Origin of the sequence: Aquabacterium sp. A7-Y (assembly GCF_026153205.1) — a bacterium.
Lineage (GTDB): Bacteria > Pseudomonadota > Gammaproteobacteria > Burkholderiales > Burkholderiaceae_C > Caldimonas.
On record NZ_JAPFBW010000008.1, the window covers coordinates 1 to 217,071 of the forward strand.

Here is a 217,071-nt window from a genome sequence, read left to right on the forward strand (position 1 = left end):
TTCTGACGTCTTCTTTCGATCCCGTCAAGCTCTCGGCTCGCTTATCTTTCTTCACCTCCCGCCTCGGATTCCCTTCGGATCCTCCGCCGCCCTCCCCCGTCACCGGTGGTTTGCAGCGCTGCGTTCAGCGAAGAATGCGACTATAGCACGATTCGGAAACTCATCAAGCAGGTAACGAGAAGCCGGGGCCTCGCCCGGGATTTTTCAACGGGCCGACCGAGTCGGCCCGCCGAGCCGGCTCAGCGCGCGGGCGCGTAGAAGTAGTAGGTCGCCTTGTAGGGCACCCGGCTCACCTGCCCCTGCCGGCTGGCGTCACACCCGCCGACGGGCGCCTTGCCTCCAACGGTGGCCAGCCGCTGAATATGGGTGACGCCGCCAAAAGTGCCGCTGTCACCGGAGGAACGCCCGGTCAGCAGCAACCAGGGGATGGCGCCGGCATCGTTGCTGTCGTGACGCGCCTTCACGCCGCCGACCACCTTGCTGCCGTCCTCGGCCTCCCAGGTCGGCCCTCCATAGTGCCGGCCGATCTTGCGGCCGCCGCCATCGAACAGCTCGGCCTCCGGTCCGGTGAAAGCCCATTCCCAGCGGGAGGGGTCGTCTTTCACGGCGCTGCAGGTGTACAGCTGCACGCCGGTGGCGGGCATCACGCTCTTGAGCTGTTCGCCGGCCGGCGGCAGCAAAACATCCGGAGCCGCCGGTGCCTGGCCACGCGGGGTTCCGCAGGCGGCAAGCAGCACGGCCAGCAGCAGGGCTGAAGGGATGGTGAGAGGGGCTTGGGATGTCACGGGGCTTCCTTTTCGGAGTGATGAAAGTGCAGCGGGAGCATGCACACATCCGCGCCGATGCGCCAGGGGAGAAGCGAGGCAGCGTGGCACCCCTTTTTTCGTGCAGGCGCTCCGATGCGAATCGCCGTGGCCGTGGGCGCACGAGGAGCCCGGCTTCGACGGGCAGGGGGCGTTTGCAGAGGCGACACATCCCGGTCCGGCCTGTGGCGTAGTTCATGCTCCAGGCCGGACCTTACGGGAAATCGCGGGGCGCCATGACGTCGCCTTCGCCCACAGAATCGGTTTCCGTCAAGGGGAAGCTCGTGAGATACGCCAAGACCAGCCTCGGCGCCGAGGTCATCAAGTCCCGCACGATACCGCTCGGCCCCAAGCAGCGCACGCTGCTGCTGCTGTGTGACGGCCAGCGCTCCGAGTCCGAGCTCTTGTCCACCACGCAGGGCATGGGCGTCAGCAACGCGGACCTGCAGGAGCTGCTGTCGCTGGGCCTGATCGAGGGCGTCGACGTCGCAGCCCGTGGGGTGGCGTCAGCAGCGGCTGCACCGGCACCCACGGAGGCCGTGGCACCGGCGGACCCGGCGGTGCGCTACCAGGAGGCCTACCGCCTGGCAACCCAGCTCACGTCCGAGCTCGGCCTGCGAGGCTTCCGCCTGCAGCTCTCGGTGGAGTCGGCGATGAATCTGAAGGACCTGCAGGACCTGGCGCCGCGCCTCAAGGAAGCGGTCCTGGCGGCCCACGGCCCCGTGAAGGGCGGCGACAAGTTGCGCGAATTCATCCGCATCCTCGACGGCCACACCTGAGGGGCTCAGCCTGACGCCCCCGCGTCGCCTTGACGCGCCGCCGAGCGCTGCTGCAAGGCCTGCAACTCGGCCAGCGCCCGCGTGCCCGCCTCGACGGGCACGAACAGGTGGTCGTGGAAGGCCGCTGCTATCACGTTGCAGCTGATGCCCACCCGCCCCAACGCGGTGGCAAATGCCGCGGTCAGTCCGACCGCCTGCAGGTCCGAGTGCACCCTCAGCGTGATCCACGCAGCGCGAAACAGCACCGGCCAACCGGCCTGAAGCGCGGCGGCCTCCTCGACGATCACCGTCAGCCCTTCCGCCTCCCGGAACACCGACAGCGGCACGACACCCTGCAGCGACGCACCGGCCGGCAAGCAGCAGAACACGAACACCCCCGGGTTCAGCACCGGCTCGAGCGTCGCGAGCAGGAGATCGAGATCGGACACCGGCGCGCTCACAGCGCCTCCGCCCGATCACCTGGCAGGGCCTCGGCCCGGGCCGGCTCCCCCGAGCTCTCCTGCTTGGGCTCGAGGGCGCGATAGGCCATCAAGGTCGTCTCCACCACCCGGTCGATCGGCGTGCGGCAATCTTCCAGCAGCCAGGCGGTGGCCACATGGATGTTCAAGCCTATGAGTCCCGCGGCCAGCAACGCCGGCTCGCCGCGCGCGGCACTGCGCGCGATCACCTCGCGCGCCAGCACCGTGTACTCCTCCAGCGCGTGCTTGCACAATTGCAGCACCTCCTCGTTGAGGCTGAGCGCGTGAACCAGCACGATGCGGGCCCTCTGGGGGTCCTCACGCACATACTCGAAAAACACACGCAGTCCGGCCTCCGCCGCCGCCAGCGGCGCGGCGTCGGCGCGCGCCTCCAACGCGCCCACGGTGCGCTGCTTCAACTCCGCCATCAGCTCACCGTAGACGGCGACAAACAGCGGCGCCACGCCCTTGAACGACTCGTAAAAGTAGCGCTCGGTCAGGCGCGCCTGCATGCACACCTCCCGCACGGTCGCGGCATGGAAGCCGCGCGCGCCGAACACCGCGATGCCGGCCTCCACCAGGCGCCGGCGCCGCTGCTGCTGGCGCTCCGCGGCCGAGACGCCAAGATACCGGCGGCGCGGCGCCGACCGGGAGGGAGCTGGATCGGAGAGAGCTTCGGACACCGGACGTCAGGTCAGGCCCGTGCAGACACTGGCGGCGGCTGCCGGGCGCACAGGGCCCGCCCCCAGAAGTGATGCCGGCGGCACCCTCCGAGTCCATTATGGCCATCGGCGTTGTTGACATCGTTCGTTGTCAGAAATAGATTGGGCAACACGGGCGCAACAGAACAGACCGGCACAGCGAAGCCGGCCAGCGCTGCGAGAGGAGACAGATGGCACACACCACATCCTCCGAGGAGAACGTCGCTGTCGTGATCGTGGGCAGCGGCTTTGCCGGCCTGTGCATGAGCATCCGGCTCAAACAGGCCGGCATTCACGACTTCGTGATGCTGGAACGCGGCGAGGAGGTCGGCGGCACCTGGCGCGACAACCATTACCCGGGGGCCGCCTGCGACGTGCCCTCGGTGCTCTACTCGCTGTCCTTCGAGCCCAACCCGCACTGGTCGCGCCACTACCCGACCCAGCCGGAGCTGCTCGACTACCAGCGCCACTGTGCCCGCAAGTATGGCCTGCTGCCACATCTGCGCTTCCAGGCCGACGTCGTGCAGTGCCGTTACGACGCGGCTGCCGCCTGCTGGCGCGTGACCACCCGGGACGGTCGCCGCTTCGTCGCGCCGGTGCTGGTCAGCGGCATGGGCGGTCTCAGCAACCCGGCCCTGCCGGACATCGCGGGGCTGGCGCGTTTCGAGGGCCAGACTTTTCACTCGGCCGCCTGGAACCACAACTGCCGCCTCGAGGGCAAGCGCGTCGCCGTGATCGGCAGCGGTGCCAGTGCGATCCAGTTCCTGCCCCGCATCGCGCCGCAGGCCGCCCAGCTCGACTACTACCAGCGCACCCCACCCTGGGTCATCCCCAAGCCCGACCGTGCACTGCGCCCCTGGGAACAGGCCCTGTTCCGCCGTCTGCCGCTGGCCCAGAAGCTGCGGCGCTGGTGGACCTACTGCCTGCTGGAATGGCGCGTGCTCGCCTTCACCTCGGTGCCGGCCTTGATGAAAACGGTCGAGTGGCAGTCGCAGCGCGAGATGCACCGGCACATCGGCGACCCGGAGCTGCGTCGCAAGCTCACGCCTCGCTACCGGGCCGGCTGCAAGCGCATCCTGCTCGCGAGCGACTACTACCCGACACTGGCGCGCCCCAACGTGGAGGTGGTGACCGACGGCATCCGGGAGATCGGGCCGCACGGCATCGTCACCGACGACGGCCGCGAGCGACCGGCCGACGTGATCGTCCTGGCGACCGGCTTCAAGATCCAGGAGATGGCGCCTGCCGGCCTCTACCTCAATGCCCGCGGCGAGGACCTGGCCGACGCCTGGCGCGGCGGCCCCGAGGCCTACCTCGGCACCACCGTGCCGGGTTATCCCAACCTCTTCCTGATCGTCGGGCCCAACACCGGCCTGGGCCACAACTCGATGATCTACATGATCGAGTCCCAGGTCCGCTACATCCTCGACGCGCTGCTGACGATGCGACGCGAAGGCCTGCGCGAGGTCGAGGTGCGCCCGGAAGTCGTGCGCCGCTACAACGACAGGCTGCAAGCCATGCTGCAAGGCACGGTGTGGACCAGCGGCGGCTGCCGCAGCTGGTACCTCAACGCGCAGGGGCGCAACACGACCCTGTGGCCCGGCTTCACGTTCAGCTTCCGCCGCCAGCTGCGCCGCTTCGACCCCAGCCGCTACCTGATCCGCCACACCGGCTGAGCCGCTGCAGGTCCCCCATGTCCACCGATGCCGCGTCCGGCAGCCGCCCCCTCACCCCCAGGTCCCGGGCCGCCGCCACCCCCCCGCGCGCCCCGGGTGCGGCACCTCCCGCCCTGCACAGAGCCGGCCGAACGCCTGGCGGCGGCCGCCGCGCGCCTGAGCCTGCGCTGCACCTTCAAACTGTGGATAGGCCCGCCCTTCCCGGCCGGCCTGCAGCGCGCCGTCGTCCACGGCTTGTCCCTGCTGATGCCGCCAGGCCACGGCGTCGAGGTCTGTGCGGAGCGCCTGGCCGGCCCCGGCGGGGTCGTCCCGGCCGAGCGAATTCTGCCGGCCGGCAGGCGTCCGCCGCGCGCCCTCCTCTACCTGCACGGCGGCGCGTTCTGCATCTGCAACCCCCGCACCCATCGCGCCATCACGACCCGGCTGGCGCGCCTGGCCGATGCCCAGGTGCTGGTGCCGCGCTACCGACGCGCGCCCGAGCACCCATTCCCGGCACAGATCGAGGACGGCGTGGCGGCCTACCGGCAGCTGCTGGCCGACGGCTTCGCCCCCGGGCAGATCGCCATCGCAGGCGACTCCGCCGGCGGCACGCTGGCCCTGCTCGTGCCGCTGGCGCTGCGCCGGCTGGAGCTGCCGCTGCCCGGCGCGCTGGTGCTGATGTCCCCGCTCACCGACACCCGGCTGCAGGCGCCCAGTCTGCAAGAGCGCCGCCGGCGCGACCCGATGTTGCGCACCGCCTGGGCGGAGCAGGCCGGGCGCTGGTATGCCATCGACTGGGAGCACCCGCTGGCCAACCCGATGCAGAGTGAACTCGACGGCTTGCCGCCCACCCTCGTGCAGGTGTGCGAGGACGAAATCCTCTATGACGACTCGATCGCTTTCGCGCGGCGCTCGGCCGAGGCTGGCAACGAGGTCGAGTTGGAAATCATCCCCGACCGCTGGCACGTCTTCCAGATGCAGGCCGGCCTGCTGCCCAGCGCCGCGCAGGCCTTGCAGCGCCAGGCGGACTTCCTGCGGCGGCACGGGTTCACAAGCCAGCTGGAGACCCGCCCATGAAATCCTTCCAGAACAAGGTCGCCGCCATCACCGGCGCGGCCTCCGGCATGGGCCGCGAACTGGCGATCGAGCTCGCCGCGCGCGGCTGCCACCTGGCCCTGTGTGACCTCAACGAGACCGGCCTGCAGGAGACCGTCCGCCTCGCGGCACGGCCCGGCGTGCACATGACCGCGGCCCGACTCGACGTGGGCGATCGCGCCGCCGTCTACGCCTGGGCCGACTCGGTCGCAGCCGAGCACGGCCGCGTCAACCTGATCTTCAACAATGCCGGCGTCGCGGTGGCCAGCCAGCTCGAGCAGGTGGATCGCGAGGACTTCGAGTGGATCATGGGCATCAACTTCTGGGGCGTGGTCTGGGGCACCCAGGCCTTCCTGCCCCACCTCCGGGCTTCGGGCGAGGGCCATGTCGTCAACACCTCCAGCGTGTTCGGCCTGGTCGCCGTGCCGGGCCAGGGGCCCTACAACGCGAGCAAGTTCGCGGTGCGCGCCTACACGGAGGCGCTGCGCATGGAGCTGGCCCTGGCCGGCGCGCCGGTCAGCGCGACCTGCGTGCACCCCGGCGGCATCCGCACCCACATCGCCCGCGACAGCCGCATTGCCCCCAATGTGCAGCAGCTCACCGGATTGCCGCCCGAAGAATCCCGCCAGCGCTTCGACCGGCTGCTCAACACCACCTCGGCGCGCTCGGCGGCGCTGCAGATCCTGAAGGCGGTGCAGCGCAACCGGCGTCGTGTGCTGATCGGGCCGGACGCGAAGCTCCTGGACCTGCTGGTGCGGGTCCTCGCCTCGGGCTACCAGCCGCTGCTGGAAGGAGCACTGCGCCGCCTGCGGGACGCGCGCGGCAAGCACGGCACGCTGCCGGCAGCCGACTGACAGCGGGCGCCGGTCTTCAAAAAAAACGAGGTGCGGGCTCGCACCCACACCTCCTTCCCGCGGCACCGGCCCGCCGGGCGGCCGCGCTCAGGCCCCTCGCGCGGCCTCGAGCGCTGACTTCCGAGCCACCGCGTAGTGCTCGAACTGCATCGTGTACTGCGCGCGTCCCGAGGAAAGCGCCCGCAAGCTGCCGATGTAGCCAAACATCTCCTGCAGCGGCACCAGCGCGCGCACCACCGCGGCCTTGCCCTGCAGGTCCTGGCCGCGCACGCTGCCGTGCCGGCGATTCAGGTCGCCGATGCAGTCACCCAGGTACTCGGCCGGGGTAACGACCTCGACGGCCATCACCGGTTCCAGCAGGGTCGGCGCTGCCAGCGCCGCCGCCTCGCGGAAGGCGGCGGCGGCGGCCAGCTCGAAGGCCGCCGTCGACGAGTCACGCTCGTGGAAGCTGCCGTCCAGCAGGCTCACCTGCAAGTCGACGCAGGGATAACCCGCCACCAGGCCGGCCAGGGCCGCACGCCGCACGCCGGCCTCCACCGTGGGAATGAACTCCCGCGGGATGGCGCCGCCGGCGATGCGGCTCTCGAAGCGCAGCCCCGCGCCGCGCGGCAGCGGCTCGACCCGCAGCACCACCTCGGCGTACTGCCCCGGGCCGCCGGTCTGCTTGCGGTGCAGATGCCGCACCTCGGCCGCCTGGGCGATGGTCTCGCGCCAGGCCACCTGCGGCCGGCCCACCGTGACCTCGACATGATGCCGGCTGCGCAGCTTCTCCAGCGACACCTCCAGCTGCAGCTCGCCCATGCCGGAGACGATGGTCTGCCCCGACTCGGCATCCTGGCGGATGCGCAGGCTCGGGTCCTCCTTCGCCAGCGCCTGCAGCGCCCGGCTCAGGTGCTGCTGGTCGGCCTGCGTCTTCGGCTCCACGGCCACGTCGATCACCGCCTCGGGCACGCTGATCTCCTCCAGCAGGATCGGGTGCTGGGGGTCGCACAGCGTGTGGCCGGTCCAGGTCTCCTTGAGCCCGACCACCGCGGCGATGCCGCCCGCCTCGACCTGGTCGCGCTCCTCGTGCCGCTTGGCATGCACCTCGTAGAGACGCGTCACGCGCTCGCGGCGCCCGGTGCCGGCGTTGAGCACGACATCGCCCGGCCGCAGCGTGCCGCGGTAGATGCGCACGAACACCAGCGTGCCATGCGGCTCGGCCTCCACCTTGAAAGCCAAGGCCGCCAGCGGCCCATCGGGGTCGGCCTCGGGCTGGCCGGCGTCGACTTCGCCGGGCGCCGGCAGGTAGTGCACCACCGCGTCGAGCAGCGGCTCGACCCCGCGGTTGCGGAAAGCCGAGCCGGCCAGCACCGGCACGAAGGCACCCGAGAGCGTGCCCTTGCGGATGCAGGCGCGCAGCTGCTCGGGCGTGGGCTCCCGCCCGTCCAGGTAGGCTTCCAGCACGGCATCGTCCTGCTCGACCGCGGCCTCCACCAGGCGGGTCCGCCACTCGGCGGCCTGCACACCCAGCTCAGCCGGCACCTCCTCGTGCGACATGGGCGATCCGGCGACATCCGAGGGCCACACCAGCGCCTCGCGGCCCAGCAGGTCCACGACGCCCCGGAAGCCGCCTTCCGAGCCGATTGGCAGCTGCAGCACCAGCGGGCTCACGCCCAGGCGCTCGGCGATCATGCCGACCACACGGTGGAAGTCGGCCCCGACCCGGTCGAGCTTGTTGATGAAGGCCAGGCGCGGCACGCGGTACTTGTCCGCCAGGCGCCAGTTGGTCTCGGTCTGCGGCTCCACGCCGGCGACGCCGTCGAACACCACCACGGCGCCGTCGAGCACGCGCAGTGAGCGGTTCACCTCGATGTTGAAGTCGATGTGGCCGGGCGTGTCGATCAGATTGATCTGGGTTCCCTGCCAGAACACGGTGGTGGCCGCGCTGTTGATCGTGATGCCGCGGCGCTTCTCCTGCTCGTCGTAGTCGAGCGTGGTGGCGCCATCGTCGACCTCGCCGACACGGTGGTTCTTGCCGGTGTAGAACAGGATACGTTCGCTGGTGGTCGTCTTGCCCGCGTCGACGTGGGCGATGACACCGATGTTCCTGAGTCGCTTGTTGTTCATACGGATCTTTCTTGCGGAGCCTCCGGTCCTGTGCGGTGGCCCCTGTGCCTGTGGTTCTTGGCTGACCCCAGGCGCGATCCGCCCAGGGTTCAGCCGCTCACTTGCGGCAGCAGCCGGCGCCGGCCGGCCTGTTGCATCAGGCTCCGGCCAGGCGCCGCGCGAAGGCCAAAGTACGGGCGCAAGTCCCCCGTGCCTTGGCGGTCGTGAATCGTGGCAATCAGCTTGTCGTAGGTGCGCATGATGAAAACCGGACAGAAAAACAAAAAACCCCGGAGGGGCGAACCAACCGGGGTCTGAATGCCGGAAGGCTCGCGGCCTTCCGATGCGGATCGAAAAGCCGGGCTACAGGAGCAGGGTCGCGCGCACACGCTGCGCGCCGACCTTGCGGTCTTGCGCGGTGCCGGCGGCATGCGTGAAGGCGACGGTGAACATGGGTCTGCTCGTGAAGGCTCTCGGGTTTCGACTCGTGCCCCTCGCGCGGTTCTGACGGACGCGTCGCAAAGGACAAGTCCCGCATTTTGAACTTCCGCCGCCCGACTTGCAACGCCCGCGCACCGCGACGTGGCGCCCGACCGACAAGCGCCGGCCTTCGGCGGTCCCACCCCCGCGGCCCGGCCTACGGGATAGTCCGGATCAGAGCGGGCCGCCGGGACTGATCAAATGCACCGGATTGGAACCGGTTCCACATCACACTCCGGAACGGCACCGGTTGGCCCGCCACCCCCTTCCTTGCTCCCGCGAACAACAGCGAGACCGAATTGCCCCGCGACCTGCTCGACCCTTCCCTGCTCGACCCGCCTACGGGCTCCGCGATGTGGCGGCCGGACTTCCTGTTCGGGGCCGCCACCGCGGCCTACCAGATCGAAGGCGGCGTCGCCGAGGACGGCCGCCACCCGTCCATCTGGGACACTTTTTCCGCCACCCCCGGCAAGGTCCTCAACGGCGACACCGGCGTGGTCGCCTGTGACCACTACCACCGCTGGGAGGAGGACCTGCGGCACGTCGAGCAGCTGGGCCTGGGTGCCTACCGGCTCTCGGTCTCGTGGTCGCGCGTGATGGACGAGGCCGGCGCCCCCAATCCGCGCGGGCTGGACTTCTACAAACGCCTGCTGGACCGCCTGCAGGAGCGCGGCCTGCAGTCCTTCGTCACGCTCTACCACTGGGACCTGCCGCAATGCCTGCAGGACCGCGGTGGCTGGCTCAATCGCGACACCGCCGGCCGCTTCGCCGACTACGCCGCGCTGCTGGCCCGCGAACTGCGCGGTCGCGTCTCGGCCTGGACCACCTTGAACGAGCCGTGGTGCTCGGCCTACCTGGGCCATGCCAACGGCCAGCACGCGCCGGGTCTCAAGCGGGTGCGCTACGCGGTCGAGGCCATGCATCACCTGCTGCTGGGCCACGGCATCGCGACCCGGGTGCTGCGCGACCTCGACAAGGCACCGGTCGGGATCGTCAGCAACGTCAACGCCGTCCAGCCCGACAGCGAGCGGCCGGAGGACCTGCAGGCCGCCCGCATGGCCTTCGCCTGTGCCAACAGCTGGGTGCTGGACCCGGTGCTGCTGGGCCGCTACCCCGAGGCGCTGCGCGAGCTCTGGCCCGGCATCGAGCCGCCGCTGCGCGACCGCGACATGGACCTCATCCGCACGCCGCTCGACTACCTCGGCATCAACTACTACTTCCGCGCCACCGTGCGCAGCGACGGCGCGCACGGCTATCTCGACCGCATGCGACCCGGCGTCGAGCGCACTCAGATGGGCTGGGAGGTGTACCCGGAAGGCCTGCGGGATTTGCTGCTCGGCTTCAAGGCGCGCTACCCCAGGCTGCCGCCCATCTACATCACCGAGAACGGCATGGCCAGCGATGACCGTGTGCTCGACGGGCGTGTCGACGACGCCCACCGCATCAGCTACCTGGGGCGTCATCTCGCGGCGGTCGACGAGGCGATGCGCGGCGGGGTGGACGTGCGCGGCTATTTCTTCTGGTCACTGCTCGACAACTTCGAATGGGCCTATGGCTACGAACGCCGCTTCGGGCTCATCCACGTCGATTACGCGACCCAGCAGCGCACCCTCAAGGACAGCGCGTTGGCCGTGCGCGACTTCCTGCGGCGCCGCCGCGAGGCGGCGCGCTGAGCGGCGCTCGCCCCATCCCCAGTCGGAAGCCGGCGTGCCGACCGGCCCGCTATCCTAGGAGGCAAGCATGAAAAAAATCGTCAAAACACGCAGCCTGGCCGTCGCCGCCAGCCTCACCCTCGCCGCCCTGGCGCCCGCCCATGCCGAGTCGCGCGCCGAAGTGATCCACTGGTGGACTTCGGGCGGCGAGTCGGCCGCCGTGAAGGAGCTGGCGCAGGCCTACAAGGCGGCCGGCGGCACCTGGGTGGACCACGCGGTCGCGGGGGTCGAGACCGCCAAGGCCACGGCGCTCAACCGCATCGTCGGCGGCAACCCGCCGGCGGCCGCACAGTTCAACACCTCCAAGCAATTCCACGACCTGGTGGACGGCGGTCTGCTCAACAACGTCGACGAGGTGGCGCTGAAAAACGGCTGGGACAAGCTGCTGCCGGCGCCCATCCTCAACAGCGTCAGGATCAAGGGCCACTACTACGCCGTGCCGGTCAACATCCACATGCCGGCCTGGTTCTGGTACTCCAAGGCCGCCTTCGAGAAGGCCGGCCTCAAGGAGGAGCCCAAGACGCCCGAGCAGTTGTTCGCGGCACTCGACCAGCTCAAGGCCGCCGGCCTGGTGCCGCTGGCCCTGGGCGGCCAGCCCTGGCAGGAGAAGCTGACCTTCGACGCGGTGCTGGCCCATGTCGGCGGGCCCGAGCTCTATCTGAAGTTCTACCGCGACCGCGACGCCAGGACGATCCGGTCCGAGGCCTTCAAGAACGTCCTGCTCGCCTTCAAGCGGCTGCGCCACTACGTCGACGCCGGCTCGGCCGGGCGCAACTGGAACGACGCCACCTCGATGCTCATCTCGGGCAAGGCCGGCATCCAGATCATGGGCGACTGGGCCAAGGGCGAGTTCCAGGCCGCCAGGCAGACCGCGGGCAAGGACTTCGGCTGCTTCCCGGGCCTGGGCCCGAAGTCACCCTACATCGTCTCGGGCGATGTCTTCGTCTTCCCCAAGACCGGCGACGCCGCCGTCACCAAGGCGCAGCAGCTGCTGGCGGCCAGCATGACGGCGCCGGCCACCCAGGTCGCTTTCAACAGCCGCAAGGGCTCGATCCCGATCCGCGGCGACGTTGACGCCAGCGCGATGGACCCGTGCGCCCGGCTCGGCCTGCAGGTGATGAAGGACAGCTCTCGCCACCTGCCCAACCCCGAGATGCTGGTCACCCCCGACGTCGCGGGCAACCTGCAGGACGCGGTGACCCAATACTGGAACACCAACCAGTCGGTCGACGACGCGGTCAAGGCCATCGCCTCGGCCATGCAGAGCTGACGGCCCCCCACGCCCCACGGAGACGCCACGATGAAACGTACCGGCGCCAAGTCACGGCTGCGCGACTGGGCGGTCCACCTCGCGATGCTGCCCATGGCCGCCACCGTGCTGCTGGCCTACCTGGGCACGGTCGCATGGTCGGTGCGGGTGTCCTTCAGCAGCTCGCGCACGCTGCCGCTGGACGACTTCGTCGGCCTGGCCCAGTACGTGCGGCTGTTCTCCAGCGAGCGCTGGCTGGTGTCGCTGGAAAACGCAGCGCTGTTCGGCGTGCTTTTCATCGCCGCCTGCCTGGTGCTCGGCCTCCTGCTCGCGGTCTTCATCGACCAGAAGGTGGCCGCCGAGGGCGCCTTGCGCACGGTCTTCCTCTACCCGTACGCGATGTCCTTCGTCGCCACCGGGCTGGTCTGGCAATGGGTGCTCAATCCCGAGCTGGGCCTGCAGACGAGCATCCGCGGCCTGGGCTTCGAGAGCTTCCGCTTCGACTGGATCGTCAGCCAGGACAAGGTCATGTACGCGCTGGTGCTGGCCGCCGTCTGGCAGGCCTCGGGCCTGGTGATGGCACTGATGCTGGCCGGCCTGCGCGGCATCGACGACAGCCTCTGGAAGGCCGCCCGCATCGACGGCATCCCGACCTGGCGGGTCTACCTCAGCATCGTGCTGCCGCAGCTCGGCCCCTCGATCGGCACCGCCGTCGTGCTGCTGTCGGTCAGCGTCGTGAAGCTCTTCGACGTGGTGGTCGCGATGACGCAGGGCGGCCCCGGTGTCGCCAGCGAGGTGCCGGCCAAGTTCATCATGGACAACCTGTTCACCCGCTCCAACATCGGGCTGGCCTCGGCCGCCTCGACCGTGCTGCTGCTGACCGTGCTGGCAGTGCTGACGCCGTGGGCCTATGCCCGCGCCCGCGCCGCGCGCCGTGAAACCCAGGGAGCGCACGCATGAACGCGAGCACCCTGCCGACACCCGCCGCCAGCGGCAGCGCCACCCGCCCCGCGACACGCCGGCGCTCGCGCTGGACGCCGGCCCGCCTCGGGCTCTACGCCTTCCTGCTGAGCGCGGCGGCGTTTTTCCTGCTGCCGCTTTATGTGATGCTGGTCACCTCGGTCAAGCCGATGGAGGAGATCCGCCTCGGCAGCCTGTTTTCGCTGCCGGTCCGCATGACGCTGGAACCCTGGGCGGTGGCCTGGGCCAGCGCCTGCACCGGGCTGCAGTGCGAGGGCATCCGGGGCGGCTTTCTCAACTCGGTGCTGATCGTCGTGCCCAGCACGATGACCTCGATCTTCATCGGCGCGCTCAACGGCTATGCCCTGTCGTTCTGGAAGCCGCGCGGCGGTGCATGGCTGTTCGGCGTGCTGCTGCTCGGCGCCTTCGTGCCCTACCAGGTGATCATGTTCCCGCTGGTGCGCGCCTTCGCCGCGATGTCGCTGTTCGGCACCTTGCCCGGCATCGTGCTGATCCACACCATCTTCGGCATGCCGGTGATGACGCTGCTGTTCCGCAACTATTACGCCGGCCTCCCCGGCGAGCTGTTCAAGGCGGCCCGCATCGACGGCGGCGGCTTCTGGCGCATCTTCCTGCAGCTGGTGCTGCCGATGTCGCTGCCCATCATCGGGGTGGCGGTGATCATGCAGGTCACCGGCATCTGGAACGACTTCATCCTCGGGCTGGTCTTCGCCGGCCGCGAGCACCTGCCGATGACCGTGCAGCTCAACAACGTCATCAACACCACCACCGGCGAGCGGCTCTACAACGTCAACATGGCGGCCACCCTGCTCACCTCGCTGGTGCCGTTGTCCATCTACCTCCTCTCGGGCCGCTGGTTCGTGCGCGGCATTGCGGCCGGTGCCGTGAAAGGTTGAATCACCTCATGTCCAGCGTCTCCATCCAGAGCCTCCAGGTCCACCTGGGCAGCCAGACGGTGCTGCAGAACCTGGAGCTGCAGGTGCGCGAAGGCGAGTTCCTGGTGCTGCTCGGCCCCTCGGGCTGCGGCAAGTCCACCCTGCTGCACGCCATCGCCGGCCTGCTCGACGTGCAGGACGGCCGCATCGAGATCGGCGGCAGCGACGTCACCTGGGCCGACCCCAAGGACCGCGGCATCGGCATGGTGTTCCAGTCCTATGCCCTCTATCCGACCATGAACGTCGAGCGCAACCTCTCCTTCGGCCTGCGCATCGGCGGCGTCGATCGGCGCGAGATCGAGCGCCGCGTGCAGCGCGCGGCCGCGATGCTGCAGCTGGGCGAGCTGCTCAAGCGCAAGCCGGCCCAGCTCTCGGGCGGCCAGCGCCAGCGTGTCGCGATCGGCCGCGCGCTGGTGCGCGAGGCCAAGGTGTTCCTGTTCGACGAGCCGCTGTCCAACCTCGACGCCAAGCTGCGCGCCGAGCTGCGCCGCGAGCTCAAGCAGCTGCACCGGGAGATCGGCTCGACGATGATCTACGTCACCCACGACCAAGTCGAGGCGATGACCCTGGCCACCCGCGTCGCGGTGATGCGCGGCGGCTGCATCCAGCAGATCGACACGCCGGCCGAGGTCTACGCTCGCCCGGCCAACCTGTTCGTGGCCGGCTTCCTGGGCTCGCCCCCGATGAACTTCATCGAGGGGCGCCTGGGCACCGACGCCGACGGTCGCCCGGTCTTCATGGCGGCAGGGCTCGCCGTGCCGCTCGCCACCTACCGCTTCGGCGGCCCGCCCGAGATCGGCCGGTCGGTGGTGCTGGGCGTGCGCCCGGAGCACCTCAGCCTGCAGGGCAGCGGCCCGGCCGGCGGCACGGCGACGGTAAGCCTGGTCGAGCCGATGGGCTCGCACCAGATCGTCTGGCTGTCCTTCGAGGGCCGGCAGCCGCTGGCGCTGAGCGTGCCGGTGGGCAGCGAGCCGCCACCGGGCAGCGCGGTGAGCTTCCATGTCGACGCGGAACGCATCTCGCTGTTCGATCCGCAGAGTGAGCACCGTCTGTGACAGGCCCCCGCCCCAAGCTCCTATCATCGCCAGCCGGAGACAACAGAGACCCGGGGATGTGACGAGATGGCGACGATCAAGGATGTGGCACGGCTCGCCGGCGTGGGCGTGGGCACGGCTTCGCGGGTCCTCTCGGGCAAGGGTTCGACCTCGGCCGACGCCCGGGCCCGGGTCGAGGAAGCGATACGCACGCTCAACTTCCGGCCCTCGAAGACGGCCCGGGCACTGTCGCTGCGCAGCACCGGCACCATCGGCGTGTTCGTCCCCGACTTCAAGGGCCCCTTTTACGGCCCCATGCTGCATGCCATCGACACCGAGCTGCGCCGGCACGACCGTCACATGGTGGCCGCCAACGGCTGCGGCCACGAGGACGCGCGTCAGCAGGCCCTGGACGGGCTGCAGTTCCTGATCGAGCGCGAGTGCGACGCCATCGTCGTCACCAGCAACGCCTTGCGCGACGCCGACTACACCGAGCTGCACGGGCGCTACCCGCGTGTCGCGGTGGTCAACCGCAAGGTGCGCGGCATGGGCGACCACTGCTTCACTGTTGACCACAAGCGCGGCGGCGTGCTGGCGGCCCAGGCGCTGCTGGCCCAGGGGCACCGTGCCATCGCGGTGATCTCGGGCCCCCACAGCGCGCCCGACAACCGCCAGCGCCTGGCCGGCTTCCACGAAGAGCTGGCGCGCCACGGCATCGCGAGCGAGCAGGTCGCCACCGAGGACGCCGACTTCACGGCGGCCAGCGGCTGGGCCGCCACCGAGCGCCTGATCCAGCGCGGCGCGCGCTTCACCGGGCTGTTCTGCGCCAACGACCAGATGGCCATGGCGGCGATGTCCTGCCTGCAGGCGAGCGGCCGCTCGGTGCCCGGCCAGGTCTCGGTGGTCGGCTACGACGATGCCGAGATCGCCTCCTTCCTGTCGCCGCGGCTGAGCAGCGTGCGCATCGCGATCGGCGACATGGCGCTCAACGCCTGCCGCCTGCTGCTCAACCTCAGCTACGGCAGCGAGCTGCCAGTCACCTACCGCTTCGAGCCGGAGCTGCAGCTGCGCGAATCGATCGGCCCCGCTCCGCGCTAGACGCGACGCGCGCCGACCACGAGCGCGCCCAGAAGCGCTCACGCGTGAGCGGCCGGTCGAACTGCGGCAGACCCGCTTTCGGGACCACCTGCACCGCGGTGCCGCCACGTTGGAGCTCGGCCAGGGCGCGCTGCCCGATGCGCTGCGCCGGCTGGCCTTGAGCGACCGGCCGCTGTTCGGCCATTGCTGCCTGGAGGGCCAGGCCATGCTGTTCCCGCCCCGCAACGTGCTCGACGACTGAAGCCGCCTGAATGTCTGCGGACCCGACGCCCTGTCCGGAGCGCGTGAGCCGACGCTGGCACGTGCCGTGCATCGTCGGGCGTCGTCCGACAAGACTGCCCCGAACCGGTCTCCTCCACCCAGGTCGTACCCGCTATGAAAACTGTCTGGTACTCCCCACCCAACGCGCGCGATCTCTGCTACGAGATCCGCTATGACGAACAGAGCCTGGCCGTGTTCCTGAACGGCACGCTGGTCGAAACCGCCTGGTTCGACACCGACGGCCTGGCCAACGCAGGCCTGGAACCGGTCCTGGCCATCGGCAAACGGCTGGTCCAGAAACGCCACCCGGTACCGCAGGCCTCCCGCGGCTGGGCGCCGCCGAGCGCCCCGCACGGCCGCAGCCCGTTGCGCTGAGGCCGCCCCGTCGCGCGGCGCGCCCCACGCCGGCGCATCACGCTGCTGCGTGGTGATCGGTGCGCCAGCAGGGTGCTACCGGAATCCTGCGGCCTGCCGGCTGCTCAAGGAGTACCTGGCCGGCGCCCATACGCCTTCAAGGCCAGATCCCGCACCAGCTGTTCGAAGGAGATGCCCGCCGCACGCGCAGCGTCGGGATAGAGGCTGGTGGCGGTCATGCCGGGCAGGGTGTTGGTTTCCAGTAGCGTCACGGCGCCGTCCTCGCCAACCAGGAAATCTGAACGCGACAGGTCGCGGCAGCCGAGCGCCGCATGCGCGCGCATGGCGATATCCTGCACCGCGGCATAGGCTTGGGCGTCTATCGGTGCCGGGATCACGTGCTCGCTTCCGCCGACTGCGTAGCGGTGCTCGAAGTCATACCAGCCGCCGATCGGGCGGACCTCGATCACCGGCAAGGGGAGCATTGCGTCGAGTTCGAGCACGCCGGCGGTGATTTCGCGTCCGCTGATCCGCTCCTCCACCAGCGCCGCTGAGGAGACGCCGTAGCAGTTGCGCAGCGCCTCCTCGATGTCGGCCGGCTGGGTGGCGAACGAGACGCCGATTGCCGACCCCTGGTCCACCGGCTTGACCACCACGCCGGAGGGAAACTGCTCGAACAGGCGTTGCGCCGCCTGGCGCGCGTCCGTGCCGAGCCGCGGGAGCAGCAGGTCGCGCGCGACGGGGAGACCGACCGCGCGGTAGAGCTGCTTGGCCACGTATTTGTTCATGGCGCAGGCCGACGCACACACGCTGGAGCCGACATACGGCAGGCCGAGCACCTCGAGGAAACCTTGAAGTGTCCCGTCTTCGCCAGGCGGGCCATGGAGGACCGGAAACACCACGTCCGGACGGAACTGCGCAAGCCCTTGGTAGAGCTGTCCGTCCAGCTCGAACTCGTGGACCTCAGCGAAGCTGGCGCGCAGCGCTTGCGCCACTTCGCGAGCCGATTTGCGAGACACGCCAGCTTCTGCCGAGGCGCCACCGCAGATGACGCCGATCCGCAGCGAGGACGGCGCCGTATGTGAATGTTCCATGTTGATGACCCAGCAAAAAATTCTGAGACCTGGCGCAGTTCAAGCCCTCGCCAGCAGTCGGGCGCCATTGACTTTGGCAGCACCCTTGTCGAAGGTCCATAGCGCTTCCTCGCCGGCCTGCGTGGCCAAGGCGATGTGCGGACAATCGGCGAAGTATGCCGCGAGCGGCGAGTCGGGCAAGGTCATCGCCTACGACGTACCGAACCAGGACGTCGGCGGGAGCGGTCGTTTGACCCTTGGCAGCGATGGTGGACTCGGCCATGAGGCGCTCCCTACTTTCCGTGTCAGGGTCATCATCATGCTTGGGACCGCGTCTCCGCTCCGAGGCGCGCGACAGGCTGCGCGTCTCGGCCACCCGGATGGAAAGCTGCATGCCGAGCAGGCGGTCCATCGCCGCTCACTCAAGTGCTCGGCACCGCGGCCTGCTGCAGCAGCTGGGCCACCACCGAGACGGCGATCACTTCCGGCTGCTTGCCGCGGATGCCCGGCACGCCGATCGGACAGGTCAGGCGCGCCAATGCCTCGGCCGGCACGCCGCGGTCTTCGAAGCGGTGCAGGAAGCGGGCGCGTTTGGTGCGCGAGCCGATCAGGCCCAGGTAGCCGAAGTCGCCGCGACGCAGCACCGCCTCGGTGATGCGGGCGTCGAGGTCGTGGTTGTGGGTCAGCACGAGATAAGAGCAGCCGGGCGGTGCAATGTCCACCTCCGCCTCCACCGCGGGCACGCAAACCGCCTCGACCTGTGGCGGCAGCGCCCCGGCCGGGAACGCCTCCTCGCGCTCGTCGATCCATTGCACCCGACAGTCGATGCCCGCCAACAAGCCCACGATGGCCCGGCCCACGTGGCCGGCCCCGTAGAGCTGCAAGGTGAAGGCCGAAGGCGGCAGCGGCCAGGCGGCCAAGGCTGCGCGGTCCAGCCGCGCCAGCCGCAGCGTCATGGCGCCGCCGCAGCACTGCCCCAGCGTCGGCCCGAGCGCGAAGTGCCGCTCCAGGGGACCGGCCTGGCCGCTGTTCAGCAGCTCGCGCGCCAGCGCGATGGCCTGCAGCTCCAGGTGCCCGCCGCCCACCGTGCCGGCCAACGCCGTCGTGGCCACCAGCATGCGCGTGCCGGCCTCGCGCGGCACCGACCCGCGCGTCGCCTTGACCTCGACCACCACGGCCGGCACACCGGCCGCCAACCACTGCTGGGCCGTGGCACGCACGGCCCTGTTCACACCGCCTCCGGCACAGCCAGGCGCACCGCCTCGATGGCATCCAGCACCGCCTCGGCCGTCGCCGGCGCGCGCAGCGGCGGGCAGACCCGGTGCCCGCCGATCGCCGAGACCGCGTCACGGATGGCCAGGAAGACCGAGAACGGCAACAGCAGCGGCGGCTCGCCCACCGCCTTGGAGCGGTGGATGCTGTCGGCCACGTTGCTGTTGTCGAACAGCCTCACGTTGAAGACCGGCGGGCAGTCGTTGGCGGTGGGGATCTTGTAGGTGCTGGGGGCGTGGGTGGTGAGCTGGCCGCTGGTCGGGTGCCAGACCAGCTCCTCGGTCGTCAGCCAGCCCATGCCCTGGATGAAGGCGCCCTCGACCTGGCCGATGTCGATGGCCGGGTTGATCGAGCGGCCCACGTCGTGCAGCACGTCGGCGCGCAGCAGCCTGGACTCGCCGGTCAGCGTGTCCACCACCACCTCGCTGAGCGCCGCGCCATAGGCGAAGTAGAAGAAGGGGTGGCCCTGCATCGCCTCGGGGTCCCAGTGCAATCCCGGGGTGGCATAGAAGCCGTCCGACCAGAGCTGCACGCGCGCCTCGTAGGCGCTGCGCACCAGCACGCAGAAGTCCATCGTGCGGCCGCCGGCCTGCACCTCGCCGTCGGCGAATGTCACCTCGCTCGCCGCCACCTTGAACAGCCCGGCGGCATGCTGCGCGAGCCGCTCCCGCACGCTGCGCGCCGCCGCCTGCGCGGCCTTGCCGTTGAGGTCGCTGCCGGTGGAGGCCGCGGTGGCCGAGGTGTTGGCGACCTTGCTGGTGTCGGTCGCGCTGACGCGCACCCGCTCCATCGGCAGGCCCAGCTCGTGGGCGACCACCTGGGCCACCTTGGTGTTGAGGCCCTGGCCCATCTCGGTGCCACCGTGGTTCACCAGCACGCTGCCGTCGTTGTAGACATGCACCAGCGCGCCGGCCTGGTTGAGATGCGGCACGTTGAAGGAGATGCCGAACTTCACCGGGGTCAGCGCCAGGCCCTTCTTGAGCACCGGGCTGCTGGCGTTGTAGGCCTCGATCTCGGCGCGCCGGGCCGCATAGCCGGCCGTCTCCGCCAGCTCGTCGACCAGGCGGTGGATCACGTTGTCCTCGATCGTCTGTCCGTAGGGCGTAACATTGCGCTCGTCGACGCCATAGAAATTGGCGCGGCGCACCTCCAGCGCATCCCTGCCGAGCTGGCGTGCCACCGAGTCGACGATGTACTCGATCGCGATCGCGCCCTGCGGTCCGCCGAAGCCGCGGAAGGCCGTGTTGCTCTGGGTGTTGGTGCGGGCGCTGTAGCCGTGCAGCGCGACGTCGGGCAGCCAGTAGGCATTGTCGACGTGGCACATCGCCCGCGTCATCACGGCCGAGGACAGGTCGGCCGAGAAGCCGGCGCGCGAGACCAGATCGATGTCGGCGCCCAGCACGCGGCCCGCGTCGTCGTAGCCGACCTCGTAGTCGTAGAAGAAGCAGTGGCGCCGCCCGGTGATCAGGAAGTCGTCGTCGCGGTCGGGCCGCAGCTTGACCGGCCGGCGCAAGCGGCTCGCGGCGATGGCGGCGATGCAGGCGAACAGGCCCGACTGCGACTCCTTGCCGCCGAAGCCGCCGCCCATGCGCCGGCACTCGACCAGCACATGGTGCGAGGCCAGCCCCAGCGCATGCGCGACCAGCAGCTGCATCTCGCTCGGATGCTGGGTCGAGCAGTGCACCCGCAGGCCCTGGTTCTCGGTCGGTATCGCATAGGAGATCTGGCCTTCCAGGTAGAACTGCTCCTGCCCGCCGACCTGCAGGCGGCCCTTCAGCCGGTGCGGCGCCGCCTCGATGGCGCGCCGCACGTCGCCGCGCGCCAGGTGTTTCGGCGGCACCACATACTGCCGCGCGGCATGCGCCGCGGCGGGCGTCAGCAGCGCCGGCAGGGGCTCGATGCGCAGCACCTCCTTCGCGAGCGCCGCAGCGCGCCGGGCCAGCTCGCGATCGGTCGCGATCACGGCGAACACCGGCTGGCCGAGGTAGTGCACCTCGCCCTCGGCCAGGAGGGGGTCGTCGTGGACCACCGGACCGCAGTTGTTCTCGCCCGGGATGTCGGCCGCGGTCAGCACCGCGACCACGCCGGGACAGCGCCGCAGCGCCTCGACGTCGATGCCCAGCAGCCGGCCGTGGGCCACCGGCGAGAGGCCCAGCGCCGCATGCAAGGTACCGGCCAACTCGGGCAGATCGTCGGTGTAGGGTGCGCTGCCGGTCACGTGCAGGTGGGCCGACTCGTGCGGCAGGCCCCGCGCGACCACACCGCCGGTGCGCGGCCGCTCGGCCGATTCGGCGCCCGCGGGGGCCGAGGGCGGCAGGAAGGCTTCGACGGGCTGGTTCACGACAGGCTCCTTGCGAGGGTGCCTGCAGGGGCGATGGTGACGGCGGCAGGCACCGTGCGGCCCGCCGCCATGCTGCTCCAGACCCGGGTGCACTCCGGCGGCAGCGGGTCCTCGGGACGGGTTTCCAGCCACAGCCGCCACAGCAGGTTCTGCGCGGTTTTCATGCGGTAGGCGGCGCTCGCGCGCATGTCGCTCAAGGGCTGGAAGTCCTGCGCCAGCGCGGCCATCGCCGCGCGCACGGTATCTGCGCTCCAAGGCCGTCCCTGTACCGCGGCCTCGGCCCCGGCGGCACGGCGCACGATGGCGGCCATGCCGCCGTAGGCCAACCGCGCCTCGCTCACCACACCCTGCTCGAGCGTGACCGCGAAAGCGGCGCACAGGGCCGAGATGTCGGAGTCATAGCGTTTGGACAGCTTGTAGGCCTGCACCCGCGTGGCAGAACCGGGCAGCGGAATCTCCAGCGACTCGAGGAACTCGCCGCGCTCCAGCGCGTTTTTCATGTAGTCGAGGTAGAAGTCCTCCAGCGCCAGGCGGCGCTGCCGGGCGCCGCGCCGCAACACCACACGCGCCCCCAGGCTCATCAGCACGGGAGCGCTGTCGCCGATCGGCGAGCCGTTGGCGATGTTGCCGCCCATCGTGCCGGCATGTCGGATGGGCGGCGAGGCGAAGCGCAGCCACACCTCCTGCAGGCTGGGCACTGCGGCCGTCAGTGCCGACCAGGCGTCCTCAAGCGGCGCCGCGGCGCCGACGTGCAGCCACTCGCGGCCGTCGTCGCCCGCGACACGCTGCACGCGCCGCAGTGCATCCACCTCACCGACAAAAATCAGGTCGCCCAGGTCGCGGAACTGCTTGTTGACCCACAGCCCGATGTCGGTGCTGCCGGCGAGCAGGCGTGCGTCGGGATGCCGCTCGCGCAGCTCGGCCAGCGCCTCCACGGTGCGCGGTGCCCAGTAGCGGTCCTCGCGCGGCGGCGAAACGTGCCGGCTCTGCACCGCGTAGCCGAAGGTCTGCCCGCCGCCGGCGGCCTGCAGCTCGCGCAGCGCACGCTCGATCGGCCGGGTGTCCAGCCGCGCCGGCGCCAGCTCGAACATGCGCTGGCCGGCGTCGAGGATGGGCCGGTAGCCGGTGCAGCGGCACAAGTTGCCCGCCAGGTCGTCGGCCAGTTGCTGGCGCGTCGGCCGGGTGCCGGCACGGCAGTGGCGCTCATAGGTTGCGGCCAGCGACATCGCGAAGCCCGGCGTGCAGAAACCGCATTGCGAGCCGTGGCACTCCTGCAGCGCCTGCTGCACCGGGTGCAGCGTGCCGCCCGCGATGCGCTGCAGGTCTTCCACGGTCAGCAGCGCCTTGCCGTCCAGCGTCGGCAAGAACTGGATGCAGGCGTTGACCGGCCGCAACGACAGGCCGCCGACGACGGTCGCGGCGGCCGACGGCGTGCCGACGGCCTCGGCGCGCTCGGCCAGCTCGGCGACGATGACGGTGCAGGCACCGCAGTCGCCTTCGGCGCAGCCTTCCTTGGTGCCGGTGCACTGCGCGTCGCTGCGCAGCCACTGGAGCACGCTGCGCGTGGTGGGCACGTCGTCGAGACAGACGATCTCGCCGCGCGCGGGGTGGTAGAACCGGATCGGGCGGGTGGACATGGCGCAGGCAGGCGTTTCAGGCAGAGACGGGATCCACAAACGACGTGGGGCGATACGTGAACGTTAGCGCCTGCCGGCCGCGCCGGCATACGGGACCGTTCATGTCGGATATAAACCGCCGCACATGTGCAGGCGCGCCAGATATGTCCGATACTTTCGACAAGACGCGCACCTCTGTCGAAAGTATCGGACATCATGCCTCGCACCTTCCAGCGCCCTTTCCCATCCGTCGTCAAGCAGGTCGAGGCCCTGGGCCATCGGCTGCGGCTGGCGCGCCTGCGCCGCAAGCTCTCGAGCGTGCTGTTTGCCGAGCGTCTGGGCGTCTCACGGGATACCTTGAATCGCCTGGAGAAGGGCGATCCGAACGTCGCACTGGGTACCTACGTGCGCGCCTTGCGGGTGCTCGGGCTCGATCGAGACCTCGACGCCGTGGCGCGAGACGACGAACTGGGGCGCAAGCTGCAGGACATCGCGGCCCAGCGTACGCAGCGCAAAACGCGCCTCGGAACGAGCGGCGAGGAGCGTCCCGATGGCGAAGTCTGAACGCAAGGCCATCGAAGTCCACATCGACGCTCACGAGCTGAGCGTCCGTCAACAGGTGGGAACGCTGTATCGCCATGATGTGCGGACGGATCTCGCCGCTCCTTTCGAGTACGACAGGAGCTGGCTGGAGAGCCGACATGCCTTCTTGCTCGACCCCCGCCTGGAGTTATGGCCGGGCGAGCAGCATCCGGCTGCCCCCACCCCCGCCTTCGGCATCTTCATGGACTCCGCGCCTGACCGCTGGGGGCGCGTGCTCATGGAGCGGCGGGAGGCTGCCGCTGCCCAGCGCGAAGACCGCAAGATGCGGCGGCTCCAGGAACTGGACTTCCTGCTGGGTGTGCATGACTTGACCCGTCTCGGCGCCCTGCGCTTCCGCGCTTTACCCCAGGGCCCATTCCTCGACAACAGCGAAAACGCCGCGCCCCCTGTCACCCATCTGAAGGAGCTGGCCTACATCAGCCGACGGGTCGAAGAGCCGGGAGCCGAGCAACTGCCCGAGTACGAACGGTGGCTGGCAATGCTCATCGCGCCAGGTACCTCTCTGGGCGGAGCACGGCCCAAAGCCAACTTCACCGACGGCAACCAGCGCCTGTGGCTGGCGAAATTTCCGGCCCACGACGACCGCTACGACGTCGGAGGCTGGGAGTTTGTTGTGCACCGACTTGCCGCCCGGGCTGGCATCGGCGTTCCCGACTCCCGACTGGAGCGGCTCACCGAACGCTACGGGACCTTCTGTGCTGCGCGCTTCGACCGCGTCACCGACAGCCGTCGCATGTACGCGTCGGCAATGACCTTGCTCGAGCGGCAAGACGGCGAAAGCGGCGCCGGCTACCCGGACCTCGCCGAGTTCATCGCCGATGAAGGCGCCCAAGGCCACATCGACGAGGACCTGGCACAGTTGTTTCGCCGGGCGGTGTTTAATGTCCAGGTCGGCAACCGCGACGACCACCTGCGCAACCACGGGTTCATCAGAGAAGCATCGGGCTGGCGCCTTTCTCCGGCCTTTGATATGAACCCGAATCCGTTCAAGTCCGAGCATGCGTTGACTCTCGACGAAAACAGCGCGGCCCCCAGCACGAAGGCGCTGCTCGATACGGCCGAGCTATACCGGCTCGACCGGGCGACCGCGCGAACCATCGTCGAGGAGGTGTCGGCTGTGGTGGACGGCTGGAAAGACGAAGCACAACGGCAGGGCCTCTCAGCCACAGAAGTCCGGCGCATGGCATCGGTGTTCCTGCAAGCCTGAGCCCCCGTCCGGCCCCCCCGCCAGCCACCACGTCGTAGCGCGAGCGCACGCCGGTGATCGTGACCCAGGCCGACGTTCTGCGAGAACGAGGTGTCGGGGAAGGTGTTGAACACGCAGCCGGTCACGCATTGACCGCTTGTTTCGGTACGCGAGCCTGTATACCTTTCTGCCGGCGCCGCACCTTTGCCATTGCATGGCGCATCGCTGGTTCTGTTTGGCTCAGGAGGAAAGATTGGGAAAACTCACGACCCACGTGCTCGACACCGTCGACGGCCGCCCCGCCGCCGGCATGCAGGTGTCCCTCTGGCGGCTCGACGGGGAGACCGCGACCCCGCTTGACCGCATCACACTGAACGACGACGGCCGGGCGCCCAAGCCGCTGCTGGAAGGCGAGACCCTGACGCCGGGCCGCTACCGCCTGGTGTTCTCGGTCGCTGCCTACTTCCGCGGCCGCGGCAAGACGCTCCCCGAGCCGCCCTTCCTGGACGAGGTTCCGGTGGAGTTCGGCATCGCCGACGCCTCGCTGCACTACCACGTGCCCCTGCTTTGCAGCCCGTGGTCCTACTCGACCTATCGCGGCAGTTGAGCCCGCCCTCGTCAACGGCAGGCCCCCTGCACGCTGCCCAGCAGGGGTGTCCACACGCCGACGGTGTACCGTTTCAGCGACACATTGCTGAGGGGAAGCAGGCTGTTCACAATAGACCCGCCGGCACTCCCCGCCGGCGGCACCTCGCTCTATGACGTGAGCACTTGCTGCCTGCAGAGCCTGCTCTCTACGGGGTGTGCCGGCCAGCCTTTGCGCCGAACCTGGAAAGGAAGCGAAGCATGAGCCACGCAGTACATTCCGTCACCCTCACCCGCCGCATCGCGGCGCCGGCCGATGACCTCTACACCGCGTGGACCGAGCCCGAGCTGATGCGTCGCTGGCTCAGGCAGGTGGCCGAGGCCGATGTGATCGTCGCCGGACACCACCAGCTTCCCCACCCCGACGGCCTGCCCGCCTGCGGGGGCGAGTACCGCGTGCTGGAGCCCGGCCACCGCATCGTGCAGACCTTCCACCACCGCGACGCAGCGCCCGATGCCAGCGTGGACGAGTTCGTCGAGGTGAGGTTCCGGCCGCTGGGGCCGCACACCACCGAACTGACCGTCACCAACGGCTGGGAGGGCCTGAAACTCAGCGACGAGGAGCGCGTGGCGGTCCAGGGCGGCTGGGCCCAATGGCTGGACCTGCTCGAAGCAGCCGTCTCGCGCGCCCACGACACCGGGCATTGAGGCCGGGCCCGCAGGACCGCGTTTGCCGTCTGTCCGCGCGATGCCTCACGGTATGGCGGCCGCCGGCAGGCGCGCCAGCTGATGGCGCGAGCGCTCCAGCTCCTCCTGCAGCCAGTCGCGCAGCGCACGCAAGGGGGGCCAGTCGCGCAAGGTCGGGGGATAGACGAACCAGTAGCTGTCGCTGCCGGTGCCGGGCAGCGACAGCGGCGACAGGCGCACCAGCCGGCCGTCGCACAGCGCGTCGGCGGCCAGCAGCTCGCGCGCCAGCGTGATGCCCAGGCCCTGCTCGACCGCCTGCAGCATCAGCCCCGCATCGTTGAAGGTGGCGACGGGGTTGACGTGCACATCGCGCACACCGGCCAGATCGAACCAGCGCTCCCAGAGCGCGGCGCTGCCCAGCAGCGCTTCCTGCAACAGGGCCTGCGGCCCCTGGCCGCGCAGCCGCGCGGCCGTGCCCGGCGTACCCAGCACCACCAGCGGCGAGTCGATCAGCGGCTCGGCCTCCAGGCCCCGCCAGCCGCCCATCCCCTGGCGCAGGGCCACGTGATAGCCCTCGCGGGCCAGCTCGACCAGGTGCTGAGCGGCATGCACTTCCAGCCCGATGTCGGGATGGCGTTCGCGCCACATCCCCATGCGCGGCAGCAGCCAGCGCTGCGCAAACGACGGCACCATCGAGACGCGCAGCCGCTGCTCGCCGCCGCTGGCCGCTGCGCAGGCAGCCCGCGCGCCGTCCTCCAGCAGCGCCAGCGCCGGCTCCACGGCCCGCAGCAGCGCCGTACCGGCCGCGTTGAGCACCAGCCGACGGCCGCGCCGGTCGAACAGCTCGACACCGAGTTGCTCCTCGAGCTGCCGGATCTGCTGGCTCACCGCGCTGTGGGTCAGATGCAGCTGCTCGGCCGCGGCGCGCAGGTTCTGCTGGCGGGCCACGAGGCGGAAGGCGGGGAGCGTGGTGAGGGGCAGGCGGGACACGGCGGCTCGTCTGGTAAGAAGCTCTGGACAGAGTGTTGAAATCTTACCGATTTCGTTTACAGCGGCGCTTTCCTAAGCTGCCGACCCATGAGCCACAGCATCGACCACGCCACCCCGACGCCGCGGCCGCAGCCCCGCAGAAGATTGCTGGCGGCGATGGCCGCCGCCCTGCCCGCGAAGATCGCGGCCTGGCATCGGCGCCGCCGCGACCAGCGGGCGCTGCTCAGGCTCAGCGTCGAGACCTTGAAGGACATCGGCGCGCCGGACTGGCTGGTGGCGCGTGCGATGTGGTGCGACGGCGAGCTCGAGAAACGCCTCCGGCAGGACCTGCGCAGGACCCCACACGGCTGGTAGGCGAGCGAGGCTTCTTTCGCGCCCTGCCCCCGCGCTTCGCTTCTTCGAGCGGCACCGGCCGCGGCATCGCGATGCTGCACACATCGAGTGCCGGCTTCCCTGCGGAAGCCCGGTGTGTCACCACCGCCTCAGCCGATCGAGACCCGCATGAACCTGTACGCTGCCCAACGCCGCGACAACCTCGCACCCGCCCTCGCCCTGGACGCCGGCACGGGCACCGCCAGCCTGGCCCAGAACATCGTCCAGCTCGGCATGCTGGACCAGGCCCTGCGGGCCTCGCTGCGCAGCCTGTTCGGCCTGCCCGCGATGCCGACCGGGCCCCAGGGCGGGCTGCTGCAGTCCCCGCAGCAGCGCAGCGCCTGGCCCTCCGGTGGCGGCCTGCCGGCACCGATGGGCGGCCAGCCGGCGGTCAGCACGCCGATGCTGTTCTCGCCCGGTGGCGGGGCGCTCCAGACGCCCAGCCTGCGCACCGGGGGCGACTCGGCGAACGCGCCGGCCTTCACGCCTTTCGCCAACCCGCAGGCCGCCAACGCCGGGGTCGCGACGCCCACGGGGGGCCACGCGCCCGTTGCCGACTCCGGCGCCTTCGCGCCGCCCAAGCACCCCGACCTGATCGACGCGATGCCGGTCGCGGTGCCCGGGCTGGGGCAGAAGGGCTTCGGTGCCGCCGGCAAGCTGCACGGCAAGGACGACGTCTACGAGGACGGCGACAAGAAGGGCCAGCGCAAGCCCAGCAAGGCCAACCCGATCGCCTCGGGCATGCAGACCGACAAGTTCCTGGTCGAGCCCTCGGTGGGCACCGAGCGGCGCTCCAATCTCGGCGGCCGCGAGGTGGACAACTGGAGCAACGCGGGCGGCAGCGGCAGCTCGCTGGAGCAGACCGGTGCGTGGTCGCGCTCGAAAGAGCTGGCCCACATGGAAAACGGCAAGCTGGCCCTGCAGGGTTACGGTGAAGTGGCAGCCGGCGCCCAGGCCAAGCACGTGCAGACCACCGGCAACGCCATCGACGGCGCCACCACGCTCATGGGCGGCGGCCTGGCCGGGGCGGAGGCGCGCGGCTACGGGCAGGTCAACTGGGGCGTCGGCGGCTACAACATCCAGGCCGGCGGGCAGGCCAAGCTGGGCGCCTTCGGCGACGGCGGCGTCGAATGGTCGGGCAAACACTCCACCGTGAACATCGGCGGCTATTCGCTCAACGTCACGCCCAGCGCGTCGGCCAAGGGCAGCGCGATGGTCGGCGGTGAGGTCGGCGGCACCGCTTTCGCGGGCGTCTCCTACCCCACCCCCGAGGAGATGGCCAAGGGCGCGCGGCCACGCTACGGCGCCGAGCTGCAAGGCAATGCCTTTGCCGGCGCCAAGATCGACGGCACCGCGACGGTGGGCGTGGGCGGCAACTCGGTGGGCGTGTCCGGCGGCCTGATGGCCGGTATCGGTGCCGAGGCCAAGGCCAAGGCCGAGCTCAGCGGCGGCAAGCTCAAGCTCGAACTCAAGCTCGGTGCGGCACTCGGCCTCGGCGCCTCGGTCGGCCTGAAGCTCGACATCAACGTGCAGCCGCTGATCGACGCCGGCAAGAAGGTCAAGGAGCACTTCGAGAACGTCGGCGACGCCTACAGCGAGGCCAACAAGAAGGCCGGCGGCGGCGTGAAGGGCTTTTTCGCCGGCGTGGGCGCGGGCATCAAGAAGTTCTTCGGGGGCTGAGGCCGGCGCCGGCATCGCGGGCCGCCGTCAGCTGGGCGACAAATCGATCGAAGGCGGCCCACAGCGGCGCATAACGCTGTTCCTGTCGTTCCAACTGCTGCAGCGCCCAGGCCGTCGCCTCCAGCGTCGAGAGCTGATCGTCGCGGTGCGCCTTGCGGATCAGACCGTAGCGCGAGGCCGGAGGATGGTCCAGCGCCAACCGGGGCAGGGTCTGCAGCCAGGGGTTCAGGAGCAGCATCTTGCGACTCTTGCGCCAGGTGGCGTCGAGCACGATCAGCCGCCGGGGAGCGGCACCCGCGGCAGGGGCCGCTGCAGGCCCCTCACCCGGCGTGACGGGATACAGCAGCAGCGTGTCCGCCATCGAGCCGACCCGCGCCTGCAGCGCCGGCAGCTCGAAACGCTCCCCCACCTCCAGCCGGCTGCGCCGCAGGCACAGCTGCAGCAGCCGGCCGCTGCCCTTGGCCTCGTGCTGCTCCATCGGGTGCTGCAGGATCAGCACCTCGATGTGGTTGTCGACCTCGGCGACGCAGGCGCAGATGCAGGCCGAGGCCGGGCGCCCGCAACGCGGGCAGCGAGGTCGTGGGGCGGCGGGCGGAGCTGTCATGGCGGGCCCACAGCATAGCGGCCGTCGCTCAATACGGGCTGGCGGTCGGCCGCACGATGATCTCGCTGGTGTCCACGTCCTCCGGCTGCTCGATCGCGAAGGCGATGGCGCGGGCAATCGCCTCGGGCGAGATCGCGATGCGCCGGAAGTCGCGCATCAGCGCGCGGGCATCCGGGTCCGAGATCGATTCGGCCAGTTCCGATTCGGTCACGCCCGGCGACACCACCGTGACACGGATGTCGCCGCCCACCTCCTGCCTGAGCCCTTCCGAGATCGCGCCCACCGCGAACTTCGTAGCGCAATAGACCGCCGCGGTGGGCGACACGGCATGGCCAGCGATGGACGAGACATTCACGAACTGCCCGCTCTTCTGCGCCTGCATGACAGGCAGTCCGGCCGCGATGCCGTGCAGCACACCGCGGATGTTCACGTCGATCATGCGGTTCCACTCGTCCACCTTGCCCTCCTCCAGCCGTGACAAGGGCATCACGCCGGCGTTGTTGACGATCACGTCGACGCGGCCGAAGCTTTCGCGCGCAAAGCCGACAAAAGCCTCGACGTCCTCCAGGCGTGTCACGTCCAGCGGGCGCCACCGTGCCGAGCCGCCCTCCCCGCCGATCGCGTCGGCCAGCGCCGCCAGCCGCCCGGCACGCCGGGCACCGAACACCACATGGGCCCCGCGTCGCGCCAGCAGGCGGGCGGTCGCCTCGCCGATGCCGCTGCTCGCGCCCGTGATCGCCACCACCTTGCCTTCGATTCCAGACATGTTCGCTTCCTTTCGTGCGAGTTGAAGAGACGGAAGTCAGTCTAGGAATCCGGGCCTGGGAGGCGGTAGCCCAGGCGCCGCCGGTTCTTGCACAATCCTCCAGCATCGCGCGGCCGCGCTTGGGGCCGGCGCTGTCTCCAGGCAAGCTTTGCAGCCATGACCTCCCCGCCCCCGTCCCTGACCCAGGCAGCCGGCCCCGACCTGTCGGTGCTGCTGGCCCGGCTGGCCACCCACATCGAGCGCGCCACGCCCGGCGACGGCGTGTTCGCGACCGCGATCGGGCGTCTGGCGCTGATCCGCGCCTCGCAACCCAACCAGCCGGTGCATGCGTTGCACCAGCCCGCGCTGTGTGTGGTCGCCCGTGGCGCCAAGCGCGTCATGCTGCAGGACCAGGTCTACCTCTACGATCCCTCGCGCTACCTGGTGGCCTCGGTCGACCTGCTGGTCTCGGGCCAGGTGCTGCAGGCCACGCCCGAGGCGCCATATCTGTGCGTCCGGCTCGAGCTGGACCCCGGCGAGATCGCCGGGCTGATGCTGCAGACCCAGGCCCCCGCGGCCCCTGCCCTGGCCGGCCGCGGCCTCTGGCTGAGCCGGACCACCGAGCCCTTGCTGGACGCCGTGCTGCGCCTGGTGGGCCTGCTGGAAACGCCCGAGGACATCGAAACGCTGGCGCCGCTGGCGATACGCGAGATCGTCTACCGGCTGCTCAAAAGCCCCGAGGGCCCGCTGCTCGCCCACATCGCGCGGGCCGACGGCCACGGGCAGCGCATCCGCAACGCCATCGCCTGGATCAAGACGCACCTCGAGCAGCCCCTGCGCATCGAGACGCTGGCCCGGGCGGTGCACATGAGCCCGTCGTCGCTGCACCAGCATTTCAAGGCCGTCACGGCGATGAGCCCGCTGCAGTACCAGAAGCAGCTGCGCCTGCAGGAAGCGCGGCGCCTGCTGCTGAGCGAAGTGGCCGATGCCGCGAGCGCCGGCCACCGCGTCGGCTATGCCAGCCCCTCGCAGTTCAGCCGCGAGTACCGGCGTCAGTTCGGCGCCCCGCCGGCGCGCGATATCGAGCGGCTGCGGGCGGGGACGGCATCGGACCTGCTGTAACGCGGGCCGCGGCTCAGGGCTTCGGCAGCGCGTAGGCGATCACGTGGTCGCCCGCCTTGGTGCCCAGCGAGCCGTGCCCGCCGGCCACCACCACAACATACTGCCGGCCGTCGGCGCCGGTGTAGGTCATCGGTGTTGCCTGGCCGCCGGCTGGCAGCCGGTGCTGCCACAGCTGCTCGCCGTTGCGCAGGTCGTAGGCGCGCACGTAGTAGTCCAGCGTGCCCGACAGGAAGGCCACCCCGCCGGCCGTCACGATGGGCCCGCCCAGGTTGGGCACGCCCATCTGGAAAGGCAGCGGCAGCGGCGAGCTGTCGCGCACGGTGCCGTTCTTGTGCTGCCAGATCACGCGGCCGGTGGTGAGGTCGGCCGCCGCCACGTAGCCCCAGGGCGGTGCCTGGCAGGGCAGGCCGAAGGGCGAGGTGAAGGCGCTCAGCTTCACCGCGAAGGGCGCGCCGAAGTTCTCGTTGAGCGCCGGCAGGCTGTCGTCGGGACGCCCTTCGCCCTGCACGTACAGCGTCTTGTCGTCGGCGCGCGGCACCAGCTGCGAGACGAAGGCCAGGTAGGTCGGCGTCGTGAACGCGATCTGGCGCTGCGGATCGACCGCGATGCCGCCCCAGTTGAAGACGCCGAAGTTGCCGGGGTAGACCAGCGTGCCCTGCAGCGAGGGCGGCGTGTAGCGGCCCTCGTAGCGCAGCCGGTGCAGCGCGATGCGGCAGCCCAGCTGGTCGAACAGCGTCGCGCCCCACATGTGGCGCCCCTCCAGTGGCGGTGGGTCGAAGGACAGGGCCGATCTGGGTTGCGTGGGCGCCGTGCGGTCGCCCTCGGCGGCCCCCTGAGGCGCCGGCACCTCGGTGACCGGCAGCAGCGGCCGGCCGGTGCGCCGGTCGAGCACGAACAGCTCGCCCTGCTTGGTCGGCTGCACCAGCGCCGGCACCACCTGGCCCTGGATCGTCAGGTCGACGAGGCTGGGCTGCGCCGGCACGTCGTAGTCCCACAGGTCGTGGTGCACGGTCTGGAAATGCCAACGCACCCGGCCGGTGGCGAGGTCCAGCGCGACGACCGAGGAGGCATAGCGCTCGACGGCCTCGCTGCGCCGGCCGCCCCATTGGTCGGGCGGCTGGTTGCCCATCGGCACATAGACCAGGCCCAGCGCGGTGTCCACGCTGGAGATGGACCAGCTGTTGGGCGAGCTGGGCGTGTAGGTCCGGCCCGCCGGCAGCGGCGCGGTGTCGTCCGGCTTGCCCGGGTCCCAGTTCCAGACCAGGGCGCCGGTGCGCACGTCGAAGGCGCGGATGACCCCCGAGGGTTCGTGGGTCGTTACGTTGTCGAGCACCGTACCGCCGACGATCAGCACCTTGTCGGTCACGACCACCGGCGAGGTCGAATAGTAGGAGCCGGGCCGGACATGGGGCATGCCAGCCCACAGGTCGATCTGTCCCGTGCCGCCGCCGAAGGCCGTGCAGACCGAGCCGTCGTCGGGATTCAGCGCGATGACGCGGCCGTCGGCGGTCGGCATGAACAGTTGGGCCGTGCAACTTGCGCTGGTCTTGCCGTGCGCCGCGGCGACCGGCTGGGGCGGCCGGGCTTGGGTTTCGGCGGCGGTGCCGGTGGCCGACGAGGCGTCCACCGGCGCGGCGGCGACACCGGCCGCCGGCACCGAGGCCGACGCAGCGGGGACCGCCGCCGTCGGCGGCAGGTAGGACAGCCCGCGACAGGTCAGGTGCTGGAGCGCCAGCCGGCCCTGGATCTGCGGATCGTAGCGCCACAGCTGCTGCCCGGTGGTGGCGTCCAGCGCGATCACCGACTGGTGCGGGGTGCACAGCACCAGCTTGTTGCCGATCTTGAGGGGCGTCACCTCGAAGGTGGTCTCGTGCGGGTCGCCGGGGCGCCCGCGCATGTCGCCGGTGCGATAGGTCCACGCCACGTCGAGCCGGCCGACGTTGTCCGGCGTGATCTGGTCCAGCAGCGAATACCTCTGCCCATGGCCGGTGCGACCGTAGGCATGCCACTCGCCGGCCGGCACGCCCAGCCCGTCGTCGCCGGGCCTCGGGGTCGTCGCCTGCGCGAGCGTGCCCTCGATGCGATGCGGGTCCACCATCCAGGACGCCAGCGCGACCAGTGCGAACAGGACCAGCACGGCGGCCAGCGCCAGCCGCCCGCCGTGCCAGCCCGGTCGTGCCGGATCGGCCGGCGGCGCCACCCCGAGCGCCTGCGGCCTGGACGGCGGCGTCAGGCGGCGGTTCACCCAGGGCGTGATCAGAAACAGGCCGATCAGGAAGGGCACGTCGACGCGCGCCGCGAGCGGCCACCAGTCGAGGCCCGCCTCCCACAGCCCCCAGGCCAGCGTGGCGCCGACCACCGCCGCGAACACCCACAGCGCCGCGGAGCGGCCGCGTGCGAGCAGCCAGGCGCCCAGCACAAAGGCCAGGCCCGCGACCAGGTAGTACCAGGAGCCGCCCAATGCGATCAGCCAGGCGCCTCCGGCGACCAGGCCGATTCCCATCAAGGCGATCAACAAGCCGGTGACCCGCAGAAGAAGCGAAGGTCGCAGAGCGGACATGGACAAACTCCGGTCGCATGGGTGGACCGCGAGTTCCTGGCAATTCCAGTTCCTGCACGGTCACGACCGGCCTTGCGACCCGCGCCTGCCGACCTGCCGAACGCTGCGTGGACGTCTTCCTCGGCAACGCTGCGCGGCATTTCGCCGCGCAGCCGGTGCTCACGCCCGTGGGAGCTGCCTCAACCCAGGCTGGCGCCCGCCAGCTTCGCGCCGAAGCCGAGGAAGAGCCCGCCTACCGCGCCGGTGCCGGTGGCCGATAGGCGCCGGTGACGGCGGAACTGCTGCGCCAGGCGGGCGCCGGCAAAGATCAGCAGCGAGAGATAGAGAGCGCTGAAAAACTGCACGATGCTGCCCAGGATCACGAAGGACAGTGCCGGGTGCGCATAACCCGGCTCGACGAACTGGATGAAAAACGAGACGAAAAACAGGATCGCCTTCGGGTTCATCAGGCTGATCAGCAAGGCGGTGCGGAAAGGGTTTGACGCATCGACGGCGGGCGGCGTCTCGGGCTGCGCCTCGCCGCGGCCGCGCCACATCGCCCAGCCCGCACGCAGCAGACCGACGCCCATCCAGGCCAGGTAGGCAGCACCGGCGTACTTGATCGCCAGGAACAAGGCGGGCGTGGCCTGCAGCAGCGAGGCCGCGCCGGTGGCCGACAGCACCATCAGCACCAGGTCGCCCAGGAACACACCGCAGGCCCCGCGGTAGCCGGCCGCGACGCCGAAGCGCGAAGCAACCGACATCACGTAAAGCGAGTTGGGCCCGGGCAGCAACACGATGAAGATCGTGCCGAGGACAAAGCTTGCGAGATCGGTGACGCCGTAAAACATGAATAGCTCAAAGCGGAGGAAGGCAGGCAGGAAAGGCCCCGTTCAGCGTGCGAAACGCTGCAACCCGTCGCCGGCAATGCGGCAGATGCGCCACTCAGGCATCACCGTGGCGCCCATGCTTTCATAAAAGCGGATCGCCGGGGTGTTCCAGTCCAGCACGCTCCACTCGAAGCGCCCGCAGCCGCGCTCCACCGCCAGCGCGCCGACGTGCTCCAGCAGCGCACGTCCGATGCCCCCCGCGCGGTGCTCCGGCAGCACGAAAAGGTCTTCGAGATAGATGCCCGGCTGGCACAGAAAGGTCGAGAAGTTGGTAAAGAACAAGGCATAGCCGACGCTTTTCGGCCGGCCGTCGACCTCGATGTCGGCCATCACCACCTCGGCCGGCGGGCGCCGCCCGAACAGCTGCGCATGCAGCTTTTCCGGCGTGATCTCCAGCAGATGGGTGAGCTTTTCGTAGTCGGCCAGCGCGGCAATCAGGCCGACCAGGGTGGGCACGTCGTGCGGTGCGGCGGGGCGGATCCTTGCTTTCATCCAATGAATTATGCCGGCGGCCCGCCGCTTGACCGCTCGGGCACTTCACTTGCCACCGCTGCGATAGACGGGCTGCCACAGGCCGGCAGCCCCTTGCACGCTGAAAGGCGGACCGGCATGGAGTTCAAGGACTATTACGCCATCCTCGGCGTCGACCGTGACGCCAGCGCCGAGGACATCAAGCGCGCCTACCGCAGACAGGCGCGCAAATTCCACCCGGACGTCAGCCAGGAGACCGGGGCCGAGGCCCGCTTCAAGGAAGTGGCCGAGGCCTACGAGGTGCTGAAGGACCCGGAAAAACGCGCCGCCTATGACAACGCCGGCCGGCGCTGGCAGCAGCGCGGCCCCTCGGGTGAACCGCCGCCCGACTGGAACACCGGCTACGAGTTCAGCGAGGCCAACTTCGCCAGTGCCTTCGGCGAAGAATTCAGCGGCCCGTGGAGCGAGGAGCACAGCGACTTTTTCGAAGCCCTGTTCGGCCGCCACGCTCGCGGCGCACGCCAGGCGCGGCCGCAGCGGGGCACCACGCGCGGCGAGGACCACCACGCCAAGGTCATGATCGACCTGGAGGACAGCTACAGCGGGGCGACCCGCCAGCTGCGATTGAGCCTGCCGGTGGCCGACGCCCACGGCCGCGTGCAGTTGCAGGAGCGCCAGATCGAGGTCCGCATCCCGCGCGGCCTCCGGCCCGGCCAGCAGCTGCGCCTGACCGGCCAGGGCGGACCGGGCCATGGCGGGGGACCGGCCGGCGACCTCTACCTCGAAGTCGAGTTCCGTCCCCACCCCTTGTTCCGCCTGGACGGGCGCAACCTGAGCGTGGAGCTGCCGGTGGCGCCGTGGGAAGCGGCGCTCGGCGCCAGTGTCGCCGCGCCCACGCCCGAGGGCGAGGTAACCCTGACCGTCCCGCCCGGTTCGGCCGCCGGCCGCAAGCTGCGCCTGCGCGGCAAGGGCCTGCCCGGGCAGCCGCCGGGCGACCTCTACGTGGTGCTGACCATCGCACTGCCGCCCCCGGACGGCGCCGCCGTCGAGGATGCCTACCGCGCGCTGGCGCGCAGCGCGGCCGGCTTCGACCCGCGCGCCCATCTGCCCCGGAGCCAACGATGAGTCAGCCGCCCACCGACCGCCCCGTCGGCATCCTGGTCGAAGAGCAGATCGAGCTCAGCATCGACGAGCTGGGCCGCGCCTGCCGCTGTAGCGGCGATTGGATCGTGACGCTGGTGCGAGAAGGCGTGCTGGAGCCGGCCGACCTGCACGGCGGCGAATGGCGTTTCGGCGGCAGCGCGCTCAAGCGCGCGCGCCGGGCCACGCGCCTGCTGCGCGACCTGGAGCTCGACGTGACCGGACTGGCGCTGGCGCTGGACCTGCTCGACCGCATCGACACCCTGCAGCAGCGCCTGGCCGAGCTGGAACACCGCGGCCTGCCGCCCCCTTCCTGACGAAAGGAGATCCCTCATGTCGAAACGATACGGCGTCAACATGCCCAGCACGCTGGAGCGCTCGTCGCCCCAGGCCCAGCGCACCTATGCCAAGACCCTGCGCAGCGCCGAGCAGGAGTACGGCCCCGGCGAGCGCGCCGGCCGTACCGCTTACGCCTCGCTCAAGCACAGCTACGAGAAGGTCGGCGACCACTGGGAAGCCAAGGACCACAAGGGCCCCTCGGACCCGCAGGCCGCCCGCCGCGGCAAGGCTGCACGCGACGGCAAGGGCCCGACGGCCGGCGGCGTGGACGTGCAGGGTCACACGCGGCAGGAGCTGTATGCGCGCGCCACCGAGCTGGAGATCCGCGGCCGGTCCTCGATGAACAAGGAGGCACTGGCGCAGGCGATCGCGAAGAAGCAGCGTTGAGGGTGGGGGGCTGAACGGGCACGGCTATCATCGACGTCAAAGCGCGCACCGTTCCAGGACGGCTGTCCGTCGTACCGACACTGGAAGAGCAGAGGACACCATGCATGCTGAGACCACACTGTCTCCGGCAGCCCTGCGGAGGCTCTGGCTGCAGCTGGCCGAGCAGCAGGATCTTCCGGACCGGTATGAACTGACAGAACACGGGGAACTCGTCGTGAGCCCGAAACCCACCAACCGGCATCAACTGCTGTGCGCCGAGGTCGCCTTCCAGCTGCGCACCCAGCTAGGCGGCCTGGCCGTGGTCGAAGCCGCGGTCCTCACGGCCGCCGCCGGCGTCCGGGTCCCCGATGTGGTGTGGATGCCATCGGAACGGTGGAAGGTCGTGACCACCGCCGAAGACCTGCTGGAAGCCCCGGACCTGGTCGTCGAAGTGCTCTCCCCTGGCAACCGCAAGACCGAAGTCGAGCACAAGGTGCAGGCCTACCTCGCCTCCGGCATCCGCGAGGTGATCGTCATCGGCCTCCTGGGCGAACTGGACTTCCACAGCTGCGACGGGTGCAGGGCGGCCTCCGCCTTCGGAGTGACGCTGACACTCGCGCCCGAGTGGTTCCGGCGCCCGGCCTGAAGCCCGTCCTCAAGCCACGTACAGCAACACCGCATCGCCCCGCTCCGCCGCACGGGCGTAGAACGCGACCAGGTCTTCATACCATTCGGCGAGATAGTCGAAAGCGCCCTGGCCTTCGCTCCGCCAGATGCCGGTCGGGTAGATGTCGGCCTTCTCGAAGGCGGCCGGGTCATAGCGGGCATTGAGCGCCTGGACCGTGATGGGCGCGAGCGCCGCGGCCACCTCGCGCACCTGCTGCGGCTCCAGGTAGCGCGCCGGGCCATAACCCACGTCCTCGCCGATGGGCTCGCCGCCCATGATGGCCCAGGCCAACGGCCCCTCGCCGCCATAGGACTCGCCTGTGAGCAGGAAGTGCAGGCCGTGCCAGGTCTTGTCGATGTCCAGCGCCTCGGCAGGTCCGCCGTCCTCGGCTTCCGTGAACAGGAAGTCGGCGACCGCGTCCGGGTCTGCCCGCAGCTCAGTCAGTTTGGCCTCGCTCACCGCGGCGAAACATCCGATCATTCCCATGCTCCTGCCCTCTCGTTTTGTCCCGCTGCCGGGGGTGGTCCATGCCGCCCGATTGTGAAGCAGCGTCGCCGACAACGACTCCGGGGTTACGCGGGCTTGCGGGGCCTTTCACCTGTTAACTGTCCCTTCGGGACAGGGTCGGAGCAGGTGCGCCGAACACTGCGGAGACCCGCCGCAGCCCCGATGCCGCAGCGGGCCCGAGCGCCCTTATTGCTTGACCACCTCGTCGGCCTTGACCGCCCGTGCGGGCGGGGTCAGGTCCACGGCCTGCGCCTGCGCGTCGGTCAGCGAATAGCCCACCGTCATGCGTCGGCTGACCACGGTCTGCCCGGTGCCGCTCGGCACGGCGAGCGAATAGGAAACCACATACATCGGCGCCACCACCGCGCTGCGCTGGTTCTCCGGCATCACGTACATCACGCGCGACCAGGCCACCTTCGGGGTGCCGCCCTGGGCCGCCAGCTCACGCTCGATGCGCTGCTGCAGTTGCGCCGGCACGACTTCGCGGTGGTGCCAGACGCCGGCGCCGGCCGGTACTTCGCGGTCCTCCTGGAACACCGAGGCGACCGAAACGCCGCCCAGCCTCAGGCTGCTGAGCTGCCCGTCGACGCCGACGGCGATACGCAGGCCCGCATTGGCCAGCTCGATGCCGTTGATGACCCGCCTGAGCGTGATGCGGTACTCCACCAGCTGCTGCTGTGCTTGCGCATTGCCACGCACCGGACCGCCGCCGACCCAGGTGCTAGCCACGTCGGCCCGGCGCCAGTCATAGTGACGTGCATCGATCAGCTGCCGGCTGGCGAGTTCGTCGAAGGCTCGCTTCGCAATGTCCAGCGCCCGCTCCTTCCCGATCGCCGTGCCCGAGGCTTTCGCGACTTGGGCGTCGCGATTGACCAGGCGCAGTTCGTCATAGTCCGCCAGGTACTGCACATCGAGCGACGGCAGCTGCGCGAGCGTGAGGCGCGAGCGTCCGGCGCCTTCCTCGGTACGCCCCACCACCGCCGCCGCAGCCGGCGACGCGACCCGTGCGCCCAACATCGCCTCGGCCGCGCGCGAGGCGCGCAAGGCGACCTCCTGGGGCCTTGCCACCGGCCGCGTCATCTCGAAACTCGCAAACACCTGCGGCGTTTCCACGTCGCGGATCTGTGCACCCGCGCTCTGCGAGAAAGCCAGGGCGGCAGCGCTCAGGGCCAGCAGGAGCGTCAACTTGTAGTCCATGTCCATCTCCTTGGTTCAGCAACCACCGTGGTCGAACATGATCCAGCAGTACCAGCCGTGGGGCTCGGGTGCCAGGTCCACCAGCCGGCCGCCGCGCAGCGAGGCCGTGTCGCGCACCCAGTCGCAGTTGGCCGCGTCGAGCCCGAAGGTCAGCACGATGGGCGAGTTGTCGCCCGTCATCCAGCCCGGCCGGTCTTCCATCTCGTTGATCCAGGCCTGGGCATTGGTGGTGCCCGCCGTGGCGTTGAAAAAGTCGCGCGGCTGGTCGTCGCCCACCGAGGGCGAGTTGTGATAGCCGAAGCTCTGGCGGATCTGGTTGTTGAAGTGGCGGGCGATGCCGCTGAGGTTGATGGTGCAGCTGGTGACGTACATCGCATACGCGGCGCCGTCGCCGGCACGGGTGCCCAGCCAGGTGTCGTTGGGCAGGTCCACCAGGCAACGGCCGTTGCGCTGGAAGCCGAACTGCAGCAACGCCACGTTGCCGTGGCCGGCGTAGACCGACAAGGTGGCCGTGTCGGCATAGGTGCTGTCCAGCCCGCCCGGCCCCGACAGCGAGGCCTCGATGAAGTCGTGCGGCCAGGCATTGGCATTGACAAAACGCCGGCCGGTCCAGCCGGCGCTGTTGAGCGCCGCCTGCAGGCTGGAGGTCACGTCGTTGAGGTCGGCGTTTTCGCAGCCGTTGCCGGTGAAGTCGGTCGATTCGTCGATGTAGTAGGTGGTCTGGGCCGGCGTGAGGCCGGGGACGAGCGACAGGCCGACAGCCAGGCCGAGGGCGCCGAAGACGCGCCGGGCCCCGCGGCCCGCGGCCGTGAAGGTGTGCATGGTGTGGTTCATGAATCGGTCTCCGTGAACACCGACCCGAAGCACCCGGCAGGCGGTCCGGCCTGTCAGACCCGGGCCGGCAAGCTACTGGACGACAACATCGGCAAGGCAGGAGCCCTGGTCGCAGCGGGACCGAACCAGCGGCGGGCAATAGAGCCGCTGCCGGGCGGGGCAGGAGGCCCCGCGGGCGGCGGCATCGACCGTGGTGGCCGCATCGGCGCGGACGGCGCTGGGGCAACGGCAGCCCTCGACGCCACCCGCGACGGTGCAGGCCTCCTGGGCGTGGCAGCGCCTCGCTTCGACGAGCAGGTCGTCATAGGCGGCGAGGCCCGAGCTGCAGCCCGGAGCCGTGAAGGCCGCCATCAGCGAGCAGGCGATGCCGAGCCGGCGGCAGCCATCCATGCGAGAGAGAACAGCAAAGCGAGAGCGGGCAGGCAGAGGCATGGCAGCACCCGACAGCGGATCGAAGCTACGACGTGTTAAACATAGATCTGCAAGCTCGCCTTGAACGCATCAGATGTAAGCAGGGGATGCGCTGCTGCGGCGGAAGTACCCAAGGCCGAGCGCTGCGGGCAGGCAGGCTGCAGACTCCGGTGATCCAGCCGCTGACCATGACCGATATGCTCCTTCCTCGCCCTTGCGTGTTCCTGCAGCGATGCTGCGTTGTGGCCCTGCTGTGCACTGCCAGCGTGCCGTCCATGGCCGACGTCTGGCCGCGCCATACCCCTCGGGCCGAAGTGCCGTCCGCCTTGCAGTCCTCCTTGCCGGCGCAGGCCGAGTGCCGTGCCTTTCTCGAATTCGCGTCTGTCCCCGACGTGGCCTTGGCCCTGTGCCGCGGTGTCGGCACGGCGGACCCTTTGGAGTGGACCGTTCTGGCCGTCGAGACATCGAAAGCCGGGCCGTGGAAGACGCGCAGGATCACCTCCATGGGGGAGGCCTATTCCGCCGACCTGCAAGGCTTCACGGCCCCTCTGGGGTGCCGTGATGGAGGCGACAAAGCGGCTTGTGTGAAGGCGCTGGTGCTGGTCGACCATGCCGCCGAGTTCTGCTGGGGCACCGAGGTCATTGCACTGACCACGACACGCGGTTTCGTGCGTATCGGCGAACTGGCGGAGGTGGTCCCGGCGGACGACAGCGAGCGCTGCGTGTCGCCGGTCGCCAGGGTTCATGGCCCGTCGAATGCACCGCGCATCACGCTCCCGGCCCCGCTGCTGCGCACCGCGAAGGACGGCAGCGGCATACCGGTGAAGGCGCGAGCGGTCACCTATCGGGTGACGGCTCCCGGGCCTGGCCTGCAGCGGCAGGCTGGCCGCGGGGACTGATCAGCCCCCGCCGCGCTGAGAGCACGGCTGCTGGACCGGACGTCCTTCCAGTTGCCGCCAAGCGCCCTTCGTCCGCACGTACAGCCGGTCGTGAAGGCAAGCTGCGCTGGCCGCGGGAGGCCGACGCACCAACGGGTGGCCGAGGCCCTTCACCTGAACAGAGGCACATCGTCTATAACCGCGTAGGTCTCAGCGTCGGGAGTGCATCATGAACAGCGTGTGTGGTCAGTGCTATTGCGGCGCCTGCCGCTATACCGTCGACCCAGGGCCCATACAAGTCATCCATTGCCACTGCAGCATGTGCCGTCGCCAACATGGCGCGGCCTTTTCAACCTGGGTGAGCGTCGGCGCGCAAAGGTTTACCCTGGATGCGCAAGAGGGGGCGGTGCGCAGCTTCGCCGTCAGCGAACGCACCACCAAGTTTTTCTGCGCCGCCTGCGGCACGACGCTGTACCACGTCACCCGCGGCTACGACAATGTCATCGGCCTTCTCGCGGGGACACTGCGGACACCCGTCGAACTCCGGCCCACCGGGCACTACTTCTATTCCGACCGGGCCGATTGGACGGCGCCCCCCTCCGACGGGCTGCCTCTGTGCGGCGGCCCATCAGGGTTCGAGCAACTTGTCAGATGACAAAGCCGGCGCAGCTCGGCCCCCTTCAAGGGCTGATCACTTGTCCGCGCAGAAGCCCGCCTGGGTAAAGCTGGCGCCAGCCGCGAGACCGAGGTTCCACGGCGGGCCCGACAGCTTCAGCTGACTGCCGCTTTGCGTATGGACAGCGTTCCACACCTGGTTGACCGTGCCCTGGACCGGCATGCTGACGGACCAGTTGGCCACGGAGGCCCCGTGGTTGGTCACCTTGATCGTGGCGCAGTAGCCGCTGTTCCAGTCGTTGGTCACGGTGTAGCTGGCGGTCAGAGGGGCTGCCACTCCTCGAACTTGCACATGTGCACTCGCGATGTCGGAGCCGGCCGCATAGACCCGGTTGGCGGTGGCGTGAGCCGTCGGAGTGATCTGGGTGCCGCTCAGCACACCGACACGCACACTCCCCCCCGCCGCGTTCACCGCTCGGGCCAGGGCCAGCGGCCAGGTCGACGCACCGGCGTTGGCCGCCGTGATGGACAGCGGTGCGGCGGGCAGGTAGCGGTCCTGGCCATTGCTCAACACCAGGCGCAACTGCACCTTGTCGCCCGCCTGCAGCGTGCGGCCCGCTGATGCAAGCGCACCGAGGTCCGTCCACCTGGACGTGTTCACCGGCTTGTGCGTGAACGACTTCGAGGCGCTGCTCGTGCCGTCCGCACCCGTGACCTGCAAGGAGACCTGCACGGTGCCGGCCGCAGCGGGGGCGGTGAAATTCAGGCGCGTGATGGCCGCCGCGCTGTTCTCGAAACTGTAGAGCCCCGGGTTCGGCGCGTTGATCGTCCACTTGTAGCTCAGGCCCGTCCCGACGGAGCCCGAGCCATCGAGCAGCAGCGAGCCTTCGCCGGCGATCTCCTTGACGTCCGGCATGGCGGCGATGCGGGCTTCGAGCTTCGGCGCTGGCGTGCCGCTGGCGTCGAACACCACGTCGGCGCAGCCGTGAAAACGCTCGAGGGTGGGCGGCAGCCGGCCCCATTCACCGTAGATCACATGGCGGCCGCTGCGGGCCGGCACGGTGCAGTAGGTGTGGAACTGGTGGGTGCCCTTGGCAGCGACGACATCGGGGTTGGCCGTCGGGTTCTTGTCGTTGTACTTGAGGGTGCAGAACGGGGCCGGCTCGAAGTCGCTCCAGGCCAGCGGCTTGTTCGGCGAGAACACGAAGCCCGGCTTGGTGATCCAGTAGCGGAACTCTTCGGTGTCGTCGAAGTGCGGGCCCCACAGGATGTTCCACGTGATCTTGTTCCGGCCAGCGGACATTTTGCTGGTCGGCCAGTTCATGGCCGTGTCCCAAGGGGTGGCGCCGCCCTTCCAGCTTTCGCTGTCAAAGCCGCAGACGTTCTTGGGCAAGGGCGTGGCCGCCGTGCGCCCGCGGGTGTGGGTGAGCACGCTCATGAAGTTGTACCCGCCGCTCGGATCCGAGGCGAAGGCTTGTGCGCATTCGGGGTGCTGCGCGGCACTGCCGCTGTGGTCGGGTTTGGTGACCGCGCCGCAGAACCAGTTGCGCGACGGCGGATCCTGGATCAGGCCGTGGGCGGATGCAGCGCCACAGGCGCTCCAGGCGGCTGCAGCGAGCGCCAGCGACTCGGGGAGTCGTTTCAACATCTCAGTCTCCTTTTTCAAACGGTTGCGCCGTGGACCAGGCGCGATCGGTGTCTTTTTCGTCGAGCATGAACCTGCTGCCGGTGCCGGCTCCTGCTGCTCAATCCGAAAGGCTGCAAACGTCACGGCACCAGGTGCTCGCCTCACCTTGCACGGGAAGAGGCGCACCTTTCAATCGCAGGGAAAGTGCCGCAGCATGGAATCGATTCCACGACAGAAATGCTAGCCATTGCGGGAAGACCGGCAATCGAACTGGTAACAGCGGCGCGCCCCGAAATCGGAAAGCGGCACCGCGTATCTCGCCGGCCGAGCCCCCGACCACATGGCCCGGCCCGCGGCTGCCCCCCCAGCCAGGGGGACGCAACCAATCCGGCGCTGCTCTCTGGCTACACTGCCCCGGTTCCAGACACGCACCGGCCCTCCGTCACGACACCTCAGGCAACTTGCGCCCACGCCAACCCGGGCACGTCGAAGTCCGGTCAATCTCCATACGATGTCCAACACACAGCAACTGATCGGGCTGACTGTCGCCGCCACGGGGACCCTGCTGGTCCCGGTCCTCGGCGGCAGATTTTTCCTGCTGCCATGGGTGATCCTCTTGCTCGGCGTAGGCCTGATGGAATGGGTGGTGCTTGCCCTGTTCGTCGCCTTCTTCGGGCTGTTCGTTTTGTGGACCTATCTCTTCCATCTGCGCGAAGAGCGCTACAAGCGGCTCTATCCGGTCTTCCAGGCGGCACCGATCCGCACCATCACGATGCCGGACGATTGCAGCTATCGACTCCACATTGCCAAGGCGCGGGGCGGCTATGCCATCGGCATCGAGTACGACATGGAGGTCGACGGGACGCCGATGACCCACCAGACGCGGTGGCGCGACATCTACGCCGACTATCCTGCCGCAGAGCGGGCGGTTCTTGTCGGACTCTCCAGCCTTGTACCGCCGCGTCACGCTTCCAGGCTGCCGCAGGACATCGCCCCGGGCTCCGACAAGACGTGAGGCACGGCGGGAGCGGCATCAATCGGCCGGATTGATCCGCGACGTCAGGATGTGGTCGGCCCACTGACCGTTGATCTTGAGATAGGCGCGCGCCCTGCCTTCCTTTTCGAAGCCGAGCCGCTCCAGCAGGCGCCCGCTCCGAAGGTTCTCCGGGTGGTAGTTCGCCATGATCCTGTGCAGCTTGCAGACGGAAAACATCGTCTCGATCGCCACGGAAAGAGCTTCCTTCATGAACCCTCCCCCCTCGAACCCGCGGTCCAGCGAGTAGCCCAGTACGCAGGCCTGAAAGGCACCGCGCACGATGCTGGTGAAATTGCACTCGCCCACCATCGCCTCGTCTCCCGGCAGCCGGAGGATGAGATGGACCGCCCTGCCGGCGGCCATGTCCTCCTCCATCTGAGCCAGCCGTCCCGCCAGGTGCTCCGCGGTGAAAAAAACATCGTCTCGAAACGGTTCCCATCGCCGCAGGTGCGTCCGGTTGTCGATCTGGTATTTCAGGAGGGCGGGCACGTCGGACCGGCCTGCTTTGCGCAGCACGAGCCTGGAGGTGGTCAAGACGTCGGGAAAGCTGTCTGGGCTCATTGAGGAACCTCCGTGCTGCGCACCGCGGTGCGAGCCCCTTCGGGCGGCCGGGCGGGGCTCATGCAAGGCGGTGTGCAGAAGGGCGGGAGGGAACACGGCAGATGTAAAGCCGGCGCCAGACATTCTGGCACCGCCCGGCACCCAAGCCCGGGCAGGCCCCTCGTCGGCAGGCCGGCCTGCACTTGGCGAAGTATCCCTGTCGGCCGATGGCCGGAACGATAATGCCGGCTTTTGCTGTCGGTAAAAGCCTTGGCCTTGAACCCTCCCACCGCCTCAACCTGCCCATGAAACGACCCGCAGCCGCGCTCGCTCTCGCTTTCGCCGCCGTGGCCGCACCGCCCCTTGCAGCCGCCGCCCCGAGCGGTGTGCTGCAGCCCGGTCACTATGTCACCGAAGGCGGCTGGGGCCATCTGACCTTGCAGCGCAGCAAAGGGCGTCTGCTGGACTTCTCCATCAGTTCGGTCGGCACCAACGCGCACACCTGCGAAGTCGATGGTGAGGTAGGCAGCCGCGGCGAGACCACGCTCGTCGACGACGGCCCTGAGCCGCTGGACCAGCCCTCTTGCAAGCTGAGCTTTCGGGCGCGCGGCCCGCATGTCGAAGTGCGCCACAACGGGGCCGACAGCTGCCGCAACCATTGCGGCGCGCGAGCGCGCTTCGACGGCCTGTACCTGCAGCCGCAGCCCGGCTGCCTGCCCGCGCAGCGGCGCAAGGCCGGAGCCGACTTCAAGCGCCTCTACGATGCCAAGGACTATCGGCGGGCCCGGGCGACACTGGAGCCGGTGTTCAAGAGCTGCGCGCAAACCATGGACCGGTTCGAAACCGGCTGGCTGCGCAACGACCTCGCCCTGACGCTTTACAAGCTCGGCGACCGGGCCGGCTGCCTGCGCTTGCTGCAGCCGCTGGCGGCCGATGCGGCGAAGAGCGACACCGAGCTGCGCGAGGCATCGACGGAGCCGATGCTCGTGGACAGCCTGATCGACATCCTCCGCGCCACCCGTACCAACCTGCGGCTCTGCGAGGCACAGGGCCGCCCTGCGCCTTGAGGCCGGCGTCCGCTCCGTACAGCCCGCCACACACCGGAACGCCGGAGTGATCCAGTCACGATCTGCACCCTGACCCTTGGGTGAGGTCTTCGCCCGGAACCCTCGCCGGAGCGACTTCCACTTATCAAGGACAAGCGGCCCGGCATGCTGGGCCGCTTGTCCTTGAATGTCCACCGTGCAATCGGCGCGCAGCGAGCGCGTCCGTCACACGGCCCATCCGGATGGGCCGTCGGGCTTTGCATTGACGCTCGCTGGTGTGGTCGTGCCTTCTTCCACCTGTAGCGACACGGAGAGAAAGCCATGAAACTTGCCTTCTTCAGTTCTGCGTTGTGCGCAGCCCTCGGGCCGCTGGCCGTACATGCCGCATCCGATCTGTCCGCGGCCGAGGCACAGCAGCAGATGAGCAGCGCCGCCATGGCGAAGCTCGAGCGCGCAGCGGCCCGACGTTTGCTGGCCAAGTCATCCAACGAGTTCATCGTCGAGTTCCATGCGCCGGTTGCCATGGGGGCCGCGAGTGCGGACGCCGCCGCCACCCTGCACACCAAGCGCAGGGTCTATTCGCACGTGAAGAAAGCCGTCGAAAGTGCGTTGTCCAAGGGCGAGTACGAGATCCTGACCGACTATGACGCCTTGCCGATGCAGTTCGTCCGCAGCAAGGATCGCCGAGGGCTGCTGAAGCTGCTCGATGACCCCAATGTCAAGGCCGTCTACGAAAGCCGCACCTATGCACCGGTCCTGACCCAAAGCCTGCCCCTCATCGGCCAAGTCGACGCCGTGGCCAGCGGGTTCCGAGGCACCGGAGCCACGGTGGCCGTGCTGGACACCGGTGTCGACTACCGCCGTGCTTCGTTCGGCACCTGCACCGCCCCCGGTGTACCGGCCAGCTGCAAGGTGGTTGCCGCCCTCGATACCGCCGCCGACGACCGCCAGCTCGACGACCGGCAGAGCATGCACGGCACCAACGTGGCGGGCATCGTCGCCGGGGTGGCGCCCGGTGCACGCATCGCGGCACTGGACGTGTTTGGCCGCAACGGCCTGGCCCGGTCTCAGGACATCACGGCGGCCATCAACTGGGCGATCAGCAACCAGCAGCGGTACAACATCGTCGCGCTCAACCTGAGCCTCGGCGATTCCTCCAACCTGAGCAGCGAATGTACGGCGTCCTGGGCCACCCGGCCCTTCGCGGAAGCCAGGGCCGCTGGCATCCTGCCCGTGGTGGCGGCGGGCAACAACGGCTACACCGGCGGCCTTTCAGACCCGGCCTGCGCTCCGGGTGCCGTCCGCGTGGGCGCGGTGTACGACGAGAACCTGGGGTCGATCAGCTGGTCCAATTGCACCGACCGGTCGACCAGGGCGGACAGGGTCACCTGCTTCAGCAACAGCGGTCCGCTGCTGACGCTCCTGGCGCCGGGGGCTCGGATCTCGGCGGGCGGCGCTCCCGAGCTCACGATGGGCGGCACGTCGCAGGCCGCGCCGCATGTCGCCGGAGCCATCGCCGTGCTGCGCGCGCCCGGCGCCGCCCCTGAGGAGGACGTCGATGCCACGGTGTTTCGCCTCACCTCGACCGGCACACCGGTCACCGACCACCGGAACGGGCGCATCACACCGCGGCTGAACCTGACCGAGGCCACGCGATCGATCCATCGCGATGCCGCAGCGCGCGCCGCCGAGCAGCCTGGTGCACTCGACATCCTTCAGCACTGAACTGCGAACTCGGTCCGACCTGCGCCTGGGCCCTGGCAGCCTCGGTGCCGGCGCGCGAGAACGCAGCGACAGGTCCGTTCAGGGAGCGTCAGGCCGAGTGGGCTACCGCCCTTCTTCAGAAAATTCGACCGCCACTGTCGAAATCGACCGGGCTGGATCGTCGTAAGGTTGGAGCGCGACTGTTCCGTTCCCTCAACCTCACGCAAGGAGACCGACATGCGATTCATGGTGCTGATCAAGGCCGACCGCAACAGCGAAGCGGGCGTGATGCCCAGCGAGCAGCTGCTCACCGAGATGGGCCGCTTCAACGAGGAGCTGGCGAAGGCCGGCGTGCTGGAGGCCGGCGAGGGCCTGCACCCGAGCTCCAAGGGCGCCCGCGTGCGCTTCTCGGGCCAGGACAGGACCGTCATCGACGGGCCGTTCGCCGAAACCAAGGAGCTGATCGCCGGCTTCTGGATCTGGAAGTGCGCCTCGCTGCAGGAGGCGATCGCCTGGGTCAAGCGCTGCCCCAATCCGATGGAAGGCGAGTCCGAGATCGAGATCCGCCAGGTCTTCGCCCCGGAGGACTTCGGCGACGCCCTCACGCCGGAGCTGCGGGAGCAGGAGGAGCGCCTGCGCGCGCAGGGCGCCGGGCAGACCAAGCCGGCGGTTTGACAGGTCCCGGTGTGTCTTTTCCCCAATCACGGGGGCAGGCACGCTGGCGAAGTTCTAGCGTGGTGATCCCCCTTTCGGCCGCTGGAGCGATCAGGCCTAGACAACATGGTTGCTCGCCGAGCGGCGAGGGGTTTGCCTCCCGTATCGTGGATTGCCGAGCCACATGCGGCAGGACAGGCCAGCCGCTCAGCGAGCAACCATGATGATGTCTAGCCGCGTTCTCTTGCTCAGCCTATGCCGCACGTCGTGCCGCGAGCTGACGCGCTACGTCTGAGTCACGTTCGCGTCGGCGATCCTCAATCCACTTCTGGGTGCCTTCCGAATCTTCCAGAATGTCCGATGTTGTCGCGCCCCCCAGCCTCAGCTTGTCATTGGCAGCCAACTGCACGCCACCACGCATGGAGTACGGCTTGGTATCGCTGAACAGTTGAACGATCTGGTTGAACCGATCGCGCGTCTCCTGCGCTTGCAGTTGCTCATCGATGGGGTGGCCGGTTTGGGTGAGGTGGACACGCGGACAGGACACCAAGCCGGGCACCCGATGCCAAGGACCAAAAGCAGATCGGGCAATGGACCGCCGATCAAGTGGTGTATCCAGCCTCTTTCAGATAGTGGGAAATCAACGCGTCGATTTGCTCGTCTGGAAATTCGTAGCCCCTACTGGGGTTCATCCATTTCCAAATAGCCACTGAAGCAGCCGGACTTATGTCAGGAAACTCATCTGCAAGAATGTCCCCTAATTCCCGAGCATCAATCGACCGATCCTCCCGCATCAATTCTCTAAATAGCCTTGAGGCAGGCACTCCGGCAACTAAATCTTTCATCACGGTGTGACCTTCACAAAACGGGGCAGATACGTCTTTATCGGCGCATTCACAACGGTTGGCGGCGTAACGATATCAAATCCGTAGTTTGCTAAGAATCGGCCTGTCCAAGTGCCTCTCGCAGCAGGAAGCTCTCCAATCTTGTAGCGCATGCGCTCATAGTACCAATAATTGGTGCTGACTTCCTTCGATCCCTTCATCCACAGGGCGTCAAACTGCTTGACCTCGAGTCCCTCGTCGTTCAGCCGCTTCATCAAACTTGCAGCCATGTCTGTGCCTGACCCGTGTGTAGCACCGAGATCCCGCTTGGCTCGGATGTCGAATGACAGTGTTCCATTTTTACTAATTCTGGCATGCAGACCATGGGTCGTTGGATCTCCATATTCGAAACGAAATTCCCCATCTTTAAGAGGCACTTTAACAAATCTATCACTTACATCAACCCGGGCCGTCGGGGTAGTGCCCCCCGCCGCAGGCACAGGAGGCCCGTCATTTGCACCCATCCGCACGAGTTCATTAAAACCGGATGGCCTATTTGTATGCAATTCACTTTCTGCCAGCATTGCATCTGGCCGCTCCAACTGCATGCTTCTGATCGTTCTGGCGTTTATACGAGGCGTCGCCGCAGCTCCACGCATCCCCAACCCCAGCGTGAGAGCAGTGGTAGTCAAGCCAATCGCGCTGTCACCGAGCCTGCCTGCCAAGGTACTGGGCGGGAAGATAAACGTGTCGTAAAAAGCCTTGAAGGTCGGGTTTTTCAGGTTACCACTGAGCAAGGATTCATCAGCCCAATCACCATTGCGATTGCCGAAGTAGTTGTAGGTCCTCCCACCTTCTTCAAAGGTGCCCCCGAGGTCTTTGGCAAGCCCATTCAAGAAATCTTTGGCTCCCATGTACTCTTGGTACGAACCGAAGTTGCCTGTTTGCGATATGGCCCCAGAAAGCGACAAGGCATCTTGGAAAGTTTTGCTCACATTGGCTTGAGCGGCTTGACTGAGCATCGTCAAAGCCCTGCCTACGACCAGGTCGTCATCCACCTCCTGACGATCCAAAGCCAAGTTGCTTCGGATGATTTCGGACATGGTCTTGCCTTCCGGATTGAAGCCCGTGCTGCGCGGACGGGAGGCAAGAAACTTTTCATAGCTTTCTAGGATTGCTGCTTTCTCATGCTCGCCCAGGTAGCGTGCAACCTGCATGTCATTGCTGCGGTCCACCGGCAGTGTTACACCATCGCCAAACGCTCCCACAAAGCCTGCGAACACTGGTAAGTCCATCTGGTACGGTGCGCCTACCCGTAGTTCGCTACGCGCGATGTCCCTATCGGCGTAGAGAGTTGATACGCTTTCCCCACTCACAAGCTCGGCAACAAGGCCATCCCCCAACGCCTGTCCAAAGCTCTCCACGGCCACTGCCGCCCAGTTCGCCCTCTGCCCCTGCAACAACCCGCGAACACCGCCCCCGATCGTTCCGCTGATGGACGACCGGACAATGCCGCCCACGGTATCGTTCGCGACCCAGGCCTGGGCCGCCTCCGGTGACAAGCCCCTGGACTGTGCCGCCGCCACCTGTTCCCCGCCGATGAACTTGTTGACACCGTAGCTGACGGCACCGCCCACCGCCGCCGCGGCGACCCCCTTCCAGTCGAACTTCTTCTGCAGATCGGTGGCGACGGCAATGCCTTGCGTCATGGCGTTACCGGCTGCGCTGCGCAAGGCCGCCCCCTGCCAGCCGCCAACGCTGCCCAGCATCGTGCTCGGCCCCATCGCTGCACCCACACCCGCTCCGATGGCGCCCATCGCGACACCCGACCAGGAGAAGCTCTCGACATTGCCCATCGCCATGCCGGCCAACTGGCTGGCGGCAGATCCGACTGCTCCTGCCGCCACGGCGGTTGCGGACAGGCCAGCCCCCAACGTGGTCGTGCCCGCGGTCCACAGCGCTTGAAGGCCGGTCGTGACTCCAGGCGTCAACGCACCGGCGGTCAAGACCGTTGCCACCACCGCCACGACGATCATCACGATGATGCCCAGCGCGCCACACCCCCCTCCGGGCGGCTTCGGCGCAGCCGGCAGCGTCGGGTGCATATCGCCCATCGCCTCGTTCGGGTCGTAGACACGGAAGGTGCCGCTGTTGTTGTGGATGTTGGCGACCTTGGGCGGGATGGTCAGCCGTTGCCCTTCGACCAGCGTCTCGGTGCCGGTGAGGCCGTTGGCGTCGGCGATCAGGTACCACATGGCCCGGTCGCCCCACACCGCCGCGGCGATCGTCTGTAGCGTGTCGCCCGTCTTCACCGTGTAGCTGATCGGCACGTTCTTCGGGTAGTCGGCGCCGATCGGTTGGTAGTTCTGGTCGAAGTCGGCGCTGAGGATGGGCCTCCAGCGCTTGTAGTCGGGCTTGGCCTTGCCGCGGTCCGCCAGGGCCTGCACGTAGTTGGTCCAGCTCGGGCCGTCGTTGCCGACATCCCCCACGCGCACGCCGTTGACGTAGTAGTAGCGGTGGCGGCGGTTGTTGAAGCCGCCTTGCACGACCTCGTCACGACGCAGGATCAGGCCCTGCGCGTCGGTCACGTGCTTGAAGCGACGATCCTGCTGGACGTCGATCGCCGCCTTGACGTGGCCGTTCACGTCGTACTCGATGCTCGCGTAGCCTTTGCCCCAGGCACTGTTGCGGCCCTTGAGCGTCGGGTTGTAAGCCTGGTTGGTGATCGCGAACTGCTTGGCCTCGTCCCAGTACTCGTAGGCGTAATAGGTGTTGACGGTGGTGGGCTTGTCGCCGGAGCCGACATGCTCCGTCCTCGCCAGCTCGCCTGCACCGTCCGCGCTGGCACGGGAGACCGCGCCGGCGTTGTCGATGTTGCTCGTGCTGTCGGTGGTGTCGGTGTTGTCGCCGTAATAGAAGTACCGGGTGGTCCCCTGCGTGTCCGACTGGTACTTCACGCGGTGGTCGTCGGTGAACTCCGTGATGCGGCTGTACTCCTTGTTGTCCGGGCCCCATTCCTTGTAGCCCGTGACCCGTCCCGCCAGGTCCACCGCGCGGCTGGCACCCAGGCGCCGGGGCTTGCCGCTTTCGGTGACATGGGTGTCGGCGAGGTAGCCGTCGGCCGTGTAGAAGTACTCCTCCAGGCTCCCGTTGACGGCGTTCCTCGCCGAGGTGCGCTGGCTCGCGCCGTTGTAGGTGATCCCTACACCCTCGCGGCCCAGCTCGATGCGCGCGGCGGTGTCGGTCTTGGAGGTGGCCGCAGGACCGACCAGGGTGCCCATCGTGACGTTGAAGCGGTTCAGCGCGTCGTAGGTGTACCAGAAGTCCTGCACGCGCCGGTCGCCATGGTGGCCGTCGTGGTAGTAGCTGTTGACGTGCCGACGGTTGCCCGCCGCATCGTAGTCGTAGGTGATGGTCGCCTGGGGATCGGTGATCTTGACGACGCGGTTCAACTCGTCGTATTCGATCCTGGCGCCCTGGTAGTTCTCCAGCACGGGGCCGGTCGGGTCGGCCGGGTCGCGCAGGTAGAAGTAGCGCTCCAGCGTCCGGTTGCCCGCCTTGTCGTACTCGTAGCGGGTGTAGGCGCCGGTGGCCTTGTCCCAGATGCTCTCGATGTAGCCGTTGGCGTAGTAGCTGAACGCGATGTTCTGGCCGGTGCTGCCAGTCTGGCTCGTCACCGAGCCCAGGCCGTTGTAGCGGTAGGTGAAGCTGTGGTTGCCGAAGTCCTGCTTCCAGGCCAGCCGGCCGAACAGGTCACTGCGTTCGATGATCTTGCGGTTGACCGCGTTGGTCGTCGTCTTTTCCCAGCCCCCGACCTGGGCACCGGCGTTGCCGACGATGTTGCTGAGATACCTGTAGTCGTAGCGCGTCAAGGCGCCCGCGAAGCTCGCCGCCTTGGTCACCCGGCCCAGGCTGTCGTAATACGTCTTCTCCGTCTTGCCCAGGGCATTGGTGTGGGTGATGCGCTGGCCCGCCGCGTCGTAGCTGTAAGCCTCGATGGCCCGGACCGCCGTGCCGCCGGCGTTGCCGTACGAGCCGGCCTTGCGTTCGGGGCTGCGCATCTCGATGAGGCGGCCCATCCTGTCGTAGAGGTAGTCGGTGCGGCCGGTGTAGTCGTTGGCGTCGATGGCCAGTTCGTTGAGGCTGTAACGCCGCTCGCCGAACACGTCATAGCCGTAGCGCTTGCTGCCATAGGCGTGCCGCTCGGCCGTCAGTTGCTGGCCTTCCCCGCCGGCCAGCCAGGTTTGCGATTGGGTATTCTGGTTGGCGTCGGCCACGCCGATGAGCCGGCCGGCCAGATCGTAGTGGTTGCGGGTGGTCGGGCGCATGCGTTCCCGGAAGCCGTTGGCGTGCACGACCGTGGTCAGCGGCGCCAGCTGCACCGTCAGCCGGCCCGCGGTGTTGTAGGCGAAGTCGGTGACGTTGCCGCGGCCGTCTTGCTCCCGGCTCGCCTCACCGAAGGCGTTGTATCCGTAGTGCCGCTGGATCTGGTCCGTCGACGGTTCGTCCGGTCCCTCGATGATCCAGTCCAGGCGCTCGGCGCTCTGGTTCGCCGGCTCCAGGGTGAAGGTGCCGAAGGTGCGCCCCAGGTTGTTGTTGTTGGCGTCAAAGGCGTCGTAGTAGCACTCGTAGGCCTTCTTCCCGCTGGTGGGCCGCGGAATGCTGGCCAGGCTGACCCTGAATTCGCCTGCCACGGCCTGGGCGGGAAGCTCTTGGTACGGGCTGTCGGCGATCTGCTCGCGGTATCCCATCACGAGGCGCACCGCCGATTTCTGGTCCGAAGGCAGCGAGATGCGCAGCAGGGCCCGCAGCTCTTCCTCCTGCGCAGCGGTGACGCGCTGGTCGGCGCCGAGCGACACGGTCGCCGCGGTGCGGTTGTTGAGCAGCGTGCCCGCTTCGTCGCTGTAGGCCTCGACGATGAGGTCGTAGCTGTAGGTTTGGCCGGAATAGGGCGCGAGGAAGCCGGCGTCCCATGCCCAGCGACCCAGGTGATCCGGCTCCCGGATCTCTTGCCAGTCTGAATAAGCTGCGCTGCCCGCGGCGCGGTAGCGGACCCGGACCAGACGCGTCTGCGCACTGGGCGTGAAGCGAACCATGTCGCGCAGGTCCTCGTACGCGGTCAATGCTGGAGTGACCCAGGGGGTGCCCGCCCCGTCAAGCCCGCCGAACAGACGCGAGCGCTTGAGGACGGTGCCATTCGCATCGACAGCACGCAGGTCAAACTCGTACTTCTGCCCGGCTGCCATGACATCCCAGGGGAACGCGAACCAGCCCGGCGTCCCGGCCCCCAAGGGCTGTTGCACCTTGTCAGCCGTCAGCTGCACCCAGGCATCGTTGCTTCCCTTGACGCGATAGCGCACCACGAGATTGCGCGCTCTCTCGTCCTGGCCGACGACGTGCATCAGCTTGTCGCTGGTCGCGAATGCGATGCCCGGTCCGCCCCTTCCCTCGACGCCTGTGCTCAACCGATCGACAAAGGGCCCTATACCGTCGGTCAGGTGAGTGGCCTGCCATGTCTGGCGATTCACCACCTTGTTGTCGGGGGTCATCGCCAGGTAGAGGAACTCGAAGTTGTTCCCGCCGACGGAGGGCCAATCGATGGTATAGCTGCCATCGGCGTCTTTCCACACCGTGCGAGGTCCCGACCAGGGCAGCGTGGCGTTCGGGCGGGTGAAGATCAGCAGCTTGTCGGCCTCCGACGGCTGGCCGGTGAAGCGCATCACTTTCGGCAGCACCCATCCGCCGGTCTTCTGCCAGTTGTACGTGGTCACCGATTCGTTTTCGAAGTACTCGATGTGCCGCCAGCTGTCCGTCGGCACCCTGACTTCGGCGAGTGGCTTGCGGCCAGTGTCGAGGTTCTTGTTGACGCGGTAGGAGACGTAGTCGATCGCCGCTTCGTCTCTGCCGAGGAGCATCTCGAACACCCGCGTGCCGCCTGATGCAGGCACGTTCTGCGGACCCACCGGCCCTCTGTTAACGGCCCCCCAGCTCGTGTTTTTCACGGGGATAGGGTTCACCTCCCTCCACTTGCCGCGGCTATCGACGACCCAGCCCACCACTTCAATCGTGACGTCACCCGGACCCAGGTACTGCGTATCCGGAATGGAGATGGTCCCTTTCGCATTGAAGATGTATATCGGAGGGGGGTTAGGGCGATCGAAACTCTTGAAGTTGGTCCACTGATCGACATGAATGAGATCGCCCCTGCTGATCTTCACATCGCTTCCCACCACCGGCGTGGCGATGTCGGGCGTCCCCTTGGGCCCCACCTGCAGCGATCCCTGGCCGCCGACGAACACCGACTGCCCGACGGTGTTGGCATCGATGCGCACCGTCTGGCGTTTGCCGCCCATCGCGACCTGGTAGGTCGAGCTGACCTGGTTGCGCGCGTCGTAGATGTAGTAGGTCTGGTCGGTGTCGGTGCGCGCCGTGGCGTCCTTCAGGCTGGTGTTCGACAGGTCCGAATGGCCCGACAAGGTCAGCACCGCGTTGCCCGCCCTGTCGTGCCCGTGCAACTTGACGATGCCGTCCGAAGCGCTGGTCTTCCAGGCCCGGCCGGCCCGATCGAACTCGGCGAACTCGTGCCACCGGCCGTTGGCCCCGCCACCGTTGGTGCGCCGGCCCGTCAACTCGCCGAAGCTGTTGTAGCGGGTCTCCCTGTAAGTGCCGGTCGCCTCGTCGGTGTTCTTGATCTCGCGGTTGAGCGCATCGTAGACGTAGTAGGTCGTGTCGTTGACCTTGACGCCGTCCGCGTTGATGCGGTCTTTCAGGATCTTGCGCGCCACGTTGCCCGCCGCGTCGTGACGGTACTCCGTGACGGCGTTCGCCGCGTCGGTCTGGCTGATCATCCAGCCGTTGCGGTCGTAGCTGTAGCGCGTGATGCGGTCGTCGGCCTCGGTGTTCCCGTCCTTGCCGCGGCGGATCTCGCGCCGCACATTGCCCAGGGCGTCGTACTCGCGCTCGGTGGTGGGCCGCACCAGCGCTCCCTCGAAGTCGGTGAACTGCGGCTTTTCCTCCTTGACCTGCCGCCCGAGCTTGTCGAATTTCCAGTCGGTCACGGCCCGCGTCGCATCGGTCTTGCGCGTGATGTTGTTCAGGCCGTCGTACTCGTAGGAGGTGACCGCGTCGGCCTTGGCCGGCACCGGCTTGCCGGCCCCGTCGAAGGTGGCGGTCTCGACACCCTTGCGCGTTTCGCTGCGCACCCGGTTCAGCTTGTCATACGCATAGACCGTGATGCGGTCCTCGGCGCTGGGCTTCAGATAGGCCGCCCGGGTCAGCTCCTGCAGCGCTGTCTGGTCGCCCACCGTCAAGCCTTGGAGGGCGTTGGCGTAGCGCGTCTCCTTCGACACGTTGCCCTGCCCGTCGTAGTCCCATTTCACAAGGTAAAGCGCGGCGTCGAGCTGGGCCACTTTGCGCCCGGCCCGGTCGTAGTAGAGCCGGGTGACATTGCCGTTGCCGTCGATCTGCTTCACTGCATTGCCCGCCGTGTCGTAGACGGTCTGGGTCAGCAGCTCCCCGATGTAAGACCTGTACTTCCCCTCCTTCCGCTGCGCCTCGACGGGTGGCTCGTACTGCCCATAGCTCATGTTGGGGATACGGCTGCCGGTTGGCCGCCCCACCTTGTCGTAGCTGTAGAAGACCTCGCGGTCGTTGGCAGCGTCGGCCAGTACGTAGACGACCGCGGCCCCCGCCGCAGGCGCCGTGGTCAGAATCTGGGGCTGGGCCGCCGGGCTCAGGGTCGCACCGCCGGACAGCTGCACCGCCTTCGCATGGGTCTTCTGGGCGATCTTGTTGCCGGCCTTGTCGTAGCTGAAGGTCGTCAGCACGCCGGCCGCATCCACACGCGCGGTCTGCCGCCCCAGCGTGTCGTGGTAGTACAGCGTGCGGCCACCTCGGGCGTCCACCGTCTCGACGATGTTGCCGTGCACGTCGTAGCGGGTCGCGATCGTCGGCCTGACCCTTGCCTCCTGCCGCGACGCCCCGTCGTAGACCGGCGTCTCCTGGCCGATCTGCTTGACCTGGCGATCCAGCCGGTCGTACTCGAACTCGGTGATGCGCTGCTCGTACAGCCCGGTCGCTTCGATCTTGCGCCGCAGGTTGCCGCGCGCGTCGTACTCGTGGGTCGTGACCACGTCCGCCATCTGGGGCTTGCCATCGCCACCCAACACGGGGTTGCCGGCGGCGTCGAGCCGGACGGCCTGCTCCGGCGCGGTCTCGGTCTTGACCCGGCCGTTGCGGTCGTGGGTGTAGGTGAAGACGCCGCCCACCTTGTTGGTATAGCGCCACTTGTTGCCCAGCGTGTCGTACTCCGTCTTCTCGACATAGCCGGCCGCGTCGGTGATGGTGGTCTGGCGGTTGAGCTTGTCGTGCCCGATGCGAGTGGTTTGGTCCAGCTGCGGGCGCCGCAGCACGTACACGCCTTCGGTCGGCGGCGCGCTGACGATTGCCGGCGGGCGCGTCTCGCTCAGGACGTGGACCGACTTGTCGCCGGCCACGTCCACCCGGTTGAAGTAGCGGGTGATCGTGTCGACCGTGCCGAAGGCGGTGTAAGTGGTCTCGACGACGGCGCCGTCGGGGTTGACGTGCAGGATGCCCTGATTGCGGCGGTCGAAGTAGAAGTAGCCGACGTTACCGTTCGGGTCGGTGATCTTGACGGCGTTGCCGAAGGCGTCGTACTCGGTGCGGGTCGCGCCGCCCTGGGCATCGATCACCCGGGTGACGCGGCCGGCCGCGTCGAACTCCTGGGTGGTGCTGTACAGCTGGTGCAAGGCGGCCTTCTCGTCCGCACTGAGCTCGGCCGCCCGCCGGGCCCCATAGCCGGCCAGGCCCGCGCGGACGCTTTTGGCCCAGGCGCTGTCGGTCTCGGCCAGCTCCACGCCGAGCGGACTGATGATGCGCTCGCGGTTGCCCATCCTGTCGAGCACGTAGCGGGTCACCACCGCCGCGGCGCCGTCGCCGCCGCGTGTTTCGCTCTCCAGGCGGCCGGCCGCGTCGTAGCCGTAGCCGGTGCTGCGCTCCGCGCTCGTGCCCAAGCCTTCCTTCAGCTCCTTGAGGCGGCCCGTCTCGTCATACTTGCGGAGGGTGATGCCCTCTTCGGCATCGTGCACCTCGGTCAGGCGCCCGGCCCTGTCATACACGTTGACGCTGCGTGCGTCGCGTTCGACGTCCGCGGCGGCGGCGCGGAACACCCAGCTCTTGCTGGTGGCGCTGGGGGTCGCGCCGGGGTCCAGCACCTCCGGCGCCTGCTCCGCGGCGAAAGCACCTTCCAGTCGCCGCGCGTAGCGGGTCGTTGTCTTGACCCGGCCCAGCGCGTCGTACTCGCGCTGGATGACGCCGTTCTCGGGGTCGATCGTGAAGATCTCCCGGTTGCCACGGTCGTAGACGCTGCGGCGCACCTGGTCTCTGGCGTTGTCGGCGGCGACGGTCACGGTCAACAGTCCGTTGACCACCTTGGTGCCGGTCATCGCCTGGGCATAGCGCCGTGTCTCGGTCACGTTGCCGTTGCCGTCGTAGCGGCGCTGGGTGACACCGTTCAGGGCGTCGACACTGAAGATGGCGCGGTTGGCCGCGTCGTAGAAGGTCTGCTCCGTCTGGTCGTCGGCGTCCTGCACGATGTAGGGGCCGACCGGCACCGGCGCGCCGGAGGCGATGACGGCCGGCGCCGCGAAGCTGACCAACTCGGCCGACACGCCGGCAGGGTTCGCCACGGGCGCGAGGCCGCCCTGCAGCGCCTTCTTGTAGCGCGTCTGCTTGGTGAGGTTGTTGCTCGTGTCGTACTCGCGACGCGTGAGGTAGCCCAGCGGGTCGATGCTGTGCGTGAGGCGACCATCGCGGTCATAGATGCGGATCTCGACCTGGTTGCCGCTGTGGCTGGCGTAGTTGGCATTCGCGGCCGCCAGTGCCGCGGTCAGATCGTCCCGGGTCGTCGCCAGACCGAGCCCGGTCAATGAGGCGGCCGGGATGCGGTCGGCATAGGCGGTGCTGCGGCTGAGGCGGCCCTCGGCGTCGTATTCGTGGCGCCGCACCGCACCGGTGGCGTCCACTGTCCACTGCAGCCGGTTTTCCGCGTCGTGAACGTAGCGGGTGACCTGTCCCCGCGCGTCGGTCCTGGCGCTGACGTTGTCGTTGGCGTCGTAGGTGTAGGTGGTTCGCAGCGCGAGGCTGTCGGGGGCCGCGATCTCCTCGACACGGCGGCCGAAGCTGTCGTAAACGTACTCGGTGACCCGGGGCTGGGCCGAGCCGGCACCTTCGGTGACCCGCTGCACCCGGCCGCCGAGGTCGACTGAATATTCCGTGCGCAGGGCCAGGCCCTGAGGGTTGTCCGGCGGGTTGCCGGTCTTCCAGTCGGGGCCTTGCTTCGGATCGACGGTGATGGCCGTGACGTGGCCGTTGAGGTCGTATTCGGTCTGGGTCCAGACGCCGCTGGCGTCCTTCATCCACACCGCCTGGCCCTTGGCGTCGTAGCGGTAGGTGGTGGTGAGCTTGAGCGTGTTGGGGTCCACCACCCGGGTGAGCACACGCCCGGCGGCGTCATAGCTGGTGCGGGTGATGGTGCCCCGCCCGTCCTGCGTCTCGAAGACGCGGCCGGCAAGATCGTAGCTGGTGATGGTGCGCGTCGCCAGCGCGCCGGTGGCCTCGACTTCGACGCGGGTGGCCGTGAGGCGGCCGTCGCGGTCGTAGTCGTATTCGGTGCGCGTGCGCCCGTCGCTGATGCTGACCACCTCGCCGAAGGCGTTGCGCTCGGTGACCTGCCGGATGCCCTCCAGCGTCAGCAGGGTCATCTTGCGGGTGGCCGGGTCGTAGCTGGTGGTGGCGGAGCGCTGCAGCCCGTCGGTGCTGGAGACAACGCGGGAAAATGCGTCGTAGCTGGTGCTGCGGGTCGCGCCAAGTGCGCCCGTGACGCTGATCTGGCGGCCGAGACGGTCATAGCGGGTGGTGGTCACACCGCCGCGCGCGTCGGTGTGCTGCCAGACGCGGCCGAAGGCGTCGTAAAGCGTTTGCGTGCTGCGGTCCTGATCCCCCCCGAACTCGCCCTCGATGCGACGCTCCAGCAGGCCACGCCGGTTGTAGCGGTACAGGGTGCTCTGCTGCACCGACTGCTCGCCGTCGCGCAGGTAATCGAGGCGGAAGGTGAGCTCGCCGAAGGCGTTGTAGCTCTGGCTGCCGAGCAGGCGGTTCTGGGCGTCGTACCACGCGGTGAGCAAGCCTTGGCGGTCGTAGACGCGCCGTTCGGTGTCATGGGCGCCCTGCAAGGCGGCGACAGCCGACTGGACCGCGCTCCTCAGGCCGCCCGCACCGATGGCCGTGGTGGCCAGGCGCGCGCCGTAGCGGGTTTCGCGGACCTGCTGGCCAAAGCTGTCGTAGCTGTACTGCGTGACCTCGCCCAGCGCGTTGATGCTGTGCGTGAGGCGGCTTTCGGCGTCGTAGTAGAAGACGGTCTTGTCGCCGCTGCCGCCGGCGTTGGGGGTGACAGTGGCGATGCGCCGGCCGGCGGCGTCGTAGCTGTGGCGGGTACCCCATTTTTGCCAGATGGCCTCGATCTGGGCCTCGGTGGCACCGGCGGGGAGCGCGGCGAGCGCCTTGTGACCCTCGCCGGACAGCTCGGCCACCAGGCGGCCTTGCTTGTCGTAGCGGCTCTGGCGGGTGCGCGCGATGGTCAAGCCGACGCCGCGGGTGGTCTGCACCACCTGGCCCATGATGTCGTACTGCAGCTCGGTGACCAGGGCCTGGGGCTGGCCGCGGTCGCGCGTCGCCTCCCGCACCAGCCGCTGCTGCTCGTCGTAGTTGAAGGCGGTGAGCTGGTCGCTCGGGTCCTCGGCAGGGGCCGCGGGTACGGCGGAAGGCGCGGTCTCCTTGTAGCTGACGCGCCGGGCGTGGCGGATCTCGCCGGTCTTGTTGCCGGCCCCGTCGTACCGGTAGGTGGTGAGCACGCCGAGGTGCGCACCCTGCGCAGGGTCGTGGCTCTCTGCGTCGAAGCGGGTGGTGAGCTGGCCGCGGGCGTTGTAGAAGTAGGCGCTGAGCGTGTCGTTGGCGGGGTCGGCGCTCGGGCGCAGCTGGGCGAGGCTGCCGCTGGTCCGGTACTCACTCGGGCTCGGCTGGGCCCAGCGGCGGGTGAGGACCAGGCGTCCAGCGGCATCGTAGCTGTGCTCCGTGAGGTATCCGTCGCCATCCAGGGTGCCAAGCAGCAGGCCGGCATCGCTGTAGAGCTGGCGCGTGCGCCGGTCGTCGGGATGGTCTTCGACCACCGTCGAGCCGAGCTCCTCCAGCTGAAGGTCCAGGACCCCGCCGCGGGCCTTCGCGCTGAACGAGCTGAAGACCTCGGACCGCAGGCGGGTGGCCCACCGGGTGGTCTCGACCAGCCGTTGGGCGCCGTCGTAGACATGGTCGACCACGGCGGCGCTGTTGCCGCTGCTTTGCAGCGTGCGGGCGAGTCGGCCGGCCTGGTCGTAGATCTGGAAGTGCAGGATGTCCTGCAAGGTGGCCGGCGGGCGGATGTTGAGGCCGGTGGCGGTAGTCGTTGCAGCCGCCACTTCGCTGACGTGGGGCTTGGCGAGGACCAGGAGGGAGTCGGTTTGGCCGGCCAGGGTCGGCGCCTTGCGCACCACCACCCGAGCGCTGGTGGCATTGGCGGGAGCGGTGACGAAACCCCACAGGCGCTTGTAGCTGGAGAACTGCTGCCCGCCGGCCTTCTCGGCGTTGTTGATGGTGCTGCCGCCGCTGGGCACGACGGCCGAGCCGATCGGCTGGCCCTGGACATCGTAGAAGACCACCTCGAGCGAGACGGCCGCACGCTGGGCACCGGTATACGCGGACACCTCGTAGCGCTTGCCAGCGCTGACCAACAGCGAGGACGAGCGCAGGTAGGCGGACACCGCGGCGGTACCGTTCTGGCGCAGCCACAGGGTGTTTTCCCCTTCGAGCGTCCACGCGGGGTCGTTCTCGCCGAAAGAGAACCCGGTGGCCGAGCCGTCGCTGTCGGGGTTCCAGCCGCTCAGGGGGGCGTCGATCTGGTTCGCGGGCAAGGCGGCCCCGCTGGGGTCGGCGGCCAGCGCCTTCAGCACGGCCGGCGACAAGGGGTTGGCGTAGCGCCTGGTGCCGGTGAGGCGGTTGTTGCGGTCGTAGAAATATTCAGTCAGTGCGCCTTCACCGTCGACCTCGCCGATCTTGCGGCTCGCGGCATCGTAGAGCGTGTATCGGGTGGCGCCCGTGGCGTCGCTCACCTTGACCAGCCGGCCGAGCTTGTCGTACTGGTAAGTGGTGGCGCCGAGCAAGGGCGTGGCCAGCGAAGGATCACGCTGCTCGGTCTTGAGCAGCCGCCCCGCTTCGTCAAAGGCGCTGACCTGGACCAGCCCGTTGGCCAGCGTGACGCTGGTCTGACGCAGCGCATCGTTGTAGACCGTGAGCGTGTTCTGCCCCAGCGGGTTGGTCTGCCGTACCAGGCGGTTCAGGCCGTCGTACTGATAGCTCGTGACATGGCGCTGCTGCAGCTCGGTCTTCTGGGCGGCGCTCAGCAGCCGGGTCGCGTCGCTGCCGGTGGCGCGCAAGGCCTCGCCGTTGCCGTCCACATAACCCAGCTCGCGGCGCCGCGCCAGGGCCCAGTCGGTATCGCGGTTGGCGAGCTCGTCGCCACGCGCTTCGATGTTCTGCAGCAGGTTGCCGGCGGGGTCGTAGACGTACTGGGTGACGCTCTCCTCGCCGTTGAGCAGGCCGGCACCAGCCACGTCGAGCTGGCTGTACTGGGTCATGCGGCTGAGCTGGCCCCGCACGTCGTAGGCGTAGTCGGTGCGCTGGCCGAGCGCCTTGTTCTGGCCGCTGGCCCAGCTCTGCAGGGTGGCGAGGTCGTTGGCGCTGCCGCTGTAGAGACCGCCACCGTGCTGCAGCGTGGTCACACGCTGGCCGATGCTGTTGTACTGGTGTTCCGTGACACGGCCGTCGGCGTTGACGACAAAACGCAGGTGCAGCTTGCTGTCGTAGACGTAGCGGCTGATCATCGGCTCCGCCGGCAGCTCGGCGCCGTCGCCGTCGGGGTCCACCCGGCGGTAGCGGGTTTCCTTCAGCAGTTCGTTGCGGCTGCCATACAGGCGCTCGACGACCTGGCCGGCCGCGTCGCGCTCATAGATGCGGTTGCCGTTGTTGTCGTACTTGTAGTGCGTGACCTGGCCTTGCCCGTCGCTGGTGGTCAGGACGTTGCCACCGCCGTCGTAGCTGTAGCCGGGGCTGGCGGTGGTGGTGCCGACCGCGGGGCCGGTGATGCTGAGGAGCCGGCCGGTGCCGCTCTCGTAGACCAGTGTCGTGCGCTGGCCGAGCGCGTCGGTAATCCGGGTGGTGTTGGCAACGGAGTAGTCGAAGCTGGTGCTCAGGACCTGGCCGCCGACGCGTTCCTTGACGGTCTTGATCCGGCCGTTGGCGTCGTAGTCGAAGTCGAGCAGGCTGCCGTCGCTCTGCTTGAGGGTGTCGAGCCGCCGGGAGGTGGCATCGACGTAGGTGTAGGTGGTGACGTAGGTGTCGGCATCGCTGACCGCGTTGTCCTGCGGGCTCAGGTCCACCGTCACGCTGCTCAGCCGGTTCGCCGTGTCGTACCCGTAGCGCACCCGCGTCTGCGTGCCGGCGCTGCTCACCGTGCGGATCTGGGTGATGTTGCTGGTCTTGCCAGCCGTGCCGTCGTAGTCGATGTAGACGGTCTCGCCGCTGGCCGTCTTGACCTGGCTGACCAGGCCGCTGCCGTTGTAGCCCACCGTGAGGCTCTTGCCGTCGAGATCGGTGACACTCTTCAGCCGGGCAGCGCGGCTGGCGGCGTCCGTGACTTCGTACAGTTCCTTGAGCTGGCTGTCGCCGTCGGTCCAGGTCCAGGCCGAGCCGTTCCAGGCGAGGGTGTCGTAGGCCCCGCCGCCGTCCCGGCTGACATACGAGTTGCGCGTGGCGTCCCAGTGGTAGACGGTCTCGCTGCCGTCTTCTCCGATGCGCCTGACGGTATTGTCCGTCGCGTTGTAGCCACTGATGCGACGGCTCAGCCCCAGCCGCCAGTTGTCGCCGTTGTCGTGGTCGGTCGTCGCCTGGCTGTTGTAGCTCCTCAGCAGCGCGACATCCGGGCCAACGCCCACCAGCCACTCGTCCTGCTGCAGCACGATCAGATTGCCGCTGCCGGCGTTGACGTACACGCGCTCCCCGGAGCGGCCGCCCGGTGCCTGCCCCAGCTGCCCACCGGCGCCCAACAGGCCCAGCGAGGTGTTGAACAAACCGAGACCCTGACCCGCGACGATGGCTGTCATCTTCATTTCCCCTGTGCGCCCTGGCCGCGGTCGGGCCCGACGCCATTGACTGACGTTTTTGTTGTCGGAGGAAGTCGACGCAAAGCTGCGCCCCAGCCCCCGGACCGAGCGCAGTGCGTCCGCTTGCCATCCGCTTATCCGAGGTTTGGCTCGTCGGTTTAGGGTTCAGGGTCCTGATATGTGTAAGGCCATGAAACTGCCGGTGCATGCGCGATCAGTGCGTGAGGATCAGCCGTCAGGGGGCCGCTGAAAGCACATACCCATAGGTCTTGCGGATCGCCCTGTTGAAGGCTGCGCCGACGATCCGCCCCCGGTCGTCGATGTCGCTGGCGGAGGTAAGCAGCCAGACGGCGCGATCGGCAGGAGCGAGATAGCTGTTCAAGTCACTGGCGACGGTGCCCCGCCACAAGGCAGCGCGTGTCACCTGAGCCGGGTCGGTGCTCCACCCCACGATTTGCCCGGTGTTGTTGATGCTGACCGCCCGGCTCAGGGTCCCGCCGAGCGTGCCCAGGTCAACCGCCGTGGCGCCTTTCCACAAGGTGGCGTGGCTCTCGCCTTCGCGCGTGTCGCTCTCCCCGACGACGTGCCCCGCGTTGTTGATCCCGAAAGCCTGGCTCCGAGGCCCGCCCAGCGTGCCCAGGTCGGTGGGCGCCGAGCCGCGCCAAAGCGTGGCGTGATAGGCCGTGTCTCCAGTGAGCAAGCTCCAGCCGGCGACTTGGCCAGCCTCGTTGACGGCTGCGGCGGCGCTGTGTGTCCCGCCGAGCGTACCCAGGTCCGTCGGGAGGGGGCCGCGCCATAAGGTGGCGTGGCTCGCCACGTCTCCGGCCATGAAGCTCCAGCCCACGACGAGGCCGGCATTGTTGATGCCAGACGCCGCGGCGAGTGTCCCGCCCAAGGTGCCCAGGTCGGTCGAGACAGGGCCATTCCACCGCGCGGCGCGAGAGGCGATGCCGCCCTCGCCCGACGTCCAGCCGACCACCTGACCGGCATCGTTGATGTCCTCGGCCGCGCCGACGCCGCCGTCCGGCGTTCTCAGCTCGATCGGAACCGGGCCGTTCCACAAGGTGGCGCGGCCGGCCTGCCCCCCGCCGGCGTAGCTCCAGCCGACGACCTGGCCGGCATGGTTGAGGCTTTGTGCGGCGCTGTGCGGACTTCCGCTCAAGGGACGCAGGACAGTGAGGACATACCGCTGCGCACCCGCGCCGGGACTGGCCGCGCACAAGGCGATGGCGGACAGAAGCAGCGGCAGCAAGGGCAAGCGGCCAGCCCGTGGGGCGGCGACCGTTCTCCCGCTAGGCCGCGGTGCGAACGTCACCTCCACGGCCTCGGACTCGACGTTTATGTTCATGTTGGCTCCCTTCGAAGTTGCGCGGCCGATGCGCCGGCGCGTTGATCGCCGATCGAAGGTAGTGCACTGAACGCCTACTCACCAGTCTTTTGCATGCTCTGTCATTCGACGAATGATCCGACCGATCCACGGGAATGATCGGACGCCCTTCGCGTCGCCGGTGATGTGAGCGCCGTTCGACGGTTGCAACGGGGACCCTTCAAAAACTTCCACTGTTCGCCTGCTGACGCGAGGTCGCGAGGACTTCCCGCTCCACCGCAGCAAAGGGAAAACGGCAGAGGCGGCGGCAGTCGCCAGCCGCGGCCTTCCTCAAGGGCGACGCCGCTCAGAGCGGCTGAACCTGGCCATCGATCTCGATGGCCACCACGCCGCCGGAGACGATCAGCCTGCCGATCTGCTTGCCCTCGCTGGTCAACAGCAGCGCGCCCCCCATTTCCGCGCCGTGGCGTAGCTCGCCTGTCGCCACATATCGGCGACCCTGTACATCGAAGGCGAGGTCCTTCGCGTGATAAATCATGCTGGTCGAGGTCACGGTCAAGTTCGTCCCGCCGCCGGCATACACGGCGCTCAGGCCCGACTTGCGGCTCGTCAGAACAGCGCCGGAAGCCGGCGTCATGGCCACCTCGGTGGCAACGCCTGTGCTCGTGTCGATGCGGGCGACGTACCCGAAGCGGCCCTCACCCTGCACGGCCTGCGAAGCGAGGGACAGCTGCGTCATGGCGGTGGAGCCGGTGACGGCAACGCTGCCCGGTGCGCGGGTGTAACGGAACTCGGCCATCGCGCGCCCGTCCAGGAACAGGCCCTCGGTGACGTCGCAACTCTCGAAGCTCGCATCGATGCGATGTTGCACATCGGCGGCAATCGGTTCGCCCCCGCCCACGTCCCGCCCGTCGAACACCGCCTGCAGCACCTTGCCGCTGCGGCACACCGTTGCGGGCGGCAGCAGCATCGTCATCTCCATGTCGGTGAGTTGGGCCGGCGCAAAGGCCAGGAACCAGGTGTCGAAGCTGGCGTAGACCAGCCGCATCAGGTCCGCGCGAGCCGCCGGCGGCGGCGGCGGCGGCGTGGCATCGACGGTGAGCAGGATCGGCGTGCTCGTCACCCGGCCGTATGCGTTGCTCACCGCCACGCTGTACTGCGCGCCGGAGTCGGAAGCTTGGACATTGGGCTGCAGCAGCACCGGCGCCGTCTCGCCGGGCAGTAGCGTTCCATTGCGCCGCCATTCGTAGCGCAGGTCGCGGCCCTCAACCAGGACGGACAGCAAAGCCCTCTCCCCGGCGGTGACCTTCACCTCGGTCGGCTGCCGAACGATGACTGGCGCCTGCGCGACCTCCTGGAGCACCAGGCATTCCGGCAGGCTGATGTCGGTGTTGCTGGGCACGACGGCCAGCGGACCCGCTCGCAGGAGGCTGCTGTCGGCTGACAGGCTTGCCTGCCCGCCCTTGCGGACGGGCACCCTGAAGCGGCCCTCGCCATCGGGAAGGGCAACCGCCCGACCCGAATAGTCGACGCCTTCGGAGCTCACCACCGCGGACTCCGGAACGCGGCCGTCCTCCAAACGCACGCAGCCTTCGACATAGACGGTTTCGGTGGGGCGGTCGGCATTCCAGTAGCTGAAGTGGCTCACTCTGCCTTCGTAGTAGGCCTCCTCGCCGCGGCCCACGAGAGTCGCGCTGCCCTCCTCGACCCACAGCCCCGACGTCTCGTCGAGGTGGTACAGAGGCAGGGTGGCGGGCGGCGTCGGACTGCGTGACGCGAGGGGGATGCGGATCACTGCCGTCTTGCCGGCGCCGAGTTGCAGGGGGCGGCCGCTGTCTGCAGCGCGCAACTCGACGTGCAAGGCGCCGAAACTCTCGATCGTCACGCTGCCGGTGCCCGCGCGCGCCTGGTAGCTCCCGGGCATGGCGGCGGGCCGGCGCCCGGGATGGATCGGCGTGACAAGCACGTCCGCCGTGCCGGTGAAGGCCTGTCCAGTGACGCCATCCACGAGGGCAGCGGCCGGCAGCGTGACCTGGGCCGGACTTCCGGGCACCACGACAGTGCCGCCCGCGGGCCCCACCTGCCCGTTGGCGCCCAGCGGCGACAGCCATAGATCGACCGGCGCGTTCTCTCCAGCGCGCAGGGGCGCCAGCAGGACAGCGTCGGCATATCCCTGGCGGCGCGCCTTCACGACGCCGGAGGCATCGACAGGCGACTCCGCCACGAAACGCCCTGCAGAGTCGGTCTGCACCGTCTTTCCGCCCACCGTCACGGCGGCACCCGCGACCGGAAGGCCGTCCGCGGCGCTCAGGGCGCGTCCCTCGACCCGGGCCTGCCTGACGGGGCCAGGATCGCGATTGTCCCCGGAGCCGCCTCCGCCGCCGCACGCCGTCATGCAAACGGCGCCGAACGCCGCCGCCCAAGTGGCCCGGCTGATGTTTTTCCACCGCATCGCTGCCCCCCTGTGTCTGGTTCGAAGGGCCTTGTTGTCCTTCTCCAAAAACGGCCGAGGGTACTGAAGGAGCGGCACGACAGCCTCCCCCCATGTCGGGGGAGCCCTTGCGGTTCTCACTGCTTCGGCGCAATCGTCGCGGAGTACGAGCATCATCCGCCGCCAGGCAATACCGTCCTCTGGCGAGGAATGGTCGACTCGCCGATATCCCGTTCGACGACTCGCTTGGGTCTTCAGGATGTGGGTAAAAGCAGGCGAGACGGGACGCTTATGAGCCTCCAGAGTCCATGTGCTGAGCCCCCAGCCCCTCGAAAGCTTCGCCCCGACCAAGCGACCAATCGATGGCCGAGTTCTCGGTGAGGGAGATCAGAACGTCGTCGGGGCGGAATCCTGCCGTCATCGCCCTGTCGGCAATCGCGCGGTAGAGCTGCCGTTTCTGGCTCTCGGTGCGGCCTCGCAGCAGCAGGATCTCAACGACACAGGCCTCTTCGCCACGCACCACGCCGCCGAAGTACGGATCGAGAATCATCGAGCCGGCTGGCATGCGAATGATGAGTTGGAAACGGTCCTCCAGTGGGACATGGCAGGTGTCCACAAGCCCATGGTGGACCGCGTCGGCAAGGCCTTGAACGCGCTCATCGCCGAGATGGACGGGGACGGACAGTCTTGCCAGCGGCATGTTTTTCCTCCAGTGCATGGGTGGCCTGGGGTCACTTTAGGCGGCTCGGCGTCCGAGAGGAATCGCGCCAGGTGCAAAGGTCGCTTGCACCTGGCGCAAGGGCGATGAGCTGGCGCGCCCGGTAGGATCGCGGAATGGATGACCTTTCGCTGGCCGACATCGCTCTCTTCGTGCGTGCCGCAACACTGGGTACGCTGTCCGCCGCGGCGCGTGAACGAGGTGTGCCGGTCAGCCAGGTCTCGCGCGCCATCGACCGCATCGAGCGCGCCTGCGCAGTGCGCCTGTTGCGACGTTCAGGGCGCGGCTTGTCGCTGACGCACGACGGTGAGAGCTTTCTCGCGTTCTGCCGCCAGGTGGGATCTCAGCGCAACGAGCTCGAAGCGGACTTTTCGCGTCGCGCGGGCGTTGTCAGCGGTCGCACTCGCATGAGCATGAGCGGCGTGATCGCGCACTTCTGGATCGTGCCTTCGCTACCGAGCCTGGCGCGTGAGCACCCGCAACTGGGGGTGGATCTGCTGGTTGACGACGACGTGGTCGACCTGGCGCGCGCAGGAGTGGACATTGCCATTCGGACGGGCGATCCTGCAACGCTCTCGATGGCCGCGCGCCCGCTAGGACGTATCGCCACCGGACTGTATGCGAGCCCGGCCTATCTCGCCGAACACGGTGAGCCGCAGGAGGCGAGCCAGCTGGTGCACCACCGGCTGCTGTCGAATTGCGAGCATCCGGTCCTGAACCGGCTGCGCTTTCGTGACGGCGGGAGCGCCACTGCCGACGCCCTGTGGCGCTCAGGCAGTACGGCTGTCATCGCGCAAATGGCGACAGAGGGACTCGGTATCGCCCACCTCCCAGTGCGCGTGGCAGCAGCGGCCGGGCATCTTCAGCCGGTGTTGCCTTCGCAATTCGTCTCTGCCGACATCCCGGTCAGCGCGATCCTGTTGCCGGACCGGCAGCGGCTGCCCCATGTGCGCGTCTGCGTCGATCACCTGTTGCGGATGTTCGCTCCATCGAGTTGAAGCGAATGCAGCATCGACGAGGACTGCCCGCTCGATGCCTCGGGTAAGCCGCCGCCCCGGGGCCGACGGCACCTGCCCGCAGGCCACCGGACTCGAGCGTACAGCCCTTCGATGTTCTCGGAGTCCTCGGTGCTGCCGTCAACCAGCGTCACGATGGCGTCAGCTCTCACTGGCGAGCTGGCTCATGCTTGGCTCAGAAATTCTGTAGCTGAGCCTTTCGACAACCCGCTCGGCACCCAGGCTTTCGTAAAAGGAGATCCCCTTGGCGTTGGAGGCCTTGACCGGCCAGTCGATACGGTGGCAACAGTTCTCCAAGGCGTACCGGGCCACCCGCGACATCAGCGCCCTGCCAAACCCCTGGCTTCTCTCGGACGACCGCACATACAGCTCTTTCAGCTGGCAATGCCGGCGCTTGTCCGCGGCAGGTTCGACCAGCGAAAAGACCAGCGTGATGGCGGCCAGGCCGACCACCGTGCCGTCGTCTCTGGAGGCCACGAGCAAGCTGTGGGGCGACTTGGCGCCCAGGAGGTTCTCGAGGAGGTGTTCTCGCACCAGCTCCCGAGAGACGACTGAACCCTCGTTGTAGTACATGTGCAACTCGCACAGCAGGTCTATCAGCGACTCATGCTGAGGTTCAGAGACAAGTTCAACGCGCATACGGTGGCCTTGGGGAATAAGGTAGAGCAACGAGCAATGTAGCCACTGCTGCTTATGGAAGGCTTAGGCCGCCGGATTGCCCGCGCCTGACTGGAGCGCCTTCAATTCCCTGCTGGCTTGCTTGTAAGCGTTCAGCGTGACGCAGATGCTAATGACTGCATAGGAACCGACAACAAGGAATCCCCCACCGTCGCGCGCGAGGTTGAGTGCCCACGTGACTGCAACATAGATCATTGGCACGAACGGAATGTTCGGAAGGATCGCCGCTCCCGCATTCGGGGGGCGGCCATTGCGGAGATGCCGGATGTTCCCCTCGGCCACTTCCAAGGCGAACCCGACGAAGCAGGAGACGAGGGACAGGACCACGATGAGCACGAACATCATCTGAACCGCCTTGGCAAGCGGGGCTGCCCACACATTGCGATCATTGATCCGGCACTATAACGATGAACTCAGACGGCGTATGGTACGCGTCAGGACCGCACAGTTTGCCACCGGTGTAGCCGCGGCTCCTCGATCCGGTGCTGGGCTCAGGCGTCGGAGCGCCTGAAAAACACGCCGTCCACCTGCAAGGTGCGTCCGTTACGGGGGTCCGTGAACCCGGGGAGCAGCGACCAGAGCTGGAACCCCCGCTGCTGCAAGTCCTCGACGAAAAACTCCCACAGGCGCTGCCCTTCGTACAGCGGCACGAGGCTCAGTTCCAGCTGCACGCCGACCACACGCTCCAGGCTGCGCGCCGCACCCTGCAACACCGGCCATTCATAGCCCTGGGTGTCGATCTTCAGGAACACCGCCCGGCTGCCGTTGGCGTAGGCCTCGAACACCGCGTCCAGGGGGATGACAGCGGTCTTCTGCGCGCTCACATACATGGAGTGCGGGGCCGCATCGGCATGCGCGGCCAGCATCGGCAGGATGGACGAGCTCTGCGAATTGCCGGCCACATGGATATCCACCTCGCCCGACGCCTCGCCCACCGCACACTGTTCGTGCACCTGCCAGGCTTCGTCCCCGCGGGCGTTGAGCTTCAGCCGCGCATGCGCTTCGGCCAGGGGCTCGAAGGAAACGATGCGGCCACGGTAGCCGCCTTGCCTGACCTTCAGCGCGTACTGCCCCGTATTGGCACCGACGTCCAGGATCAGGTCGACGCCGAAATGCTGGAACATGGCGTTCAACTCGTCGCCCTCGGTTCGCACCGGTCGGTAGCGCCTCACGTCCAGTCCGGCTGAACGGAAGGTCTTCCTGATCATGCTCTTGGCGAGCTCCCCAGGTCCCATCGCTGTCTCCCAGAAGTATCCCGACCCTCAGGCTGACGACGTGCGACCGTGTGAAGGCCGTCGATCGACTTCTTTTGCCGAAGCCCGGGCAGCCTCACGCCGGTTCCTCGCAGAACCAGACCACCGAAGTGCCGGGCTGCTCGCACTCCGCAAGCGCCCGGGCCTACAACGCCAGGCCGTGATCCCGCCGTGTCCGCTTCTTTTCCGTGGTCATCGTGTCCTTGATCGTTGTTCGTGGACATGATCCTTACAGGGACCGAGTCGCGGTTCAAGGTGGTGTGCCTATCCGCTTGCGCAGCTGTGCGTTTATCGAGTGGAAGAACGACTCCATGTGTGCGTTGTCGTTCCTTCGCGAAGTCATGACGCTGCGCACACGCCACGAAAACCCGGGACACGGCAGCGGCGGCGCCCCCAAAGAAGCCGGCGATGGCATTCGTGCTCAGCGGGAGGTCGGGGGTAAGCAAGGCACAGGTCCCGGGCTCGGGAAGGGGCGGCGCTGACCCGCGCATTGGGAAGCCCAACCGGAATCATCTACGGATTCATCCACCTCAGCAGTTCTTCCTGCACGCCCCTGGGCCGAGAGCTGGGACTCTTGCGACATTTCCTCCTCCGACTTCTGGAGGAATTTTGTCGGGACTCGCAGACAACCTGAACCCGTACCGCCCATGGCACCCCGTGCTCCATCTGCGCCAAGAACTCCCGCTTGCGCGTCTGCCTGGTCGACAAGTTCATCCCGAGTTCAAGCTGCTTCATGCCTGCATACTTGGCGGCCCCCACCCATCATGCAAGTCCTCTCGGCAAGGTCTTGCAGACCCTCCCTGGCGGACAGGTCGATCAGCAGCGCGAGCGGCACGAGCTGCGCGTCTGGCAAAGTAGTGAAACGCTGCTTCCGTTCGCTGCTTGTTCAGGGTCCAGTCATGGGCCTCCTTGGCAAGCGCCGGGTCTAGCTGCCTGACCTCGCCGGCATGAGAGGCGAGCAGTTGCATGCGTGCCGCCCGTTCGCATTGCAACGCCACAACGCAAGACTCCTCCACCGAGGAACACGCCACGACAAGACCGTGGTGAGCCAGGATCGCGGCGCGTTTCGCGCCGAGTGCCCGGCTGATGATTTCGCCTTCGTTGTTGCCTACCGGTATCCCGGGCCAATCGGCGAGGAACTCCACGTCGTCGAACAGCATGCACGCGTCCATCTGGGCCACCACCAGCGGCTGTCCGATGATGGAAAGCGCGCACACGTGCATAGGATGGGTGTGGACGATGCAATTGACGTCGGGTCGTGCCTGGTAGATCCAGCTGTGGAAGCGGTTGGCGGGATTGGCCATGCCGTCTCCTTCCAACACGTTGAGGTCCGCGTCGACCAGCAACAAGTTGCCAGCTTCGGTCTCGTCGAACCCCAGCCCGAGACACTGGGTCCAATAGGTTCCCGCTTGCTCGCCGCGCGCCGATATCTGCCCTGCGAGCCCCGAATCGTGCCGATGCTGGAACAAGATATGGCAAGCGGCGGCCACCTTGTCCCGTAACGACAAGTCGGGCACTTTGAGGTGATCCTTGGCCCGCTGGTTCGCCAGTTCGACGAGGTCCACCTTGCCCATTGAGAAAGTAGAAGGGGTACTTTCGGAGCTCATGACGGTCCCCGATCGAAAGTTCTCACTGCAAGTTCGTCGGTGCAGCTGGCGGAGAGGATGGCAGAGAAGAAGTCGCCTCGGGCCCGGACCAGCGATCGTCCTGCAGCGATCATCACGGCCAGCTGAGAGGGTTCGTTTTCGGCGGTCAGTACCATGATGGCACGCATCGTTTCTGCATGCCCGTCATCGCACTCGACATGCATGCGGAAGAACTCCGTCTCTGTTCCTTTCACTCCCAGCGCCTCGAAGCCGGCAAGAATATCGGCATACATCGAAGGCACCAGCGCCTCCGCGCCCAGGCACAGCGCGCCGAGGCCCCTGGCCGGGTTGCGGTCCCGGCAGTGCTCGGCCATCACTTCGATCAAGCTAAGCGTTGCTGGCAAAGGCGGCGGCCCCCGGTCCAGATCGAGGCCGAAGCGGGCGAGCATGCGCTTGTAGACCTCGCTGTGCGGCGACAAGCCTTCATCACTGAACCCCAACTCCTCGAACAGGTTTTCTGCGAGGCAGAGGACTTGGTCGTTACTGCGCAGGTTCGACATCAACGCGCACAGGTAGCGCGTGAAGTGGCGGCTGTAATAGCCGTGCTGGATCAGGAAACATTTCAAGGCGCTCAGGCTGACTTCGCCGTTTCGGCATCTTTTGAGAAATGCGTGGCGGGATATATGGGCGACGAGCTCAACGCGCGCCTGTTCAAGCTCCAGTGATATGGGTTCCATTGTGATTCCCAAAGTAGGCCATCAACATCTCGTCCTGGGGCGACATCAGATCCCCCGGGGGAAGAGTTGAATGGCATCAAGGTGTGCTCTGGCCGGTCTGCTGCGCAGCAAACGCCGGAGTGACAGGCCATCGTGGTCAACAAAAAGGAATGGCAGGGACGAGCGTTTCGGATTCCTGTGTGAGTTCTCCTCCATCGCTGTAGCGGAGTCTCCCCAACGGCGGCTCCATTCCGTGGCAATGTAGAAAGGGCATTGCCGACCGTCATTGCAGTAAGGGCCTCGAATGCGACTTCTGGAACCGCATGCAACGGTTTCAGGCCTTCGATCGATCGATGGTGATTACACGACCGCAATGCCGCGCGGAATACAGGCAAGCCCTGCAAGGCTTCCACGCGGGGCGGCAAAAGCCCAGGTGATCCCGGCCTGGCAGACACCCTGCGTCACAAAACTGCCGCGGGCGGGCACGTGATTCGCGGACATCATTCTTATATGAATAATTCAGCCGCGCGGTGCCTTGATGAGGTTGCTACGGCCCCCCGGTCCGGCAGGCGAGGCGCTTTTTCATGGCTGCGCACTTCCGTCCCGATGGGAATTCGGCGTCGCCGTTTCGAGGGGCGCCCAATGCCCCTGGCATCTGATGCCGCGACGCCCGTTGCGTCGGCAGCAACACCGAATTCCCGGAGAAAGCCCCTCCAACGGTTACTCGCAGACGCACCTCGCTCCAAGATGGGGCCAACAACTGGTTGTTCTACCAGGACGCGCGGGCAACGATTGGTGAAACCGAGGGAGACTCGCTTGTAGGGCGGTCCATTTCTCCTAGGCTGCTTCCATTACAAACTGATGACGCGGCAGGAAAGATGAATCGTGAAATCGATGTCTTCCCGGACGAAGTGATCTATCGAAGGACCAACCCGGGGCAGCGGGCCCTCGTATTTTCCGCAGACTCTCTGCCCGTGCCGGCCAGGCGTTTTCTTGCGATGGTGAACGGCCATACCCCGCTTCGCTCGCTGTTGGACCTGGGATTTCCAACGGACGACATGCGTTCCTCGATCCACCTGCTGGTCGAGCAGGGCCTGATCGAAGCGCGTTCGCTTCTTCGCACCGGCGTCTGGGGTGAAACTGCCACATCAGCGATTGTCATGGAGCTGCCCTTGATACCGCGCCTTTCCAGGCGGCCCAAATGCCCAACGGCCAACAAAGTGAAGTTGGATTTGATGCCTTGACCGGCCAGTCGATACGGCGGCAACCGTTCTCCAAGGCGTACCGGGCCACCCACGACATCAGCGCCCGGCCAAACCCCTGGCTTCTCTCCGACGACCGCATATACAGCTCTTTCAGCTGGCAATGCTTGCGCTTGTCGGCCGCAGGTTCGATAAGCGAATAGACGAGGGTGATGCCTGCCAAGCCGACCACCGTGCCGTCGTCTCTGCAGGCCACGACCAACTTGTGGGGCGACGTGGCGGCCAAGAGGTTCTCGAGGAGGTGTTCTCGCGCCAGTTCCCGGGAGACCACCGCCCCTTAGTTGTAGTACGCGTGCAACTCGCACAGCAGGTCTGACAGCTGTCAGCGAGTCAGCGAGTCAGCTGAGCTTCAGAGACAAGTTCAACGCGCATGCAGTGGCCTTGGGGGATGACGCAGAGCAGCGAGGAATGTAGCCGCTGCTGCTGGTAGCAGGCAATGTGGCTGCGAAGCGCTGCCTTGGGCGGGCCGTCCGGGTCGAACACGCAGCCGGCCACGGCATCCGGGCCCAGCGGGGTGTCGGGGTGGCAATCCGCCCGCGCCTTTTCACTGTCCGTCGTCCGACCCTGGGCGAGCCCCAGGCCGAACGGCGCTGTCGGCGTTCGGACGCCTGCCCTTGGCTGGCACCGCGGACCCACGCACAGACAGCGCCGAGGCCGACGGCCAGCAAGGCATAGGTCTGCGGCTCGGGAATGGGGGCGGCGCTGACCCGCGCACCCGTGACGATGTTGAGGCCGAGGGCGGCCGAGTCGGACGAGCGGTTGTCATAGACGAAGGAGAAAGACTCGGTCCGGGAAGGCAGGCGGCCCGGCTCGGTCCCGCCGTCGAGGGCCAGGCCGCCGACCGTTTCGAAGTCGGTCCCCAAGACGACCGACGCACCGCCGCTGCCGTGGCCGCAGGGGCTGCTGAAGCAGCGGGCCCCGGCGCTCAGGACGCCCGAGACGGTGAGCGAGGTGTTAGGAGAGAGGATCATGCGGCCGCTGGTCGAGCCACTGGCGAACCACTCCCAGGAGGCCACCCCGCCGGGGTGCGTTGCCTCGGCGACCAGGCGATCCGGTGCGCCCACGACGGTCGCCCCGCCGAAGCTCACCGTCTCCTCTGGCAAGAACTCCGGGCCATCGAGGGAGCGATGGTCGTCCTCGTCCGCCCGCCCCGAGAAGTAGACGAAACGCCCCCCCTCGATGGTGAAGGAGGCGTCCACGCCGTCGTCCGGCGCGAGGTCGGCCACGACGATCTGCAACTGCGTCAAGGACGCAAAGGCCGTGGTGGCGGCAGCCGCTGGAGCGGCGATGCACAGTGCGGCGAGGGCCGCGGCGATCTGGGTCATCGGGGGCTCCTTGTTTGGCGACAAGACGAGAGATGGCGGAACAAGAAAAATGCCGGCTTCCTCGTGCACCGGGAAGCCTCCTGAAATCATTTACAGCTCTGAAGCGATCAGTGAGTAGCTTTGTGCAACCGAACGGGAGGGGGCGACTTTCTGTCAGGCATACAGGCGTGCACGGCGGCGACTCAGCCAACCCGCGCCCCGCGGCTGAACCCGGCCGCTGTGCCGCTCCAGGCGCGGCAAGAACGCGTGCGGATTCAGCCATCGCAGCAGCTCTTCCTGCACGCCCGGGGCCGAGACGCCGGTATTGGGGTCGCAAAGGATGAAGTGCTCTTTGAAGAACGGCCTCGGCAGGTCACCCGCGGCGGCGTCGAGGATGCGAAAGCTGGTGACGCGTGGGGATTGGGAGAGCCAGAGGCGGATGGATTCGTAGCGGGAGGCGTGGGGGGTGACACCGAGGTAGCGGGGGCCGAGGTGGCCGAGGAGGTGGGCGAGCTCACGGTGGGTGTGGAGGTAGCGCCAGACGGAGTAGATGACGAGGAAGACGTCGGCATGGGGCTGCAGGAGGCAGGAGAGCGCCGAACTCCATGCGCCGTGGCGCTCGACGCTCACCTGCACTTGCTGGCGCGATCTTTCCTGAGGCGAGCCGAGCCGGATCAGCGCTCGGCCTTGTGGGTGCAAGCAGCCATCGAAATCGATGAAGAGCACGCGCATTCGATCCTCCCGTTCGGCGTTCGGGTTGCCCACTTGTTGTCGTGGTCCGGGGGTTGGAACGAAGGCGGCCGTCGCGGCGTCTATGCAGCTACCAAATCAAGGATGCGTGACGAAACGGCGATGTTCGACAGGCCGCTCGCTTCGATTCCAACAGTTGTGCGAGGACAAATGCTAGGGCTCTTGCGACATTTCCTCCTCCGACTACTGGAGGAATCCTGTTGGGACTCGCAGAAGCCTTCGGCCGTGTTCTACGTCGATGCCGCAAGGAAGCGGGGTTGACGCAGGAGGCGCTTGCGTTCGAGGCGGAGTTGGAGAGAACGTTTGTGAGCCTGCTGGAGTTGGGGCAGAGGCATCCGACGATAGGGACGATTTGCAAGTTGGCGGCGGCGCTGCAGATGGCGCCGCACGAGTTAGTGAAGTTGACAGAAGCGGAGTTGCGGATGGGCAACGAAAAGCGCAGGCCGTGACCGGAAGCAAGGTCAGCCACAAGAGGCTGCGCCTGCTGTCCTCGTGAGGTGAAAGAGTAGCGGCACTAACTCGCCTGCTGGCGAATCGTGCACACAGGAAAAGCACCGGACGATGCAAAGCAATCGCCATCAGGAAGGGCTTGCCATGCGAGTTCATTGCTCTACCTCGGACGGGCGCGCTCGGGCGAGCGGACGCGCTGCGGTCAAACGTGAAACAGGACCGAGGCGTCAAGATCCTGAAGGTTTTCTTCGCCGAGGGTCAATCCCAGTCGCTGTATCACGAGATCCGCCATGTCATCCTTCAAGCCCCGATCGCCGTCGTGGTTCAGCCTTCTATTCACAGCGCCTGCAATGAGATCTGCGAGTTGGACAAAGAGAGAGTGCTTGGAGGAAACGGTTTGGATCTGAGCTATTTTCAGGCTCTCCCCGTGCATTCGCTCATATGCTTGTCCGACGGTTTCCTTCATCTCGCCCAAAGTGAATTGATCCAGCGACTGCTCTTCGTCCAGCGTCACCTCCACGAAACGAGGGAGTTGCATTCTTCCTGTCTGCACTTCGTGGTTAGCTCCCCGGATGAGCATCGTCTCGTGCAGTTTCCGGAGCACCTCTTCGATGCTTCTTCTTGTCCTGGCACGTTCGACTGCTATGACCTTGAAGCTGAGGAACTCGCGATGGGCAACGACGAGATCCAGAAACTGCGCAAGTAAATCACCATCCTGCTTGCCCAGTCTTGCGAAATGAATTTCTCGCTTGTCCCATGCCGAGCTTTTCTTCCAGCGTGAAATCGGCTCTGCAACCTTGAATACACTCCGACCTGTAAGCGCCCAAACCGCTGCAACAATGACAAACCTATGATTCTTTCCCGTCTCGTCCGCGAACACATGAACGATGTTTCGAGGCACGGTTTCGCTCAGAATCTCCTCCTTCAAGTCATCCTCGTTCTTCCTTCGATGGCGGCGAATCTTCTCGTCGGCGATGAATAGCCTGTACTCGTTCTGGATTTTAGCTCTTGCACGAACGATCAGGTGGAAGCGTTCAAGCCGGAATAGATCCGCAGGCAGTATCCCTTCAGTCTTGTATACATCCGCCTGAAAGCTCTCCCAGTAGCGGATGGCAAGCGTCACGTCGCTGTTCCTGGCGGCTGGGTACAAGTTCAAAACGGAGGCCACGCGAGCGATCAGCGTGCTGAAATCTTGAGCCGCCACCGAGTTGATCAGAGCAGCCTTCTCTCGTTCGATACGAGCGAGCTTCGCTACAAGTTTTGGGTCTGCCGGTGAAGCTGCGTCGGCCTCCTCTACTGGCATCTGTGGGTTCGGTTCTTGATCGGGCATTGTCCCCTCCAGCGGCGGCCCCGTGTTTCCATTGAGGGCCACCAATGCAGTCGGTTAAACAAAAAACTCAAGACAACCTTGGACGACGTCTCGCGCATGGATCGCCGGTCCTTGCCTTTACAGCTCAGCTTCTGCGGCTCGCCCAAAACACAAGATTGCACGGAGTCGTCTCTGCAATGTTCAACAAGACCAAGCGGTGTCCTAGCCAGCCCGACTACCGCCGAAAAAGCGTCACGCAAGGGGGCGCCAAGGAACACAACCAGGCTCGTGCCTAGTGTCGGGCGCTCGAAGTAACTGCACTCATCTTCCCCCGCGCATAGCCAGGAAAGACGAGGCTGCCAGTCCGGTCGAATAAGTACAAAACTAAGTACAAAACTGATCAGCGCACGACACTAGAACAAAGCTTTATTGATATCGCTGGCCATGTTCTTGCCCGCACGATGGTCGCTAGTCGTCTTGGGTAACGCGAAGGTGTATCGGCCGTCGCCCTGAAATACCATCTTGTAGTGCTTGCCGTCTTCGGAAATATCGAAACCAATTCGGGCCAGCGCGTTTCGGGTGCGGCCATCCATATCGCGATAGGTCTTGAAGAGCGACTTAACCGCTTCCTGCAGTTCCTGTCTCGCCCCAGAGGCGGGATTCGCTTTCAGAAGATCACGGAGGATGTGCTGGCGCCTGCTCCCCTCTAGTGCAGCTCGGCTCGCGTCGCAGATTGCATCAATTACAATGTCACGAATTTCGTGCTCGTAGAGGTCCTGCTCCTCTCCCTGTCGAAGAAGGCCGCCTTCGTTGACCTCATCGGAGGAAGACAGTCTTCGGATTTCAGCAGTCAACCGAGCGATATCCTGCTCGGCATCCGCGATACATGCTTGCTTGGCTGCGATGTCAGCGTCAAATGCATCTATGTAGGCTTGCAACTCTGTGGAGCCGACCGCCTTTAGCTGATCGAACTTAAATTTAGCTACTGTCTCCTTTAGATGACTCCAGGTGCAGTGGGTTCGTTGGCGACGATTCGAAAGTGCGACTCGAATGTCCTTCGCCACGTCGACTTCCAGGACACGACGATTCCGCACCGACTCATTGCAAAAATAGGCTCTACGAGCCGCGGAGTTGGGCCAGTAAACGCCGACAGTGCCACCAAACACGTTGCGTGACTTGGTCAACGCTTTAACACGATAAGAAAACTCGCGGCTCGGCTCAACTACAACATGCGCCATACCGGAGACGTGCTTCGCAAGCTGATCGGGCTTAACGAGGTGGCCGTCCTTGTAGCCAGCGCTGATGTAGACGATAGGAAGGGTGTTCCGAGCAGTTCCGAGGATCAGAGCCGCGGCAATCGGCTCATCTCCCGCCGAAAGCCTGAAGGGCCTGTCGGCGATCGGTATTTCACCATCCTCCCCTCCTCCGAGTGCCTCAAGGGCTTGGCGAATGAAATAGGGCTTTTTTGGTGGTGGCAGTCGAACTGCAGTGTGGAGGGCTTCACAGGTCACTTGGAGACTGAGAAGGTGCTTGTCCGGCGCTTTAAGGGTGACGATAGAAGTCGTCCATGCAAGGTCGTCCTCAGTCCGTTCATAACGAAGACCACCAATCTCATAGTCGGCAGCTAGAGCATGAGCCAGTTCAACTCGCTCCATACCAAAAGCGACCACACGCTCACTGTTCTGCGGAAGGTCTTGAAGGTCCGATTCGGGAATGCTCGTGTGGGGGCTGCCAGTTACCCACGCGCATGCGAGGCATAGGACCTCAGCAACGGAGTTCTTGGGGTCAATCGGGAACTCGGTCGAAAAATTGGCCATACGCTAGCCTGGTGGTGAAAGCCTCTGAGAAGCCGACCTTGGTCTTGACCGGCAAAAATAGCTTAAGGGACGAGCAGATCCGCGACTACGCGCAAGCTTACGGAATTATTGAGAAGTGAGACTTATTGGGCAATGCGGGACAACGAGAAGACAGGGACGCACACCGAACGAGCCCAAGTAGCAGGCGACCTCTCGAGGAGCGACTTACGCAGCCTCTTCCCTTACTTCCACCACAGCCAAGACCCGGACAGACAAAGCGGGCGCATACGTAAACGCGAAAGGCAGGAATCCGCGCTGTGGAGCGTGGACAGCGCTCGACGCGGTGGAGGTCCGCCCGACGCAATCCTGACTCTAGCGGCCATGCGCAGATCTGCTGCGTAGCACACCGCGCTAGTACTACGGCCGTACTTGAACTTTTCGCCGTAGCGCCGATAGTCGGCAAATGACCTGACTCGACAGAAGGCGCCATGGAAGCGACCGAAGTTCAGGCAGTACCGCCGCAAGTGCAGCACGAGGTGGCGCGGTGGGAGGCTCACTTGCAGCAGGTGAGCGAGGCGATCGGTGCGCGATTTGCGCGCTCGGAAGCGCGCACGCATGCAGCGGCCTATTTGCGCGGGCTGCTGGGGCCGGTGCAGCGCAAGAACGGGTGGCAACTGGCGGAGGCGGCCGGCGATGCCACGCCGGGGGCCATACAGCACTTGCTGAGTCGCTCGGTGTGGGATGCCGACGCGGTGCGAGATGATCTGCGCGACTACGTCGTGAAGCACCTGGGGCAACGCCAGGCGGTGCTGGTGGTCGACGAAACGGGCTTTCTCAAGAAGGGCCGGCACTCTGCGGGCGTGCAGCGTCAGTACAGCGGCACGGCCGGGCGCATCGAGAACTGCCAGATCGGCGTGTTCCTGGCCTATGTGAGCGAGCAGGGTCATGCCTTTATCGACCGCGAGCTTTACCTTCCCAAGAGCTGGACCGACGATCCTGATCGCTGCCGCAAGGCAGGGGTGCCACCCGAGCGGGCGTTCGCCACGAAGCCGCAGATCGCACAGCGCATGCTGCAGCGAGCCTTGCAAGCTGGGCTACCTTTTGGGTGGGTAGCCGGCGACGAGGTCTACGGCAATGACCGCAGCCTGCGCGTATGGCTGGAGCAGAACCAGCGCCCTTATGTCATGGCGATTGCCTCCAATAGTTATGTGATGCGCGAGAGCACGCGCAACCAACATGCGGCGACTGCCTCGCAGGACATCCGGGCATCGCAGTGGCGGCGCCTGTCGGCCGGCGACGGCGCCAAGGGCCCCCGTTTGTACGACTGGGCGTGGCTGCCCCTGCTCAGCTGGGGGACCGCCCTGCAGCGTGGGCTGCTGGTACGCCGCAGCCTGGGTGAGGCGGCTGAACTCGCCTACTACGCCGTCTACGCCCCCTTCCATACCCCGCTGCAGGTCTTGGCGCACGTGGCTGGCAGACGCTGGGCCATCGAAGAGTCGTTCGAAAACAGCAAGCAACTCGTTGGCCTCGACCAGTACGAGGTGCGCAGTTGGACCGGCTGGTATCGGCACATCACATTGGCCCTGTTGGCCCATGCCTGCCTGAGCGTCCTGCGCGCCAACGCCATCCAGCTGGACTTCAAAAAGGGGGGCGCGGCCGAAAAGGAACGCTCTTCGCTGCAGGCCTTCAAGGCACACAGGGGGTTACGTGCCGCTGACCGTCCCCGAAGTGCGGCGTCTTCTTGTGGCGCTGCTGCGCCTTCCTGCGCCACCACCTGCACACGCCCTCGCTTGGTCGTACTGGCGCCGACACCATCAGGCTCGTGCTAAAGCCTGCCACTGGCGTCGAAGGCGACGCAAGAAACTACGACTGTAGTATTAGAGGCACGGCCCGGTTGCAGCCACGAGCCCGTTCACCGAATTCAGGAGAAGTGAGACTTTTTGGGCAGTGTGCGAAAAGCGGAGCCCATTGAAGCAACCAGCGATTTCCGCCTTCGAGCAGCCCCGCGCTTGCGGGAGACGAAGCGCGCAGCTTCTTTCCTATACTTCCACCGCTGCAAGACCCGATCAAAGCGGGCGCACACATCAACGCCATAGGGAGGAATAACGTGAGTAGCATCGTCATCGTCAGCCCGGTCGATATCCCGGACTCCGAACTTCTCTTCGACGAGGAAGAGACCCAGCAGATCCTTCGGTTCTTCTGGCCCGACTTGCGCAGCAGGATCGACGGCATGGAAGTCACCCACAGCGTCCGGCGCTTTGCACAGCAGATCCTGATCGCAGGCATCGACTCCAGCTACGCCCTCGGTTTCATGCAGACGCTCATGGAGACTTTCGCTCGGCCGCAGGCGGGCTTCAAGGGCCTCCTCAAAATGGGGAAGAAGTTGGCCCAGCGCTACATGAAACACTGGTGGAAACACGCCAAGCAAAGCGATCTGGAGAACCCGCGCGTCGCGGAGGCGGTCCGCCGCGCCATCGCCTACAACTTCAGACAGAGCATCGACATGGTCATCAACGAGGTCAACGCTCGGCCTATCCTCGCGCCTTTTCAGGTGGCCGGGACTTTCACCGTCTTCTGGGGCAGCGCGTGAGCAAGCGCCTCAAGATCTTGACCTTGGTCGTCATCGCCGGCCTCGCGGCTGGCGGTGCTGCGGGCGTTGTCGAGCTGAAGCGTACCGATGCCCTCATCCTTCAGGGATGCGCCGACACCGGCAGGCCGGTGGTCTCCGCGGTCTGCGACTGGGGGCTTTACCGCTTCCACCCCACCGCCGAAGAGGTGGCGTCGATGAATCGCACGGCCGGCGCGATGTTCCCATTGCAGCGCGAAAGCGAGACCGAAGCAAGGCGGCTGCTGAAGCACTATCTCGGCGCCGGGTTGGACATCAATGCCGTCGATGAGCGAATCCCCGTCAAGTGGACGGCCCTGCACGCCATGGCGTCGGAGCCCAACGCGACCGCTGTGCGCATCCTTCTCGAGAGCGGAGCGAAAGCAGACCTTCGCGACGCGAAAGGCAGAACGCCAGCGGATGTGGCTCGTGAACGTGCGCAGCGGAACCCGCAGGAGGGCCACGACAAGGTGCTGCAACTGCTCGAAGCAGCGCAGCGCCCGGCTGCCCAGTGACCCGGCCGGGCAGTCCACCGCCCATCCGCTGAGCCAGTGCATGGAAAGACGACACCTCGTTTCTTCAGCGCCTCAAGGGGCTGGCGGCGAAGGCCGTGGCGGAATGAGCGCAGCGCAAGAGAGAAGCATGAGGACCGGGCTGTCGGTCAAGAGCCTTTTCATCGCTGTCGCCGCCGTTCTGAACGAAGGCGAAGGCCTGCTTCAACCGCTCCAGGAAGTGCCGCCCGAGGTCACCGAGGAGGAGCACTTGTCGGAACGCGTGATGGACATCGACCGCGCGCTGGCGAGTTGGCGGATGCCTATGAGGCCCGCCGCATCGAGGAGCCTTCGTATCCGGACTTCGGGACGCTCGCTGCGTCGGTCTCTGCGGAGTGAAAATCCGTTCAAGCCATGGAGACCTCACCGGGCAGCGCCCGAACGAATCACGCCCGGGCTCCGCTTGGCAGCAGCCCCCACCCTCACAGTACTTCGAATGATTGACCGAGTTGTCCTTGCTGGCCCGAAGGCCCGCAGAATCCTCCATCTGGCCTTGTTCCAACTGGTCGGCTATGTTGTCCTTGCCGGCGCGGCGATCGCAGCGGAGCCGTACTCCTGCAAAGGAGGCGGCACGGCCTACTTCTGGCTGGGCATCGTCTTCCTGCTCGCTGCGACCGCAGCATGGGCGGTCTGGGGCAGAGAGGCGCTGCGCTGGTGGCTGGCCCTCGTATTGCCCGTCCAGATGGCACTCACCGTCGTTGCATGGGCCTACTTCTACGACGCAGCCGGCATTCAGTTCATGTGCCGATTGTTTTGAGGCGCGTCGTCGCCGCTGATCATCCGTTTTTTTTGACGACGCCAAGGCCCGGCATTCAGGTCCTCGCATTCCCGCATGGAAACAAACCGACAGCTCTCAATGTTCCGACCGGTCTCGACGGTCGGCAGTGCGCCCGGAACCGGCTATTTGGCGCCGCGCGTGAAGGCACCCTCCAGTGCCGCCGCAACGCGGTCCGCGTATCTGCTCTTGTGTCGCTGCTGCTGCGCGAGCAGATCGGCGAGCGAAGTGGTGTCTGGCCCCGGTTCCAGCCGCAGGTCGGGTAGGCCGAGCCGGTAGATCCAGATGTCGTTGTCTTCAAAGTCATCGCCGCAGACCGGTCCCCGGTAACGAAGGTGGGCCCACTCAATAGAGGGGTGGCCATCGATATGCAAGCCGGCCCCGTCGACATTCACCCGCACATTCGGCTTTCGTGTTCCAGGCCGCAGCTTCAGATAATGCTGGACGACGACCTGCTCGGTGCATGCCATAAAGACGATGGCCAAGACCAGGGAGACGAGGAAGGCCATCACGACAACGATGCCGCCCAGCACCGCGCCCCAGCGCGACTTGTCCAGAGAGGCGGCGGCGTCGAACGCCCACAGGGGCAAGACGCCGGTCAAGCAGCAGAGGACAATCCCAGCGACCTGGGCAAAGGACCGTGTCCGCATCAGTCCTTGCGTCTGCTGTTCGACCGTGAATCTCATGGCGTCGATTGTCGGTCCCCGCGGCAGCCGAGCGGTGCGGCGGCCTCCTCCCTGCCTGGGGGATAGACGCCTTGCCCCGATGCACCTCAAGGACGCCCCGCATCCGTGCCACCACGTCACACACAAAAAATCGGACAGGCCCGGACGTCGACTCACGACCCTGAAGCTACATCCGCTGTCCGGATCTCGCCGCCCAGAAGCTGTCGCTCGGACTCCTGTGCTTCACATAGCTAGCATGGGCCTACGCACCGCGCCGCCCTTTCCCCCACCCTGATCAACCGCTCCTTCAGCTCCACCGGCTCCAGCACCTCGAAATCCACATCGAACGCCAGCAGCCAGTAGCTCAGGTGGTCGAGCGCATGGGCGCCGCATCGCAGCAGGCAGCGCTCGTCATCGATCGCTTCGAGCAGGCCGTAGGCTGCCGGGATGCGCTGGGCCATCACCTCGCGGGGCGCGTGCAGCACGATGCGCGCTTGGGTGGGGTACGGCGACACGGCCAGTGAGCGAGAAACAAAGGCCTTGAGGTCGCCGCCTTCCGGGCCTGCGCGCGGGGGGAAATGGGCACCGGTGGTGGCGGGCGGCTGGATGCGGTCGAGGCGGAAGGTGCGCCAGTCTTCGCGCCCGCGATCCCACGCTACCAGGTACCAGCGGCTGCCGGTATGGACCACGCCTTGCGGGTCCACCCAGCGCTCGCTCGCGGCGCCGCGGATGTCGGTGTAGCTGAAGCGCACGCTGAGCTGGTCGCGGCAGGCACTGGCCAGGGCGGCGAGCAGGGTCGCGTTGATCACCGGCCCGATGCTGTCGAGCGGGGTGATGGTGGTGCGCAGAGCGTCGGCGCGTTTGCGCAGGCGAGCGGGCATCACCTGCTCGAGCTTCACGACGGCGCGCAGGGCGGTCTCTTCGATGCCGCCCACCATGCCCGAGGCGGCGGTGCGCAGCGCGATGGCCACGGCCAGCGCCTCGTCGTCGTCCAGCAGCAGCGGGGGCAGCGCCTGGCCGGGGCGGAAGGCGTAGCCGCCGGCCACGCCGCTGCTGGCCTCGATGGGGTAGCCCAGCTCACGCAGGCGGTCGATGTCGCGCCGCAGGGTGCGGGGATGGACCTGCAGCCGCTCGGCCAACTCGGCGCCGGTCCAGTGGCGGCGGGCCTGCAGCAGCGAAAGCAGGCGCAGCAGGCGGGAAGACGAGGTGAGCATGCGCCGCACTCTAGCTCACATCGAGGGCGGAATCTGTCCGCAATGCTGCGTACAGTGAACCGCATCAACAACCCACCCGTGACGGCCCCGTCACTCCGCCTAAGGAGAGCCCCATGCCCCAGCCCCAATCCATCGTCCTGTACTGGCACCCCATGTCGAGCGCCACGCCGGTGGCCTGCGCGTTGGCCGAACTCGGCGTGCCGCACCAGCGCGTGAAGGTCGACATCAAGGCCGGCGGGCAGCACAAGCCGGAGTACCTGGCCCTGAACCCGAACGGCAAGGTGCCTACGCTGACGGTGAATGACGCGCCGATGTTCGAGGCGCTGGCGATCCAGCTCTGGCTGGCCGAGGAATACGGCGTGGCGAAGGGCCTGTGGCCCGCCGCCGGCACGCCCGCGCGACTCCAGGCAATGTCGTGGTGCGCCTGGGCCTACGTGACCTACGGCGCGGTGCTGGTGCGCCTGCAGGTGGCCACGATGGGCGACGAGGCACTGCGCAGTGCGGCGCACGCCGACGCCGCGCGCGAGGGGCTCGACGGGCTGCTGCGCCTGCTGGACGAGCGGCTCGCGGCGCAGCCGTGGATGCTGGGTGCGGGGTACTCGATGGCCGACCTGCTCGTGGCCTCGGTCATCGGCTACAGCGTGTTCATCGGCGCACCGGTGGCCAAGCATGCGCATGTGCAGGCCTGGCTGGGCAAGGTGCAGGCGCGGCCGGCGATGAGCGTCGAGGGGTGAGGGGCGGCAGCGCAAGGGGGTGGCATTTGCCACCCCTTCAGCCCCCCTGCGGCGCCCGCCGCGCATCGACACGCCACCCAAGGCGCCCAAGCCCACGAGCGCGCCCCACCACCAGCCAGCCGCGCCGCAGCGCCGCGTTGGCCTCGATCTCGAGCGGGTCGGTGACGTGGGCAGCGTGGCCGCCAAGTGCGTCAACAGCGATTGCAAGGTCGTATCCCGGACTCCGAGCTTCTGATCGACGAGCAAGAGAGCCAGCAGATCCTTCGGTGCTCCTAACCCGACTTGCGCAGCAGGATCGACGGCATGGAAGTGACGGTGTTCAGACTTGCCGCGGCGCTTCATATTCAGCCGCACCAGACGGTGAGGCTGAGAGAGGCGGAACTTTCGACGGGCCGGGGTGGGCGGGACGCTCAGTCCCTTCTACAGTGTTTGTTGAGCGATGCAGGACCATGTCAGTCCTCGCTCGGCTGCCGGAACCGCCGCCATTTCGCCACCGCGAAGGGCTTGAAGCTGGCCGGGGCGTGGTTGTAGGCCTTGTCCACCCACATCGGCCCGTCATAGTGGCCGCCTTGGTCGTTATCGTCGACGCCTGTCCACTCGGTGCCACCTCGCACCGGGAACTTCTTGCCGTCTTCGACCAGGAACAGCTTTTCGTCGATAAGGTCCAGGCCACCGTTGCACGCCAACCGGTAGACGAAACTCACTTCCCCGATGCCATTGCCGTCCAGGTCGGTGACTTCGAGGGAGTCGATCTCGAAGAAGCTCGTCAGGTCGAGATCACAGTCTTCCAGGCCGTCTTCCACCTTCCAGACACGCCGTAGCGCCTGCTGCTCGACGCGATAGCCAAACGCATGCAGGCCGGCGCTGGTTCCCTCCTTGCCGCGTCGCAGCGACTGGGAGAAGACAGCCAGGTTCCTGCCCCGGATGTCGCTCCACTCAAAGGCCGCAACCACCTTTCCCTCGGCTTTCAGCGCGGCAGGGAGGTCGGCCTTGGACAGCTTTCGGTAAGGCAGGGCGGCGGCCTGCGCGTTTCCTGCCGCACATGCGAGCCAGGCAGCGCTCAGAAGCGCCAGAAAGGAAAGGACGGCTTTTTTCATTCGTTGACTGCGTGGCGAGGACCGCTTGGGACCGCGGTGAGCGAGGATACGCGAGAATCCTGGGCCGCTCACCAGCACATGCCACCTTGTGGAACGGCAGCCAATGCTACGACCACTGCTACTTCAATGAACCCGGGGTGAACTACCGGATGGACCGGGCCAACTTCTGGAGCTTGCGATGATTCACCGATGGCTGATCTCCGCCCTTCTCCTGGCCGCCTCCCTCTGCGTCCAGGCCAAGGACCAGCCCGGCACGTCCCCCCAAGCGGCTGAACGCACTTATGGCCAGAACTTCAAGGACATCGTGCTGGCGACCTGTATCGCCACCGCCTACCGCAAGGAGCCGAACGCGGCGGCGGATGCAGGCAGCAGCGTCAGCGCCCTGCGGGACTGGACCTACTACGACATGGAAAACAGCCCCGACGCGATCAAGTCGCTGGTCGATGCCTATCTGGCCCGGGACTATCACAACCCACTGGTGGCACCGGAGGTGAAGGACGTCAAGTTCGACTTGCTGAAGTGCCTGGACCTGTATCACAGCAAGGAGCTGGCCGCGCAGGCAAAGCGGTTTGTCCAGAAACCGAACCGCACCTATCGGCAAGACCATCCGCCGAGGCGCTGAACTTTTGGATTTGGAGGCTGGCGATCTTCAGGCCTCTCTCATCGGATCACGTTCCCTCATGAAGGCCACCCGTCTCACACGGTGAACTCGACCGTCAAGACGTCACCCGGCGTACCCGTGGGATAGCCGCCGGGCGCGCGGAGGATAGTTCCCACCGCGCTATTTGAGAACGTCTCGGCGTAGAACTGTGCGGCATCCAGGGCGGTGCCGTCATACCAGAGACAAATCGTGTTCTTGTTGATCATCTTCGTTCTCCCATTCATGATCGAGGCGTGCAATCCACCATGCAGGCCCCAGTCCTGGGTAACCGGCGTTCCTCATCGTGGCGACGCCGCCGCGCGACGGCTGCTCGTGCGTCTTGCGCATTCTCAAGGCATCACGGCAAGGCGCACTGTATTCTGCAGTGCGAGTCCTGTTGTAGATACCGCCTGTCCAGAGAAAAAACGCGCAAGTGCAGGTGCGATCCCTTGTAAGCCCGCGTGTCGTTCGCGCTCTATCTAACGCACTGCAAAATCACGCCCATGGTTCACTCGCGTCCGCTTCGGCATTGGACGGTCTTCGTGGCGGTGTTGGCACTGCTGCTCAAGGCCGCGGTGCCCCTGCTCGCGAGTGCCGCGGCGTCGCTGCAGGGAAAGTCGCTTGCCGACATCTGCAGCGTCTACGGCGTGCGAACCGTCGCGCGGCAGACGGCGGAGTTTAGCCATGACGCCTCCGCGCCCCACCCTCCTCACGAAGACGGCAACGATTCGGACGACGGCTCGCATCCCGCCGGAGCGCACAGCGGAGACCACTGTGCCCTGAGCGCGCTGGCAGCCCTCGCGCCGCACGATGCCGGCCCGATCGACCTGCCGGCCGCGACAGGCGAGGCCGAGCCTGCCGAGACCCGGGCCTCCGACTCGATCCCGAATGCAACGGCCGCCTGGGCCGCGCGCTGGTGGCACGCACCGCCAGCGTCGGTGTTAGCGCGCGTCATGAACCTCACGGACAAGCGCTACGCCGGCAGCGCATCGGTCTCATCGAACACGCCGGTCTATTCGCCCGCGCTGCCGCGGGCCTACAACGCAGGACTGGAGGCGACATGGTGACGCGCGCGTTGACCCTCGCAGTGCTCGCGCTGTCGATCGCGATCGCGACGCCAGCCCGTGCGCAGCAGCACGCGGGGCACCAGCACCGCAAGCCGGCAGCGTCGCTGGCCATCAGCGCCGGCTTTGCGCCGACTGGAGACCTGTGGATCGTCGGGCTCGATGCGCAGCGCAAGCTGTTCATTCAAACCAGTGCCGATGCCGGGCTCAGCTGGTCGCCCCAGCGTCACATCGCGACGGGCGACGACACGCCGGCTGCCGAGGGGGAAGCGCGCCCGAAGCTCGCGTTCGGACCCGACGGTTGCGTTGTCATCACCTACACGCAGCCGCTGTCCAAGCCGTACACCGGGCTGATCCGCATGTTGCGCTCGACCGACGGCGGACGCACGTTCTCGGCGCCCTTCACGGTACATCGCGACCGGCAGGTCATCACGCACCGCTTCGACGCGGTCGCCTTCGACGCGCGCGGCACACTGCATACGCTGTGGGTCGACAAGCGCGACCTCACAGCGCTTCGCGCCCGGGGCAAGAGCGACTATCGCGGCGCCGCGATCTACCGCAACGAGTCGAGCGACGGCGGGAAAACCTTCGGACGCGACTTGAAGCTCGCGGACCACAGCTGCGAGTGCTGCCGCATCGCACTCGCGCCGTCTCCCGATGGCGGACTGGTCGCGCTGTGGCGGCACGTCTTCGCACCCAACGAACGGGACCACGCGTTCGCTCCGGTCGGCTCGGCATCGAGCAGGGGTCCAGCGCGTGCGACCTATGACCATTGGGCGATCGATGCCTGTCCGCATCACGGGCCAGGCCTGGCGGCGGCACAGGGCGGCGGCTACCACGCGGTATGGTTCGGCGAGAGGGACGGCGTCGCCGGCGTCCGCTATGGGCGCCTGTTCCCCGACGGCACCCCGCGCGGCGAGCCGGTGAGGCTGCCCGACGAGGCGGCGGAACATGCCGACGTGCAGAGCATCGGCAGGAAGGTCGTGATCGCCTGGCGCAGCTTTGATGGACAAGCGACGCGCTGGCGTGTCTGGGTCTCGCACGACGACGGCCGGAGCTTCACGCTGCGCGATCTCGGTCGCACGACCGAGGACAACGACCATCCGCGCCTCGCACGTCGCGGGCAGGACATCTTCGCGCTTTGGCGCACCACGGAAGGAGTGAGAGTTGAACGTGTGGCTCCGTAACTTGATGGCGATGCCGGCTGCGGCCCTGCTCGCGGCAGGTGCGTGCGCCGCACCGCAGAGCGTCGAGGCCTTTGATGCTCAGACGTGGTCGGCACTGCAGGCCACCCTCGACAAGCCGGCTGCCGTGGTGTTCACGACGACGGACTGCGTGTACTGCCCAAGGGTCCTCCGGAATCTGGCCCGGGAGATCGGCCAGCGCAAGTTGAACGCGTCGTTGATCGCTGTCGTGATGGATGTGCCGCCCGGCGAAGTGGACGACCGGCTGCTGCGCGATCCTCACTACCGGCCAGCCGATCGGCTGCTGGCCTTTTCCGGGCAGGCGCCGGCGCTTCGCTACAAGGTGAACCCCGCTTGGCGCGGCATGACGCCGTATGTCGTGTTTCTCAAGCCAGGCTTGCCGCCAAGCTCGGTGACCGGACAGCCTTCGGCCCGGAGCATCGAGGCCTGGGCCAACGCGCGTCCCAAGCAGGAACCGTGAGGCCGGGTTTCCGTCTCGGTTTCCGACGGGGCCTCACCGGGCTTCAACGCGCGAGCTTTGCCGCCTCTTCGACCAGGAACGCCACCAACTTCTTCAGAGCCGCCGACTGATGCAAGCGGCTCGGATAGACCGCGAACACGCCCGGGCTGAAGCCGTGGTACCGGTCCATCAGCTGCACCAGGGTGCCGTCCGCCAGCGACGCTTGAACCAGGGCGCGGGGCACCAGCGCAGCACCCAGTCCGGCCTTCGCGGCGGCGATGAGAGCGCCCATGCCGTTGGCGGTGAGCTTCGCTCGAACCGGCACGGAGGCGGTGCCGCGCGGCCCGGCGAGTTGCCATGTCGCGTAGCCATTGCGGCCGCGTGAGGCAAGGCAAGGGTAGGCGGCCAAGGCCTTGGGGGTGCGAGGAGCGCCGTGCCGGGCGATGCAGGCCGGGCTCGCGACCACGATGAGACGGCTCTCGGTCAACTGGCGGGCAACCAGGTTTGCATCGCGCACCACCCCGGCTCGCACAGCCAGATCCACACCGCTCTCGATCAGGTCCACCTGTTCGTCCGACAACAGAAACTCCAGGCTGATGCCTGGATGCTCCTCCATGAAGTGAGCCATCCTGTCGGCGAGTCCCAGCGAGAAGAAGTCCGAGGGCACCGTCACGCGCAAGTGCCCGCGAGGCTCTTTCGCCTGGCTGCTGACTTCCTGCAACTGCTGCTCGAGCTGCGCCAGGGCGACCCTGGCGCCCGTGACCAGCTCGCGGCCCGAGGAGGTCAGGCCCAAGCTGCGCGTGGTCCGTTGCAGCAAGCGAATACCGAGGTCCCGCTCCAGGCGCTGGACCTGTCGACTCAGCGTGTTCGGCGGCACCTGTCGTTCGCGCGCGGCTGCAGCAAAGCTGCCGGCTTCGACCACGTCGAGCAGCGTCTTCAACGTGTTCAGATCGATATTTGATTGCTTCATCTGATGTACGAGTGTGAGACAAATTCACTCACTATTCAAATGAATAGCTCATGACTACGATCTTCACCGGACATGATGAATGGAGCAAACATGTCGAGCAAGTCGGGCAAGCAGGTGGTGATCTTCGGTGGTGGGCTGGCAGGGGTGCAGCTTGCCAGGGACCTCGCCCAGGACATGAAGGTGGTACTGGTCGATCCGAACGACTATGTCGAAGTGCCGATGGCCGCGCCACGCAGCCTGGTGGACCCGGCATTTGCCGACGATGCGCTGATCCCCTATTCCTTGGCACTGCCCGAGGTCACCCATGTGCGAGGCAGATTGATCGAGATGGGTGCGAACGCGGGCGAGGTGCTGGTGAGCGACGGGCAGCGAATCAGCGTTCGCGGTGACGTCCACGTCTTGTGCACGGGCAGCCTCTATGCCAACGCGCTGATGCGCTCGTCCGGCGCGACCCTGGAGGAGCGCAAGCGCCTGTATCGGCAATACAGCAGTGTCATCCAGGCCGCGAACCGTGTCCTGATCGTCGGTGGCGGGCCGATCGGCGTTGAAGTTGCGGGCGAGCTCTCGGAATCGCACCCCGGCAAGTCGATCATCCTGCTGGAGTCCGGCCGGCGCCTCCTGCCCGGCACGTCCCTGATGGCCGCGCAGCACGCCGCGTCGGTGCTGGCATCGCGGGGCGTTTCCATCCTCTTCGGGGAGCGGCTGCAAGCCGCGACGACGGCGCCCGACGACATCTTTGCAGGCCCGGGCATAGCAACGACCAGCATCGGTCGCAAGATCGGCTACGACCTGCTGGTCTGGTGCACGGGCGGGCGGCCCAACACCGCCTACATGAAGCCGCTGCTTTATGCGGCGCTGAACGAGCAAGGCCGCGTCCGCGTGAACCCGGACCTGCGTGTCGTCGGGCACCCGGCGCTGTTTGCGCTCGGCGACATCACCGACCTGGACGAGAACAAGATGGCCTGGCATATCGACGGCCAGGTGCGTTGCGCTGCCGACAACATTCGGCGGATCATCCAAGGGGGCCGCGCGGCGTTGGCGCTGAGCACATACAAGCCGCAAACCGGCAATCCCAAGATGGCGGTCACGCTTGGCAGCCAGCAGGGCGTGCTGCATCTCCCCTTCCTCGGCGTGATCCGCTCACCATGGTTCACCCGCAAGGCGAAGGCGGAGCACATGCTGGTGCCCAGATACCGACGATTGATGAATGTCGGCTAGGTGTTCAGTCCCGGATCATCGACCCCTCCATAGACTGCAATGGCAACGGCACGCGAGCTAGCCGTGAAACTGCGCCTCCACGGGTTTCATCCTGCTGGCGACGAGCTTGCTGCCGGCGTCTCGGCCGCTGAGTTTGACGATTTCGAGCGCGCGGTGGGCGTTTGAACGAGACAGGGAGCGAAAGGCTCCTGAGCTGGGATGTGGCGAGCCCGAACCGGAGGACGTCATCCGGCGCTGCTATTTCAATCGCCGCTGGATGCCGATCGCCTGCGACATCACTGGGTGCTACACCATGGTCGATACCGACCCCGGCCCCGCCGGCGTGGCCGGGCAATTGTTCATCCACGACAACGGCGGGGGCCGTCACCCGGGTTTGCCAACAGCCTCTCGTGCTACTTCGACCAGCTGATCTACTGCCTGGATGCCGATGTAATCTTCGCGGAGAACGGGGAATGGCGCAGCCGGACGAGCGGCGAGGTGGTCGGACACCTTGGCTCCGAGATTGAGCGGTTCAAGGCGAAAAATCCATAGGCGCTGGGTGCGGCGATCTTCAAAGACTTGATCTGCGAGCAACAGCGGTGGCAACGACCGCTGGTCGATCCACCCGTTTGTCTCGGCGTTTCAGAGTGAGCGTGAGGAGGCGCTGCCAAACCCCGGCGGCGCGCGCCCGGCTGCTTCAACGCCGCTTTGCCGCCGGCGCGAAGCGGATCGAGCGCAGGATGTCGCGCAGCTGGGCGAAGTCCTGATAGTAGCCGACCGAGTCCCCCAGGACGGCGTTGCGGCCGTCGGAACCAGCGAACATGAGGCAAGTGCCTCCAGCGGCATGGAAGCCGGTCTCGGCGTCGCCGACGCCGCAGATCTGGGTGGCCACCATGCCGCTCCAGCCGGGGCCGAACATCCAGTCCACGGGCGACGGCTCTTGCATGCCCGCCGAGCGCATCCAGATGCCGTCGTCGCCGGGGCTGAAGAACCGCTCGTCAGCCGCCGCGGGCAGCGTGCCCGGTTTGGCACAGAGCTGCAGCGTGTACTCCTCCTCCTTGCTTCTGCCGGGCTCCTCCAGGGCAACGCAGTTGCCGGCGCGACGCGCGTGCCAATCGGCCGGATAGGAAAAGGAGAACGTCGGCATCCGGAACACCCTGCGGGCCGGCGGCGTGGCGCGGGTTTCGGCGGTCGCGTCCAGCGTTTTGTCGCTGCGGCAGGCCGCAAGCGGCCGCGCTTGCGGTGCCTTCGCAGACACGACGCGGTGCGTGGCCAGGTCGACCTGCACGGTGAGGCAGGCGCAACCCGTCTCGCCGTCCCCCGTCGTCACCTTCCGGTCGGGTGCGAAGCTGGCTCGCCAATCGCCTGTGGCGCGGTGCTCGCCGCCGCGCGCGAGCAGCCAGTCGCCGTCGCGATCCAGCAGTACCGCCTCGCCCGTGCTGCGTTGCTGTAGCCAGCCGCAGCGGCGCTGATGGTGCGGGGCGGCTGCTGCGGCGTCCGGATCCGCTTCGGGCACGGTGGCGGTACAGGCGAGCGGGAGGGCGGCGAGAGCCGTCAAAAGGAAACGGACGAGGGAGGCAGTCATGCGTGGCTGCGGGGCTCACCGGACGCCTTCGGCGGTACGTGCATTGTCTCGGCACACTGCCAGCGGCGCGTCATATGTCGTCGCCATGTCGGCAAGCGTCAAAGCGCTGCAGGGCCAGACCCAGGAAAGCAAGCGAGTGGCGGCGCGCCCCGGCTATCGAAAAGGCGGATTATGCATGTCCTTACAAAACCGATTCCATCCTATTCATATAGTGGCTTCGGCTCGGCAAGGGCATGCCGCAGCCTCACCAATAACCAATCAACTCACACGGGGAATCACATGTCATTGAAGAAGACCGTTCTCGCAGTGGCTGCTGCCGCTGCCGTGCTCATGCTGCCTGCGCTGTCGCAAGCGCAAGAGTATGGGGTGATCGAAGTGGACCCATATATCGGTCAGTCCGGATCGTTTGGGTGGACGTGGTACCCCGAGTACCCGGCGCAGCCGGAGGCCAACAGTTGGCGCCTGACGACGGGGGCGCAGTCCCAATGGATTCTGTTCGAGATGCAGGACAGGAACTACGCGGGCGACAATTTCGAGAACATCACTCTCAACGGGGTTCGGTTGCCCTGGGACGAATACATCCGCGGCGTGGGCGACAAATTTGACATGGGGCCTCATGTGCGACACGCGGAGGGCCGGGTCAAGCTGCTGCTAGCAGCCAACAGCGCCTACACGATCGAGTTCACCGCCACGCCCTGTCGTCAGGGCTGCGAATATGGTGGCAGCGGCAACTACCAGTTCACACCACTCGCGGCCGTTCCGGAGCCGCAGACCTATGCGCTGATGCTGACCGGCGTGGCTGCTTTGCTGGCCCGGCGCAAGCTCCAGCGCGCGCCGCGCGACTGACATCGGCCTGCACGTCGCGGCGCGGCTGCTCTAGGGCGTGCTTGACAAGATCGCCTTGAGCCAGCCGACGCACCGCTCGACGACATTGCGACGGCGACGCCCGCCCGGCTCGGCCGGGCGGCGATCGGCAGCCCGAGGTTCAGGCGCCTCCCTTGCGACGACGCGACGCCCCCCGTGCACGCAAAGCGCCCAGGACCGACAAGCCCGCCAGCAGGGTGGCGGTGGTGGCCGGCTCCGGCACGGCGGGAGCGACGCCTGCGTAGAGGGTCGTCGAGGTCGACAAACTGACCAGCAAGTTCACGGGACGGGCCGACAGATTGTCGAAGGTGAAGGAGAACTCACGCTCCTCCCGGAATTCCGTGCCGGCGGTGAGGTCGCGGGCATACAGCGAAACCAGGCCGACCTCCTCGCCTTCATACCGAAGGCTTGCCGACGCTCCGATGCTGCTGTGGTCGCAGGCAGTCACGCAGTTGAGGGAGGCGTGCGCGACGCCGCTCAGCGTGAACGAGGAAAAGGGCGACAAGGTCAGCCAGGTGAAGGTGTGGGCGTGCGGATAAGCGCTTTGGCCCGTCTGCTCCAGCGTGGCCTCCGCCAGCAAGCTGTCCGGTCCTGCGGTCACGCGCTGATGGTCGAACTGCAGATCATCAGGGCTCAGGAACACGTCGTTATCGACCTTCGGCCCGCTCTGCGCATAGTACCCGGTCAGATACCAGCTGCCGCTGCGGCCTAGGGTGAAGCCGGCTTCGATGCCGTCGTCGGGGCGCAAATCGGCAACGCTCATCGTCAGGTCGGTGACGGAGGTCCGGCCCGTGACGGCGGGCACCGCTGCAGCGGCCGACGCCGCGAGGCTGGCAACCGCGGCAAGCAGCACAGGGGTGAAATGCTTCTTGAACATGCTGAACTCCTGGAGATTGAGGCAGGCGCGCACGGCATGCCATTCCGGCGTGTCGAGGCCGCGCGCAGCGTGAGCGTGAAAAACCAAGCGGCCGTGTCAGTGCGAGCCGGCGCCAGCCTTCGACCGCCGGCGGGCGGCGACCAGCAAGCCCAGGCCGCCGACCATCAAAGCCCAGGTCTCGGGCTCAGGCACCGCACCGACCTGCCCGCGCAGTTCATAGCTGGACTCGAAGGTCACATAGAGCCAGTCGTTGGTCGTGTTCGTGTAGCTCAGCGAGATCAGCTGGCTGCCGTTGTGCTTGACGCCGTCCGCCCACGAGAACTCGCCGCCCGCGGTCCCGGCCCGACCCCACAGCTGGTCGCGGGTGTAGTAGTTCGGCGTGGTCCACACCTTGAGTGCAAGCCACGGGCTGAAGTCAAAACTGGGGCAGGCGCCCTCGCCGCAGCTGGTGGTGAACTCCACGTCGTAGAAGGCGTCGGCCGAGAAGGTCACCCGGCTGTTGGGCGCAATCCGCATTCCCTCGGTGGGCCACACGTCGTTGGACCACACGCGCCTGCCTTCCGCACCATAGTGCCGCCCAGTAGCAGCAACATCGAGCGAGCTCTGGATCGTCTCGGTGGAAAAGTCGACGGAGGCGACCGTTTGGATGCCGAAACGGCCGTCGTCGTAGCGGAAGGTCCCCGGTCCACCATCGGCCGAGTAGTCAGGAGAGTAGACGCTGTGCGGCTGGACGCTGGTTTCGAAATCGGCGTAGCCACCGCGGTCCACCGCATCGGGCACATACGCGTCGTTGGGGTCGAGATCGGTGAAAGTGATCGAGATGTTGGACATCCCTGCGGTGACTTTGTCCGCGTGAGCGGCAGGCAGGAGGCAAGCGAGCGCCAGCCCGAGGACGGCTTTCTGAAGCATGAGCAAACTCCCTTTGATAGGTGGCGCCGATTCTGTGGGAGCCGAAAAATTGCAGGTGTGACTGATTGTCGGGGGATGCTTTCTCGCAACGTAGAGACCTATGCCGTGATGTCCGGCGGCATTGGCGACTTGCTAAGCGCTGATGCTCTCCGGGCCCGCCTGCTTGCGACCTGGATAGCCGCTGATAGGTGTCCGGGGAGACTATTTCAGTCTGCCCCGATGCACCGGGCACGATAGCTTGCGAAAGCTTGTCAAACACGTTCCAGGGGGACCCGCTCGCTTCGCTCTCAAGCGCTGCCGCTGTGCCGAGCCGCGTTGGCAAGTGCTCGGCCCCCCACCTGGGTGGGCGCGTGTCCTATCGATAACTGCAGCGTCCAGTCATAATTTGCAACACACACTGGCCGACCAGGCAGGTGATCACAGTCAAGACAACAACAGCGGCTGCGCCGCTTCAGGGTGAGGTTCTGATGGGGATGATGGTTTTGACGGCCGCGTGCCGTCGTGCCGCGGCTATTGTCGCGGTGGTGCTGCTGTCTGCCTGCGGCGGGGGCGGAGGCGGGGGCAGCAGCGATGAGACGCTGGCCATTTCGATGTCCTACAGCGGCGATGCCGAACTCTTCCGTTCCTCGATCATCGCGCCCACTTTCACGGGTTTGAACGGACATTCTCCGAGGTGTTCGCTGGGCTCGGGCCACTTGCCCGAGGGCATGACGCTGCGCAGCGACTGCGCGCTGGTCGGCACGCCCTTGGAAATGGGCTCGTTCAGCTTCGTGGTGCGTCTGGCCGCGTCGGGCGTGAGCAATTCAGTGGATCAGAATGTGGGCCTTCAGGTGTGGGGCCCGTCCTTGCTGTACACGTTCACCCACAGCGTCACCTATAGCTGGCAGGTCGGCGACGTGGTCAACCTGGCACCGATGAACGACTTCTGGAACCCCGACCCGGGGGTGACGGTCCAGTACAGCATCAGCCGGGGGGCATTGCCGCCCGGCCTGACCCTTCACCCGACCACCGGCACCATTTCGGGCACGGTCAGCGGCGCGGGCAGCCAGCAGTTCCGCGTGGCGGTCACGGTGACCGGCAACGGTCGCACGGTATTCCTCGAGCAGGAGCGGGACAACAAAACCTCCACCGGCTTCAGTGGCAGTGCCTACCCGTCGCAGGTCACCGCCTGGCTGGGCAGCCCGTTTGAAGTGTCGCCGGCGATCACGCCGATTCCCGGCGCCTTCTACGAGTACAGCATCGAGAACCAGACGGCGCCCGGAACGCCGTTGCCCGTCGGGCTGTCCCTGGACCCCGCGACCGGCCGCATCGCCGGCGTGGCGGAGCGGCCGCAGCCGCAACAGCGCTACGCCATCACCTTGCGCATCGACCTCAACGGCACGCAGAGTACCCAGACCTTTCTCGTCTGGATCGGGGGGGAGTCGCCGGTGGAGATCAGCTACGGCGAGCGCTGGAGTCCCCCCAACTCCGACTTCAACTGGTGGCCCGATATCCTCGGCAACGGGACGGAGTTGGCGGAGGGACTCGCCTACACCTTTGCCGTCAACCCGTTGGCGCCGTGGCCCCCGGGGCTCCTGCTCGACGCATCGACGGGCAGGATCACAGGCTCTGTGCCGAGCCTGTTCAACGGCGTGTTCTTCGTCGATGTGCGGGTCCAAACGAGCCAGGGACGAGTGTTCACCATCACGGCGCCGGTGACTCTGGAGGTCCGCAATCTCGACGAATGACCGGCCTGGGATCTCACGTTGACAGGAAGCTTCATGATGCGTCTCACCCTCTGTCTAGTGCTGCTCTCCGGCGTCCTCCTTCTCTTGAGCGCCGGCACTGACGCGAGTGGTCTTGACGTGGCGGCAGGCCTGAGTGCGCTGCTGGCAATCCGCACGCCGGCCAGCTTCGGCATGTCGGCATCAAGGTGCATAGGTGGCCGACCGCCCTGCTACCCCGCGCCGATGCCACGCACGCGCCGGCCTCCAGCCGGCACGACGAACCTTCAGGTGTTCGTCGTGGCACTGCGCGTCATCACCCGGCCGAGGCACGCCGGCGGCGCCATGCGGCCACCCCTATCAGGCCCAGGCCCATCAAGGCATAGGTGCCCGGCTCGGGCACCGCGGCCACCGTCAGGTCCACGAAGCCCTTGCCGTAGGTGAAGCTGTAGCGGTAGCTTGCGGGGTCGATGTTGCTGGCAAAGCTGTTGAACCGGCCGGTCATCGTGCCGTTCACCTCCAGGATGCGGAAGGTGCCGTAGGTGAGGCCATCGAGGAAGTTGAGGAAAACTTCGCCGCCGAGATCCACCGCACCGGCGATCACCAGCCGGTCGGCGCTGTCATCCAGGGCGACGTCGACCTCCATCGTGACGCCCTCGAAGCGGGTGTCGCCTTCGAGTCCGCCGATGCCGACGCGGTCTTCGCCGCCCGCGCCGATGACACCATCGGCCAGCAGGAAGGTCTCCGCCTTGGCATGCCCCGCGAGCCAGAACTCGGCCTCGGCGGCCGTCTGGACATAGCTCGTGGCGATCAGGTCGCTGTAGTCGTCCAGTCGGAGGCGGCCCCGGTTGTCGAGGGCGCCTGTGACCAGCTCGCTGTATCCCTTGGCGTGCAGGCTGCCGTCGTTGTTGAGGTCGCCCGTCGTCAGGCGCGCCTCGACCAGTTCCAGATGCCCGCGGCCCGTCAGGCCCGCGCCGCCGATCGAGAAGTCGTTGCGCGGCTCGCCCGTGCCGGGATCGTCGGGATGGACATACGCCGACAAGGTGACGCTGCCGTCGTTATGGAGACCTCCGCTGAAACGCGTGAAGCCCCAGTAGGAAATCTGTTCGACGAACAGCCGGCCGGTCTTGCCGACCACGAATTCCCCGGAGCTGCCGAAGCCGGACCCGCCCAGCCACAGGTTCATGCGCCCATCGACGCGGATGCGACCGCTGTTGGAGGCGGCATAGTCGCGGGTCATGCTCAGATAGGCGCCGGCCCCCTCGCGCACGTGCAGCTCGCCCGCGTTGTGCCACCTCCCGCCCGCTTCGTTGTGGTTGAACCCGAGCGTGCCTTCCTGCACATCGATCACACCGCGGTTCTCGAACAGGTAGTCCGCGTAGAGGTCGAGGGCGGTCGCCCCCGAGCCGGTCTTGACGTAGCGGCCGTCGATCTCGATGGCGCCGAAAGACCAGAGCCGGCGGTCCGGTTCGGTCGACTGGTCATGCAAGGTGCCGCCGGCACCGACGTGCAGGCCTCCGAGCACGGTGTCGAAACTGCCCTCCATATAGGTATCGCCCAACAGGTCCAGCTTCGTGTTGAAGTCGAGTTGGGTCGTCGCGCCGCTCAAGCGCGCGGTTCCCTGGACAGTGACCTTCCCGGACAGCATCAAATTCCCGCCCTTCAGGTCAAGCGATCGGACCGTCAGGTCCGCGATGCCGGAAAGCTCGCCGCCGGTCTGGGTGAGGTGGCCCAGCTGCGAGCCTGCGCCCTTCAGCTCCAGCGTGCCGCCGCTGACGGCCAGCCGGCCGCTGCCGAGCAGCTGACCCGCCTTGAAGTCGCCACGGCGCAACTCGGTGTCCGCCTCGCCGAGCAGTGCGCGCGACGCCAGATCGGCTGGCGCGCCGGCCGACCAGTTGCCGGGCAGATCCCAATAGGGCTGCCCGGAGGCGCCCGTCCACGACGTGTCCGCCGCGTGGGCGGCGCCGGCCAGAACGGCGGCCTGGGCGGCCAGCGCGAGCACCGCAAGACCTTTCGGGTGCGGGACGCGCGATGCCCGCCGGCGGGTGGGACCTTGCATGCGCGGCGTTTGGCCAGCACGGCTTCTCAACATGACTGCGACTCCTTGAGCTTGGATAGCCGCGAGCTTGGCTCATCGCATGTCAATGGAAATCATCAGATTGAAAGTAACCGTTGCGTGGATGGACACCGCAACCACTCAAACGACTCGCCACATGGTGAACGGCGCTGGATGGCCATGGGCCATCGAGGACATACAGGCACAGCCCGCGCGGCGCGGCCGAGATCTTTCAGGACGGCGCACTTCGGCGCAGCTCCGCCGGCGAGCAGGTGTCGGTGCAAGACGCCACGAAGCTGGCAAGGCTGCACTCGAGTTCGCGCAGTTCAGTGAGCTTGTTGCGCACCTCGTCCAAGTGCCTTTGCGCGATGTCACGGGCTTGGACGCAGTCGCGCTCCGCGCTGTCCGACAAGGACACCAGCGCCCGCACCTGCTCGATGGAGAAACTGAAGTCGCGGCAACTGCGGATGAAGGCCAGCAACTCCTGCGCGGCCGCATCGTAGATACGGTGCCCGCTGGGGCGCCGCTGCGCTGGTGGGATGAGGCCGATCTCCTCGTAGTAGCGGATCGTCGGCACGCTCACGCCCGTGCGTTCGGCCAACACGCCGATGGTCACGAGCCCTTCATGTTCCAAGTATTTCATCGCCCAGCCTTTGCGTCTCAAGTGACTTGAGGTCTTGGAGTTTGTCCACCGGGACATAGCTCCATCTTGAAGCGCTGTCCACGCAACCCTGTGGCTGCGAAAGCGGGCATGCAAAGGGTCGCCAGAACGATTATTGATGAATCAATCAATGGGATCTTTCAACATGCAAGACGCAGGCAACGCGACGCACTACGCGGTCACAGAAGCGGGTGCACCGTAGCGGTTGCGGCGGGGCGAAGCCCCCGCCCTCTGCTCCCCAAGGGCCGGCCACGGCAGCAGAGCAGCGACTCGCCTGGCGTCACGCGCTCAAAGCGCTGCACGTCCTTGGCCGGCACCCGTCGGCGGGGCCGAGACAGTCCACGTGTGCCGTGCAATGGTGGCAGCGACAGGGAGGCTCGATTCGTCATGCTCTCGCAGGCGTCTTGAGCAGACGCTCAGATCCCCGATGAGCACGTTGACCCAGCCAGATGCTGACGACGACAAGCAGGCCACCGGCCATCTGGAGCCCGGTCAGTGCCTGATCCAGGAACAACCAGCCCAGCAGCACGGCAGTCACGGGGCTGAGCAAGAGCAGCGGCGAAACCGCCGATGACTCCAGGCGTACGACCCCCCGCAACCACAGAACATAGGTCAGCGCCATGCCCACCAGACCGAGCCACATCAGCGCAAGCAGGTTGCTCAGGGTCGGGACGGGAATGGCGGGCTCAAGAAGGAAGACGACCGGAACCAGAAGAAGCCCACCCGCGGTCAGTTGCCACGCAGTCAATGTGAGCAGCGATACCGGCGGCTGCCACTTGCGGCTCAGTACCGTCCCGCAGGCCATCGAGGCGGCTCCAGCAAGCCCCGCCACGATGCCGATCGGATCGAGCGAGGCCTCCGGGGTCAGGACCAGCAGTGCCACGCCTGCGGCTCCGACCAGGGCAGCGACAACGGAGACCCGCCGGATCGGACTTGCGAGCACGAAGTAGGCCAGGAAAACCACCAGAAACGGCTGTACCGCTGACACTGTGGCGGCCACCCCGCCGGGAAGCCGGTAGGCCGAAATGAACAGCATGCTCAGGAAGATCGAGAAGTTCAGCGCGCCGAGCGTGAACGTCCGCACCCACCAGATGCCTCTCGGCAGTTGTCGGACGACCAGGAGCAACAGCAGCCCTGCCGGCAGTGCGCGCAGCATGGCGACAGCCATCGGGGAAAAACCATCCAAGAACTCGGTGGTAACGATATAGGTGCTGCCCCAGATGGCCGGCGCGATGGCGGTCAGGAGCAGGTCGGAAGCATTCGTTCTCATGAGATTTGCAGAACCTCCGCCAGCGCTCGCCGTGGCTTCTGCGGCCAGTTTCCGGGCGCGGCGCGGCCGACCGCTACGAGCATGACGGGTACCTCCTTGCGCCCCAGTCCGAATTCGCGCACGACGCCTTCGGCATCGAATCCGACCATCGGGCAGGACACGAAGCCCATCGCTTCGGCTGCATAGATCAGCGTCGCGGCTCCGAGAGTGGCGGATCGCACGGCTTCGTCGCGCGACGTCTGGGGGTCGGCATACTGCGCGCGTGCGCCTTCCTGCCAGGCCGACGCCGTCGCCACCGGCAGGAAGCCGGCTTCGATGAACGAGGACAGTCGCCTCGGGATGTCGGCGTGATCAGGAAGGACGCCGCAGACGATGAAGGTGACAGCGGCTTGCGACACTTTCGCCTGCCCGTGGGCGAGGTCCCGCAACCGCGTCTTCGCCTCCGGCGTCCGTAGCGCGATAAAGCGCCAGTTCTGAAGGTTGAAGGCGGTCGGTGCCCGTGTGGCGAGGCGCACCAACTCCTCGATCTCCGCATTTGTCAGCGCATGACCAGCATCGAATAGGTTGGCTGATACACGCCGCTCAATCAGGGCAATGGTTGGGTGGGTCATCTGGCTCGTGGCAAGTGAAAAAGTCCGCCAAGCGTAGAAAGTTCACCGGCAGTTGATAACCCCCAGGAAGGGAAATAAATAGTTCACCCTGAGAGAATAGTCCGATGGACCGCTATACCGCCCTTCAGGTTTTTCGCCATGTGGCCCAGCTGAAGAGCTTCTCGGAAGCCGGACGGCGGCTCGGCCTGTCGCCCGCCGCGGTGAGCAAGAACATTGCGGAGTTGGAGGCGCACGTCGGCGCGCGGCTGATCCACAGGACGACACGTCGAATGGCGTTGACCGAGGAGGGCCAAACCTATCTGGAGCACGTCGCGCGCGCCTTGGACGCGCTGGCCGAGGCGGACCGGTCCTTGTGTCCCATCAAGACAGGTCCGAGCGGAATCCTGCGTGTCAGCGCACCCATGACCGTGACACTCACCAGGCTCTCTACGCAGATTCCCCACTTCTTGTCGCGCTACCCCGAGCTGACTTTGGATCTCCATCTCGACGACAGGCGCGTGGACCTGATTCGGGACGGTTTCGACCTCGCGATCCGGGGCAGCGACAACCTGGAGGACTCGAGCATGGTCGCCAGAAAGCTGGCCGTCATGCCGCATGTGCTCTGCGCAGCACCGTCCTACTTCAAGACACATGGAAGACCCACGAGGCCTTCCGACCTGAGGTCCCACAACTGCATTCGGTTCACCCTCTCGGCACATGCAGACCAATGGGAATTCAGCAAGGACGGGCGCACTGAACGGGTTGTCATCGACACCCGCTACTCGGTCACGTCGAGCCTGGCTGTGCGCGACGCGCTCCGCGAAGGCTTCGGTCTCAGCTTGATTCCCTATCCCTACGTTGAAGGCGACTTGAGGGAAGGAAGGCTGCAGTCTGCACTGGACGACTGGGCCGCCGTGGAAACGACGCTCTATGCGGTCTATGCGTCGCGGCAGCATCTCGCTCCGAAGATCCGCGTGTTTCTCGATTTCCTGGTGGAAGCGTTCAGCCGGGAATCTTGCTGAAGAACCGAGCGGGCACGAGATCCGATGCCAGGACGTCAACATGCCCTATCCGAGATAGAACCCGTGAATGCGCACGAGCTCACGCCACAAATTCGCCTTTTCCATGAGAATTGGCACTGGGCCCGTACGCTTCGCCTGTAGTGCAGCGCTGTGTCGGGGATCTGCAGTACCGGATCGCTGGAGGTTGCCATGGCGAAGACACGAGGGGCAAGGGCAGATCGATCGGCAGCCACTGGCGAGCACGGTTCGGTGGCAATTCGCCGGGCCTTCCGGGGTGCGGGACTCACAGTCCTGGCGGCCGCGGTGGCACTGGCCGGATGCACGACGCCCGGCCTTGTTGGCTGCCGGACCGGCGAGCAGCGTTGGATCAACGAGACCTTGTACTTCGGCACTGCGCGCCCCGGCGGCGCAGTGTCCGCCGAGGACTGGCAAGGTTTCGTTGATACCGCTATCACGCCGCGTTTTCCGCAAGGGCTGACACACTGGCCCGCTGCTGGGCAGTGGCGCGGCGCCTCGGGCGAGATCGAACGCGAGACGGCCCACGTTCTTGCCTTGGCGCACCCCGACAACGCGACGAGCCGGGCTGCCATCGACGCTATCGTCAAGGACTATCGGCAGTTTTTCGAGCAGGAGGCGGTGCTCCGTGTGCGGTCCCCAGCCTGTGTGTCCTACTGAGGGTGGGTCCATACCGGGCCGGGACAGCGCTGCCGACTGGCACCGAGTGGCGCAGGGCACAGGAAAGGTGACGTGTCACTATGATTGCGCGCCTCGCCGCACCCCATGTAGACTTCCGGCGGGCGAGGCCAGACCAGGGTTCCTTCTCACCCTTTCCTGGTAAATACCCGGTCGCTTTCCTCGCCCTCCAGACAACTTCAGCCTTGCGCCGCGCTTCGCCTGTTCTCAGCCGGCGCCAAGATGGCGGCGAACAGGCCGCAGCCAAAAGGCTGAGACATGAATGACTCTCTGCTGCTCGTCGCCAACGGTTTCCTCCACGTGCCGGCGCCGACATCGCCCGCCAGCGCAAGCGCAAAGCAGCGCGCCCACCTCGGCACGGTGCTGGCGAACCTTGCGTCCTACGGATATGCACCGTCCATCGCTGCACTCGAAGCTCTCCGTCAGCTGGAGTTGTCCCAGCTGAAGCGGTTCTGGCGCGAGGTGGAGCCTGCGTTGCAGCGGATCACCGGCGCGGATCGACGCATGGCCGACTTTGTCGTCTACAAGAACTTCCCGGACGAAGTCCTGTCGATGAGCCAGGCCGGGTACTGGATTCGCCAGATCTCCATGTACCTGGGCGCCCCGAACGAATGGTTCACGCAGGAGGCGGCCGAGCGCCCCATGCTGGACGAGCGCCTGGCGCTCAAGGTGCTCGACCTGGCAGGCACCGACGCCTTCGACCGAATCGCTGCAGCGCTCACGGCATCTCGCTTCCGTTGGACCGACCTGCAGCGCGACCATGCCTTGCAGCTTCTCGGCACCAGCCGCGGACCGCTGGACCTTGGCGCCTTCGGCTTCAAGGAGAACGGCATCCGGGCGATCGCCGCGTCGCTCGACCATCAGCGTGAGATTCACATCCGGGACGCCACCGACGTGCTGCGCCTCGCTGCGGCCCTGTCGGATGCGGACATCTCGCTGCGCGGGGACGTGAAGTTCGCCCGCTTCAGCCGCGCGCGCCGCCGGCAATTGGTGACCATGCTCGAAGCGGCGCCGCACCTGGACGAAGACTTCGGTGCCCGTCCCCACCTGTTCAAGCACCTGTTGTCGCGTCTCCACCCGGGTGACTTCCAGGCACCGAGGGTCAGCGCGGCCTACGACCGGCTCTACCGCGGTCTGATCGAGACGCACAACGCGCGAATCGAGCGCCTGCTGCAGGCGCGCGACGAGGCGGTGCTCGATCTCGTGGTCGAGCGGCCCGGCGAGGCGGCTCGCCGCCTGCACCAGCTGTACACCCTCTTCGGCAGCTCGGCGGTGGACCGGTTCTGCGCCGTGGCGGAGCGTCTGCCGACCGCCCGCCTGCTGCAGCTGCGCAAGTACGCCGAGACGATCAACGACCGGGCGACGCTGATGCACCCGCCCCGAGGCGCCTGGGCCAGGGCCAGGATCATGCCCAACGAGAAACAGCCGCTCGGCGAGCCAGCCCGTGCCGCCCTGCTCGGTGTGATCGACAAGGTGGTGTCGGCGCGTCTGGCGTCTGCACTTCCGCACGGTGTTGTCGTGGACCCCGCCGTGGCACATGTGAAGCTGCCGACCAACGACCAGGAGCTGGCGCCTTATGGCCGGGGCACCCGCTTTCCGATCCCGCCTGAGGTGACGTTGGTGCGGACCGCCTCCTACTGGCGGGCGAAAACCACCGGCGGGGGGAACATCTGGTACGACAACGGTTGGGTCTTCTTGACCGGCAGCTTCCAGCCGGTCGGCGCCGTGTGCTGGAATCTTCCCCGAACGAAAGGTGCTGCTTTCTCGGGAGACCCGACCAACTCGAAGGACTCGGAAGGTCGCGCCTGCCAGCTGATCGACCTGGACCTCAAAGCCTTGAACGCGCGGGGCGTGCGTTATGCCGTGTGGAACGTGCTGGCCTACAACCGCATCAAGTTCTCGGCGGCGGAGGAGGTTTGTGCAGCGCTCCAGTGGGGAGAGGACGCACGCGCCGGCGGGCTCTTCGAAGCAGCGCGCGCGCAAATGGTCTTCCCGCTCAAAGGCGATGCACTGACGAAGTACGTCGCCTACCTCGATCTGCACACTCGCGAGCTGGTGTACATGGACGCGGACCTCGGCGGGGCCGTGAACGCTGCATCGTCCAACCAGGAGCGACTGTCGTCGCTCATGCCGGCCTACCTGGAGTACCTCGCATCCTTGCCGTCGGTGGCCGACTTGTTCGCCACTGCGCCGAAGGGCGACGTGCCGGTGCTTTACAGCGACGAAGGTGTCGACCTTCCTCGCGGTCAGTGCGCTTATGTGTTCCAGCGACGGAACGCTGCCAACGACGTGCGACCGCTCGAACTCGCGGGCCTGCTTGGCGCCGCGGACGCGGTGCGGGTCGCCGACCAGACTGCGGCAGCTGCCGAACCCACACCGGTCTGCCCACCCTCCGCGTGAGGCCCTTCACGGCGCACGCGTCCCACAACAGCTCATCAGGTGTTGTGCTGGATGACGCGGAGCGCCGCCGTATCGTAGACCGTCTCCGGGTTCACGGCTTCGACAGGCTGGCCGTCCGGGTCACGCGGGTAAGCCGACTCAACGAGCTCGTCACCTCGCTTCTTCTGGCCCTCTGTCTCGACATCGACAACGGCGTCGATGAGTACCCCGCCGGCCGCAGCAGCGGCGTCGTAACCGCTGGCTGAGAATATGGCCTTCAGCAACTCGGCCTGCGCCTCGGCATCCTTGCTGATGTTCCGCACGCTCGCCTGGATCGATCCGACGAAGTAGCCGAGGACTTGCGCATTGCGCCCGTCCGGCGCCTTGAAGCGCGCAGACGGGTCCTCGTTGAGATCATTGCCGCGACTGAGCTTGTCGATGATGGCCTTGATTTCGTCGTTTCGGCCCTGCCGGATCATCTGCTCGGTAAAGGCCGAAATGCCGCGCCCCAACCGGGACGGGGAGCCGGTCTCCAGCGCCCGCATCACGCCGTTGGTGTCGCTGGTCAGGATCCGGGAGAGCGACGAGGTCAGTTGCTCGACTTGTTCGGGAGTCACCGCGAAGGCCTGTCCGGCAGCCCGGGTTGTTGCGGCGGTGCTCGGATCCCGCAAGGCGGCGAGCTCCTTCAGGTGAAGCGCTGCCTGCTCGAAGAGAATGGCTTTGACCTCGGCCGACTCGGGTGAGGCAGGCATCGCTGCGGCGGTCTCGAGAAGCGGTGAAAGCAGCGACGTATCGTAGGTGACCAGGACGAAGCCGTTGCCGACGTTGATCGTGTCTTGCTTGACGCACGCGTGGACGAGCGCTTCCAACTGCGCCCGCGTGAGCGAGTCGAGCACCCGAGCGACGGCGGGCGGGTCGCCTTGCAGCGACGCGATCAGTTGTGCCGAAAAGCGCGCTGCCTCGGGGTCGTTTTCGACATCGTCGGCAAGATCCTTGATCAACGCTTCCTTGGTGGCCGCCGGCGCCTTCTTGGCAACGGCCTCCCGGAAGGGCTTCTCATAGTCCGGATCGGCGAAGGCATGCTGCAATCGCTGCAACTGCTGCAGATCGGCGCCCTCCACCACGACATTCATCAACTCCTGCTGCTCCTCGCCGGTGAGGCCGCCCCAGAAGGTTCCCGACGGATCGCTCGTCCCCTCGCCTGCCCAGACCTTCAGCTGTCCGTCGTCGAGCCGCCTCAGCAGGTCGTTGCGTTGCTCCGGGCGAAGTTGACTGAACTGGTTCGTGATCTCCAGCAATTCCTGGTGGGAAACGTCGTTCGGCCACCCCCAGGGTCCCGTGTTCTGATCGAGCCTGATTTCGATGTAACGCTTTGCCTCGTCCACGGTCGGCGGTGGCGGGGGTGGCGGCGTCGGACCGACCATGGGAGGGGGCGGCGGCAACAGACCTTTCAGCCGGTCTCCCGGCGCCGCGCAGTAGTCCACCGCATTCTGGAAGCCTTGCCGGGCCTTGTCGCGCTCCTGCGATGTAATGCGCTTCTCGTCGAGCGCGTTTTGAAGAATCTCCGGGCGCAGCCAGCTGTCGAACTCGCCCTGATCCAGTTCGATGATCGCGCTCACCAGGTCCGCCTGGTACTGCGGCTTTCCGTCGTTGGCGGCCAGTTCCTTCACCAGGCGTGCCATGCGATCTTCGAAACTGTTCTCTCCGATGAAGTTGGTTTCCGAACTGCTCAGGATCTCTTCCGCCTTCGCGCGGGCGGCCGGGTCGATCTCCCCCGACTTCCGTGCTTGCGTGCCGGGAATGAGCGACGGCGGGTGATTCTCTCCGTCTGCGGCGTGCGCAGAATCGGTGTAGCGATAGAACTGACTGAAGCCCGAAGTTCGGCCCTCTATCGAAAACCCCATGGTGTGGCTCCTTTCGCTTCTGCGCCGATGAGATGTTCATCGGCGCGCTCGTCGAAATGAAAGGTAGTAGGCGCGGTCACAATGTCGACCGCGGAGAGGCACAGGAGATGTAAGTGCTGCAACTGCGCGACGTGACGCGCGGGAATGGGTCTGCCTCACCGATGGCAAACTGTGTGACGGTGACGTGGACGCCACCAGGGACGCCTTCCGTTCCTTGGCGGACCAAGGACGGATCGGGAATCAGCCTCCGATGGGTTGGCGCTTGGGCGAGAAAAGGTCAAACATCGGACGCCATGGAGAACGAGAACCTCCACTCGAACCCATCGGCGATTCTCGACAGATCAGCGAGTGCGTGAACCACTTTCTCGCTCACGGGCCGGACGGGGTACTCCGCGCTCGCTCGGCCCCCCTCCCCATGCCCCACAAAGGTGACCCACACCCCGCCAGGCATCTTGGCGGGGACCATGAAAAGGATCTCCAGCGCCTTCACCTGCGAGCGGTCGAAGACGAAATACTCTCCATCATGGTAGAAGCCACTGTCCACCGGGGTGCCGCGCCTCAATTGAAAGATCGGGTTGGAGAACTGGCGCGACCGCCAGTAGTCGAGATACTCCAGCGGCAAAGGGCCATTGGAGCGCGCCTCGTGTCCCTGTACCGGCGTCAGCTGGGACAGACAGCTGCGCAGCAGTCGAAAGACCTGCTTGTTGTGCTCAGGATCTCCGTTCAGGACCAGTCGATCGCCGTTTGACAACTGGGTGCCTCCCTTTTGTTGGTGGGTCATGCCGCAGACGGCGTGCGATCACGCGGACGTGCAGCCGGATGACGGGACAAACCGGGGGCCGGTCCACGATGTTGCTGAAAGCCTCCCTGCCGGCATCGAGGTCACTATATCTTCCACAACCGGGTCGCGGCTGCCTCGGATGCGGGACGGGATTCTCCGGGGGGCGGGCCGGAGTCCTAGGGTTTTCCTGCATCCCGAGGTGTGACGCCGTCGTGGTTATTGCGCACCCCGCTTTTCCACAAGAAGAAGGCCGGCAGGCAGAATGCCCTGAGTCGCCCGCCTCGGTTCCCCCTGCCGTCAAACCCGGCCCGGCGCTGTATCTCGTGCAGGGAGCTTCCGTGCAGCGGCGTCCTTCCTCGAGCGGGAGCCTTCACACACCCTGCCACACCGATGGCGAGGACCTCTTCCTAGGGCAGTACGGCAAGAACATGGCGGCGGATCGGCAACCAGGAGCGGAAAATCGCAGGGCCTACGAACAGGCACCGGCCGTCGCGGCATCGCCGGGCGATGACAGCGACCGCCTGAGCAGCCTGATCGAGCTGGCGTACGACTTCTACTGGGAGCAGGACAGCGATTTCCGCTTCACCCATGTCGCGGGGCCGCTGCTCGGACGTCTCGGCCTCGACCCGCGCGCGATGATCGGCAAGGTGCGCTGGTCGGAAGGCAATGTCCCCGTTGGCGACGGCGGGTGCTGGGACACCCACAAGGCCGTGCTGCAAGCGCACGGCCAGTTTTCCGACTTCGTCTACAAGCGCATCGATGCCCGGGGCGAAGTGCGCTACATCACCACGAGCGGCATGCCGGTCTTCAGCGAAGACGGCCGCTTCCAGGGTTACCGCGGCATTGCACGCGAGATCACCGACGCCGTGCGCACGCAGCTGGCCCTGCGCGAGAGCAGCGTGCTGCTCGAAAGCATGTTCGACACGATGGCCGAAGGGGTCAGCGTGTTCGACGCCGAGCTGCGGCTGGTCGCCGTCAACCGGCGTTTCCGGGAGTTGCTGAACTTCCCCGACGCGCTCCATGTGGCCGGCACCCCCTTCGAGGCTTTCATCCGCCACAACGCCGAGCGCGGCGACTACGGGCCCGGCAACGTGGAAGAGCAGGTGCGTTCTCGCCTCGAGCAGGCGCGCCGGTTCGAGGCGCATCATTTCGTGCGCGAACGGCCCGACGGATCGGTCCTCGAGATCACCGGCCGGCCCCTGCCCGGCGGCGGTTTCGTGACGGTCTACAGCGACATCACCGAGCGGGCCCGGGCCGAGCGGGCGCTGCGCGAGAGCAAACTGGCGCTGGAAAAGACCTTCGAGTACATGGACCAGGGCATCAGCATCGCAGACGAGGATCTGCGACTGATCGGCATGAACCGGCGCTGCCGCGAGATGTTCGGCTTCCCCGAGGCGCTGTGCCAGCCCGGCACCCCGTTCGCGGCCTTCATGCGCTTCAACGCTGAACGCGGAGACTACGGCCCGGGTGATATCGAGGAGCAGGTGCGCGCGCGCATCGACCTGGCGCGCCGCTTCGAGCCGCATTTGTTCCAGCGCGAGCGCGCCGACGGCAGCATCATTGAAGTACGAGGTTTGCCGCTGCCTGGCGGCGGCTTCGTCACCGTCTATACCGATGTCACCGAGCGCACGCGCGCCGAGCAGGCCTTGCGCGAAAGCGAGGCCCGCTTCCGCAGCCTGACGGCCCTGTCGTCCGACTGGTTCTGGGAGCAGGACAGCGACTATCGCTTCACCCGTCTGGAGGGCCGCCACGTCAGCGGCGATACCACCGCCTTCGCCGACGAGCGGGGCAAGACCTGGTGGGAGCTCGGTTGGGAGGTGGACGGCGGCTGGGACGAACACCGGGTGCTGCTGGCGGCACGCCAGCCGTTTCGCGAAATGGTGATGCACCGTGAAGGCCGCCACGGCTCGATGCAGCATGTGCGTGTGAGCGGCGAGCCGATACAGGACGCACAGGGACGTTTCCTCGGCTACCGCGGCGTGGGCCGCGACATCACGCAGCAGAAGTCGGCCGAGGAGCGGATCCAGTACATGGCGCGACACGACAGCCTGACCGGATTGCCGAACCGGGCGTGGTTCCACGAGCTGCTCAACCTGTCGCTGCACGCGGCACGCCGCTACCAGCGCAAGCTGGCGGTGCTGTTCATCGACCTCGACCGCTTCAAGATCATCAACGACACGCTCGGGCACGACGCCGGCGACGAGCTGCTGAAGGAGGTCTCGCAGCGGCTGCGCCACTGCCTGCGCGGCTGCGACGTGGTGGCGCGGCTGGGCGGCGACGAATTCGTGGTGATGGTGCAGGAGGTCGAGGAGCCGGAACAGGTCGCCGTGGTCGCCCGCAAGATCCTCGCCACCGTGCTGGAGCCGGTGGTGGTCCAGGACCAGCATTGCCGCGTGACGGCCAGCGTCGGCATCTGCCTCTACCCGACGGACGGCGAGGACGACCAGACGCTGATGAAAAACGCCGACATCGCGATGTACGTGGCGAAGGAAGAGGGCAAGAACAACTACCAGTTCTACTCGAAGGACATCAAGACCCAGTCGCTCGAGCGGCTGGCGCTGGAGACCGGACTGCGCAACGCGCTGGCGCGCGGGGAGTTCTCGCTGCACTACCAGGCCAAGGTGGGCTTGCGCAACGAGGACATCACCGGGGTGGAGGCGCTGCTGCGCTGGCACAGCGCCGAGCTGGGGGCGGTGTCGCCGATGCAGTTCATCCCGGTGGCCGAGCAGACCGGCATGATCGTCCCGATCGGGCGCTGGGTGCTGCAGACCGCTTGCGAGCAGAACGTCGCCTGGCAGCGCGAAGGGCTGCCGCCGATGTGCATGGCGGTCAACATTTCTGCCCGCCAGTTCATGCACGACACTTTGCTCGACGACATCGCCGGCGCCTTGCAGACCTCGGGCATGGAGCCGTCTCTGCTGGAGCTGGAGCTCACCGAAGGCATGGTGATGCACAACACCGAGCGGGCGGTGAAACTGCTCACCCGGATCAAGGCGATGGGCGTGCGCATTTCCATCGACGACTTCGGCACCGGCTATTCGTCGCTGGCGCAGATCAAGCGGTTCCCGATCGACGCGCTGAAGGTGGATCGCTCCTTCATCCGGGAGCTGGCGACGGATTCCGCCGACCGGGCGATCACCGGCGCGATCATCGCCATGGGCAAGACGCTGAGCCTGACGGTGGTGGCCGAAGGGGTGGAGACCTCGGAGCAGCGCGATTTCCTGCGGGCGGAAGGCTGCGACGAAATGCAGGGCTTTTACTTCAGCAAGCCGCTGCCGGCGGACCGCTTTGCCGACTTCGTCAAGTCCGGCGGCATCGACACGCCCCTGTCTCGCGACGACCCCTAACGATAGGGGTGGCAAAGTGCCGGCCGGCGCCTATCGTCCCTCTACCGGAGTTGCTCCGGCATTTGAAGAAAAAGGGGCAAGCCATGCCGAAAGTCGTGGACACGCGGACGGCGAGAGTCATACGCGAAGACTATGCAGGAGCGGGGCCGTGCCTCGCCTTCCCGGGGATGTCGTCCTGCACCGCGGTGATCGCCGTGTTGCCGGACCTCCTGGTGGGAGGCCATTTCACGATGGACCGCTCCGCGGTCGGCGAACCGGCACGGCACGTGGTCGCGGCCGCTCAGAAGATGAAGGACCTGATCGGTGACCAGCTGATCACTCGCCTGCTGATCGTCGGCCACAACGACAACCACAATCCGCAGAACATCCGCGACCAACTCGGTTGCGGCGTCGGCGGGGCCCACGAGGACGCGGAAGTGGAGGCGTACGACATCGCCCGCAAGAAGGTCGACAACCTGGTGGTGATCGCCACCTTCGTCGGGCCCGGCTTGCGGCCGACCATCCAGTTCAAACGCCAGGACAAGGTGACGGAAGCGCGCCTCGGCGGCCCTCCGGCAAATCGCGAGGAGATGAGCGTGTACGACGCCGACATCAACGTGTCGTTCACGCTGCACACGCTGCGCAAGCACTTCGTGACCATGTAGCCGTGACGGCATCGCCGGCAGGCCGCAGCACGGTCAGGCCCGCCCGGTACGCCGACTGCGCGGCTGCAGTTTGTCAAGCTCGGCAAGCTGCTGCTTGAGCAGTATCACCAAGGTGCGGGCGTGCTCGACGGGCAGGCGCAGGCAACTGCTGGCGGGATGGTCATCACGCACCGGGCGGGGCAGCACCAACACGTCGGTGGACAGCTCGATGAGGCCCTTGTCGTGCTTGACCGACTTCAGGCGCTGTACATCAATGTCGTAGGTCTTCATGCGCGTTCTCTTGTGAGGGTGGCCGCAGATCGCGATTCAGCGGTCGATGATGACGAGTGTCCCGTGGCTGCCTGGAGCTACCGCATGGGGCATGCCGGCAGGCACGATGAACACTTCGCCTGCCTGTACGGTCAGCTCCTGGCCCTGGATCTGCAGATGCATCCGCCCATCGAGCACGAGCAGCGCTTCATCAAAGTCGTGGCTTTCTGCGGGATAGGCCGAGCCGTCCATGCGCAGCACCTTGAGCTTGGCCCCGGCTGCCTGGCCGACGACGGTGGAGCGCCAGGCCTGCGGCAGGGACGCAGCGCGGGTGGGCAGATCGATCGCGAGCATGGTGAGATCGGACATGCGAGCAAGGATAGGAATGGGGATTCGATGAAAGGAGCGATTCTGGCATGCGGTGTTCGCAGGTCGCGCGGACAGGCACTGGCCGCAGCCGATCGTCATGCTGGCCGGGCTTACCTGGTCAGCGGCAAAGCCCTCTTCCTGCGCACCCCGAAGGCCCCGCGTGCCGCAGCGCGCACGATCCGCTGGAAAGTCGGGCACTCCATGTGGGACGGCGCCGGGCAGGCGGCGGCGTGCCGCAGGCCGTCTCGCATCGCTTCCAGTTTGCTGATCGTCCTGTCCAGTTCCTCCGCCTTCGCAGCAAGTACCTGCCGATCGATGCGCGGCCGCCCGTCGGGCGCGAACATGAGCGCGATCTCGTCGAGCGTCAGCCCTGCGACACGCCCTAATGCGATCAACGCCAAGCGCTCCAGCACGCCGGGATCGAACAGGCGACGCAGTCCTCGCCGGCCGACCGAGGCGATCAGCCCCTTTTCCTCGTAGAACCGCAGCGTTGAAGCAGGAACTCCGGTCCGCTGCGCCACCTCTGTGATGTCCAGATGTATCACCGTCTTGACCTCAAGTTGACTTGAAGTGGCACTGTGTAGCCTTTTCTTCGGAAAGGCAAGACGATCATGGATGTCACCCACCCCACCAATGACGAACAGACGCGGCTTTGGAACGGCCACGCCGGACGCGCCTGGGTCAGGTCGCAGGCCTTGCTGGACCGGATGTTCAAGCCCTTCGAGGACCTGCTTGTCGAGGCGGCTTACGAGGCATCCGGAGGCCGAGTGCTCGACGTCGGTTGTGGAACCGGCAGCACGACGCTTGCCATCGCACGGCTGCTCGGAGCGAAAGGCCGCTGCACCGGCATCGACATTTCGCATCCGATGATCGTCGCGGCCCGTGCCCGCGCAGAACGGGAAAGCACCCCTGCAAGCTTCATCGTCGCGAACGCTCAGAACCACGCGTTCGAGCCTGCAAGCTTCGACCTCGTGATTTCGCGCTTCGGCGTGATGTTCTTTGACGACCCTGTCCGCGCCTTCGAGAACCTGCGGCGCGCCGCCAGGGACGACGCCGAACTCCGCTTCGTCGCGTGGCGGAGTGCGGCGGAGAATCCGTTCATGACAACCGCCGAGCGTGTGGCGGCCCCGCTCCTGCCCGGCCTCCCGCCGCGGCGACCGGGTGCGCCGGGGCAGTTCGCGTTCTCGGATGAGCGGCGGGTCCACCACATTCTCGAGGCGAGCGGCTGGGATGCGATCGATATTCGGGCCATCCATGCCGTCTGCACGCTGCCCGAAAAGGAGCTGGTCGCTTACCTGAGTCAGCTCGGTCCCGTCGGCATGATCCTCCAGGAGACGGAAGATCCGCTTCGCACGCAGGTCATTCAGGCAGTCCGCGCCGCCTTTCAGCCGTACGTACAAGGCGCTGAAGTCCGCTTTACCGCTGCCTGCTGGCTGGTCCGCGCACGAGCGTCGTCCGCGTGGAAGGCGGTCGCGGGGACCTGAGCCGGGGCTCATGCAGCACTGAGTGGCGGCGCTGCTGCCAAACTCACTTGCGCCTGAAGCACGGGAACAGGGATTGCCGTCAGGCTCTGCAATCCACCCACTCGCCCCATCGCTCGGGCGTCGGTGTCGTTTCCTCACGCTGAAGGAGCCGTGCATGCGCAAGCTACTCGGTATCGCTTTGACCACGGGCGTGGCCGCCATCGCAGTGCACAGCTTCGCTGACCCGCTGCCGGCGGACGCCACCTACCGGCCCTTGCCGACGCTGCCGTTTTCTGCTGTAAAAGCTGCCGACGAAGCGCAGAAACCCGCCGTGATGCAGCGCCAGCAGCAGCTGCTGAACCAACGCTACGACCTGTCGATGCGACCCATCCCGGGCGTGATGATGTCCGGCGGGCGCAAGCCGGTACAAGGCGGCGTGCGAGTGAAGCTGCCGCCCGGCGTCACCTGGGAGACGCTGGCGCAGATGAGCCCGGCGGAGATCAAGGCGAAAGGCCTGTTGCCGGAAGGCTTCAAGCCGCTTCCGCACGTGAAGCAGGCGGCCGGCGGACAGGTGTTCCCGAACCGGCAGATCGACGAGATCGCCCGGCAAGAGCAGCGCGACCTGCGACGCTTCGACGTCGACTTCGACCTGCCGGACCATCTGACGCCAGAGTTCCCGCCGCCCATCTTCCTCACCACACATCCGCACCTGGGCGACGTTTCGCGTGGGCAGGTGCTGACGCTGACCAATTTCTACGAGATCCTCAACGGCATCGTGACGCCGGTGCAGATGGAAGGCATGCGACTGCTGCTGACACCCTTCCCTCAGGAAGAGTTCAACCAGACCGAGGACCGCAAGGTCGCATTGCCGAGCCGCGGGGTGGCCTGCATGGACTGCCACGCGAACTTCCACACCAATGCGGCCTTCCACCTGACGCCGGATCTCCGGCCGCAGGCGTCGCGCTTCCGGCTCGACAGCACCAGCCTGCGCGGCATGTTCAACCAGCAGATCCACGGCTCCAAGCGCTCGCTGCGCTCGATCGAGGACTTCACCGAGTTCGAGCAGCGCACTGCGTACTTCAACGGCGACCACGTCAGCGCGACGCGCAAGGGCCCGCACCTGCCGGACCGCACCAACCAGGTCGCGATGATGGCGCAGATGCAGAACATCATCGACTTTCCGCCGGCGGCCAAGCTCGATCCCTTCGGCCGGCTCGATCCGACCCGGGCCACCCCGCAGGAGCTGGCCGGCGAGCGCCTGTTCCACGGCAAGGCACGCTGCGCCGAGTGCCATATCGCAAAGCAGTCCTTCCTGGATCACCAGATGCACGACTTGAAGCTCGAACGTTTCTATCGCAGCGTCAGCGTCAACGACTTCATGCCCCTGCCGGACGGACCCATCAAGACCTTCACGCTGCGCGGCATCAAGGACTCGCCGCCCTATCTCCACGATGGGCGCCTGATGACCCTGGCCGACACCGTCGAGTTCTTCAACCTCGTGCTGGGACTGAAGCTGACCCAGTCTGAAAAAGAGGCACTCACCACCTACATGCTGGCGCTGTAAGAGCCTTTTTGAACGGAGCGCGTGAGATGACTTCGACCCGACACTTCATCGCCGCGCTCGCGGCGGTGGCCGCGGCCCTGACCGCGAGCTCCTCGCCGGCGCAGCAGGGCAACCCCGCCGGCACCACCCCGTCCAGCCAGATGCGGGCCCCGGCGGACGTGCCCAACCCGCAGGACCGGCTGTTCGTGACGCTCGCCGGGCAGGGCGGGCTGGCCGAAGTCCAGCTGGCCCGCCTGGCGCTGGACAAGGCCCGCAGCGACGCGGTGAAGCGCTTCGCGCGCCGCATGCTCGACGAGCATTCACAGGCCAACCAGCAACTCGCTGCGGCGGCTCGGCAAGCCGGCCTGGTGCCGCCGGATCGTCCGTCCGACGAGCACCGGGCGACGTACGACAGGCTGGCCCGGCTGGACGGCGCCGCCTTCGACGAAGCCTACGTGCGCGACCAACTGATCGAGCACCAGAAGACCACCCAGGTGCTGCTTTGGGAGATGGGCTCGGGCCAGCAGCCCGCGCTGCAGCGCTTCGCGTCGGCGACCCTGCCGACCGTGCTCGACCATCTCGAGCACGTCCAGCAGCTGCTGGGCGAACTGACCGGCGCGGCGACGCCGTAAGCCCGGGGGTGAGGCCGCGGTCACGGCCATCAGCCCCGATCAATGGTCAATCGACCAAGGGGCTCCACGTTCTGCCCGCGTCGCTAGACCATTCGAGCCTTCCCGGGGGCACGGGAACGGTGGTTCTGACCTCGGTGGCGCCGCGCGCGCTGTTCTGCCGGAAGTCCCAGTTCCTCTTGTCGTTGTCGTCCCTGATGCACATTCGCAGCAAGATCGAGCTGCCTCCCATCGCCCCGGCACCCGCTCGTGTGGTGGACATGCTCAGATAGCCGTCCTTCGAGGCATCCCATCGATGCTCGGTCGACCTCCTCGGCACGGCGCCCCATGCCGGATTTCTCGGCTGCAGACCGGATCGCGCGATGGTGGAGCGGAGCGTGGACTGGGTCGCGTGGTACAGATAGTCTCCGGGTGACAAGTCCGCCTTCGGTCTCGCCTGATGGATGTTCCAGTTCGCTGTGACTCGTGCTTGATAGCGCGTCCAGTCCGCGTCGCTCATTTCACGAAGGCGTTGCGGCACGTACTGTGTCTTGCCGCTCGTCCTCACGAGAGGAGGTCGGATGCCTGACATCCGCTGCCCGCAGGTCGCGCAAATGAACTACTCCATCCTATGCAATGCAAAGGATGGAGTTTCACGGGCAGCGTGAGGGTTGCCCGTATTGGCCAGTTCCTGACCGTGATGCGTCGCCTCCAATGCCCAGCGCAGCACGCATCGGCTTACCGAAATGGATGGAGCCCCCCGCGCATTCGGTGGGGGTGAGACGTTCGGCAGGACCATTGGACGTTGTCTTCACCTCCCCCTTCAATCACACGTTCTAGGGATCGTCCAGACTCCGGAGGCGCCGCGTCGATCGAGCCGCGCACTTACCATTCTTCATCGTCTGATGGGTGGCGCCTCTATAGACTGAACGGCTTTGCCGGATTGCGCCGGGGCCGCCAGGCACCGCTGCCAGCGGCGCGCACCTTCATGGATCCACTGCTTCAACGCTTGCGGCATACCCCGCCTGCATGCCGCCGACTGCTCGTGAGCGACTGTCTGGTCGAGCTGTCGCAGATGATCGGCTACGTGGCAGTGCCATGGTGGATCACCACGCAGGGCGGTGTGAGCGAGCTGGCGACCTATGGGGTGGTCTTGGCCGTCGTCACCTTGCTGTGCCGCTTGCTGCTGTCCCCCTTCGGCGACCGGTGGCCCAAGCGGCTGCAGATCGTCCTCGGGCTCACGGCCCAGGTGCTCGTCGCCACGGCGATCGCGGCGCTCGCGCTCTCTGATCACTACCGCTTCCCGCTGCTGCTGGCCGCCGAGATGGCGGCAGCGGTCGCCCATGCGCTCGTGGGACCGGCCCTGGCCCACCTGGCCGCTGAACTGGTGCCACCGACGCAGTTGGCCGAGGTGCTCAGCCTGCAGAAGGCGGGTGCGGCGCTGGGGCGCATCCTGGGGCCTTTGTTGGCCGGGGTACTGATTGCCGCAGGCGGCGTGCAAGGCGCCCTGGTCGCGATGCCACTGCTGTACCTGGCTGCGGCTGCGGCCGCCTGCTTCATCCCCGCTCCCCCCACACAAGGGGTTTCGCCTCCGGCCGCAGCCTCGTGGTGGTCGGAGCTGCGGCGCGGCTTGATCGCAAAGTGGGCGATTCCGCTGGAGCGCGGCTGGACCTTGACCAACTTCCTGGCCTGGATCTTTCTCGGTCCGGCTGTCACGATGCTCATTCCGCTCAAGATCCAGTCGCTCGGACTGCCGGGCAGTTGGCTGGGCTGGGCCGAAGCCGCGTTGTCGGTTGGCATGCTGGTCGGGGCCCTGGCAGGACAGCGGCATCTGGTGCAGCGAGTCGGGCGCTACACGTCCCGCTGCGGCGCTGCAGCCGCCGAAGGGCTTTTCCTGGCGAGCGTGGGCCTGTGCGGTTCAGCGGGAATGATGGTGCTGGCTCTGTTTTTTGTGGGCTGCGCCAACTCGGTCTACACGCTGGTGGGGCAGACGCATCGCACGCTGACCATTCTGCAGGCCTTTCGAGTTCGCATGGCCTCGGTCAATCTGTGCTTCACACAGATCGCCGGCATGATAGGCCCGGCCCTTGCGGCTTCAGGCGTCGCCCGGTACGGCATCGATGCGGTCTACCTGTGCTTCGGCCTCACCGCGGCGGCCGCCGCGCTGTTGTTCGGCCTGCTTCCGCGTGCGCGAGAGTTCCTGTCTCTGGGACACGAAGAGGTGAAGGATTGGTATCGCAAGGAGTACCCCGGCGCCTTCCTCGCGATGAAATGAGCACTTGGAGCGCCGGGTCCGGCGCCCTGCCGGGGTTCAGTGCGTTCACGCCGTCGCTTGGCGCTTGTCCTCTTTGTCGAGCTGGTAGCCTTCGTCCAGCGCCTCGCGCAGCACGGTGTAGGCGGAGGTCGCCCCCGGCGCGTCGCGGATGGGCTCGGGCCGTTCCGCCCCCTCCTCCAGCACTTTGTAGGACTGGCCGAACGCATCGGTGCCTTGCCTGCTGAACAGGCTTTCCAGCGCCGCCTCCTCGCTGGTCCTCGCATACGGCCCCTCGGTCAACGACATCGCGTGCCACTGCGCCTTGAACTGGGCCCGGTCACCGACCCGGCTGACAAACCAGTCCGACACCTTGCTGGTGCCGATCTGCTCGCCCACCAGCTCCGCATAGCCGGCCTGGCCGGGGCGGGCCAGCGCCAAGGCGTGGACCTTGATGTCGTCCCAGCCCTTGTGCTGGAAGAAGGCCTGCAGCTGCTCCTGACCCGCCACCAGCGATTTGGCAGACTGGGTGTAGTCGATCAACAGCACCTCGTTGCGCTCCGGCCGTTTCGGGAAGTTGGACTCGAAGTGTGCGAACAGCCGCTCGCGCTGCTGCGGCGTGAGGCGTTCCGCGTCCTTCGACATCAACACCTCGTCGGTGATCGAAGGCACGCTGTGGGCCGGCCGGAAGCTCGAGAGCGGCACGATCTGCCCGCGCAAGCGGGCGTTCTGCAGCGAGGCGATCACGGCTGTCGGGCTGCGGCCCAGGCCGACATAGCTGAACCGATTCGGCGGGAACTTGTCGACGATCTTCTCGCTCAGCTTGTTGATGCCGCGAAGCAGGGTGCGCTGTGCTTCTTTGGCTCTTTCAGCGGATGGCTGGGTGATGGCCGCCGAGCGCAGGCGCGCTTCGGCGGCGCTCATCGGCGGCGTCCCCTGCGACGGCGATGTGCTGACCGTGTTGTGGGGCGGTCCCTCGGACGCTGTCTGCAGGCCGCCGTGCTGCGTCGAGGTGGACTGTGCGGCCCCGGCGCTACCGGCCATAGGGCCGCCAGGGGGAACTTTCGGAGGGGTGTTGAGGTTGACTGGCATGGGCGTTTCCCGAGGCTTGATGCCCATGAGTGCTGCCGCATCCGGTTTGTATCCCTCGCTTCCGCCAATCAGCCCAAAGCCCGGCCAGCCGACCACGGTGCTGCGCGGGTGCGGCTGCGGGCGGTTAAAGAGCCGCCGCCGAGTGGACCTCTCGATAGTGGGAAACGACCGGGAACGGGTCGTAGAAGTGGTGCAGCAGGCGCTTCCACTCCTGGTACTGGGCCGACTGGCGGAACCCCACTTCGTGCGCCTCCAGCGAGGACCATCGGACGAGCAGGATGTACTCGTTGGGACGCTCGATGCAGCGCTGCAGCTCATGCGAGAGGTAGCCGGGCATTGAAGAGATGAACTTCTGCGCCACCAGAAACGCGCCTTCAAACTCTGCTTCCTGGCCCGGGCGAATCCGCAGCGGTGCGACTTCAAGAATCATGTGATCTTCCAAAAGATGAGGTGAGCGATACGCGCCATTCTCGGTGTCTCAGGCGTGATGGTGCTCGGCCCCGGCTCCACCCCGCTCCGGCTTCAACGTCGGTCGCCGTTTTGCGCAGGCCTCAAAGCGCAAACGGGATAAACCCGCTGCTTCACCCGCGCCGGCTGGACCATCATCGGCAAGGTGGAAGCACGAAGGAGCGGTGATGGCAGACCTTGCAAAGGAACTGGAGCACCTTGCCGAGGCGGACCGGCAGATCGCGGCTGCGGAAGCGCAGCTCGCCACGGTCGAAGCGACCGCCGACAAGCTCGCGGCGACCGGTGCCGACCTCGGGGAGACGGAAAATCTGCTGACCACGATGCGGGACACCTTGGCCGCATTCCGGCATAACCGGCGCTTGATCGCAGACACCATCGAGGACATCAAGGCGGGACGGCGTTAAGGCAGCGCTTGTCCACCGTGCTCGTCGGACGCCAGCGCCGACAACATCGTGTGGCGGCTTTGACTTGTCGTAACTGGTACGAAACTGGTACTTGACTGCCTATATTAGGCAGGTCGCCGGGCGCTGTGCCCGCGGCGCTGCGGGGCAGACGCCCACCGCCCTTCGCCTAGGCGGTGCGGCAAACAGGGACGAGCGTGCCGGCCCATCGCGGTCGGCATCTCGGCACCCGGAGGCAGCAACAGGTCTGCTCCAGTGGCTCTCCGGCCCTCCCTCGCGCATCGCCGTCACGGCATCTCTGATGCGCGAGCCCCAGACCGCAAAGGAGAACCGAGCCATGCCTCATCACCTCTCACTGCGGAGAGCGCGCCTGCGCCTGCTCACCGTCGCCGTTGCCGCACTGGCGGCCGCCTCGCTCCACGCCGCCCCGGAGTGGAAAGCCGACACCTTCTACCCGGCCGGCACCATCGTCTCGTACGAGGGACGCGACTACCGCGCTGTGGTCGACCAGGTCGATCACAGCCAGTCAGGCTGGAACCCGACGGTGCCGAGCCTGTGGGCGCCAGTCGGAGCCGACAACACCCCGCCGCCCGCGCCGGGGCCGTCCCCCAGCCCGTCGCCGTCGCCCTCGCCCGGCTGCGGTACACCGTGGAACAGCGGCACCGCCTACAGCGGCGGCGCCCTGGTCAGCGCTCAAGGCGCCACCTACCGGGCCAACTGGTGGACCCAAGGCCAGGAACCGACCAGCCACAACGGCTCCGCCGGCAGCGGCCAGCCGTGGACCCGGGTGGACAGCTGTGGTAGCAACCCGCCGCCGCCGGGGCCCACACCTCCGCCACCGCCACCGCCACCTCCGCCCCCCGGGCCCACGCCACCGCCACCTCCGCCCCCCGGGCCGACACCGCCGCCGCCACCTCCGCCTCCGCCGCCCCCCGGTCCGCCTCCACCGAGCCCGCAAGGTTTCCTGTTCGGTCCGTACAAGGACGTGACGATCAACATGGACTGGAACACCAACGTCATCTCCACTGCGGTGCCCGGCAGCCGCCAGCCGCTCCTGGACGCCTTGCCGAGCGGCGTCAGAACCGTCACCTGGTCGTTCGCCACGGGGGAATGCGGCCAGGAAACCTGGGGCGGCCTCCAACCCGCAGCCCTGGCCCAGGCCAATGTCCAGCGTTTCGTGAGTGCGGGGAAGAACTACATCATCTCGACGGGTGGTGCGGCGGGTGCGTTCACCTGCAGCAGCGACGCCGGGTTCGAAGCCTTCCTCCAGAACTACGACTCGCCCCATCTGGTCGGTGTCGACTTCGACATCGAAGGCGGACAGGGCCAGGACGTCATCAACGACCTGGTGCAGCGCGCCATCGCAGCGCAGCGCAACCATCCGAGGCTGCGCTTCAGCTTCACGCTCGCGACGCTTGGCGGCAACTCGCCGCAAAGCCTGGGTGCGGCCGGCGTGCGCACGATGGAAGCCTTGAAGGCGTTCGGCATGCGCAATTTCATCATCAACCTGATGGTGATGGACTACGGCAGCCCGACCCCCAGCGTGTGCACGGTCGGCGGCGACGGGCGCTGCGACATGGGCAGGTCGGCATTGCAGGCGGCGAAAAACCTGCACGAGCACCATGGCGTGCCGTACAGCCAGATCGAGCTGACGCCGATGATCGGCGGCAACGACGTCGTGACCGAGACCTTCACGCTGGCCGACGTCGATACCGTGTTGGCATTCGCCCGGCAGAACCGCCTGGCAGGCGTGCACTTCTGGTCCGTGGACCGGGATGTCGACTGCCCGCCCGGTGCGGCCTCCCCGATCTGCAACACCTTCGGTCAGGCCGGGACCTGGGGGTTCACCAACCGCTTCCTGTCCAGGCTGGGTCGTTGAGGGCAAAGCGTCGCGACGGGCCGACCCGCCTCCGCGGGTCGACCATCGTTGCGATGCATGGACCGAGAAAAAAGAAAGCCCGCCCAGGCCCCTTTCGGGGCCGCGGGCGGGCTGGCGGTTCAGCGGTTTACTGCGGCATCTGGCGGCCCATCACGAACCGGCGATTGCTGATCGAATTGCCGCCGACGGTCGCACTGGCGGAGTTCGTCAACGCACTCAAGACAGGAACCAGCCGGCGCTCGCGAAACGAGTTCAGCCAGCACTTGCAAAGCTTCTACTCTCGGCCGGTGCTTTGGTCTCGCAGCTACTGCGTGCTGAGCTGCGGCAGCGCCCCGCTGAAGGTGATCCGGCAGTACATCCAACAGCAGGACCGACCTGAGGACTGAGCCGGCTTGTGCCCGCTGCGCTATCCCCCTCCATCCAATTCGGGCGGCTGCGCCTCCATGCCGCCATCGGCTTACCGAAATGGATGGAGCTCCCCCGCTCATTCGGTGGGTCGGAGCGGCGCCCGACCAGGTGCCCAGTTCCACGCCCGCCGCAATGCCGTTGATCTCCTGGGCCTGCTCGCCCGTGTTGTCGCCGCCGCCGTAGATGGCCAGCGACTCCCAGCAGGCGTCACTGCTTGGTGCGGCCCCAGGCGGGCGTGCCACCCGGCCAGCCGAGGCACTTCACCAGCCAGGCCACGCCGAAGCCACCCGACAGTAAAGCGACCCACGCGAAAGAGGTCGACGCGGGCGCATCGGCCTCGCTGCCGATGCCTGATTGCGCGAGCAGGGTCACGCTGACGTTGTAGGCCGCATGCAGTGCGATGCAGGGCCATAGCGACCGTGTCCGCTCATAGATCCAGCCCAGCGCCACGCCGCCGATCAAGCCGGCCGCGAATTGGTAGACGTTCAGATGCGCCAGCCCGAAGATGGCCGCGGAGTGCACGATCGCCACCCCGGGCGTATAGCGCTTCAGAAAGCTGCGCAGGATGACACCGCGAAACAGCATCTCCTCGAGCACGGGCGCCAACACGCAGACCAGCACGAAGGCACCTGGGGAGGGGCGCCCCATATCGGCGAAGGCCTGCGCCTCCGCGGCAGACATCGGCAACACCCGCTGAAGCAGTTCGTCGACCCAGCCACCCACCTGCAACAGTGTGGGCACCAAGGCGAGCACCGGCACCAGGGTCAGTGCCAAGGTGGCTTTCACACTGCTGGCGCTGTCATGAAAGAGCTGGCGGTAGCTCAGGCCTTTGAACGACATGAGCCCGGCAAAGAGCAAGGCGTTCGAGAGCAGCCTGGCCAAGGCCCCGGCCTCCATGCGGTCCTGGCCGGGCAGCAGGTCGGTCAACAGCGCCCACGTCAGGTACTCGCACATGAACCAGGCCAGCACCAGCCACAGCGCTCCCCACAGGCCGGGGAAAGTCTCATTACGTTCGGAAAGCATCGATCGCGGGCCGTGAGCCGAAGGACAAGTTCCAGGCAGAGGCCCCGAGAAGGCGGCGGGCCGAAGCGCGAAGGTTACCAAAGAGAAACCAAATGCAACATCTACCTTGCCCCCCTTTCAAGGGGTCTGTGGCGGGCTGCCGACGCACGTCGTTCTGAAGCGTGAACTATTGCCGGGTCGGAGCGCGACGGTGAATACGGCTGCACCGCTCTTCGAAGCGGCAGGCGGGGTGATGTCGACCGGAGAATAGGAAACCCCGGTGGACCACCCGATGCGGCCCGCCACCCACCCCACCCCCGCCACACCGGAGCCGCGCCCCGATGCCAGCCAAGTCGATCACCACCCTGCTTCAGGACATTCGCCTCGTGAACGAGATGGGCCATCAAGTGATGGAGCGGGCAAGGCGCCAAGTTCTGGCCGTCGGCGACGGGGTCACTGAAGAGGTGAAGTATGGCGGCATCCTTTTCTCAAGAGGTGTGCCGTTCTGCGGACTGTTCTGCTACACCTCGCATGTGTCGCTCGAGTTCAGTCACGGAGCGGCGCTTCCGGATGAGCAGGGCCTGCTGGAGGGAAAGGGCAAGCAACGCCGTCACCTCAAGCTGCAGAGCCTGAACGATCTTGAGTCGAAACACGTCGAGCACTATGTGGCTCTGGCCTACTCGGCGGCCGGCGGGTGAGGATCGCTTCGCGACACGCGTCGGCGGGCGTGATTCGCCTTGTGCCGGAGGACAACTTCCATACCGTTGTTTTCTGCGCCAGGAGGACCGACACTGATTCCCCATGCTCCAACTCGATCACATCACGGTCGCTGCCCTCACGCTCGCAGAAGGACTTGCTCACGTCGAGAGCCGGCTGGGCATAGCCATTCCCAAGGGGGGACGCCACCTGGGGATGGGCACCCACAACCATTTGCTGCGCCTCGGTGAGGGGCTTTTCCTGGAGGTCATCGCGCCTGATCCCGAGGCCGGGCCGCTGCCCCGCAAGCGGTGGTTCTGCCTCGATGATCCTGCGATGCGCCGCAGCCTGGCGCAATCGCCGAGGCTGGTGACCTGGGTCGTTCGCACCGCCTCGATCGACCGGGCCTTGGCCTGCTTGCCGGGCAGCCGCGGCCCGGCCGTGGAAGTCACGCGCGACCAGATGTCCTGGAGGATCACGGTGCCCGAGGACGGCGGCATGCCGTTCGACGGTGCCTATCCGACACTGATTCAATGGCCCGAAGGGCCGCACCCTGCCGACCGCATGGCGGAGCTCGGCTGTTCGCTCACGCGCTTCACCGTGTTGCATCCGGAGGCCGGCCGGATCGCGGAGGAACTCGCACCCCACCTTCATGAGGAACGTGTGGTGTTCCAGGAAAGCCCTGCCCCGCGCTGCATCGCCAACATCCAGACGCCCCACGGCGCGCGGCTTCTGGACTGACACCTTTGCCGGGGCGTGAGCCGGCGACCATCGGGGTCGCCGGGCTCTGTGCATGCGGCAGGTTTCAAGGCCCTCCCCGACCTCGCCGGCCGGCTTCCGCGAGGTGGACGAGTGCCCTTCAGAGCGCCGAATCCATCGCGCTCAGCCGTTCTTGCAGCGTGGGCGAAATGCCAGTCAAAGGCATGCGAAGTTCCGGCGTCATCCATCCCCGCCGCGCGAGCAGGGCTTTGATGGGCGCAGGATTGGGCTCCGCGAACAGCCCCTCGATCAGCGGCACCACTGCCCGCCAGACCGCCCGCGCGGAAGCCAGGTCGCCCTGCTCCAGGGCGTTCACCAGCGCCACGAAACGATCCGTGTGCAGGTGCGCACTGGCCGCGATGGCACCGGCTCCGCCTTGCGCCAAGGTATTGAACATCTGCAGGTCTTCGCCGGACAGCACGGCCAGGCGTCCGTCCCTGATGAGTGCCAGCGTCTTGCCGGCATCGCCGCCACAGTCCTTGACCGCGTGGATGTTTGCATGCGCCGCCAGGGCCAGCAAGGTCTCGCGTGCGATGACGGCGCCGGTGCGATAGGGGATGTCGTAGACGATCAGCGGCAGCCCGCTCGCATCAGCCAGCGTTTCGAACCACAGGCGCAACCCGTCCTGTGAAGGACGGACATAGTGGGGCGCCGGCACCAGCAGGCCGCACAGGCTCGGAACATCGGAAGCCGCCAGCGCCGTCAGCCGGCGAACCCGCTCGCTCACGGCGTCCAGGTGGTAGCCGCTCACCCCCATGACCAATGGCCGGTCGCCCGCATGTCGGGCGACGGTGTTCAGGCAGGCGAGCTGTTCGTCCTCATCGAGCGCGGCAGGCTCGCCGGTGGAACCACAGATCACGAAGCCGGCAATGCCGGTCTGCGCCAGGGAGCGCGTCAGCGCACCGAGTGATTGGTGGTCCACGGCACCCTTGCGAAAGGGGGTGACGAGCGGCACCCAAAGGCCGCGGAAAGGGGGTGGCGTGATCGTTGCCATGACAAGTCCTTTATAGGTTGACCGAGGGTTCAACCGTCGAAGGACATGTGAGGGTCGCGGGCACGCGAGGGCGGCATCCGGTTCCGTCGCTCATCCGACGACGGAACCGCAGCTCCGGTCAGATGAGCCGGGTTTTTTCCTTTTTCTTCGCGCAGGCACACGCCACCAATGCGGCGTTGTGGGTGATGTGCGTGCGAGCCATTTTTTCAGTCTAGCAGATAGGTCGATTGCTGCTCGTTACGTCGGCTCCAAGCCTGTCTGGTTCGACATCACAGACGACCGGCCGCAACACGACGAGTTCGGGTAAAACGGCCTTTCATGAAAATCCATCGCCTGCTGATGAGCTCGGGCCTTCTCGCCGCGTTGACCGCCGCCGTCCATACCTTTGCCGGGACGGCAGAGATACAAGGACCCTTGCTGCACTCGGCCCTGTCCTCGCCCCTGCGCCTGCTGCTGTACGCATGCTGGCATCTCGTGACCGTGACGCTCGTGCTGTCGGCGGTGGCCCTCATCCGGAGCGCCCTGCCGACCCGCACACCGGCATCGGCAGGGGCCGCACGCTTTGTGGCGTGGCTGTGGCTGTTCTTCGGCCTGGTGTTCGTCGCCGTGGCACTGATCTTCTCGGGGCCGTCCGGACTGCTCACGCTGCCGCAATGGGTACTGCTCATTCCTGTTGGCATCCTCGGCCTGCTCGGCACCCGGAAGTGAGACAGCGGGCTCCGCTCCGCGGATATCGCATTGACGGCGCCCACAGTCAGCGGCAAGACCCGACGACCTTGCCGTACAAACTGTTCAAGTCGAGCGCCGACGGGAATCCCGCCGGGACGTGCCCGGAGTAGAAGCCAGCGTTGCGCAGGCCGGCCAGGAAAGGATGCTGGACGTACTGCTGGCTGAAAGGGCCGACGCCACCAAAATAGTGGGAGAACAGATGCGCTGGATCGAGCGCGAATTCCCCCCGGTAGCTGGGACCGTCGTCGCCGTCGTCCCAGCCCCACGGTGCATTCGCGGCGTTGGTGCTGCAGCTCTTGGCGCCCGATCCGCACCCGCCGCTGGCGTCTCCTTTGAAGCAGCCCCAGCTGCTGAAGGTGTGTGCGTGGGCGCCCGGCTGCACCGCATCGCTCAGCGCAGCGGCCCACAGGCCATGGGGCTCGGTGATGTCGACCAGGCGATACGCCACGTGGCGGTCGTTGCCAGAGAGGGGATAGGTGCCGGCGCCCCGGGTCGGGTAGTAGACCACCCCATCCTGGTCGGGGCCGCCGTCGAAGTTCGAGGTATAGGGCCACGCCTTCAATCCATGGCCTTTGGCTTCCTGCACCGTCTTGACGCGGGAAATGCCGTCGTGCATCTCGAAGGACAGCGTGCCGTCGATGTTCTCGTGGCCGTTGGTGTAGGGGCTGCCGGGCGGTGTGTACGAGAAAAAGTGGGTATGAAAGACCGTGATCATGCCTTCGAGACGACCGAAGGCCGAGCCGTCCTTGCGTACGGACAGGATGGCCCCTTCGAGGTCGTTCTCGTGCTCCTGGTCGAAGAGGGTGTCGGACCAGTCGCGCGGGTGGTAGAAGGCGTAGGTGATGAAGTAGTGGCTGCAGCTTTCCACCACCGAGTAGTACGCCGTGGCCGGCCAGAGGCCGTTGCCACGGTTGTCCCAGTTGTTGGTGGTGATGCGGTCGGCGTCGTAGTCGAAGGCGGTGATGTAGTCCGACGGGTAGTCGCTGGAGTCGGTGTCCTGGTAGTGGACAGGCGCGTGGAAAAACGCCAGTTCGGCCGGGCTGACGGCCTGCGCGCCCTCGGCTGCGGCAAGGAGACTGGCGCACAGGACAAGGGCTGCCATCGTTCGAGACATGGAGGTCTCCTCGGTGCGAAGGGCGCCAGAGTAGGCGGCCGATGTGTCGGCTCGATGAAGACCGGAGAATCTGGCCCAGCGCCTGGTGATCGATGACCGCTCCTGTGAACCAGTCCAGGTCGTCTACGGCCGGACACCCACCTACAGTCGTTTCGGTCGCCGGCCGCCCATCTCCCGGAAAGACAGCACACCGAGGCGATCCGCCGTCTCCTTCGCGATGCGTCGGTCCTCCGGATGGTCGTGGTGCTTGAACAGATGGATGGCCCGTCGGCCGCAGAGGAGTTCGGTGACGCACCAGTGACCGTGGTCATGCCGGATCAGCACCCGGGTGGGCGGGTGGCGGCTCAGTGGCAGCGTGCCCATCAGCTTGACGCGCCCGTCCAAGAGGAGGATGGGGAGACTCCGATAGACGGCACGAAGTGCGAGATAGGCGGCGAGCAATGTGAAGGCAATTGCCAGTGTGTAGGCAACCCCCTGTTTCTCGGGAGGGCCGTGGGGCGCGGCACTCCAGAAAACCCAGGCGAACAGGCCATGGGGCCCGGCATCGCCCGCCAGACGGGCGACCCAGGTGAGCCGAGGAGCGAGGGGCCGCACGGTGGTCATGGCAGGGGGCTGGGTACGGCTTTTCAGGCCCGAAGGAGTCAGGACGGCCTTGGCAAGCAGGCCGGAGGCAGCGAAGTATGCCTTGCCGTACAGCCGGAACGCCCCCGGCCGGGCCCGAGCCCCCCCGTTTTGGGAGGGTCGGAATCCGTCCAGGCTTGCTAGGATGTCTTCCCATCTTCGCCCGGCCGTCCATGCGCCTTGGATGTACGCCCGAGGCGGAGGACCGGATGTGTCGGTCCGGCGGTCGCCTCGCCCGGCTCTCCCGTACCGCCGGCAGCGAACCATCATTCGAACAAGGGGCTCCAGCCTCGAGGGAGGTTTCATGTTTTCAGGCGCTGTTGCGCAAGGCGCGGCCGTTCTGGCCGGCGCGTTCGATGCGCTCAAATTTTTCCAGCAGACCAACCGCTTGCTCCGTCTGGAGACCGCGCTGGAAAGCTGCGTGCTGGTGCCCGAGCGCGCCAGCATCCGCGAAGCCGTGAACCAGCCCTTCGAGATCGTCATCGACGCGCTCTCGACGTCGGCCTATCTGGACCCGGCCACGCTGGTCGGCGAGCAGATCAGCCTGCAGCTGCAGCGCGGCGACGGCAGCTATCGGCCGTGGCACGGCTACGTACTGCAGGCCGCGCGGCTGGACTCGGACGGCGGCGCGGCGCGCTACCGCTTTGTCACCGCGCCCTGGCTCAGCTTTCTCGGGCTGCGGCGCGACAGCTTTGTCTTCCAGGACAAGACCGCGCTGGACATCGTCGAAGAGGTTTTCAAGGACTATCCCCAAGCGCACTACCGGATCGAGGCGACGGAGGCCCTGCGCCGGCGCAGCCTGTGCATCCAGTACCGGGAATCCGACCTCGACTTTGTCACCCGGCTGCTCGCCGAAGAGGGCCTGAGCTATCACTTCGAGCACCTGGCAGCGGAGGGGGCCGCGCAGGCGGCGGAGCAAGGGCATGCCAAGCATGTGCTGGTCATCACCGACCGGGGCAGCGAGCGGCCGCAGCTCGGCGACATCCGCTACACCCGCCCGGATGTGAACACGGTGAGTGACGCGATCAGCACTTTCGGCTCACATCGCCGGGTCCAACCGAATGCCGTCACGCTGGGCAGCTGGAACTACAAGCAGCTGGTCGGCACGACCGCGGCGGATGCTTCGAGCTTGCCGCAGGGAGACGTCGGCGAACTGGAGCAGTACGACGGCTCAGGCACCTATCGTTATGAAAACGCCGAACACGCAGAGCGGGCGGCGGCCTTGCGGCTGGCGTGGCATGAACTCAACCTGAAGCAGTTCGAAGGACAAGGCGCGATGCGCGCGCTGGAGGCGGGGCGGCGCTTTTTCCTGGTCGACCACCCGCTTTACGGCGCCAACACCTCGGCCTTCAACTACAGCGGCCAGCTGACGGCGAGCCGCCAGCGGCCCGACAACGAGTTCACGCTCCTGTCGGTCGAGCACGAAGCCGCCAACAACCTCGGCGCCGACCTGGCGCGCTGGCTGAACCAGCCGGAGCTGGAGCGCGGCGGGTATCGCAACCGCTTCACAGCCGCGCCGGCGGCGGCGCCGGTGGTGCCCCGTTTCGTGCGCAAGGCCACCGCGCCGGGCGCCCAGACGGCCCTGGTGGTGGGCGCCTCGGGCGAGACAATCACCACCGAGCGCGACCTGCGCGTGAAGGTGCAGTTCCACTGGCAGCGTGGCCAGCGGCCCAACCCCGGCGGCCTGGCCCACGAATCAGCCGGCGACAAGGAAGGCAACGCCCCCGGCAACGAACAGGCTGGCACCTGGGTGCGCGTGGCGATGCCGAGCGCCGGCGCGAACCATGGCGCGGTGTTTGTCCCGCGCCAGGGGACCGAAGTGGTCGTCGAGTTTCTCGACGGAGACATCGACCGGCCAGTGATCGTCGGGCAGGTGTTCAATGGGCAGGACCTGCCGCCCTACTCTGCCGGCGTCGATTCCAGCGTGAACCACCCGGGCGTCATCTCGGGCCTCTACACGCACGCACTGGACGGCCAAGGCAGCAACAGCTGGGTGGTGGACGACGCCACGGGCCAGCTGCGCATGCGTTTCCTGTGCAGCCATGCGATGAGCGAGCTGGGCCTGGGCCACCTGATCGAGCAGAGTGTGCACAGCGCGCAGCGCGGCGCCTGGCGCGGCTCGGGTTTCGAGCTGGCGACCGAGGGCTGGGCGATGGTGCGGGCGACCGAGGGCCTGCTGATCAGCACCACGGCGCGGCCCCAGCAGGGCGCCAGCGTCGCAAGCACGCAGATGGACGTGGCCGAGGCCGTGAGCCAGCTGAAAGCCGCCCACGACCTGGGCAAGCGGCTCAGCGACGCCGCCGAGCAGCAACAGGCCTTGAAGCTGGCGAGCCACGATGCCGAAGAGGCTGTCGAACGGCTGATCCGCGTGCTGGATGTGGAGCAGGACGGCAAGTACCCGGGGCCCGTCAACGGGCAGGAAGCCTTGAAGGCACAGCCCGGCTCGCGCGAGCTGGCCGACCCGGTCGAGAAGTTTTCCGAGCCGGTGATCCTGATGGAGACGCCAAGCACGGCGGCCTTCGTCACACCAGCCACCCATGTGCAGTTCACCGGCGAGGACCTGAGCCTCGTGACGCAGGGCGACCTGCACCAGACGGCGGGGCACACCTACAGCAGCGTGAGCGGAGAGACCACCAGCCTTTTCACGCACGACGGCGGCATCCAGGTGGTGGCGGCCAATGGGCCGGTCTCGCTGCGGGCGCATACCGATGCGATGGAGATCCTGGCGGACGGGGAGATCACGGTGGTCTCGGTCAATGACGAGATCCGTATCCAGGCGAAAAGCAAGATCGAGATGGTGGCGGGGCAGAGCCGGATCACGCTGGAGGGTGGGGACATCACGTTTGCGTGTCCGGGGGCGTTCACGGTGAAGAGTTCGGGGCATCAGTGGGAGGGGCCGGGGCAAGGTGAGGCGCAGCTCCCCTTCCTTCCCGACGCAAAGCTTGGAGAGAGCCCACGTTTTGTGGAGCTGAACTACCACTATGACGACTTGGAGCCGATTGCCGGCGCACCGTACAAGGTCGTCTTCGAGAGCGGCGCCGTGTTCAACGGCGTACTCGACGGCAAGGGATTCGCCCGCATAGAAGGCGTTCCTCCTGGGGCCTACCGTGTCGAGTACGGTGAGGATCCCCGCGAATGGAAACCGGAGTCGCAGGAATCGACGCCGGAGTGGAAGGATCCGCAGGTCAAGCAGGAGGCTGAGCGACTGCTGGAATCGGCCAAAGCACGCCGACGTATGAACATGCGCGAGGGAGTTGCTTGATGGGCGCACGAGATTTCATCGACGATGTAGCAGATTTCCTGAAGGCACTGATCCTCGGCGACTTCGACGACGCCCAGCCTGTTTCCGCGCAGTTGGTCGGTGGAGCGATCGGCATGATCCCGGTCCTCGACCAAGTCATGGACGCTCGCGACGTCGCGGCCTGTCTCTTCAAGATCAACCGCAAGGGCGGCTTCAAGTACGCGACGAAAGACGACTGCATCATGCTCGGCTTTGCCGCCCTGGGCTCCGTGCCGATTGTGGGCAGCCCCTTCAAGGGCGTATTCAAGCCACTTTGGAAAGAGCGGCAGGCGGTCGGCAAGGCTCTGCGCGGTGGCGTAGAGATGATTGAACGCCTGCTGGGCATGGGCAAAGGCGGAGCCATCAAGTGGGTGCGGGGCTTGCAATGGGCTGCGCTCACCCAAGCGGCCATCGAGCAGGCCGAGGCTGCCCTCGCATCGATCATCAGCCTGCTGACTTGGCTATCCACCGACGACCGTTGGTGGGTCCCCGACTCGCTGGAGCACGTTGCCGCGGACGCCCTGCCCGGCATTGAAGCGATGCGAGGTCAGTTCAGCGGTCCCATTACGATGGCCATCCAGAGCATCAAGGAGTTTCTTGAGGAACTGCTTGGGGAAGACGCAGGCACGATCGCTGCATCGGTGATGCTCGGCGTCCCTTCGGATTCCGAAGGCGCGAAGTCGGCTGCGTCGAAAAAGAGGCGGGGACGGGGCAAGGGCAAGGACGCAACACCTGCCAGCGCAGATGCGCCGGAGAGACACGAGCCGACTGGAGCACAGGCACGGGGCCAGACCGATACAGGGCATGCCAACACGACGAGCACCACGCAACGTCGTACCCGTATGGACTGGCCCGACATCAACGATACGATGCAGGGCATTGCCGGCGAACACATCTCAGATTATCACTGCCTCCAGGTGAAGGGCTGGGGCAGCGGATGGTCATCGCATGACGAAGGCCCGCGTGGCTATTGGAGCTTGGCCGACGATCCACACCATGCGGAAAAGGCAGAGCGGGAGCGAGAACTCGAAGTAGCCATTGCCTCGGCGAAAACGAACAAGAGAAGGGAAGCGCTTCGGAAGCAGTTGGAAGATGTCCGCGGACGCAAAGATGCACGTAAAACGCAAGACTACATCGAGCATCGGAAAGATCCGCTACGAGATCTGTATACGCCAGGCAAGCTCAACGACAACTGCAAGTTGGTGAAGCTGAGCGTCAACGGAGCGCGTGGAGCTGGCCTAGACGGCCTTTGGCGAAAGAAAAGCACCGGGACCCAGAAATATGCCGTGATCGACGCGAAGTGCTACCTCGACCCCTCCAAGAGCCTTAAATCTATGCTTTACGACGAGGTGTATGACAAGCACAAGCTGGCCGCCCACAAAGCAGCGACCAAGCAGGTAGCGGCGGGTCATTCGGGCAGTGCAAGCGGAAGTAAGCGTGGCGTCAATGGCGCCCCCGCAAACCAAGGACCTACCCAAACAGGCACACCTCCGCAGAAGCCCGAGAAAGACGTTGTACCAATGAGTCATACATGGATCGAGCAGCGAATTGAGCGGTTCCCTGAAGACCTGAGATCCGATGTTGAGCGCAAGTACAAGACACTTCGCAACTACTCGCGTCATGTTTTTCACATATCTTCTCTACATGTCGCCGACCATTTTGCGGCATTGCTGCCTGACGAGGAGAGCGATGCCCCCAATGACGCAGCTTCCCACACACAACACGCGATCACTCGAGAATATCAAGACAAAGACATTGAAGCAGTTGTGCGGGAATTGAATCAAAAACGTACGAAACGCGCGCCAAGCCAGCCATGAGCGAAAACAGCCAAGTCCCGTTCCACCAGCGTCGAAGACAACAGTTTCTTGACGAGGCAGCGTGGCGCTTCACCTCGGAGTGGGTCCCCACGCATACGTTGCACGACATTCAAGTAGCACTTGCCGACCCCGACCTCTCGGAAGAATTGCGTGTCGCCGAACTGACCCGGAAAGCGCGTGAGTACTACCGCTTGTTCGCACTCGACTACACCGCCGGTGCGTCGCTCGACTCGCTGAGAGACGATCTCGAAGTGGTCGTTAGCGCCTATGTTGAAGCAGCGCAGGCAGAACGAAAGTATGAGGAGGAGGGCGCCCTCCCCTTCTTCGACTTCAAGCACCTCGATGACTACGTGCGGGTTCTGGCGCTCCTGTCCCTGTCCATCCTCTTGCACCGGGAAGACTTGATTCCCGCCGTTCATTCTCTGTTCAAGGACGGAGCACCAGACAAGGCGGACGCGCTCGTGGAGGATCTTCTAGGCAAGTACCTCGACGACCGCCCCTTCCTGGATGTGTGGTTTCACGACATGCCATTCCGTCACCTGCTCGACGTGACCGCAAACACACCACCAGACGAGAAGCTGGCAGACATGAAAAAGTACCTGAAAGCCTGGTACAGAGGCATGGCAAGCACTGCCTGGCATGACAGTCACAAGGAGCAGTCGCCGAAGGGCGTCGGCGCATACACAGGCTATTGGGCTTTCGAGGCAGCAGCGACGGCTTATTTGTATGAGATGGACGATGCGGAGCTCGATCATCTCGTCTTTCCAAAAGATCTGTTGGCCTTTGCGCGTTCCATGCCGCGTCGATCCGTTGCCGAAGCAACATCCCAGGAGCGCCTGCGGTTGCGCTGTGAGGCAGGACATGCTTGCCCTCGGGAAGGGTGGTGGTCCACGCCGGCCAAACTCGATAGCCGTCGTCGCTTCAGGGCAGGCGAAACCATGCCGGCAATCGAATCGGATTGGGGCCGGACGATTTGGGGATGGGACCTCAAGCAGGACTGAACGCCATCACCGCAAGACGTCGCGATCAGGATCGAGACAGCCAGGTCTTTTATGAATACGCGTCTTCACGGGGGGCCGCTCGCCAAAGCTCAGCAGCCTTTCCATCTTCGACGCCGGCAGCAGCTCTTGGACGAACGCTACGCCCGCGCATATCTCTCCTACTACTCGGAGGAGGTACAGGAACTGGAGGCGTCATTCTTCTCTGAAGAACAAACACCGGAGAACCGTGTGCGCCTCATGCATATGGTGGCCGACACGCGCTTCGAAATATGGTGTGTCCGATTTACAGCGGGCGGAAAGATTCCAGATCTCCGCGAGGAGTTTGGCATCGTCGTGGATGGCTACTTGCTCGCTGCGCAACACGAACGCGAGATTGAGAACGAACCTGCCTTGCCGTGGTTCGACTTCAAGCATTTGGACGACTACCAGCGCCTTTTGTCTCTGCTCTCTCTCGCCATACTTCTTCACCGCGAAGACTTGATACCAGCCGTGCATTCTCTTTTCAAGGGAGGAGAGCCCGACGAGGAAGATGCCTTGGAGGAGGACTTGCTAGGAAAGTATGTACCGGGGAGGCCGATCCTGGATGTGTGGTACCACGACATGCCTTACCGTCACTTGCTCGATGTGACCGCCCAGACCCCTGCCAACGAAAAGTTGGAAGATCTGAAGAAATATTTGAAAGCTTGGTACAAGGGCATGGCCCCTACCGGCTGGTATGACAGCCATAAAAACCAGACGCGAAAAGGAGGGGGGGACACTTCGGCTACTGGGCCTTCGAGGCCGCGGCGGTCGCGTATCTTTATGACCTCGATGACACCTCCGTTGAGCACATGGTGTATCCGAAAGATCTGAGTGCGTTCGCTCGATCCCAACCGCGCCGGAGCATCGCTGAAGCCGTGGAGCAAGAGCGCCGACGTCTGCGCTGTCCGGCGGGACAAGCCTGCGTGTAGGAGGGATGGTGGTTCACCCCAGCCATGCCAAACAGCCGGCGGTACTTCATGAAAGGTGACACCATGCCGGATGTCGAAAGTGATTGGGGGGCCACCATTTGGTCTTGGGACAAGAATCAGGGTTGAAAATCGCCGCACGGCCCGGCAAGAAGCGGCATGGAGATCGACCTGAAGCGAGAAATGACTAGCGGCAGAGAGCCACAAGAACATAGAAGCCGCAGGAGTAACAATAGACAGTGCACTGTTTGCTTACATCGCATACTTCGAAGAGGACTGAAAGCGACGGGCAATGCCGTGGAGCAGACGGCGCGTCTCCGTGCAGATGAGCGACCGACAAAAAGTGAACTTTCTCCAACTGCGTCGCAATGCTGATGGCTTATACAGTTCCAACGACAGAAGAGCGCAAGGCGCTTTTCTACTGGCTCAAGCAATGCAGTTCCTATACGGCGTGGGCTCGCATGGGAACCTACTATCGGGCCTTCGTGGAGGACGTTCAGCAGGTTTTCACGGCCACGCAGGACACGCCAGCGCCGACGAACGACGGACCGCTGATTCACGCCTCCGACATGGCGCTGACGCTCAAATGCTACGCGGCGTTCGAGGAAGCTCTCTCGAAGCTGAAATCTGGTGACAAGTCAGTATTCAAGTTCATCGGATATGGCGTAGGCGCAGGGTACTTTTGCGAGGGTGTGAGGGCACTTGGGGGCTGGAGCAGCAAGACGTTCGCCGCCGAATCTCACGGCTTGATCTGGCCGCTGATGAGCTCTCCGTACTGGGAGCCGCTCAACCAAAAGTACGAGTTGTGCACTTCGGCTTGGAGCGAGATCGGCCACTACGTGATGGAGAGTCGGTTCACCGACATGCCCGCCGATATTGTGTCGATGGCGGACATGCTCATGATCGACAACGAAGGTTTTGCCCTCGTCAAAACCCGCCGCGATCTCCCCGACGTCCCCGTACCGGACAAAGAGGTGCTGATCAAGACTGGCGCCTCCTGTCCCCACAGCGGCATTTGGGAACCAGTGCGAGTTCCGTTCAGCGACGGGTTCCTCGGTCTGTTCAAGAAGCCGCTCGCGCCGTCGGACGGCCAGTTTCCGCTGGATGGCTGCATGAACTACCTGCATGCCGGCTCCCCGGCTCCGACCATCGGTTTCGAGGGCGACCCGAACGACAAGGGCCGTCCCACCACCTGGCGCTTGATCTGGCGCGACGACCGTTATGAAGACGGAACCGTCCCCGAAGAGGAGCGCGACTATGTCTTCATGCAACCCCAAGCCGCGCCTGTCCAGCCAGCAGACAAGAGTCCTGCCCCTTCAGTTCCGCTTGTGACCGCCTGGTCGGGCCAAGCCGCGCCCCAGGCAGGCCACTGGGCGGTGATCGACGATCTGCAGGGCCGTGCGACCTTACGCGCCGGCGAGGTGTTGCCCCAGCACAAGGGCCAGGACGTGCAATGGGTGTGGTCTGGGGTGTAGGAATAGACGGGGGCTTGGCGTGCAGCCACAACCGATACGATGCGGGCAGCCACGACGCGATAAGGGTAGAGGGGCGCTGCAGATCTAGAACCGATGATGCCCTCCCTGTCCCGTAATCCTTCAGGCAAAACACTCGAATTCAGTTTGAGCAAGTGGCAGAAGCGACAGGCAACCCTGCTCTATCACTTCTCCTCGATTGACTACCTTGCTGGATTGAAGACCCTCATTGACCGCTTGATCGAAGGCGCAGACGTCACCCTGGCGTTGGCCAAGCTTCAAGGGCGAGAGGCTCTTCTGGTCGACAACCCTTGCGGCGTGGGTGACACCGCTGCCAGTCGGCCGATCTTCGCCTTTCAAGTACTTGAACATTTCCGACAGTCCACGTTGCGCGCCATTGACCGACGTGCAGGGGGGGACTACGGGTTCACCGGCTTAAATCAATGCTCACGCATGATTGGCGATCACTCATCCATGTGGATGAGCCCCGAGGAGGAAAAGCAGTTCACGGCCCGGTTTGAAGCGGTGTATCGCTACGCTTCAGCCATCGACAGCACGCTGGACCGTCCTCCAAGCTGGACCGATTTTTCGTTAGCGCTGGCATGGCAGGAGATGCAAGAACTGTTTCCGCGCCTGCCGAGGTTCCGGGTACGCACTGATATCCCGGGCGAGACCGACGAACGGCCGCCTCGCACCGGCGTATACGTCCCGCAGGACGACCCCTACGGAGCTTTGCAGTTTGCCTGGGCGGGCAGCACGACGGTCGGCGAACTGAACGAATGCAGCACTCTTGGCCCTTTCGGAGTGAAGGCCGTTCAACAGCTTGGACGTCACCGCCTTTGGGTCGACAGGCAGGCGATGCTGGAATTTGTCCTCTTGAAGGACAACCAGGAAGCGCTGAAAGCCGATCCCTTCATGAAGCTCTCTCCCTCAGACGCGACGACAGCCGCATGCGACGTCGCTCGCCATGCGTTCATTGATCGCCCCTGCAAATGGTTCTTCGTCGAAATGATCCCCGGCGAGTTCGACGACGAGGAAGAAGCGTGAGACACCACGATTCTCACCACGTCGACGCACATGCGCTGCCAAGCAGGGCAGCCCTGCCCCTCGGCCGAGCATGAATAGTCAGGTCGGACCTACCTGGGTGGGAACACTCTCGCCAGAACAGTCGAGTTGGCGCCGTGTACGCGACATGCCGAACCCTCGCGCCGTGTTCAAGGTCTTCGGCCTCACGCTTCTCTCGTGCAGCCTCCTACTTTTGATCGTGATGCTGCCGGTGCATTGCACCCTCTTGGTGGCGAATGAATTCTCCTGGCAACAGGACCTTGTGTTCATCGGCCTGTTCATGACTTGCCCGGTCGTGTTTGCGGGATACGTGGCCTATCTGGAAACGCATCCTGTGTTCACTGCCTTCAACTTCGATCGAACGCTCCAGGAACTTCTGGTCACGGAGCAAGGCGCCTTCGGGAGGGCCCGGTGCATCCGGATTCCGTTCACGGCGATCACGTCTGTCCGGGCAGAAATCTTGTCCACGCCGCCGCGGTGGGGCCACTTCAATGTCGTCTGCCCGGGAAACAAGGGACCGGCGAAGAGCATGTGGCTGGGCGGAAGCATTCCGATCGAGGACTTGGAAGCCCACTGCAAATGGTTTGCCGATGTGCTGGGCCTTCCGGTCGAGCCGACCTATGACTGGGGCGATTGACTGTCGCCCCGCGCGATGACCCGCGAAACCACACAGCATGCTGCTTCAGAACTACCTGCACGCCGTCCCCGTCATCTGGCTCGACCCCGACACCGGCGCCTGGCGCCCCGCGACCGACGCGGAAGTACCGCCCGGGGTCCCGTTGATCCACGTTCCCGGCATCCTCGGCAGCTACCTCGAGGAGGAAGACGGGTCCCGCTTCTTCCGTTATTGGACGGACGACAGGAGCCGTTTCTTCTTCCGTGTCGAGAACGGTCCCGTCATCGAGATCGAAGCGTCCAAATACGCCGAGGTGAGGCCTGCGCTGGATCTTGCAGGGCGACCCCTACCCGATCTCGGCGAATTCAGCATCCATACCGATCAAGGACAACTGCTCTTCAGGCACACCTATCCCGCGGCGAAGTACTACGGGCTGTACATGATGGATTTCAGCTTTCCGACAGCCGAGCTCGCCGACTGGGACTTTTTTGTCGCCTTGAAAGGCAGCTTCGAGTACATGCGCGAGCAGCAAGGCGCAAGCGTGCAGGTGCCTGGCAGCACTGAAGCCGATTAGCCATGGCACATCTGCACCGAAAACCATTCACCAGGCGTCGAGCCATCGTCAGCGCCGCCGCCTTCACGGCTCTGGCTTCGGCATCCTGCTTCCACGATGCAGAGAAGGACCTGGACACCTTGTCGGCGCATCTGCGCCTTCCCGCGGGCACGGTTTCAGCACGGTGGCGGATCTGCACGCTGCCCGTCAATGAATTCCTGTCGCTTCCGGGGCCGACCTTCTTCGTCGCGTTGATTGCCAAGCTGCAGATGTCCACCCCGGATAGGGCGCTTGATGCGCTCGCCTTCCTTCCTGCGGGCCTCCATGGGCCGACACCGCATCCCGGCACCCGCTTCTACCCCGCGTGGCTCAGCGAGCGTGAGGTGGGGGAACTGCGGTCCGCACTCGAGGGAACATCCCCGACGAAACCCGCCGACATTTCGGCCCTTTGCCGGAAAAAGCACCAGGCCGCCGTCGCCATCGCCCTGGGCGACACCGTGCTCACCTATATCGTCTACTTCGCGGGCAACTGAACCTGCCCCTCCTCCACGTGGCAAGCACCGGCGAGGCGAGGGTTATGGAGCCACGGTGAATGTGCACGCCCTCGGGCTGGAACTCATGGCACTCATTCGCCTGCGCACCACGCACGCCCAGCTCCGCAACTGCCTCGCGGCCTTGGCCCGCATGGAGCATGCGCTCGAGACCTGCCGGGTGACCGGCGAGGACTGCTTTTGCCTCAAGGCGCTGGTGGCGAAGCATGCTCAAGTACCTCTTCATGGCCCTCGCGCTCGCCGTGTAGAGGCTGCAGGGCGCTGAGCAGGAGCCGCCCCGCCCTCACGACACCTTCAACACCTCCGCCAGCCAGTCCACGAACACCCTCACCCGCGGCGACAGCTGGCGGTTGTGCGCATAGACAATGGACACCGGCAGGGGCGGCGGCTTCCAGCGCGGCAACACCTCTTCCAGCACGCCGGCCTCCAGCAGAGGCTCCAGGCCCTGGCGCGGCGCCTGCATCAGCCCCAGGCCGGCCAGGCAGCAGGAGAGATAGGCCTCCGAACTGCTCACCGACACCCGGCTTGGCAGCTTCAGGGTCCGGACCTGGCCGTTGTCCTCGACATACTCCCAGTCGAGGTCGCGCCCCGTCCGGCTGGAGAAGTAGTTGACGGCCACATGCTGCGCCAGGTCGGCCGGCTGCTGCGGCCGGCCGTGGCGGTCGAGGTAGCCGGGGGTCGCGCAATTGATCTGCTCCATCTCGCCGACACGCCGGGCCACCAGCGTGGAGTCGCGCAGCGGCCCGACGCGCACCAGGCAGTCGATCGCTTCGGCCACCGGATCGACCAGCCGGTCGGTGGTGCTGAGCCGCAGCTGCAGGCCCGGAAAGCGCTCGACAAACGCCGGCAGCGCTGGAATCACGGTCAGCCGCGCCAGCCGCTCCGGCAGGTCCACGCGCACCACACCTTGAGGCTGCAGCTGCCCCGAGAAGACGTTTTCCGTCTCGGCCCACTCTTCCAGCAAGCGCTGGCAGCGCTCCAGGAAAAAGCCGCCCTCCTGCGTCAGCGACACCCTGCGTGTGGTTCGGTGCAGCAGGCGCACGCCGAGCTGGCGCTCCAGTTGCTGCACAGCCCCTGTCACCGAGGCGCGCGGCAGGTCCAGCTGCTCCGCGGCCTTGGAAAAGCTGCCTTGCTCCGCCACACGGCAAAAAACCTGCATTGCATCGAGTCGGTCCATGAGCTGACGGGGAGTCCCCGATTGTTCGAATCGGCTGAATAGTAAAGCCGGGGCGCGGCACTTTATCCACATCTCCCGCGCAGCCACCATTCGCCCATCGCCAACCTGTTGAAGGAGCCCTCGATGGAAACCACCCGACTCGGTGCCCAAGGCCCGCGCACCTCGATCCTCGGCCTCGGCTGCATGGGCATGTCCGATTTCTACGGACCGGCTGACGAGGCCGAAAGCATTGCCACGGTGCAGGCAGCGCTGGACGCCGGCATCAGCTTGCTGGACACCGGCGACTTCTATGGCATGGGTCACAACGAGCTGTTGATCCGTGAGGCCATCAAGGGCGGCCGCCGAGCGCAGGCGGTGATCAGCGTGAAGTTCGGCGCGCTGCGCGACCCGGCCGGCAGCTGGAACGGCTACGATGCCCGCCCGGTGGCCGTGAAGAACTTCCTGGCCTATACGCTGAAACGCCTGGGCACCGACCATGTCGACATCTACCGGCCCTCACGCCTGGACCCTCAGGTTCCCATCGAGGACACGGTCGGCGCCCTCGCCGACCTGGTGAAGGCCGGCTGGGTGCGGCACATCGGCCTCTCCGAGGTCAGCGCGGCGACGCTGCGTCGGGCGAGTGCGGTACACCCGATCGCGGACCTTCAGATCGAATATTCGCTGCTCTCGCGCGACATCGAGGCCGAGATCCTGCCCACCTGCCGCGAGCTGGGCATCGGCATCACGGCCTATGGCGTGCTGTCGCGCGGGCTGATCAGCGGGCACTGGACGTCCGCGCGGACCCTCGCTGCCGGCGACTTCCGCGGCGCCAGCCCGCGCTTCCAGGCGGAGAACCTGGGCCACAACCTGGCTTTGGCCGATGCGCTGCGCGACATCGCGCGCGAACAAGGCCACAGCGTCGCGCAACTCGCCATTGCGTGGGTGCGTTCTCGCGGCGACGACATCGTGCCGCTGGTGGGCGCGCGCACCCGCGAGCGGCTGGCCGAGTCGCTGGGGTCCTTGCAAGTGCGGCTGACGGCTGAGGACCTGGCTCGCATCGAAACGGCCGTGCCGGCGGGCGCCGCGGCCGGGCAGCGGTATCCGGCGGCGCTGATGGCTTACATGGACAGTGCGCGGGGTTGAGGCTGCCGGTCTCGGCCGGCGGCACCGCCGCCCTGCACGGCCCGCCGTAGCCCGGCGCGCGCCAGCAAGCGCGTGGAGTCGAGTGTCGGCAGCGCCGAGTTGGCGTCGTTCAGGATCAAGGGGATTTCGGTACAGCCCAGCACGACGGCGTCGCAGCCTTGGCCTTTCATGCCTTCGACCACCTGCTGAAAGTAGGCAACCGACTCCGGCAGGAAACGGCCGCAGACCAGCTCGGCCATGATGATGCGGTTGATCTCCTCGCGCTCGTCCGGGCCCGGGCGAAGGTAGCCAATGTCCCGCGCCGCCAGCTTTTCAGGATAGGTCTCGCTCTCGACCAGCCAGCGAGTTCCCGTGAGTCCGACACGCCGGTACCCCCGCTCGGCCGCCTGCTCCGCCACCACCTCGGCAATGTGCAGCCAGGGCAAGGGTGAACGCGCCTGGATCCCGGGCAGCGCCTGATGGATCGTGTTGTCGGGACAGATCAGGAAATCGCAACCCAGCCTCGCGAGTTTCTGCGCGGACGAGAGCATCAGTTCTCCGACACCCTCCCAGTCGCCGCGCTCCAGGCAGTGCACATAGTCGGCCAAGGAATGGGTGTGCATGGAGATTTCCGGGTGCGCGTGCGACCCGAGCAGCTGCGCCCCTTCCTGGCAGATGGTCCGATAGCACAGTGCCGCGCCTTCGGCGGAGCAACCGACGATTCCGATGTGTTGAGGCATGCGATATGTCCTAGGGCTCGCGCGGGTTGTCCGCCTCCGGCGGTCCCACCTTCATGAAGTTGTCGACGCAGCGCACGCCTTCCACCTGCCTGGCGATGCGCACCGCCGTCGCGATTTGTTCGGCGCTGGAAACGCCGCCCGACAGCATCGCCACGCCGCCGGTGACCTTGACGCGGATCTTCTCGCGCATCAGGGCCTTGGTGAACTGCAGCTTGGTGGTGACCTTCATCGTCAGCGCTTCGTCACGAAAGAAGCTGGCCTCGCCGGGACGGCAGGCCGCCTGCGCCGGCAGAACGCCGGAACAGGCCACGAGGAATGCGAACGCCGCCAGGGTGCGCCGTGAAGCTCGGCAGGAAGCGTGCTGCAGTCGTTTCATGCGTTCTCCTCCAAGTCGAAGACCAAAGCTACCACACTGAAACTCGGCCAGGCCCTCGCGCCAGCATCGATCATGCGTGCCTTTCTCAAAAGGCTCTCGTCAGCAGCTGCACCCTTTAACACATGACACCGCGCACCGCACTTAGACTGAGGCCGCCCTCCCCGTCCATTCTGCACCTGCTGCAGAAAGGCTATCGTCCGGGGCGCGGCGCCATCAGCAACAAGCACATCCAGGAGTCCGCCATGCTGTGTTCCCGCCATCTCGCCGCCGCGGCGCTTGTCGTTTTGCCTCTTGCCGCACAGGCGGCACCCACGAACCTTCTGCGCGACGGCGAATTCGACGACTACCACGACGGCAACACCCCGCTGCAAGTCTGGGTTCCATCGCAATGGGAGACCGACGGCCTGACCTTTGACGGCCCAGTGGCGGGCGGCGACCAATTCCAGAATGCCGTGCTGTCCGACACCACGGCGGGTTACGGCGATGTCAGCGGCGGCTCCGGTCCTCGATCGGCGGTCATGTACAACCATGCATCGATGTGGCAGACCTTCACCGTCAGCACCGCCGGCGAATACCAGATCAGCTGGCTCGACGCCGGTGTCGAGCACAGCGACGCCTTTCCGCGCCGTTACTTTGGCGCGTATCCCGATGCCGCCGGCCTCCGCTACCAGGTGAGCCTGGGCGACAGCGTGCTGGGCCAGTTCGCCACCACGCTGGGACAAGACTTCACCTCGCACAGCTTCACCGCCCAGCTGGCGCCGGGCTCCTACACCCTGCGCTTCACCGGGCTGGACCGCGGCGAGGTGGAACGCTTCGGCGGCGCCGGCCAGTATGCTGCACAGGTCCTGACACACGTCGCGCTGTTCGACCAAGTGAGCGTCACCGCGGTGCCGGAGCCCGAGACCTATGCCCTGCTGCTGCTCGGCCTGGCCGGGCTGGGGCTGCGCGCGCGCCGGTCGCGCACGAGCGTTTGAGGACGGCGGCCAGGTCGTCGTCCATGCCGGCCTGAAGCCGCTGTCACAGCTGCGGGGAGCGCAGCGCCGCCATCGCCGGTGCTGCCCCCGCATGACGATTGCCCCGCCAAGCAGCTTTTGCCTGTCGTATGAACCCGCCAAGGAGCCACGTGACCCATCACCTCCCGGAACGGCTCCAAACCGATCGACTCGTACTCCGGGCGCCGCGGGCCGCCGACACGCGCACCTTGTTCGATGCGTACACGCAGGACGCCGACGTCGCCCGCTACATGGTATGGCGCCCCCATTCGCGACTGGCCGAGACCGAGGCCTTCGTCCAGCAGTGCCTGCGCTCCTGGGAGAGCGGGCTGGGCCATCCCTACATCCTGGCCAAGCCGGACCGCGAGCTCGAGGCGATCGGCATGCTGGAAGCCCGCATCCTCCAGCACACCGTGGACATCGGCTATGTCCTGGCACGCGCGCACTGGGGCCAGGGCCTGATGCCGGAGGCGGTCGCGCACCTCACCCGGACCGCATTGGAAAACACCCGTTTCTATCGGGTTCAAGCGACATGCGATGTCGACAACCAGGCCTCGGCACGCACCCTCGAAAAGGCCGGCTTCATTCGGGAAGCGCGGCTGGAGCGCTACTTGGTCCACCCGAACCTCAGCAGCGAGCCCCGCCCCTGCTTCATGTACGCCCGCTGCCGGTAGGCGGGGGTTTTCAAGCGAGCTGCAATTCCGCGCCGGGCACGGCCTGGACTCTGGCCTGGAAGTCCTCAGGCTGGCCATCGAGGGTGCAGAGGATCACGTGCATGGGCCAGGTTTCGCGCGCGAGTCGATCAACGATGTCGGCCTGGTGGTTGCGCCAGCGTGCCCAGCCCGTCAGCTCCAGGCACAGCACATAGGTCATCACGCTGTCATCGGCCGGCAGAACCCGGCGTACCAGCCAGGCCCGAGACACCCCTTTGCCGTGCTGCCGCACCAAGGCCAACGCCGTCGCCTGCGCGTCCTCGGGCAGCCCGGGCGCGCGCAGTTCGTGATGCGGTGACAGCTGCTCCAACTGGGCATGCCGCTCGATCTCCCAGCGGTGGCGCTCGTTCCAGCGCTGCTCGAAGCTGCCCGCGCGCTCGTCACGCCGCTCGCGCAGGAAGGCGAAGGCTTTTTCGCAGGCCGGCTTGGTCGCGTCCGCATCGAGCGCCATGGTGCGTTCGAGCAGGGCCAGGCCTTCGGCATCACCCTGGTCCAGGCGCACGCAGCCCTCGAGGTAAAGCCCGAGGGCGTGGTCGGCATGCTGCGCGTTGAAGGCGACCAGGGCGGGCAGATGATCGTCCTGCGGCTCCAGCTGCAGCCGCAACTGCAGGGTCTCGATCCGCTCGTCGACGCCGGGCTCGGCCAGCGCCTGCAGTTCGTCGAGGCGGGCACGCTTGGCCTGCCACTGGTCATGGTGCTGGCGCCAGCGTTCCACCACCTCGGCATGCCATTGCCTCTGGAAGGCCTGGCGCAGCCGGCCCGCCTCGCTGCCCAGCCAGACCTGGGCGGCAGAGGCGCCGGCGAGCGGCGCGGGCAGAGCCGGTGCGGCCTGGCTGTCACGATCGCCCAGCGCGACGATACGCTTGCGCAGCACGGGGTGGGTGTCCATGGCCCGGCCCTCGCGGTCCAGTGCACGCTGCAGCCACTGCTGCGCATGCTCGGCCGGCGGCGGCATGACGGCCCGGTGGGCCCATTGCTCGGCCAGGTCGGCCGGAGGGGTGGGCTCACGGCGCGCGGCAGCGAAGGTGTCCTCGAGGAAGCGGTCGTAGGCGGCCGCGCTCACATTGACGCGCTTCAGCGCGCTCACCGCCGTCGCCGCACCGACCAGCTCGGCCGAGGCCGCGTCGGCCTGGTACTCCTGGGCGCGCGCCAACACGAAGGTGTAGGCATTGAAATACGGCGCATACCACCCGACCAGGCGCCCCAGCCAGCGGCCGCCAAAGCCCTGCCATTGCTCGGACAGGGCCTGGATGCTGCCCCAGGTGTTGCGCAGCCGGTAGATGAAGGCGCCGAAGCTGCCGTGCGAGCCCGCGAGGTGGCCGTATTCGTGCGCCACGACCGCCAGGGCCTCCTGCGGCGACAGGCTCTCCAGCAGGGGCAAGCCCAGCAGCAGGTAGTTGCGCGGCCAGCCGAACAGGCCGAACAGCGGACGCTGGACCACCGCGGCGTTGAGGTCGTCGGTGATCAGCACGTGGTGGAAACGCGGCCCGCGCATGCGTTGGCGCATGTCGGCCAGGGCCGCATACAAGGCGGGTGCCTGGGCGGCGCTCAGCTCGCGGCCCTGGGGCGGGGGAAAGCGCGTGAACAGGGCCGACAGCGACGATTTCAGCAGCAGCCACAGCGGGATGGCGAGCAGCACCAGCAGCTTGCCGAGCTTGAACAGCACGATGATGGCCTTGCCGCCGGTGAGCACCGCGGCCACCAGCAGCCCGCCGATCAGCAGCAAGGCCAGGCCGGCAAAACCGAGGATCAGCGCCAGGATGGCAAAGCCCAGCAACGCGAGCAGACCGACCTTGAGTTGATAGACCCCGAGCGACCGCTGGCTTTCGGCCTCCAGGCGCGCGACCATGCGCTCGAATTGCGCGATCTCCATCTCCGCTTCCCTCACCCTTGCCTTGTCTTGTGCAAGGAATTGTGCTCACGAGTCGGCCGTTTGATCAAGGGTGGGCACGACATCCGGCTGCAGGGCGAAAGCCGTTCAGTGATGAAAGTCCTCCCGAAACTCACACCCGTGTGCCCACCAAGGCCCACCGATAATGGTGGCTTTTCGCTCGCTCCCCGGCATGCCCTTGACCCTCGACGACCCAACCGCCGGAATCTCCCGCGATCACGGAGATCCGCTGCTCGCCACCCGAAGGGATTTCGCGACATGAAGTCCCTCCCGAAAAGACAGCAGGCGCAGGTCGAGGGCCATGCACTGAGCTACACGATGTCCGGCAGCGGCCGCCCCACCCTCGTGCTCATCAACGGCGCCGGCGGGCCCATCGAAGGATGGTTCAGGCTCTATCCCGCCATCGAGCAACTCGGCACGGTCCTCGCGTATGACCGCCCGGGTGTCGGCGCGAGCGGCCCGCCCCGGGTGCCGCAGACCGGGCGGGCGGTCGTGGGCCTCCTGCGCGGCCTGCTGGAGCGCATCGGCGCGACACCGCCTTACGTGCTCGTGGCGCATTCCTTCGGCGGGCTGCACGCCCAGCTGTTCGCCCGCCTCCATCCCGACGAGGTGGCCGGCGTGGTGTTCCTCGAGGCGACCGCTCCGCAGGACGTCGGCAGCATCAAGCAGCACCAGGGGGCCGGGCTGCGCGTGCTCCATGCCGTGCTCGGGCGGTTCGCCCGTCGGCATCCGTTCGACGAAGTCGCCCATGAGGTGACCACGGTCCAGGAACTGGCGACGGCACCGGCCTTTCCGCAGGTGCCGGTCTGCGTCGTCTCGGGCGCCAAGCGGCCACCGTCCTTTCTGTTCCCCCCGGAAGCCGCACGCCTGCGGCAGCAGCACCAGCAAGGACTGGCCTCGCTGTCCTCAAAAGGTCAACAGGTCATCGCGACGTCGAGCGGGCACTTTCCGCAAATGAGCCAGCCGGAGCTGGTGCTGCGCGTCATCGCCGAGGTCGCGGCAGCGGCGCGGTGAAAAGCGCCGCCGGCCTTTCGTTCTCGACCTATTGCGCGTGCTCGACGTGTACTGACGTGTAGGACTTGGCTTCCGCGAGCCAGCTGACATTCCGCACCTCGGGCTCGTCTTTCGAGAAGACGCTGACACAGCCGTTGCCGGTGACGACCAGCCACTCCCTGCGGGGATGCTCGAAGCCCTGCAGGCCGGATTCTTCGTCGGCCCACCCGCCTTGCTGGACTTCGAGCACATAGGAGTCGCCGGGGAAGGCGTCCGAACTCCAATACCTGCAAAGGTCGAGTTCGTCCAGGTAACGGAAGCCGGAGGCTTCGCTGAACACCACTTCCAGCCCCACGACCTTGCCACTCCCCCGCAGTTCGCAGGCGAGCGTGAGCTCGAGACGCCCTTCGGAGAAACGCAAGGTCGTGACGTCCGAGATGGGGTGGACGCCGCGGGCGGCACGGAACGGGATTGCCTTGAGACGCAGACCAGAGCGAGACATTGAAAAATGACCGACAGTGGGGACCAGGTCCCATCCTAGCCAGCAGGGAACGGGCCGAACCGGGGCGCATGACGTACGGCGCGCCTCAACGCATCGCCGGCACGGGGTGCTGGTATCGCGGGGCCATGCCTCGACCTTACATGCCGATCAGCACGAGGAGCGGCCGGCCCTGCGGCATGGCGGCCGCAGGCAGCTCGCTTCTTCCGTCAGACCACCCGCCTGGGGGCTGCGGTGCGCACGTCACCGCTGTTCGGCGTTCCGGTCGGCTCGATCAGGAGGAGATGCACTTCCTCCTCGGCCCGGGGGCGGTGTTCGACGCCGCGAGGCACGACAAACACCTGGCCCGCGCCGAGTTCCACCGTGCCGTCGGGGAGGTCGATGCACAAGCGGCCTTTCAAGACGAGGAAAAAGTCGTCCGTGTCGGTGTGAACGTGCCAGCGGTACTCGCCCTGGACTTTCACGACCATGACGTCGTGGCCGTTGAATTCCGCAACGGTGCGCGGCGCCCAGTGGTCGTGGAAGCGGGTCAGTTTGTCGCCGAGATCGACAGCGGCATGAGGCATGAGAACTCCTGGAGTTGGCGGACTGCTCAGTGTCTTGTCACGTCCCCCGGCCGTCTTGTACGCTTGTTGCATGCATGACGGTGTCCTGCCTTCTCCCCGCGACTGGGCCCACTTTTCCCCCGCGTCGCTTCCCGGCGTCACGCTGCTGAAGGCCCGCTTCATGCGCCATGCCTTCGAGCGCCACAGCCACGACACCTATTCCATCGGCGTCACGACCGGCGGCGTCCAAAGCTTCAACTGCAGGGGGCGGCGGCATGACAGCTGCCCCGGCAATGTGATTCTCTTCAACCCCGACGAGCCTCACGACGGTCAAAGCGGCTCCGAGCGCGGTTTCGAATACGCCATCCTCTACCTGTCCCCGGACACCCTGAACCGGCTTGCCGACGAGCGCGTGAAGGGGAGCGCCGGCCGCTACTTCAGATCGACAGTGGTCGAGGACCTGCCCGCGGGCCAGGAGGTCCTGCGTGCCGTGAAAGCCGCCGGCCAAAGCCAGGAATCGCTGCGCGCCGAGATCCTGCTCGCACGGCTCGTGACCACACTGCTGAGCCGCCACGCGGACACGAGGCCGCTTCCCGCGCCACCGAGTCCGGGGCACCGCCGCATGGAGGCGGTGCGCGACTACATCGATGCGCACTTCAGCGAAGACTTGACGGTTGCACACCTGGCGCAGGTGGCCGGGCTCTCCCGGGCACACCTGACGCGGGCCTACACCTCGACCTTCGGCGTGCCGCCGCATGTCTACCTCAACAGCGTCCGGCTCCGGCACGCGCAATGGGCGCTGCGCCAGGGACAGCCTGCGGCGGCCGCTGCCCTGGCGGCGGGCTTCGCGGACCAGAGCCACTTCACGCGGCGCTTCAAGGGCGCCGTCGGCCTGACCCCGGCAGCCTGGGCTCGTCAAATGGCAGGGCCTGGTGGCAAGGGGGTCGCTGCTTCGGGCGCATGAAGGGGAGACGGGCTCAGGGTGGAGACGATACGCCCATGAAAAAACGCGGCACGAAGCCGCGTTTTTCGCTGGGGCCTGCCGCCCGTGCAGGGCACAGGCGCCCCGTCTTTTTACAGCGCGCGAATGTTCGACGCTTGAGGGCCCTTCAGGCCCTGCTTCACTTCGAATTCGACGCGCTGGTTTTCCTGCAGGCTGCGGAAGCCGCCGGAGCCGGCGATTTCCTTGAAGTGGGCAAACAGGTCCTTGCCGCCGGTGTCAGGCGTGATGAAGCCAAAGCCCTTGCCGTCGTCGAACCATTTCACGGTGCCAGTTTCGGTTGTCATGGATGAAATTCCTTCAGTGGTTAGGAAAAGAAAAAGAAATTCGCGCAAGACAATCGCGCGAACCAGAAACACTCAAGAAACGTCAAACCGGGATTTCAACCTAGGCCGGCTCCGCGACAAGGTCGCGGAACGGAACGGGATAAGACCTTGAAGAAACGGTCTTGTGTATGTCTGAGCCGCTAATGTAGTCGTTTGTCCACAATCGGCCCAGTGAAGTAAGCCTATACCCCTTCTCGGCGCTGCGGCATTGCATCGCCCGCGCTCTGCCCGGCCACCTCGGCACCCTCCCTGACCGTGAACAGCAGAAGGGCCGGCGGATTGTCGTAGGCGGGCTCGGCGTACGCATACACCGCCAGGAGCTTCATGGGACCGCTCCAGTCGAGCACCTCGATGCGCCTGACCTCATACCCCTCGGTCTTGTACGCAGCACAGATCGCGCTCTGGGCACCGGCCAGGGTGTTCTCGTGGACCGGTATCTCGATGCCGCCGGCGTCGCTCCGCGTGAACGGCGCACCGTTGATGAGATAGACGAGATTCATGCTTTCCTCCCCGGGACGCCGCCACACGCGGTATGCCCGCAGTCAACGTCCTTGCGTCCATTTTATGGGACACCGCGTGCCAGTCGTGCCGGGAAGGCTGTCTCAACCGGTCCCCCGATCGAGACGGCGGCGGTCGCAGCCTTCAATTGAGGATGCGCCCGCCCGCCCCGATCACGCTGATTTCGACATAAGCCGAACCCGAATTGCTGCCCGGCAGGTAGGCAATACGGTAGCCGCCGAGGTCGAAGGGGCCGCTGCGCAGGGCCGCAATGAGCTTCTCGCGGGTGGGCAGGGGGCCGGCGCGTTCGAGCGCCGACACCATCAGCTTCGCGTTCAGGTAGCCCTCCAGACCGTAGTAGGACAGCGGCGATCCCTTTGCGTGCGCCGCCATCGCGCGCTTGTACTCGCGCACCACATCGAGCTTGTCGGCCCATGGGTAGGGAATCACCTGAGCCACTTGGATGCCGCGCGAGTCCTCGGCGCCCAGCTCGGCCACCAGCTGGTCGGTGCCCACCGGCGAGAGCGCCACGAAATAAGGCTTTTCGCCCTGGTGGCGCATCTGCCGTATGAAAGCGGCCGTCGGGCGGTAGAGCGTCGCCATCACGACCGCCTGGGCCTCGGAGCCGGCAATGGCCGCCACGGCGGGAGCCACCTCCACCGAGTTGCGCGGCAGCGAAGCGACCGCCACCGGTTGCAGCTGGTACTCCTGGAGCGCCGCCTTCACACCCAGCAGACCGGCTTGACCGAAGCCGTCGTCCTGGTAGACCACGGCGATGCGCCGCACGCCCACGGTCACCAGGTTCTTGACCACGGCGGCTGTTTCGTCGCCATAGCTCGCGCGCAGATGGAACATGTGGCGGTTGACCGGGGACCTGAGCACCTCCGCGCCGCTGACCGTGCCGACCAGCGGCACGCCGGTCTGGTCGAGCACCGGCAGGACCGCCGTGGTCGAGGCGGTGCCGTAGAAGCCGAGCAGCGCGAACACGCGCTCCTGCTCGATCAGCCGCTTCGTGTTGGACACGGCGCGATCGACCTCATAGCCGTCGTCCAGCGCCACCAATTGCAGCTTGCGGCCCTGCACGCCGCCAGCGGCATTGGTCTTGGCGAAATAGACCTCGACGCCTTCCCGCATCTGCTGTCCATAGGCACCGGTGGGTCCGGACAAAGGCGTGGACATGCCGAGCGTGATCTGTGATGCCGTGATCCCATCGACACTGAACGCCGGCCACGCCGCCATCGCGCAAAAGGCTGCCAGCAGCAGGCGAAAGACGGTCGGCAATGGGTGGGACATGCGAGCTCGGCCTTTGATAGTCGAAGCGCGGCAGTGTTCCACAGCCACCCCGCACTGACCTTTCAGAATGCAACTGCCGTATGTAACCGCCCCCTTTCCAAGCGACTTTGCCTTGCTTTCGCCAGCGCTTGACGGCACCATCTGCCGGCCACCATTCGTCCCCGTCGCCGGGACAGAAGCCGTAGCCTGGTGCCAGCTGCGGCTGCCGCCAGCCCCTCGGACCCGTGTTCAAGGAGCAGCTCCATGCCTATCCGTCTGCATTCGCGCTGGGGCGCCTGCGGCCTCGCCGCCGCCCTCGCCCTGCCCGGCAGCGCCTGGTCCGGTGCCGTCGCCGTGGCTCGCCTCGACCACCTGCAGTTCACGCTGGTGGACCTGGCCCCCGACGACGGCATTGCGCCGTCCTTTTCTTTCGTGGCGGACCCGGACGCGCCCAACCGCCAGCGCACCGAGCTGACGGTCGATGTACAGAACAGCGTGCTGGGCACCAGCGATTCGGCCATCCAGGCCGACTTCTCCTTCATCGCCCCGCTGGATCTGGCCCGTTCCGTGGCGAACAACAGCGCCATCGCCCGGTCGACCGCCGATTCGCTGCACGCCGAGGCCACCAGCCTGGAGCGCGGCAGCGCCAGCGCTTTCGCGTCGAGCGAAAGCAATGTCTTCTTTTCGGGTGACTTCGGACTGCAGCTGTCACCGATGAGCGCCATCACCATCACGGCCGACGCGACGGTCACCGCGCTCGACACCGGCGAAGCGGGCGCTGAAGGTTTCGCCTTCGAGTTCGCACAGGCGGAAAGTTTCCTGCGCATCCGCGCGGCCGACCCCGGCGACGGCAGCGGCCCGCAGGACAGCCTGAGCCAGCGCAGTGCAGTCACCACGGTGGACGCACTGGCCGATGTCGAGGATGCCTCCGGCGCCCTGTCGGTGAGCTTCCAGAACCTCGGCGCGGCCCCCTTGTATGGCTATCTTTCGGCGCGCTCGACGGCGTCCGCCTTCGGCGTGACGGCCGCAGTGCCCGAGCCGTCCAGCTGGGCACTCGCATTGACCGGATTGGCGGCACTGGCGGCAAGAGGCCGCCGCCGTGCAGGACGTGAGCCCGGCGCTCTCAAGCGCTAGCGCTGCCGTCGGCATCCCGCCAGACCGAGCGCCGCCAGGCCCAGCAGGCCCAGCGCGGCGGTCGAAGGCTCGGGCACCGGGGCGAAGGTGGTGAAGCTGTCGACCCCGGTCTCCAGGTGCGAAGGCGTGAGGTCGACCGTGCCGGTGCCGCTTTCGGCATAGGCGGTCGCGTCGGTATCGACGAAAAAGAAGCGCGAACTTTCGCCCTCGTTGAGCTCGAAGCCGAAGTCGAACTGCACCGCGTTGCCGTCGACGCTGCGCGTGGCGGACTGCACGCCTTCGTCACCCAGGCCATCGATGCGCCAGCCGGCATTCGTTGCGAAGCCGGCCAAGCCGTCGCGCCGCAGCGTGACCGGATAGCCGGTCGGCTTGTCGAGCACCGTGACGCGATAGTAGAAGTCATAGGTGCCGTCGTCCGCGAGGACCACCCGGTCCTGAATCTCCAAGGAGAAGCTTTGCCCACTTTGGGCAAAGGTCCCGGAGACGCTGCGCATCACGTCTTCGACCACTGTCCCCGCCAGCTGGGGTTCGGCGGCCACGGTCGTTCCCGGCAAGGGCGACACGAAGTCGCCCGGACTGAGCGGTACGGCCTGCGCAGCCGTGGCGCAGGCCAGGGTCAAGGCGCCGAGGGCGGCGAGCAGGGGGAGGCAGGGGCGACGGGCGATAGTGAGCATGGGCTTCTCCCGAAGTTTGTGCCAGCACCTTAGCCGTTTGTCGGTCCGCTGACCAGGCTCGGTTACCACCGATAGCCGGCATGCAGGGCGAAGCCGCCGGCGTCTTGCTCCCGGGGCACCGGACGGCGCCGGTGGGTTCACTGCGACAGCACCCAGGCCTGGTTGCGCCACCCGTTGCAGGCCCACAGCTGAACCCGGGTGCCGTTGGCCGGCAAGGTGTTGAGGTCGCCGTCCAGGCATTGCCAGCCGTTGGCATTGCGGAAGTGCAGGCCGTCGAAGTGCCAAGTCTGGTTGAGCCAGCCGTTGCAACGCCAGAGCTGCACGATGGCGCCGTCGTTGGGAATGCCGTTGAGGTCGCCGTCGAGGCACTGCCCGCTGAGGTGGTTCTGTATCGTCCACATGTTGTCGCCCAGCGGCGTGAAGATCCAGCCTTGCTGGGGTTGTCCGTTGCAGGCCCAGAGCTGGACCTTGCCACCGTCCCGGCCGATGGTGTTGAGATCGCCGTCAAGGCAAAGCCCGCCCGGTCCGCCGTTCTGGAAGAAGCGGATCAAGGCCGAGTCGGCACGCACCGCCGCCCCGGGGCTGGGCCGGTTCAGGGCGGAGGGATGGATGACCGGCAGGCTGGAAGGAAGATCGTCCGGCGCGAGAAAAGCATCGACGAGGCCAGGCCGGGCGGAATGAACCTGCGCAAGGACTTCCGCGCAAGCAAACAGTACGAGAGGAAACAAAATCCTTTTCACGGCGGCTCCCCATGGCAAGGCTGGACAGGGATCGTGCTCCAAGCAGCCTTGGAACCTGCAGCCGCATGGGGCACGGGCAGAAAATTGAATCTAGCCCCAGGTCCGAGGCGCATCAAGGCGAGGCCGGGTCGGCGGCGGGCACCACGCCCGGGAGAAGCCGCCCAACAGCAAGACGGCGCCATCCAGCCATTCGGATGCGCCGCCCGACATCAGCTCGACGCCGTCCTTCTCGAACCAGACGCAAGCCTTCTTGTTGCCCCACAGCTGCAGGTCGTCATAGTGCCCGCTGAAGCAGACCCTGTTGGGCTGGCCTTTGAAAGGCTGCAGCAGCTGGTCCCGGCCGGGCACCGGCATCTGGATCGAATGCTCCTTGCGAAAGCCCAGGCCCGTCTCAGGAGTTAGGGATGCCGCGGCCGGGCAGGATCTCCGGCGCTCTTGCCGGCATACCGTTTGCTTTCCGATCCCGACCTGCTGGCCGAGGGGGAATCCATAATGGTCCCCCGCCACCAGCCCGACTTCCCGGAGCGGGAGCGCCTCCCGGACTTTTCTTCACACTGCGCCATCAAGAATGAGAACTCAAAACACTGCGATCCAGGCACTGCTGCAATCCAGCCGCGAAGACATCCTGAAGGAATGGCTTGCAGAATGTTTTACCGCCGGCATTGCCCGGAAGACCGGAAACGGCAGCATGGAGGCCGAGGCCGCCTCACTGCTCAAGACCTTTCACGAGGCGGTGCGCGCCGACGGCGACCCGGCGCAGTTCCAGTCGGCCGCCTGGGACGCCTTGCGCAGCGAGCTGGAACGCCTGTCGGGCTCGCGCGCAGCGCAGGGTGCTTCGGCCGGCGACACCAGCGTGTTCGTGTTGGCGCTCAAGAAGCCGCTGTTCGAGCGCGTGCAGCGCTCAGGCGGCGATACCCAGACCCTGATGGAGCTGACCTGGTGGATCTCGATGCTGGTGGACAAGATGGCGCAGTTCACCGTGTCCACCTACCAGCGCACGCGGGAAGACATCATCCGCCGGCAGCAGCAGGAGCTGCTGGAGCTGTCCACCCCGGTGATCAAGCTGTGGGACGGCGTGCTCGCCGTGCCGATGATCGGCACGCTGGACAGCGCCCGCACCCAGCTGGTCATGGAAACCCTGCTGCAGCGCATCGTCGAGTCGGGCTCTGAACTGGCCATCATCGACATCACCGGCGTGCCGACCGTCGACACGCTGGTGGCTCAGCACCTGTTGAAGACGGTCACGGCGATCCGGCTGATGGGCGCCGACTGCATCGTCAGCGGCATCCGCCCGCAGATCGCGCAGACCATCGTGCACCTGGGCATCGACCTGCAGGGCATCAACACCAAGGCCACGCTGGCCGACGCGCTGGCACTGGCCCTCAAGCGCACCGGCCACACCGTCACCCGCACCCGGGCCTGAGGCGCAGCGCGATGGATCGCATCCCCATACTCCAGATGGGCAAGTGCCTGCTGGTCACCATCCAGGTGGACCTGCAGGACCGGACCGCCCTGGCGCTGCAGGACGAGCTGGCCGCGAAGATCGAGGCCACCGGCGCCCACGGCGTGCTGATCGACATTTCCGCGCTGGAGATCGTCGACTCCTTCATCGGCCGCATGCTGGCCGGCATCTCCGGCATTGCCCGGGTCCTGGACGCGACCACCGTCGTGGTCGGCATGCAGCCCGCCGTCGCGATCACGCTGGTCGAGCTGGGGCTGTCGCTGGAAGGCGTGCGCACCGCACTGAATGTCGAGCGGGGCATGCAGATGCTGAACTCGGCCCCGAGGGAGCAGGCACTTGACGCCCACGCGTGAAGGATCGATGCCCTTGCGCAGCGAGCAGGACATCGTGATGAGCCGGCAGACGGTGCGCAAGCTGACCCAGGAGCTGAAGTTCTCGCTCGTCGACCAGACCAAGATGGTCACGGCCGCCAGCGAGCTTTCGCGCAACACCGTGGTCTACGGCGGCGGCGGCGAGATGCGCTGGGAAGTGGTCGGCAGCGACCTGCGCCCGGGCCTGCGTCTGCACTTCGAGGACCAGGGGCCCGGCATTGCCGATCTCGAACTGGCCCTGACCGACGGCTGGACCTCGGGCAACGGGCTGGGCATGGGCCTGTCGGGCAGCAAGCGGCTGGTCAACGAATTCGAGATCCGCACCGCCGTCGGCGCCGGCACCTGCGTCACCATCACGCGGTGGAAGTGATGTCGCTGCCCTGCCATCTCGCTTTCGACGTTCACGAAGCCAGCCAGGTCGGCGAAGCCAGGCGCGCGGCCGTGCGCCTGGCCGAAAGCCTGGGCTTCGACGAGGTGGCAGCCGGGCGCGTCGCTCTGGTCGCAACCGAGCTCGGCACCAACCTCGTCCGCCATGCCGAGCGAGGGCAGCTGCTGCTGGCGCCGGTGACGGCCGACGACGGCGACGCGTGGGTGGAGTTGCTGTCGCTCGACCACGGGCCGGGCATCGCCGACCTGCCGGCCTGCATGAGGGACGGCTATTCCACGGGCGGGACGCCGGGCAACGGCCTGGGGGCGGTGCGCCGCCTCGCCGACGAGTTCGACATGTACTCCGAGGTGCCGGCCGGCACCGTCATCCTGGCCCGCGTGGCCCGGCACGCCGGTGCGGCGCGGCCCGCGCCCGCCTTTTCGGTCGGCGCCGTGGCGCTCGCGGCGCCCGGCGAGACGGTGAGCGGCGATGCCTGGGGCCTGGTGCAGGACGGCGAGCAGGCGGCCTTGCTGGTGGCCGACGGACTGGGCCACGGCCCCGAGGCGGGGACTGCGGCCGAAGCCGCGGTTGCGGCATTCGGGAGCGGGCCCTTCGAGGCTCCCAGCCGGGTGCTGGAGCGGGTGCACCAGGCCCTGCGGTCGACCCGCGGCGCGGCCGTCGCCCTGGTTCACGTCGACGCCGGGCAGAAGTCGTTGATCCACTGCGGCGCGGGCAATATCGCCGGCCGCCTGATCTCGGGGGTCGAAGACCGCTCGCTGGTCTCCCAGCACGGCACCGCCGGCCTCCAGATCCGCCGCCTGCAGGATCTGCGCTACGACTGGCCGGAGCACACCCTGATCGTGCTGCACTCGGACGGGATCACGACCCGCTGGAACCTGGACAACTCGAAGGGGCTGCTGCAGCGCCACCCGGCGCTGGTCGCCGCCTGGCTGATGCGCGACCAGCGCCGCGGCCGCGACGACGCCACCGTGGTGGTCCTCAAACGCGGGAGCCCCCGATGAGCCTGGACGCCGCCGATCCTCCCCAAGCCGAGCCGGCGCCGGGCTCGCTGCAAGCCCTGCTCGACGCCAGAAGCGCCGAGCTCGAGGCCCTGCGCGCCGAACTCGAGGAAACCAACCGCGGCGTGCTGGCCCTGTATGCCGAGCTGGATTCGCAGGCGCAGGAGCTACGCCATGCCACCGAGCTGAAGAGCCGCTTCCTGGCCTACATGAGCCACGAGTTCCGCACCCCGATCGGCTCCATCCGCAGCATCGCGCGACTGCTGATGGACCGCATCGACGGGCCGCTGACACCACAGCAGGAAACCCAGGTGCGCTTCATCCAGGAGACCTCGGCCGAGTTCTCCGAGATGGTCGATGACCTGCTGGACCTGGCCAAGGTCGAGGCCGGGCGGGTCGAGATCTCCCCGGCCTGGTTCGAGATGGTCGACCTGTTCTCGGCCTTGCGCGGCATGTTCAAGCCGGTGCTGACGAACCCGGAGGTGGTGATGGTGTTCGAGGAGCCGCAGGACGTGCCGCCCTTGTTCAACGACGACCGCAAGCTGGCGCAGATCCTGCGCAACTTCGTCTCCAACGCGCTCAAGTTCACGCAGCGGGGTGAGGTGCGCGTCTCCGCGGTCCGCAACGCGGACGACAGCGTCACCTTCGCCGTCTCGGACACGGGCATCGGCATCGCGCCGGAGTTCCACCACGCGATCTTCCAGGACTTCACCCAGGTCGATTCGCCGATCCAGAAGCGCCTGCGCGGCACCGGCCTCGGCCTGTCGCTCAGCAAGCGCCTGGCGGAGCTGCTGGGCGGCAGCGTGGCGCTGAAAAGCGAGCTGGGCAGCGGCTCGGTCTTCTCGGTCACGGTGCCGTTGCGACTGCCAACCGCGCAAGACGCCGGCGCGCCGGGAGCGGCAGCGTGATCATGCTCGGAGCGGTTGAGGCCGGGACCGTCTCCGAGGTGCTGGTGGTCGACGACAACCCGGCGACCCGCTATGCCACGTCGCGCGTGCTGCAGGCGGCCGGCTTCCGCCCCCGCGAGGCCGCCACCGGGGGCGAGGCGCTCACGCTTGCGGACGCCGGCACCGCCGCCGTGGTGCTGGACGTGCACCTGCCCGACACCGACGGCTTCGAGGTCTGCCGGACCCTGCGCAACCGTCCCGAGACGGCGCGCGTGCCGGTGATCTACCTGTCGGCGGCCTATGTGCGTGACCACGACAAGGTGCGCGGCCTGGATTCGGGGGCCGACGCCTACATGACCCATCCGGCCGAGCCCGCCCTGCTGGTCGCGACCGTGCAGGCACTGGTGCGGGCGCGCCGCGCCGAGGACGGCATGCGCCGCAGCGAGGCGCGTTTCCGGGCCATCTACGACCAGGCGCTCAGCGGCATCTGCCTGATCGACACCACGGGGTGTTTCGTCGACGTGAACCCGGCGATGCTGGCAATGCTGCACCGCCGGCACGACGAGGTGGTGGGACGCCGCGTGCCCGACTTCGCGCCGCCCGAGTGGCAGGCGCGCATCGCCGGCTATCTCGACAAGAGCCGGGAGGGTGTGTGGCGGGGCGACTTCCCGCTGCTGGATGCCGAGGGCCGGCTGGTGCACCTGGAGTGGAGCCTGTCGGCCCACGTGGAGCGCGGCGTCAGCATGGCGATCGCCAGCAACATCTCCGAGCGCGTGGCGCTGGCCCAGCAGCGCGAGCAGCTGCTGGAGCGCGAGCAGGCCGCGCGCGCAGCGGCCGAACGGGTGAGCCGGTCCAAGGACGAATTCATCGCGGTGCTCTCGCACGAGCTGCGCACGCCACTGAACGCGATCCTCGGCTGGGTGCATGTGCTCAAGCGTGCCGGCGCCGCCGCGGACCTGCCGCGCGGGCTGGAGGCGATCGAGCGCAACGCCAAGACGCAGACGCGGCTGATCTCCGACATCCTCGACATGTCGCGCATGGACCTGGGCAAGCTGCGCCTGGAGCTGGAAACGGTGGACGTCGAGGAACTGGTCCGCTCGGCCGTCGGTGCGCTCGCGGCGTCGATGCGGGACAAATCCCTGGAGGTGTGCATCACGTCGTCCGGCACTCTGGCGCCGGTGCTCGCCGACCCGGCGCGGCTGCAGCAGGTGGTGTGGAACCTGATGACCAACGCGATCAAGTTCTCGCGCGCCGGCGGCCCCATCCACGTCACGCTGGCGCAGGACGGCGCCTGTCTGATCCTGTCGGTGCGCGACGAGGGCCAGGGCATACGGCCCGAGTTCCTGCCCTATCTGTTCGACCGCTTCACGCAGAGCGATTCGGCCAGCAACCGCTACCACGGCGGTCTGGGCCTCGGTCTGTCCATCGTCAAGCACCTGGTGGAGCTGCATGCCGGCAGCGTGAGCGCGACCAGCGAGGGCGAGGGACGCGGGGCGACCTTCACCGTCCGGCTGCCGTCGGCGGCGTCCGTGACCTCGGGCCGGGGTGTCCGACCATGGCCCGCGCAAGCGCCCGCCGACGCCCCCGACAGCGCGCTGATGAGCGAGGACCTGAGCGGCCTGACCGTGCTGGCCGTGGAAGACGACCCCGACGCGCGCGAGATGCTGGGCGTCATCCTGGGCGACCGGGGCGCGCGCGTGGTCGCGGCGACGGGCTACGCCGATGCACTGCACCGCCTGCAGACCCTGATGGCCGACGTGCTCGTCAGCGACATCGGCATGCCGGGCCAGGATGGCTATGCGCTCATCCGCGAGGTCAGACGCCGCGAACAGCCGGGCGGCCCGCGCCTGCCCGCGATTGCGCTGACCGCCTTCTCGCGCCCACAGGACCGCCAGACGGCCTTGGCCGCAGGCTTCGACGCGCATTGCGCGAAGCCCCTGCGGCCGCATGAGCTGATCGCGGCCATCCTGAGGGTCATCGGGACCTCGGTCTGAGAGCTGCGCGATGGGTGAACCGCCCGGTATTCGCTGCGGCACCCAAGCCAGCCCGATCCCGGCGAGAGACACAGCCGGGGTCGGGCCCGGCGAAGGCTCGCAAGCGGGCTAGGCAGGCAGCCGCCGCTGGTCCATCATGGCGCGCGCACCCTAAACACCAGGAGCCCGCCGATGCCCTCGCCCTCCACCCCGGCCTACAACACCCTGGAACGGCTGCAGCAGCGGCTGCACCGCCTTCGGCACCTGCAGTCCATCGCGCACTGGGACCAGGCTTGCAACATGCCGCCCAAGGGCAGCGAAGCGCGGGGCGCGGCCCTGGCGGAGATCGCAAGCTTGCTGCACGGGCTCGGCACCGAGCCCCGCCTGAAGGACGACATGGCGCGGGCCGCCCAGGAGCCGCTGGACGAACTGCAGCGAGCCAACCTGCGTGAGATCGAGCGCGCCTGGCAGCGCGCCACCGCCCTCCCCGACGAGCTGGTGCAGGCCCGCTCGCTGGCGGCCTCGCGTTGTGAACACGAATGGCGTCGGCAACGCCCGGCCAACGACTGGACCGGCTTCCTGGAGAACTTCCGCCCGGTGCTGCGGCTGGCCCGCCAGGAAGCGCAGCTGCTCTCGGCGCAATCCGGGCTGTCGCCGTACGACACGCTGCTGGACACCTACGAGCCCGGCATGCGAGCCAGCAGCGTCGAAGCCTGGTTCGCCGATCTCAAGAGCTGGCTGCCGGCCCTGATCGCCCGCGTCGCCTCGGCGCAGGCCGGCCAGCCCGTCATCGCACCCCAGGGGCCCTTCCCGCGCGAGGCTCAACGGGCCCTGAGCGAGGAGGTGATGAGCCTGCTCGGCTTCGACTTCGAGGCCGGCCGACTGGACGAGAGCACCCACCCCTTCTCGGGCGGCGTGCCGGAGGACGTGCGCCTCACGACCCGCTACCGCGAGGACAATTTCGTGCAGAGCCTGATGGCAACCATCCACGAGACCGGCCACGCGCGCTACGAGCAGAACCTGCCACGCGCAGGGCTCGGCCAGCCGGTGGCCCAGGCGCGCTCGATGGCGATCCACGAAAGCCAGAGCCTGACCTTCGAGATGCAGCTGGCGCGCAGCCGGCCCTTCGCCGAGCAGCTGTCGCCGCTGCTGATGCGCCACTTCGGTGCCCAGGCTGCCTTCGAGGCCGGCAACCTGCACCGCCTGCTGACCCGCGTGTCGCCCGGTTTCATCCGCGTCAACGCCGATGAAGTCAGCTATCCCGCCCACGTGATCCTGCGCTTCGAGATCGAGCGCGCGCTGATCGAGGGCGACGCCGAGGCCGAGGACATCCCGGGACTGTGGGACGAGAAGATGGCGGCCTACCTGGGCCTGGACACGCGCGGCAATTTCCGCGACGGCTGCATGCAGGACGTGCATTGGGCGGAGGGCCTGTTCGGCTACTTCCCCTGCTACACGCTGGGCGCGATGTACGCCGCGCAGTGGTTCGCGACGATGCGCCGCCAGATGCCCGACCTCGACGACCGCATCGCCCGCGGCGAACTGCAGGGTGTCTTCGACTGGCTGCGTGAGCACATCTGGCAGCAGGGCAGCCGCTGGACCACCGACGAGCTGGCGCAACGCGCGAGCGGCGAGGCGCTCAACCCGGCGTTTTTCCGGGCCCACCTGCAGGGGCGTTACCTGGCCGGCCCGGCCTGAGACGATCCGGCGCGGCCCGGCGTCGCGAACAGAGCCTGCAGCGTGTCGGTGTCCACCGGCTTGGTCCAGTGCTCGTCGAAGCCGGCGGCCACGGCCTGCCGCCGATCCTCCGCCTGGCCCCAGCCGGTCAGCGCAATCAAGGTCATGCCTCGGCCCCAGTCGGCGCGGCGGATCTCGCTGGCCACCTGGTAGCCGTTGCGCCCCGGCATGCCGATGTCGAGGATGGCGATGTCGGGACGCAACTGCTCGGCCAGGGCGAGCGCCTCGTTGCCGGTGCTGGCGGTATGCACCTCGTGACCGTCCAGTTCGAGCAGCGCGGCCAGGGTCGTGCTGGCATCGTGGTTGTCGTCGGCGATCAGGACCTTGCGCCGCAGCGCGGCTTGGCCCTGGGGCGCCTCGGGCTGCCCGCCCTCCAGCGATTCGGTCTGCATCCATGGCAGGTGCACGACAAATTCGGCACCGCGGCCCAGCCCGTCGCTGTGCGCCTCGATGCTGCCGCCGTGCATCTCCACCAGACCCTTGCTCAGCGCCAGGCCGATGCCCAGACCGCCCTCGGCACGCTGCAGCGCCGAGGAGACCTGCGAGAACATCTGGAAGAGGGTCTGCAGCGACTCCTGCGCCACGCCGATGCCGTTGTCGCGCACACGGATCGCGACGGCACCCGGCCGGGCTTGCGCCTGCACCTCGATGGCGCCACCGTCGTCCATGTATTTCGCGGCATTGGACAGAAGATTGGACAGCACCTGGGCCAGCCGCAGCGGGTCGGCCGTCAGGACCACCGGCTCGGCAGGCAGGGTGACGCTGAGGCGGTGTCGCTTGGCCTCGATCAGCGGCTGAGCGGTCTCGACGGCCGATGCGACCACCGAGGACAGGGCCACCGGCTCCATGCGCAACTCCAGGCGCCCCCGCGAGATGCGGGCCACGTCGAGCAGGTCGTCGAGCAGCAGGGCCATGTGGGTGGCTTGCCGGTCGATCACGTCGATGGCCCAGTGGTGCTGGGCCGCCGTGAGTCCCGGCGTCTTGACCAGTTTGGCCGACTGCCGGATGGGGGCGAGCGGGTTGCGCAGCTCGTGCGCCAGCGTGGCGAGGAACTCGTCCTTGCGACGGTCGCCTTCCTTGAGGGCCTCGACGGCGCGTACCTGCTCGGTCACGTCGTGGCCCTGCGCGAAGATGCCGCTGACCCGGCCGTGGACATCGAACACCGGCTGGTAGACCAGGTCCACGAAGGCCTCCGACAAGGGGCCGCCGGGCTCTTTCTGCAATATCAGGCGCAGGCCGCGGCCGATGAATGGCTCCCCCTCGCGGTAGACCCGCTCCAGGATTTCAATGAAACCCTGGCTGCGCACCTCGGGCAAGGCCTCGAAAGCCGGGCGGCCTTCGATCGGCCGGTGCCCCACCAGCTGGTAGTAGGCGCGGTTGACCATCTCGAACACGAAGTCCGGCCCGCGCAGCACCGCCACAAAGCCGGGTGCGTTGTCGAACCAGCCCTGCAGCGTCGTGACGGTGCCCTGCGCCCGCTGGAGCAAGGCATCCCGCTCGCGCTCGACGCGCACGCGGGGGGTTTCTTCGCTGCAGGCGCAGAACAGCCCGCCGATGCCGCCCTGGTCGTCGTAGACCGGGCTGTAGGACCAGGTGAAGTAGGTCTCCTCGGTGAAGTCGTTGCGCTCCATGACCAGCAGCACCCGCTCGTTCCAGGTGGCCCGGCCGTGTTGCATCACCTCGTCGACCTGGGGCCCGAGAACCGGCCAGATCTCGTTCCAGATCTCGCGCGCTCGGCCGCCGAAGGCTTGCGGATGGCGCTTGCCCAGCACCGGGATGTAGGCGTCGTTGTAAATGTTCACCAGCTCGCTGCCCCACCAGACGAACATCGGGAAACGCGAGTTGAGCGCGATGCTGACGGCGATGCGCAGGCTCTGCGGCCAGACCTCGACGGGACCGAGCGGCGTCGCCGACCAATCCATCTCGTGGAACAGCCGGCCGATCTCGGTGTCCGGCACGGAACCCTGGCTGGCCGCCGGCGCAAAAAGCAGGGGATGAGGGGTTTTCGGCGGGGCGGTCATGGGACGGGGTGTCGGATGGAAGATGATCCCCGTCGACTTAGCAAAAAGCCTGCGCGCCGGCGCTGCGCCTTGCACCGGCTGCCCCGCCATCGCAACTGCACCTTCACGGAATTCGCTTTAGGAGACGACCATGGTCCTGAACACCGACGAACACCTGCTTTATGGCACGCAAAACAGCGGCAGCGCGGCGATCGAGGCGGCCTTGACGCTGGCACGGCTGCCTTTCCGCAACGTCGATGCCGCGTCCTGGGCGGCCGAGTCCGACCTCGAGGCGTTGAGGGAGGTGAGCCCGCTGCTGCAAATACCGGCCCTGCGCTGGCCCGACGGCAGCACGATGACCGAAAGTGCCGCCATCCTGATCGAGTTGGGGCTGCGTCACCCCGACAGCGGGCTCCTGCCCGCCGAGCCGGCTGCCCGGGCACAGAACATCCGAGGGCTGCTGTATATCGCGACCAACTGCTATGCGGCCGTCGGCATCATGGACTATCCCGAGCGCTGGACCCTGGCCGAAGGCGACGCCGAGCGGCAACGCCTGAAGCAAGGCACGCAGGCGCGCCTGAGACACCTGTGGGAGCGTTTCGCCGACAGCTTCCCGGCCGACCCCTTCCTGGGCGGCGAGCAGCCCGGCGCGCTGGACCTGCTGGCGGCCGTGGTGTCCCGGTGGTCGGGCGCCAGGGCCCACCTGCGGGCGGCCCGGCCCGGCTGGGCCGGCGTGCTGGAGCGCATCGATCAGCATCCGGCGCTGGCACCGGTGTTCGCCCGCCACTGGCCGGCGACGTCCTGAGGCCGTTTCTTGCGCGGCGCTTTACCTCCTGCGGAAGGCCGGCCTCGCGCCGCGGCTCATTCCTCGTAGGGGCGTGAGCTTCTCGGCGCACCGGGCAACTGCCGGTCCAGCGACTCGCGGTAGCGGATGCAGCCGCTCAGGAACTGCGGCCAGTCGGGCACCACCGGCAGCGGGTCCGAGGCTTCCGGCAACAGCGCCCACAGCTCGGGATGATGCCAGCACAACTCGTGGCTGCTGCAGTCCCGGTGGCGGCGGATGCCGTCTCGCAGGCGCTGGACTTCGGCGATCAGTTCCTCGCGACTTCGGGTGTCGAGATCGGTGTCCATCGGGCCTCCTGGTGGAGCGCGACGCGGCCGCGCCCAGTTGGTTGTCCCCGCACCTCGACCGCCCCAGGGCGGTCGCCCTCCGGCCGGCCTTACTGCGACGCCGCCGAGGCCGAGGCCGGCTGGGTCGGCAGACCGAGCTTTTTCGCGGTGTGCTGCACCGCCTCGCCGGTCTTCTGGGCGCCACGCTCGATGGCCGCCGCTGTCTTTTTCGCGCCGTGCACCACCGCCGCTTCGGTCTTCGCCGCGACCGCCGAGGCACCGGCCGCCACCGACTTCGCAGTCTCGGCCGGCCCGGCCTGGACCGGTGCCACCGGCAGCGTTGATGTGAACAGAACCATCGCAACAGAAAGTGAATGTTTCACGGCGTCTTTCCATGCCTTGGGGTTGCCTGACATCATAGTCGTGCACCCGCCCGGCGGCCCCCCATTGCTTGCTCCTGCTTTTCACATGCCCGACCTTGCCTTCGATACCGCACCGCTGGCTCTGACCGTTCACCAGGGCCGGGCCGGGGACCGCAACCCGCGTGCCATGGCAGGCGCTCGCCGGCTGGGCGAAGCACTGACGCGGCGACTGGGGCTCGAAACAAGGACCGTCGGCGAGCCTCAGGAGCCGCTGGGCCTCGGCTGGCGCGCCGAGCTGGACGCGGCCCACGGGTCGCTGCGCCAGCTTGCCACCCACTGCGACACCGCGCTGGCCCGCGGCCACCGGCTGCTGACGGTGCTCAACCGCTGCGCCTGCGCGCTTGCAACCCTGCCGGCCGTGGCCCGGCATTGGCCGGACGCCCGCATCGTGTGGTTCGACGCCCATGCCGACTCGAACACCCCGGAGACCAGCAGCAGCGGCTACCTCGGCGGCCTGGTGCTCACCGGTGCGGCCGGCCTCTGGGACAGCGGGCTCGGCGCCGGCCTGCGCCTGTCGCAGGTGGTGCTGGTCGGCGCGCGCGACATCGATCCGGCCGAGCAGGCCTTGATCGATGCCGGCTCGCTGCAGTTCGTGCCGCCCGGCGAGGACCTCGTCGAGCGGCTGCGGGCCGCGGTCGGGGCCCATCCCGTGTATGTCCACCTCGACTGCGACGTGCTGGAGCCGGGCATCGTCCCCACCGAATATCAGGTGCCCGGCGGGCTCTCGCTCGAACAGCTGGCAGCGGCGAGCAAGGTGCTCGCCGCGCAGGAGCTGATCGGGCTGGAGATCGCCGAGTTCGAAGCCAACTGGCCCGGCAGCGACCTTGCCGCGGCGACCGATCCCCTGCTCGACGCGCTGGCGCCGCTGCTGCAAGGGCTCGGTGACGTCCAGCAACACCGCCTCGCAAACGCCTCGTAACGCCGGCGGAACGGTGCTTGCCAAACGCTTCACATCAGAACCAAACAGGACGCTGTGAAGGGACAGGCCGTGCCCGCACAAGGTCCAGCCCAGGAGCACACGATGAAGTGGGAAGGCCAGCGGCAAAGCAGCAACGTCGAGGACCGGCGCGGCGCCGGCGGCGGATTCGGCCTCGGGGGCCGATCGATCGGCATCGGCAGCGTCGTGATCGCACTGATCGGCGGCTGGGTGCTCGGCGTGAACCCGCTGACCCTGCTCGGCATGCTGAGCGGCGACGGCGCACCGGTGAGCGGACAGGCCGCGCCTGCCGGGCCCCCGCCGGCCAATGACCGCGCCGCGGCCTTCGTCTCGACCGTGTTGGCGAGCACCGAGGACGTCTGGGCCGGCGTGCTGCAGCAGCACGGCATGAGCTACACGCCGGCCCGGCTCACGCTGTTCCGCGGCGCCACCCCGACTGCCTGCGGCCGCGGGCAGTCCGCCATGGGGCCCTTCTACTGCCCGGCGGACCGGCACGTCTACATCGACCTCGGCTTTTTCGACACGCTGGAGCGGCGCCTCGGCGCGCCCGGCGACTTCGCGCAGGCCTATGTCATCGCGCACGAGGTCGGCCACCATGTGCAGCACCTGCTGGGCCTGACCGAGCGGGTCGACCAGATGCGTCGCGCCGGCTCGGAGGCCGAGGCCAACGCGGCCTCGGTGCGGCTGGAACTGCAGGCCGACTGCTTCGCGGGCGTCTGGGCCCATCACTCGCAGCAGGCGCGCGGCTGGCTCGAAACCGGCGACGTCGAGGAGGCCCTCAACGCGGCCTCGCAGATCGGCGACGACACCTTGCAGCGGCGCTCCCAGGGCACCGTGGTGCCCGAGTCCTTCACCCATGGCAGCAGCGAACAGCGTGTCGCCTGGTTCCGTCGCGGCATGGAAAACGGCTCGCTGCAGCGGTGCGACACCTTCGTGACCCGCGAGCCCTGACCGTTCCGCCCGGCCCTCATCCGGCCGACAAGGCCACCGAGCGGCCCAGCCACTGCGGTCCCTCGACAGCCTCGGCCAGGAAACGGCCAACCTGCCGGCGCGCCACCTTCATGCTGCGCACCTCACCCTCCGCGGAGGCGAGCAGCTCGCCGCGGTCGGCGCTGTCGACCAGGTTGACCGGCTGGGCAATCACCCAGTCGAGGCCGCTGGCACGCACCGCCTGCTCCTGCAGTTCGGTGTCGGCCACCTGCGGCTTCAGCAGCAGGCCGAACATCAGCCGGTAAGCCAGTGGCAGGCGGTGGCGCGTTGCGCCGACACCGAAGCTGGTTTGCACCACCAGTCGGGACACGCCCTGCCGGCGCATCGCGGCGATGACATGGCGGGTGCCGCGCGAGCGCACATCCAGCGGCGTGTGGCGGCTGCCGGCGAGCCGCACATGCAGGGCGCTTTCGCTGATGCCCAGGGTCACGATCACGGCGTCCTGCCCGCGCACGGCCTGCTCCACGTCGTCCGGCCGCGCCGCATCGCCGCACCACGGCCGCAGCCCCTCGCCCATGCCGCGCAGCTGCCCGGCACTGCGGGAGAAGGCCGTGACCCGGTGGCCGGCGGCCAGGAGGGCGGTGATCGCGGCGCGGCCCGATCCGCCGGTCGCGCCCAGAACGACGAGTTCATCATGTGGATCCTTGTGGCTTGGCCCGGTGCCGCTCGACACCGGTTCATCCAGTGTCCCGGGCTGTGGCCGTACTGACCATGACCAGGAGTCGCTGCTTCTTGCTCGTTCGTCCTGGCTCGCTGGACGAAGCCACACCGGCCGGCGCATAGTCGCCGCATGCAAGACACGAACAGAGAATGGGCCGACGGCGTCGATCCGCTCGGCGAAGCGCTGCACCTGCTGCGCATGAGCGGCGTCTTCTACTGCCGCTCGGAGTTCAGCGCACCCTGGGCCCTGGCGTTGCCGCCGATGCAGGACTGCCTGATGTTCCATGTCGCCACGGCCGGGCGCTGCCGGCTGGAGGTGGGCGACGAGGCGCCACGGCTGCTGGAGCCGGGGGACCTGGCCCTGGTGCCCCATGGCAGGGGTCACCGGCTGAGGAGCGTCGTCTTGGCGACGGACGGGCAAGACGCGCCGACCCGGCAAGAGCGCGAGGCGGAGCCCGCCGCCTTGTTCGACCTGCCGCGCGAGTCCCTCAGCGAACGCTACGAGGTGCTGCGGCACGGCGGCGGCGGCACGCCGACGTCCATGGTCTGCGGTGCGGTGCGTTTCGACCACCCCGCCGCCCGGCTGCTGGTCACGATGCTGCCGCCGCTGCTGTGCATCCGCGCCACCGACTCGGCCTACCCCGAGTGGATGCACGGCACCCTGCATTTCATGGCCGCCGAGGCGCGCCAGATGCGCCCGGGCGGCGAGGCCGTGCTGACCCGGCTGGCCGATGTGCTGGTGATCCAGGCCCTGCGCAGCTGGATCGAGCAGGACCAGGCCGCCCGCGGCGGCTGGCTGGGCGCCTTGCGCGACCGCCAGATCGGCCGCGCGCTGGCCCAGGTCCACCGTGACCCCGCGCGGCCGTGGAACCTGGAGACGCTCGCGGCCGAGGCGGCGATGTCGCGCTCGGCCTTCGCGGCGCGCTTCACCGCCCTGGTCGGCGTACCGGCGATGCAGTACGTGGCGCGCTGGAGGATGCACCTGGCGCTGTCGCATCTGCAGGAGCACGACGACAGCATCGGCGCGCTCGCACTGCGCCTGGGCTACCAGTCGGAGGCGGCCTTCAGCCGCGCCTTCAAGCGCTGCATCGGCGTGTCCCCCGGCAGTCTGCAGCGGCCGGCGCGGCGCTGAAACTGCGCGGTGTTGCCGGGGCGGCTCAGCTCTTGCGGTGGTCGAGCGCGTCGATCCAGAGCGTCGCGCACTGGTAACCGAAGTCGAAGGCCTCGGTGGTGTCGCGCAAGATCCGCTTCGGCACCTCCACCAGCACCTCGTCCTCGCTCTCGGAACCGCGCACGTGCACGGTGACGGGGTAGCTGTCGAGCCCCGGCGCGGGCAGGGTCGACATCCGGATGCGATAACCGCTGTGGGCCCCGATGGCCTCCAGCCGCGGGCCGTGCTTGATCACTTGGTACTTCAAATCCTGACTCCGTGGTGCTGACAGCAGGGCCTCACCATACCGCGATCCCGGCGCGCCAGCGATCAGGGCTTGAGGGGATACAGACCGGACGACCGCTGCCGTTTGCCACGCCTTCCTGTAGCCATACACACCTGATAAAACGCACAGCCCTGACGAGATGCACAGCTTGCGCGCCCTCCTCGCTTGGCCAATACCAGTGGGATCCCACCCCACGATGGATACCACCAGGAGGAGACCATGGCCCAACCCACCCCGCGTTCACTGTCCCTGCCCGCTGCCTGGCTCTGCAGCCTCGCCACCGCGCTGCTCGCCGCCTGCGGAGGCGGCTCCGGCGGAGCCGGCTCCTCGGAACAGGCGGCCAAGCACCGTGGCGACCGAGCGACCGAGCTGCCGACCGCGTCTCCCCATGCCGCACGGCCGCGGCCCGGAACCTTCGGGCACCTCTTCAACCTGCCACCCTATGCCCCGCCCAGCGCCGCGCTGAACGACCTGGGCTCGCCGGCCGGCCCCATGCTCGACGACAACGCCCCGGCCAACGACAACCCGCGCCGCGAGCCGGCCGGCTTCACCTTCTTCGGCCAGTTCCTCGACCACGACATGACGCTGGACCGCAAGCCGCTGCAGGACGCGCCGGTCCCGCTGAGCGAACTCGAGAACAGCCGCGAACCCAACCTCAACCTCGACTCCGTCTACGGTGGAGGCCCGCGCTTCAACCCGGAACTCTACGACTCCCGCGGGCGCATCCTGCTGAGCAGCGGCGGCCGCGACCTGCAGCGACGCGCCGACGGCACGGCGGTGCTGTTCGAGCCCCGCAACGACGAGAACATGATCGTCGCGCAGATCCACGTCGCGATCGCGCGCTTCCACAACGCGCTCATCGACAGCGGCAAGAACTTCGAGCAGGCGCGCGCCGAGACCATCCTGCACTACCAGTGGGTGGTCGTGCACGACTTCCTGCCGCGGGTCGCGGGCCGGTCCAGGGTGGACGCCGCGCTGCGCGGCGAGCTGGGCATCTACGATGTGCGAAACCCGCACCGCAAGGTGATGCCGGTCGAGTTCGGTGTCGCGGCCTACCGCTTCGGCCACTCCATGGTGCGGCGTGCCTATGTGCTCGGCGCTGACCAGGGCGTGCGGGTGCAGGTCTTCAATCCCGACGGCGACGACCTGCGCGGCGGCCGGCCCATCCCCGCGGCCAAGCGGATCCAGTGGTCCAACTTCTTCCAGATCCCGGGCACCAGCCTGCCCCAGCCGCCGGTCAATGTCTCGCGCAAGATCGACACCTTGCTGTCCTCGGGCATGTTCGTCCTGCCACCCATCGCGATTCCGGCCGGCGGCCCGGTGGTGCTGGCCCAGCGCAACCTGATCCGCGGCAAGAGCTACGGCCTGCCCAGCGGGCAGGCCGTGGCGACCGAGCTCGGCATCACGCCCCTGGACAACGCCCGTATCGGCCTCACCGACCCCCGGCTGGGCGGACAGGCGCCGTTGTGGTACTACGTGCTGGCCGAAGCGCAGGTGCTGGAGAACGGCGCCCAGCTGGGCCCTGTGGGCGGCGCCATCGTCGCCGACGTGGTCGCCGGCCTGCTCAGGAAGGACAAGACCGGCCTGCTGCACGGCAACAACAAACACTGGCGGCCAATGACCGGCCCGGGCTTCCGCATGGGCGACTTCCTGAAGTTCGCCGGCGTCGCGTCCTGAGCGCGCCGGTGCGCGGCGGGCTCAGGTCGGGGTCAAGCCCCCGTTGACCATCCATGGCGTGCCAAAGCGATCGGTCAGCATGCCGAAGGCCTCGGCCCAGAAGGTCTTCTGCATCGGCATCGTCACCTGGCCCCCTTCGGCGAGGGCATCGAAGATGCGGCGCGCCTCGTCGACCTCAGGATAGCTCAAGGCCAGCGCGAAGCCTTTCATGCCCTCGTAAGGCCGCCCCGGCATCGAATCGGAGGCCATCAGTGAGCGCCCCTGCAGCAGCATGTGTGCGTGCATGATGCGGTGCTCGAGGCCGGCCGGCAGCTGGCCGTCGCCGCAAGGGGGCGCCGAGCCGAAGGTCACCATGGCGTCCAGCGTGCCACCCAGCGTGCGTTCGTAAAAACGCATCGCGTCGGCACAGCTGCCGTCGAACATCAGATAGGGATCGAGTTGGGCCATGGGTGTCTCCTTGGGGCAATTGGAAGTTTCAGACGAACACCATCTAGTCCTAAAGTACAACCAAGAAGAACAAGCGTGGAACCGACAGGGTAAACTGCGGCCATGGCCCCACGAAGCAGTACCGGACCCCACAGTTCCACGAAACGCAGTTATGCCGACGGCTGCGCTGCTGCCCACGCGCTGGACCTGGTGGGCGAGCGCTGGGCGCTGCTGGTGGTGCGCGAGCTGGTGCTCGGCCCGAAGCGTTTCACCGATCTGCGCGCCGGCCTGCCCGGCATCAGCCCCAACGTGCTGACGCAGCGCCTGAACGAGCTGGAACAGGCCGGCGTGCTGCGCCGCCGCAAGCTGCCGCCGCCGGCCGCCGCCTGGGTGTATGAGCTGAGCGACTGGGGCCAAGGCCTCGGCCCCATCCTGATCGACCTGGGCCGCTGGGGGGCGCGCTCGCCGGCGCTGCCGCAAGGCGCGCCGCTGAGCATCGACGCGCTGGTGCTCTCCTTTCGCGCGATGTTCGACGCGAAGGCGGCAGCCGGGCTGAAGGCGAGCTACGAGCTGCGGCTGGGCGAGGACCGCTTCCATGTGCTGGTCGAGGAGGGCAGGATGGCACTGGGCCGCGGCAGCCCGGCCCGCGCCGACGCGGTGTTCGAGGCCGACCCGAACCGCCTCGCGGCGGTGGTTTATGGCGGCCGCAAGCTCCCCGAGGCGCTGCGCCTCGGGGAAGTCAGGGTGGAGGGCGACAAGGCGGCGGCACGGCGTTTTGCCAGCCTGTTTCCGCTGCCGGCGCCGGCCGCCCTGCCGGACGCCGGCGCGCGGGCTTGAGCCGGCCGCCGGGGCTCAGCGCCCGGAGCCGGACCCCGGCCCGGCGGGCGCCTGCGGCATCGGGTGGCCCCAGCGCAGCTGCTTCAGCCGCATCGCGCCGATGCTGACGGCGAGCGCCGGCGCCGGGCCCTTTTCTTTCGGGGTCTGGCCCAGTCCGTTGGCGTGCAGCGTCAGGTCCGCCTCCACCGCGGCGCTGCCGCCGGACTGGCCGAACAGCTCGAAGGCGGTCTCGCGGGCCGAGAATTCGGCGATGCGCAGCACCAGCTGGTGGCTCAGCACCGCGGCCGACAGCTTGACGCGGTTGCGACCGGCGGCCTGACCGTCCAGCCGCAGCTGCTGCGGCCCCAGCCCCAGCACGCCGTCCCCCAGCTGCAGCTCGCCGCTGAGCCGGGTGCGGTCGAGCGTGTCCTCGACATGGCGGCCGGCGGGCTTGCCGAGCGGCTGTTGTTGGTTGCTGCCGGCCAGCACGCCCTCGGCGAAGGCGCGCAGGTCCAGGCTGCCGCGATCGGTGACACGCAGTCCCCGCAGGCCGCCGCGCTGCTCCCAGGCGGCGCCCGGCACATTGGCGGCGGTGAAGAGGAACAGGTAGTTGCGGCCCATGTTGGGCGCGTCGACATACAGGCCGCCCCGGCTGATGCCCATCGACGAGTTGGGGCCGATGTGCTCGACGACGACGCGGTTGAAGTCCAAGCGCCCCTGCCGCACCGGCACCTGGACGTCGGCATCGACGATCCACGCCGCGTCGGTGATGAAAGCGCGTAGCGAGCCTTCGGTCCCGCTCAGCGCCTCCAGGCGCCAGGGCCCCGGCGCAGCCGCCTCGCCCGGCAGCACATCGGCCCGTGCGGTCCTGACGCCCAGCAGCTGCACCTCGTCGACGGCCAGCCCGAGCAGTTCCAGGGCCCGGCCCTCGCCGGGAAGCGAGACGGTGGCCGCGACACCGGTGAGCGTGGCCTGCGAGAAGTCCAGGCACCAGGGCCCGGCCTTCAGTCGCAGGTTGCGCACCGCCAGGCGCTCCAGCCGGAGCTGCAGCCGACCGTCGGCAGCGGGCTCCAGCGACAGCCCGGAGACCTCCAGGCCGTTGGGCTGCAGGTTGTCGGCCGCGCCGAGGCGCAGGCCACCCAGGCTGCCGAGGGTGAGGGTGATGTTCACCCGGCGTACTGTGCCACGATCGCGAGGCCGTCCGCGCTGCGGGGGTCCTGCGGCGGGGCCGAATTACAGCCCCTTCTCCACCATGTCGAGCAGGCGCGCCGTCGTCGCTTCCACCTGCGCCTCGTCGAGCCGGCCCAGGGGCCCGTCGATGACCAGCAGCGACAACCCGTGCACCGCCGACCAGGCCAGGTACTCGGCGCCGGGTCGCCGCTCGGCCGGTAGCGCTCCGGCCTCGACCAGCGCGTCGAGCGCGGCGCCAAGCAGCTGGAAGGGATTGAGGCCGCCGGCACCGGCCTTGGCCGGATGCGCGGCGCCCGGCGTCTCGTCGGACACCGAAAAAGCGGTTCGGAACAGCCCCGGCTCGGCACGCGCGAAACGCAGGTAGGCCGCGCCCACGGCGCGCAGCTGCGCATGCGCCCGGCTCTTCGCCGAGCCCGCTGCGGGCAGCGCGGCCAGCTCGGCTTCCATCGCGCGCGCCAGCGCCGCGAGCGAGGCCGCGCGCACCGCCTGCAGCAGCTCGTCGCGGTTCGCGAAGTGTCGGTAGGCGGCGTTCGGCACCACCCCGGCGCGACGCGTGGCCTCGCGCAGCACCACCGCCTCCGGCCCACCCTGGCGGGCCAGCTCCACGCCGGCCTCGGTCAGCGCGCGCCGCAGGTCGCCATGGCGGTAAGTCGTGCGCTGCGGCACGGCAGGTTTCGCTGCTGTCATCGGCCCTCCATGTGGACAGCGTCCATTATCGGTCGGACGGCGTCGGTGCGACGCACCGGGACCGCAAGGACGCGCGTTTCCGTCATCCGGTTGACGCACACGCCCGGCAATCTGCGACACCTCAGCACCCGGATCACAGGACCCCTCATGCGCCCCCTGAAGCACACCCCTCGGGCTGGCCCTGTCCGCCCTCCAGCCGGGCGGCCTTTTTTACGACAGAAAGAATTTGTTAACCTAGCGGGTCCTGCAACCTGTGAACAAATTCACGCACCCATGCACGCCGACGCGATTGCACTGTCCGCCCTGTTCGCCGAACAAGCCGTTTTCCGCCGCACCCCCGCCGGCCAGCGCGAGGTCCTGGTGGAGACCCTGCCGCTGGCGCCGCAGGCGCGACGCTTCCTGGCCGTCATCAACGGCCACACCCCGCTGCACGTGCTGCTGGCCCTCGGCTTCGGCGGCCAGGACATGCAGCCTCATGTCGAGGCCTTGCTGGAGGCCGGGCTGATCGAGGTCTGCCCGGCCGACTGAGACCGCCGCCCACGGTCGTCATCGCGGGTCCGGCTCGGCCGGACACAACTCACCGCCGCAGACGTTGCCGCCCATGTTGACGCCGCCGTTCACATCGGCCGCGCCATTGGAGCGGAAGGAGTTCTGCGCGTAGCCGCCGTCGCCCACGATACGCAGGCCCACCTCGGTATTGGTCGTGATGACGTTGCCGATCACCACGCCGCCGTTGGCGGCCGTGATGCCGGTGTGGTTGGTCTGCACCGTGGAGTGCACCAGCGAGGAACGGTTGAGGCCCACGCCGATGAGGTTGGAGCTCGCCATGCTGTCCCTCACCGTCCCGCTGGTGACCACAAGGCCGGCACGGTTGTGGCGCGCGCGCACGCCGTCGATCGTGCATCCCTTGCAGTTGATGCCTTCGCCCCCCATGCCGTGGATCGAGCCGTTGCGCACCGCGAGCCCGCGCACCAGGCCGGTGGTGATGCCCGTGCCGGAGCGGTGCGTACAGACGAGCGTGTTGCCTTCGGGCTCGCACAGGTTGGGCCCCGAGATGATGAGCCCGTCGAGGTTCAGCGTGACGTCGTCGGCCAGCACCTCGATCGCATCGGTGTCGGGCGGCACGATGAGGTTCTCCACCAGGCGGTAGCTGCCCGGCCAGCAGATCGTCACCGGGAAGCCCGGCGTATCGCGGCAGCCGTTCGGCCCGCCCGGCAAGCCGCCGGCTGCCGCCAGGCGCTGGTCGATCAACACCACACCTCCACGCGACGTGGAGCTACAGCCCGCAGCCGCGGGGCCGAGCACCAGCGTGACCACCCAAGGTACGAGCGCAAAGCGGGACATCAACAAGCACATGGATCGGTCTCCTGGAACACAGGCAGCCGCAGCAAATGCTGTTCCGAAGGGAAAGACCCCTGGCCCATCGATTGCTTGCAGCACCGCGCCCGTCGACGTGTGCCCCATCCTCGAACAAGGCCAGGCCGCGTCACGGTTCGAGGCAGCCGCCCGGCCGCGTCCACCTCGTCGAGCGGTAGTTACGGTTCGACAAATTCGCGGGCCCTACGGGCGGTACTGCCTTTTCCCAGCCCCGTCTTTCGACCCACAAGGTCGGAGACGGCTTCAGTACCGATACCCGATGGAGACGAGATTGCTGCAGAACCATGCTTACCCGCCCCGGCTGTTGAAGACCTGGGTGGCCGCTTCTGTTTCGGCCCTTGTACTGACCCTGGCCGGCTGCGGCGGTGGTGACGATGATGACGAGTCGTGTGCCGAACGCGTCAATGACACCCAGGAAGAACTGCTCGAGTGTGTGACGCTGGACGGGGTGCGCAAGCACCTGGTGGAGTTCCAGAAGATCGCCGACACCCATGGCAACCGCGCCTCCGGCGAACCCGGCTTCGACGCTTCGATCGACTATGCCCAGAAGATCTTCACCGACGCCGGCTACACCGTGACGAAGCAGGCCTTCAACTTCGTCTTCTTCGAACCCGCCGCCCCCAGCGTGCTGGAGCGCGTGGCCCCGACGGCGGGTGTGCTCGCGCATTCGATCATGTCTTATTCTGGGACAGGCAACGTGTCCGCTGCCGTTACAGTGGTGCCCAACCTCGGCTGCAACGCGACCGACTTCAACGGCTTCCCGGCCGGCAGGATCGCGCTGATCAAGCGCGGCACCTGCCCCTTCGGCGACAAGGCAACGAATGCGGCCAACGCGGGCGCGGCCGGCGTGGTGATCTACAACGACAAGGCAGGCGACCTCGCCGGCACCCTGGGCGATACGTTCACGGCCGACATCCCGGTCGTGGCTGTCAGCCAGGAGATCGGCGACACCCTGGCCGCTACCGCGGGCCTGAGCCTGAAGATCGTCACCCAGACCACGCGTGAAACCCGCACCACCTACAACCTGATCGCGGAATCCAGCGGCGGCGACCCGGAGAAGGTGGTGATGGTCGGCGCCCACCTGGACTCGGTGCATGACGGCGCCGGCATCAACGACAACGGCACCGGCTCTGCGGCCATCCTCGAGACCGCAGTGCAGATGGCCAAGGTCACGCCGCGCAACAAGCTGCGGTTTGCGTTGTGGGGGGGCGAAGAGTCCGGCCTGCTGGGCTCGACGCACTACGTCGAGCAGTTGTCCGAGCCCGATCGCGCGAAGATCTCGCTGTACCTGAACTTCGACATGATCGGCTCGCCGAACGCCGGCTACTTCATCTACGACGGTGACGACTCCGACAAGGACCCGACCAACCCGAACGACGAAGGCCCGGGCCCGGCGGGCTCGGACAAGATCGAAGAGCTGTTCGAGGCCTTCTACACCGCGCGAGGCAAGGCCTTCAAGGGCACCGACTTCGACGGCCGCTCGGACTACGGTCCCTTCATCGCGGCGGACATCCCGGCGGGCGGGCTGTTCACCGGTGCCGAGGACAAGAAGACCGAAGCCGAAGTGGCGTTGTGGGGCGGCACCGCCGGCGAGGCCTACGACAAGTGCTACCACGCCGACTGCGACGACATCGACAACATCGATACCGCGGCCCTCGACCTGAATGCCGACGCCGTCGCCTACGCCACGCTCAACTACGCGATGAGCGCCGAGACGCTGACCGCCCAGCGCGTCAAGCCCAGCAGCTACAAGCCGCCGGCTGACATGCGTCCGAAGCACCTGCCGGTGCTGCGTTGAGCGCTTGACGCGCCCGGTGGCCGCCCCGGCCACCGGGCTGCGGCGCGGGCTCCCGCCCCGACACCGCGACCGTCCCTTTCGGGCGGCCGCGGTTTTTTGTATCGTCGGACCGCAAGATAGGAGTTGCCATGATCATCAAAGCCGTTCTCACCGGCCAGTCGCGCGGCCTGGGGGCCGCCCTGGCCGGCCGCCTGCTGGAGCGCGGCATCGCCGTGCTGGGCCTTGCCCGCGGACGCGATGCGGCGCTGGCCTTGCGCTTTCCGGAAACGCTCCGGCAGGTCGAGCTGGACCTCGCCGATCCCGCCGCCCTCGCGGCCTGGCTGGTGAACAGCGACTTGCCGACCTATCTCGCCGATGCGCAGACCGTGCTGCTGATCAACAACGCCGGCACGCTGCAGCCGGTCGGCCCCCTGCCCGCGCAGGACCCGGCGGCGATCGCTCGCGCGGTCAGCCTCAACATCGCTGCGCCGCTGATGCTGTCCGCGGCGCTGGCGGCATGGGCGACCGGCCGGCCCGGGCTCGACCTGCGCATCGTTCACATCTCCAGCGGTGCCGGCCGCAATGCCTATCCCGGCTGGTCTCTCTACGGCGCCACCAAGGCCGCACTGGACCACCATGCGCGCGCCGCCGCGCTTGACGCGACACCCGGCCTGCGCATCTGCAGCCTCGCCCCCGGTGTGGTCGACACCGACATGCAGGCCGAGATCCGCGCCAGCCGCATCGAGGACTTTCCGATGCGCAGCAGGTTCGAGGCCTTGAAGCGCGAGGGCGGACTGTTGTCGCCGTCGGCCTGTGCCGAGCGGCTGCTGACCCACCTGCTGGGCGAGCACTTCGGCCGCTCACCGGTGGCCGACCTGCGCGAGCTCGCGGACTGAGCCGCCGGCCAGGCAGCCGGCAACCTTGCCAGGGCCTTGTGCTTGCCCGGCCGCGGGCTGCACGCTACCTTGAGGCGGCCTTGCCGTGGACTCCCCCGAGCACCGCGGCCAGGCACCCGCCCGCGCCGTCCTGCCTTGCCCGCGCCGCAGGCCAAGCGGCGCCGGCAGCCCTGTTGTCTCAAGGAGGAGGACGCCTATGCGCATCCCTATGCAGCGGCTGTGGGCCGCCCTGCTGACCACCGCCGCCGCGAGCGCCACGTGTGCCGAAGACGCGATGGACCTGAAAGTGCGCAATGGCTGGGCGATCGCTGCCCAGCAGGCGCGCGCGATCGCTTCACGTCCGAGCCGCAGCTTTTATCCCCGCCATACCACCAGCGACAGCGCGCAAGCCTGGCTCTACGAGGAATCGTGGGAGTGGACCAGCGGCTTTTTCCCGGCCCAGCTGTGGCTGTTGCACCAGCAGTTCGCGGGGCAGGGCTGGGACCGCGAGGCGGCGGCCTGGCAGGACGCGCTGGAAGCGCAGAGCACCAACACCTCGACCCATGACCTCGGATTCATGGTCGGCCTGCCTTTCAGCCATGCCTACCGGCTCACCGGCAAGGTGGGCTACCGCGACGTGGCGCTGAAGGCGGCCCTGTCGGCCGGTCAGCGCTACAACCCCAAGGTGGGCGCCTTCCGGTCCTGGGGCGTGATCGATGACCCGGCCAGCTTCGAAGTGGTGATCGAGCACATGGGCAACCTGGAACTGCCCTTTTGGGCCGCGCGCCACGGAGGCGACGCGAGCCTGAACGGCTACGCACGGCAGCACGCGCAGAAGACGCGCGAGCACCTGGTGCGCCCCGACGGCAGCACCTTTCACCTGGCCGAGTACAACCCCGCGACCGGGGCGCTGAAGACCCGGGGCACCGTGCGCGGCTACAGCGACACCTCGACCTGGACGCGCGGCCAGGCCTGGGCGCTGCACGGCTTCACGACGGCCTACCGCTACACGCGCGACGACACCCTGCTCGACACCGCGCGCCGCGTTGCCCATCGTTATGTGAGCCGCCTGCCGCCAGACATCGTGCCGGCCTGGGACTTCGACGACCCGGCCGGGACCCGCGCGCCCAAGGACAGTTCAAGTGCCGCGATCGCCGCCTCCGGCCTGCTGGAGCTGTCCTGGCTGGACCCCGAGCCGGCCCGCGCCGGGGTCTGGCGCGCGGCGGGGCTGAAACTGCTGGAGGCCTTGCTGTCGCCGCCCTACCTGGCAACCCGGGCCAGCGCCGGCTCGCCGTCCAACAGCCAGGCCATCCTGCTGCACAGCACCCTCAACCACCACGGCAACGCCCCCTACTTCAACCACGGCTCGGCCTGGGGCGACTACTACCTGGTCGAGGCCTTGCTGCGTTATCGTCGCCTCGCCCCGGCCTGGCCCGCGCTGCGGCCCCTGATCGCGAGCGCGAGCAGCGAGGACGGCGGACGCCTGGCGGCTTTTGCGGTCGACGGCCGGCCGTCGTCGCGCTGGAACGCCTCGGGCGGCGGGCAGTGGCTGAGTGTCGAGCTCACCGGCGCGCGCACCGTGCGCAAGATCGGCCTGGCTTTCTACAAGGGTGACGAGCGGGCGACCCGCTTCGAGATCGCAACCTCGGTGGACGGCGAGACCTGGACCACCCACTTCCGTGGCGTCTCCAGCGGCCAGACCCTGGAGAAGGAGTACTACGACATCCCGGACACAACGGCCCGGCACGTGCGCATCACCGGCCTGGGCAACACGCAGAACCGCTCGATCGACATCACCGAGCTGTCGGTGCATTGATGGAGTGAAAAAGACCAAGGCCGGGGCGTCGCGGGACGGCCCGGTCTCACCTCACCTCACCTCAAGGTCCGACGCCTCACGGGCCGACTTGCTCCAGCCCTTCTCGACAGATCGCCACGCGCCCGGCACGGCGGCGCATGCCGAACCGCCTGGCGGGCAAGGCAGGTCAGGGGCGAAGCGACACTCACTCCTTGACACAGTGCTTGCAGCCCACCTGGTATTTCCCACGGGCCCAGCTCCTTATGGTGGCGGTCTACGAGCTCGCGCCCAGGGGAGGTCGCGGTGTACCCCTGAGGCCCGTCCCGCCTGCCCCACCCTTCGTTTCCAAGGAGCCACCATGCTGACACCCGTGACCGGGCCCAGCTACCCCGCCTACCAACCCGTGCAGTACGAGCCGCATCCCGAACCGTCGCCAGGGCAGCAGCCCACGGTGCCCGGCACGGAGCCCGGCCCGCAGCCCGGTGCCAACGCGGCACCGCAGGCGCCGGTGACCCCCTATCCGACCCCGGGCAGCCATACCGACCCCATCAGCGAAGAGGAAGCCCGCGCCCTGCGCACCCTGCGCGACGACTTCGCGCTGTTCGACACCGCCCGACAGCAGGACCCTGGCCAGGCCGACGGCGTCGTCAGCCGCAACGACCTGAGGGCCGTGGTGCAGGGCAGCCAGTACAGCGCCGAGCAGAAGGCGGCGGCGCAGTACCTGCTGGACCACCCCGACGCGTTCTACCGCGCGGACGTGCCGCACGACCATTCGGCGCACGGCGCCGGCGACGGCGCCGACGGTTTCATCGGCCGCGACAGCGTCGAGGACCTGCTGCTCGCGTGGGACCTGGACGAACGCAAGCGAGGCGTCGCCGCCAACACCTCGCTGAAGACGCTGATCGAAAAGGACATGCCGGTCAACGGCCATGTGACGGCGCTTGACGTTGTCGAGGCGAACCGCGAGACGATCGAGGAGATGGCGGCGCGCTACGGCATCGACCCGGCCCTGCTGGCCGGCGTGGTGGCGTCCGAGGTCGACTTCGACCACAACCCCTGGGATGCGGCCGTCAACACGCTCGGCGAACTCCATGGCCCGGCCTACAAGCTGGACCCCGGCGGCCCCGGCATCGCCGAAGTGCATGCCGACACCGTGAAGCGCTCGGCCAAGTACCTCGCCGAGCACGGTGTGCCAGGCGCCGAGCAGGCGCGGCAGTTCGGCACCGACGCCGAGAACCTGGGCCACAACTCGATCGAGGCTGCCGCCATCGTGCTGGCCGAACTGCAGCACCGCAAGCTGGCTGCCGGCGGCACCGTGGACACCCCGCGCGACATGGCGATCCTCTTCGGCGCCTACCGCAACGGCTTCGAAGACCCGAACACCCACCAGCCCCGCTACGACTTCGTGGGCAACCGGCTGCTCGGCGACCAGGGCATCGACGGCGTCGGCAACGACCCCTACCTGTCCGAACCCTACTTCGCCTATTACGACCGGCAGTACGGCTGAACTAGTGCACCCGCGCCGCCTGGCCGCCCGGCATGCGGGCCGAGACCGGGAGGATCTCCGGCGCCGCCGACACCTCCTCTTCGGCGCCGAAACCCAGGCCCTCGAGGGGCGGTACCACCGCGGCGGTTTCCTCCTCCCCGGTCCAGGCTTCGAGCACCGCGTGCGCGTTGGTGCCATCCAGGCCGAACGAGGAGATCGCGGCAACCCGCCGCCCGGGCCGGCCCGAGGGCCAGGGCATGTGCTGGTCCACCACCTTGAGGCTGAGGGTCCGCCAGTCCACCGACGGCGTCGACGCATGGAAGTGCAGATGGGCTGGCAGCTCGCCGTGCTGCAGCGCGCCCACCACCTTGATCAGCGAGCAGCCCGAGGCCGAGCCTTCGAGGGGGCCGATGGCGGTCTTGAGGCTGCCGATGTGCAGCGGCTGATGGCGCCCCGTGTCCTTGACGTACACCTCGTGCAGCGCACGCAGCTCGATGGGGTCGCCCAGCAAGGTGCCGGTGCCCTGGGCCTCGACGTAGTCAACCTCGGCGGCGTTCACGCCGGCCCCTGCCAGGGCCTCGCGGATCACCTCGCGCTGGGCCCGCCCGCTGGGGGTGGTGAGGCCCTGGCGGCGCTCTTCGTGCTGGACCGCGGAGCCGCGGATCAGCGCGCGGATGGGCCGTCGCTGGGTGCGCGCGTCGCTCAGCCGCATCAAGGCCAGCATGCCGCAGCCTGCGCTGCGCACAGAGCCGTCGGGCCCGGCATCGACGCTCTTGCAGCGGCCCTCGTGCGACAAGGCCTCCTGCTCGCACAGGCCCAGGGTCATCTCGGGCGAAAGGATGAGATGGACGGCGCCGGCCAGCGCCAGGTCGCACTCGCCGCTGCGCAGGCTCTGGCAAGCCAGGTGGGTGGCGGCCAGCGAGGAGGCGCCCGCGGTGTCGAGCGGCAGGGTCGGCCGGTGCAGGCGGAAGAGGTAGGCGATGCGACCGGCTGCGATCGCGCGTGCGGTGCGCAGCGAGGTCTGCGCATGGCGGAGCGGCTCGAGCGGCAGCGCTTCGCCGATGCGGGCACCGTCGTCGAGGCAGAAACCGACGAACACCCTGGTGCGACTGGCTTGCAAGGCATCACGGCTGAACTGCGCGTCCTCGACGGCGCGCCGGCTGCAGTCGAGCAGTTGGCGGTGCGGCGGGTCGATGGGGCGCGCCTCGCGGGCCGGGATGCCGAAAAACCCGGGGTTGAAACGCTCCACGGCGTCGAAGCCGATGCCGACGATGGCGATGGGTTGGGTCAGCGAGGCGCGCAGCCCCTGCAGTTCATCGCGCAAGGCCGCGATCTTGAGCAGGGCCTGCCTGACGGGCGTGAGCACGGAAAAGAGGGGGTCGTTCATCTTCGGTCCCTGGAGGCCGGGGCTTCAGCGCAGCAGTTTTCGGAGCAGCTGCGCTGACGAAGGCAAGGGCCGCCGCCGGCAGAGCGCCAGCTCGCGAGTTTCAGGCGAGGGCATGGAGACATCGCGCTTTGCATCGCAAATATCCGGACGGCGAATGAAATCTTTCATCAACTTGACATGGCTCCTGGTTTTCGAAAAGCAGCCGACGCTTGTGAACCGCCAGCGGGCCGCGGATACACCAGGAGGGCCGCTCCGGCAATACCTCCCGCAATTTGCCTGGAAACGCATCGCAGTCCATCGTGACGGCCTCGACGAGGCTTGTCATTTGAATCTCCATTCGTCATCGCCGCGAGCACGGATAAGGGGGCGACTCAAAAAGCCGCCGACCCGGCGCGCGCCGCCAACGTGCAATGCTGGTGGGCCGGCCGAGGAGAAAAACGCCGCCGAGGCCGGCGGAGGTATGGATCTGCGTCGCGTGGATCACTGTACGTAGCGCGCCGCGGTGATCAACCTGTCCTTCTGGACCGCGCGTTTCGCCTGTTCTTGCGGGCAGTTCAGCGCCTGCCGTTGCACTCGGTATAACTCTTCACCGCTCCGAGGTTTGCTGCTCGACAGGCATGCCGTCGATTCATTTCGGCAAGGAAATGCGCCCGCAGCCTGCGCCCGCCACACGGCGTGCGGGTCACGGCCCGAAGCACCGGCCGCGCATCGGAGCCATTCACCGTGAAACACCAGGGCCAACCCCTGGGATGAGCGGCTTGCTCTGATTTCTCAAAGCGTCGCGTTGAATATTGAACCCAGGACCCTCACGCGCAAAACCACCCTGATGGGGGATTTGATGTTCGATTCGGTTTCGTTAATTTCACTGATGGCCCTGTTGGAGGCGTCGGGCGGGGCCGCCTGAGGCCCGCGGTTTGGTGAGCGAGGAGCCGTGATGCAGATCTTCCTCGGCCCCATCGCGCCGCTGCAGGGAATCTCAGCGCATCGGTGCGAGGGGCCGATGTGCCACGACGCGCAGCACCTGCTCGGACTGGAAGGCCCATGAGGCTGCCGGCCAGCCACACGGCCCCGGCGCCCCGGGCACGGCGCCCGCGCCTGGCGCTGTGGGCGCGTTGCGCTCTGATCATCGCGCTGGTCTTGCTCGGCGCTGCGGCCGCACAGGCGCTGCAGACGCGCGACGAGTGCGCCAACCCGAAAGCCGGCCGCTGGCGTGCCGAGGAAGGGGCCCGGCTCGCCACCGCAGCGTGGAGGAGGCGATGCGCCACTGCGCGCACGCGCCCGAGGCGGCACAGGTCCATTCCGAACTGACAAGCTCTCAGCCGGCCAGGGGTGCGGCGCGGTCGCGGACCGCCACCGCCGTCACCTTCACCTTGCCGCCGAAGGGCAGCGCCGCGGCCTGGTAGATGGTGCGGGCCGGCCGCTGCCCCGGCGGGAACAGCGACTCATAGACGCCGTTGACCTCGGGCACGCCCCGCAGGTCCACGAAGGCGATATCGATGAACACCAGGTCGGCTGGCTCGAAGCCGGCGGCAGCCAGCGCGCTGAACAGGTTGCGGAAGGCCAGTTGGGCCTCCTGGGCCGGCGTGCCGGGCACATAACGCCCCTCGGCATCGAGCGAGAGCTGGCCGCTCAGATAGCAGGTGTCGTTGACGACCACCGCATGGCTGATGGGGGACGACCAGGACGGCAGCCCCGGACCGGAAGTGATGAAACGTCGCATCGTCTGTTCCTTCCCTGGCCTGCAGTCCCCGGAGGCAGCCAGCAGGCCTTCCCTGAACGTACGCATTCCCTTCAAGAGCAGCTGCCAGGCCAGGCACGAAGGCGCTGAAGTCGAGCCGCAGCAATGCGACCCGCCGGCCGGCGACGTGCATGAACAAATTGTGGCGCAGCCGCAGGTCCTCTCGTAACAGGCCTTCGCCCAGCTGACCCGGACAGGAGGACAGGCGGGACCGGCGCGCCAACGTCTTCGGGTGCGCAGCGGACGCCACCGCGTCACGTCACATCAGCGCCGACAAGGTTCAAGCAGAAGCGATCGCATTCCGCAATGCCAGACATAAGGAGGATCAACTTCATCGCGGTGCCCTCGCTCCATAAGCTCCTGAGCAGTCCACAGCCTCTGGACCCACACCAACATCACTCAAGGAGCCTCTCATGACATTCACGTTGAGAACCGTCTCGACCTGGTCGGCCATCACCGCCGCGACGCTGTTCCTGGTCGCCTGCGGCGGATCGGGCGACGATGACGGCCCCCCCGGCAGCACGCAAGGCCCGGCTGTCGAAACCATTTCGGCCGTGCTCGACGGCGACCAGGAAGCGCCGCAGCGGATCGCCAGCGTCGCCAACGGCAGCGCCACCTTCTCGCTCGAGCGCTCCACGCGCACCTTGAGCGGCACCGTCACGGTGGACGGCGTCACGCCCTCGGTCGCTCATATCCATGCAGGTGCTCCCGGTGTCGCGGGGCCGATCGCGCTGCCGCTGTCGGTCCACCCGGGCGGGGCCCGTCTGGCACCGACCGTGCTGAGCACAGAACAACTTGCCCAGCTCGACGAAGGCGCCCTGTACATCAACGTCCACAGCACCACGCACCCGAGCGGCGAGATCCGCGGGCAGCTCGGACGCGAGGTGTTCGTCGCCGAGCTGGGCGCCGCGCAGGAAGTCGCTCCCACCCAGGTCGTCAGCTCGGCGTCCGGCGTCGGCCGCCTGGTGCTGAACCCGGTCACGCGCGCGCTCTCTGGCGAGCTGGAGCTCAGCGGCATCGAGGCCACCGCCGCCCACATCCACAGCGCGCCGGTGGGGCAGAACGGCCCCATCGTGATCAACCTGGAGGACCACGGCGGGCATGGCCACTTCACGGTGCCCGAGAACACCGTGCTGAACGAGGCACAAGTGAAAACCTTGCGTGGCGGCGGCCTCTACCTCAACGTGCATTCGGCCACACATCCCGGCGGGGAGATCCGCGGCCAAGTCGGCCGCCGGGTACGCGTCGCCGTGGCCTCGGGCCGCCAGGAGGTGCCGGCGAATGGCTCGACCGCCAGCGGGCGGGCATTTTTCGCCTACGGCCTCGCCGACCGATCGCTGCAAGGTCGGCTGACGCTGAGCGGCATGAACGCGACGGCCGCCCATCTCCACCAGGCGCCGGCCGGCGTCAACGGGCCGATCGCCGTCAACCTCGAACAGAACCCGGCCGACGCCGAGGTTTGGACGCTCGCGCCGGGCGTGACGCTTTCCCCGAGCCAAGCCGAAGCACTGCTGGCGGACGGCCTCTACGTCAACGCGCACTCAGCCGCTTTCGCGGCGGGCGAGGTCAGGGGGCAGTTGCTGGCGCGGTGATCGCAGGACCTTCGAGCTTCCTTTAAAAAACCGGCTGACGGCGGCTGGCGGCGCGACCACCAGCCGGTTCTTCTCTGCGTTCAAGGCGGCGAACCGTTCAGTGCCTCCTCAGGCCCGGGAACCGTCACACCCGGAGCGGCCCCTGCCCGCTCTTGTAAACGACTTGCAGGTGCCGGAACCCGACCCGTCGCTCGTCAAACAACACCCCCAGCCCGCCCACGTCGAGCGGGTTGTCGCCCAGCCAGGCAATCAGGTCCTGTCGCGTTTGTGCCTTGCTCAGGAACAGGGCGTAAGCGATGGTCGACCCGTAGAAGAAGCCCTCGAATGCAGTGAGACTGTCGGCCAAGCCTTCTCGCCCACTCGCCCGTCGTCGAAAGTCTTGCGCCAGCGCTTCTTTCGCCGAGCGGGGCAAGGGAAACGCCGACACCATGCCCAGACCGGAGGCGACCTCCATCGGTGTCGAGCTGATCTGACGGTTTGCAACGAAACTCATCGCGAACACCGGGCTGACAAAGTGGTGGCTGGTCCTCGCGCATTCCAAGGCGGCGAGCATTGGAAACGTGATCATCAGCAATATCAGCCCGTGCGCTCCAGGAGCACCGATGATCTGGGCGGTCTTGTCCTCGACATCCGCTCCATTTCGTTCTGCACTCACGGCCTGATGAATCTTGACGCCGAGGCGCGCCGTCTCCCTCGTCAAATGCTCGAACGCGCCGCGGCCGAAGCTGTCCTCGGAGAACAGGACAGCGACCTTGGACAAGGCCGCCCCGCGGACCATGCCCAGCATGCGCGTGATTTCGGCTTCGTAGGAGGCGCGAAGGTGAAAGATCAACTTGGACCCGGTCCGCAGGTATTCAGCACCCGACCGAATGCCAATGACAGGCAGGCCTTCTCTTTCCGCGATTGGAAGCGCCGCTTCAGCGTGAGGCGTCCCGACGATGCCCGTGGCTGCCAGGATCGAACGATCCCTGGCGAAGGCCGCGGTATTGAGCGCCGTCAGCGCCGGATTGGATCGATCCTCCTCGACGATCAACCGGATACGGAAGTCGAGCACGTCCTCTGCACGCTCGAACGCAAGTTGGTAGCCGGATAGCAAATCCCGCGCTACCTCGCTCTGGATGCTTTCGATCGGCAGCGTCAATGCGATCTTCGGCCGTACTGCAGCCCGTATCGGCGCCGCGACGGCCAGGTGTGCCGCGAGCGAGCACGCGGCGAAGTTGATGACGTTTCGACGTCTCATCGCGCACCTCGTCAAAGCGAAGCATCGCAGTGGGCCGATCGAATGACAGCCAGGGCCTCTCGCGGTTCCATTCCCACCGCTTTCGCTTCTGTCAGGGCCCGGTTCAGCCGGACCGCGTACGACGCCGAAATTTCCGAGTCGCTGCAGAACTGCGATTTCTCGGTCGCGCTCATGTCCGCCCACTTCGACGGCAGGCAGTGGAACAGTTCCAAGGATGCGAGCGCATCGCCGGTTCCAAACCCTATAAAGTTGGCTTGGCTCAGGGATCTGACCACCCACTCGCTGTATTCGGCGGAAGCCTCCTCGTAACCGTCGCCGCCGCAAAACACCGCCAGGTGTTCGCTCTTCGCGCCGTCGAACCGAATAAACGTTCCGCTGCCGGTACGGGCTGCACTGATTTCCGCAATAGCCGCGCTGTTCGCTAAAACCAAAGTGGCCGCAAGGGCCCAAAAGCGGATTCGCATTGCCTGCTCCCATCGAAGAAAAATCATCGACCCCGCTGCCGGGTCGGCGTCGGGGGCATTCGATGTCACTTGCCATACCCTTTTGGGGAACAAATTCCTTTTCGTGACAAACGTTAAGTGAGATTAGGCGAAGCGACCCGCCTTGTGCGCTGGCAGATGTGGCAGTGAGCTTTCTCCCCGCAGGAGGTATTGGGATGGCGCCTGTGGAAGTACCGAGAAACATGTCCGAGAACAGGACAGATTCCCGCCGAAGCGGTGTTTGCGAATCACCGTCGCGGCGATCAAATGGTAGCTGGAATCACTGGAAGCAAATTCTTGCGGCCGATTCCGCGTGTCGGCTGGAAAATGACCCCCGCGAAATTTGCCAGTTCCCGAACTGTTCTTACGGCTCCGAGGCCGTGTTCGGCCCTGGTGCCCTCACTGGCCCCCGGAAGACCAAGGGCTGCCATGGCAGCCCTTGGTCGGCATCGTATCAGCCACCGCTAGCGAGGCCGTCGATGTCCGGTCAAGCGAGGTCCTTTGTTTTCTGCAGGTTGATGCCGCACTCCTTGAGCAATGCAGCGACGTTTTGACTGACGCCCCATTCCGTTTTACCCGCCGTTTTGGTGCCCCAGTCGGTTTTCGGACCCAGCGCGAATCCAAGCTGCCTCAGTATGCTGGAACACTTCAAGCAAACGGGCCTTGAAGGGCAGAGAACGACCTTGATAGGGGTCGTCTCAAGTATTTGTTTCGCAGCCAGAATGCACAGTTTGGTCGTGGTATTGACCTCCGACTCCTGGGCCTCGATGAAGTTGTGCAAAGCGTCCATTTCAGCATGGCCGTGTCCGTGGCCAGTTTCTCCTTCGTATTCGACCGCATTGATCGTCAGAATAGCGTCGCAACTTTCGGAAAGGGGCATGTTTTTGCTCCGGTTCGGATCGTGTTTACCCATCAACGCCGGCACTACCTCAACGCCTCACGATGCCGGCGTCGACCATTCTTGAAGCTTTAGGCCACCGCACTCCATCCCTACCCCGACACGGCAGCCCCCCTAATACACGGGGCCACACCGGTTCCCTGCCGACCTTTTGCAGCGGAGTTTTGTGTCAGTCTCGATGCGGTACGCAAACGCACCGGGTGGCAACCGGTCTCGCACCTCGGGTTGCGCTGAAGAAGCAAAAACGCGCCAGCGGCGGGTTTCTGGATGGAGGCCAGGTCCAACCCGGCCGGTCGACGCATCCGACTTACTTGCCGGCAGACACGGGGCTGACGGCAGCGGGCTGGCTGCCCGCGTCGGCGCCGGTGGCAACAAAGGCGTTCAATTGGCGAAGTTGCTTTATTCCAAGACGGGCGCGCGGCCGGCACACCAGACCTCTTGACCCGACACACGGGCTCTCTTGCGTCATGGAGACGATGCGCTTCTCATGAAGACCCAGCCTCACCGCGTCGTGGACACCTTGGTCGTTCGACGTGGCCTCATCGCGACGACAGCCTTGTATTCGGTGGGTGCGACCGACTTGCTGTGCATCGGCCGTGGCTCCAGCGACACCAAACGGATCTCGTAGTTGCCGGCTTTGACCGCGTGCTTCCAGTCCTGCTCGCCGCCGCTCCATGGCAGGACCACCACTTGAGATTGGATGTTCTCTCCGGTGAGCCAGAAGAAGGCTCTTGCTTCGCCCGCAACACCGCACTGAACATCGGAAGGGCAGCGAGTATCGTGATAGCCGACAAACTTCAGTTGGAAAGCGCTTGGAGCCGGCGGTGCGGCGCCTTGGAAACCCATGGACAGTTCCAGCGGGTCGCCGACGACTGTCGCGGACTGGGCGAATGTCAAAGACGGAAGGAGCGCGGCGGTGACAACGCTCAGAAGGGCAGAGCTCAGGAATCTCATGAGGCCTAGCGTGGATGAGACCCGCGCACCCTAACGCACCCCGCGACCTACCACCCCCCGCCGTCCAGGGACCTTGCCGCAGTTGGCTCTGGCCTGGATTCGGGGACGATTGGCTCGGGCCGGCCCACGGTGCTGAGCGCTTTGCATCCAGGATAGGCAACTGCGCTCTCTGCTGAAGTCAGGACGGGCTCGCGGCCGCATACGATGTATCAATATCGGAGTTAAAACACTGAACGTGTCTTGCTGCGGATAAAAGCCTTCGCTCTCGAAGCTGCCCTTCATTGGCGATGCAAGACAGTGAGAGCTTGCTTGATCGTCCGCGGACGTTACCAAAAGGCGCAATGCCTGTAGAGCCGATGCGAGAGCGCCTCTAGCATTGGGCCACGTTCCATACGGCGTTCAGAAAATGCCTGAGAGCGAGGGAGGCCGGGACGCACAAGACGCCCTACAAAGCACCCGTCGATCACGACATCACGGGCGGAGCCTCGCGCTGATCATTCATAGAACAAGAGGTTCTGATATGCACAAGGAAACAGGCAACGCCATGCGTACAGCGTGGCATGGCATGGCGCTGTCGCTCATCCTCACGGCCGTGTTGTCGGCCTGCGGAGGGGGCTCCTCGGGGTCGGATGGCACCTCGTCGAACACGCCTACGCCCAATCCGGCTCCGAACCCCACGCCGAACCCGTCACCCAATCCGACGCCGAACCCGCCCACCGCTGGCTTGCCTGCGGCCGGCTACCCTGGCGGTGCCGCGGTTCCTTCCGAGGCCCAGGCAGAGGACGTCTCCAGCCCCCGCACCATCATCGGCACCGGCACCGCGGCGAGTTGCACCAGCGCTGCGTTCGTCGCTGCGGTGGCCAAAGGCGGTGTGATCACCTTCAATTGCGGCAGCGAGCCGGTCACGATCACCCTGCTCGAGACCGCGAAGATCGTCAACAACACCGGCCCGAAGATCGTGATCGACGGCGGCGGCAAGGTCACGCTCTCGGGCGCTGGCCAGCGCCGTATCCTCTACATGAACACCTGCGACCCGGCGCAAGGGTGGACCACCTCGCACTGCCAGAACCAGGACCACCCGCAGCTCACGCTGCAGAACCTGACCTTTGTCGACGGCGCGACGAGCGGGACCAATGCCGCGGGCGCGAACGGCGGCGGCGCGGTGTTCGCGCGGGGCGGCCGGCTCAAGATCGTCAACAGTCGCTTCTTTCGCAACCAGTGCGATGCCACGGGTCCGGACGTCGGTGGTGGCGCCGTCCGTGCCCTGAGCCAATACGAGAACCTGCCGCTGTACGTAGTGAATTCCACCTTCGGCGGCCGCAGCGACCTGGGGAACTTCTGCAGCAACGGCGCTGCCCTGTCCTCCATCGGCGTCAGCTTCACCGTGATCAACAGCCTGTTCACGCACAACAGAGCGATCGGCGTTGGGGCCAACCCGGCCCGCAGCGGCACGCCCGGCGGCGGCAGCGGCGGCGCCATCTATAACGACGGCAACACCTTCCACCTGCGCATCCAGGGCAGCCGGATGACGAACAACACGGCCAACGAAGGAGGTGGCGCCATCTTCTTCGTGAGCAACGACCGCAGCGGCACCCTGGGCATCACCAACTCGTCCCTGTCGGCCAACACGAGCAGCGGCTTCGAGACGGAGGGCCTGCCGGGGATCTTCTATCTCGGCAACGGCGCGCCGCAGATCAGTGGATCGACGCTGCAGCCCTAGCACCTGCGTGACCTGGCAGCCGCGCCGACGTCTTGCTCGCGCAGCTTTCGCCCGCCCTGGCGTCATCCGCAGCGACGGCTGCTTTCATTCCTCGGCCCGCGCCAGCAGCGGCACCGGCCGGGCCTGTTCAAGCTCAGGGACGTCGAGGACATGCGGGTCGAAGTTGTGGTCTGGCTGCACCAGGAACTCTAGAGCCAACGGTCCTGTGAAGCTTCTGCGCCCTTGTGACGCGAATGCCTCGCTCTCCGCACTCCGTGGCCGGCGACCCGCGTTCGGACGGCTTTCAACGCCTCGAGAGGACACCTGCCACGAGCCAATAGACGGGTATGGCGAAGAATGAGTGAAACCAGTACGACACGTTCGCATCCCCACGCTGTGTGCACAGCTTGAAAGTGTCAATGCAGACGCCATGAAGGAGGACTGTGACGAACGTGAGGACAAGCCCAAGCGCGACAGCGATCACAAACGCCTTTCCCCACCCAGTTGGCACATGGTTCACAGCTCGGTCTGCCCCATAGAACGCCGCGGCAGCGGCGCCGAGCAGAGCAAGGGCCCACGCAATGAGAGGTGATAGGTCCATCTGGTTCAAGGTTCGCCTGCGAGGGCCCTGCATTCGGAACGGCTGGCTGCCAACTGGGCCAAGCGGCGCCTCCTGAGAACCGGCCTGTTCGGCAGAACGAGCTTCACTGACTGGCCGCAGTGGCAGGCAGCTGGCCGGTACGGAGCACCTGCACCCTGCCGGCTCGAACGACGGCATCGGAGTGAACCTCCAACAGAATCCGTGCGAGCGCGAAGCCGTCCTTCGCCTCGGCCGAAGCGCTGCGGGCCGACGGCCCCTACGTCGGCGCGCATTCGGCGGCCTTCCTCCGGTCGCTTGCTGGCAACGACAGGAGGCCCGACGCGGCCCCAATGAAAAAACCCGCTAGTTGCTGCTGACACAGCGACGAGCGGGTTTCCGGTATTTGGTTGCGGGGGCAGGATTTGAACCTACGACCTTTGGGTTATGAGCCCAACGAGCTACCAGACTGCTCCACCCCGCGACAGAAGTGAGACTATAGCATATGTTCTCGTTCTCGCGCTAGCCCCTCGTCTCAAATTTTGGAAAGTGCCCGAGAGGGAGTCAATCAGAGGCCTGCAGCGCCCAAAGTTTCGACAAAACGATCGGCCGACTGGAAGCCGATGACCCGCACGGCCGTCAGCTCGCGCCCGGCAGCATCGAAGAACAGCGTACCCGGCGGGCCAAAGAGCCCGAAACGTTTCAGCAGCGCCCGGTCCTCGGCATTGTTCGCCGTCACGTCGGCCTTGAGCAGCAGCGCCTGCGAGAGCTTGGCGCGCACCCGTGGGTCGGTGAAGGTGAAGTTTTCCATCTCCTTGCACGAGACGCACCAGTCCGCATAGAAGTCCAGCATCACCGGCCGGCCGGCACTTGCCACCAGCCGGTCGAGTTCGGCGACGCTGCTGACCTTGGTGAAGGCCAGTGCCGGCAGAGGCGTGGCGGCAGCCCCGGCCTCGGTCCGCCCGGCGGTCAGGTGCTTCAGCGGCTGCCAGGGGTCGCGCCCCCCTGAGGCGGCGCCCACCAGCTGCAGCACACCCAGCACCGCCAGGACGACACCCACCCCCTTCAGCAGCTTCGCCGAGCCGCGCGCGCCGCCGTGCAGCGGGTCGAACACACGCAGGTAAACCGCGCCCACCAGCAGCAGGCTGCCCCACAGCAGCATCGCGGCCCAGCCGGGCAGCACCGGCTGCAGCATCCACAGCGCCACGGCAAGAAGCAGTGCGCCGAAGAAGTGCTTGACGTGTTCCATCCAGGCGCCGCTGCGCGGCAGCCAGCGGCCGGCCGAGGCACCGATCAGCAGCAGCGGCACGCTCATGCCGGCAGCCAGCATGAAGAGGGCCACGCCGCCGAGCACCAGGTCGCGGGTCTGGCTGATGTAGACCAGCGCACCGGCCAGCGGCGCAGCGACGCAGGGACTGACGATCAGCGCCGACAAGCCGCCCATCAGGAACACGCCCAGCAGCCGTCCGCCCGGCAGGCGGCCGGACGTCGCGGCGACCCGCTCCCGCAGGCGCGCCGGCAATTGCAGCTCGTAGAAGCCGAACATCGACAGCGACAGGACCACCAACAGCAGCGCAAAGGCACCGAGCACCCAGGGCGTCTGCAGCCAGGCCGCCAAGCCCTCCCCCGCCAGCCCGGCCGCAATGCCGAAGGCGGTGTAGACCAGCGCCATGCCCAGGGAGTAGCTGCCAGCCAGCACCAGGCCACGGCCGCGCCGTGTGCTTCGCTTGCTGCCGACCTGTCCGACGATGATCGACGACAGGATGGGCAGCATGGGCAGCACACACGGGGTCAGCGACAACAGCACGCCAGCGACGAAAAACACCACCGCGACGGTCGGCAGACGGCCGGACTGCAACGCGCTCTCGATGCCGCCGACGTCGGTGCGCGAAGCTGTGTTGACCAGGGCCGCAGCGGAAGCGGCCGGTGCCGCACCGGGCGTCGCGGGCGATGCCGCAACGGCCTCAGGGCTCGCCGGCCCGCCAGCGGTCGTGCTGGAGGGCGGGTCGCTACGTCCCAGGACTCCCCCCAGCAAGCCGGCAACACCCGAGGACGAGGCCGGCCGAGAGGCGCTGCTGTCTTCGACCAAGGTGACCGAATTGCTGCCGCCGGCGAAGGCGACCAGGCGCACCTCGGCATGGTGCTGCATCGGGGGATAACACAGGCCGCGGTCGGCACATCCCTGGCTGGTCACGCTCAGCAGGAAGGGCCCTTGGGCCTGCTCCACCGGCAGGCGGATCACCAGGCGCCCGCGGTGGCTCTCGACGTTTTTCTTGAAGGTCTCGTCGTACTTGATCTTGCCGGGAGGAATTTGCGGCGCGCCCAGGGTCGCCGCGGGGGCCCCTTCGAACTTGAACTGCTCACGATAGAGGTAGTAGCCCTCGGCGATGTCGAAGCTCAGCTCGACGCTGCGGTCGTCGGCGGCACGCGCGGAGAACCGGAAGGCCTGCTCCGGCTCCAGAAAATCCTCTTCGGCGCCCGCTCCCCTGCTGCCGAGCAACAACACCAAGGCCGCCATCAGCATGGCGGCCCAGCTCCAACGACCCGTCATCGAACTCACTCCTTGTCTGTCTCTCTGACCAGCCATTGCAGATACGGTTCCAGGCCGTCCTGCGGGCCGAGCGCCAGCAGCTCGGGCACCTCGTAGGGATGCAGATCCGGCAGCGCCTGCTTCAGCGCGGGCCAGCGCGCAGCACTGGTCTTGAGCACGAGCAGCCACTCACGTGCTTCTTCGATGCGGCCTTGCCACCAGTACATCGAGCTCACGCCGGGCACGATGTTGACACAGGCGACCAGGCGCGCCTCCAGCAGCCGGCGCGCGAGGTCGCGAGCGCGGGTTTCGTCGTCCACGGTCGTCAGGGCGATACGCACCTCGGCCGCGCCGGTGTTCGCAGAAGGCAGGGTTGGGGTCATCGCCTCGGCTTCACTTGAAAAAGCGGCGCCGCGTCAACACCAGCGCCAGGTAGTAGCCGACCACCGCATAGCCCACCAGCACCGCCAGCGGCCGCAGCAGTTCGGGCGGCATCTGGCCGATCACGAGCGGACGCACCACCTCGACGGCCGAGGCCAGCGGCAGTGCCTGCGCGATCGCCTGCAGCCAGTCGGGCAGCTGCTCCAGCGGAAAGTAGATGCCGGACAGGAAAGTCATCGGCGTCAGCACCAGGGTGAAGTAGTAGGTGAAGAAGTCGTAGCCCTTGGCCAGCGCGTTGAAGACCAGCGCGATGGACGAGAAAGTGATGCCCACCAGGAACAACACCGGCAGGGCCAGCAGCAGGGTCGGTGCGCGGCTGATGTTCAGTGCGGCCAGCACGATTGCGATGGCGGTCGCCGAGAACAGCGCCTTCATCGCGGCCCACAGCATTTCGGCCAGCACGATGTCGTCCAGCGCCACCGGGGCGTTCATGATGCCGTCCCAGGTCTTCTGCACGTGCATGCGTGAAAAGGCCGAGTACAGCGCCTCGAAGGACGCGGCGTTCATCGCACTCATGCAGATGCTGCCGGAGGCCAGGAAAAGAATGTAGGGCAAGCCCTGCACCTCGCCGACCAGCGCACCCAGGCCGTAGCCGAAGGCCACCAGGATGATCAGCGGCTCGGCGATGTTGCCGATCAGGCTGGGGATCGCGAGTTTGCGCCAGACCAGCAGATTGCGCTGGACCACCGGCCAGACACGGGGTGACAGGCGCGGGGCGGCATACAGCGAAGTGAGCATGGTGGGCTCCTGGGGTGGGGTCAGGCGTCGTCGCGGATCTGCCGACCCGTGAGCTTGAGGAAGAGGTCCTCGAGGTTGGCAGGGCGGTGCAGATAACGCACCGTGTGCTCCTCCGACAGCAGCGCCAGCAGGGGTTTGGGCTCGCTGAGATAGAAGAACACCGTCTCGCCGCTCGTCTCGACGCGCTGGGCCATCGCTGCGTGGCGGTCGGCCAAGGCCTTGGCACCATCGCCGTAGAGCTCGATGACGTCGCTCTCCAGGTGCTCGGCGATCAGGCCGCGCGGCCTGCCCTCGGCGATCTTGCGTCCGTGGTCCAGCACCAGCAAGCGGTCGCACAGGCGCTCGGCCTCGTCCATGAAGTGGGTGGTCAGCAGGATGGACTTGCCCTGCTGCAGCAGCAGCTTCAGTCGCTCCCACATCAGGTGGCGAGCCTGCGGGTCCAGCCCCGTGGTGGGCTCGTCGAGCAGCAGCAGGTCCGGGTCGTTGACCAGTGCGCGCGCCAGACTCAGGCGCCGGCGCATGCCGCCGGACAGCTCGCCCGGCCGGGCGTTGGCCTTGGACTGCAGCGAGGCGAAATCCAGCAGCTTGGGCACCCGTTCGTCGACCACCCGCTTCGGCAGCCCGAAGTAGCTGCTGAAAACCCGCAGGTTTTCGGCGCAGGTGAAGTCCGGGTCCAGGCTGTCGAACTGCGTCACCACGCCGAGGCGTGCCTTGGCCTCGCGCACCTGTGCGGGGAGGCTCAGGCCGAAGGCGCTGAGCTGCCCGCTGTCGGGCGCGGTCAGGCCCAGGCAGGTGCGGATGGTGGTGGTCTTGCCGGCGCCGTTGGGGCCGATCACGCCCAGGCATTCGCCCGTGCGGATCTCGAAGGAGAGATCGTCGACGACGGTGTTGGCGCCGAAGCGCTTGGTCAGCCGGTCGACACGAAGCAGCACAGAGGGTGAAGAAGCCATGAGAGCCAGTGTGCCAAACGACCGCGTACTTGTCGTGTCCACCCAGGGGGGCGATGCACACCCGAAACACAAAGGCCAGCGCGAGGCTGGCCTTGTGGGGGACATGCCCGCCGGCAGGCGGCGGACAGGTGGAGCGCCGCCTTACTCGGCGGCGGCTTCCGCGGGAGCGGCTTCGCTCAGCTCGGGGCGGTCCACCAGCTCGACGAAGGCCATCGGCGCGTTGTCGCCAACGCGGAAGCCCATCTTCAGGATGCGGGTGTAGCCGCCCGGACGGGCGTTGTAACGCGGGCCCAGCACGTCGAACAGCTTCACGACGTTCTCGCGGTTGCGCAGGCGGGAGAAAGCCAGACGCTTGTTGGCGACGGTCGGCTCTTTGCCCAGGGTGATCAGCGGCTCGACGACGCGACGCAGTTCCTTGGCCTTGGGCAGCGTGGTCTTGATGGCCTCGTGCTCGATGAGCGAGTTGGCCATGTTGCGGAGCATCGCCAGGCGGTGCTCGGAGGTGCGGTTCAGTTTGCGAAGGCCGTTACGGTGGCGCATGGTGCTTTCCTTTCTTTATTGAACCCCGGCCGTGTCAGGTACCGGGGGTTGCACAACGCTCCGTCCGAGGCCGGAGCGACGGGGCGGGCGCCTGCGGCGCCCTGCCCCGATTTTTTCTTTCAGGGCTTAACGCTTGTCCAGGCCGGACGGCGGCCAGTTCTCCAGGCGCACGCCCAGCGTCAGGCCACGGGAAGCGAGAACTTCCTTGATCTCGTTGAGCGACTTGCGGCCCAGGTTCGGCGTCTTCAGCAGCTCGGTCTCGGTGCGCTGGATCAGGTCGCCGATGTAGTAGATGTTCTCAGCCTTCAGGCAGTTGGCCGAGCGCACCGTCAGCTCCAGCTCGTCGACCGGGCGCAGCAGGATCGGGTCGAACTGCTGGCTGCGCTGCGCCGGCTGGTCGAAGGCGGCGATCTCGCTGCCTTCCAGCTGGGCGAACACGGCCAGCTGTTCCACCAGGATCTTGGCCGAGGCGCGAATTGCTTCCTCGGGCGAGATGGCGCCGTTGGTCTCGATCTCCATCACCAGCTTGTCCAGATCGGTGCGCTGCTCGACGCGAGCGCTCTCGACGGTGTAGCTGACGCGCTTGACCGGCGAGAACGAGGCGTCCAGCACGATGCGGCCGATGGACTTGGTCGGTTCGTCGCCGAAGCGGCGCAGGTTGCCCGGCACGTAGCCGCGGCCCTTCTCGACCTTGATCTGCATGTCGAGCTTGCCGCCTTGCGACAGGTGAGCGATCACGTGATCAGGGTTGATGATCTCCACGTCGTGCGGTGTCTGGATGTCGCCGGCCGTGACCGGGCCTTCGCCTTCCTTGCGCAGCACCAGCGTGACTTCCTCGCGGTTGTGGAGGCGGAACACCACACCCTTGAGGTTCAGCATGATGTGAACGACGTCTTCCTGCACGCCGTCGATCGTCGAGTACTCGTGCAGCACGCCGGCGATCGTCACTTCGGTGGGCGCGTAGCCGACCATGGACGACAGCAGCACGCGGCGCAGTGCGTTGCCCAGCGTGTGGCCATAGCCGCGCTCGAAGGGCTCGAGCGTGACCTTCGCGCGGTGCCCGCCCAGGGGCTCCACGTTGATGGCTTTGGGTTTGAGCAAATTGGTTTGCATGAGGTCTTCCTGTCAATACCCTCGGCTCGTTACACCGATAAGGCTGATGGACCACCCGGGGGGCACGGCTGCCCCTCCAGGGCCGGAACATGGCAAAACCCGCCCACGCACGGCAGCGTGCCGGGCGTTTGCGGGTTTCGGCAGAAGCGAATCAACGCGAGTACAACTCGACGATCAGCGATTCGTTGATCTCGGCGCCGAATTCGTCGCGGTCCGGGGCCTTCTTGAAGACACCTTCCAGCTTGGCACCGTCGACCTGCACCCAGCCCGGCAGGCCGATGGAGTCGGCCAGCTTGAACGCGTCCTGGATGCGCAGCTGCTTCTTGGCCTTCTCGCGCACCGCCACCACGTCACCGGCCTTCACCAGGTAGGACGGGATGTTGACGACTTCGCCGTTGACCGTGATGCCCTTGTGGCTGACCAGCTGACGCGCTTCAGCGCGGGTCGAGCCGAAGCCCATGCGGTAGACCACGTTGTCCAGGCGCGACTCGAGAATGAGCAGGAGGTTCGCGCCGGTGTTGCCGCGGCGACGCTCGGCCTCGGCGAAATAGCGGCGGAACTGGCGCTCCAGCACGCCGTACATGCGCTTGACCTTCTGCTTCTCGCGCAGCTGCAGACCGAAGTCGGAGGTGCGGGAGCCGGAGGTGCGGCCGTGCTGGCCCGGTTTGGATTCGAACTTGGCCTTGTCCCCGATGGCGCGGCGGGCGCTCTTCAGGTAGAGGTCGGTGCCTTCACGGCGGGAGAGTTTGGCCTTCGGGCCGAGGTAGCGTGCCACTTGAGTGTGTCCTCTGCAATCTGACGTGTCCGGGGCCGGGGCCGCTGGTCACGCGAGTCTGACGCTGGTGAAAGAGTTCTTCGAGCGCAGACGGTGGGCTTCAACGAAACCGCCGGCCCGGGGTTTACACACCGGCCGGCGAACCAAAAGCTTCGAATTGTAGCTTAGATACGGCGGCGCTTCTGGGGGCGGCAGCCGTTGTGCGGGATCGGCGTGACGTCCGAGATCATGTTGATCCGGATGCCCAGCGCGGCCAGCGCGCGCACCGAGGACTCGCGACCGGGGCCGGGGCCCTTGATCTCGACGTCCAGGTTCTTGATGCCCTGCTCCTGAGCCGCACGGCCCGCCACTTCCGCAGCCACCTGGGCGGCGAACGGGGTGGACTTGCGCGAGCCCTTGAAGCCTTGGCCACCGCTCGAAGCCCAGGACAGCGCGTTGCCCTGGCGGTCGGTGATGGTGATGATGGTGTTGTTGAACGACGCGTGGACGTGGGCGATGCCGTCCGCAATGTTCTTGCGGACCTTCTTGCTCACGCGGCGAGCCGCGTTGTTCGCAGGTGCTTTAGCCATGGTGACCTTCTTTCAATCAGCTAGTGCGTCGGCTTATTTCTTTTGCGCCACGCCGGACTTGCGCGGACCCTTGCGGGTGCGGGCGTTCGTGCGGGTGCGCTGGCCGCGCATCGGCAGGCCGCGGCGGTGACGGAAACCACGGTAGCAACCCAGGTCCATCAGACGCTTGATGTTCATCGTGGTTTCACGACGCAGATCGCCTTCGATGGTCAGGCGGCCGACTTCTTCACGGATCTTTTCCAGATCGGTGTCGGTCAGGTCCTTGATCTTCTTGCTGCGTTCAATGCCGCAGGCATCGCAGATCTTCTGCGCCGTGGTGCGACCGATCCCGTAGATCGAGGTCAGACCGATTTCCGCGTGCTTCTGGGGCGGAATGTTGATACCAGCAATACGTGCCATGGGGTCCTCTAATTCGCGTTCATCAAGGCGATCGGGTCAGCCGATCAGCCCTGGCGTTGCTTGTGACGGGGGTCGGTGCAAATCACGCGAACCACGCCATTGCGACGGATGATCTTGCAATTGCGGCAGATCTTTTTAACGGATGCCGAAACTTTCATGGTCTTCTCCTTGACCTGTTGTGTTGCTCGCTACACCGACCTGCCGGCCTGATGAACGCTCTAGAAATTCCGGGTGGTAAGGCTTGCTCACTTCGCCCGGAACACGATGCGAGCTCGACTCAAATCGTAGGGCGTCAGTTCGACGGTCACCTTGTCGCCGGGGAGGATGCGGATGTAGTGCATGCGCATCTTGCCGGAGATGTGACCGAGCACGACGTGCCCGTTTTCCAACTTCACGCGAAACGTTGCGTTGGGCAAGTTCTCGAGGATCTCGCCCTGCATCTGAATGACGTCGTCTTTCGCCATTGCGCCCTTCGTCCGTTTCGCGTTTAGGCCTGCGTCTCAGCCAGCCTTGAAATTTGCCTTCTTCAGCAGCGACTCGTACTGCTGGGACATCACGTACGACTGCACCTGCGCCCAGAAGTCCATCGTCACCACCACAATGATCAGCAGCGAGGTCCCACCGAAGTAGAACGGCACGTTGTACTTCAGGATCAGGAACTCCGGCAGCAGACAGACTGCGGTGATATAGATCGCACCGGCCAGCGTCAGCCGCGCCAGGATGCGGTCGATGTAGCGTGCCGTCTGTTCGCCCGGCCGGATGCCCGGAATGAACGCGCCGCTCTTCTTCAGGTTGTCTGCCGTCTCGCGGCTGTTGAACACCAGCGCGGTATAGAAGAAGCAGAAGAAGACGATCGCAGCGGCGTACAGCAGCACGTACACGGGCTGGCCCGGGTGCAGCGCGTCGGCGATGTTCTTGAGCCAGCGCAGGCTGTCGCCCGTGCTGAACCAGCTCACCACCGTCGCCGGCAGCAGGATGATCGAGGACGCGAAGATCGGCGGGATCACGCCGGCCATGTTCAGCTTCAGCGGAAGGTGCGAGGACTGGCCCCCGTAGACCTTGTTGCCCACTTGGCGCTTCGCGTAATTGACCAGGATCTTGCGCTGACCCCGCTCCACGAACACCACGAAGTAGGTCACCAGGCCCACCAGCGCAATGATCACCAGCGCAGCGAAGGCACTCATCGCGCCGGTACGAACCAGCTCGAAGAAGCCGCCGATGGCGCCCGGCAGACCGGCCGCGATCCCACCGAAGATGAGGATCGAGATGCCGTTGCCCAGGCCACGCTCGGTGATCTGCTCACCCAGCCACATCAGGAACATCGTGCCGGCCGTCAGGCTGATCACCGCGGTCATGCGGAAACCAAACCCGGGATTCAGCACCAGCCCCTGCGAGCTTTCCAGGGCCACCGCGATCGACAGCGACTGGAACAGCGCCAGACCCAGAGTGCCGTAACGCGTGTACTGGGTGATCTTGCGACGCCCCGCCTCGCCTTCCTTCTTCAGCTGCTCGAGCGAAGGCACCACATAGCCCATCAGCTGCATGATGATCGATGCAGAGATGTAGGGCATGATGCCGAGCGCGAACACCGTGAAGCGCGAAAGCGCACCGCCGGAGAACATGTTGAACAGGCTCAGGATGCCGCCTTGCTGCCCCTTGAAGAGCTGCTGCAGCTGCCCGGGGTCGATGCCCGGCACCGGGATGTGGGCGCCGATGCGGTAGACCACGAGCGCCATGACCAGGAACACGAGACGGCGACGCAGGTCGCCGAACTTCCCGGTCTTGGCCAGCTGGGTTGCGTTGGTTGCCACTGCTTGCTTGTCCTAGAGCCTGTTGCCTGCCGTCACTCGGCCAGGGAACCGCCGGCCGCCTCGATGGCTGCCTTGGCACCTGCCGTCGCACCGATACCCTTGAGGGCGACCTTCTTCGTCAGCTGACCAGCGGCGATCACCTTGACGTTCTTGGCCAGCTCAGGGACCAGGCCCGCTTGCTTCAGCGCCAGCAGGTCGACTTCCGCAGCATCCAGGCGTTCGAGGTCCGACAGGCGGATCTCGGCGTTGAACTTCAGCGACTGCGACTTGAAGCCACGCTTGGGCAGGCGGCGCTGCAGCGGCATCTGGCCGCCTTCGAAACCGACCTTGTGATAGCCACCGGCACGCGACTTCTGACCCTTGTGACCGCGACCAGCGGTCTTGCCCAGACCAGAACCGATACCCCGGCCCACGCGGCGCTTGGCGTGCTTGGCGCCAGCTGCCGGCTTGATGGTATTGAGTTGCATCTTGTCCTCAGCCGCTTCAGAGCACCTGAACCAGGTAGCTCACCTTGTTGATCATGCCGCGCACCGCGGGGGTGTCTTCCAGCACGGACTCGCTGTTCAGGCGGCGCAGGCCCAGGCCACGCACGGTGGCGCGGTGGTCGGCACGGGTGCCGATCGGGCTGCGGACCAGCTTGACCTTCAGGGTTTTCTTCAAATCAACCATGATTTGGCTCCTGCGCTCAGCCGAGGATCTCTTCGACCGTCTTGCCGCGCTTTGCAGCGATCTCGGCAGGGGTCGTCGAGTTGGTCAGCGCATCCAGCGTCGCGCGCACCATGTTGTAGGGGTTGGTCGAGCCATGGCTCTTGGCCACGATGTCGGTCACGCCCATCACTTCGAAGACGGCACGCATCGGGCCGCCGGCGATGATGCCGGCACCGGCGGGGGCCGGCGCCATCAGCACGCGGGCCGCGCCGTGCTCGCCGTTCACCTTGTGGTGCAGCGTGCCGTTCTTCAGGCTCACCTTGATCATGTTGCGGCGGGCCTGCTCCATCGCCTTCTGGACAGCGACCGGCACTTCACGCGCCTTGCCCTTGCCCATGCCGATGCGGCCATCGCCGTCGCCGACCACGGTCAGTGCGGCGAAGCCGAGAATACGGCCACCCTTCACCACCTTGGTGACGCGGTTCACGGCGATCATCTTCTCGCGCAGACCATCGTCGCGGCCTTCGTCGGCCACCTTCGGTTGAAACTTTGCCATTTCAGATTCCTTGAGGTCTTGCGCTTAGAACTGCAGGCCGCCTTCGCGGGCCGCCTCGGCCAGCGCCTTGACGCGGCCATGGAAGGCGAAGCCAGCGCGGTCGAACGCCACCTTCTCGACGCCGGCAGCCTTGGCCTTCTCGGCGATGCGCTTGCCGACGAGGGCCGCAGCGTTCACATTGCCGCCCTTGCCGGCGCCACCCAGTTGTTCGCGCACTTCCTTCTCGGCGGTCGAAGCGGTCGCCAGGACCTTCTGACCGTCTTCCGAGATCACGCTCGCATAGATGTGCGTGTTCGAGCGGAACACCGTCAGTCGCGCGACGCGCAGCTCGGCGATACGAGCACGGGTCTGGCGGGAGCGGCGCAGGCGCTGTTCTTTCTTGGTCAACATCTCGCGGCTCCTTACTTCTTCTTGGTCTCTTTGAGGGAGACCTTCTCGTCCGAATAACGGATGCCCTTGCCCTTGTAGGGCTCGGGCGGACGGAAGGCGCGCACTTCGGCAGCCAGCTGGCCGACGACCTGGCGATCGGCACCCTTGATCAGGATTTCCGTCTGGGTCGGCGTTTCCACCTTGATGCCAGCGGGCATTTCCTTCACCACCGGGTGCGAGAAACCGATCTGCAGGTTCAGCTTCTGGCCCTGGGCCTGGGCGCGATAACCCACGCCGACCAGGTTGAGCTTCTTCTCGAAACCCTTGCTGACACCGTTGACCATGTTCGCGACGAGTGCGCGCATGGTGCCGGACATCGCATTGGCTTCCGCCGACTCGTTCACCGGGGTGAAGGTCAGCTTGCCGCCATCGTTCTTGACCGTGACCAGCGAGTTGACTTGGCGCACCAGGGTGCCCAGCGAACCTTTAACGCTGATCTGTTCGGCCGTGATCGCCACATCCACGCCTTGCGGGACGGCAATCGGCATTTTTCCAACGCGGGACATTTCTCAGCCTCCCTCGTTATGCGACGTAGCAGAGCACTTCGCCGCCGATACCGGCTTGACGTGCCTTGCGGTCGGTCATCACGCCCTTGGGCGTCGTCACGATCGCCACACCCAGACCGTTCATGACCTGGGGAATCTCGTGGCGGCCCTTGTAGATGCGCAGGCCGGGACGGCTCACGCGCTCCAGGCGCTCGATCACCGGACGACCGGCGTAGTACTTCAGCGAAATCTCGAGCTGCGGCTTGGCTTCTTCGCCACGCACCGCGAAACCGTCGATATAGCCTTCGTCCTTCAGGACCTGGGCAATCGCCACCTTCAGCTTGGACGCAGGCATCGCAACGCTCGCCTTCTGGACGATCTGCGCGTTGCGGATGCGGGTCAGCATATCGGCGATAGGATCACTCATGCTCATTGGAAGTCTCCCTGCCGATTACCAGCTGGCTTTGACCACGCCCGGGATGTCACCCGAGAAGGCCAGTTCACGAATCTTGTTGCGGGCCAGGCCGAACTTGCGGAAGGTGCCACGGGGGCGGCCGGTCAGTTCGCAACGGTTGCGCTGGCGCGTCGGGTTGGCATTGCGCGGGAGCTTCTGCAGCTCCAGGCGGGCCAGGTAACGCTCTTCGTCGGACTTCTTGGCGTCGTTGGCGACAGCCTTCAGCTCGGCATATTTCTTCGCGTACTTGGCGGCCAGGTCGGCGCGCTTCTGTTCGCGTTGCTTCATCGAAACTTTAGCCACGAGCCACCTCAGTTCTTGAACGGGAAACGGAACTCAGCGAGGAGCGCCTTGCACTCTTCGTCAGACTTCGCCGTCGTGGTGATGCTGATATTCAGGCCGCGCAGCGCGTCGACCTTGTCGTACTCGATCTCGGGGAAGATGATCTGTTCTTTGACGCCGACGTTGTAGTTGCCGCGACCGTCGAAGGAACGACCCGAGATACCGCGGAAGTCGCGCACGCGGGGCAGTGCCACGGTGACGAAACGGTCCAGGAACTCATACATCTGGACACCACGCAGCGTCACCATGCAGCCGATAGGCACACCGTCGCGGATCTTGAAGCCCGCGATGGCCTTGCGGCTCTTGGTGACCACGGGCTTCTGGCCGGCGATCTTGGTGAGGTCGCCCACGGCGTGATCCATCACCTTCTTGTCGGCGACCGCCTCGCTCACGCCCATGTTGAGCGTGATCTTGGTGATGCGCGGGACTTCCATCACCGACTTGTAGCCGAACTTCTGCACCAGGTTCGGCACCACTTTTTCGCGGTAAAACTCTTGCAAACGAGCCATCTCGAACCTCTTTAAGCCTTGATCTCTTCGCCGCTCGACTTGAAGACGCGAACCTTCTTGCCATCAGCCAGGAGCTTGATGCCAACGCGGTCGGCCTTGCCGGAAGCGGGATTGAAGATGGCAACGTTCGACTGGTGGATCGGCATGGTCTTGTCGACGATGCCGCCGGTCGTGCCCTTCATCGGGTTCGGGCGCACGTGCTTCTTGACGACGTTGATGCCTTCCACGGTGACATGGTCGGCGTCGATGCGCGCGGACACGGTGCCGCGCTTGCCCTTGTCGCGGCCGGTCAACACGATGACCTGGTCGCCTTTACGAATTTTGTTCATGGCCTGCCCTCGCTCGCAGCTCAGAGAACTTCCGGGGCCAGCGACACGATCTTCATGAAGCGCTCGGTACGCAGTTCACGCGTGACCGGGCCGAAGATGCGGGTGCCGATGGGCTCCAACTTGGCGTTCAGCAGCACCGCAGCGTTGCCGTCGAACTTGATCAGCGAGCCATCCTGACGGCGCACGCCCTTGGCGGTACGCACGACCACAGCGCTGTAGACCTCGCCCTTCTTGACGCGGCCACGCGGTGCGGCTTCCTTGATGCTCACCTTGATGATGTCGCCGATACCGGCGTAACGACGCTTGGAGCCACCGAGCACCTTGATACACATGACGGACTTCGCGCCAGTGTTGTCGGCGACGTCCAGTCGCGATTGCATTTGAATCATGTATGTCCCCAACTTTTCCCGCTGCGCCCCCTGCGCCCATCGCAGGAAACATGTGCGGTCAGTCTTGGGCCCGTTCAGACCGAGCGAGCCCGGCCACTGGGCGAAGCCGGCTCGTCTTGGGCGCCTGCCAAAAATGTATGGCGACGCCCACCCGAATTCCGGCGAAGCTGCGAATTATGCGAGAGAGCGCCAGGGATGTCAACAATCTGCTTGGGAGACCAACAGATTGTTTGGGCCTCCCGCCGCGCCCCTCCCCCGGCGCACGCCCCGGGGGCTCAAAACACTCAGCCGCGCAGTTGCTTGGCCTGCGCCAGCAGGGTCTGTGCGTTGCTGACCTCGAACTTGCCGGGTGCCTCGACGTTCAGCGTCTTGACCACCCCGTCGACCACCAGCATCGAGTAGCGCTGCGAGCGCACGCCCATACCCTTGGCCGTCAGGTCCAGCGTCAGACCGGTGGCGCGCGCGAAGTCACCGCTGCCGTCGGCCATCATGCGGACCTTGCCCGCGGTCTTCTGGTCACGGCCCCAGGCGCCCATCACGAAGGCGTCGTTGACCGACACACACCAGATCTCATCGACGCCCGCTGCCTTGAAGGCATCGAAGTTCTCGACATAGCCCGGCACGTGCTGGGCCGAGCAGGTCGGCGTGTAGGCACCGGGCAGCGCGAAGATGGCGACGGTCTTGCCGGCCGTGGCCTCCTGGATGTCGAACACGTTCGGACCGAGCGAGCAGCCGTTGCCCTCGACCTCGATGAACTCCTGCAGCTTGCCCGCGGGCAGCTTGTCGCCAACTTTCAGCATGGTGTGCGTCTCCTCCTAAAGAATGGACCAAAACACGCGGCCATAAAAAAACGGCCGGGCGCCATTGTGGCGCACGACCGTTTCCTGGCGCCGCGCGGGGCCTTGACCCCGGTGCGGCGGTTTCGTCCTCAGACGACGCGAGCCTTCTCGATCAGGCGCGTCACGACCCAAGACTTCTGCTTGGAGATCGGACGGCCTTCGGCGATCTCGACCACGTCGCCCATCTTGTACTCGCCGTTTTCGTCATGGGCGTGGTACTTGCGGGACCGGGCCACGATCTTGCCGTAGAGCTCGTGCTTCACGCGGTTCTCGACCAGGACCGTGACGGTCTTGGCGCGCTTGTCGCTCACCACACGACCGACGAAGGTGCGGGTGTTCTTCTGAGCGGCTTGAGCTTCCGTCATTTGGCGGCTCCTTCTTTCTTCTTCTCGGCCAGGATGGTCTTGGCGCGAGCGATGTCGCGGCGGGTCTTCTTCAGCTGGCTGTGGTCGCTCAGCTGCTGGGTCGCCTTTTGCATGCGCAGGCCGAAGTGGGCCTTCAGCAGGTCCTTGACTTCCTTCTGCAGGCCGTCGACGTCCTTGTTGCGCAGTTCAGATGCTTTCATACAGTTCTCCGAATGCGTCGATCAGGTGCCCATCTGGCGTGCGACGAAGATCGTGCGCAGCGGCAGCTTGGCGGACGCCAGTTGGAAGGCCTCGCGGGCGAGTTCTTCCGGCACACCGTTGATCTCGTAGAGCACCTTGCCCGGCTGGATCTCAGCCACGTAGTACTCCGGGTTGCCCTTGCCGTTACCCATACGGACTTCGGCAGGCTTCTGCGAGATCGGCTTGTCCGGGAAGATGCGGATCCAGATGCGGCCGCCACGCTTCACGTGACGGGAGATCGCACGACGTGCCGCCTCGATCTGGCGCGCCGTCAGACGGCCGCGCTCGGTGGCCTTCAGGCCGAAGTCGCCGAACGACACGTTCGTGCCGCGCGTGGCGATACCGGTGTTACGGCCCTTCTGCTCTTTGCGGTACTTGCGACGAGCGGGTTGCAACATTCTTTATTCTCCTTACGCCTCGCCCGTGCCGGAGCCCGGGGTGGCGGCTTTGCGCACGCGCTTGACCGCAGCGGTCTTGGCGTCTGCGGCTTCGGCAGGCTTGTCGCTGCCATCGGCCGGAGCTTCGTTACGGCCAGCGCCGGCACGAGCACCGGGGCCACCGCGCGGCGGGCGGCGGTCGCCGGACGGGCGATCGCCACGCGGGCCACGGCGGTTGCGACGGTCGTCTTCCGGACGCTCGTCGGTCTTGGCCGCCGGCGCTTCGCCGCGGCCCAGACGGTCGCCCTTGTAGACCCACACCTTGACGCCGATGACGCCGTAGGTGGTCTTCGCTTCCGAGAAGCCGTAGTCGATGTCGGCGCGCAGGGTGTGCAGGGGCACACGGCCTTCGCGATACCACTCGGTACGTGCGATTTCGATGCCGTTCAGACGGCCGGCGGACATGATCTTGATACCCTGGGCGCCCAGACGCATCGCGTTCTGCATCGCGCGCTTCATGGCGCGGCGGAACATGATGCGCTTCTCGAGCTGCTGGGTGATCGAGTCGGCGATCAGCTGGGCATCGATTTCGGGCTTGCGCACTTCCTCGATGTTCACTGCCACCGGCACACCCAGGCGGCGCGTCAGTTCGGCCTTCAGGTTCTCGATGTCCTCGCCCTTCTTGCCGATCACGACACCCGGACGCGCCGAGAAGATCGTGATGCGGGCGTTCTTGGCCGGACGCTCGATCAGGATGCGCGACACTGCAGCGTTCTTCAGACGCTGCTTCAGGTACTCGCGCACCTGCAAGTCTTCAGCCAGCATGGTGCTGAAGTTGCGGTTCGATGCATACCAGCGCGACGCCCAGGCACGGGTGACGGGCAGCCGGAAGCCGGTCGGATGGATTTTCTGTCCCATAGTCTTCCTGTCTGCCTATCAGTTGCCGACGGTGACGAAGATGTGGCAGGTGGGCTTGCTGATGCGGTTGCCGCGGCCCTTGGCGCGCGCGGTGAAACGCTTCAGCGTGGCGCCTTGCTCCACATAGATCGTCTTGACCTTCAGTTCGTCGATGTCGGCACCATCGTTGTGCTCGGCATTGGCGATGGCGGATTCGAGCGCCTTCTTGATGATCACGGCAGCCTTCTTCTGCGTGAACGTCAGGATGTTGAGCGCCTGGTCCACCTTCTTGCCGCGGATCAGGTCAGCCACCAGTCGACCCTTGTCGACCGACAGGCGGACGCCGCGAACACTTGCACGGGTTTCCATGGCCTCTCCTTACCGTTTCGCTTTCTTGTCCGCGGGGTGACCCTTGAACGTGCGGGTCAGCGCGAACTCGCCGAGCTTGTGGCCGACCATCTGGTCGGTCACGTACACCGGCACGTGCTGCTTGCCGTTGTGCACGGCAATGGTCAGACCGATGAACTCGGGCAGGATGGTGGAACGGCGCGACCAGGTCTTGATCGGCTTCTTGTCCTTGGTCTCGACCGCCTTCTCCACCTTGCTTTGCAGGTGGTGGTCGACGAACGGACCCTTCTTGAGTGAACGAGCCATAGCCTACCTCTTACTTCTTGCGACGCGACACGATCATGTTCTGCGTGCGCTTGTTGTTGCGGGTGCGGTAGCCCTTGGTGAGCGTGTTCCACGGAGAGACCGGGGCACGCGCCTCGCCGGTGCGGCCTTCGCCACCACCGTGCGGGTGATCCACCGGGTTCATGGCAACGCCACGAACGGTCGGGCGGATGCCCTTCCAGCGGATCGCGCCGGCCTTGCCGTACTGGCGCAGGCTATGCTCTTCGTTCGAAACTTCACCGATGGTCGCACGGCAGTCGATGTGGATGCGGCGCACTTCGCCCGAGCGCAGGCGCACTTGAGCGTAGGTGCCTTCGCGGGCCATCAGCACGGCGGAGGCGCCAGCCGAACGCGCGATCTGGGCACCTTTGCCGGGCAGCATCTCGATGCAGTGGATGGTCGAGCCCACCGGAATGTTGCGGATCGGCAGCGTGTTGCCGGCCTTGATCGGCGCCTCGGCGCCGCTCAGCACGGTCGAACCCACTTCCAGGCCGCGCGGGGCGATGATGTAGCGACGCTCGCCGTCGGCATAGCACACCAGCGCGATGTGGGCCGTGCGGTTGGGGTCGTACTCGACGCGCTCCACCTTTGCCGGGATGCCGTCCTTGTTGCGACGGAAATCGACGACACGGTAGTGATGCTTGTGACCCCCGCCCTTGTGACGGGTGGTGATGTGGCCGTTGTTGTTGCGGCCCGCATTCTGCTTCTGCGGCTCGAGCAGCGACTTTTCAGGCGCGCCCTTGTGCAGATGCGAATGCACCACTTTCACCACGGCGCGACGGCCGGGCGAGGTGGGCTTCAGTTTGACGACGGCCATTACGCAGCCTCCCCGGAGAAGTTGAGCTCTTGGCCTTCCTTCAGCGACACGTAGGCTTTCTTGACATTGTCACGACGCCCGATCGTGCGGCCAAAGCGCTTGACCTTGCCCTTCTGGTTCACCACCTGAACGGCATCCACCTCGACCTTGAACATCAGTTCAACGGCAGCCTTGATCTCGGGCTTGGTGGCGTCGCGCAGGACCTTGAACAGCACCTGGTTGTGCTTCTCGGCAACCGACGTGGCCTTCTCGGACACGATGGGAGCGACGAGCACCTGCATCAGGCGACCTTCATCGAATTTCAGAGTGCTCATGCGAACATCTCCTTGAGCTTCTCCATCGCGGCCTTCGTCACCAGGACCTTCTTGTAGAAGACCAGCGACAGCGGATCGGCGTAGCGCGGCTCGACGACGAGCACGTTGGCCAGGTTGCGCGAGGCGAGGTAGAGGTTTTCGTCGACCTGGTCGGCAATCACCATGACAGACTCGAGGCCCATGGCCTTGAACTTCTGTGCCAGCGCCTTGGTCTTGGGCGACTCGACCGTCAGGGAGTCGACCACGGCCAGGCGGCCGTCACGGGCCAGCTGCGAGAAGATGGCGGCCATGCCGGCACGGAACATCTTCTTGTTGACCTTCTGGGTGAAGTTTTCGTCGGGGCTGTTCGGGAAGATCCGACCGCCTCCACGCCACAGCGGCGACGAGGTCATACCGGCGCGAGCGCGGCCGGTGCCCTTCTGGCGCCAGGGCTTCTTGGTGGAGTGCTTGACCATCGCGCGGTCCTTCTGGGCACGGGTGCCCTGGCGCGCATTGGCCTGGTAAGCGACAACGATCTGGTGCACCAGCGCTTCGTTGTAGTCGCGACCGAACACGGTGTCAGGAGCGTCCACCTTCGAGGCGGCCTGACCTTGTTCGTTCAGGAGCTCGAGCTGCATTACTGGGCTCCTTTCTTGACCTTGACCTTGACTGCGGGGCGCACGACGACGTGGCCGCCCTTGGCGCCCGGAACGGCGCCCTTGACCAACAGCAGCTGGCGGGCTTCGTCGATGCGGACGATGTCGAGGTTCTGCGTGGTGGTGGTCTCGTCGCCGAGGTGGCCGGTCATCTTCTTGCCCGGGAACACGCGGCCGGGATCCTGCGCCATCGAGATCGAGCCGGGCACGTTGTGCGAACGGCTGTTACCGTGGGAGGCGCGCTGCGAACCGAAGTTGTGGCGCTTGATGGTGCCCGCGAAACCCTTGCCGATCGAAGTGCCCTGCACGTCGACCATCTGGCCCACGGCGAACATCGACAGCGGCAGCTGCGCGCCGGCCTTGTACTCGGCGGCGACGTCGGCAGACACGCGGAATTCTTTGAGCAGTTCGCCGGCTTCGACGCCCGCTTTCGCGAGGTGGCCAGCTTCCGGCTTGGTCACGCGCGAGGCTTTGCGCGCACCGAACGCCACCTGGATGGCGCTGTAGCCGTCGGTCTCAACGGTTTTCACCTGGGTCACGCGGTTGTTGGACACGTCCAGCACCGTCACGGGCACGGCGTCGCCGTCGTCCGTGAAGATGCGCATCATGCCCACCTTGCGGCCCAGCAATCCGAGGCGATTGCTAAGACTCATTGTTTTCTCCAATGTCCGACAGCGATTGGCCGGACTGACTGATTTGCGGCGCCCGGGGGCGCCACCGTAGAAACCACAAAGGCCCACCGAAGTGGGCACCTGCGGAAAAGCCGGGGATTATAGCAACGGCGGCCGTCGCCGCAATCACCATGACCCCACAGGCGTCTAGTATTGCCGCTTATTGCAGCTTGATCTCGACGTCCACGCCGGCCGGCAGGTCCAGCTTCATCAGCGCGTCGACGGTCTTGTCGGTCGGATCGACGATGTCCATCAGGCGCTGGTGGGTGCGGATCTCGAACTGGTCGCGCGAGGTCTTGTTGACGTGCGGCGAACGCAGGATGTCGAAACGCTGCTGGCGGGTCGGCAGGGGCACGGGGCCCTTGACGATGGCGCCGGTGCGCTTGGCAGTGTCGACGATCTCGAGTGCCGACTGGTCGATCAGCTTGTAGTCGAACGCCTTGAGGCGGATGCGGATCTTTTGCTTTTGCATGACTGGGTCCTAAAGAGCGGTGCCGCGGGGGGGCGGCGGTGTTTCGAGGCTGGGAGCAGGGGGCCGGGCGGCACCCCTACTCCGAAGTCACGCGATG

Annotated in this window: 218 protein-coding genes, 1 tRNA gene and 4 pseudogenes; 98 read left to right on the forward strand and 125 right to left on the reverse strand. The window is 66.8% G+C overall.

Going from position 1 to position 217,071, the window contains the following annotated elements:
* Positions 1–239: 239 nt before the first annotated feature.
* Positions 240–785, reverse strand: coding sequence for a DUF3455 domain-containing protein (locus tag OOT46_RS08625; protein WP_265403194.1), 546 nt, complete (start codon positions 783–785; stop codon positions 240–242).
* A gap of 302 nt (positions 786–1,087) precedes the next feature.
* Between OOT46_RS08625 and OOT46_RS08630 the strand changes: the two genes are divergently transcribed.
* Positions 1,088–1,582 (forward strand): hypothetical protein, encoded by a 495-nt coding sequence (locus OOT46_RS08630; RefSeq protein ID WP_265403195.1) that lies wholly within the window; start codon positions 1,088–1,090, stop codon positions 1,580–1,582.
* A 5-nt stretch (positions 1,583–1,587) separates the two neighbouring features.
* Here the strand turns inward: OOT46_RS08630 and OOT46_RS08635 are convergent, their stop codons facing one another.
* Both OOT46_RS08635 and OOT46_RS08640 read right to left on the reverse strand, forming a co-directional pair.
* Positions 1,588–2,022 (reverse strand): ACT domain-containing protein, encoded by a 435-nt coding sequence (locus OOT46_RS08635; protein ID WP_265403196.1) that lies wholly within the window; start codon positions 2,020–2,022, stop codon positions 1,588–1,590.
* On the reverse strand, positions 2,019–2,723 hold the full coding sequence (locus OOT46_RS08640; RefSeq protein WP_265403197.1) for a TetR/AcrR family transcriptional regulator: 705 nt from the start codon (positions 2,721–2,723) through the stop codon (positions 2,019–2,021). The genes OOT46_RS08635 and OOT46_RS08640 overlap by 4 nt, the downstream gene beginning before the upstream one ends.
* A gap of 209 nt (positions 2,724–2,932) precedes the next feature.
* Between OOT46_RS08640 and OOT46_RS08645 the strand changes: the two genes are divergently transcribed.
* The 3 genes from OOT46_RS08645 to OOT46_RS08655 all read left to right on the forward strand — a co-directional run bounded on the left by OOT46_RS08645 (position 2,933) and on the right by OOT46_RS08655 (position 6,345).
* Complete coding sequence (locus OOT46_RS08645; protein ID WP_265403198.1) at positions 2,933–4,417, forward strand: flavin-containing monooxygenase; 1,485 nt, start codon at positions 2,933–2,935, stop codon at positions 4,415–4,417.
* 96 nt (positions 4,418–4,513) lie between these two features.
* Positions 4,514–5,473 carry an alpha/beta hydrolase gene (locus OOT46_RS08650; protein ID WP_265403199.1) on the forward strand — a complete coding sequence of 320 codons (960 nt, stop codon included), beginning with the start codon at positions 4,514–4,516 and terminating at the stop codon, positions 5,471–5,473.
* A complete protein-coding gene (locus OOT46_RS08655; protein WP_265403200.1) occupies positions 5,470–6,345 on the forward strand; it encodes an SDR family NAD(P)-dependent oxidoreductase in 876 nt (291 codons plus the stop codon). The genes OOT46_RS08650 and OOT46_RS08655 overlap by 4 nt, the downstream gene beginning before the upstream one ends.
* A gap of 87 nt (positions 6,346–6,432) precedes the next feature.
* On the opposite strand, the gene fusA is transcribed toward OOT46_RS08655, so the two are convergent.
* Positions 6,433–8,454, reverse strand: coding sequence for an elongation factor G (gene fusA, locus OOT46_RS08660; RefSeq protein WP_265403201.1), 2,022 nt, complete (start codon positions 8,452–8,454; stop codon positions 6,433–6,435).
* An 89-nt stretch (positions 8,455–8,543) separates the two neighbouring features.
* The gene (locus OOT46_RS08665; protein WP_265403202.1) at positions 8,544–8,693 is read right to left on the reverse strand and encodes a hypothetical protein; all 150 of its coding nucleotides are present in this window, start codon (positions 8,691–8,693) and stop codon (positions 8,544–8,546) included.
* A gap of 573 nt (positions 8,694–9,266) precedes the next feature.
* Between OOT46_RS08665 and OOT46_RS08670 the strand changes: the two genes are divergently transcribed.
* The 8 genes from OOT46_RS08670 to OOT46_RS08705 all read left to right on the forward strand — a co-directional run bounded on the left by OOT46_RS08670 (position 9,267) and on the right by OOT46_RS08705 (position 16,558).
* Entirely contained in the window at positions 9,267–10,586 is a 1,320-nt protein-coding gene (locus OOT46_RS08670) for a GH1 family beta-glucosidase (protein WP_265403400.1), read from the forward strand.
* Between the two features lie 67 nt (positions 10,587–10,653).
* Complete coding sequence (locus tag OOT46_RS08675) at positions 10,654–11,895, forward strand: ABC transporter substrate-binding protein (protein ID WP_265403203.1); 1,242 nt, start codon at positions 10,654–10,656, stop codon at positions 11,893–11,895.
* Between the two features lie 30 nt (positions 11,896–11,925).
* The gene (locus OOT46_RS08680; RefSeq protein ID WP_265403204.1) at positions 11,926–12,834 is read left to right on the forward strand and encodes a carbohydrate ABC transporter permease; all 909 of its coding nucleotides are present in this window, start codon (positions 11,926–11,928) and stop codon (positions 12,832–12,834) included.
* Entirely contained in the window at positions 12,831–13,751 is a 921-nt protein-coding gene (locus OOT46_RS08685; RefSeq protein WP_265403205.1) for a carbohydrate ABC transporter permease, read from the forward strand. Before OOT46_RS08680 ends, OOT46_RS08685 begins: the two co-directional genes overlap by 4 nt.
* An 8-nt stretch (positions 13,752–13,759) precedes the next feature.
* The gene (locus OOT46_RS08690) at positions 13,760–14,845 is read left to right on the forward strand and encodes an ABC transporter ATP-binding protein (RefSeq protein WP_265403206.1); all 1,086 of its coding nucleotides are present in this window, start codon (positions 13,760–13,762) and stop codon (positions 14,843–14,845) included.
* A gap of 66 nt (positions 14,846–14,911) precedes the next feature.
* Positions 14,912–15,922: a LacI family DNA-binding transcriptional regulator gene (locus OOT46_RS08695; protein WP_265403207.1), complete on the forward strand. Its 1,011-nt coding sequence runs from the start codon at positions 14,912–14,914 to the stop codon at positions 15,920–15,922.
* A gap of 109 nt (positions 15,923–16,031) precedes the next feature.
* Positions 16,032–16,163 (forward strand): hypothetical protein, encoded by a 132-nt coding sequence (locus OOT46_RS08700; RefSeq protein ID WP_265403208.1) that lies wholly within the window; start codon positions 16,032–16,034, stop codon positions 16,161–16,163.
* Between the two features lie 134 nt (positions 16,164–16,297).
* Positions 16,298–16,558, forward strand: coding sequence for a hypothetical protein (locus OOT46_RS08705; protein ID WP_265403209.1), 261 nt, complete (start codon positions 16,298–16,300; stop codon positions 16,556–16,558).
* 104 nt (positions 16,559–16,662) lie between these two features.
* On the opposite strand, the gene OOT46_RS08710 is transcribed toward OOT46_RS08705, so the two are convergent.
* From OOT46_RS08710 to xdhA, 5 genes are all read right to left on the reverse strand, one after another.
* Complete coding sequence (locus OOT46_RS08710) at positions 16,663–17,631, reverse strand: D-alanine--D-alanine ligase family protein (protein ID WP_265403210.1); 969 nt, start codon at positions 17,629–17,631, stop codon at positions 16,663–16,665.
* A gap of 39 nt (positions 17,632–17,670) precedes the next feature.
* Positions 17,671–17,817: a hypothetical protein gene (locus OOT46_RS08715; RefSeq protein ID WP_265403211.1), complete on the reverse strand. Its 147-nt coding sequence runs from the start codon at positions 17,815–17,817 to the stop codon at positions 17,671–17,673.
* 215 nt (positions 17,818–18,032) lie between these two features.
* Positions 18,033–18,842 (reverse strand): xanthine dehydrogenase accessory protein XdhC, encoded by an 810-nt coding sequence (xdhC, locus tag OOT46_RS08720; protein ID WP_265403212.1) that lies wholly within the window; start codon positions 18,840–18,842, stop codon positions 18,033–18,035.
* Complete coding sequence (gene xdhB / locus OOT46_RS08725) at positions 18,839–21,223, reverse strand: xanthine dehydrogenase molybdopterin binding subunit (protein ID WP_416136168.1); 2,385 nt, start codon at positions 21,221–21,223, stop codon at positions 18,839–18,841. Before xdhB ends, xdhC begins: the two co-directional genes overlap by 4 nt.
* Positions 21,220–22,860: a xanthine dehydrogenase small subunit gene (gene xdhA, locus OOT46_RS08730; RefSeq protein WP_265403213.1), complete on the reverse strand. Its 1,641-nt coding sequence runs from the start codon at positions 22,858–22,860 to the stop codon at positions 21,220–21,222. The genes xdhB and xdhA overlap by 4 nt, the downstream gene beginning before the upstream one ends.
* A 195-nt stretch (positions 22,861–23,055) precedes the next feature.
* Here xdhA and OOT46_RS08735 point away from each other — a divergent pair, with 195 nt between their 5' ends.
* The 4 genes from OOT46_RS08735 to OOT46_RS08750 all read left to right on the forward strand — a co-directional run bounded on the left by OOT46_RS08735 (position 23,056) and on the right by OOT46_RS08750 (position 25,921).
* Positions 23,056–23,403, forward strand: coding sequence for a helix-turn-helix domain-containing protein (locus OOT46_RS08735; RefSeq protein WP_265403214.1), 348 nt, complete (start codon positions 23,056–23,058; stop codon positions 23,401–23,403).
* Positions 23,390–24,649 carry a type II toxin-antitoxin system HipA family toxin gene (locus OOT46_RS08740; RefSeq protein ID WP_265403215.1) on the forward strand — a complete coding sequence of 420 codons (1,260 nt, stop codon included), beginning with the start codon at positions 23,390–23,392 and terminating at the stop codon, positions 24,647–24,649. Before OOT46_RS08735 ends, OOT46_RS08740 begins: the two co-directional genes overlap by 14 nt.
* Positions 24,650–24,881: 232 nt before the next feature.
* On the forward strand, positions 24,882–25,235 hold the full coding sequence (gene uraH / locus OOT46_RS08745; protein ID WP_265403216.1) for a hydroxyisourate hydrolase: 354 nt from the start codon (positions 24,882–24,884) through the stop codon (positions 25,233–25,235).
* Positions 25,236–25,474: 239 nt separating this feature from the next.
* Positions 25,475–25,921: an SRPBCC family protein gene (locus OOT46_RS08750; RefSeq protein ID WP_265403217.1), complete on the forward strand. Its 447-nt coding sequence runs from the start codon at positions 25,475–25,477 to the stop codon at positions 25,919–25,921.
* 45 nt (positions 25,922–25,966) lie between these two features.
* Here OOT46_RS08750 and OOT46_RS08755 read toward each other — a convergent pair whose 3' ends face one another.
* Positions 25,967–26,890, reverse strand: a complete 924-nt coding sequence (locus tag OOT46_RS08755; RefSeq protein ID WP_265403218.1) for a LysR substrate-binding domain-containing protein — start codon at positions 26,888–26,890, stop codon at positions 25,967–25,969.
* A gap of 87 nt (positions 26,891–26,977) precedes the next feature.
* Here OOT46_RS08755 and OOT46_RS08760 point away from each other — a divergent pair, with 87 nt between their 5' ends.
* Together OOT46_RS08760 and OOT46_RS08765 are read left to right on the forward strand one after the other, a co-directional pair.
* Positions 26,978–27,244, forward strand: coding sequence for a DUF1127 domain-containing protein (locus OOT46_RS08760; protein WP_265403219.1), 267 nt, complete (start codon positions 26,978–26,980; stop codon positions 27,242–27,244).
* A 147-nt stretch (positions 27,245–27,391) separates the two neighbouring features.
* Positions 27,392–28,942, forward strand: a complete 1,551-nt coding sequence (locus OOT46_RS08765) for a hypothetical protein (RefSeq protein WP_265403220.1) — start codon at positions 27,392–27,394, stop codon at positions 28,940–28,942.
* On the opposite strand, the gene OOT46_RS08770 is transcribed toward OOT46_RS08765, so the two are convergent.
* Positions 28,920–29,546, reverse strand: a complete 627-nt coding sequence (locus OOT46_RS08770; RefSeq protein WP_265403221.1) for a tRNA-uridine aminocarboxypropyltransferase — start codon at positions 29,544–29,546, stop codon at positions 28,920–28,922. The two genes, OOT46_RS08765 and OOT46_RS08770, sit on opposite strands and share 23 nt — an antisense overlap.
* A gap of 28 nt (positions 29,547–29,574) precedes the next feature.
* Positions 29,575–30,312: an SDR family oxidoreductase gene (locus tag OOT46_RS08775; protein ID WP_265403222.1), complete on the reverse strand. Its 738-nt coding sequence runs from the start codon at positions 30,310–30,312 to the stop codon at positions 29,575–29,577.
* 156 nt (positions 30,313–30,468) lie between these two features.
* Between OOT46_RS08775 and OOT46_RS08780 the strand changes: the two genes are divergently transcribed.
* Positions 30,469–31,413 (forward strand): AraC family transcriptional regulator, encoded by a 945-nt coding sequence (locus tag OOT46_RS08780; RefSeq protein WP_265403223.1) that lies wholly within the window; start codon positions 30,469–30,471, stop codon positions 31,411–31,413.
* 13 nt (positions 31,414–31,426) lie between these two features.
* Here OOT46_RS08780 and OOT46_RS08785 read toward each other — a convergent pair whose 3' ends face one another.
* The 3 genes from OOT46_RS08785 to OOT46_RS08795 all read right to left on the reverse strand — a co-directional run bounded on the left by OOT46_RS08785 (position 31,427) and on the right by OOT46_RS08795 (position 35,334).
* A complete protein-coding gene (locus tag OOT46_RS08785; RefSeq protein ID WP_265403224.1) occupies positions 31,427–33,973 on the reverse strand; it encodes a glucose/quinate/shikimate family membrane-bound PQQ-dependent dehydrogenase in 2,547 nt (848 codons plus the stop codon).
* A 179-nt stretch (positions 33,974–34,152) separates the two neighbouring features.
* Positions 34,153–34,803: a leucine efflux protein LeuE gene (gene leuE, locus OOT46_RS08790; RefSeq protein ID WP_265403225.1), complete on the reverse strand. Its 651-nt coding sequence runs from the start codon at positions 34,801–34,803 to the stop codon at positions 34,153–34,155.
* Positions 34,804–34,845: 42 nt separating this feature from the next.
* Positions 34,846–35,334 (reverse strand): GNAT family N-acetyltransferase, encoded by a 489-nt coding sequence (locus OOT46_RS08795; protein ID WP_265403226.1) that lies wholly within the window; start codon positions 35,332–35,334, stop codon positions 34,846–34,848.
* Positions 35,335–35,451: 117 nt separating this feature from the next.
* Here OOT46_RS08795 and OOT46_RS08800 point away from each other — a divergent pair, with 117 nt between their 5' ends.
* The 4 genes from OOT46_RS08800 (at position 35,452) to OOT46_RS08815 (ending at position 37,804) form a co-directional block, all read left to right on the forward strand.
* Positions 35,452–36,438, forward strand: a complete 987-nt coding sequence (locus OOT46_RS08800; RefSeq protein ID WP_265403227.1) for a DnaJ C-terminal domain-containing protein — start codon at positions 35,452–35,454, stop codon at positions 36,436–36,438.
* Positions 36,435–36,770 (forward strand): chaperone modulator CbpM, encoded by a 336-nt coding sequence (locus OOT46_RS08805; RefSeq protein WP_265403228.1) that lies wholly within the window; start codon positions 36,435–36,437, stop codon positions 36,768–36,770. Before OOT46_RS08800 ends, OOT46_RS08805 begins: the two co-directional genes overlap by 4 nt.
* 16 nt (positions 36,771–36,786) lie before the next feature.
* Positions 36,787–37,179 (forward strand): ChaB family protein, encoded by a 393-nt coding sequence (locus OOT46_RS08810; RefSeq protein ID WP_265403229.1) that lies wholly within the window; start codon positions 36,787–36,789, stop codon positions 37,177–37,179.
* Positions 37,180–37,279: 100 nt separating this feature from the next.
* Entirely contained in the window at positions 37,280–37,804 is a 525-nt protein-coding gene (locus tag OOT46_RS08815; protein WP_265403230.1) for a Uma2 family endonuclease, read from the forward strand.
* A 9-nt stretch (positions 37,805–37,813) separates the two neighbouring features.
* On the opposite strand, the gene OOT46_RS08820 is transcribed toward OOT46_RS08815, so the two are convergent.
* The 4 genes from OOT46_RS08820 to OOT46_RS08835 form a co-directional block, all read right to left on the reverse strand.
* Entirely contained in the window at positions 37,814–38,305 is a 492-nt protein-coding gene (locus OOT46_RS08820) for a YfbM family protein (RefSeq protein WP_265403231.1), read from the reverse strand.
* Positions 38,306–38,518: 213 nt separating this feature from the next.
* Positions 38,519–39,529 (reverse strand): hypothetical protein, encoded by a 1,011-nt coding sequence (locus OOT46_RS08825; protein ID WP_265403232.1) that lies wholly within the window; start codon positions 39,527–39,529, stop codon positions 38,519–38,521.
* A 15-nt stretch (positions 39,530–39,544) separates the two neighbouring features.
* Positions 39,545–40,363 (reverse strand): DUF6345 domain-containing protein, encoded by an 819-nt coding sequence (locus tag OOT46_RS08830; RefSeq protein WP_265403233.1) that lies wholly within the window; start codon positions 40,361–40,363, stop codon positions 39,545–39,547.
* A gap of 72 nt (positions 40,364–40,435) precedes the next feature.
* Positions 40,436–40,753, reverse strand: coding sequence for a hypothetical protein (locus OOT46_RS08835; protein WP_265403234.1), 318 nt, complete (start codon positions 40,751–40,753; stop codon positions 40,436–40,438).
* Between the two features lie 191 nt (positions 40,754–40,944).
* Here OOT46_RS08835 and OOT46_RS08840 point away from each other — a divergent pair, with 191 nt between their 5' ends.
* Together OOT46_RS08840 and OOT46_RS08845 are read left to right on the forward strand one after the other, a co-directional pair.
* Positions 40,945–41,673, forward strand: coding sequence for a hypothetical protein (locus OOT46_RS08840; RefSeq protein WP_265403235.1), 729 nt, complete (start codon positions 40,945–40,947; stop codon positions 41,671–41,673).
* A gap of 208 nt (positions 41,674–41,881) precedes the next feature.
* Positions 41,882–42,307 carry a GFA family protein gene (locus OOT46_RS08845; protein WP_265403236.1) on the forward strand — a complete coding sequence of 142 codons (426 nt, stop codon included), beginning with the start codon at positions 41,882–41,884 and terminating at the stop codon, positions 42,305–42,307.
* Positions 42,308–42,343: 36 nt separating this feature from the next.
* On the opposite strand, the gene OOT46_RS08850 is transcribed toward OOT46_RS08845, so the two are convergent.
* Positions 42,344–43,915: a lytic polysaccharide monooxygenase gene (locus OOT46_RS08850; RefSeq protein WP_265403237.1), complete on the reverse strand. Its 1,572-nt coding sequence runs from the start codon at positions 43,913–43,915 to the stop codon at positions 42,344–42,346.
* A 490-nt stretch (positions 43,916–44,405) separates the two neighbouring features.
* Between OOT46_RS08850 and OOT46_RS08855 the strand changes: the two genes are divergently transcribed.
* Positions 44,406–44,909, forward strand: a complete 504-nt coding sequence (locus tag OOT46_RS08855) for a hypothetical protein (RefSeq protein ID WP_265403238.1) — start codon at positions 44,406–44,408, stop codon at positions 44,907–44,909.
* 18 nt (positions 44,910–44,927) lie between these two features.
* Here the strand turns inward: OOT46_RS08855 and OOT46_RS08860 are convergent, their stop codons facing one another.
* Positions 44,928–45,491, reverse strand: a complete 564-nt coding sequence (locus OOT46_RS08860) for a GNAT family N-acetyltransferase (protein ID WP_265403239.1) — start codon at positions 45,489–45,491, stop codon at positions 44,928–44,930.
* Between the two features lie 284 nt (positions 45,492–45,775).
* Between OOT46_RS08860 and OOT46_RS08865 the strand changes: the two genes are divergently transcribed.
* From OOT46_RS08865 to OOT46_RS08875, 3 genes are all read left to right on the forward strand, one after another.
* Complete coding sequence (locus tag OOT46_RS08865; RefSeq protein ID WP_265403240.1) at positions 45,776–46,537, forward strand: hypothetical protein; 762 nt, start codon at positions 45,776–45,778, stop codon at positions 46,535–46,537.
* 399 nt (positions 46,538–46,936) lie between these two features.
* Positions 46,937–48,241 (forward strand): S8 family serine peptidase, encoded by a 1,305-nt coding sequence (locus OOT46_RS08870; RefSeq protein ID WP_265403241.1) that lies wholly within the window; start codon positions 46,937–46,939, stop codon positions 48,239–48,241.
* A 216-nt stretch (positions 48,242–48,457) separates the two neighbouring features.
* A complete protein-coding gene (locus OOT46_RS08875) occupies positions 48,458–48,895 on the forward strand; it encodes a YciI family protein (RefSeq protein ID WP_265403242.1) in 438 nt (145 codons plus the stop codon).
* A gap of 232 nt (positions 48,896–49,127) precedes the next feature.
* On the opposite strand, the gene OOT46_RS08880 is transcribed toward OOT46_RS08875, so the two are convergent.
* The 6 genes from OOT46_RS08880 to OOT46_RS08905 form a co-directional block, all read right to left on the reverse strand.
* Positions 49,128–49,424 (reverse strand): hypothetical protein, encoded by a 297-nt coding sequence (locus OOT46_RS08880; protein WP_265403243.1) that lies wholly within the window; start codon positions 49,422–49,424, stop codon positions 49,128–49,130.
* Positions 49,425–49,476: 52 nt separating this feature from the next.
* Positions 49,477–49,719 (reverse strand): hypothetical protein, encoded by a 243-nt coding sequence (locus OOT46_RS08885; RefSeq protein WP_265403244.1) that lies wholly within the window; start codon positions 49,717–49,719, stop codon positions 49,477–49,479.
* Entirely contained in the window at positions 49,719–64,967 is a 15,249-nt protein-coding gene (locus tag OOT46_RS08890) for a LysM peptidoglycan-binding domain-containing protein (RefSeq protein ID WP_265403245.1), read from the reverse strand. Before OOT46_RS08890 ends, OOT46_RS08885 begins: the two co-directional genes overlap by 1 nt.
* A gap of 235 nt (positions 64,968–65,202) precedes the next feature.
* A complete protein-coding gene (locus tag OOT46_RS08895; protein WP_265403246.1) occupies positions 65,203–66,315 on the reverse strand; it encodes a hypothetical protein in 1,113 nt (370 codons plus the stop codon).
* Between the two features lie 325 nt (positions 66,316–66,640).
* Positions 66,641–68,545, reverse strand: coding sequence for an immunoglobulin domain-containing protein (locus OOT46_RS08900; RefSeq protein WP_265403247.1), 1,905 nt, complete (start codon positions 68,543–68,545; stop codon positions 66,641–66,643).
* A 469-nt stretch (positions 68,546–69,014) separates the two neighbouring features.
* The gene (locus OOT46_RS08905; RefSeq protein ID WP_265403248.1) at positions 69,015–69,425 is read right to left on the reverse strand and encodes a tautomerase family protein; all 411 of its coding nucleotides are present in this window, start codon (positions 69,423–69,425) and stop codon (positions 69,015–69,017) included.
* Positions 69,426–69,559: 134 nt separating this feature from the next.
* On the opposite strand from OOT46_RS08905, the gene OOT46_RS08910 reads away from it, so the two are divergent.
* Positions 69,560–70,441 carry a LysR family transcriptional regulator gene (locus tag OOT46_RS08910; RefSeq protein WP_265403249.1) on the forward strand — a complete coding sequence of 294 codons (882 nt, stop codon included), beginning with the start codon at positions 69,560–69,562 and terminating at the stop codon, positions 70,439–70,441.
* A 159-nt stretch (positions 70,442–70,600) separates the two neighbouring features.
* On the opposite strand, the gene OOT46_RS08915 is transcribed toward OOT46_RS08910, so the two are convergent.
* The 6 genes and pseudogenes from OOT46_RS08915 to OOT46_RS08940 form a co-directional block, all read right to left on the reverse strand.
* On the reverse strand, positions 70,601–71,032 hold the full coding sequence (locus OOT46_RS08915; protein WP_265403250.1) for a GNAT family N-acetyltransferase: 432 nt from the start codon (positions 71,030–71,032) through the stop codon (positions 70,601–70,603).
* 129 nt (positions 71,033–71,161) lie between these two features.
* Positions 71,162–71,482 (reverse strand): hypothetical protein, encoded by a 321-nt coding sequence (locus OOT46_RS08920; RefSeq protein ID WP_265403251.1) that lies wholly within the window; start codon positions 71,480–71,482, stop codon positions 71,162–71,164.
* Positions 71,483–71,628: 146 nt separating this feature from the next.
* Positions 71,629–72,372 carry an FkbM family methyltransferase gene (locus OOT46_RS08925; RefSeq protein WP_265403252.1) on the reverse strand — a complete coding sequence of 248 codons (744 nt, stop codon included), beginning with the start codon at positions 72,370–72,372 and terminating at the stop codon, positions 71,629–71,631.
* Positions 72,373–73,014: 642 nt separating this feature from the next.
* Positions 73,015–73,125, reverse strand: a pseudogene (locus tag OOT46_RS08930) (IS5/IS1182 family transposase); the annotation flags it as partial.
* On the reverse strand, positions 73,122–73,997 hold the full coding sequence (locus OOT46_RS08935) for an aldolase (RefSeq protein ID WP_416136169.1): 876 nt from the start codon (positions 73,995–73,997) through the stop codon (positions 73,122–73,124). The gene OOT46_RS08935 and the pseudogene OOT46_RS08930, both read right to left, overlap by 4 nt.
* Complete coding sequence (locus tag OOT46_RS08940; RefSeq protein WP_265403254.1) at positions 73,994–74,713, reverse strand: TenA family transcriptional regulator; 720 nt, start codon at positions 74,711–74,713, stop codon at positions 73,994–73,996. The genes OOT46_RS08935 and OOT46_RS08940 overlap by 4 nt, the downstream gene beginning before the upstream one ends.
* A gap of 857 nt (positions 74,714–75,570) precedes the next feature.
* Between OOT46_RS08940 and OOT46_RS08945 the strand changes: the two genes are divergently transcribed.
* On the forward strand, positions 75,571–75,936 hold the full coding sequence (locus tag OOT46_RS08945; RefSeq protein WP_265403406.1) for a hypothetical protein: 366 nt from the start codon (positions 75,571–75,573) through the stop codon (positions 75,934–75,936).
* Here the strand turns inward: OOT46_RS08945 and OOT46_RS08950 are convergent.
* From OOT46_RS08950 to OOT46_RS08960, 3 genes are all read right to left on the reverse strand, one after another.
* Positions 75,851–76,225, reverse strand: coding sequence for a GNAT family N-acetyltransferase (locus tag OOT46_RS08950; RefSeq protein ID WP_322114244.1), 375 nt, complete (start codon positions 76,223–76,225; stop codon positions 75,851–75,853). The genes OOT46_RS08945 and OOT46_RS08950 overlap by 86 nt on opposite strands.
* A gap of 67 nt (positions 76,226–76,292) precedes the next feature.
* A complete protein-coding gene (locus OOT46_RS08955) occupies positions 76,293–77,279 on the reverse strand; it encodes a PEP-CTERM sorting domain-containing protein (protein ID WP_265403255.1) in 987 nt (328 codons plus the stop codon).
* Positions 77,280–77,432: 153 nt separating this feature from the next.
* Positions 77,433–77,990: an HAD domain-containing protein gene (locus OOT46_RS08960; protein WP_265403256.1), complete on the reverse strand. Its 558-nt coding sequence runs from the start codon at positions 77,988–77,990 to the stop codon at positions 77,433–77,435.
* Positions 77,991–78,208: 218 nt separating this feature from the next.
* On the opposite strand from OOT46_RS08960, the gene OOT46_RS08965 reads away from it, so the two are divergent.
* Entirely contained in the window at positions 78,209–78,457 is a 249-nt protein-coding gene (locus OOT46_RS08965) for a helix-turn-helix domain-containing protein (protein ID WP_265403257.1), read from the forward strand.
* A 203-nt stretch (positions 78,458–78,660) separates the two neighbouring features.
* Here the strand turns inward: OOT46_RS08965 and OOT46_RS08970 are convergent, their stop codons facing one another.
* The gene (locus OOT46_RS08970) at positions 78,661–79,788 is read right to left on the reverse strand and encodes a DUF3800 domain-containing protein (protein ID WP_265403258.1); all 1,128 of its coding nucleotides are present in this window, start codon (positions 79,786–79,788) and stop codon (positions 78,661–78,663) included.
* A 392-nt stretch (positions 79,789–80,180) separates the two neighbouring features.
* On the reverse strand, positions 80,181–81,584 hold the full coding sequence (locus OOT46_RS08975) for a hypothetical protein (RefSeq protein ID WP_265403259.1): 1,404 nt from the start codon (positions 81,582–81,584) through the stop codon (positions 80,181–80,183).
* Positions 81,585–82,051: 467 nt separating this feature from the next.
* Between OOT46_RS08975 and OOT46_RS08980 the strand changes: the two genes are divergently transcribed.
* The 4 genes from OOT46_RS08980 (at position 82,052) to OOT46_RS08995 (ending at position 85,476) form a co-directional block, all read left to right on the forward strand.
* Complete coding sequence (locus OOT46_RS08980; RefSeq protein ID WP_416136170.1) at positions 82,052–83,392, forward strand: IS701 family transposase; 1,341 nt, start codon at positions 82,052–82,054, stop codon at positions 83,390–83,392.
* Between the two features lie 278 nt (positions 83,393–83,670).
* A complete protein-coding gene (locus OOT46_RS08985; RefSeq protein WP_265403260.1) occupies positions 83,671–84,153 on the forward strand; it encodes a hypothetical protein in 483 nt (160 codons plus the stop codon).
* Entirely contained in the window at positions 84,150–84,683 is a 534-nt protein-coding gene (locus OOT46_RS08990; RefSeq protein ID WP_265403261.1) for an ankyrin repeat domain-containing protein, read from the forward strand. Before OOT46_RS08985 ends, OOT46_RS08990 begins: the two co-directional genes overlap by 4 nt.
* Before the next feature lie 127 nt (positions 84,684–84,810).
* On the forward strand, positions 84,811–85,476 hold the full coding sequence (locus OOT46_RS08995) for a hypothetical protein (protein ID WP_265403262.1): 666 nt from the start codon (positions 84,811–84,813) through the stop codon (positions 85,474–85,476).
* 143 nt (positions 85,477–85,619) lie between these two features.
* On the opposite strand, the gene OOT46_RS09000 is transcribed toward OOT46_RS08995, so the two are convergent.
* A complete protein-coding gene (locus OOT46_RS09000) occupies positions 85,620–86,180 on the reverse strand; it encodes a hypothetical protein (protein WP_265403263.1) in 561 nt (186 codons plus the stop codon).
* Positions 86,181–86,410: 230 nt separating this feature from the next.
* The gene (locus tag OOT46_RS09005; protein ID WP_265403264.1) at positions 86,411–87,373 is read right to left on the reverse strand and encodes a helix-turn-helix transcriptional regulator; all 963 of its coding nucleotides are present in this window, start codon (positions 87,371–87,373) and stop codon (positions 86,411–86,413) included.
* 113 nt (positions 87,374–87,486) lie between these two features.
* Between OOT46_RS09005 and OOT46_RS09010 the strand changes: the two genes are divergently transcribed.
* Both OOT46_RS09010 and OOT46_RS09015 read left to right on the forward strand, forming a co-directional pair.
* Positions 87,487–88,107, forward strand: coding sequence for a glutathione S-transferase family protein (locus OOT46_RS09010; protein ID WP_265403265.1), 621 nt, complete (start codon positions 87,487–87,489; stop codon positions 88,105–88,107).
* A gap of 19 nt (positions 88,108–88,126) precedes the next feature.
* A complete protein-coding gene (locus tag OOT46_RS09015; protein WP_265403266.1) occupies positions 88,127–88,342 on the forward strand; it encodes a hypothetical protein in 216 nt (71 codons plus the stop codon).
* 217 nt (positions 88,343–88,559) lie between these two features.
* On the opposite strand, the gene OOT46_RS09020 is transcribed toward OOT46_RS09015, so the two are convergent.
* Entirely contained in the window at positions 88,560–89,204 is a 645-nt protein-coding gene (locus OOT46_RS09020; protein WP_265403267.1) for a M949_RS01915 family surface polysaccharide biosynthesis protein, read from the reverse strand.
* Positions 89,205–89,382: 178 nt separating this feature from the next.
* Between OOT46_RS09020 and OOT46_RS09025 the strand changes: the two genes are divergently transcribed.
* Entirely contained in the window at positions 89,383–89,826 is a 444-nt protein-coding gene (locus OOT46_RS09025; RefSeq protein ID WP_265403268.1) for a type VI secretion system amidase immunity protein Tai4, read from the forward strand.
* Between the two features lie 77 nt (positions 89,827–89,903).
* On the opposite strand, the pseudogene OOT46_RS09030 reads toward OOT46_RS09025, so the two are convergent.
* Positions 89,904–90,071 (reverse strand): annotated as a pseudogene (locus OOT46_RS09030) (VOC family protein); the annotation flags it as partial.
* Positions 90,072–90,305: 234 nt separating this feature from the next.
* On the opposite strand from OOT46_RS09030, the gene OOT46_RS09035 reads away from it, so the two are divergent.
* From OOT46_RS09035 to OOT46_RS09045, 3 genes are read left to right on the forward strand one after another with little or no spacing between them, the layout of a single operon-like run.
* The gene (locus tag OOT46_RS09035; RefSeq protein ID WP_265403269.1) at positions 90,306–90,911 is read left to right on the forward strand and encodes a hypothetical protein; all 606 of its coding nucleotides are present in this window, start codon (positions 90,306–90,308) and stop codon (positions 90,909–90,911) included.
* A gap of 20 nt (positions 90,912–90,931) precedes the next feature.
* Entirely contained in the window at positions 90,932–92,095 is a 1,164-nt protein-coding gene (locus OOT46_RS09040; protein ID WP_265403270.1) for a sialidase family protein, read from the forward strand.
* Entirely contained in the window at positions 92,076–92,573 is a 498-nt protein-coding gene (locus OOT46_RS09045) for a hypothetical protein (protein WP_265403271.1), read from the forward strand. Before OOT46_RS09040 ends, OOT46_RS09045 begins: the two co-directional genes overlap by 20 nt.
* Positions 92,574–92,616: 43 nt before the next feature.
* On the opposite strand, the gene OOT46_RS09050 is transcribed toward OOT46_RS09045, so the two are convergent.
* Positions 92,617–93,492: a LysR family transcriptional regulator gene (locus tag OOT46_RS09050; RefSeq protein ID WP_265403272.1), complete on the reverse strand. Its 876-nt coding sequence runs from the start codon at positions 93,490–93,492 to the stop codon at positions 92,617–92,619.
* A 120-nt stretch (positions 93,493–93,612) separates the two neighbouring features.
* On the opposite strand from OOT46_RS09050, the gene OOT46_RS09055 reads away from it, so the two are divergent.
* Positions 93,613–94,740 (forward strand): NAD(P)/FAD-dependent oxidoreductase, encoded by a 1,128-nt coding sequence (locus OOT46_RS09055; RefSeq protein ID WP_265403273.1) that lies wholly within the window; start codon positions 93,613–93,615, stop codon positions 94,738–94,740.
* A 676-nt stretch (positions 94,741–95,416) separates the two neighbouring features.
* On the opposite strand, the gene OOT46_RS09060 is transcribed toward OOT46_RS09055, so the two are convergent.
* On the reverse strand, positions 95,417–96,304 hold the full coding sequence (locus tag OOT46_RS09060) for a DUF4087 domain-containing protein (RefSeq protein WP_265403274.1): 888 nt from the start codon (positions 96,302–96,304) through the stop codon (positions 95,417–95,419).
* 279 nt (positions 96,305–96,583) lie between these two features.
* Here OOT46_RS09060 and OOT46_RS09065 point away from each other — a divergent pair, with 279 nt between their 5' ends.
* Complete coding sequence (locus OOT46_RS09065; protein WP_265403275.1) at positions 96,584–97,150, forward strand: PEP-CTERM sorting domain-containing protein; 567 nt, start codon at positions 96,584–96,586, stop codon at positions 97,148–97,150.
* A 139-nt stretch (positions 97,151–97,289) separates the two neighbouring features.
* Here OOT46_RS09065 and OOT46_RS09070 read toward each other — a convergent pair whose 3' ends face one another.
* Together OOT46_RS09070 and OOT46_RS09075 are read right to left on the reverse strand one after the other, a co-directional pair.
* Entirely contained in the window at positions 97,290–98,045 is a 756-nt protein-coding gene (locus tag OOT46_RS09070; protein ID WP_265403276.1) for a PEP-CTERM sorting domain-containing protein, read from the reverse strand.
* 96 nt (positions 98,046–98,141) lie between these two features.
* Positions 98,142–98,954, reverse strand: a complete 813-nt coding sequence (locus tag OOT46_RS09075) for a PEP-CTERM sorting domain-containing protein (RefSeq protein ID WP_265403277.1) — start codon at positions 98,952–98,954, stop codon at positions 98,142–98,144.
* Between the two features lie 413 nt (positions 98,955–99,367).
* Between OOT46_RS09075 and OOT46_RS09080 the strand changes: the two genes are divergently transcribed.
* On the forward strand, positions 99,368–100,681 hold the full coding sequence (locus OOT46_RS09080; RefSeq protein WP_265403278.1) for an Ig domain-containing protein: 1,314 nt from the start codon (positions 99,368–99,370) through the stop codon (positions 100,679–100,681).
* Between the two features lie 292 nt (positions 100,682–100,973).
* On the opposite strand, the gene OOT46_RS09085 is transcribed toward OOT46_RS09080, so the two are convergent.
* From OOT46_RS09085 to OOT46_RS09100, 4 genes are all read right to left on the reverse strand, one after another.
* On the reverse strand, positions 100,974–102,716 hold the full coding sequence (locus OOT46_RS09085; protein WP_265403279.1) for a PEP-CTERM sorting domain-containing protein: 1,743 nt from the start codon (positions 102,714–102,716) through the stop codon (positions 100,974–100,976).
* A gap of 229 nt (positions 102,717–102,945) precedes the next feature.
* A complete protein-coding gene (locus OOT46_RS09090; RefSeq protein ID WP_265403280.1) occupies positions 102,946–103,356 on the reverse strand; it encodes a MerR family transcriptional regulator in 411 nt (136 codons plus the stop codon).
* A 403-nt stretch (positions 103,357–103,759) separates the two neighbouring features.
* Entirely contained in the window at positions 103,760–104,644 is an 885-nt protein-coding gene (locus OOT46_RS09095) for a DMT family transporter (protein WP_265403281.1), read from the reverse strand.
* On the reverse strand, positions 104,641–105,255 hold the full coding sequence (locus OOT46_RS09100) for a nitroreductase family protein (RefSeq protein ID WP_265403282.1): 615 nt from the start codon (positions 105,253–105,255) through the stop codon (positions 104,641–104,643). Before OOT46_RS09100 ends, OOT46_RS09095 begins: the two co-directional genes overlap by 4 nt.
* Positions 105,256–105,359: 104 nt before the next feature.
* On the opposite strand from OOT46_RS09100, the gene OOT46_RS09105 reads away from it, so the two are divergent.
* The 3 genes from OOT46_RS09105 (at position 105,360) to OOT46_RS09115 (ending at position 109,349) form a co-directional block, all read left to right on the forward strand.
* Positions 105,360–106,256: a LysR family transcriptional regulator gene (locus OOT46_RS09105; protein ID WP_265403283.1), complete on the forward strand. Its 897-nt coding sequence runs from the start codon at positions 105,360–105,362 to the stop codon at positions 106,254–106,256.
* A gap of 303 nt (positions 106,257–106,559) precedes the next feature.
* Positions 106,560–106,931: a DUF3574 domain-containing protein gene (locus tag OOT46_RS09110; RefSeq protein ID WP_265403284.1), complete on the forward strand. Its 372-nt coding sequence runs from the start codon at positions 106,560–106,562 to the stop codon at positions 106,929–106,931.
* 276 nt (positions 106,932–107,207) lie between these two features.
* Entirely contained in the window at positions 107,208–109,349 is a 2,142-nt protein-coding gene (locus OOT46_RS09115; protein WP_265403285.1) for a hypothetical protein, read from the forward strand.
* Between the two features lie 35 nt (positions 109,350–109,384).
* On the opposite strand, the gene OOT46_RS09120 is transcribed toward OOT46_RS09115, so the two are convergent.
* Positions 109,385–111,232 carry a hypothetical protein gene (locus tag OOT46_RS09120; RefSeq protein ID WP_265403286.1) on the reverse strand — a complete coding sequence of 616 codons (1,848 nt, stop codon included), beginning with the start codon at positions 111,230–111,232 and terminating at the stop codon, positions 109,385–109,387.
* 277 nt (positions 111,233–111,509) lie between these two features.
* Positions 111,510–112,013 carry a hypothetical protein gene (locus tag OOT46_RS09125; RefSeq protein ID WP_265403287.1) on the reverse strand — a complete coding sequence of 168 codons (504 nt, stop codon included), beginning with the start codon at positions 112,011–112,013 and terminating at the stop codon, positions 111,510–111,512.
* A 338-nt stretch (positions 112,014–112,351) separates the two neighbouring features.
* Between OOT46_RS09125 and OOT46_RS09130 the strand changes: the two genes are divergently transcribed.
* Both OOT46_RS09130 and OOT46_RS09135 read left to right on the forward strand, forming a co-directional pair.
* A complete protein-coding gene (locus OOT46_RS09130; RefSeq protein WP_265403288.1) occupies positions 112,352–115,360 on the forward strand; it encodes a PAS-domain containing protein in 3,009 nt (1,002 codons plus the stop codon).
* A 167-nt stretch (positions 115,361–115,527) separates the two neighbouring features.
* The gene (locus OOT46_RS09135) at positions 115,528–116,004 is read left to right on the forward strand and encodes a hypothetical protein (protein WP_265403289.1); all 477 of its coding nucleotides are present in this window, start codon (positions 115,528–115,530) and stop codon (positions 116,002–116,004) included.
* 33 nt (positions 116,005–116,037) lie between these two features.
* On the opposite strand, the gene OOT46_RS09140 is transcribed toward OOT46_RS09135, so the two are convergent.
* From OOT46_RS09140 to OOT46_RS09150, 3 genes are all read right to left on the reverse strand, one after another.
* Entirely contained in the window at positions 116,038–116,274 is a 237-nt protein-coding gene (locus tag OOT46_RS09140) for a hypothetical protein (protein ID WP_265403290.1), read from the reverse strand.
* A gap of 36 nt (positions 116,275–116,310) precedes the next feature.
* Entirely contained in the window at positions 116,311–116,607 is a 297-nt protein-coding gene (locus OOT46_RS09145; RefSeq protein WP_265403403.1) for a cupin domain-containing protein, read from the reverse strand.
* 125 nt (positions 116,608–116,732) lie between these two features.
* On the reverse strand, positions 116,733–117,167 hold the full coding sequence (locus OOT46_RS09150; protein WP_265403404.1) for a helix-turn-helix domain-containing protein: 435 nt from the start codon (positions 117,165–117,167) through the stop codon (positions 116,733–116,735).
* 66 nt (positions 117,168–117,233) lie between these two features.
* Here OOT46_RS09150 and OOT46_RS09155 point away from each other — a divergent pair, with 66 nt between their 5' ends.
* The 4 genes from OOT46_RS09155 to OOT46_RS09170 all read left to right on the forward strand — a co-directional run bounded on the left by OOT46_RS09155 (position 117,234) and on the right by OOT46_RS09170 (position 122,511).
* Positions 117,234–118,106 carry a class I SAM-dependent methyltransferase gene (locus OOT46_RS09155; RefSeq protein ID WP_265403291.1) on the forward strand — a complete coding sequence of 291 codons (873 nt, stop codon included), beginning with the start codon at positions 117,234–117,236 and terminating at the stop codon, positions 118,104–118,106.
* A 154-nt stretch (positions 118,107–118,260) separates the two neighbouring features.
* Positions 118,261–119,649, forward strand: a complete 1,389-nt coding sequence (locus OOT46_RS09160) for a hypothetical protein (RefSeq protein ID WP_265403292.1) — start codon at positions 118,261–118,263, stop codon at positions 119,647–119,649.
* 26 nt (positions 119,650–119,675) lie between these two features.
* Positions 119,676–120,260, forward strand: a complete 585-nt coding sequence (locus OOT46_RS09165; protein WP_265403293.1) for a DUF4142 domain-containing protein — start codon at positions 119,676–119,678, stop codon at positions 120,258–120,260.
* 1,021 nt (positions 120,261–121,281) lie between these two features.
* Positions 121,282–122,511, forward strand: coding sequence for an MFS transporter (locus OOT46_RS09170; protein WP_265403294.1), 1,230 nt, complete (start codon positions 121,282–121,284; stop codon positions 122,509–122,511).
* 45 nt (positions 122,512–122,556) lie between these two features.
* Here the strand turns inward: OOT46_RS09170 and OOT46_RS09175 are convergent, their stop codons facing one another.
* Positions 122,557–123,411 carry a hypothetical protein gene (locus OOT46_RS09175; protein ID WP_265403295.1) on the reverse strand — a complete coding sequence of 285 codons (855 nt, stop codon included), beginning with the start codon at positions 123,409–123,411 and terminating at the stop codon, positions 122,557–122,559.
* A 292-nt stretch (positions 123,412–123,703) separates the two neighbouring features.
* Positions 123,704–124,009 (reverse strand): antibiotic biosynthesis monooxygenase family protein, encoded by a 306-nt coding sequence (locus tag OOT46_RS09180; RefSeq protein ID WP_265403296.1) that lies wholly within the window; start codon positions 124,007–124,009, stop codon positions 123,704–123,706.
* A 205-nt stretch (positions 124,010–124,214) separates the two neighbouring features.
* Between OOT46_RS09180 and OOT46_RS09185 the strand changes: the two genes are divergently transcribed.
* The 3 genes and pseudogenes from OOT46_RS09185 to tnpA all read left to right on the forward strand — a co-directional run.
* Complete coding sequence (locus tag OOT46_RS09185; RefSeq protein ID WP_265403297.1) at positions 124,215–124,451, forward strand: hypothetical protein; 237 nt, start codon at positions 124,215–124,217, stop codon at positions 124,449–124,451.
* A 334-nt stretch (positions 124,452–124,785) separates the two neighbouring features.
* Positions 124,786–126,327, forward strand: coding sequence for a carbohydrate-binding protein (locus tag OOT46_RS30775; RefSeq protein WP_322114245.1), 1,542 nt, complete (start codon positions 124,786–124,788; stop codon positions 126,325–126,327).
* Between the two features lie 164 nt (positions 126,328–126,491).
* Positions 126,492–126,713: pseudogene (tnpA, locus tag OOT46_RS09195) on the forward strand (IS200/IS605 family transposase); the annotation flags it as partial.
* A gap of 229 nt (positions 126,714–126,942) precedes the next feature.
* Here tnpA and OOT46_RS09200 read toward each other — a convergent pair.
* Positions 126,943–127,662: a CPBP family intramembrane glutamic endopeptidase gene (locus tag OOT46_RS09200; RefSeq protein WP_265403298.1), complete on the reverse strand. Its 720-nt coding sequence runs from the start codon at positions 127,660–127,662 to the stop codon at positions 126,943–126,945.
* Between the two features lie 416 nt (positions 127,663–128,078).
* Here OOT46_RS09200 and OOT46_RS09205 point away from each other — a divergent pair, with 416 nt between their 5' ends.
* Together OOT46_RS09205 and OOT46_RS09210 are read left to right on the forward strand one after the other, a co-directional pair.
* On the forward strand, positions 128,079–128,435 hold the full coding sequence (locus tag OOT46_RS09205) for a DUF1801 domain-containing protein (RefSeq protein ID WP_265403299.1): 357 nt from the start codon (positions 128,079–128,081) through the stop codon (positions 128,433–128,435).
* A 103-nt stretch (positions 128,436–128,538) separates the two neighbouring features.
* Positions 128,539–129,174: a VOC family protein gene (locus OOT46_RS09210; protein ID WP_265403300.1), complete on the forward strand. Its 636-nt coding sequence runs from the start codon at positions 128,539–128,541 to the stop codon at positions 129,172–129,174.
* 118 nt (positions 129,175–129,292) lie between these two features.
* On the opposite strand, the gene OOT46_RS09215 is transcribed toward OOT46_RS09210, so the two are convergent.
* Positions 129,293–130,186, reverse strand: a complete 894-nt coding sequence (locus tag OOT46_RS09215; protein ID WP_265403301.1) for a 4-hydroxy-tetrahydrodipicolinate synthase family protein — start codon at positions 130,184–130,186, stop codon at positions 129,293–129,295.
* A gap of 318 nt (positions 130,187–130,504) precedes the next feature.
* On the opposite strand from OOT46_RS09215, the gene OOT46_RS09220 reads away from it, so the two are divergent.
* Positions 130,505–130,894, forward strand: coding sequence for a hypothetical protein (locus tag OOT46_RS09220; RefSeq protein WP_265403302.1), 390 nt, complete (start codon positions 130,505–130,507; stop codon positions 130,892–130,894).
* Between the two features lie 46 nt (positions 130,895–130,940).
* Here OOT46_RS09220 and OOT46_RS09225 read toward each other — a convergent pair whose 3' ends face one another.
* Together OOT46_RS09225 and OOT46_RS09230 are read right to left on the reverse strand one after the other, a co-directional pair.
* Positions 130,941–132,029: a hypothetical protein gene (locus tag OOT46_RS09225; RefSeq protein WP_265403303.1), complete on the reverse strand. Its 1,089-nt coding sequence runs from the start codon at positions 132,027–132,029 to the stop codon at positions 130,941–130,943.
* Between the two features lie 141 nt (positions 132,030–132,170).
* Positions 132,171–132,632 (reverse strand): hypothetical protein, encoded by a 462-nt coding sequence (locus OOT46_RS09230; protein WP_265403304.1) that lies wholly within the window; start codon positions 132,630–132,632, stop codon positions 132,171–132,173.
* A gap of 322 nt (positions 132,633–132,954) precedes the next feature.
* Between OOT46_RS09230 and OOT46_RS09235 the strand changes: the two genes are divergently transcribed.
* The 11 genes and pseudogenes from OOT46_RS09235 (at position 132,955) to OOT46_RS09280 (ending at position 144,217) form a co-directional block, all read left to right on the forward strand.
* Positions 132,955–135,912: a type VI secretion system Vgr family protein gene (locus OOT46_RS09235; protein ID WP_265403305.1), complete on the forward strand. Its 2,958-nt coding sequence runs from the start codon at positions 132,955–132,957 to the stop codon at positions 135,910–135,912.
* Positions 135,912–137,747, forward strand: coding sequence for a hypothetical protein (locus OOT46_RS09240; protein ID WP_265403306.1), 1,836 nt, complete (start codon positions 135,912–135,914; stop codon positions 137,745–137,747). Before OOT46_RS09235 ends, OOT46_RS09240 begins: the two co-directional genes overlap by 1 nt.
* Positions 137,744–138,748, forward strand: a complete 1,005-nt coding sequence (locus tag OOT46_RS09245) for a PoNe immunity protein domain-containing protein (RefSeq protein ID WP_265403307.1) — start codon at positions 137,744–137,746, stop codon at positions 138,746–138,748. Before OOT46_RS09240 ends, OOT46_RS09245 begins: the two co-directional genes overlap by 4 nt.
* Before the next feature lie 51 nt (positions 138,749–138,799).
* Positions 138,800–139,600 carry a PoNe immunity protein domain-containing protein gene (locus OOT46_RS09250; RefSeq protein WP_416136171.1) on the forward strand — a complete coding sequence of 267 codons (801 nt, stop codon included), beginning with the start codon at positions 138,800–138,802 and terminating at the stop codon, positions 139,598–139,600.
* Positions 139,540–139,698: pseudogene (locus tag OOT46_RS30925) on the forward strand (hypothetical protein); the annotation flags it as partial. The gene OOT46_RS09250 and the pseudogene OOT46_RS30925, both read left to right, overlap by 61 nt.
* 365 nt (positions 139,699–140,063) lie before the next feature.
* A complete protein-coding gene (locus OOT46_RS09255; RefSeq protein ID WP_265403309.1) occupies positions 140,064–141,170 on the forward strand; it encodes an Imm71 family immunity protein in 1,107 nt (368 codons plus the stop codon).
* Between the two features lie 93 nt (positions 141,171–141,263).
* The gene (locus tag OOT46_RS09260) at positions 141,264–142,214 is read left to right on the forward strand and encodes a hypothetical protein (RefSeq protein ID WP_265403310.1); all 951 of its coding nucleotides are present in this window, start codon (positions 141,264–141,266) and stop codon (positions 142,212–142,214) included.
* 163 nt (positions 142,215–142,377) lie between these two features.
* Complete coding sequence (locus OOT46_RS09265) at positions 142,378–142,869, forward strand: hypothetical protein (RefSeq protein WP_265403311.1); 492 nt, start codon at positions 142,378–142,380, stop codon at positions 142,867–142,869.
* Positions 142,870–142,906: 37 nt separating this feature from the next.
* Positions 142,907–143,422, forward strand: coding sequence for a hypothetical protein (locus tag OOT46_RS09270; RefSeq protein WP_265403312.1), 516 nt, complete (start codon positions 142,907–142,909; stop codon positions 143,420–143,422).
* A 2-nt stretch (positions 143,423–143,424) separates the two neighbouring features.
* A complete protein-coding gene (locus OOT46_RS09275) occupies positions 143,425–143,934 on the forward strand; it encodes a hypothetical protein (protein ID WP_265403313.1) in 510 nt (169 codons plus the stop codon).
* A gap of 55 nt (positions 143,935–143,989) precedes the next feature.
* Complete coding sequence (locus OOT46_RS09280) at positions 143,990–144,217, forward strand: hypothetical protein (protein ID WP_265403314.1); 228 nt, start codon at positions 143,990–143,992, stop codon at positions 144,215–144,217.
* Positions 144,218–144,235: 18 nt separating this feature from the next.
* Here the strand turns inward: OOT46_RS09280 and OOT46_RS09285 are convergent, their stop codons facing one another.
* Complete coding sequence (locus tag OOT46_RS09285) at positions 144,236–145,129, reverse strand: LysR family transcriptional regulator (RefSeq protein WP_265403315.1); 894 nt, start codon at positions 145,127–145,129, stop codon at positions 144,236–144,238.
* A 123-nt stretch (positions 145,130–145,252) separates the two neighbouring features.
* Here OOT46_RS09285 and OOT46_RS09290 point away from each other — a divergent pair, with 123 nt between their 5' ends.
* Entirely contained in the window at positions 145,253–146,251 is a 999-nt protein-coding gene (locus OOT46_RS09290) for an aldo/keto reductase (protein WP_265403316.1), read from the forward strand.
* Here OOT46_RS09290 and OOT46_RS09295 read toward each other — a convergent pair.
* Together OOT46_RS09295 and OOT46_RS09300 are read right to left on the reverse strand one after the other, a co-directional pair.
* Complete coding sequence (locus OOT46_RS09295) at positions 146,227–146,970, reverse strand: aspartate/glutamate racemase family protein (protein WP_265403317.1); 744 nt, start codon at positions 146,968–146,970, stop codon at positions 146,227–146,229. The genes OOT46_RS09290 and OOT46_RS09295 overlap by 25 nt on opposite strands.
* A 10-nt stretch (positions 146,971–146,980) precedes the next feature.
* Entirely contained in the window at positions 146,981–147,346 is a 366-nt protein-coding gene (locus tag OOT46_RS09300) for a BON domain-containing protein (protein ID WP_265403318.1), read from the reverse strand.
* A 122-nt stretch (positions 147,347–147,468) separates the two neighbouring features.
* On the opposite strand from OOT46_RS09300, the gene OOT46_RS09305 reads away from it, so the two are divergent.
* Positions 147,469–148,320, forward strand: a complete 852-nt coding sequence (locus tag OOT46_RS09305) for a PEP-CTERM sorting domain-containing protein (RefSeq protein WP_265403319.1) — start codon at positions 147,469–147,471, stop codon at positions 148,318–148,320.
* Between the two features lie 149 nt (positions 148,321–148,469).
* A complete protein-coding gene (locus OOT46_RS09310) occupies positions 148,470–149,012 on the forward strand; it encodes a GNAT family N-acetyltransferase (protein WP_265403320.1) in 543 nt (180 codons plus the stop codon).
* Between the two features lie 10 nt (positions 149,013–149,022).
* Here OOT46_RS09310 and OOT46_RS09315 read toward each other — a convergent pair whose 3' ends face one another.
* Complete coding sequence (locus OOT46_RS09315) at positions 149,023–150,924, reverse strand: M48 family metallopeptidase (protein WP_265403321.1); 1,902 nt, start codon at positions 150,922–150,924, stop codon at positions 149,023–149,025.
* A 276-nt stretch (positions 150,925–151,200) separates the two neighbouring features.
* On the opposite strand from OOT46_RS09315, the gene OOT46_RS09320 reads away from it, so the two are divergent.
* On the forward strand, positions 151,201–151,956 hold the full coding sequence (locus tag OOT46_RS09320) for an alpha/beta fold hydrolase (protein WP_265403322.1): 756 nt from the start codon (positions 151,201–151,203) through the stop codon (positions 151,954–151,956).
* Positions 151,957–151,984: 28 nt separating this feature from the next.
* Here OOT46_RS09320 and OOT46_RS09325 read toward each other — a convergent pair whose 3' ends face one another.
* Both OOT46_RS09325 and OOT46_RS09330 read right to left on the reverse strand, forming a co-directional pair.
* On the reverse strand, positions 151,985–152,437 hold the full coding sequence (locus OOT46_RS09325) for a hypothetical protein (RefSeq protein WP_265403323.1): 453 nt from the start codon (positions 152,435–152,437) through the stop codon (positions 151,985–151,987).
* 206 nt (positions 152,438–152,643) lie between these two features.
* The gene (locus OOT46_RS09330; RefSeq protein WP_265403324.1) at positions 152,644–153,000 is read right to left on the reverse strand and encodes a cupin domain-containing protein; all 357 of its coding nucleotides are present in this window, start codon (positions 152,998–153,000) and stop codon (positions 152,644–152,646) included.
* A gap of 70 nt (positions 153,001–153,070) precedes the next feature.
* Here OOT46_RS09330 and OOT46_RS09335 point away from each other — a divergent pair, with 70 nt between their 5' ends.
* Positions 153,071–153,943, forward strand: coding sequence for an AraC family transcriptional regulator (locus tag OOT46_RS09335; protein ID WP_265403325.1), 873 nt, complete (start codon positions 153,071–153,073; stop codon positions 153,941–153,943).
* 110 nt (positions 153,944–154,053) lie between these two features.
* Here the strand turns inward: OOT46_RS09335 and OOT46_RS09340 are convergent, their stop codons facing one another.
* The 3 genes from OOT46_RS09340 to OOT46_RS09350 all read right to left on the reverse strand — a co-directional run bounded on the left by OOT46_RS09340 (position 154,054) and on the right by OOT46_RS09350 (position 156,096).
* The gene (locus tag OOT46_RS09340) at positions 154,054–154,266 is read right to left on the reverse strand and encodes a cold-shock protein (protein ID WP_265403326.1); all 213 of its coding nucleotides are present in this window, start codon (positions 154,264–154,266) and stop codon (positions 154,054–154,056) included.
* Between the two features lie 221 nt (positions 154,267–154,487).
* Complete coding sequence (locus OOT46_RS09345; protein ID WP_265403327.1) at positions 154,488–154,805, reverse strand: hypothetical protein; 318 nt, start codon at positions 154,803–154,805, stop codon at positions 154,488–154,490.
* 142 nt (positions 154,806–154,947) lie between these two features.
* Positions 154,948–156,096 carry an ABC transporter substrate-binding protein gene (locus OOT46_RS09350; RefSeq protein ID WP_265403328.1) on the reverse strand — a complete coding sequence of 383 codons (1,149 nt, stop codon included), beginning with the start codon at positions 156,094–156,096 and terminating at the stop codon, positions 154,948–154,950.
* 243 nt (positions 156,097–156,339) lie between these two features.
* On the opposite strand from OOT46_RS09350, the gene OOT46_RS09355 reads away from it, so the two are divergent.
* Complete coding sequence (locus OOT46_RS09355; protein WP_265403329.1) at positions 156,340–157,209, forward strand: PEP-CTERM sorting domain-containing protein; 870 nt, start codon at positions 156,340–156,342, stop codon at positions 157,207–157,209.
* On the opposite strand, the gene OOT46_RS09360 is transcribed toward OOT46_RS09355, so the two are convergent.
* From OOT46_RS09360 to OOT46_RS09370, 3 genes are all read right to left on the reverse strand, one after another.
* Positions 157,206–157,883 (reverse strand): PEP-CTERM sorting domain-containing protein, encoded by a 678-nt coding sequence (locus OOT46_RS09360; RefSeq protein WP_265403330.1) that lies wholly within the window; start codon positions 157,881–157,883, stop codon positions 157,206–157,208. The two genes, OOT46_RS09355 and OOT46_RS09360, sit on opposite strands and share 4 nt — an antisense overlap.
* A 137-nt stretch (positions 157,884–158,020) precedes the next feature.
* On the reverse strand, positions 158,021–158,623 hold the full coding sequence (locus tag OOT46_RS09365; protein ID WP_265403331.1) for an RICIN domain-containing protein: 603 nt from the start codon (positions 158,621–158,623) through the stop codon (positions 158,021–158,023).
* 90 nt (positions 158,624–158,713) lie between these two features.
* Positions 158,714–158,977: a hypothetical protein gene (locus OOT46_RS09370; RefSeq protein WP_265403332.1), complete on the reverse strand. Its 264-nt coding sequence runs from the start codon at positions 158,975–158,977 to the stop codon at positions 158,714–158,716.
* Positions 158,978–159,191: 214 nt separating this feature from the next.
* Here OOT46_RS09370 and OOT46_RS09375 point away from each other — a divergent pair, with 214 nt between their 5' ends.
* The 7 genes from OOT46_RS09375 to OOT46_RS09405 all read left to right on the forward strand — a co-directional run bounded on the left by OOT46_RS09375 (position 159,192) and on the right by OOT46_RS09405 (position 166,400).
* Positions 159,192–160,046 carry an STAS domain-containing protein gene (locus OOT46_RS09375; protein WP_265403333.1) on the forward strand — a complete coding sequence of 285 codons (855 nt, stop codon included), beginning with the start codon at positions 159,192–159,194 and terminating at the stop codon, positions 160,044–160,046.
* Positions 160,047–160,057: 11 nt separating this feature from the next.
* Positions 160,058–160,438 carry an STAS domain-containing protein gene (locus tag OOT46_RS09380; protein WP_265403334.1) on the forward strand — a complete coding sequence of 127 codons (381 nt, stop codon included), beginning with the start codon at positions 160,058–160,060 and terminating at the stop codon, positions 160,436–160,438.
* Positions 160,439–160,445: 7 nt separating this feature from the next.
* Positions 160,446–160,826, forward strand: coding sequence for an anti-sigma regulatory factor (locus OOT46_RS09385; RefSeq protein WP_265403405.1), 381 nt, complete (start codon positions 160,446–160,448; stop codon positions 160,824–160,826).
* Complete coding sequence (locus OOT46_RS09390; protein ID WP_265403335.1) at positions 160,826–161,845, forward strand: ATP-binding SpoIIE family protein phosphatase; 1,020 nt, start codon at positions 160,826–160,828, stop codon at positions 161,843–161,845. The genes OOT46_RS09385 and OOT46_RS09390 overlap by 1 nt, the downstream gene beginning before the upstream one ends.
* The gene (locus OOT46_RS09395) at positions 161,842–162,750 is read left to right on the forward strand and encodes a sensor histidine kinase (RefSeq protein ID WP_265403336.1); all 909 of its coding nucleotides are present in this window, start codon (positions 161,842–161,844) and stop codon (positions 162,748–162,750) included. The genes OOT46_RS09390 and OOT46_RS09395 overlap by 4 nt, the downstream gene beginning before the upstream one ends.
* Positions 162,751–162,752: 2 nt before the next feature.
* Positions 162,753–164,723 (forward strand): response regulator, encoded by a 1,971-nt coding sequence (locus OOT46_RS09400; RefSeq protein ID WP_265403337.1) that lies wholly within the window; start codon positions 162,753–162,755, stop codon positions 164,721–164,723.
* 171 nt (positions 164,724–164,894) lie between these two features.
* On the forward strand, positions 164,895–166,400 hold the full coding sequence (locus OOT46_RS09405; RefSeq protein WP_265403338.1) for a carboxypeptidase M32: 1,506 nt from the start codon (positions 164,895–164,897) through the stop codon (positions 166,398–166,400).
* On the opposite strand, the gene OOT46_RS09410 is transcribed toward OOT46_RS09405, so the two are convergent.
* On the reverse strand, positions 166,379–168,460 hold the full coding sequence (locus OOT46_RS09410; RefSeq protein ID WP_265403339.1) for an ATP-binding protein: 2,082 nt from the start codon (positions 168,458–168,460) through the stop codon (positions 166,379–166,381). The two genes, OOT46_RS09405 and OOT46_RS09410, sit on opposite strands and share 22 nt — an antisense overlap.
* A gap of 130 nt (positions 168,461–168,590) precedes the next feature.
* Here OOT46_RS09410 and OOT46_RS09415 point away from each other — a divergent pair, with 130 nt between their 5' ends.
* On the forward strand, positions 168,591–169,244 hold the full coding sequence (locus tag OOT46_RS09415) for a glutathione S-transferase family protein (RefSeq protein WP_265403340.1): 654 nt from the start codon (positions 168,591–168,593) through the stop codon (positions 169,242–169,244).
* Between the two features lie 56 nt (positions 169,245–169,300).
* Here OOT46_RS09415 and OOT46_RS09420 read toward each other — a convergent pair whose 3' ends face one another.
* Together OOT46_RS09420 and OOT46_RS09425 are read right to left on the reverse strand one after the other, a co-directional pair.
* The gene (locus OOT46_RS09420) at positions 169,301–169,570 is read right to left on the reverse strand and encodes a hypothetical protein (protein ID WP_265403341.1); all 270 of its coding nucleotides are present in this window, start codon (positions 169,568–169,570) and stop codon (positions 169,301–169,303) included.
* Positions 169,571–169,659: 89 nt separating this feature from the next.
* A complete protein-coding gene (locus OOT46_RS09425) occupies positions 169,660–169,932 on the reverse strand; it encodes a hypothetical protein (protein ID WP_265403342.1) in 273 nt (90 codons plus the stop codon).
* 85 nt (positions 169,933–170,017) lie between these two features.
* On the opposite strand from OOT46_RS09425, the gene OOT46_RS09430 reads away from it, so the two are divergent.
* On the forward strand, positions 170,018–170,890 hold the full coding sequence (locus OOT46_RS09430; protein WP_265403343.1) for an arginase family protein: 873 nt from the start codon (positions 170,018–170,020) through the stop codon (positions 170,888–170,890).
* A gap of 102 nt (positions 170,891–170,992) precedes the next feature.
* Positions 170,993–171,859, forward strand: coding sequence for a neutral zinc metallopeptidase (locus OOT46_RS09435; protein ID WP_265403344.1), 867 nt, complete (start codon positions 170,993–170,995; stop codon positions 171,857–171,859).
* Between the two features lie 16 nt (positions 171,860–171,875).
* Here OOT46_RS09435 and OOT46_RS09440 read toward each other — a convergent pair whose 3' ends face one another.
* Positions 171,876–172,571 (reverse strand): NAD(P)-dependent oxidoreductase, encoded by a 696-nt coding sequence (locus tag OOT46_RS09440; protein ID WP_265403345.1) that lies wholly within the window; start codon positions 172,569–172,571, stop codon positions 171,876–171,878.
* A gap of 117 nt (positions 172,572–172,688) precedes the next feature.
* On the opposite strand from OOT46_RS09440, the gene OOT46_RS09445 reads away from it, so the two are divergent.
* Complete coding sequence (locus OOT46_RS09445; protein WP_265403346.1) at positions 172,689–173,690, forward strand: AraC family transcriptional regulator; 1,002 nt, start codon at positions 172,689–172,691, stop codon at positions 173,688–173,690.
* A gap of 25 nt (positions 173,691–173,715) precedes the next feature.
* On the opposite strand, the gene OOT46_RS09450 is transcribed toward OOT46_RS09445, so the two are convergent.
* Positions 173,716–173,976 (reverse strand): hypothetical protein, encoded by a 261-nt coding sequence (locus tag OOT46_RS09450; protein ID WP_265403347.1) that lies wholly within the window; start codon positions 173,974–173,976, stop codon positions 173,716–173,718.
* 237 nt (positions 173,977–174,213) lie between these two features.
* On the opposite strand from OOT46_RS09450, the gene OOT46_RS09455 reads away from it, so the two are divergent.
* Positions 174,214–175,671, forward strand: a complete 1,458-nt coding sequence (locus OOT46_RS09455) for a peroxidase family protein (protein WP_265403348.1) — start codon at positions 174,214–174,216, stop codon at positions 175,669–175,671.
* 21 nt (positions 175,672–175,692) lie between these two features.
* Here the strand turns inward: OOT46_RS09455 and OOT46_RS09460 are convergent, their stop codons facing one another.
* On the reverse strand, positions 175,693–176,118 hold the full coding sequence (locus OOT46_RS09460) for a VOC family protein (RefSeq protein WP_265403349.1): 426 nt from the start codon (positions 176,116–176,118) through the stop codon (positions 175,693–175,695).
* Between the two features lie 102 nt (positions 176,119–176,220).
* Between OOT46_RS09460 and OOT46_RS09465 the strand changes: the two genes are divergently transcribed.
* Positions 176,221–176,934, forward strand: coding sequence for a winged helix-turn-helix transcriptional regulator (locus tag OOT46_RS09465; protein WP_265403350.1), 714 nt, complete (start codon positions 176,221–176,223; stop codon positions 176,932–176,934).
* A gap of 15 nt (positions 176,935–176,949) precedes the next feature.
* On the opposite strand, the gene OOT46_RS09470 is transcribed toward OOT46_RS09465, so the two are convergent.
* Positions 176,950–178,083 carry a hypothetical protein gene (locus OOT46_RS09470; protein ID WP_265403351.1) on the reverse strand — a complete coding sequence of 378 codons (1,134 nt, stop codon included), beginning with the start codon at positions 178,081–178,083 and terminating at the stop codon, positions 176,950–176,952.
* 63 nt (positions 178,084–178,146) lie between these two features.
* The gene (locus OOT46_RS09475) at positions 178,147–178,791 is read right to left on the reverse strand and encodes a TetR/AcrR family transcriptional regulator (protein WP_265403352.1); all 645 of its coding nucleotides are present in this window, start codon (positions 178,789–178,791) and stop codon (positions 178,147–178,149) included.
* 273 nt (positions 178,792–179,064) lie between these two features.
* Between OOT46_RS09475 and OOT46_RS09480 the strand changes: the two genes are divergently transcribed.
* Entirely contained in the window at positions 179,065–179,319 is a 255-nt protein-coding gene (locus tag OOT46_RS09480) for a hypothetical protein (protein WP_265403353.1), read from the forward strand.
* Between the two features lie 18 nt (positions 179,320–179,337).
* On the opposite strand, the gene OOT46_RS09485 is transcribed toward OOT46_RS09480, so the two are convergent.
* Positions 179,338–180,147, reverse strand: a complete 810-nt coding sequence (locus OOT46_RS09485; protein ID WP_265403354.1) for a hypothetical protein — start codon at positions 180,145–180,147, stop codon at positions 179,338–179,340.
* A gap of 280 nt (positions 180,148–180,427) precedes the next feature.
* Here OOT46_RS09485 and OOT46_RS09490 point away from each other — a divergent pair, with 280 nt between their 5' ends.
* The 4 genes from OOT46_RS09490 to OOT46_RS09505 all read left to right on the forward strand — a co-directional run bounded on the left by OOT46_RS09490 (position 180,428) and on the right by OOT46_RS09505 (position 186,122).
* Positions 180,428–181,966 carry a M28 family metallopeptidase gene (locus OOT46_RS09490; protein ID WP_265403355.1) on the forward strand — a complete coding sequence of 513 codons (1,539 nt, stop codon included), beginning with the start codon at positions 180,428–180,430 and terminating at the stop codon, positions 181,964–181,966.
* 128 nt (positions 181,967–182,094) lie between these two features.
* Positions 182,095–182,841, forward strand: a complete 747-nt coding sequence (locus OOT46_RS09495) for an SDR family oxidoreductase (RefSeq protein ID WP_265403356.1) — start codon at positions 182,095–182,097, stop codon at positions 182,839–182,841.
* Between the two features lie 196 nt (positions 182,842–183,037).
* Positions 183,038–184,636: a discoidin domain-containing protein gene (locus tag OOT46_RS09500; protein ID WP_265403357.1), complete on the forward strand. Its 1,599-nt coding sequence runs from the start codon at positions 183,038–183,040 to the stop codon at positions 184,634–184,636.
* Positions 184,637–184,973: 337 nt separating this feature from the next.
* The gene (locus OOT46_RS09505) at positions 184,974–186,122 is read left to right on the forward strand and encodes a hypothetical protein (RefSeq protein WP_265403358.1); all 1,149 of its coding nucleotides are present in this window, start codon (positions 184,974–184,976) and stop codon (positions 186,120–186,122) included.
* Between the two features lies 1 nt (position 186,123).
* Here the strand turns inward: OOT46_RS09505 and OOT46_RS09510 are convergent, their stop codons facing one another.
* The 3 genes from OOT46_RS09510 to OOT46_RS09520 form a co-directional block, all read right to left on the reverse strand.
* The gene (locus OOT46_RS09510) at positions 186,124–187,488 is read right to left on the reverse strand and encodes a polyketide synthase (RefSeq protein ID WP_265403359.1); all 1,365 of its coding nucleotides are present in this window, start codon (positions 187,486–187,488) and stop codon (positions 186,124–186,126) included.
* Positions 187,489–187,512: 24 nt separating this feature from the next.
* Positions 187,513–187,656, reverse strand: coding sequence for a hypothetical protein (locus OOT46_RS09515; RefSeq protein ID WP_265403360.1), 144 nt, complete (start codon positions 187,654–187,656; stop codon positions 187,513–187,515).
* Positions 187,657–188,803: 1,147 nt separating this feature from the next.
* The gene (locus tag OOT46_RS09520) at positions 188,804–189,208 is read right to left on the reverse strand and encodes a RidA family protein (RefSeq protein WP_265403361.1); all 405 of its coding nucleotides are present in this window, start codon (positions 189,206–189,208) and stop codon (positions 188,804–188,806) included.
* Here OOT46_RS09520 and OOT46_RS09525 point away from each other — a divergent pair.
* Together OOT46_RS09525 and OOT46_RS09530 are read left to right on the forward strand one after the other, a co-directional pair.
* Positions 189,195–189,395: a hypothetical protein gene (locus OOT46_RS09525; RefSeq protein WP_265403362.1), complete on the forward strand. Its 201-nt coding sequence runs from the start codon at positions 189,195–189,197 to the stop codon at positions 189,393–189,395. The genes OOT46_RS09520 and OOT46_RS09525 overlap by 14 nt on opposite strands.
* Before the next feature lie 244 nt (positions 189,396–189,639).
* A complete protein-coding gene (locus OOT46_RS09530; RefSeq protein ID WP_265403363.1) occupies positions 189,640–190,818 on the forward strand; it encodes a CHRD domain-containing protein in 1,179 nt (392 codons plus the stop codon).
* 124 nt (positions 190,819–190,942) lie between these two features.
* Here the strand turns inward: OOT46_RS09530 and OOT46_RS09535 are convergent, their stop codons facing one another.
* From OOT46_RS09535 to OOT46_RS09550, 4 genes are all read right to left on the reverse strand, one after another.
* Complete coding sequence (locus tag OOT46_RS09535; protein ID WP_265403364.1) at positions 190,943–192,058, reverse strand: ABC transporter substrate-binding protein; 1,116 nt, start codon at positions 192,056–192,058, stop codon at positions 190,943–190,945.
* Between the two features lie 11 nt (positions 192,059–192,069).
* Positions 192,070–192,591 (reverse strand): hypothetical protein, encoded by a 522-nt coding sequence (locus tag OOT46_RS09540; protein WP_265403365.1) that lies wholly within the window; start codon positions 192,589–192,591, stop codon positions 192,070–192,072.
* Positions 192,592–193,027: 436 nt separating this feature from the next.
* Positions 193,028–193,420, reverse strand: a complete 393-nt coding sequence (locus OOT46_RS09545; RefSeq protein WP_265403366.1) for a hypothetical protein — start codon at positions 193,418–193,420, stop codon at positions 193,028–193,030.
* Between the two features lie 519 nt (positions 193,421–193,939).
* Positions 193,940–194,392 carry a hypothetical protein gene (locus tag OOT46_RS09550; protein ID WP_265403367.1) on the reverse strand — a complete coding sequence of 151 codons (453 nt, stop codon included), beginning with the start codon at positions 194,390–194,392 and terminating at the stop codon, positions 193,940–193,942.
* A 544-nt stretch (positions 194,393–194,936) separates the two neighbouring features.
* On the opposite strand from OOT46_RS09550, the gene OOT46_RS09555 reads away from it, so the two are divergent.
* The gene (locus OOT46_RS09555; RefSeq protein WP_265403368.1) at positions 194,937–196,112 is read left to right on the forward strand and encodes a hypothetical protein; all 1,176 of its coding nucleotides are present in this window, start codon (positions 194,937–194,939) and stop codon (positions 196,110–196,112) included.
* Positions 196,113–197,075: 963 nt separating this feature from the next.
* Here OOT46_RS09555 and OOT46_RS09560 read toward each other — a convergent pair.
* The 35 genes from OOT46_RS09560 to rpsJ form a co-directional block, all read right to left on the reverse strand.
* Positions 197,076–197,152: transfer RNA gene (locus OOT46_RS09560), tRNA-Met, on the reverse strand.
* Positions 197,153–197,236: 84 nt separating this feature from the next.
* Positions 197,237–199,219 (reverse strand): protein-disulfide reductase DsbD, encoded by a 1,983-nt coding sequence (gene dsbD / locus OOT46_RS09565; RefSeq protein WP_265403369.1) that lies wholly within the window; start codon positions 199,217–199,219, stop codon positions 197,237–197,239.
* 5 nt (positions 199,220–199,224) lie between these two features.
* The gene (gene cutA / locus OOT46_RS09570; RefSeq protein ID WP_265403370.1) at positions 199,225–199,581 is read right to left on the reverse strand and encodes a divalent-cation tolerance protein CutA; all 357 of its coding nucleotides are present in this window, start codon (positions 199,579–199,581) and stop codon (positions 199,225–199,227) included.
* 10 nt (positions 199,582–199,591) lie between these two features.
* Positions 199,592–200,377 (reverse strand): ABC transporter permease, encoded by a 786-nt coding sequence (locus tag OOT46_RS09575; RefSeq protein WP_265403371.1) that lies wholly within the window; start codon positions 200,375–200,377, stop codon positions 199,592–199,594.
* Positions 200,378–200,397: 20 nt separating this feature from the next.
* On the reverse strand, positions 200,398–201,327 hold the full coding sequence (locus OOT46_RS09580) for an ATP-binding cassette domain-containing protein (protein WP_265403372.1): 930 nt from the start codon (positions 201,325–201,327) through the stop codon (positions 200,398–200,400).
* Positions 201,328–201,468: 141 nt separating this feature from the next.
* Entirely contained in the window at positions 201,469–201,867 is a 399-nt protein-coding gene (gene rplQ / locus OOT46_RS09585; protein WP_265403373.1) for a 50S ribosomal protein L17, read from the reverse strand.
* Positions 201,868–201,993: 126 nt separating this feature from the next.
* Positions 201,994–202,980 (reverse strand): DNA-directed RNA polymerase subunit alpha, encoded by a 987-nt coding sequence (locus OOT46_RS09590; RefSeq protein ID WP_265403374.1) that lies wholly within the window; start codon positions 202,978–202,980, stop codon positions 201,994–201,996.
* A gap of 151 nt (positions 202,981–203,131) precedes the next feature.
* On the reverse strand, positions 203,132–203,755 hold the full coding sequence (rpsD, locus tag OOT46_RS09595; protein WP_265403375.1) for a 30S ribosomal protein S4: 624 nt from the start codon (positions 203,753–203,755) through the stop codon (positions 203,132–203,134).
* Between the two features lie 164 nt (positions 203,756–203,919).
* The gene (rpsK, locus tag OOT46_RS09600; RefSeq protein ID WP_265403376.1) at positions 203,920–204,324 is read right to left on the reverse strand and encodes a 30S ribosomal protein S11; all 405 of its coding nucleotides are present in this window, start codon (positions 204,322–204,324) and stop codon (positions 203,920–203,922) included.
* 33 nt (positions 204,325–204,357) lie between these two features.
* Positions 204,358–204,723 (reverse strand): 30S ribosomal protein S13, encoded by a 366-nt coding sequence (gene rpsM / locus OOT46_RS09605; protein ID WP_265403377.1) that lies wholly within the window; start codon positions 204,721–204,723, stop codon positions 204,358–204,360.
* Between the two features lie 44 nt (positions 204,724–204,767).
* Positions 204,768–204,881, reverse strand: coding sequence for a 50S ribosomal protein L36 (rpmJ, locus tag OOT46_RS09610; RefSeq protein ID WP_047196694.1), 114 nt, complete (start codon positions 204,879–204,881; stop codon positions 204,768–204,770).
* Between the two features lie 87 nt (positions 204,882–204,968).
* Positions 204,969–205,187, reverse strand: a complete 219-nt coding sequence (gene infA / locus OOT46_RS09615) for a translation initiation factor IF-1 (protein ID WP_009855680.1) — start codon at positions 205,185–205,187, stop codon at positions 204,969–204,971.
* 36 nt (positions 205,188–205,223) lie between these two features.
* Positions 205,224–206,534: a preprotein translocase subunit SecY gene (gene secY, locus OOT46_RS09620; RefSeq protein WP_265403378.1), complete on the reverse strand. Its 1,311-nt coding sequence runs from the start codon at positions 206,532–206,534 to the stop codon at positions 205,224–205,226.
* A gap of 32 nt (positions 206,535–206,566) precedes the next feature.
* Positions 206,567–207,001 carry a 50S ribosomal protein L15 gene (gene rplO, locus OOT46_RS09625; RefSeq protein WP_265403379.1) on the reverse strand — a complete coding sequence of 145 codons (435 nt, stop codon included), beginning with the start codon at positions 206,999–207,001 and terminating at the stop codon, positions 206,567–206,569.
* 16 nt (positions 207,002–207,017) lie between these two features.
* A complete protein-coding gene (gene rpmD, locus OOT46_RS09630) occupies positions 207,018–207,203 on the reverse strand; it encodes a 50S ribosomal protein L30 (protein ID WP_265403380.1) in 186 nt (61 codons plus the stop codon).
* Positions 207,204–207,219: 16 nt separating this feature from the next.
* The gene (rpsE, locus tag OOT46_RS09635) at positions 207,220–207,738 is read right to left on the reverse strand and encodes a 30S ribosomal protein S5 (protein ID WP_265403381.1); all 519 of its coding nucleotides are present in this window, start codon (positions 207,736–207,738) and stop codon (positions 207,220–207,222) included.
* Between the two features lie 24 nt (positions 207,739–207,762).
* Entirely contained in the window at positions 207,763–208,128 is a 366-nt protein-coding gene (gene rplR, locus OOT46_RS09640; RefSeq protein WP_265403382.1) for a 50S ribosomal protein L18, read from the reverse strand.
* Positions 208,129–208,139: 11 nt separating this feature from the next.
* Positions 208,140–208,673, reverse strand: coding sequence for a 50S ribosomal protein L6 (rplF, locus tag OOT46_RS09645; RefSeq protein WP_265403383.1), 534 nt, complete (start codon positions 208,671–208,673; stop codon positions 208,140–208,142).
* A 16-nt stretch (positions 208,674–208,689) separates the two neighbouring features.
* Positions 208,690–209,085, reverse strand: coding sequence for a 30S ribosomal protein S8 (gene rpsH / locus OOT46_RS09650; RefSeq protein ID WP_265403384.1), 396 nt, complete (start codon positions 209,083–209,085; stop codon positions 208,690–208,692).
* 18 nt (positions 209,086–209,103) lie between these two features.
* On the reverse strand, positions 209,104–209,394 hold the full coding sequence (rpsN, locus tag OOT46_RS09655) for a 30S ribosomal protein S14 (RefSeq protein WP_416136172.1): 291 nt from the start codon (positions 209,392–209,394) through the stop codon (positions 209,104–209,106).
* A gap of 23 nt (positions 209,395–209,417) precedes the next feature.
* On the reverse strand, positions 209,418–209,957 hold the full coding sequence (gene rplE, locus OOT46_RS09660; protein ID WP_265403386.1) for a 50S ribosomal protein L5: 540 nt from the start codon (positions 209,955–209,957) through the stop codon (positions 209,418–209,420).
* An 11-nt stretch (positions 209,958–209,968) separates the two neighbouring features.
* Positions 209,969–210,286, reverse strand: coding sequence for a 50S ribosomal protein L24 (gene rplX / locus OOT46_RS09665; protein WP_265403387.1), 318 nt, complete (start codon positions 210,284–210,286; stop codon positions 209,969–209,971).
* 20 nt (positions 210,287–210,306) lie between these two features.
* Positions 210,307–210,675, reverse strand: coding sequence for a 50S ribosomal protein L14 (rplN, locus tag OOT46_RS09670; protein ID WP_125241506.1), 369 nt, complete (start codon positions 210,673–210,675; stop codon positions 210,307–210,309).
* 284 nt (positions 210,676–210,959) lie between these two features.
* Positions 210,960–211,475 (reverse strand): peroxiredoxin, encoded by a 516-nt coding sequence (locus OOT46_RS09675; RefSeq protein ID WP_265403388.1) that lies wholly within the window; start codon positions 211,473–211,475, stop codon positions 210,960–210,962.
* Between the two features lie 128 nt (positions 211,476–211,603).
* A complete protein-coding gene (gene rpsQ / locus OOT46_RS09680; RefSeq protein ID WP_265403389.1) occupies positions 211,604–211,879 on the reverse strand; it encodes a 30S ribosomal protein S17 in 276 nt (91 codons plus the stop codon).
* Complete coding sequence (rpmC, locus tag OOT46_RS09685) at positions 211,876–212,079, reverse strand: 50S ribosomal protein L29 (protein ID WP_265403390.1); 204 nt, start codon at positions 212,077–212,079, stop codon at positions 211,876–211,878. The genes rpsQ and rpmC overlap by 4 nt, the downstream gene beginning before the upstream one ends.
* A 21-nt stretch (positions 212,080–212,100) precedes the next feature.
* Positions 212,101–212,517, reverse strand: a complete 417-nt coding sequence (gene rplP, locus OOT46_RS09690; RefSeq protein WP_265403391.1) for a 50S ribosomal protein L16 — start codon at positions 212,515–212,517, stop codon at positions 212,101–212,103.
* A gap of 12 nt (positions 212,518–212,529) precedes the next feature.
* Positions 212,530–213,414 carry a 30S ribosomal protein S3 gene (rpsC, locus tag OOT46_RS09695; RefSeq protein WP_265403392.1) on the reverse strand — a complete coding sequence of 295 codons (885 nt, stop codon included), beginning with the start codon at positions 213,412–213,414 and terminating at the stop codon, positions 212,530–212,532.
* A gap of 18 nt (positions 213,415–213,432) precedes the next feature.
* Positions 213,433–213,762, reverse strand: a complete 330-nt coding sequence (gene rplV / locus OOT46_RS09700) for a 50S ribosomal protein L22 (RefSeq protein WP_265403393.1) — start codon at positions 213,760–213,762, stop codon at positions 213,433–213,435.
* A gap of 9 nt (positions 213,763–213,771) precedes the next feature.
* Complete coding sequence (rpsS, locus tag OOT46_RS09705) at positions 213,772–214,047, reverse strand: 30S ribosomal protein S19 (RefSeq protein ID WP_265403394.1); 276 nt, start codon at positions 214,045–214,047, stop codon at positions 213,772–213,774.
* Between the two features lie 10 nt (positions 214,048–214,057).
* On the reverse strand, positions 214,058–214,882 hold the full coding sequence (gene rplB / locus OOT46_RS09710) for a 50S ribosomal protein L2 (RefSeq protein ID WP_265403395.1): 825 nt from the start codon (positions 214,880–214,882) through the stop codon (positions 214,058–214,060).
* Positions 214,882–215,196: a 50S ribosomal protein L23 gene (gene rplW, locus OOT46_RS09715; RefSeq protein ID WP_265403396.1), complete on the reverse strand. Its 315-nt coding sequence runs from the start codon at positions 215,194–215,196 to the stop codon at positions 214,882–214,884. The genes rplB and rplW overlap by 1 nt, the downstream gene beginning before the upstream one ends.
* Positions 215,193–215,813, reverse strand: a complete 621-nt coding sequence (gene rplD, locus OOT46_RS09720; protein WP_265403397.1) for a 50S ribosomal protein L4 — start codon at positions 215,811–215,813, stop codon at positions 215,193–215,195. The genes rplW and rplD overlap by 4 nt, the downstream gene beginning before the upstream one ends.
* Complete coding sequence (gene rplC, locus OOT46_RS09725) at positions 215,813–216,484, reverse strand: 50S ribosomal protein L3 (protein WP_265403398.1); 672 nt, start codon at positions 216,482–216,484, stop codon at positions 215,813–215,815. The genes rplD and rplC overlap by 1 nt, the downstream gene beginning before the upstream one ends.
* A 178-nt stretch (positions 216,485–216,662) precedes the next feature.
* Complete coding sequence (gene rpsJ, locus OOT46_RS09730) at positions 216,663–216,974, reverse strand: 30S ribosomal protein S10 (RefSeq protein ID WP_265403399.1); 312 nt, start codon at positions 216,972–216,974, stop codon at positions 216,663–216,665.
* Positions 216,975–217,071: the final 97 nt, after the last annotated feature.

Coding starts and splice junctions, on each gene's coding strand:
- OOT46_RS08750 (WP_265403217.1), top strand. CDS start 25,475: ATGAGCCACGCAGTACATTCCGTCACCCTCACCCGCCGCATCGCGGCG.
- OOT46_RS08870 (WP_265403241.1), top strand. CDS start 46,937: ATGAGCAGCGCCGCCATGGCGAAGCTCGAGCGCGCAGCGGCCCGACGT.
- rpmD (WP_265403380.1), bottom strand. CDS start 207,203: ATGGTTGATTTGAAGAAAACCCTGAAGGTCAAGCTGGTCCGCAGCCCG.
- OOT46_RS09070 (WP_265403276.1), bottom strand. CDS start 98,045: ATGTTCAAGAAGCATTTCACCCCTGTGCTGCTTGCCGCGGTTGCCAGC.
- OOT46_RS08905 (WP_265403248.1), bottom strand. CDS start 69,425: ATGCCGCTGGCAAGACTGTCCGTCCCCGTCCATCTCGGCGATGAGCGC.
- OOT46_RS09180 (WP_265403296.1), bottom strand. CDS start 124,009: ATGATTCTTGAAGTCGCACCGCTGCGGATTCGCCCGGGCCAGGAAGCA.
- OOT46_RS08975 (WP_265403259.1), bottom strand. CDS start 81,584: ATGGCCAATTTTTCGACCGAGTTCCCGATTGACCCCAAGAACTCCGTT.
- OOT46_RS09430 (WP_265403343.1), top strand. CDS start 170,018: ATGCCCGACCTTGCCTTCGATACCGCACCGCTGGCTCTGACCGTTCAC.
- OOT46_RS09340 (WP_265403326.1), bottom strand. CDS start 154,266: ATGACAACCGAAACTGGCACCGTGAAATGGTTCGACGACGGCAAGGGC.
- OOT46_RS09530 (WP_265403363.1), top strand. CDS start 189,640: ATGACATTCACGTTGAGAACCGTCTCGACCTGGTCGGCCATCACCGCC.
- OOT46_RS09185 (WP_265403297.1), top strand. CDS start 124,215: ATGGCAGACCTTGCAAAGGAACTGGAGCACCTTGCCGAGGCGGACCGG.
- OOT46_RS08740 (WP_265403215.1), top strand. CDS start 23,390: ATGGCGAAGTCTGAACGCAAGGCCATCGAAGTCCACATCGACGCTCAC.
- OOT46_RS09455 (WP_265403348.1), top strand. CDS start 174,214: ATGGCCCAACCCACCCCGCGTTCACTGTCCCTGCCCGCTGCCTGGCTC.
- OOT46_RS08855 (WP_265403238.1), top strand. CDS start 44,406: ATGTCCAACACACAGCAACTGATCGGGCTGACTGTCGCCGCCACGGGG.
- OOT46_RS09345 (WP_265403327.1), bottom strand. CDS start 154,805: ATGAATCTCGTCTATCTCATCAACGGTGCGCCGTTCACGCGGAGCGAC.
- OOT46_RS08685 (WP_265403205.1), top strand. CDS start 12,831: ATGAACGCGAGCACCCTGCCGACACCCGCCGCCAGCGGCAGCGCCACC.
- OOT46_RS08690 (WP_265403206.1), top strand. CDS start 13,760: ATGTCCAGCGTCTCCATCCAGAGCCTCCAGGTCCACCTGGGCAGCCAG.
- OOT46_RS08670 (WP_265403400.1), top strand. CDS start 9,267: ATGTGGCGGCCGGACTTCCTGTTCGGGGCCGCCACCGCGGCCTACCAG.
- OOT46_RS09165 (WP_265403293.1), top strand. CDS start 119,676: ATGACTTCGACCCGACACTTCATCGCCGCGCTCGCGGCGGTGGCCGCG.
- OOT46_RS09250 (WP_416136171.1), top strand. CDS start 138,800: ATGAATACGCGTCTTCACGGGGGGCCGCTCGCCAAAGCTCAGCAGCCT.
- OOT46_RS09205 (WP_265403299.1), top strand. CDS start 128,079: ATGCCAGCCAAGTCGATCACCACCCTGCTTCAGGACATTCGCCTCGTG.
- OOT46_RS08710 (WP_265403210.1), bottom strand. CDS start 17,631: ATGGAACATTCACATACGGCGCCGTCCTCGCTGCGGATCGGCGTCATC.
- OOT46_RS08860 (WP_265403239.1), bottom strand. CDS start 45,491: ATGAGCCCAGACAGCTTTCCCGACGTCTTGACCACCTCCAGGCTCGTG.
- OOT46_RS09335 (WP_265403325.1), top strand. CDS start 153,071: ATGCATGACGGTGTCCTGCCTTCTCCCCGCGACTGGGCCCACTTTTCC.
- OOT46_RS09105 (WP_265403283.1), top strand. CDS start 105,360: ATGGACCGCTATACCGCCCTTCAGGTTTTTCGCCATGTGGCCCAGCTG.
- OOT46_RS08815 (WP_265403230.1), top strand. CDS start 37,280: ATGCATGCTGAGACCACACTGTCTCCGGCAGCCCTGCGGAGGCTCTGG.
- infA (WP_009855680.1), bottom strand. CDS start 205,187: ATGGCGAAAGACGACGTCATTCAGATGCAGGGCGAGATCCTCGAGAAC.
- OOT46_RS08680 (WP_265403204.1), top strand. CDS start 11,926: ATGAAACGTACCGGCGCCAAGTCACGGCTGCGCGACTGGGCGGTCCAC.
- rpsS (WP_265403394.1), bottom strand. CDS start 214,047: ATGGCTCGTTCACTCAAGAAGGGTCCGTTCGTCGACCACCACCTGCAA.
- OOT46_RS09085 (WP_265403279.1), bottom strand. CDS start 102,716: ATGCAAGGTCCCACCCGCCGGCGGGCATCGCGCGTCCCGCACCCGAAA.
- OOT46_RS08980 (WP_416136170.1), top strand. CDS start 82,052: ATGGAAGCGACCGAAGTTCAGGCAGTACCGCCGCAAGTGCAGCACGAG.
- OOT46_RS09445 (WP_265403346.1), top strand. CDS start 172,689: ATGCAAGACACGAACAGAGAATGGGCCGACGGCGTCGATCCGCTCGGC.
- OOT46_RS09220 (WP_265403302.1), top strand. CDS start 130,505: ATGAAAATCCATCGCCTGCTGATGAGCTCGGGCCTTCTCGCCGCGTTG.
- rplF (WP_265403383.1), bottom strand. CDS start 208,673: ATGTCCCGCGTTGGAAAAATGCCGATTGCCGTCCCGCAAGGCGTGGAT.
- OOT46_RS09275 (WP_265403313.1), top strand. CDS start 143,425: ATGGCACATCTGCACCGAAAACCATTCACCAGGCGTCGAGCCATCGTC.
- OOT46_RS09090 (WP_265403280.1), bottom strand. CDS start 103,356: ATGAAATACTTGGAACATGAAGGGCTCGTGACCATCGGCGTGTTGGCC.
- OOT46_RS09550 (WP_265403367.1), bottom strand. CDS start 194,392: ATGAGATTCCTGAGCTCTGCCCTTCTGAGCGTTGTCACCGCCGCGCTC.
- OOT46_RS09235 (WP_265403305.1), top strand. CDS start 132,955: ATGTTTTCAGGCGCTGTTGCGCAAGGCGCGGCCGTTCTGGCCGGCGCG.
- OOT46_RS08925 (WP_265403252.1), bottom strand. CDS start 72,372: ATGGGACCTGGGGAGCTCGCCAAGAGCATGATCAGGAAGACCTTCCGT.
- OOT46_RS09065 (WP_265403275.1), top strand. CDS start 96,584: ATGTCATTGAAGAAGACCGTTCTCGCAGTGGCTGCTGCCGCTGCCGTG.
- OOT46_RS08845 (WP_265403236.1), top strand. CDS start 41,882: ATGAACAGCGTGTGTGGTCAGTGCTATTGCGGCGCCTGCCGCTATACC.
- OOT46_RS08970 (WP_265403258.1), bottom strand. CDS start 79,788: ATGCCCGATCAAGAACCGAACCCACAGATGCCAGTAGAGGAGGCCGAC.
- rpsH (WP_265403384.1), bottom strand. CDS start 209,085: ATGAGCATGAGTGATCCTATCGCCGATATGCTGACCCGCATCCGCAAC.
- OOT46_RS09390 (WP_265403335.1), top strand. CDS start 160,826: ATGTCGCTGCCCTGCCATCTCGCTTTCGACGTTCACGAAGCCAGCCAG.
- OOT46_RS09225 (WP_265403303.1), bottom strand. CDS start 132,029: ATGTCTCGAACGATGGCAGCCCTTGTCCTGTGCGCCAGTCTCCTTGCC.
- rplN (WP_125241506.1), bottom strand. CDS start 210,675: ATGATTCAAATGCAATCGCGACTGGACGTCGCCGACAACACTGGCGCG.
- OOT46_RS08940 (WP_265403254.1), bottom strand. CDS start 74,713: ATGGAACCCATATCACTGGAGCTTGAACAGGCGCGCGTTGAGCTCGTC.
- OOT46_RS09270 (WP_265403312.1), top strand. CDS start 142,907: ATGCTGCTTCAGAACTACCTGCACGCCGTCCCCGTCATCTGGCTCGAC.
- rpsC (WP_265403392.1), bottom strand. CDS start 213,414: ATGGGACAGAAAATCCATCCGACCGGCTTCCGGCTGCCCGTCACCCGT.
- OOT46_RS09380 (WP_265403334.1), top strand. CDS start 160,058: ATGGATCGCATCCCCATACTCCAGATGGGCAAGTGCCTGCTGGTCACC.
- OOT46_RS09405 (WP_265403338.1), top strand. CDS start 164,895: ATGCCCTCGCCCTCCACCCCGGCCTACAACACCCTGGAACGGCTGCAG.
- OOT46_RS09215 (WP_265403301.1), bottom strand. CDS start 130,186: ATGGCAACGATCACGCCACCCCCTTTCCGCGGCCTTTGGGTGCCGCTC.
- rplE (WP_265403386.1), bottom strand. CDS start 209,957: ATGGCTCGTTTGCAAGAGTTTTACCGCGAAAAAGTGGTGCCGAACCTG.
- OOT46_RS08665 (WP_265403202.1), bottom strand. CDS start 8,693: ATGCGCACCTACGACAAGCTGATTGCCACGATTCACGACCGCCAAGGC.
- OOT46_RS08850 (WP_265403237.1), bottom strand. CDS start 43,915: ATGTTGAAACGACTCCCCGAGTCGCTGGCGCTCGCTGCAGCCGCCTGG.
- rplQ (WP_265403373.1), bottom strand. CDS start 201,867: ATGCGCCACCGTAACGGCCTTCGCAAACTGAACCGCACCTCCGAGCAC.
- OOT46_RS09305 (WP_265403319.1), top strand. CDS start 147,469: ATGACACCGCGCACCGCACTTAGACTGAGGCCGCCCTCCCCGTCCATT.
- OOT46_RS09115 (WP_265403285.1), top strand. CDS start 107,208: ATGAATGACTCTCTGCTGCTCGTCGCCAACGGTTTCCTCCACGTGCCG.
- OOT46_RS08645 (WP_265403198.1), top strand. CDS start 2,933: ATGGCACACACCACATCCTCCGAGGAGAACGTCGCTGTCGTGATCGTG.
- OOT46_RS09295 (WP_265403317.1), bottom strand. CDS start 146,970: ATGCCTCAACACATCGGAATCGTCGGTTGCTCCGCCGAAGGCGCGGCA.
- OOT46_RS08655 (WP_265403200.1), top strand. CDS start 5,470: ATGAAATCCTTCCAGAACAAGGTCGCCGCCATCACCGGCGCGGCCTCC.
- OOT46_RS09505 (WP_265403358.1), top strand. CDS start 184,974: ATGCTGACACCCGTGACCGGGCCCAGCTACCCCGCCTACCAACCCGTG.
- OOT46_RS09420 (WP_265403341.1), bottom strand. CDS start 169,570: ATGGACACCGATCTCGACACCCGAAGTCGCGAGGAACTGATCGCCGAA.
- rpsM (WP_265403377.1), bottom strand. CDS start 204,723: ATGGCACGTATTGCTGGTATCAACATTCCGCCCCAGAAGCACGCGGAA.
- OOT46_RS09025 (WP_265403268.1), top strand. CDS start 89,383: ATGATTCACCGATGGCTGATCTCCGCCCTTCTCCTGGCCGCCTCCCTC.
- OOT46_RS08955 (WP_265403255.1), bottom strand. CDS start 77,279: ATGACCCAGATCGCCGCGGCCCTCGCCGCACTGTGCATCGCCGCTCCA.
- OOT46_RS09360 (WP_265403330.1), bottom strand. CDS start 157,883: ATGCTCACTATCGCCCGTCGCCCCTGCCTCCCCCTGCTCGCCGCCCTC.
- OOT46_RS09060 (WP_265403274.1), bottom strand. CDS start 96,304: ATGACTGCCTCCCTCGTCCGTTTCCTTTTGACGGCTCTCGCCGCCCTC.
- OOT46_RS09095 (WP_265403281.1), bottom strand. CDS start 104,644: ATGAGAACGAATGCTTCCGACCTGCTCCTGACCGCCATCGCGCCGGCC.
- OOT46_RS30775 (WP_322114245.1), top strand. CDS start 124,786: ATGCCTCATCACCTCTCACTGCGGAGAGCGCGCCTGCGCCTGCTCACC.
- OOT46_RS09580 (WP_265403372.1), bottom strand. CDS start 201,327: ATGGCTTCTTCACCCTCTGTGCTGCTTCGTGTCGACCGGCTGACCAAG.
- OOT46_RS09350 (WP_265403328.1), bottom strand. CDS start 156,096: ATGTCCCACCCATTGCCGACCGTCTTTCGCCTGCTGCTGGCAGCCTTT.
- OOT46_RS08895 (WP_265403246.1), bottom strand. CDS start 66,315: ATGAACATAAACGTCGAGTCCGAGGCCGTGGAGGTGACGTTCGCACCG.
- OOT46_RS09075 (WP_265403277.1), bottom strand. CDS start 98,954: ATGCTTCAGAAAGCCGTCCTCGGGCTGGCGCTCGCTTGCCTCCTGCCT.
- OOT46_RS09320 (WP_265403322.1), top strand. CDS start 151,201: ATGAAGTCCCTCCCGAAAAGACAGCAGGCGCAGGTCGAGGGCCATGCA.
- rplR (WP_265403382.1), bottom strand. CDS start 208,128: ATGTTGACCAAGAAAGAACAGCGCCTGCGCCGCTCCCGCCAGACCCGT.
- OOT46_RS09135 (WP_265403289.1), top strand. CDS start 115,528: ATGTCGTCCTGCACCGCGGTGATCGCCGTGTTGCCGGACCTCCTGGTG.
- OOT46_RS08835 (WP_265403234.1), bottom strand. CDS start 40,753: ATGGATGGCTGCCGCCGGCTCGGCATCGCCTGCTCGCTGATGGCGGCC.
- rpmJ (WP_047196694.1), bottom strand. CDS start 204,881: ATGAAAGTTTCGGCATCCGTTAAAAAGATCTGCCGCAATTGCAAGATC.
- OOT46_RS09125 (WP_265403287.1), bottom strand. CDS start 112,013: ATGACCCACCAACAAAAGGGAGGCACCCAGTTGTCAAACGGCGATCGA.
- OOT46_RS09460 (WP_265403349.1), bottom strand. CDS start 176,118: ATGGCCCAACTCGATCCCTATCTGATGTTCGACGGCAGCTGTGCCGAC.
- OOT46_RS09260 (WP_265403310.1), top strand. CDS start 141,264: ATGATGCCCTCCCTGTCCCGTAATCCTTCAGGCAAAACACTCGAATTC.
- OOT46_RS09515 (WP_265403360.1), bottom strand. CDS start 187,656: ATGAAAGATTTCATTCGCCGTCCGGATATTTGCGATGCAAAGCGCGAT.
- OOT46_RS08995 (WP_265403262.1), top strand. CDS start 84,811: ATGAGGACCGGGCTGTCGGTCAAGAGCCTTTTCATCGCTGTCGCCGCC.
- rplO (WP_265403379.1), bottom strand. CDS start 207,001: ATGCAACTCAATACCATCAAGCCGGCAGCTGGCGCCAAGCACGCCAAG.
- OOT46_RS08890 (WP_265403245.1), bottom strand. CDS start 64,967: ATGACAGCCATCGTCGCGGGTCAGGGTCTCGGTTTGTTCAACACCTCG.
- OOT46_RS08810 (WP_265403229.1), top strand. CDS start 36,787: ATGTCGAAACGATACGGCGTCAACATGCCCAGCACGCTGGAGCGCTCG.
- rplW (WP_265403396.1), bottom strand. CDS start 215,196: ATGAGCACTCTGAAATTCGATGAAGGTCGCCTGATGCAGGTGCTCGTC.
- xdhA (WP_265403213.1), bottom strand. CDS start 22,860: ATGTCCACCCGCCCGATCCGGTTCTACCACCCCGCGCGCGGCGAGATC.
- OOT46_RS09120 (WP_265403286.1), bottom strand. CDS start 111,232: ATGGGGTTTTCGATAGAGGGCCGAACTTCGGGCTTCAGTCAGTTCTAT.
- OOT46_RS09315 (WP_265403321.1), bottom strand. CDS start 150,924: ATGGAGATCGCGCAATTCGAGCGCATGGTCGCGCGCCTGGAGGCCGAA.
- OOT46_RS09005 (WP_265403264.1), bottom strand. CDS start 87,373: ATGCTCACCTCGTCTTCCCGCCTGCTGCGCCTGCTTTCGCTGCTGCAG.
- OOT46_RS08765 (WP_265403220.1), top strand. CDS start 27,392: ATGAACCTGTACGCTGCCCAACGCCGCGACAACCTCGCACCCGCCCTC.
- OOT46_RS09285 (WP_265403315.1), bottom strand. CDS start 145,129: ATGGACCGACTCGATGCAATGCAGGTTTTTTGCCGTGTGGCGGAGCAA.
- OOT46_RS08705 (WP_265403209.1), top strand. CDS start 16,298: ATGAAAACTGTCTGGTACTCCCCACCCAACGCGCGCGATCTCTGCTAC.
- OOT46_RS09525 (WP_265403362.1), top strand. CDS start 189,195: ATGAAACGTCGCATCGTCTGTTCCTTCCCTGGCCTGCAGTCCCCGGAG.
- OOT46_RS09475 (WP_265403352.1), bottom strand. CDS start 178,791: ATGACAGCAGCGAAACCTGCCGTGCCGCAGCGCACGACTTACCGCCAT.
- OOT46_RS09575 (WP_265403371.1), bottom strand. CDS start 200,377: ATGCTCACTTCGCTGTATGCCGCCCCGCGCCTGTCACCCCGTGTCTGG.
- OOT46_RS09140 (WP_265403290.1), bottom strand. CDS start 116,274: ATGAAGACCTACGACATTGATGTACAGCGCCTGAAGTCGGTCAAGCAC.
- OOT46_RS08800 (WP_265403227.1), top strand. CDS start 35,452: ATGGAGTTCAAGGACTATTACGCCATCCTCGGCGTCGACCGTGACGCC.
- rpsQ (WP_265403389.1), bottom strand. CDS start 211,879: ATGACGGAAGCTCAAGCCGCTCAGAAGAACACCCGCACCTTCGTCGGT.
- OOT46_RS09210 (WP_265403300.1), top strand. CDS start 128,539: ATGCTCCAACTCGATCACATCACGGTCGCTGCCCTCACGCTCGCAGAA.
- dsbD (WP_265403369.1), bottom strand. CDS start 199,219: ATGACGGGTCGTTGGAGCTGGGCCGCCATGCTGATGGCGGCCTTGGTG.
- OOT46_RS09290 (WP_265403316.1), top strand. CDS start 145,253: ATGGAAACCACCCGACTCGGTGCCCAAGGCCCGCGCACCTCGATCCTC.
- OOT46_RS08935 (WP_416136169.1), bottom strand. CDS start 73,997: ATGAGCTCCGAAAGTACCCCTTCTACTTTCTCAATGGGCAAGGTGGAC.
- fusA (WP_265403201.1), bottom strand. CDS start 8,454: ATGAACAACAAGCGACTCAGGAACATCGGTGTCATCGCCCACGTCGAC.
- OOT46_RS09410 (WP_265403339.1), bottom strand. CDS start 168,460: ATGACCGCCCCGCCGAAAACCCCTCATCCCCTGCTTTTTGCGCCGGCG.
- OOT46_RS09240 (WP_265403306.1), top strand. CDS start 135,912: ATGGGCGCACGAGATTTCATCGACGATGTAGCAGATTTCCTGAAGGCA.
- OOT46_RS09400 (WP_265403337.1), top strand. CDS start 162,753: ATGCTCGGAGCGGTTGAGGCCGGGACCGTCTCCGAGGTGCTGGTGGTC.
- OOT46_RS09330 (WP_265403324.1), bottom strand. CDS start 153,000: ATGCCTCATGCCGCTGTCGATCTCGGCGACAAACTGACCCGCTTCCAC.
- OOT46_RS09145 (WP_265403403.1), bottom strand. CDS start 116,607: ATGCTCGCGATCGATCTGCCCACCCGCGCTGCGTCCCTGCCGCAGGCC.
- OOT46_RS08760 (WP_265403219.1), top strand. CDS start 26,978: ATGAGCCACAGCATCGACCACGCCACCCCGACGCCGCGGCCGCAGCCC.
- rpmC (WP_265403390.1), bottom strand. CDS start 212,079: ATGAAAGCATCTGAACTGCGCAACAAGGACGTCGACGGCCTGCAGAAG.
- OOT46_RS09300 (WP_265403318.1), bottom strand. CDS start 147,346: ATGAAACGACTGCAGCACGCTTCCTGCCGAGCTTCACGGCGCACCCTG.
- OOT46_RS08875 (WP_265403242.1), top strand. CDS start 48,458: ATGCGATTCATGGTGCTGATCAAGGCCGACCGCAACAGCGAAGCGGGC.
- OOT46_RS09415 (WP_265403340.1), top strand. CDS start 168,591: ATGGTCCTGAACACCGACGAACACCTGCTTTATGGCACGCAAAACAGC.
- leuE (WP_265403225.1), bottom strand. CDS start 34,803: ATGTTTTACGGCGTCACCGATCTCGCAAGCTTTGTCCTCGGCACGATC.
- OOT46_RS08805 (WP_265403228.1), top strand. CDS start 36,435: ATGAGTCAGCCGCCCACCGACCGCCCCGTCGGCATCCTGGTCGAAGAG.
- OOT46_RS08675 (WP_265403203.1), top strand. CDS start 10,654: ATGAAAAAAATCGTCAAAACACGCAGCCTGGCCGTCGCCGCCAGCCTC.
- OOT46_RS09355 (WP_265403329.1), top strand. CDS start 156,340: ATGCCTATCCGTCTGCATTCGCGCTGGGGCGCCTGCGGCCTCGCCGCC.
- OOT46_RS09370 (WP_265403332.1), bottom strand. CDS start 158,977: ATGCCGGTGCCCGGCCGGGACCAGCTGCTGCAGCCTTTCAAAGGCCAG.
- OOT46_RS09175 (WP_265403295.1), bottom strand. CDS start 123,411: ATGAGCGCCGCCGAAGCGCGCCTGCGCTCGGCGGCCATCACCCAGCCA.
- OOT46_RS08945 (WP_265403406.1), top strand. CDS start 75,571: ATGAATCGTGAAATCGATGTCTTCCCGGACGAAGTGATCTATCGAAGG.
- OOT46_RS09020 (WP_265403267.1), bottom strand. CDS start 89,204: ATGAAAAAAGCCGTCCTTTCCTTTCTGGCGCTTCTGAGCGCTGCCTGG.
- rpsE (WP_265403381.1), bottom strand. CDS start 207,738: ATGGCAAAGTTTCAACCGAAGGTGGCCGACGAAGGCCGCGACGATGGT.
- rpsJ (WP_265403399.1), bottom strand. CDS start 216,974: ATGCAAAAGCAAAAGATCCGCATCCGCCTCAAGGCGTTCGACTACAAG.
- OOT46_RS08795 (WP_265403226.1), bottom strand. CDS start 35,334: ATGAAAGCAAGGATCCGCCCCGCCGCACCGCACGACGTGCCCACCCTG.
- OOT46_RS08825 (WP_265403232.1), bottom strand. CDS start 39,529: ATGGACTACAAGTTGACGCTCCTGCTGGCCCTGAGCGCTGCCGCCCTG.
- OOT46_RS09480 (WP_265403353.1), top strand. CDS start 179,065: ATGCACGCCGACGCGATTGCACTGTCCGCCCTGTTCGCCGAACAAGCC.
- OOT46_RS09675 (WP_265403388.1), bottom strand. CDS start 211,475: ATGCTGAAAGTTGGCGACAAGCTGCCCGCGGGCAAGCTGCAGGAGTTC.
- OOT46_RS09325 (WP_265403323.1), bottom strand. CDS start 152,437: ATGTCTCGCTCTGGTCTGCGTCTCAAGGCAATCCCGTTCCGTGCCGCC.
- OOT46_RS08695 (WP_265403207.1), top strand. CDS start 14,912: ATGGCGACGATCAAGGATGTGGCACGGCTCGCCGGCGTGGGCGTGGGC.
- OOT46_RS09465 (WP_265403350.1), top strand. CDS start 176,221: ATGGCCCCACGAAGCAGTACCGGACCCCACAGTTCCACGAAACGCAGT.
- rplP (WP_265403391.1), bottom strand. CDS start 212,517: ATGTTGCAACCCGCTCGTCGCAAGTACCGCAAAGAGCAGAAGGGCCGT.
- OOT46_RS08780 (WP_265403223.1), top strand. CDS start 30,469: ATGACCTCCCCGCCCCCGTCCCTGACCCAGGCAGCCGGCCCCGACCTG.
- OOT46_RS09100 (WP_265403282.1), bottom strand. CDS start 105,255: ATGACCCACCCAACCATTGCCCTGATTGAGCGGCGTGTATCAGCCAAC.
- OOT46_RS08960 (WP_265403256.1), bottom strand. CDS start 77,990: ATGCGCGTGCTCTTCATCGATTTCGATGGCTGCTTGCACCCACAAGGC.
- OOT46_RS08915 (WP_265403250.1), bottom strand. CDS start 71,032: ATGTACTACAACGAGGGTTCAGTCGTCTCTCGGGAGCTGGTGCGAGAA.
- OOT46_RS09500 (WP_265403357.1), top strand. CDS start 183,038: ATGCGCATCCCTATGCAGCGGCTGTGGGCCGCCCTGCTGACCACCGCC.
- OOT46_RS09255 (WP_265403309.1), top strand. CDS start 140,064: ATGCTGATGGCTTATACAGTTCCAACGACAGAAGAGCGCAAGGCGCTT.
- rplV (WP_265403393.1), bottom strand. CDS start 213,762: ATGGAAACCCGTGCAAGTGTTCGCGGCGTCCGCCTGTCGGTCGACAAG.
- OOT46_RS09435 (WP_265403344.1), top strand. CDS start 170,993: ATGAAGTGGGAAGGCCAGCGGCAAAGCAGCAACGTCGAGGACCGGCGC.
- rpsK (WP_265403376.1), bottom strand. CDS start 204,324: ATGGCTAAAGCACCTGCGAACAACGCGGCTCGCCGCGTGAGCAAGAAG.
- OOT46_RS09520 (WP_265403361.1), bottom strand. CDS start 189,208: ATGCGACGTTTCATCACTTCCGGTCCGGGGCTGCCGTCCTGGTCGTCC.
- OOT46_RS09155 (WP_265403291.1), top strand. CDS start 117,234: ATGGATGTCACCCACCCCACCAATGACGAACAGACGCGGCTTTGGAAC.
- OOT46_RS09555 (WP_265403368.1), top strand. CDS start 194,937: ATGCGTACAGCGTGGCATGGCATGGCGCTGTCGCTCATCCTCACGGCC.
- OOT46_RS09395 (WP_265403336.1), top strand. CDS start 161,842: ATGAGCCTGGACGCCGCCGATCCTCCCCAAGCCGAGCCGGCGCCGGGC.
- OOT46_RS09590 (WP_265403374.1), bottom strand. CDS start 202,980: ATGCAAACCAATTTGCTCAAACCCAAAGCCATCAACGTGGAGCCCCTG.
- OOT46_RS09010 (WP_265403265.1), top strand. CDS start 87,487: ATGCCCCAGCCCCAATCCATCGTCCTGTACTGGCACCCCATGTCGAGC.
- OOT46_RS09490 (WP_265403355.1), top strand. CDS start 180,428: ATGGAGACGAGATTGCTGCAGAACCATGCTTACCCGCCCCGGCTGTTG.
- rpsN (WP_416136172.1), bottom strand. CDS start 209,394: ATGAAGCAACGCGAACAGAAGCGCGCCGACCTGGCCGCCAAGTACGCG.
- OOT46_RS09545 (WP_265403366.1), bottom strand. CDS start 193,420: ATGCCCCTTTCCGAAAGTTGCGACGCTATTCTGACGATCAATGCGGTC.
- OOT46_RS09000 (WP_265403263.1), bottom strand. CDS start 86,180: ATGAGATTCACGGTCGAACAGCAGACGCAAGGACTGATGCGGACACGG.
- OOT46_RS09055 (WP_265403273.1), top strand. CDS start 93,613: ATGTCGAGCAAGTCGGGCAAGCAGGTGGTGATCTTCGGTGGTGGGCTG.
- OOT46_RS08715 (WP_265403211.1), bottom strand. CDS start 17,817: ATGACCTTGCCCGACTCGCCGCTCGCGGCATACTTCGCCGATTGTCCG.
- rplD (WP_265403397.1), bottom strand. CDS start 215,813: ATGCAGCTCGAGCTCCTGAACGAACAAGGTCAGGCCGCCTCGAAGGTG.
- OOT46_RS09495 (WP_265403356.1), top strand. CDS start 182,095: ATGATCATCAAAGCCGTTCTCACCGGCCAGTCGCGCGGCCTGGGGGCC.
- OOT46_RS09245 (WP_265403307.1), top strand. CDS start 137,744: ATGAGCGAAAACAGCCAAGTCCCGTTCCACCAGCGTCGAAGACAACAG.
- OOT46_RS08910 (WP_265403249.1), top strand. CDS start 69,560: ATGGATGACCTTTCGCTGGCCGACATCGCTCTCTTCGTGCGTGCCGCA.
- rplC (WP_265403398.1), bottom strand. CDS start 216,484: ATGAGTCTTAGCAATCGCCTCGGATTGCTGGGCCGCAAGGTGGGCATG.
- OOT46_RS09230 (WP_265403304.1), bottom strand. CDS start 132,632: ATGACCACCGTGCGGCCCCTCGCTCCTCGGCTCACCTGGGTCGCCCGT.
- OOT46_RS08735 (WP_265403214.1), top strand. CDS start 23,056: ATGCCTCGCACCTTCCAGCGCCCTTTCCCATCCGTCGTCAAGCAGGTC.
- OOT46_RS08820 (WP_265403231.1), bottom strand. CDS start 38,305: ATGATCGGATGTTTCGCCGCGGTGAGCGAGGCCAAACTGACTGAGCTG.
- OOT46_RS08885 (WP_265403244.1), bottom strand. CDS start 49,719: ATGAAAGATTTAGTTGCCGGAGTGCCTGCCTCAAGGCTATTTAGAGAA.
- OOT46_RS09485 (WP_265403354.1), bottom strand. CDS start 180,147: ATGTGCTTGTTGATGTCCCGCTTTGCGCTCGTACCTTGGGTGGTCACG.
- OOT46_RS09385 (WP_265403405.1), top strand. CDS start 160,446: ATGCCCTTGCGCAGCGAGCAGGACATCGTGATGAGCCGGCAGACGGTG.
- OOT46_RS08830 (WP_265403233.1), bottom strand. CDS start 40,363: ATGAACCACACCATGCACACCTTCACGGCCGCGGGCCGCGGGGCCCGG.
- OOT46_RS08770 (WP_265403221.1), bottom strand. CDS start 29,546: ATGACAGCTCCGCCCGCCGCCCCACGACCTCGCTGCCCGCGTTGCGGG.
- OOT46_RS08775 (WP_265403222.1), bottom strand. CDS start 30,312: ATGTCTGGAATCGAAGGCAAGGTGGTGGCGATCACGGGCGCGAGCAGC.
- OOT46_RS08865 (WP_265403240.1), top strand. CDS start 45,776: ATGAAACGACCCGCAGCCGCGCTCGCTCTCGCTTTCGCCGCCGTGGCC.
- OOT46_RS08785 (WP_265403224.1), bottom strand. CDS start 33,973: ATGTCCGCTCTGCGACCTTCGCTTCTTCTGCGGGTCACCGGCTTGTTG.
- cutA (WP_265403370.1), bottom strand. CDS start 199,581: ATGACCCCAACCCTGCCTTCTGCGAACACCGGCGCGGCCGAGGTGCGT.
- rplX (WP_265403387.1), bottom strand. CDS start 210,286: ATGAACAAAATTCGTAAAGGCGACCAGGTCATCGTGTTGACCGGCCGC.
- OOT46_RS09160 (WP_265403292.1), top strand. CDS start 118,261: ATGCGCAAGCTACTCGGTATCGCTTTGACCACGGGCGTGGCCGCCATC.
- OOT46_RS08920 (WP_265403251.1), bottom strand. CDS start 71,482: ATGATGTTCGTGCTCATCGTGGTCCTGTCCCTCGTCTCCTGCTTCGTC.
- rplB (WP_265403395.1), bottom strand. CDS start 214,882: ATGGCCGTCGTCAAACTGAAGCCCACCTCGCCCGGCCGTCGCGCCGTG.
- OOT46_RS09375 (WP_265403333.1), top strand. CDS start 159,192: ATGAGAACTCAAAACACTGCGATCCAGGCACTGCTGCAATCCAGCCGC.
- OOT46_RS09535 (WP_265403364.1), bottom strand. CDS start 192,058: ATGAGACGTCGAAACGTCATCAACTTCGCCGCGTGCTCGCTCGCGGCA.
- OOT46_RS09510 (WP_265403359.1), bottom strand. CDS start 187,488: ATGAACGACCCCCTCTTTTCCGTGCTCACGCCCGTCAGGCAGGCCCTG.